A 168,335-nucleotide genomic window follows, 5' to 3' on the forward strand; every position below is an offset into this window, starting at 1 on the left:
GCAGCCCCAGCAATTTCAACTGTTGCGCATCAATCCCGGGGCCGCGTTGCGGCCCTTTCGCGACACAAGGCCGCTCCCACAGGTACAGCGACAACCTCGAGATCAACGCTGCACCTGTGTGTGTGGCTTGCCGGCGATGAGGTGGGTACAGGCGACTAAGCGCCCTCAGGCAGCAGACTGCGGTCAAACATGAACGCCCGCTCCCCCTGTGGTGTGTACTGATACAACTGCTGCGGCCGGCCCAGCCTGGGCTGGTTCTTCTCCCCGGTGTCCCTCACCCACCCCAGCTCGCGCAAGCGCTCCAGGCGTTTGCGCAGCGAGGTGTTGTTCACCGCCTGCCCCAGGCACGCCTGCACCGCACCTAGCGCATCCAGCACAGTGAACTTTTCCGCCAGCAGGTACAGCGGCAGGCTGCTGTACACCGTCTTCGCCGCCAGCCGCTCACGGGCGCGCTCCACCAACAGGTTGTGATCAAAGGGCAACAGCACCTTGCGCGCCAATACGCTGTCCAAGTCGAAAAACGCCAGTTGCTCGCCCTCGACGACCTGCCCGGGTTCGAGCAATGCCAGGTAATAGGTGCTGAGTGACCATCCACGCGGGTCGCGGAAAGCATTGCCCTCGGTGCCCACCTGTTCCATGTAGCACGGTACGACCTGGGTTTTCTCGCGCAGCGCGCGTTCGGCAGCAGCTTCCAGGCTGGTGTCGGGGGTGCGGCCATTGACGATCACCCCGGGCAAGGCCCACTGGCCGGCATGCGGTTCACGCTCACGACGGTGCAACAGCACCTGCAGATGCTGAGCTTCGGGGGCCATGCGCAGGGCGACGATATCGACGCTGGCCAGGACTTCGACTGCATTCACCGGGCGACTCCTTGTTCAAGCTCATCATAATCCACCAGAGCATCTAAGTAAGGCAAGCAGAAAGCCCGTTTCAAAAGTTGCTTGACACACTTAATTCACCAAGTGAACTATGTATCCATTCCAGCGAGGAGAACCGCCATGAAGATCGCCAGTTTCGATGTCGACGCCCAGAACGGCTTCACCAGTAACGTGCCGCAAGAGCTGCCGGTTCCCGAAGGCGATGAAATCGCGGTAGATCTTAATACCATGGCCTCGCGCGCCGACCTGCGCCTGGGCAGCAAGGACGCCCACCCGGCCAACGCCGCCTGGGTAGTCGCCGACCCCGCGCACATGCTGCAGCCCCTGCAACTGGCCAACGCCGACCTGACCTGGGTCAGCCACTGCGTCCCCGGCACACCCGGCTTCGAGTTGCTGCCCGGCCTGCCGGCCCCCATCGACTACGACTATTTCGTGTGGAAAGGCGTCGAGCCCGACCTGCACCCCTATGGCGCCTGCTACCACGACCTGGCCGAACGCCGCTCCACCGGGGTGATCGAGTACCTCAAGGTGCAGCAGGTGGGCGCGGTGATCGTCGGTGGCCTGGCCCTGGACTATTGCGTCAGGACCACCGCCCGCCAATTGCGCCAGGCCGGCTTCCAGGTGCTGTTGTACCTGCCGGCCTGCCGCGCCCTCACCCAGGCAGGCGCCATCGAGGCGTGTGGCGCCCTGGCCGCCGACGGCGTGATCCTCTGCGGCGACGAAGCCGCGCTCGACCACCAGCTCTCTCTGATCAAGGAAGACCGCCCATGAGCGACAGCGTTTTCGGCCCACGCATCATCCAGAACCTGCTGGACACCGACTTCTACAAGATCACCATGATGCAGGCGGTGCTGCACAACTACCCCAACGCCGAGGTGGAATGGGAATTCCGCTGCCGTAACGGCGAGAACCTCGCACCTTACCTGGCGGAAATCCGTTACCAGGTCGAGCAACTGGCCGATGTCAGCGTCACGCATGACCAGCTCGCCTACCTGGAGAAGATCCCGTTCATCAGGCCGGACTTCATCCGCTTTCTCAGCCTGTTCCGCTTCAACCTGCGCTATGTGCAGGTAGGCCTGGATGATGCCGGGCAACTGGCGATTCGCGTGCGCGGGCCGTGGTTGCACGTGATTCTCTACGAGATCCCGCTGCTGGCGATCATCAGCGAGGTACGCAACCGCTACCGCTATCGCGAGGTGGTGATCGAGCAAGTCCGCGAGCGCCTGTATCAGAACCTCGACTGGCTGAAGGCCGAGGCCAGCGCCGAAGAACTGGCCGGTTTCCAACTGGCCGACTTCGGTACCCGGCGGCGCTTCTCTTACCGGGTGCAGGAAGAGGTGGTGCACATTCTGAAGCGTGACTTCCCGGGCCGCTTTGTCGGTACCAGCAACGTGCACCTGGCCCGCGAATACCAGCTCAAGCCGATCGGCACCATGGCCCACGAGTGGTTCATGGCCCACCAGCAACTCGGCCCGCGCCTGGTCGACAGCCAGGCTGCCGCGCTGGAATGCTGGGTGCGGGAATACCGGGGGTTGCTGGGCATCGCCCTGACCGACTGCATCACCATGGACGCGTTCCTCGGCGATTTCGACCTGTACTTCGCCAAGCTGTTCGATGGCCTGCGGCATGATTCGGGCGATCCGCTGGCCTGGGCGGAAAAAGCCATTGCCCACTATGAGCGGCTGGGGATCGACCCGAAGAGCAAGACCCTGATCTTTTCCGACGGGCTGGACCTTGCCAAGGCGCTGGGGCTGTACCGGGCGCTGCATGAGCGGATCAATGTGAGCTTTGGCATTGGTACCAGGCTGACCTGCGATGTCCCGGGGGTGGAGCCGATGAACATCGTGATCAAGATGACGGCCTGCAATGGGGCACCGGTGGCCAAGATTTCCGACAGCCCGGGCAAGACACAGTGCCGGGATGAGAACTTCGTGGCCTATCTGAAGCATGTGTTTCGGGTGGATTGAGGTTGCCTGTGCCGGCCTCTTCGCGGGCTCGCCCGCTCCCACAGGTACTGCACCGCATTCAAGAACCGTGAAAAACCTGTGGCAGCGGGCAAGCCCGCGAAGAGGCCAGCACAGTCACCCCACCTCTTGCAGACCAACACACAACTCCAGAAACCGCGCTGCAGCCCGCGACGGGGTGGCTGCATGCGGCACCAGAATGGAAAACCGCCGCACCAACGCCTGCGGCACAACCTGCAACCGCTGCAACGCCCCATCTTCATGCCGGATCGACATCGCCGACACAAAACCAATCCCCATCCCGGCCCGCACTGCCTCCTTCACCCCTTCCACCCCGGCAATCTCCAGCGCCACGCGCATCGCCACGCCGCTGCGGGCAAATGCCCGCTCGACGATCTGCCGCACACCCGAGCCACTCTCGCGTAATACCAACGGGTAAGCCCCCAGCGACGCCAGCGTCTGTCGGTCACTGCCAGCCAGCGGATGACCACGCGGCACGATGGCCACGATCTCGTCTTCCCGCCACGCCGTCACCGCCGTGCCCAAGGGCAATTCCTGCCCAGGCGGCCCTTCGATCAGGGCGATATCGACGCTGTCCAGCGCAGCGACGATTTCTGCCGTATTGCCGTTGGAAGTGCTCACCAGCACCTCCGGGTAGCGGGCATGGAAATCGGCAATCAGGTAAGGCAGCAGGTAGCTGGCCGGCGTGGTACTGGCGCCGATGCGCAAGGTACCGCGCTCCAGCCCGCGCATGGCCTCGCGCAATGCCTGGGCCTGACGGAAGGTTTCGCGCAGGCGCTCGGCATGGGCCAGCAATTGCTCGCCGGCTGCTGTCAGCCGCACACCACGGCCGGCGCGCTGATACAGCGGCTCGCCAAAGGCCTCCTGCAGCAGCTTGAGCTGGCCAGACACCGCCGGCTGCGACAAATGCAGGGCCTGGGCCGCATGGCTGATGTTGCCGTGCTCGGCGACGGTGGCGAACGTTATCAGTTGTTCTGGGGTCATGAATGAAAAATATCAGCTAACCGGATATTTGCCATCCTAAATTACGATTTTTTATAAGCTTATAACCAGATTAACGTAAGCCATGTCGAAATACCTTTCCGGAGGACTCACATGGCCACGGCTCCGTCCAACCCCGCCTTTGCACCTACCCTCTCTACCCGAGGGCGGCTCAATGGCATCCTGTTCGTCGCGCTGTTCGCGCTTGCGGTCACCCAGTTGGCCGCCCTGCCCGCCATCGCCAACCTGGGTATCAGCCCGCTGATCGTCGGTATCGTCGCCGGTGCGCTTTACGGCAATGCACTGCGTGACGGTGTACCGGCAAGCTGGGCGGCGGGTATCAACTTTTCCGCCCGCGGCCTGCTGCGCATTGCCGTGGCCTTCTTCGGCCTGCGGGTAAGCCTGCAGGAAATTGCCGAAGTCGGCTGGTCCGGGCTCATCGTGTCGTTGCTGGTGGTGTCCAGCACCCTGCTGATCGGCCTGTGGTGTGGCATGAAGCTGTTCAAGCTGGACCGCGATACCGCCTTGCTGACCGCCGCCGGCAGCGCCATCTGCGGCGCCGCCGCGGTTCTGGCCTTCGAGTCGGCGCTGCGCAGTGCACCGCACAAAAGCGCCATGGCGGTTGGTAGCGTGGTGCTGTTCGGCACCCTGTCGATGTTCCTCTACCCATTGGCGATCAATGCCGGCTGGCTGCACCTGGACGCCATGGGCGCCGGGCTGTTCCTGGGTGGCACCATTCACGAGGTGGCCCAGGTGGTCGGTGCGGCCAGCAACGTCAGCCCCGAGGCCACGCATATCGCCACCATCGTCAAGATGACCCGGGTGATGCTGCTGGTACCGGTGCTGCTGGTGGTGGGCCTTTGGATCAGCCGCGCGCGCCAGCCGGGCCAGGCACAGGGCAACGGGCGCATCGCCATGCCCTGGTTCGCCTTCGGCTTCCTCGCGCTGGTGCTGGTGAATTCGCTGCAGGTGTTGCCAGGCAGCGTGACGCAGGCGGTCAACAGCCTGGATACCTTCGCCCTGACCATGGCCATGACCGCGCTGGGGATGGAGACGCGCCTCAGCCAGATTCGCCAGGCCGGGCCGCGGGCGCTGGCCACCGGGGCGCTTCTCAACCTCTGGCTGGTGTTTGGTGGCGTGGCGATTACCCTTGGCGTGCAGAAGCTGTTGGGATGACTTGAGACCGAGTCGCCTTGAGACCGAGTCGCCTGCTTCGCGGGCTTGCCCGCTCCCACAGGTCCAGCGCAAGCCTGAAAGCAGCGCGGCCCCTGTGGGAGCGGGCAAGCCCGCGAAGAAGCCAGCCTGGTCTCAAGCTTTTTCCACTCCCCCCTCGTTGCCGTCCACATTTCTCGGTATGGTGTTGTCAAAGAAGGATGTTTTACCCGCACAGGAAAGACTTAGATGCCTCAACGCAATGTCATCAATGCATCCGTCAGCCCCAAAGGCAGCCTGGAGACGCTGTCACAACGTGAAGTGCAGCAACTGAGTGAAGTCGGTACCGGTAGCCTTTACACCCTGTTCCGCCAGTGCGCCCTGGCCATCCTCAACACCGGCGCCCATGTCGACAATGCCAAGACCATCCTCGAGGCCTATCAGGACTTCGAGGTGCGTATTCATCAACAGGACCGCGGCGTGCGCCTGGAGCTGCTGAATGCCCCGGCCGACGCCTTCGTCGATGGCGAAATGATCGCCAGCACCCGTGAAATGCTGTTCAGCGCCCTGCGCGACATCGTCTACACCGAAAGCGAGCTGGCCAGCCAGCGCATCGACCTGGAAAGCTCCCAGGGCATCACCGACTATGTCTTCCACCTGCTGCGCAACGCTCGCACCCTGCGCCCGGGCGTGGAGCCGAAGATGGTGGTGTGCTGGGGTGGCCATTCGATCAGCAGCGAGGAGTACCAGTACACCAAGAAGGTCGGCCACGAGCTGGGCCTGCGCAAGCTGGATGTGTGCACCGGCTGCGGCCCGGGTGTGATGAAGGGCCCGATGAAGGGCGCCACCATTGCCCATGCCAAGCAGCGCATGCACGGCAGCCGCTACCTGGGCCTGACCGAGCCGGGCATCATCGCCGCCGAAGCGCCCAACCCGATCGTCAACGAACTGGTGATCCTGCCGGACATCGAGAAGCGCCTGGAAGCCTTCGTCCGTGTCGGCCACGGCATCATCATCTTCCCGGGCGGTGCCGGCACGGCCGAGGAGTTCCTCTACCTGCTGGGCATCCTCATGCACCCGGACAACCAGAACCTGCCGTTCCCGGTGGTACTCACCGGCCCGCGCAGTGCCGAGCCGTACCTGCAACAGTTGCACGCGTTCGTCGGCGCCACCCTGGGTGAAGCGGCGCATCGCTTGTACGAGATCATCATCGATGACCCGGCGGAAGTTGCCCGGCACATGGTCGAAGGGCTCAAGGCGGTGAAGCAGTTCCGCCGCGAGCGCAACGATGCCTTCCACTTCAACTGGCTGCTGAAGATCGAGGAGAGCTTCCAGCGGCCGTTCGACCCGACCCACCAGGCCATGGCCGACCTCGACCTGCGCCGCGAGCTGCCGGCCCACGAACTGGCCGCCAACTTGCGCCGGGCGTTTTCCGGCATCGTCGCCGGCAACGTGAAGGACAAGGGCATCCGCCTGATCGAGGAACACGGGCCGTATCAGATCCGTGGCGACAGCGCCGTGCTGGACCCTCTGGGCCGGCTGTTGCAGGCGTTCGTCGACCAGCATCGGATGAAGTTGCCTGGCGGCGCGGCGTATGTACCGTGCTACCAGGTGGTGACCTGATTCGCCATTCTTGCTGAGGCCCCATGGATGGGGCCTGCAGCTATTTGGCTTTTTGGATGTGGGCATTTGCATCGAGTAGGCATTCATTCGCGATGGTGGCGCCAAGTCACCTTTCCGCCCTTACGGCGGGTCCCTTTTTGTCGTGGCAAAAAGGAACCAAAAACCGTCCGCTCCCATCATCCGGCCCCTACGCTACGCTCCGGGGTCCCCTCGCTACGGGCCTGCTCCCGGGAGTACGCGCTGCAGGCCCCATCCATGGGGCCTCAGCGCTTGACGGGCATCCATGCCCGTCACCTCCCTCCGCAGTCCCTTCGCTCGGCCTCCTGAAGTCGCAATCGGCGGCGCCTGAACTATCGCGCGCTTAGAAGCAAAAGCAAAAGCAAAGGCAAAGGCAGACGCAAAGGCAAAACTGCTACTAACTGAGGTCGGCCATCGGTCGTTCGACGAAGCGGATGCTGTCGCGCCCACCGCGCTTGGACTGGTACAAGGCAACATCCCCTTGCTCGATCAAGGCTGCCAGGCTCGTCGGCGGTTGGTCGAACAGGTTGGCGCCGATGCTAAGGGTGACTGGCTGCGGCGTAGGTACCGTCTTGCTTGCATACTGCTGGAACTGCTCGCGCAGCAGTCCACCCAGCTCCATGACCCGCTCGCTGCTCGCATCACACAGCAGAATGACGAACTCATCACCGCCCAGCCGCGCGGCCAGCGAGCGCTCGGGCAGCACCGTGCGAATCATCTCGCTCAGGGCAATCAGCAAGCGGTCCCCTGCAACATGCCCGTGCAGGTCGTTGACCAGCTTGAAGTTGTCGATATCGATCAGTAGCAAGGCCCCGGGCTGCGCCGAATCCACTGCCTTGAAGAAAGGCCCCGCCCGCACCTCCAGTGCACGCCGGTTGTACAGCGCCGTCAACGGGTCACGGGCCGCCAGGCGGGCAATCCGCTCCTCGCGCCGGTAGCGCACGGTGCCGGTCATCGACAAGGCAATCAGCATGATCGCCATCGCACCTTCGACCAACGAAACCTGAATGATCAGCCCGCCGAAGGTGGCCAAGTCAATCAGCGTACCCGGTGTGATCGCAATGATCGCCTTGGCCGCATAGAACAACCCATGCGCCAGCAACACATAGCGCAACTGCACCGCGCCGACACTCAGCGACTTGCCATGCGGCCGCAACAACCAGCTGGCCTTGAGCGTCAACAGCGCCACCAGCAACGAGTTGACCATCAGCATCACCTTCGACCACTGCGGCCCAACAGGCATCAGCAGCAAGGCAAACCACACCAGCACGACCGATAACCAGATACGCGACAGCCGCACCTGGGTGAAGCGCAACACCCCCACCAGGAAGAACCAGTGCGCCACCACCAGCAAGCCGTTGGCGAACCAGATACCGATCAGCAACAAACCGATGCCGCGCAGCAAGGCCAGGGTGGAACCAATCGTGATGGTGGCAAAGCCTGCGCTCCAGAACAGCAGCGACGGCTCGCGTACGCTGCGCCACTCGATCGCCAGGTACAACGCAGCCGCGGCAGCCAGGGCGATAGAGATAGTCAGCATCGTGGGTGGATCAAGCGCCATGAACGGTTTGGCCTATCTGGTTGACGAGGAAAAGGCCCGATTGTATGCGCTCGTGATGACTTTTCAGAGGAGCCTTACACCACCAGCCTGAAAATGATAGCCCAGCCCTGGCCGATACCCGTGCGAGTGAATGTCATATTGACATCAGCCTGTCATTTGCACCACAAAAACCGCTGTCGTTATGACAACACACCAGCGCAACACGCCCATCTGCAAGGGCTGCCCAGCTGGCACGAAAGCTGAACCATTCTCTTTCGCCACTACCTGCCTTGCGGAAATAACCATCATGAAAAATATCCTCCTCCCTCTGGTGATGTCCTTGTCCATCGCCCTGCCCGCCTGCGCCGACGAGGTGCTCTCGGAAAGCCCCGACAACACGGTGGGCTATGGCGCCGGCGGCGTCACCGGCCTGATGGTCGGCGCCGCGCTCGGTGGCCCTTTCGGCGCCATCGCCGGTGCAGCCTTGGGTGCATTTGGCGGCGCCGCCGTGCAACAAGGCAGCGGGCACAGCGACGCGGCCTACGTGGTACGCCATGACGACGGCAGTACCCAGCGCTATCGCTCGCCCAATGCCCGCTTCAAGCCCGGTGATCAGGTGCAGGTGAGTGGTATTCGCCTGGCCCCGGCGCAGTAAAGCGCACCGCTCAACCTGTTGCCGGCGCTGACGGTGCTGGCATCGTGGGCGATCCTGAGCGAGGAGATTTCGCTGTATCAGGTCGTCGGGTTGGCGGTGGTGCTGTTTGCGGTGTCGCGGCTCAAGCCGCGGGGCAAACAGGAAACAAAGGTGGCTGAGGCCAAAGGTGCAGCAGCCTGACTGCGGTCACTGTGGGAGATTGCCCAGCCCTTTGGGCTGCGCTGTCGCACAGATAACTGAATTCGCAAGCGATCCTCGTACCCTGTGGGAGCGGCTTTAGCCGCGAAGAATCCGACGCGGTGCATGGCACCGGCTGCGCCGGTGTTCGCGGCTAAAGCCGCTCCCACAGCATCCCTGCTAATTCAATGAGTTATGTACAGTCCTATGAGAGCGGCTTTGCGTCGCGAGAGGGCTGCAGAGCAGCCCCGGCAATTTTGGTAGTGACACCAACGTCTGGGGCCGCTTTGCGGCCCTTTCGCGACACAAGGCCGCTCCCACAAAAACGCTTGAATTCCCTCAGAGCACCCGCTTGATCAGCGGCTCCAGCCGGCTATAGCGCAGCCGCCGCAGGAACTTGCGCACTTCCTTGGGGTGCTCGGCCTTGACCCCCAACTCCTCTGCCGAGCCGATCTTCGGCGCATGCCGGCGCAACTCGGTCAACTCTGCCTCCCGTGGCCCCAGCCATTGCCCTTGCGGGTCATCGATCAGCAGGCCGTTCTCCAGATCCAGGTTGAAGCCGCGCGGGTTCAGGTTGTTACCGGTCAGCAACGAATAGCGCTGGTCTACCCACACGCCCTTGGCATGAAAGGTATGCCCGGGGTCATTCCAGATCCGCACCTGCAGCTGGCCGCTGGCAATCGCAGCGTGGCGACGTCGGGTGAAGGCGCGCAGGTTGTCTTCGTACAGGTAGGGCAACGCGCCGCTGGCACTGAACGGCTCGCCGGGGGCGATATAGAAGTCGTTGGCCGTGCGGTCACCAACGATCAGCTCCACCCGCACGCCACGCGCCAGGGCATGGTCGAGCTCGCGCATCAGCACCCGGGGCGGGTTGAAATACGGCGTGCTGATGATGACCTGCGTGCGCGCCGCCGCCAGCAAGGCGCACAGTGCCCGGTTCAGCGGGTTGCCACGGCCCACACCCAACAGCGGGATCACCCGCAGGCCCTGCCCCGCTGCGCTGGCCGGTGCCTCATAGGCCATGCGCCGCAGCCGCGCGCGCAAGCGCCGGATGTCGCCGCGCAGGCTGCGGGTGGAGGGTGGCGCCGGCAGGTCGAGGCGCGGCGTGGCGGTGTGGTGCAGCAGGCGCCGCACCAGCCCGACCATCGCGTCGGCCAGCTCTGGTGACTGGAACAGGTGGTAGCGGTCCAGGCGGTAACGGTCGAAACGGTGCAGGTACACGTTGTTAAGGCTGGCGCCGGTGTAGATCACGCAGTCGTCGATGATGCTGCCCTTCAGGTGCAACACGCCAAACAGCTCGCGGGTCTGCACCGGTACGCCATGGATGACGATGTCCAGCCCATGGTGCTGGCGCTGGGCCTGGTACCAGGCGGCGTTACCCGGCTGGCGCCCGGCGCCCAGCAGGCCGCGGCGGGCACGGAACCAGTCGACCACGATGGTGATTTCCAGCCCCGGCCGCGCGGCCTTGGCCTGGTACAAGGCATCCAGCACTTCCTGGCCGGCCTCGTCTTCCTGCAGGTACAGCGCAACGATGACGATACGCCTGGTTGCGGCGCGGATGCGCTCGAGCAGGCAGGCGCGGTAGGCCTTGGCATCGGGCAGCACCTGTATCGACTCGGCCGACATGGCGTAGCCTGGCAATGCCGCCAGCATGGTTTCGGGGTTCACGAACGATCACCTTCTGTGTGCAACCACTGTCGTGCATCAGCTTGCACAGGAAGATTGAAACTGTCCAGCCCCCGGAGAGCATGGGGCTGCTTTGCAGCCCTGTCGCGACACAAGGCCGCTCCTACAGGTTCGGCGCCGCATTCGGCGGTGGCTTGTAGGAGCGGCCTTGTGTCGCGATAGGGGCGCAAAGCGCCCCCATTTCTGACGAAGCTATTTCAAGTCGAAGCGATCCAGCTCCATCACTTTCTCCCAGGCCGCGACAAAGTCCCGCACGAACTTGTCCCGGCCATCACTGCTGCCATACACCTCGCTCAACGCCCGCAACTGGGCATGGGAGCCGAACACCAGGTCAACCCGGCTACCGGTCCACTTCACCTGCCCGGTCTTGCGGTCGCGCCCTTCGAAGGTTTCGTTATCCGCCGAGGTCGGCTTCCACTCAACGCCCATGTCCAGCAGGTTGCGGAAGAAGTCGTTGCTCAGGGTACCGACCTTGTCGGTGAACACGCCCTGCTGGCTGCCGCCATGGTTGGCGCCGAGCACGCGCAGGCCGCCGATCAGCACGGTCATTTCCGGCGCGGTCAGGGTCAACAACTGGGCCTTGTCCAGCAGCAGCTTCTCGGCCTTGACGCTGTAGCGGGCCTTGGTGAAGTTGCGGAAGCCATCGGCCAGCGGCTCCAGTACGGCGAACGACTCGACGTCGGTCTGCGCCTGGGAGGCATCGGTACGCCCCGGGTGGAACGCCACGCTGACGTTGTGCCCGGCGTCCTTGGCAGCCTTTTCCACTGCGGCGGCGCCAGCCAGAACGATCAGGTCAGCCAGGGAGATCTTCTTGCCACCGGCATTGAACTCGGCCTGGATCTTCTCCAGCGCCGCCAGCACCTTGCCTGTGCCCTGGTTCGCCGGCCAGTCCTTCTGCGGCGCCAGGCGCAGGCGGCCACCATTGGCCCCGCCACGCTTGTCCGAACCGCGGAAGGTCGACGCCGCCGCCCAGGCAGTGGCCACCAGCTCGCCAACGCTCAGGCCCGCCGCGAGCACCTTGGCCTTGAGCGCGGCAATGTCCTGCTCACCCACCAGTGGGTGGTCGACTTTTGGCAGCGGGTCCTGCCACAGCAGCTCTTCGTTGGGCATTTCCGGGCCCAGGTAGCGCGCCAATGGGCCCATGTCGCGGTGGATCAGCTTGTACCAGGCACGGGCGAAGGCGTCCGCCAGCTGCTCAGGGTTGTCCTTGAAGCGGCGGGCGATCGGCTCGTAGATCGGGTCGAAGCGCAGCGCCAAGTCGGAGGTGAGCATGGAAGGCGCGTGGCGCTTGGCCGGGTCGTGGGCATCCGGCACGGTGCCTGCCCCCTTGCCCTCCTTCGGCCGCCACTGGTGGGCACCGGCCGGGCTCTTGGTCAGTTCCCAGTCGAAGTTGAACAGGTTGTTGAGGTATTCGTTGCTCCATCGGGTGGGGGTGGAAGTCCAGGTCACTTCCAGGCCGCTGGTGATGGTATCGCCACCCTTGCCGCTGCCGAACTTGTTGGCCCAGCCCAACCCCTGCAACTCCAGGCCTGCTGCTTCCGGCTCGGGGCCGACGTTGTCGGCAGGGCCGGCACCGTGGGTCTTGCCGAAGGCGTGGCCCCCGGCGATCAGCGCCACGGTTTCTTCATCGTTCATGGCCATGCGGCCGAAGGTGTCACGGATGTCCTTGCCAGAAGCCACCGGGTCGGGGGTACCTTCCGGGCCTTCCGGGTTCACGTAGATCAGGCCCATCTGCACGGCGGCCAGCGGGTTTTCCAGGTTGCGCTCGCCCTGCAGGGTACGGCCCTGCTCCTCGGGGCGCTTGGCCGGCTCCGCCACCAGGTCGCCCTTGCCAGGCGGCTGGGCCTTGCCATAGCGGGTGTCTCCGCCCAGCCAGACCTTTTCCGAACCCCAGTACACATCTTCGTCCGGCTCCCACACGTCGGCACGCCCGCCGGAGAAGCCGAAGGTCTTGAAGCCCATGGATTCGAGGGCGACGTTGCCGGTGAGCACGATCAGATCGGCCCAGGAAATCTTGTTGCCGTACTTCTGCTTGATCGGCCACAGCAGGCGCCGGGCCTTGTCCAGGCTGACGTTGTCCGGCCAACTGTTGAGCGGGGCGAAGCGCTGCTGGCCAGAGCCTGCACCACCCCGGCCATCGCCGATGCGGTAGGTACCGGCGCTGTGCCAGGCCATGCGGATGAACAGCGGGCCGTAGTGGCCGAAGTCGGCGGGCCACCAGTCCTGGGAGTCGGTCATCAAGGCGGTCAGGTCTTTCTTCAGGGCCTGGAAGTCGAGGCTCTTGAACGCCTTGGCATAGTCGAAACCCGGGTCCATCGGGTCGGACTTGGAGGAATGTTGGTGAAGAATTCTCAGGTTGAGCTGGTCAGGCCACCAGTCACGGTTGGTGGTGCCGCCACCTGCGGTTTGATGGAACGGGCATTTCGATTCGTTCGACATCTGCGGGTACCTTTGGGTCGGTTATCCAGATTTCCGGTCTTTGCCAGGTGTTCTTTCAGCCGAGCGCGTGGGCTCGTGCTACCCCTCATCAGGTCTACATGGGGCTTGCGAAGCTGTCACGACGGGGTTGGTGCGGTCTTGCACGCAAGTGCTGACACGCCGCCCGCTCGCGGAATTCGCGGGGCCAGGGGAAAGACTAGCCGAGCTTGGACAGAGTTCTAATAGAGTGGCTATTGAGGGGTGATAGGTTGGCTCTGTCAGCCTTCCTGTGCCGGCCTCTTCGCGGGTAAACCCGCTCCCACAGGTACGGTACAGCCCTCAAGACCTGTGGTGATCCTGTGGGAGCGGGTTTACCCGCGAAGAAGCCGGCACATCCATACAAGGCAATTAGGCTGGCCACATGCTTCAATACACCGCCACCCCCTCTACTCCGGAACCCGCCCCCTCATGAACCGCAACGACCTGCGCCGCGTCGACATGAACCTGCTGGTACTGTTCGAAGCCCTGATGATCGAACGCAACCTGACCCGGGTCGGCGAAAAGCTGTTCATCACCCAGCCCACCGTCAGCGCCGCCCTCGCCCGCCTGCGCGAGCTGTTCGACGACCCGCTGCTGATCCGCAACGGCCGGGCCATGGAGCCCACGCCACGGGCCATGCAGATCTTCGCCGAGCTGGGGCCGGCCATGGATGTGATTTCCGCCGCCATCAGCCGCGCCCGCGAGTTCGACCCGGTCAACAGCTGCAACGTGTTCCGCCTGGGCCTGTCGGACGATGCCGAGTTCGGCCTGTTCCCGGCCCTGCTGCAGGCCCTGCGCGAAGAGGCCCCGAACATCAGCGTGGTGGTGCGCCGGGCCAACTTCCTGCTGATGCCGGGGCTGCTGGCCAGCGGCGAGATCTCGGTGGGCGTGAGCTACACCACGGACCTGCCGGCCACCGCCAAGCGCCGCAAGCTGCGCAACATTGGCGTGCGGGTGCTGCGCGCCGATGACCGCCCGGGCCCGCTGACCCTCGACGAATACTGCGCCCGCCCGCATGTGATGGTGTCGTTCTCCGGCGACATGAGCGGCAATATCGACCTCGACCTGGCGCGCATCGGCCGCTGCCGCAAGGTGGTGCTGGCGGTGCCGCAGTTCGGCAGCCTGCGCGCCCTGCTGCGCAACACCGAGCTGATCGCCACGGTGCCGGACTATGCCGCCTGCGCCCTGGCCGACGACGGCAGCCTGCGCGCCGACCCGGCGCCGTTCGACATCACCGAGGCCGAACTGTCGATGGTCTGGAGCGGCGCCCAGGACAATGACCCGGCCGAGCGCTGGCTGCGCGAGCGCATCCTGCAGTTCATGGCCACGCAGTGATGCATCGACCTCATCGATAGCCACCATGAATGCCATCAAGTTCCGCTGCGGCAAGCCCGGGCGGAAGATGGCGGCATTCACTGATTGATGAGGCCTCCCATGAAAACCGGCATGATCGCTGCCCTGCTCGCCTTGCTGGCCGCCCTTGGCGGTTGTGCCAGCCCGGCCGCTACCGACGCGCAGCCCTACGGGCACTTCTATTCGGCCACGGCCATTTCCAGTGTCGCCCTGGCCCCCGGCCAACGGGTGGCGGTGCTGCTGGGGCGAGACGCCGAAGCAACCCTCGAATACCTCGGCAGCCATCGTACCCAGGCAGCCGCACCGGCCCAGGGCCAGCGTGCCCCTGTTGCGACCCTTGGCAGCGAGAGCCAGGCGTATGACTGGCTGGCGCGGTCACTGGCGCAGCAGTTTGCCGAAGTGACCTTCTATGACGACCTGGACACGCTGCTGGGCGACCACCCGAATGTGATCGTGCTGCTGGACACCGAAAGCCGTTTGGCCAGCGCGGATATCGAAAGCCGGGTGGTTGCGCGCTTTTTCGATGACCAGCTGACCTATATCGGCCGCGCTGAAGGGCGGGCCAGCAAGCGCCTGGGCGATGTGGCGCGGGTGGCCGAGGATGAACGGGCGGTGCAGGCGGATGCCTTGCGCGACTTTGACGATTCGTTGCAGGCGTTGTTGAAGGGTCGCGTTTGAAGGCCCTTTCACTGGTATAGCGCAAATGCTCGGGCACAGCACCGGCCTGTAGGAGCAGCCTTGTGCTGCGAAGAGGCCAGTACTGCCACAGAATTTCTTTTGCCACACCGGCCCTTTCGCAGCACAAGGCTGCTCCTACAGGTCGGTGTGCTGTAGCTGTAATAACAGCGGTAAAGCTGCTACTTGCCCCGCTGCATCCACGCCGCCCCCAGCCCACTGAGGCAGATCACCGAGATGCCCACCAGGCTCAAGGTATCCGGCACCTGGCTATAGACAACCAACCCAAGCAACCCGGCAAACACGATCTGGCAATAACTGAACGGCGCCAGCAAGGCCGGTGCTGCATGGCGGAAGGCCTGGGTCAGCAGCAGGTGCGCAGTCATGCCAAAGCCACCCAGCGCCAGCATCAGCAGCGCATGGTCCCAACGCGGCATCTCCCAGAAGAACGGCACCAGCGCACTCATCGCCAGGGTGTTGCACAACCCCGCATAGAAGTTGCTGGTGGTCGGGCTGTCATGCGCGGCCAGGATGCGCGTCAGCAACTGATAGAAGCAGAAGCCCAGCGCCGAACCGAACGGATACAGGATGGCCGGGGTGAACATCGCCCCGCCCGGGTGCACCACCACCAACACACCGATGAAGCCCATCACCACCGCCACCCACTGCCCCACCGTCACCCGCTCCTTCAGCAACGGCGCCGACAGCGCGGTGACCAGCACCGGGGCCAGGAAGTTGACCGCCGTGGCCTCGGCCAGAGGCAGGTACTGCAGGCCGGTGGTGAACAGCAGGCTGGTACTCAACAGGCTCAGGGCACGTAACGTCTGCAACAGCGGACGGCGGGTGCGCAGCACGTTGAGGCCGGCCTTGGGCAGGAAGATGCCGGCCATCAGCAGCGTGTGCACCACATACCGCGCCCACACCACCATGATGATCGGGTACAGGCCGCCGAGGAACTTGGACAGGGCATCGTGACTGGCGAACAGGAACGTCGCCACCACCACCAGGGCGATGCCGCGCAGGGGTTGGTTGACTCCGGACAGCGGTGTGCTGGAACTCATGGCACTCTCGATGACGGCGCGGCTGGATGCGGCGCCCAGGGAAGGCCGCGCAGGCGTTGCCTGGCGGATGCAACAGCTCGGATTCTAGAAGAGATGCCAAAGAATAAGGAAGTTCTATTGCCGCCAGCCAAGGCCGACTGCAATTTCTGTTCGCTGATCGACCACTTTCCGCCCCGCGCGCATGGCCCGTGGCGTGCTGATCGCTGACCATCGAATGCGAACCCTGCCCACCCTACAAGGAATTTACATGCAAAGGCTCACCACCCGAAACGGCCTGGACCTGCCCGCGATCGGCCTGGGCACCTGGCCAATGACCGGCAGCGAGTGCACCCAGGCCGTGCGCCAGGCGCTTGAAGTGGGTTACCGGCACATCGACACCGCCACTGCCTATGACAACGAAGCCGCCGTCGGCCAGGCCCTGCGCGACAGCGATGTACCGCGCGAGCAGATTCACCTGACCACCAAGGTATGGTGGGATCGCCTGGCGCCCAAGGCCATGCGCCAGTCGCTGGAGGACAGCCTGCGCGCGCTGGGTACCGAGCAGGTCGATCTGTTCCACATCCACTGGCCCGGCCAGGACTGGGACCTGGCCCGCAGCATCGAAACCCTGGTGGCCCTGCGTGACGAGGGCAAGGCGCGCAGCATCGGCGTGGCCAACTTCCCGCTGGGGCTGCTGCGCCAGGTGGTGGAAACCCTGGGCGCACCATTGTCGGCGATCCAGGTGGAATACCACGTGCTGCTCGGCCAGCAACCGCTGCTGGACTACGCCCGCCGCCACGACCTGCTGCTCACCGCCTACACCCCGCTGGCCCGTGGGCAGGCGGCGGCGCAGCCGGTGATCCAGGCGATCGCCCGCAAGCATGGCGTACTGCCCAGCCAGGTGGCGCTGAAGTGGTTGCTGGACCAGGACGGCGTGGCGGTGATCCCCAAGGCCGGCAGCCGCGAGAACCAGCTGGCCAACCTGGCGGCGTTGAACGTGCAACTGGATGACGAGGACCGCGCGGCGATTGCCGGGTTGCCGAAGGACCAGCGAGTGGTGAGCCCGGCGTTTGCGCCGGACTGGAACAGCTGATTGCTGCTCAATATCTGAAAGCTGGCACGATCTCTGTGGGAGCGGCCTTGTGTCGCGAAAGGGCCGCAAAGCGGCCCCGGCAATTTTTGCGGCGAAGCTGAAAATGATGGGGGCGCTGCGCGCCCCAATCGCGACACAAGGCCGCTCCCACAATGGGCCGCGTAGGCCGTTATATTGGCGTCATGACCTGCTTCAACCGCTCGTTCGCCGGTGCCGGTCGCCCGTACAGGTAACCCTGGAAGTGCGAGCAACCCTCCGCCGCCAACCGGCGCATCTGCTCCTCCGACTCAACCCCCTCGGCCGTGGTCTTGATCATCAGGCTGTTGGACAGGTCGGTAATGGCGCGGATGATCGACATCGCCTCGCGGCTGTCGCACATGTCATGCACGAACGACTTGTCGATCTTGATCCGGTCGAACGGGAACGAACGCAGGTAGCCCAGCGAGGAATACCCGGTGCCGAAATCGTCCAGCGAAATGGACACGCCCAGGTCCTTCAGTGCACGCAAGGTGCGCACGTTCTCCTCGCTGTTGCCCAACAGCACCGACTCGGTGACCTCCAGCTCCAGCCGCTGCGGCGGCAGGCCTGAGTCGGCCAGCGCCAGGGCCACGGTGTGCACCAGGTTGGCATTCTTGAACTGCACCGCCGACAGGTTGACCGACACCGTCTGCTCGCTGTCCCAGCTGGCCGCCTCCTGGCAGGCCAGGTTCAGCGCCCGGTTGCCCAGTTCGTGGATCAGCCCGGTTTCCTCGGCGATGGGGATGAAGTCCATGGGCATGACCATGCCGCGGGTCGGGTGCTCCCAGCGCAGCAACGCCTCATAGCCGGTAACGCTGCTGGTCTGCTGGTCGACCACCGGCTGGTAGTGCAGCTGCAACTGGCCCAGGTGCAGCGCGGTGCGCAGGTCGGTTTCCACCAGGCGGCGCTGGCGGGCGGCGACGTCCAGTTCGACGTTGAAGCACTCGTAGCGGTTGCGGCCATTACGCTTGGCCTCGTACAGCGCCATGTCGGCGTAGCCCAGCAGTTGCTCGGCCTGGTCGCTGTCATCAGGCGCAATGGCAATGCCGATGCTCACCCCCACCGTGAACTGGTGCCCCTCGATCTGGAACGGTGGGCAGATCGCGTTGATCAGGCGCTGCGCAGTGTTGCATGCGGCCTCCCGGCCCTCCAGGCCGGTCAGCACCACGGCAAACTCGTCGCCGCCCAGGCGGGCCAGGGTGTCGTGTTCGCGCAGCTCGCGGCGCAGGCGCTTGCCCAGCGCGCGCAGCAGCTTGTCGCCAAAGGCGTGACCCAGCGAATCGTTGATGTTCTTGAAGTTGTCCAGGTCCAGGCACAGGGCGGCGGTCAGCTTGGCGTGCTCGCTGTCACGCACCAGCGCCTGGCGCAGGCGTTCGTTGAACAGGGTGCGGTTGGGCAGCCCGGTCAGCGCATCGTGGTGCGCCATGTGGTGGATCTGCGCGTGGGCGGCCAGCTCTTCTGTGGCGTCTTCGGCAACGAACAGCACGTAGTCGGCCTGGCCTTCACGGTTCTGGCTGAGCAAGGTGCGGCTGCGCAAGGTGCGTGGGCCGCAGGCCGTGTCGACCCGGGTTTCGGCGGCATGGCCCTTGGTGCTGCGGGCGCCACGGGCCAGTTGCTGTTCCAGGTAACCGGCAGCACCCGGTGCCAGGCATTCGCCGGGCAACTGCCCGGTCATGCTGCGCTGCGGCCCGCCGAACAGGCGTTCGGCCTGCTGGTTGGCCAGCAGGATGCGCTGGCTTTCCAGGTCCTGGACAATGACGCTGGCAGGGATGTTGGCAATCACCGAATCAAGGAACTGCGACAGCTTGATCATTTCCTGGCTGTACTGCTCGGCCAGTTCCTTGGCCTGCAGCAGTTCCTGCTCTTGCCGGTGGCGCTCGGAAATGTCGCGGGTGACCTTGGCGAAGCCCACCAGTTGCCCGGCATCGTCGTACACCGCGTCGATCACCACATGGGCATGGAAGGTCGTGCCGTCCTTGCGCAGGCGCGAACCGGTCTCTTCGAAGCGCCCGGTGCTGCGCGCCTGCTCAAGGTTGAGCGCGGGCAGCCCGGCGGCGCGCTCGGCATCGGTGTAGAACAACGAGTAGTGCTGGCCGACGATTTCCTCGGCAAGGTAGCCCTTGGCGCGCTGGGCGCCGGGGTTCCAGTTGGCGACGATACCTTCGGGGGTGAGCAGGTAGAAGGCATAGTCCACCACACTCTGGATCAACAGCCGGTACATGATGTCGGGGCTTGCGACTAGCGACATGAACTTTACCTGGGCCTTCGAAAGGCGTGAAAAGGATTGGTGGCATTATGCCTCTGATGACGATTTTGTGAAGTAGCTCACAAAAAGCCACGATCCCTTCAATTTGCGAACGAAGGCAGGCAACCCCTCAATGGCGGGCGCCCGTCACCAGGAAATTGAGCAAGCCCGGTTCGTCATCCAGGGCTATGGGCTGCGCCGGGCGCGACAGTTCGGCCAGCACGGCATTGCAGAAGGCCACGGCAGGCATGTCCTGGGCGTAACAGCGCATCAGCCAGTCGCCCTCGCCGCCCAGCAGTTGCAATGCCACCGCCCGGCCGATGCCCTGCCGGCGGTACTTTTTCAGGATGAACAGGTCGGCCAGTTCGAACGCATCGATGCCCGGCAGCTCGCTGCGTTCGACCAGCACGAAACCGGCGATGAAACCATCTGCCAGCACCAGGTACGCGCCCCAGCCATCGGCCTGCCAGTAACGTTGCAGGTGCTCGTCATGGATATAGAAGCGGCCGTCCACTTCGACGTCTTCCTGCTCCCAGTCCGAGGACTCGTAGACGTAGAACTGATAGAGGTTGCGAATCAGCGGGGCCTGGTCGGCAGTGGTTGCCAGCAGTTCGATGGGCAGCATGGTGCGGGGGCTCGGGTTAAAAAGGCGGATTCTAGATCAACAGCCCCTGGCAGCAAAAAGCCCAGGCCCTCCCCGCACGGAAAGGCCCAGGCCAAAACCAGTCATCGATTGCTAGGCGCCCCTGTGGGAGCGGGCATGCCCGCGAACACCGGCAAAGCCGGTGCCATACACCGCGGTGCCTGCTTCGCGGGCACGCCCGCTCCCACAGGGATCCCTTCAGGGCTCAACTGTTTTGCAACGCACGCGGGCGGTGGCTGCGCGCCTCGGCGTCCGGCGCCTTGGCCGCCTGCAGGTGGAAGTCGAACGCCAGCTCGGCAAAGCGTTCGCCCTCTACGCCGCGATCACGCGCCGCCGCAGCATCCTCGACAAAGCGCAGCTCGCCGACCAGCCCGTCACGGGTGGCGTAGGCAAAGTCATCCCACAGGTACTTGTCGCCGGCCAGGTTTATCTGCGTGGTCAGGTGGCGGTGCCCCGGCGCCGAGATGAAGAAGTGCACGTGCGCCGGGCGCTGGCCGTGACGGCCAAGCAGGTCCAGGCACTCCTGGGTTGGCCCTTGCGGGTCGCAGCCGTACCCCGACGGCACGATGGAGCGCGCGCGGTAACGCCCTTCGGCATCGGTGATGATGCGCCGGCGCAGGTTGTACTCGGACTGGGTGGAGTCGAAGTACGAATAGGTGCCCTGGGTGTTGGCGTGCCACAGGTCAACGGTGGCGCCGGCCAACGGCTTGCCTTCGGCATCGAACACCTGGCCCTGGAGGAACATCACCACGCCCGGGTCGCTGCCGTCGTCCATGCGCGCTTCGCCCTGCGCCAGCGGCGCCCCCGCCACATACAGTGGGCCTTCGATGGTGCGCGGGGTGCCGCCAGTCAGGCCGGCCTCGGCGTCCTTGGCATCCTGCAGCAGGTCGAGGAAATGTTCGATGCCCAGCCCCGCCGCCAGCAGGCCGGCTTCGTTACGACCACCCAGGCGGTTGAGGTAGTCGACGGCATGCCAGAACTCGTCTTCGGTGATTTCCAGGTCTTCGACCAGGCGTGCAGTGTCCTGCAGCACACGCAGCATGATCTGCTTGAAGCGTGGGTTGCCTTCGGCATGGCCCAGGCCGGCCACTTCGTTGAAGAACGCCTGAACATCGGCAGTGTGGGAAATTTTCACGGTCATCGTGCTTGCCTCATCTTGTTCTTGTCAGGTAGACAGGTGCGACTCAGCGGTCGTCGCTGTGAATCGACGAGGGGTGCCGGCACAGGCCGTCGACCTCGATGTCCATGTACGGGAACAGCGGCAGCTGCATCAGGGTGTCGTGCAGCGCCTCGACACTGGGCACGTCGAACACGCTGTAGTTGGCGTAGTGCCCGGCAATGCGCCATAAGTGGCGCCACGTGCCTTCGCGCTGCAGGCGCTGGGCCAGTTCCTTTTCGTCGGCCTTGAGCCGGGCGGCCTTGGCCGGGTCCATGTCGACCGGCAGTTTCACGGTCATCTTCACGTGGAACAGCATGCTGGTATCTCCTTTCTCTGATTTGGCGCGAACACTGTGGGAGCGGGCGAGCCCGCGAACACGGGCGAAGCCCGTGCCATCCACCGCGTCGCCTGCTTCGCGGCTAAAGCCGCTCCCACAGGGGTTGTGTGTTCTTTCAGCCAGCGTGACTCAGCGGCGGGCGAAGCGCGCCAGGCGCTGTTCGTCCAGGGTCAGGCCCAGGCCAGGGGTACGTGGAATGTGCAGCTGGAAGTCGCGGTACTGCGGCGGCTCGTTGACGATTTCTTCGGTCAGCAGCAGCGGCCCGAACAGCTCGGTGCCCCAGGTGAGCTGGCGCAGGGTCAGGAAGGCGTGAGCCGAAGCCAGGGTGCCGATCGAGCCTTCGAGCATGGTCCCGCCATACAGGGCGATGCCGGCAGCCTCGGCGATTTGCGCGGTGCGCAGCACGGCGCGCGGGCCACCGTTCTTGGCTATTTTCAAGGCGAAGATGCTGGCCGCGCCGTCGGCGGCCAGGCTGAAGGCGTCCTCGACGCTTTCGATCGACTCGTCGGCCATGATCGGCGCCGGGCTGCGCTGGTTCAGGCGCACCTGGCCGCTGCGGTTGATGCGCGAAATCGGTTGCTCGATCAAGTCGATGCCGTTGTCGCCAAGCACCTGGCAGGCACGGATGGCCTGGGATTCGTCCCAGTACTGGTTGACGTCGACCCGCACGCTGGCACTGTCGCCCAGCTCGCGCTTGATCGCCACCACGTGCCTGAGGTCCTGGGCCAACGGGTTGGCGCCGATCTTCAGCTTGAACACCCGATGCCGGCGAATCTCCAGCATGTGCAGGGCTTCGGCGATGTCGCGGGCGGTGTCGCCGCTGGCCAGGGTCCAGGCCACTTCCAGGCTGTCGCGCACGCGGCCACCCAGCAGTTCGCTGACCGGCAGGCCCAGGCGCTTGCCCTGGGCATCGAGCAAGGCGCTCTCGATACCCGACTTGGCAAAGGTGTTGCCCTTGGCCAGCTTGTCCAGCTTGAGCATGGCGGCGTTGATGTTGTCTGCCGGCAGGCCGATCAGCGCCGGCGCCAGGTGCGCATCGATGTTGGCCTTGATGCCCTCGGGGCTTTCGTAGCCATAGGCCAGGCCGCCGATGGTGGTGGCCTCGCCGATGCCTTCCACGCCATCACTGCAGCGAACACGCAATACCACCAGGGTCTGCTGCTGCATGGTGTGCATCGCCAGCTTGTGCGGGCGAATGGTCGGCAGGTCGACGATAATTGCCTCTATACGTTCAATCAGCGCGCTTGTCATTGTTGCCAGGTCCCGTTGTTTCGGGCTGCCAGCCGCAGGCCCGAGTGGTGCATTTACTTGCTTGTTCAAGGATTGCGCGAGACCCTGATAGCCGTCCAATATCGAATGAATCTCCCACCATACCCTGGAGGTCTGATGGAGCTGCGCCACCTGCGTTACTTCAAGGTCCTGGCCGAAACCCTGAACTTCACTCGCGCCGCCGAGCTGCTGCACATTGCCCAGCCACCGCTGAGCCGGCAGATCAGCCAACTCGAGGACCAGCTCGGTACCTTGCTGGTGGCGCGCGAGCGCCCGCTGCGGCTGACCGAGGCGGGCCGCTTCTTCTACGAGCAGAGCTGCACCGTGCTGCAGCAGCTGGAGAACATCAGCGACAACACCCGCCGCATCGGCCAGGGCCAGCGCCAGTGGCTGGGGATCGGCTTTGCCCCCTCGACCCTGTACAAGGTGCTGCCGGAGCTGATCCGCGAGCTGCGCCAGGACAGCGAGCTGGAGCTGGGCCTGAACGAGATGACCACGCTGCAGCAGGTGGAGGCGCTGAAAAGCGGGCGCATCGACATCGCCTTCGGGCGCATTCGCATCGATGACCCGGCCATTCACCAGCAAGTGCTGTGCGAGGACCCGCTGGTGGCTGTACTGCCCAAGGGCCACCCGCTGGCGAGCAGCCCGCTGACCCTTGCCCAGCTGGCTGGCGAGGCGTTCATCCTCTACCCGGCCAACCCGCGGCCCAGCTATGCCGACCATGTGCTGGCACTGTTCGCCCACCACGGCATGAGCATCCGCGTCAGCCAGTGGGCCAACGAACTGCAGACCGCCATCGGCCTGGTGGCCGTCGGCGTAGGCGTGACCCTGGTGCCGGCGTCGGTGCAGCAGCAGCACCGCACCGATATCGAATATGTAAGCCTGCTCGACAGCGGCGCCGTCAGCCCGATCATCCTCAGCCGGCGCAAGGGCGATGTGAGCCCGATCGTGCAGCGCTGCCTGGCATTGATTGCACAACAGGCCGAATGAGGGCGCTCCCTGACCTCACGCGGTCGGTTGTAGGAGCGGCCTTGTGTCGCGAAAGGGCTGCAAAGCAGCCCCAGGGTTTCAGCGCAGATGCACGAATTGCCGGGGCTGCTTTGCAGCCCTTCGCGACACAAGGCCGCTCCTACAAGGGCCTGCGCAGGCCAGAAGAATGCGCCCCCCGGGTCATCATCAACCAACAGGAAAAACCAGCATGATTCACGGCAAGACACTGCAAGCATGGTGCAGCTCCCACCCCCTGATCGAAGACCTGGTGGCCCTGCGCGAAACCCGTTGGTTCAACCCGCACATCGCTCCTGCCGCCCAGGCCCTGGCCGATGTCGGCCTCAGCGCCGCCGATGTCAGTGCCGCCAGTGCCCGGCTGGCACGCTTTGCCCCCTACCTGGCCAGCGTGTTCCCGGAAACCGCTGCCACCGGCGGCATCATCGAGTCACCACTGCGCCCGCTGCCCACCCTGCACGACACCTTGCTGCAGGCAGCGGGCCTGCCAGCCAGCGGCTCACTCTGGCTCAAGGCCGACAGCGAGCTGCCGATCTCCGGTTCGATCAAGGCCCGCGGTGGCATTCATGAAGTGCTCAAGCATGCCGAAGACCTCGCTCTGGAGGCCGGCCTGATCCGCCTCGACAGCGATTACCGGGAACTGGCCAGCGACCAGGCCCGGCAATTCTTCAGCCAGTACAAGGTTGCGGTCGGCTCGACCGGCAACCTCGGCCTGTCGATCGGCATCATGAGCGCCAGGCTGGGCTTTCAGGCGACCGTGCACATGTCGGCCGATGCCCGCCAATGGAAGAAGGACAAACTGCGCGCCCATGGCGTGAGCGTGGTCGAGTACGAAAGCGACTACAGCGTGGCGGTGGAGCAAGGGCGCCAGCAGGCGGCGGCGGACCCGAGCTGCTACTTCGTCGACGACGAGAACTCGCCACACCTGTTCCTCGGCTATGCCGTGGCGGCCGAGCGGCTGGCCGTCCAGTTCGAGGCCGCAGGCATCAAGGTAGATGCCGAGCACCCATTGTTCGTTTACCTGCCCTGCGGGGTCGGCGGCGGTCCGGGTGGCGTGGCGTTCGGCCTGAAGCTGATCTGGGGCGACCATGTGCACTGCATCTTCGCCGAGCCCACCCACTCGCCCTGCATGTTCCTGGGGGTGTATAGCGGTTTGCATGACGCCACCAGCGTGCAGGATTTCGGCATCGACAACCTGACCGCCGCCGACGGCCTGGCGGTGGGCCGACCTTCCGGCTTTGTCGGCAAGGCGATGCAGCGTTTGCTCGATGGTTATTACACGGTCAGCGACGAGGCGCTGTACCGGCTGTTGGTGCTGGCCCATGACCAGGAGAACGCGCGGCTGGAGCCTTCGGCGCTGGCGGGGATGCCGGGCATGGTCAAGGTGCTTGAATCGCCTGAATACCTGGCGCGCATGGGCCTGTCGGCTGGGCGCATGGAGCGGGCCACGCACCTGGTGTGGGGGACCGGTGGCAGCATGGTGCCGGAGGCAGAGTTTACGGCCTATCTGGCCAAAGGGAGGGGCTGAGGAATCGTCTCTGCTTTTGATGTCTGTAGGAGCGGCCTTGTGTCGCGATGGGGCGCGCAGCGGCCCCACATTTTCAGCTTCGCCGCTAATTTCGCCGGGGCTGCTTTGCAGCCCTTTCGCGACACAAGGCCGCTCCTACACAAAGCGGGTGTTGCAGGTAGGCTCTACCCCGGCAGGCTATAACGCTCGGCAAAGTACTGCCGGAAGAAGTCCACCGCCACCCGCACCTTGGCCGAGCTGGCCAGCGGCGTGGTGTATACCGCCCAGATATCCGCCGGCTGGTGATAGTCCTCCAGCACCTGCACCAGGCGCCCGTCCTGCAGGCTGTCGTGCACATCCCACCAGGAACGCAGCAATATCCCGCGCCCGTCCAGGCACCACTGGTGAGCCACTTCGCCATGGTTGCTCGACAAACTGCCGGTCACCCGCACCCCCTCCTCACCCTCCGGGCCCATCAGCTGCCACACGCCAAACGGGTGGTCGCGCTCCTTGATCACCAGGCAGTCATGGCTGGCCAGGTCGCCCAACACCTTGGGCGTGCCGCGCCGGGCCAGGTACGCCGGCGCGGCGCACAGCACCCGGCGGTTGCGCGCCAGCGGCTTGGCAATCAGGTTGGGGGCGATAGCGTTGCCCACGCGGATATCCAGGTCGACGCCTTCGGCGATCAGGTCCACCAGGCGGTCATGCACGTCCAGGCGAATGTCCAGCCGCGGGTAGCGTTCGGCCAGCTCCGACAAGGCCGGCGCCACGAAGCGCCGGCCCAGGCCCAGGCTGCTGGCGATGCGCAGTTGCCCGGCCGGCTCGCGGTGCTGGGCGCTGATGTCATCACCCATGCGCTGCACCGCATCGAAAATCTGCAGCGCCCACTGGTACACCCGCTCACCCTCCTCGCTCACCGTCACCCGCCGGGTGGTGCGGTGCAACAGGCGTACTTCCAGGGTTTGCTCGAGCATGCGAATGCGCTTGCTGATGTACGCCGCCGACATGCCCAGCTCATCGGCCACGGCCGCGAAGCTGGCGCGCCTGGCCACTTGCAGGAAGATGTTGAGGTCGTCGAGGCTGGGCAGATTATTCACGTAGCGTGTTCCAAGAATCCATGAATGGCTAGATTATCTCCGGATCAAGCCCTTATAGCATGGCCAGCACCTGTTCCCTAGACAACGAGTGCACCCCATGAGCAAGACTTTCAGAATCGCGGCAATCCCCGGCGATGGCATCGGCAACGAAGTACTGCCTGAAGGCATTCGCGTGGTCGAGGCCGCTGCGCGCAAGCACGGCCTGGACATCAGCTTCGAGTTCTTCGAATGGGCCAGCTGCGATTACTACCTGGCCCACGGCAAGATGATGCCGGACGACTGGTTCGAACAGCTCAAGGGTTTCGACGCCCTGTACTTCGGCGCAGTGGGCTGGCCTGACAAGGTACCGGACCACATCTCCCTGTGGGGTTCACTGCTCAAGTTCCGCCGCGACTTCGACCAGTACGTGAACATCCGCCCGGTGCGCCTGTTCCCCGGCGTACCTTGCCCACTGGCTGGCCGTGAGCCAGGTGACATCGACTTCGTGGTCATTCGCGAGAACACCGAGGGCGAGTACTCGTCGCTGGGCGGGCGCATGTTCGAAGGCACCGAGAACGAGTTCGTGCTGCAGGAGTCGGTGTTCACCCGCCGCGGCGTCGACCGTATCCTCAAGTACGCCTTCGATGTGGCCCAGACCCGCCAGCGCAAGCATGTCACCTCGGCCACCAAGTCCAACGGCATGGCCGTGAGCATGCCGTACTGGGACGAGCGCACGGCGGCGATGGCTGCCAATTATCCGGAAATCAGCTGGGACAAGCAGCACATCGATATCCTCTGCGCGCGCTTCGTGCTGCAACCGGACCGCTTCGACGTGGTGGTGGCCTCGAACCTGTTCGGCGACATCCTCTCCGACCTCGGCCCGGCCTGCGCCGGCACCATCGGCATCGCGCCATCGGCCAACCTCAACCCCGAGCGCAAGTTCCCGTCGCTGTTCGAACCGGTGCACGGTTCGGCGCCGGACATCTACGGCAAGAACATTGCCAACCCGATCGCGATGATCTGGTCCGGCGCGCTGATGCTCGACTTCCTCGGCAACGACGGCGCCGACCCGCGCTATCGCGCCGCCCACGACGACATCCTCAAGGCCATCGAGCAGGTCATCGCCGCCGGTGACGTGACCCGCGACATGGGCGGGCAGCAGTCCACCCAGCAAGTGGGCCAGGCCATCACCGCGCTGGTCGAGGCCTGATCCACCAGGGCCGATTGTCAGAAGTGTCTGACAATCGGCCCTTTGGCTCTTGCGAGCGGCGTGGATTGTATGCAAAATCTGTTAACCATTAGATATTCGTAAACCAAAGGTTAACGACCAAGGAAGGAGTGGTACTGCAACACCCCGGATGCCTGCCGGGTAAAACAAGTACGCCAACGTCCCAGGAGACGATGATGTCGCACAAGAATAAAAAGATTGATGTGTTCCTGATTACCGTGAGCCTGATTGCCGTGCTGCTCACCGTGATCGGCCTTGCAGCCTTCCCCGCCCAGGCGGAAAGCGCCGCCAACCAGTTGTTCGAACTGTCCACCCGCACCTTCGGTACCAGCGTGCAGGTGCTGGTGTTCGGCAGTACCCTGGCCGTGCTGTACCTGGCCTTCAGCAAGTACGGCAACATCCGCCTGGGCAGCGGCAAGCCTGAATACGCCACCGCTACCTGGGTGTTCATGTTCATCTGCGCCGGCATGGGCTCGTCGACCCTGTACTGGGGCGTGATGGAATGGGCCTACTACTACCAGACCCCAGGCCTGAACATCGCCGCGGCCAGCCCCAAGGCGCTCGAGTACAGCGTTGGCTACTCGTTCTTCCACTGGGGCATCAGCGCCTGGTCGATCTATGCCCTGGCCTCGCTGGCCATGGCCTACCACTTCCATGTGCGCAAGAAGAGCGGCCTGAACCTGGCCTCGATCGTCGAAGCGGTGACCGGCTTCAAGGCTACCGGGCCGGTAGGCCGTAGCGTCGACCTGATCTTCCTGCTGACCATGATGGGCGCGCTGACCGTGTCGCTGGCCCTCACCGCCTCCACCCTCACCCGCGGCCTGCACGACCTGGCCGGCACCCCGGACACCTTCACCGTGCAGTTGCTGGTGATCGGTGGCGTGGCAGTGATGTTCTCGCTCAGTTCCTACATCGGCATCGATGGCGGCCTGCAGCGCCTGAGCAAGATGGTGTGCATCGGCGCGCTGGTGTTTGCCGCGGTGATCCTGCTGGTCGGCCCGACCCAGTTCACCATCAACAACACCGCCAACTCGATTGGCCTGATGATCCAGAACTACGTGCACATGAGCCTGTTCACCGACCCGGCCGGCGACGGTGCCTTCACCCGCAACTGGACGGTGTTCTACTGGCTGTGGTGGGTGTCGTACGCACCAGGCGTGGCCATGTTCGTGACCCGCGTTTCGCGCGGCCGGCAGATCAAGGAAGTGGTGCTGGCCCTGCTGCTGGGTGGCAGCTTCGGTTGCTGGTTCTTCTTCGGCGCGCTGGAAAGCTACAGCATGCACCAGTTCATCACCGGTGCGGTGGATGTACCGAAGATGCTCGCCGAACAAGGCGGCGAATCGGCCGTGACCCACCTGCTGCTGGCGTTGCCATGGGGCCAGGTGTTCCTCGGTGTGTACCTGTTCATCATGGCCATCTTCTGTGCCTCGCACATGGATGCCGCAGCCTATGCGGTAGCCGCCACCAGCACCCGCAACCTGCGTGAAGGCGACGACCCGACACCGACCCACCGCCTGTTCTGGTGCGTGGTACTGACCCTGGTGCCACTGGCCATGCTGTTCGCCAAGGCCTCGCTGTCGACCATGAAGACCGCCGTGGTGCTGACCGCCATCCCGTTCATGGTGATCCTGCTGGTGAAGATCTACGGCTTCTTCAAGTGGATGATCGCCGACTACGGCCAGGTATCGGCCCACCTGATCGACGAAGAAGCGGCCCGCATGGCTGGCGAAGAGCCAACCGAGCATGCCCCGCGCAGCGCCGCTGCGGTGCACTGACCGATGCTGTAGAAGCGAGCTTGCTCGCGATGGGGCTGCCAGGCAGCCCCAGGATAGCTGCAAATTTTTTTGCCTGATCTGTTAACCAACAGATACGCGTTAACCAATAAATACAAACCGAGCTTGTGAGAAACCTGTCATGAACGACTTCAAACGCCTGCCCGCCGATTTCTGCGCGAACGCCGACGAGGCCTTCACCATCCCCGCCAATTTCTACACCCAGGCCGCGGTGTTCGAGCACGAGAAGGAAGCGATCTTCGCTCGCAGCTGGATCTGCGTGGGCCACCGTAGTGAAGTGGCAGAGAACAACGCTTACATCACCCGCGAAGTGATTGGCGAAAGCATCATCGTCGTACGTGGCCGTGACAGCGTGCTGCGCGCGTTCTACAACGTCTGCCCGCACCGCGGCCACCAGCTGCTCAGCGGCAGCGGCAAGGCCAAGAACGTCATCACCTGCCCGTACCACGCCTGGACCTTCAAGCTCGACGGCGAACTGGCCCACGCCCGCAACTGCGACAACGTGGTCAACTTCGACAAGGAAAACTCCACCCTGGTGCAGCTGCGCGTAGAGGAATACGCCGGCTTCATCTTCATCAACATGGACATGGACGCAGGCTCGGTAGAAGACCAGTTGCCAGGCATGCAGGCACGCATGCGTGAAGCCTGCGCGGTGATCGACGACCTGCACCTGGCCGCGCGCTTCGTCAGCGACACCCCGGCCAACTGGAAGTCGATCGTCGACAACTACCTGGAGTGCTACCACTGCGCCCCTGCCCACCCGGGCTTCTCCGACTCGGTGGACGTTGGCCAGTACAGCCACAGCCTGCACGGCAACTGGACCCTGCAATACGGCCTGGCCAAGCCTTCGGAGCAGTCGTTCAAGTTCGACGAGAATGTGAAAGACCCATCGTTCGCCGGTTTCTGGGCCTGGCCTTGCACCATGTTCAACGTGCCGCCAGGAGCCAACTTCATGACCGTGATCTACGAGTTCCCGGTCGATGCCGAAACCACCCTGCAGCACTACGACATCTACTTCCTCAACAAGGACATCAGCGAGGAGCAGCAGAAGCTGATCGACTGGTACCGCGAAGTGTTCCGCCCGGAAGACCTGCGCCTGGTCGAAAGCGTGCAGAGGGGCCTGAAGTCCCGTGGCTACCGTGGTCAGGGCCGGATCATGGCCGACCGCGAGCGCAGCGGCATGAGCGAACACGGCATTGCCCACTTCCACAACCTGATCGCCGTGGCCCACCTCGACGATTGATGGCAACCGCTCCACGTTTTTTGCACGTAAAGGTGCGCGGCAGGGCCTGCCGCGCACCCAGGCAGTCGAGGTGAACCATGGCCAACACATATGAAATGTTCAGCGTGCACGTTACCGCAGTGGAACAAGCCACGCCGCTGATCAAGCGCTTTACCCTGGCCCGCGAAGACGGCGCGGCGATGCCCGCCTTCACCGGTGGCAGCCACGTCATCGTGCAGATGCACGGCACCGACGGCAGCCAGTTCAGCAACGCCTACTCGTTGATGAGCGACCCGCGCGACACCCGCAGCTACCAGATTGGCGTGCGCCTGGAGGAGCAGTCCAAGGGCGGCTCGGCGTTCATGCACCAGCAGGTGGAGGTGGGCACCCGCCTGACCATTTCCTCGCCCAACAACCTGTTCGCGCTGGACCCGACCGCCGGCCGCCATGTGCTGATTGCCGGCGGCATCGGCATTACCCCGTTCCTGGCGCAACTGCATGAACTGGAAGGCGCCAGTGCCGACTACGAACTGCACTATGCCTTCCGCGCGCCGGAGCACGGGGCATTCCAGGACCAGCTGGCCAACGGCCCGCATGCCGCCAACACCCGTTTCTACATCGACAGCCTCGACCGCAAGCTCGACCTGGCCGCCCTGTGCGCGGGGCTGGACGAGCAGGCGCACCTGTACGTGTGCGGCCCCAAACCACTGATCGACGCGGTCATCGCCTGCGCCGCCGAGGCCGGCATTGCCGAGCACCGCGTGCATTGGGAACAGTTTGCCGCCACTCCGGTCACCGGCAGTGCCTTTACCGTGGTGCTGGCGCAGTCGGGTGTGGAGTTGCAGGTGGAAGAAGGCATGACCATCCTGCAGGCCATCGAGAAGTCCAAAGCCGCCAAGGTCGAGTGCCTGTGCCGCGAAGGCGTGTGCGGCACCTGCGAGACGGCCATCCTCGAGGGTGAAGCCGAGCATTACGACCAGTACCTGAGCGACGAAGAAAAGGCTGCCCAGCAGAGCATCATGCTGTGCGTCTCGCGTGCTCGTACTGCCCGCTTGGTACTCGACTTGTAATTACCCGCAGTTGACGCGCCCTCTGTAGGAGCGGCCTTGTGTCGCGATGGGGCGCGCAGCGGCCCCAGGATCTCTGCCATGGCACAGATCGCCGGGGCCGCTGCGCGCCCCATCGCGACACAAGGCCGCTCCTACAGGGATTCGCAACTCTCTCAGTACCGTCAACCAAAAGTTGACAGCTTGGGTATACTGGCAGGCTCTTGGCCCAGATCAGGACACCCTGCCGATGTTGGAAAACAGCTTCGCCTTCCGCCTCAAGGAACTGCTCGAACATCACAAGCTGACCCTGCAAGCCGTGGGCACGGCCTTGGGCATTTCGCGCACCGCGGTGCACAAGTGGACCCGTGGCGGCGAGATCGACTACGACAACCTGCGCAAGCTGGCCGACTTTCTCAAGGTCAACTGGATCTGGCTGCGCTATGGCGACGAGGCGCTGCAGAACATCCAGCAACCACAGGTGGTCGAGCTGCCGATGACCGACCTGCGCCGGCGCCTGACTGCCGAGATCATGGAAAGCGAAACGCGCATGAAGCTGGCCCAGGAAGGCGCACGCATCGTCACCTGGGAATGGAACCTGATCAGCGACGAAGTCACCTACTCGCCCAATGTCGAACAGGTGTATGGCTGGCCGGTGCACCACAACGAAGACTTCTGGAAACACCTGCCGGGCGAAGACGTGCAGCACATGCAGGCGATGTATGCCGAGGCAGTGGCCAAGGGCAGCGGCTGCGAGTGCGACTTCCGCATCACCCGCCCCGACGGTGAAGTACGCTGGATCTCCTCCCGCGCCACAGTGGTACGCGACAGCGCCGGGCGATCGGTGAAGATGGTCGGCATCAGCATGGACAACACCGAGCGCCAGATGGCCCAGCAGGCCTTGAGCCAAAGCGAGGAACGCTTCCGCACGATCTTCGAGCTGGCCTGGGGCGCCCTCGCCTACATCGACCCCGACGGCACCTGGCAACGGGTCAATAACAGCCTGTGCGAGCTGCTGGGCTACCGTGCCGAGGAGCTGTACGGCATGACCTTCCAGCAGATCACCCACGCCGATGACCTGGCGCAGAACCTGCAATTGCTGCAGCGCATGCTGGCCGGCGAAACCGAGCGTTACGAGGTGGAAAAACGCGTACGCCACAAGAACGGCGAGTACATCTGGGTACGCGCCCGCACCTCGCTGCAACGCCGCGACAACGGCGAGCCGGAGCACCTGATCAGCGTGTTCGAAGACATCAGCGCCGAGCGCCAGGAGCATGAACGGCTGCAGGCGCATATTGCCGCACTCGAGGCCCGCCTGGCTGCTTCGTGACAAGGCTTACCCGAAAACCCAAGTCTGTCGCGATCCGTGTGGGAGCGGGTTCACCCGCGAACACGGGCGAAGCCCGTGCCATCCACCGCGGTGCCTGCTTCGCGGGTGAACCCGCTCCCACAGGGACCGCGCCAGCTTTCAGATTTGAGTAAGGCAGTTGCTCCTTTGCTGCTAGGCCGGCAGGTGATCGCCGCGCAGCCAGTCGATAAACCGCGCAAACAACTCCGACTGCGAGTTGATCTCCAGCTTCAGGTACAGATTCTTGCGGTGCATGCGCACGGTTTCCGGCGAGATGCCCAGCTCCAGCGCGGTGGACTTCACCGAATGCCCACGCAGAATCATGTGCGCCACCTCCCGCTCACGGTCGGTCAGCACCTGGCAGCCGAAACTGTCGAACGCCGCCTGCAGGCTGCCACGCTCCACCGATGCGGGGCCGGGCTCCAGTTGGTGCCGGGCGTAGCGCCCCAGCAGCTCGCGTACCATCGGTTCCAGCGCACGCAGCAGGTCGATCTGCCCTGTACTCAGCCGCGTGCCGCTGCAGCCCTGGAACAGGCTCAGCGACAACTTGCGGCCAGCGCTGAGGTCGACGATGTAGTAGCTGTCTTCACTGCAGCCGGTCCCCAGGTAATAGGCCTTGTAGTAGTCGCTGTCGAAGAAGTTGTCCGGGGCGATTTCCTGCAGGTGGTAAAAGCCCTCGGCCAGGCCGCTCTGCACGGCCAGGCAGAACGGGTCGAGCAGGTAGCCGGCAGTGAAGTAGCGCTCCAGCACGGCGGCGCGGTGCAGGTCGGGGATGCCTTGCTGGTACAGCAGTTGCGGTGCCCGCCCCTGGCACTCGAGGCTGATCATCATCGACTCCACCTGCACCAGCTGACCGATGGCGGCCGCCACATGCGCCAGCGCCTCGGGCGTTTCGCTGTGGGCCAGTGCGCGCTGCAGCGCCGCATGCCATTGCTGCAGCGCGCCCAGTGAAAGGGTAAGCGGGGTGTCGGGAGAGGCCTGGGTCATGCCCGGCAGTCTAGCCTGCCAGGCACGCCCGCGCACAGCCCTTTGCGCCAGGTTCATCGGCCCTGGTACAGGCCAAGCGCCGTGAGTTCGCGCGCGGTTTCGATGATGCACTGGCGCAGGGTTTCGACGATCTCGTCCACCTGCGCATGGGTGACGATCAACGGCGGCGACATCACGTTCAGGTGCATGATCGGCCGCACCAGCAGGCCTTTGGCCTGGGCCTTGCTGTGGATGCGTTCGCCGATGTTCACCTCGTCGGCGAATAGCGCCTTGCTGGCCTTGTCGGCAACGAACTCGACACAGGCCATCAGCTTCATGCAGCGCACATCCCCCACCAGCGGCAGCTCGCGCAGGCTTTGCAGGCGCTGTTCCAGGTAGCTGCCAACGTCCTTGACGTGCGCCAGCAAATGCTCGCGCTCGATGATCTCGATGTTCTTCAGCGCCGCGGTGCAGCACACCGGGTGGCCGCTGTAGGTGAAGCCGTGGGTGAAGCAGCGGCCCTTGCCCGGCTCGGCGATCACCTGCCAGATGCGCTCGGAGAAGATGCACGCCCCCAGCGGCAGGTAGGCCGAGGTCAGGCCCTTGGCGGTAGTGATGATGTCGGGGGTTACACCGAACAGTTCCTCGCTGGCGAAGAAGGTGCCCAGGCGCCCGAACGAGGTCACCACTTCGTCGGCGACGAACAGGATGTCGTAGGTCTGGCACAGCTGCCACATGCGCTGGAAGTAGCCCTTGGGCGGAATGATCACCCCGCCCGAGCCCATGATCGGCTCGGCGAAGAACGCCGCCACGTTGTCGGCCCCCAGCGAGAGGATCTTGTCCTCGAACTCGGCCACCAGGAAGTCGAGGAACTCGGCCTCGTCCATGTCGTGCGGGGCGCGGTACGGGTTGGGGTTGGACACGTGGTGGATCAGGTCGTGGTGATAATCGAACTCCGCCACCCGGTCAGCGGCCTTGTTGCCGATCGACATGGTCAGCGTGGTGGAGCCGTGGTAGGCGTTGTAGCGGGCGATGATGTGCTTCTTGTGCGGCTTGCCACGGCAGTTCTGGTAGTACTGGATCAGCCGGTAGGCAGTGTCGACCGCGGTCGAGCCGCCGGTGGTGAGGAACACATGGTTCAGGTCACCCGGCGCCAGCTGCGCAAGCTTCTGGCACAGCTCGATGGCCACATCGTTGGCCATGTCGGAGAACGGGTTGGAATAGGCCAGCTGGCGTACCTGGTCGGCGATGGCCAGGGCCATTTCCTCGCGTCCCAGGCCAATGTTGGTGCACCACATGCCGCCGACGGCATCGAGGAAGCGGTTGCCGTGGGTATCGCGGATGTAGGCGCCCTCGCCGGCAACGATGTTCAGCGCGCCTTGCTCGCGGTGCTCGTCGAACACGTGGTAGCCGTGCATGTAGTGGGCCTTGTCGGCTTCCACCAGCGGGTCGTGGGCAATGGCGAATGCTTTGCTTGGGGTGGCCATGGGCAGCTCCTTGGCAGTGATCGTTGGGCAGTGTTCAGAAACCGGTCTTGACCGTGCTCCAGACCCGGGTGATGGCGCGCATGTCCTTCGGGCTCTGGGTTTTCTGCGCGAACAGGCGCTCGCGGGTTTGCGCGTCGGGGTAGATGGCCGGGTCCTGGCGGATCTCGTCGCGCACCAGCGCGGTGGCGGCGGCATTGCTGTTGGCGTAGTGGATGTAGTCGGTGACCTTGGCCATGGTCTGCGGCTGCAGCAGGAACTCGATGAAGCGGTGAGCATTGGCCGCGTGCGGCGCATCCTTGGGGATGTACAGGTTGTCGAACCAGATCAGCGAGCCTTCCTGGGGGATGAAGAACGACAGCTTGATGTCCTTCTTCGCTTCCACCGCGCGGGCCTGGGCGGTGGCGTAGTCGCCGGACCAGGTCAGGGCCAGGCAGACATCGCCGTTGGGCAGGCTGGTGAGGTAATTGACCGAGTCGAACTTGCGAATGTATGGGCGAATGCCCAGCAGCAGTTGTTCGGCCGCCTTGAGGTCGGCCGGCGATGCGCTGCGTGGGTCCTTGCCCAGGTACTGCAGGGCCAGCGGGATGACTTCGGTCGGCGCGTCCATCAGGGTGACGCCACAATCGGCGAAGCGCGAGACGATCCTGGGGTCGAACAGCATGGCCAGCGAGCCGATGGGGGCATCGGGCATGCGCGCGGTGATCTTGTCGACGTTGTAGGTTACCCCCGAGCTGCCCCAGGTGTAGGGCGCCGAGTATTTCAGGCCGGGGTCGTAGCCTTGCAGGTTGTTCACCACCTGCGGGTCGAGGTTGTGCCAGCTGGGCAGTTGCTGCTTGTCCAGTGCCTGGAACACCCCGGCGCTGATCAGCGGGGGGACCAGGGAAGCGTTGAGCATGACCAGGTCGTAGCCGGAGCGGCCGGTGAGCAGTTTTGTCTGTACCGTTTCGTAGCCGTCGAAGGTGTCGTAGATGACCTTGATGCCGGTGGCCTTCTCGAAGTCGGCCAGGGTGGTTTCGCCGATGTAGTCGGTCCAGTTGTACAACCGCAACGTGTTACCGCTGTCCACCTCTGCCGCCTGGGCCAGGCTGGCGCCAGACGCCAGCAGCAGACCGCCAATCACCTTCAGTACCTTGCGCATGGCAACTCCATCGTGTGAGTGCTCGGGATCGAGCCGATGGGGGCACTATCGAGGGATTTGCCGAAGGGGGACATACCCCGAATGTGTGGGTGGTCGTTTTTTGGCAGAATGTCGTATGCCGACAGAATTCTGGGGCTGCTTTGCAGCCCTTTCGCGACACAAGGCCGCTCCTACAGGGTGCGCGGATCCTGTAGGAGCGGCCTTGTGTCGCGATGGGCCGCAACGCGGCCCCAGTGGTTCGAGCAAAAGCTCACGCCAGCGGATACAACGCCTCATCAAACTGCTCAAGGCGCGGGAACACCAAAGGCTGGTCGTCCGAGAGCTGCTCCAGGCGCTGCCGGTACTGCTGCAAAAACGCCTGCCGCGCCTCGTCACTGATGTACGGCACATGCCAGGCCACGAACGGCGGCAGTACCTCGAACCCCACGTAGGCCAGCGTGCCGCGCAAGATCGGCCGCAGCATGTCTTCCAGCGGCCCATGAATCGCCCCGTCGCCAAACATGTGCTCGCGCCCGCCCAGGGTCACGGTCACCAGCGCTTTCTTGCCCGCCAACCCGCCCTGGTCGTAGAAGCGCTTGCCGCCATAGCACACCCCCGACACCAGCACCCGGTCGATCCAGCCCTTGAGCATGGCCGGCGCCGAGAACCAGAAGATCGGGAAGTTCAGCACCAGCAAGTCGGCCCACAGCAGCTTGTCCAGCTCCTGCTGGATATCCGCGGCAATGGCACCACGCTTCACCCCCTGGCGCTGCTCCAGGGCATACACCAAGTACTCGGGGTTTTCGCGCTGGCTGAAGTCATCGGCACTGGCCACCGGGTTCCAGCCCATGGCGTACAGGTCGCTGACCTGCACCTGGTGGCCCTGGGCGCGGAAGGTTTCCACGGCCTGGTCACGCAGGGCAGCAGTGAACGATTGCGGCTCGGGGTGAGCGTGGACGATCAGTACATTCACAAACATTCTCCTCACACAAAACAGGTTGTCTTCCAGCTGTGGCTCAACACTGCACCGCTTTCACCTCGACGAACTCCGCCAGGCCCTCCTCGCCCCACTCGCGCCCGTTGCCCGACTGTTTGTAGCCACCAAACGGTGCCTGGTAGTTGAACCCGCCACCGTTGATGAAGCACTGCCCGGCGCGTATCTGCCGCGCCAGGGCCAGGCCGTGCTCGCGGCTACCGGCCCACACCGCGCTGGACAGGCCGAACGGCGAATCGTTGGCCAGGGCCAGCGCCTGGGCCTCGTCGGCATAGGGGATCAGGCACAGCACCGGGCCGAAGATTTCCTCCTGGGCGATGCGCATGCGGTTGTCGACATCGGCGAACAACGTCGGCGCCACGTAGAAGCCGCGCTCGAAGCCGGCCGGCGTATCACCGCCGCACAGCAGGCGCGCGCCCTCTTCCTGCCCCAGGCGAATGTAGTCGAGCACGGTGCGCCGCTGGCCTGCCGAACACATCGGCCCGAGGAAGCTGGCCGGGTCACGCGGGTCGCCCATGACCAGCGCACGGGTCTCGGCCTCGGCAATCTCCAGCGCCTCGGCGTAGCGGCTGGCCGGCAGCAGCATGCGGGTCAGGGCCGTGCAGGTCTGCCCCGAGTTGATCATCACGTCCTGCACGCCATGGCGCACCGCCGCGTGCAGGTCGGCGTCGGCGGTGATCAGCAGCGGCGACTTGCCACCCAGCTCCAGGCACACCCGCTTCACCGTCGGCGCGGCCGCCTGGGCCACGCGCACCCCGGCGCCGGTGGAGCCGGTGAACGACACCATGTCCACCTGCGGGTGCCGGGCCAGGGCCTCGCCAACCTTGGCCCCCGGCCCGCTGACCAGGTTGAACACCCCGGCCGGCAGGCCGATGGCCTCGATCATCTCGGCCAGCAGGAACGCATGCAGCGGTGTTTCCTGGCTGGGCTTGACCACCACCGTGCAGCCGGCGGCCAGAGCTGGCGCCAGCTTGCCGATCATCTGGTGCAGCGGGTAGTTCCACGGGTTGATGAACGCGCACACGCCAACGGCTTCGCGGTACACCAGCGAGTTGCCGACTTCGCGCACCTCATCCATCAGCCCGGCCAGTTCGGCGTACTGCTCCAGCCCGGCAATCGGGCCCTTGACCTGTACCGCCTGGCACCACTGCACCGGCATGCCCAGCTCATCGGTGATGAGCGAGGCCATTTCCGCGGCGCGGCTCTTCAGCTGTGCGGCCAGCGCCGTTATGTACCCGGCGCGTACGCTGGACGGTGTGCGCGACCAGCCATCGAAGGCCCGCCGCGCAGCCATCACCGCCCGTTCGACATCGGCCTCGGCGCCCAGCGGCACGCGGCCGATGGCCTGTTCGGTGGCCGGGTCGATCACCTCGGCCATGCCCTGCCCGCTCGGTACCTGCCAGGCGCCGTCGATGTACAGCCGCGCATACTCACGCATGGGCCTGCCCCTGCATCAGTGCGGCGGCGCAGCGGGCGATGCGCCGGCAAGCGTCGGCCAAGGCCTCGTTACCCAATACCAGGCCCAGGCGGATATGCCCGGCAGCGCTGGGGCCGAAGGCTTCGCCGGCGAGCACCGACACACCCTGGCTGTCGAGCAGGCGATCGGCGAAGGCCTGGGCGCTGAGGCCGGTCTCGCGGATGTCGACCATCACGAACATACCGCCATCGGGCTTGAGCACCTTGATGCCCGGGCAGTCGGCCAACTGCTCGCACACTAGGTCGCGACGCTGGCGATAGGCTTCGCGCATGACATCCAGTTCCGGGAGTTGTTGCTCCAGCGCCACCACGGCGGCGTCCTGGATGAAGTCCGGCGAGCCGTACAGCATGCACAGGGCGAGGTTTTCCAGGTGGGTGGCAAGCTCGGTCGAACCGACCACCCAGCCCATCCGCCAACCGGTCATGGCATGCGACTTCGACAGGCTGTTGAGGGTGGCGGTGCGCTCGGCCATGCCCGGCAGGCTGCCAGGGCTGACATGCTCGCCGTCGTACAACAGCTCGCTGTACACCTCATCGGAAATCAGCCACAGGTCGTGGGCGATGCACAGCTCGGCCAGCGCTTCCCAGGTGGCGCGCGGCAGGCTCGCCCCCGAAGGGTTGTGCGGGCTGTTCAGGGCCAGGGCGCGGGTGCGCGGGGTGATGCGCGCGGCCACGTCACGCGGGCACACGCGAAAGCCGTTCTCCGGCTTGACCGGCACCGGCACCACCTTGGCGCCACAGGCCCCGAACACCGCCTCGTAGGTCACGTACATGGGCTCGGCGACAATCACCTCGTCACCCGGGTCGAGCACGCACTGGGCCACGCAGTACAGCGCACATTGGGCCCCCGCCAGCACCGTCACCTGGTCGGCATCGACGGCCTGGCCGCTGCGCTGGCGGTGGCGGTTGGCGATGGCCTGGCGCAGCGCCAGCTTGCCGCGCACATCGGCGTAATGGGTGTGGCCCGCACGCAGGCTGTCGATGGCCGCCTCGACGATCGGCGCGGGGGTGTCGAAGTCCGGGTCACCCACCGACAGCAGCAGGATATCCTTGCCCTCGGCCTGCAGCGCCAGGGCGCGGTAGTGGATGTCCCAGGCCGCGGCCCCGTCGCCGGCGATGCGTTGAGTGAGCTTGGCGTAGCGCATGGCAATCTCCCTTCATTGGCGGTTTCAGTCGACGAGAATCTTCGGGTTGGAACTGCCCCATACGGTGTACAGGTCGGCGAGCAGCGCGCCGTTGATTTCTTCCATTTCGGCCTGGGTGATTTCACCCCCGGCCTGTTTGCCGAACAGCACCACTTCGTTGCCACCTTTCACATCGGGGAAGTCGGTGACATCGACCATCAAGGTGTTCATCGACACCTTGCCCACCACTGGCACTCGGTGGCCGTTGATCAGCACATGGCCCTTGTTGGTGAACACCCGGCGGTAGCCATCGGAGTAACCCACGGTGATGTTGGCCAGGCGCGAATCACGCGCCAGGGTGAAGGTGCGGTCATAGCCGACGGTGTTGCCTGCCGGGTAGCTGTGCACCGCCGCCACGTGCGACTTGAACTGCATGGCACGTTGGTATTCGGTGTGCGTCGGCACGGTGTCGCCGAACAGCGCGCCACCGGTGCGCACCATGTCCAGGCGCGCTTCCGGCACTTCCAGCGTAGCGAAGGAGTTGGCGGCGTGCAGGGTGAGCTTGCTGCGATCAAGTTTCGCGTGCTTGATCAGCCAGTCGGTCTGCTCGTTGAACGCTGCCAGGCCTTTGCGCACATCGTCCTTGTCTTCCACGGCGAAGTGGGTCATCAGCGCGACCAGCTCGAGGTGCTTCTGGTCGGTGATCTGCAGCGCTTCACCCCGGCCGGACCAGGTGGTCATTTCCACGCCGTTGCGGCTCATGCCACTGGAATTGAGCGCCAGATGAATGCGCAGGGTCTTGCCGTGGCGTTCGGCGAGGGCATCGAGCTGGCGGGCGAACTCGGCGCTGCCGACCAGTTCTTCCATGTCGTACTGCAAGGCATCTTCCACTTCGCTGAGGCTGGCCAGGCGCACCCGCACCAGTTGCCCGGTGAAGCCGCTGGCGCGGACCACGCGGGCCTCCTCGTTGCTGGCCACCGCCACGCAAGGCACGCCCTGGGCGATGATCGACGGCATCACCAGGCCGATACCGTGGCCATAGGCGTCGGCCTTGAGCACGGCGCACAGCTTGGACTTGCCGCCCAGCTCGGCCTGCAAGGTACGGATGTTGTGTTGCAGCGCGCCGGCACTGATTTCGACCCAGGCGTTGCTGTTTTGCGCGGTCAGGGCGGCGGTGCCGTTGTCCATCGACAGGGGTGGTGCGGCGTACAGCGGGGCCTGGCCGGTGATCAGCAGAGCGAGGGATGCAGCCAGGAGGGTACGGCGAAATGGCATGGTGGTTTCTCTTGTTGTTCGTGGTGTCTGCCGCTTAGCAGACGCAGGTGTGCTTGAGTTCGATGAAGGTGACGCCGGGGGTGGCGAAACCGCTGGCCAGATCGGCCTGCAGCGCATCCAGATCACGCGGCTGGCGCACCGTGCAACCAAAGGCACGGGCCAGGCCGATGAAGTCCGGATTGCGCGGCAGTACGCCGACCGGCTCGATGTCCAGGTCGAGCATGTCGTCACGGATCTGGCCAAGGGCGTCATTGTTCCACAACAGCACGACCAACGGTCGGTCCAGCTCCTCGACTGCCGTGGCCAGTTCCTGGGCGGTGTAGAGGAAGCCGCCGTCGCCCACCAGCACCAGGCCTGGGCGGTGGTCGCTGGCGAACATGCCGCCGATGCCGGCCGGCAGGCCGTAGCCGAGGGTGCCGTAGCCGGTGGGGTGCAGCCAGCTGCGCGGCGCCCGGCTGGCGAGGGCGTAGTTGCCGGTGTAGGCCAGCTGGGTCATGTCGCTGCTGATGAAGGCATCGTCGGGCAGCACGGCGGCAATGCGGTCGAGGATTGCCTGATGCACGGCCTGCAGCGGCGCATGCCCGCTGCGAATGGCCTGGCGCAGGTTGGCCACTGCTTCGCTGGCCTGGGCCGGGTCACGGTCCAGCGCTGGCAGGTGCTCGAGCAGGCCGGCCAGGGTTAGCCGGGCATCACCGTGCAGGGCGATGGCACAGGGGTAGAAGTCGTTGAACTTGCGCGGGTCGATGTCCACGCGCAGCAGCTCACCGCTGATCGGCAGGCGCTCGCGCCAGAAGTCGGTGTCGGCCATTTCGGTACCCACTGCCAGCACCACATCGGCCTGGCTGATCAGCTGCCAGCCGGGCTCGACGCACAGGCTGGCGCCGGCATTCAGTGGTGCGTCCGCAGGCAGCAGGCCCTTGCCGGCCACGCTGGTGAACAATGGCGCTGCCAGCCGGGTGCTCAGCTGCTGCAGCTGCTCGGCCGCGTGCAATGCCCCACCACCGGCAATGATCATCGGCCGCTTGGCGGCGGCCAGCTTCACGGCGGCCTGGTCGAGGATGTCGCGGCACGGCTGGCCACGCCCGGGGCGGCGCACCACCTCAGCGCTCCAGTCACGGCTGACCGGCGCGGCCAGTACGTCCAGCGGCACCGAGATGTGCACCGGGCGCGGCCGTTCGCTGTCGAACACGGCCCAGGCACGAGCGATCAGCTCGGGCAGGTCGTCGCCGCGCAGGGCCACGGCAGAGAACGCGGTAATCGGCGCGGTCATGGCGCGCTGGTCCTGGGTTTCGTGCAGGCAGCCCCAGCCCTTGCCCAGGCTGGCAGTGTGATTGACGCTGGAAATCACCAGCATCGGGATGGAGTCGGCGTAGGCCTGGCCGATGGCGGTGGCGGCATTGGTCACGCCCGGGCCGGTGATGACGAAGCACACCCCCGGTTTGCCGCTTACCCGTGCATAGCCGTCGGCCATGAAGCCGGCGCCCTGCTCGTGGCGGGTCAGCACGTGGCGGATTCCGCTGCCCGGCAGGCCGCGGTACAGCTCCAGGGTGTGCACGCCGGGGATGCCGAATACCGTCTCTACGCCGTAGTTGGCCAGCAGGCGCACCAACGCCTGGCCGGCGGTCGGGGTGTGCTTATTCATGTCGTTCTCCTTGCGCCTGGCCGAGGCGGATCAGCGCGTCGACCGCGGTGGTGCCGTGGGCACCGACCATCAATGGGTTCACATCCAGCTCCAGCAGTTGCCCGGCGTTTTCGCAGGCGTAGTCGGCCACCGCGCGGATAGCCGCAACCAGTGCGTCGAGGTCGGCGGCCGGGCGGCCACGGAAGCCTTGCAGCAGGCTGGCGCTGCGCAGGCCGAGCAGCGCGCTGCGGATGGCATCGTCGGTGGTCGGCAGCAACAGGCTGACGCTGTCCTTGAGCAACTCGACCAGCACGCCACCGGCACCGATCACCAGGGCCAGGGCGAAGTCGTGCTCGCGCTTGATGCCGACGATCAGTTCGGCCAGCGGCGGCTCGGCCATCGGTTCTAGCAGCACCTGGTCGAACGCTACCTGCGGGGCGTAGGCGGCGATGCGCTGGCGCATCTGCACCAGCGCAACCTCGAGGGCGGCGGCATCGCGCAGGTTCAGCGCCACTGCACCGGCCTCGGTCTTGTGCGGCAGTTGCGCGCTGACCGCCTTCAATACCAGCGGGTAACCGACGCGGGCGGCATCTGCCACAGCGCGCTCGGGTGTGCTCAGCACCCCTGCCGGTACCGGCAGGCCGAAGGCACGCAGGGCTTGCTTGGATTGCCATTCGTCCAGCAGCTGGCCCTCGCCCGCGATGGCCTGCGGGCACAGCGGCACCCGCGTGGCCTCACCCTGTTCCAGCAGCCGCTGGCGGTTGCGCTGGTAGGCGACGATGCGGCCCCAGGCTGCCAGGCCATCCTCCACGCCCTGCAGGGCGGCGATGCCACGCGCGTGCAAACGCTCGCGCGCGCAGGCGGGCAACAGCTCCGGGAATGCCGAGGTGACGAAGCCGATCTTGCCGTGGCGTTCCAATGCATCGCAGTACAGCGCCAGCAGCAGGTCGCATTCCTTGCGTTCGCCGGTGAACGCCGCCGGGTAGTCCAGCACCAGCATGGCCGCGTCGGCTGCGCCGCTCAGGGTGCTGTCGAGCATGCGTTGCAGGGCCGCTGCATCACCCCAGATGGCAGTGGTGAAATCCAGCGGGTTGACCAGGTTGGCATAGGCCGGCAGCACCTCGGCCAACTGCGCCACCTGCCCTTGTGCGAGCTTCGGCAGGAGCAGCTGGTTGCGCTCGGCATAGTCGGCGATCAAGCCGGCATCGCCACCGGAACAAGCCAGGGCGATCAGCTCGCCATTCACCGGCAGGCGGCCACAGGCGGCGGCCTTGAGCGTTTCAACGAAGCTCACCGGGCCACTGACGCGGATCACGCCCAGGCGATGGAACAGGCTGTCGTACAAGGCATCGGAGCCGGACAGCGAGCTGGTGTGGCTGAGCGCCAGTTCGGCGCCGATCTGCGACACGCCGGTCTTCAACGCAATGATCGGCGTGCCCTGTTGCAATGCCTTGCACGCAGCACGGGCGAAGCCCGGCACGTTCTTCAGACCTTCCAGGTGCAGGCCGATGGCGGTTACCCGTGGGTCGTCGAGCAGCACGTCCATCAGCTCGGCCACCCCCAGTTGTGCCTGGTTGCCGACCGAGGCCATGTAGGCCACCGGCAGCGAACGGTCGCTCATCGACAGGTTGTAGGCGAAGTTGCCGCTCTGGGTGAGGATCGCCACGCCCTTCTCCACCTGCTGGCCACCATGGGCCACCGGCCACAGGGCAGCGCCGTGCAGGTAGTCGAGCAGGCCGTAGCAGTTGGGGCCGAGCAAGGCCATGTTGCCGGCGGCGGCGAGCAGGCGCTGCTGCAGCTGGCGGCCCTCTTCGCCACTTTCGGCAAAACCCGAGGCATAGCAGATGGCGCCACCGGCGCCGCGTGCGGCCAGCTCGGCAACGCACTGCAGGGTCAGTTCGCGGTTGGTGGCGATGAACACCGCGTCCGGGGCATGGGGCAAGTCGGCCACCCGCGCCACACAGGGGATACCTTCAAGGCTGTCATGCTGCGGGTTGACCAGCCACAACTCGCCGCCAAAGCCACCTTCGGCGCAGCGCTTGAGCGCCCGCGCCATGCTGCGCCCGCCGACGAAGGCCAGGTGCCGGGGTGCCAGCAGGCGCTTGAGGTTGTCACGAATCGAATGCGACATGGGTGTTCTCCTGGCGTTCAGCGCAGCAGCGGGCGCAGCAGTTCGCGGGCGATGATGTGCCGCTGGATTTCCGAGGTGCCTTCCCAGATGCGCTCGATGCGTGCGTTGCGCCAGATGCGCTCGACCGGCCCTTCATCCATCAGGCCCATGCCGCCGAAGATCTGCACGGCTTCGTCGGCAACCTTGCCCAGCACCTCGCTGGCGAACAGCTTGGCCATGCCGGCCTCGCCGTCGGTCATGCTGCCCTGGTCCATCTTCCAGGCGGTGTGCAGGGTGAGCATTTCCGCAGCGCGAATCTGCGTGGCCATGTCGGCCAGCTTGAACGACACGCCCTGGTAGCTGCCGATGGCCTGGCCGAACTGCTTGCGGTCGGCGGCCCATTGCAGCGACAGGTCGAGGGCACGCTGGGCCTGGCCCACGCAGTTGGCGGCGACCATCACCCGGCCGGCGGTGAGCCAGGCGTTGGCCACCTCCCAGCCCTTGCCGACCTCGCCCAGCACCTTGCTGGCCGGGACCCGGCAGTCGTCGAAGAACAGCTCGTAGGTGTGGTAGCCACGGTTGCTCACGCACTTGGGGCCACGGCGGATGGTCATGCCCGGCGTGCCCCGGTCGACCAGGAAGGCCGTTACCGCGTTGCGCTTGCGCCCGTTGTGCTCGTAGGTGTCGGTGACGGCGAAGACGATGGCGAAATCGGCGTGGCCGGCATGGCTGATGAAGTGCTTGCTGCCGTTGATGACGAAGTCGTCACCCTGGCGCACGGCACGGGTCTTGATGGCGTTGGCATCGGAGCCGGCGCCCGGCTCGGTGAGAGCGAAGCAGTCGATCTTCTCGCCCTGCACGCAGGGCAACAGGTAGTCGTTGATCTGCTCGTCCTTGCAGGCCATGAGGATTTTCGATGGCCGCGCGACGAACACGTGCAGGGCCCAGGACACCTTGGACAGTTCGCGCTCGATCAGCGCCTGGGACAGATAGTCCAGGCCACCGCCGCCGACCTCCTCGGGCATGTTGAAGGCATAGAACCCGGCGGCGATGGCCTTGCCGCGGATCTGCGCAGCCAGCTCGGGCGACACGGCATCGGCGCGGTCCACTGCCTCCTCATGGGGCAGCAGCTCCTTGGCGACAAAGCTGCGTACCGCTTCCACCAACATTTCTTGTTCTTGGGTCAGTTGGAAATTCATCTGCGAAGGTCCTGGTGAGGGTCGGTTATCGGGTTACTGGCCGGTGAAACGGGGGGCGCGGCGTTCCACCGAGGCTTGCAGCGCCTCGGCACCGTCCTGGCTGCGGCCGCACAGCAGGCCGGCCTGGCGCTCGGCCTCCAGCTGCTCGGCCAGGGTGCGTCGCGCGCCGTCGCGGATCAGCCGCTTGGTCTGCGCGTAGGCGAAGGTAGGGCCGTTTGCCAGGCGCCCGGCCAGCTCGGCGGCCACGGCGGGCAGTTGCTCGTCGGCACAGACTTCGCTGACCAGCCCGGCCGCCAGGGCACGTTCGGCACCCCACAGCTCATCGAGGAACAACAGGCGCTTGGCCTGCTCGCTGCCGATCAGCCGTGGCAGGTGCCAGCTGGCCCCGGCATCGGGGCTGTAGCCCATGCTGGTGTAGCCGGCCTTGAAGCGCGCCGAGGCCGCGGCGATGCGCAGGTCGCAGCACAGGCTGAGGTCCATGCCACCGCCCACGGCAGTGCCGTTGATGGCAGCGATGGTGGGCTTGTCGAGGCTGTGCAGGCGCAACATCAGGGCGTGGGCGGTTTCGGTCCAGCCGTAGCTTTCCAGGGTGCCCTGGGCCTCGGCCGCGGCCCATTCGGCCAGGTCGGCACCGGCGCAGAAGCTGCGCCCGCTGCCGGTCAGCACCACCACGCGCACGGCCGGGTCGCTGTTGCAGGTTTCCAGCAGGGCGTGCAGTTGCTTGAGGGTGGGGATGTCCAGCGCGTTGCGCTGCTCGGGGCGGTTGAGGGTGATCCAGGCAACGCCGGCTTCGACCTTGCTCAGCAGTGACGACGGGGTGGTCATGGGGGCCTCGGTGTTGTTGTGATGGTTTTGGGAGGGCTTGATGAGGGAGATACTAAACGAGTGTTCAACAAGGCGGGATGGGCTGTTACAACTTCGCACAACTCGGTTTTTGTTGTTACGCGGTGCTGTTTTGGCATGGCATTTTCGTTGCCTGGGAGATCGAGCGCCGCCCGCGCGGCGCTTCGCAGCACAAGGCTGCTCCTACATCTGTTTCGGGCCAGTTATTCCTGAGACGAAGGCGCGCGGCCCCTTGGCGTCCACCGCGATATCGCGTCGGGCAAACAAGGCGATCGCGTGCGCAGGCACAGGCGTGACTGGCCCGAAACAGATGTAGGAGCAGCCTTGTGCTGCGAAGCGCCGCGCGGGCGGCGCTCGATCTCACAGACAATAAAAATGCTTCGACGAACACTTACAACCAACGACCCACAGCATCAAACCCCTGGCACGCTCGGCTCGAAGGCCCCCTGCCGGCGGCGGTTGACGAAGAAGTACGCCGCGTAGCACAGGGCAATGAAGCCAAAGCCCCAGTACAACGACGGCCGCTGGGTTTCATCCAGCGCCAGGAACACGAACAGCGAGCTGCACAGGGTGATGCACAGCAGCGGCACCAGCGGGTACAGCGGCGCCTTGTACTTCAGGTCCTGCAGTTGCCCACCGTCACGCAGGTAAACCTTGCGGAAGCGGTACTGCGCCAGGGCGATGACGATCCAGGTCACGGTGCCGGACATGCCACTCACCGCCATCAACACCATGAACAGGGTGTCGGCGGCAACGAAACTGGTCATCAGCGAGATCAGCGCAAAGCACAGGGTGATGCTCAGCGCCCGCAACGGCACGCCACGCTTGCTCAGCGGCGACAGGCTTTTCGGCGCCATGCCGCTCTTCGACATGGCCCAGAGGATGCGCGTGGAGGCATACAGCCCGGAGTTGCCCACCGAAAGGATGGCCGTGAGGATGACGAAGTTCATCAGGTCGGCGGCAAAGGGGATGCCGACCATGTCGAACACCTGCACGAACGGGCTTTCCATCAGCCCGGCCTGCTCGAACGGTACGATGGCCGAGAGCACGGCAATCGCCAGCACGTAGAAGATCAGCACGCGGAACACCACGTTGCGCACGGCCCGTGGGATGCTCTTTTCCGGGTGCTCGGTCTCGCCGGCCGCCACCCCCATGATTTCACAGCCCTGGAAGGCATAGACCACGGTCATCATCACCGCGAACACCGCCGACAGGCCATGGGGGAACAGCGACTCGCCCACCAGGTTGTCCAGCATCGGTGCCGGCGCCCCGCTGCTCAGCGGGATGGCGCCGAAGATCACCAGCAGGCCGATGATGATGAAGCCGAGGATGGTCGCCACCTTGATCCCCGAGAACCAGTACTCCGCCTCGCCGAAGGCACGGGTGGCCAGGGCGTTGAGGCCGAACAGCACGACCACGAACAGCGCCGACCAATACCAGATCGGTACCTCGGGGAACCAGCGGGTCATCAGCATGCCGGCGGCGGTGAACTCCAGGCCCACGGTGGTGGCCCAGCTCATCCAGTACACCCAGCCGATCATGAAGCCGGTGGCCGGGCCGATGAACTTGGTGGCGTGGGCCTGGAACGAGCCGGACACCGGCATCTGCACCGACAGCTCGCCCAGGCAGACCATCACCAGGTACATCAGCAAACCCGCGACCAGGTAGGCCAGGATCGCGCCTATCGGGCCGCCCTGGTTGATGGTGACGCCCGAACCCATGAACAGCCCGGTGCCGATCACCCCGCCCAGCGACAGCATGAAGATGTGCCGGCTTTTCAGCGCGCGGGTGAGCTGGATCTTTTCGCGGTTGTCAGTCATGGCGCACCTCGCCTTTGCGGCTGGTGCCAGGCCGCGCGGGGGTGCCTCGCGGTGTGGTAGGAAGGAGGGGCTGAGCGCTACGGCATGTCATTATTCTTGTCTCCAATAAGCCTCATGGACCGCGTGCAACACGGTTGCCATGGATTATTGGAAACGGATGTAAGGTGCCGTTGTACGAACGGATCGAAGATGTAAAAAGTCGTAAGTTTTTTGTACGTCAGCTCTGGATCAGCTGTCCCAGGGTGACGCGGGCCTGGGCAAGCTCGGTGGCCAGCGGCGCGCCGAGCGCTTTCAATGCCTGTTCGTCATGCTGCCGGGCAGCGTCCTCAAGGCGTCGCAACAACGCAGCCAGGCCAGAAAAACCCAGGGAGTCGCAACTGCCGGCCAGGCGGTGGGCCAGGTGCAGCACTTCGGTAAAGTCCTGGGCCGGCAGCGCCTCGGCCAACGCCGTGGCGTGCTGCTCCAGCGACTGGCGCAACACCTTCAACAGGCCTTGCAGCTTCTGTTCACCCAGCAGCGAGCGGTGGGTGTCCAGCAATGACCAGTCCATTGTCGCGTCGACGCCGGCCACTTCAGCGGGCGCCGCTTCGGCCAGCGCCCGGCGCAGGTTGTCCAGCCGCAGGGGTTTGGCCAGCACTCCCTGCATGCCGGCATCCAGGTACCCTGGCACTTGCCCCGGTTGCACGCCAGCCGTCAGTGCCAGAACCCGGCTGTGGCGGTTCGGCCCGGGCGTGGCACGCAGTTGCCGGCACAGCTCCACCCCGCTCATGCCGGGCAGGTGCACATCGAGCAGGATCAGGTCGAAGCGCCGCTGTGCGCAGGCCAGCAGGGCTTGCCCGGCGTCCTCGGCAAAGCTCACCCGGTGGCCATCGCGCAGCAGCAACCCACCGGCCACCTCGCGGTTCAATGCCACATCCTCGACTACCAGGATATCCAGGCTGGCCAGGGGCGAAGGGGCTGGTGAACTGGCCTGCACTGGCTGCCCGCGGGCCATGTCGAGTTCGAACCAGAAGCGACTGCCCTGCCCCTGCACGCTGTCCAGGCCAATGCAGCCCCCCAGTTTTTCCACCAGGTGCTTGCAGATCGCCAGGCCCAGGCCGGTGCCGCCGTAGCGCCGGGCCACCGCCTCGCTGGCCTGGACGAAGCGGTCGAAGACCCTGGCCTGCACAGCCGGCTCGATGCCGATGCCATTGTCGCTGACCGACACCCGCACGCGCTGCGAGCCCTGGTCACTGGCCAGTACTTGCACCGCAAGCTGCACCTGGCCGTGTTCGGTGAACTTGATGGCGTTGGCCAGCAGGTTGCTGAGCACCTGGCGCAGGTACTGTTCGGCACCGTGCTGGTACTCGGCCAATTGCTCGTCGATGTGCAGCTGCAGGGCGTCGCCATTGTCCCTGGCCATGGGTTCGAGCAGCGCCAGCACTTCCTGGCACAACTGGCGTAGCGAAAAACCGACCAGCTCGGCGCGGCTCTCGCCCTCCTCGAGCCGGGCGAAATACAGCACTTCGTTGAGAATCGCCAGCAGCCCCTCGCCGGCCTTGTACAAGGCCTCGACGCGCTGGCGGTCGGCCGCCTCCAGCCGGCCACCGCGCAGCAGCTCGGCCATGCCGAGAATGCCGTTGAGCGGGGTACGCAGCTCATGGCTCATGGTCGCCAGGAAGCGTGATTTGGCCAGGTTGGCAGCTTCGGCCTCGTCCTTGGCCCGGGCCAGGCTGGCGGTGCGCCGCTCGACCATGGCCTGCAGTTCGTCGCGCTTGTCCTGCAGCGCCAGGCGGTCGCGCTCGCGGCGCTCGATGTCGCTGAGGATGGCGCGGCGCATGTCATCCAGGGCATTGGCCACGGTGTCGATCTCGTCCGGGCGCGTCGAGGTGCGGCGCCCCAGGCGCAACGGTTCCTGCCAGTGGCCGGCGCCAATACGCCGGGCGAACTCGGCCATCACTTGCAGGTGGCGGGTGACCAGGCGGTAGAACAGCCCCGACAGCGCCACCGCCAGGCCACACAGGAACACGCCCATCCACAGCAGGCTGGCAAGGCCAGTGGCATACAGCCGCCTGTGTACCGCGCCCAGGTCGATGCTCACTTCCAGCTCGCCCAAATGCCTGGCCGGCCCCGAGGGCGGCTGGTAATCGAGGGGGAAGCGTTCGATGCGCAGCGGCCCCTTGGGCTCGGCGGCGCCGCGCAGCAGCTGGAAATCGTCGCTGACCAGGCGCACCCGGGCAACATCGGAAAAGTCCACCAGACCGCGCAGTTGTGTATCCAGCTGTGCCTCGTCCAGGTCCCACAGGCTGCGCTCCAGGCTGGCCAGGTAACCGGCGCGGATCAACGCCATGCGCGCCTCGATATCGCGCATCTCGCGGCGGTACTCGAAATACAGCTGCACCGAGCTGGCCAGCACGGTGAAGCACAGGCTGAACAGCAGGATGAACAGCAGCAGGCGGCGCAGCAAGCCATCGGTGCGCAGGCGGATCATCGGGAGTCCGCCGGCAGGTTGACCATGTCCCGGTAGGTCACTTCGCTTTGCTCCAGCCAGCGCTCGATCTCGCCGGCCTGGTTCATGCGCAGCAACTGCGCGTCGATTTCGTCCATATGCTGGCTCAAGGGCGATTGCCGTGATATCGCAACGCGCAGGTAGTCCACGCTCAGGGCCGTGGGCAATACGCGGATGTCCTGCGCCCCGGGCAGGTTTTCGATGAACAGCTGGCCGGTGCGCCGCTCCTGGATCACGTAGTCGATGCGCCCACGGATCAGCTTTCCGAAGTTCTGCTGGCTGGACGACACCCGTTCGATGTTCTGGTGGCGGGCGACGAAGCGGTCGAAATCGGCGCCGTAGCTTTCGCCGTACAGCAGGCCGCCGCGGTAGCTGGCCAGGTTCTCCAGGCGCTGGAACTGCACTGGCCGCAGGCGGTTGTAGAACACCGCCACTTCCTCACGCACCACCGGCACCGTGGAAAAGCGCATGCGTTGGTCACGCTGGTCGCTGTTGTAGGCCAGCACCACGTCCACCCGCCCGGCGGCGGCGTCCATCAGGCAGCGCTTCCAGTTGCCCAGCACCACGGTCTGCACTTCGTAGCCCATGCGCGCGAACAGCTCTCGCACCACGGTGGGGGCCAGGCCACGCACCTGGTGGCCGTCACTCCAGGAAATCGGCGGGTACACCGGGTAGTCGCAATAGCGCACCGGCTGCCGTGCACTGGCCTGCACGGCGAACAATGCCAAGGCCAGCACCCAGGCGCTGCGGGTCATGCCGCCACGCTGGCGGTGAACAGGTAGCCGGTGCCGTGGATGGTGATGATCAGCTGGGGCTCGGCCGGGTCGTCGTGCAGCTTGCGCCGCAGGCGGCCGACCAGCACGTCGATGGAGCGGTCGTTGGGCACCCACTCGCGGTTGCGGATCTGGTCCATCAACTGGTCGCGGCTGAGGGTGTGGCCGCTGTTGCGCAGGAACACGCTGAGCAACTGGAACTCGCCATGGGTCAGCAGGGTTTGCCCGCCACGGGCGTCGATCAGGCGCCGGCGGTCGGTGTCCAGCGCCCAGTCGGCGAACTGCTTCAGCGATTGCGCGCAGGCCGGCGCCGGGTGCACCTCGCGGGCATGGCGCACGCGGCGGATCAGGTTCTTGGCGCGGGATACCAGTTCGCGGGGGTTGAGCGGCTTGATCACGTAGTCGTCGGCGCCGCATTCCAGGCCGACGATACGGTCGATGTCGTCGTTGCGGCCGGTGATGAGGATGATGCCGACCTCCGAACGTACCCGCAGCTCGCGGGTCAGGGTGAGGCCGTCCTTGCCCGGCAGGCGGATGTCCAGCAGCACCAGGTCGACATCCTGGCTGCCGAGCAGGGCTTCGGCCTTTTCCGCGGTGTCGGCGCAGTGCACGTCATAGCCTTCCTGGGACAGATAGGCCTGCAGCAAGTCACGAATAAGCGGATCGTCATCGACGATCAATACCCGAGGCGTCATTGCGTGTCGTCTCTTTTTTTTATTGGTTTGTTCTACACACTCGCGACAGCAGCGTACTCGTTACTGAACAGGCGATCAACAGCCCTCCGGCAGGCTGAAGCGGCGCCGGCCACCGGCCTGCAGGCCATCGACCCAGGCCTCGCAGATCAGCACGCCCTGCTCGGGGGTGAAGGTACCGGGGTTGAGCCCCGACTCCAGCCACAGGCCATCGAGCAAGGCGCTCAGGCTGATGGCCGCGAGGTCGGCATCGAAGCCCTGCCAGCCCTCCTCCCCGGCCAGCGTGGCCAGCAGCCCGCTCAGTTCATTGCGGTATTCGCCATAGGAATGGTCATGCACCTGGTTGATCGCGTCGGCGGTCTTCACCGCGCCCCAGAACGCCAGCCAGGCGTCGAGCAATTGCGGGTCGAGCAGCTCGGCGCAGAACGAGGCGCGGAAGAACGCCGACAACCGTTCGCGGGCATTGGGCGCGGCCTGGGCCATGGCCTCGCGCAGCAGGCCCATCACCCGGCCGGTGACCGCCATGTAGGCTTCGGCCACCAGCTCATCCTTGCCGGCGTAGTGATGGCTGATCAACCCGACCGAGACCCCGGCCTCGGCCGAAATCTTGCGGATCGACGCGCCCTGGAAGCCATGGCGCTTGAGGCATACCAGGGTCGCCTCGACCAGGTTGGCTTTGCGCAATTCCGGCAGCATGCGGTGGTAGCGGGCTTCCTGGTTCATCGGCGGCTCTCGGGCTGGGGCTGGACTGAACGACTGTACAACAAGCCGGACTGCGTGATAAACCCTTGGCACCCATGCCCACAACAACAAAAGCGGCTGCCATGAACGACCTGATCACACGTGACCTGGACCAGGGCCTGCTGACCCTGGCCTTCAACCGCCCCGACAAGCTCAACGCCTTGAACACCGCCATGTACCAACAGCTGGGCGACCTGCTGCTGGCGGCAGGTGAAGACCCTGATGTCGAAGCCATCATCATCACCGGTGGGCCGCACTGCTTCAGCGCCGGCAATGACTTGCGCGACTTCCTCGACAACCCGCCCGCCGACCTGGACAGCCCGGTGTTCCGCCTGATGCGGGTGGTGATGGGCCTGGACAAACCGCTGATTGCCGCGGTCAGTGGTGCGGCGATCGGTATTGGTGCCACCTTGCTGTTGCATTGCGATCAGGTGCTGGTCAGCCGTACGACCAAGCTGCGCATCCCTTTCGCGCCGTTGGGCGTGTGCCCGGAGTTTGGTTCCAGCCTGCTGCTGCCGCGCTTGCTTGGCCATGCCCGGGCGGCTCGCCTGCTGCTGGCAAACGAGTTGCTTGACGGCGAACGGATGGTGGCCTGGGGGCTGGCCAATGAACTGCATGAAGACGGTGAGCAGTGCCTTGCAGCTGCCCGGCGCCTGGCGCGACAGCTGCAAGGCTACCCGCAGGCGGCGCTGCGCATCAGCAAGCGGCTGCTCAAGGACGGCCAACGGGCCGAGCTTGAGGCGACAGTGGCGCGGGAAAGCCGGTTGTTCATCGAGTGCTTGCGCACTGAAGAGGCGCGAGCGGTGTTGCGAGGGTTGGTCAAAGATTGAAAACCTGGGGCCGCGTTGCGGCCCATCGCCGGCAAGCCAGCTCTCACCTCGACTGCATCGGCCTCAAGCCTTGTGCATCCCTGTGGGAGCGGCCTTGTGTCGCGAAAGGGCTGCAAAGCGCCCCAGGATCTTCGCATCACCACAGCATTGCCGGGGCCGCTTTGCGGCCCTTTCGCGACACAAGGCCGCTCCTACACGAGATATGAGCAAGCAAATGTTCAAGGTCGGCCAGCAGGCAATGTTGCGGGGCTAATCAAGAATTGAACAGGCTGACACGGTCCCTTGTAGGAGCGGCCTTGTGTCGCGAAAGGGGTGCGAAGCGCCCCCAGGATCTTCGCATCACCACAACATTGCCGGGGCCGCTTTGCGGCCCTTTCGCGACACAAGGCCGCTCCTACACAGGACCGCGTCATGCCCGATATATGAACAAGCCGGCCAGCAGACAGTGCCATGCACCGTGCTGGGCTCTTCGCGGGCACGCCCGCTCCCACAGGTAATATGACACGCTCTCGAACATAGCTCCCTGTGCAACAGCGCAGCCCAAAGGGCTGGGCTCATGGCCGGGATATGAGGTGCTAATAGCCGGTCATCTCCAGATACCCTCGCCCACCCGCACTCCCGGTCAAGCGCACTGGCCCCTCCCAATACGGGAACCGTGTCTCCATCCAGGCCTGCGACTCCACAGCCTCGACCTGCACATCCACGCCATGCCCCGGCACCTGCACCCGCCAGCGCGTCGGCACCTGCTTGCCGTTCTTCTGCCGGGCCCAGGCCAGCGCCTGCAGCTGGATCTGCGCACCCTGCAGTGCCATCACCTCACCCTGCGGGCCGACCCAGGTCCCGGCGCGATACGCCTCCCCCTGCACCTCGCGCACCTGGAATAGCATCAGCCTGGCGCCACTGTCCAGGTGCAGGGAAAACCAGTCCCAACCCGTCTGCCCGGCAGCCAGCGGCTGGCTGCTCCATTCCCGGTCCAGCCAGGCCTGGCCGGTGACTGCAATGCACTGGCCGCCACGCTGCACTTCCCCACTCACCCGATAGAACGGCTGACTGTAATAGTACGAAGCCTGCCCCTTGCCGGACTTCTCGCTGTAGCCCTGGTCCCCGTGCAGCATCAAGGGCCGATCGCTGTGCAGTTGCAGGTCATAGCGAAAGCCGTCACCACCGGCGACCATTTGCAGATGCTCGATGCCACTGCTGCCCTGCAACGACCAGTCATTGATCCACGCCCGGAACGGCTGGGCTTGCACGCCAGCCTGGCCGATACCCCCACGCGCCAAGGTTTCGCCAGACTGATGACCACCGGGACCGGTCAACGCCGCGTGCCCCATCCACAGGTTCGGGCTGTTCCAGCCAGCAGTCTCGGGGCCTGGGCGCAGGGCCGAGCGAAACAGCGTCCACTGCGCGCCCCAGTCCCGCCCCTGGAAGTCCTGGAGGTTGGCGGTGACATACCACCATTCGATGCGAAAACCATCGTGGGCCCCGTGGTCCCGCGGAAATTCCAGGCGATGGCCGCGGCTTACCTGGCTGAACTCGCCCGCCTGCTGCCCGAGCCCGGCATAGCTTTGCTCGGTGGGCTGGTCACAGCCGCCCAGCAACCCAAACAGCAACAGCCAGGCGCTACGTTTCATCGGCAAACGGCCTCAACAGTTCGCGCGGCTGGCGACGCGCCAGCTGCCACAGTGGCCAGGCGCTGGCCAACAGGCTGGTAAGCATGCCCAGCACGGCCAGGTGCAGAAGTTGCGCAGGGAACACGTAGAGCGGCAAACGCCAGCCGAATGCCTGCACGTTCACCACCGCGACCAGGCACCAGGCCAGCAGGATGCCCAGCGGAATCGCCAGCAGCACGGTAAGGCTGCTCAGCAACAGTGTCTGCCCAAGGCTCAGCCACACCAGGTGCGTGCGCCGCACACCCAGTGCCCACAGCGGCGCCAGCTGGCCCAGGCGGGTCTGGCCCAGGGTCAGCAGGTTGATGAACAGCGCCACGCCTGCCACGCCAAGGGTGAGGCTGTTGAGCGCGGCGGTGGCGGCGAAGGTGCGGTTGAACACGTCGGTCGACCAACGTTTGAGCCGCGTCTGCTCGACCACGCGGCTGTCGTCCAGGGCGAAGCGCTGTCGCAATGCGGCCTCGAGCGCCGACGCCTGATCGTCCACCAGATCGACACTCAACCCGGTCAGGGTTGCCTGTGGCCAGTGCCCGCGCAGCCAGCCGGCATTGACCAGCATGTGCCCCTTGGGGTTGCCGTAATCGGCATAGATGCCCACAACGCTCAGGGCTGGCGAAGTGTCTGCAGGCAGCCTCAGGCGATCACCCAGCTGCAGCTTCAGTCGCCTGGCCAACTGTTCACTGAGTATCACGGCCTGCCCGGCGGCCAGTTGTTGCCAAGCCTGCTTTTGCTGCGTCAGCAATGGCCAGCGTGTGCGATAGACGGGATGATCGACGATGCCCTGGACCTGCACCGGCCAGCCCTGCAGCTGTGTTTCCACACGCCAGCCGGGCAATACCACATCCACCGAAGGCTGCTGCCCGAGCCACTCGGCTATCTGCAAGCCCTGGGCGGTGTCCCTTGGGGTGACATACAGGTCGGCGGACAGGCGCAGGTCAAGCCAGCCGACAAAGGTCTTGCGAAAGCCCTCGGTCATGCTGCCCACCCCGACACTGGCCGCCAGCGCCAGCAACAGTGCCATCAACGCCAGGCTCAGGGCCGGCAATTGCTGGCGGCTATCGGCGACGAACCATTGCGCCAAAGGCCGCCGGCAATGGCGCGCCAGCCAGGCCAGCACCCGGTCGAGCAAGGCCGGCAGCAGCAGCGCCGCCGCCAGCAGCAAGCCTGCCAGCAGGCCGAACGCGCTGGGCAGGCTGTCGCCCAGCACGCCACAGCCCAGGGCCAGCAAAAGCAACAGGCCGGCCACCAGGGCCTGGCGCCGCAACCAAGGCCCCTGGGCCAACCGCCATGCCTGAGGTTGCGCCAGCGCCAGCAACGGCAACCGCGCCGCACGCAGTACACTGCCCAAACCCGCCAGCAGCGCCCCCAGCACGCTCACCAGCACGCCCATCAGCCACCACCCTGCGGGCAGGCTCAGCGCCCCGGCGACCTGGGCGCCATACAGGCCGCGCAAGCTGGCGGCCACATCGGGCAGCAACCACGCAGCCAGCCCGTAACCACTGGCCACACCGGCCAGGCCGCCCAGCACCGCGAACAGCCCCAGCTCCAGCACCAAGGCGCACAGCAAGGTTTGCAGGCCGATGCCACAGGCGCGCAGGTTGCGAATCAGGCCGCGCCGCTTTTCCAGTGCCAAACCGATTGCGGCATGGGCAATGAACAGGCCGACGACGAACGCCAGCAGGCCAAGGGCGGTCAGGTTGAGGTGGAAACTGTCGGTCAGCCGCTGCAAGCCGCCATCGTCCTGCCGAGGTTGCAGCTCAAGGTAAGGCGCGATATCCACCGGCAACGGCCCCGGCGTGGCAGCCACCAGCAAGCGCGACAACTGCCCGGGTGCATGCAGCAACGCCTGGGCGTGGCCGATATCGACCACGATCACCCCTGGGGCCAGCGCTGGCTGTAGAACCAACGGCGGCAGCAGCTGCCCTTCGCTGTCGCGTGCTGAGGCCCCGGGGCCTGCATGCAACTGGCGCAAGGTGTCCGGCCCGACCCAGGCTTGCCCGGGCATGCCGACAAAGGCCTGCAGATCGAACGTTCCGGGCTGCACACCGGCGATGCTGCTGGCCGGCGGCAGGCTCAACGGCTCGATGCCGATCAACCGCACGCTGCGCGCCGGCTCACCAGCAAAGCGCAAGCGCCCTTCCAGTACCGGCGTCACCGCCCAGCCCAGCCTGCGCAACTGCACGTACAGTGCCTGGTCGAAGCGCTCGCCACGGCGCGGCACCAGTTGCGCCTGCAACGGCCCGGCCAGCACCGAGCTGGCGCGGGCATAGTCGCTGCGTGCCTGGCTGTTCAGCGCCTGCACACCGGTCCACAGCGCCGTTGCCAGCCACAGGCCGGTGAAGATGCTGAAAAACTGCACGCGATGGCGCCGCCAGTGGCTGAGCAGCGCCAGCAGGGCCAGCGATAGAAGCCTCATCCGCCCTGCTCGGGCCGCACGCGGCCGGCCTGCAGGTAACAACGCTGCTGCAAGCGCGCCGCCAGCCGCGGGCTGTGGGTCACCATCAGCACCCCACTGCCAGCCTCGGCGACCAGCTGCAACAGCAGGCTCAACACCTCATCGCTGCTAGTTTCATCGAGGCTGCCGGTGGGTTCGTCGGCCAGCAACCAGGCCGGGCGCCCGGCCAGGGCGCGGCCGATGGCAACCCGCTGTTGCTGGCCGCCAGACAATTGCTCCGGGTAACGCGCCAGCAAATCCGCCAAACCCAGGCGCTGCGCCAGGTAGGCCAGCCAATCGGGATCATGCCGACCGGCCAGCCGCGCCTGGAACGCAAGATTGGCCCCCACGTCCAGGCTGCTGATCAGGTTGTACTGCTGGAACACCAGGCCGATGCCTTCCCGCCGCCACAACGCCAGCGACGCCTCGGAACGGCTGTCGAGCGGGATGTCGTCGATCAGGATACGGCCACTGTCGGCACGGTCCAGGCCGGCCACCAGGTGCAGCAAGGTGCTCTTGCCGCTGCCCGACTCGCCCATCAGCGCCAGGCTGCTGCCGCGCGCCAGGCGCAGGTCGACGCCCTGCAGCACGGGGAGCGGGCCCTGGGGGGTGGGGAATGATTTGTGCAGTTGCTCGATGACCAGCATCGACGGGCCTTGGTGGGTTCAGGGGTCTTCTTAGGAATAGCAGGTTCATCGCGGCGTGAACGAACACTCGTCGTTTTCCTCGATAAAGCAATTTCCGGTTCTATTCGAAAAGCGGCTTCCAACTTCAACCCTCGATGAACTTATTAATTCCACGCCCCTGAAAGCCTTACCAAAAAGTCAACATAAACAGCCTCGCACCAATAAAAAAAGACACTTCCTACAGAAATTTCTTTTTATTGGTCGATATCCACTTTCAGACGAGAAAACAATGACCTGAATCAGAAACTATCGACTACGATCAGCATTCACTTCGCATCCGTTAGTTACGGCAAGAGACTCAACCATGGAAAAACCAGTAGTTCTGAACGCCGCTGGCCAGGTCGATATCGCTTTGGAAAGCGCCCACCAGTACGCCTATTTCCAGCTACTGGAATTGCTGTATCACGTACACGACGACGATCTGGAACAACGCCCACTTGCTCGAGAGACGCGACGCCGATTACGGCTGGAAGTGTCCCCCAGCCTGTCTTTCCCTGTTGCCGATGTGTTGCGCGCCGATCGCTTGAAGGACGACCGCTACCGCATCCAGGCAAGTTTTCTGGGCCTGCATGGCACAGACTCACCACTGCCCACTTACTACCTTGACGAGATCGCCTACGAAAACGCACACGGCATCGGTTTACGCCCGGCTTTCCTCAATTTCTTCAACCATCGCCTTCATACCCTGCTCCATCAAGGATGGCGCAAGTACCGCTACTACGTACGCTTCCAACCGGGCGCGAAGGACGGTTTCTCCCGCTATGTCTTCGCCCTGATCGGCCTGGACGACTCAGCACTACGCGGCGCTACGCCGCTACCCTGGAGCCGCTTGCTCAGTTTCGTGGGAATGATCGCCAGCCGCAGCCGCTCCCCCGGCATGGTAGCCGGCATGATCGCGCATTGCTTCGACCTCCAGCAGGTTGCCATCCGCGAATTCGAAAAGCGCACCGTCTCGATTCCCACTTCCCAACGCAACTGCCTGGGGGCCAGAAACTACCAACTCGGCAACAACTTCCTGGTTGGCGACAGCATCGAGTCACGCAGCAGCAAGTTCACCATTGTGATCGCAGGCCTGAATCAGCAGCAGTTCCGCGAATTCCTGCCCAGCGGTGACAACTACCAGAGGCTGGCGCGGCTGGTGGATTTTCTGCTCCGTGATGTCGGGGCCTATGACCTGGAGTTACGCATGTGCGCCGAGCAAGCCCCTCCCTTCAGCCTACGGGCCGAGCATGGCACCCACCTGGGTTGGACAAGCTTCATCGCCAACCGCAATGACCCCACGCCTCCCCCTGTTCGCATCACGGTACGCACATGAGTACAAATGTTCTCTCCCCCAGCGTCACGCTCACCGTCCTCAACCCGGAAAAACTCTTGCACGGCAGCGAACCGCGGCATCGCTTCGATCGGGCTGGCGGCTCTATCGGCAGTCAAGGTGCTTGGCGCCTGCATGATCGCGGCGTTCGCATCCTGCCGGTGCACTGCGAAATCGGCTGGCATGAAGGCCATTTCTGCATCATTGACCACAGCGGCAAGAGTTTCATGAATGGCAGTGACACCCAGTTGCTTTCGGGTACGCCTGTCCGCCTCAGGCACAACGACAGACTGCAGCTGGGTGACTACCAGATTGCCATACACCTGGGCGAGGACGAGGAAGAGCCGCAGCCGCATACCGGCAGGGACCCACTCTCCGAGCTGGGGGTTGATCAGCTGATGTGCCCGCTGCAGGTACTTGGCGTACCGATTACGGATATCGCCGGATTCTTCCAGGCCTCAATGCCTGGGCCGGTGGATGAGCTTGATCCGTTGGCCTATCTGGACAGGGCCGCACAAGCCCGGGTTGACCCGGCCATAGTCGAAATCTTCGGCAAGGAGGTGCAATGAACAAGCCTGTAGGTTTGCTACTGGCCTGCCTGGCGATCAGTGGCTGTACTTCGATCAGCAAGATCTACCAGGTGGCGATGGATCCGGCTCTGCCTGTCGGTGGCCCTAACAATGACATCAGCCACCTGGCGCTGAGCCTCTACGCCGCGGACCCGCCTGCGCCTGTCAGCCTCGAACCGACAGATTCAGGCACACAGGTACCGCTGCATGGCCACCCGGAACAGCTGGCGGCCAACCTCAGCGCCACAAGTCCTGTCGAGCTGACTGACAAGCTGAGCTCACTGGCGGAGCAGCTGCACCGCAACTACCCCACTTCTGTCGAGGGCGAGCAAGCCATCGTCGGGCCGAAGGCGCCTGCGGCATTGGCCAGTTACGCAACGCCCCAAACTGCTTTGCCTGAGGAACTCGACCTGCAACCACAACACCAGGCCCCGTCATCCATCGTTTTCAAGGTACTTCAGCTCCGGGACGATTCGTTGTTGCTGGATGCCACTTATGAGCAAGTCGAAGAAGACCTGGATAAAGCGCTGGGCACCACGCTGATCAGCGTCGATGACTACCGTCTGACCCCTGGCCAGTTCAAGTTCATCGAACACGAAGAAATCAACGAGCGCACCCGCTACATCGCCGTCGTTGCTCGCCTGGGCGATAACCCCAAGGGCCGCTGGAAAGATGCAGTCCGCATCCAGGCACGCGGTTACAACCATACCGTACACGTTCACTTCGAGAACAACGCCGTTGAACTCAGGCAAGACAGTGAATACCGCCGTGACAAATGATCCGTCCTATAAAAAATGAGCATCCTGTGAAGGCCGGACCAGGCACCGGAACAAACACACAACGAATCCCGACCCAGGCCACTGGTATCGGGATTCTTGGGTGGCCTGCGCCGTGCCCTATCGCCCGGCCACTTCGCTGGCCGTGCCGTCACGCAACAACCGCTGCGGCAGGGCGAACCCTGCAAAGAGCTGGCGGGTGAAGGGGTTGTTTGCGCCCGTGGCGTGAACCTTGTAGCGCGCCGTATCGCCGGCAATCATGAAACCGAGATCGATACTGGTGGATGTACGGGCATTCAGCCCACCGCGGCTGAGCAGGCGGTAGAGCGACCAGGGGCCGTGATAGCCCAGGCTGACAGTGGTACCCGCAACCTGCACCAGGGTGACACGGCTATGCCCACTCTCCCCGGCAGGGCCCGGCCAGGTCATGCCGATCGGCTCCTTGCCCCGGTCCGCAAACGCATGCAGCTGCCCATCCAGGTCGAAGACACTGCCGCGCAAGCCACCACTGATCGCCAGAGGCTCCAGGCCAAAGCTCACGTTCAGCTCCCCGCGATTGTCGAAAAACGCGTTGCGTATGGCTTCAGCCTGCTTGAGCTGCACCATGACTTCGGGGCGGACCAGGTAACCTTCATCCGCACGGGAGTACAGCGCATCGAGGTTGTCTTCGAGAAACACCGCAAGGTACTGGTCCTGGAAGCGCTTGAGCTGGCCTTGCGGGCCAAAGAAGGCTTCAAAATCCTTGAGCGACACATCCGGCCCGGCCGGGTCGATGGGATAGCGTGAGGCCAGTCGTTCCTGGTAAACGCTGTAAACCTCGGCATCCCAACGCTGCTCCAGCTCCCGTAACGCCATGACCATCAACACCTGCGAAGTCTGCTCCGCCAGCTGGCGAACATGCCGATTGAGGGGTTCCGGCAGGCCCGTGGCAATGCGCTGAAGGTTGCGAATGGGGTCGGGCGCCGTTTCCGAAAAACGGCTCAACACTAGCGCCAGGGCGGCCTTGCCCCGGTCAGGGCTGTCCTGCACCGCCTTCAGGTAGTCATGTACAGCGCTGATCGCCTGGAGTGTTTCGTCATGGTAGGACGGTTTGTCACCACGCACGTCGAGCATCCCCGAAAGCCCCGCGAAAGACCGATAGATGCCCATGGCCTGCATGCGAACCTGCGGATCGGCTTTCGACTCCTTCTCGCTGTCCGCGGCCTGCGGATAGATCAGCGTATTGCTGCGCACGGTTTCCAGCAGCCGGCGTATCGGCGCTGCCGGGCCGCTGACTTGTTCCAGAACACCCAAGGCATGCGCAAGATCGCTGAATTCGGCAACCGAAAACTGGTTCAGCACACGCCGCCAACTGTCGATGTAGTCGGCGCTGTACAGGGCTCGCAGACGCTCCGCCAGGGCCTGGCGGTCCATGTCGGAGTAGTCGAGGCTACGCCGCTCCCCTAGCACCCACTGATCGACCAGGGCGAGGTCGGCCACGTTCTGGCTATGCTGGTCGAAATAGTCGCGAAAGCCCGTCGCCGTCAGTAAAGGTGGCAGGGACAAATTGGCGTCGACGGCCGCCTGGTGATCGCGCTCGGCCAGTGGCCTGTAGACGATATCGAACGCTGGGCCGATCTCGTTGCGCAAATCCAGCTCACCGTGCAATTGCTCCCGAGCCTGCTGCCTCAAGCCGATGTAGACACGCTCGGCCAGCGGCAGCTTGCGCAACTGCTGCTGCGCCTGGGCAACGACTTTCCGATACTCCGGCAGCTCGACATCTGCGTAGGCCAAAGCGTACCTGAGGTGGCGCATCAGCGCGGCCTGCAGCTGGCCCTGGCCCGGATACGCCCTCTGCCACTCGCGAGCCATCCATTGCTCGACCATCTCCGCCCGACGATTACCGCGATCCTCGATCATGCGATACACGCGCAATGCCGCCAACTGCTGGTCGCTACCGGGGGCGGCTTGCTTGACAGACGCTGCCACGCCGCCCGCAATCACCGGTAGAAAGCGCTGGGCCAGGGCATTCAGGTACGCCTGGTCCACTTGCGGGCCAATGGCTTTGCCCTGGTACAGCCCCATATCCGTGAACACGCTCCAACCAGAGCGATAATCGCCGTACAGGCTCACGGCATCACGGATCTCATTCAACGGCAGCAGCAGGCTGCGCCCGGTCAAATCATCCTTGGCGTCCGTGCTGGTGTTGCTGAACGCAAGGCTTTTCTCCAGCACCTGCTCCGCCTTGTCACGGTTGACGCTGTAGAAGTACGCCCAACCACCGGCCATGGCCAACCCGCACACACTCGCCGCCAAGGCGCCGCCCTTCAACAGGCGGCCCTTGCGCCGGGCGACCTTGCGGTTGTCGCCCGCCAGGCCGGCCTCGGGGTAGACCACGCGTTGCAACAGCCGCTGCGCGAAATACACCACGGAGGTGCCTTGCGGCTTGGTCGACAACGCCGGGGTAGCGAAGGCAAAGGCGCGGGCAGAAGCATCCGCGAGCAGGTTGCGCACTTCGCCTCGCTGGTAGACCGAGGAAAAGTACAGGCCACGCACCAGGGGTGGGGTGCTGTAGCGGTCACTGACCAGTACATCAGCGAGGAAATTCAGCAACATCTCCTGCGCCCCGCTCAGTTCCCGAAGCAGCGAGCAGGCGCTCTTGCCCGTGGTGCCAGGTGCGCCCACGGTAGCGCTCATCAGTTGCCTGCCGAGGCGCCCCAGGAAGCCCTGATAGGCTCCCTCCAGCTCCTGCAGCCAGGCATCGAAGTCCTTTACCGAACCCAACGTGAAGGTAAAGCCCTGCACCTCTTCCCGCTCACGGGCCGGGAGCGCGGCGAACAGTTCCTCGAAACCGTCCAGCAAGTCGAACTTGCTCATCACCACGTACAGCGGCAAGCGCGTACCCAACTCACCGCCCAGCTCCGTCAGGCGCGCGCGCAGCATCAAGGCCAGGTCACGTCGCGCCTTCGCCGATCGCCCGAACAGGTTGACCATATCCACCAGCAAGACCACGCCATTGAGTGGCCGTCGGCTGCGGTTCTGGGCAAGCCAGCCAATCATGTGCCGCCACAGGCGTCGCTCGACGCCCGCCGGCAGGCCTGTGGGCTCGGCCGGTGCTCTCGCCGTCAGTGCCGCCTCCTGCACTGCTGGCAGCGTGTTGTTTTCGCCCCCCTCCTCCTTGATGGGCTTGACCACACGCGCCGGGCGCTCAGGCTGGCTGATGAACTCGCCCGGCGGATCGATCAGCACCGCGTCGTCACCTACCCACCAGTCGATGCCAAAAGCCAGGTCCGGATCCGTGCGGGCCCGCTGGGTGGCGCCATCGGTGCGGGCGAGTGCAAAACGCTGATCCGAACGGCTGACGAAGCTCGACTTGCCCGCATTCTGTTCGCCAAGGATGAGGTACCACGGCACATCGTAACGGTGCCCGCGGCCACCTTGGCTGTCGCGCAAGCGGGCCAGGCTGCTGTCGAGGGAGCGCTGCTGGGCCTGCAGATACACCAGGCACGGGTCTTCCACCTCGCGTCGCTGCCGTTGCTGTTCGCGTACGATCGAGCGGTTGCGCCGATGCACCCACGCGCTCCATGCCAGCAATGGCAGCATCACCAGCAGCACGGTTGCCGCAATCCGCACCGGCAGGTCAACCAACGGTTGCTGCTCACGCCAACGCCATTCAGGCCCCAACCACCATAGCCAGACCACTGCGGCAGCAACGCCGAGCAGCACCACACCAACAACTACCGGCATTGCCTGACGCTGCACCAGCGATACACCGCGCAGCAGACTGTCCTTGTTCACTTTCATAGCGGCAAACCTTACCGACTGCATATCCGAATGATTTAAGGCACCTCACAGTGCACACTGGCAAAAACAGTAGCAGCATTGAAAAACACTATTCAATGATATCAAGCAAGAAATACCAGCTAACACTTTTCTTGCAGACGCCGGTGACTTTCCTGAATTATGAAATAAAAAAGCACTTGCTTCAGGAAAGTTAACAGCCCAGCAACTTGTGGGAACTTTCCTACAAATAAGCCATGCACACTTTTCATCAACCCCGGCACATGCCACCAGATAGAGCGTCCAACGCGATAAACATGAAGTTCAAAGACTGGTTCATGCAGGAGCAGCAGACCCTACGGGAATTGGGTGACGACTTTGTCGAGGACGACCCGCGTCTGGCGCCTGTCCTCGGTCGCACCGCCTCGGACCCGGCCAGCGAGTACCTGATGGAACACTTCGCCTTCCTGACCGCTCGCCTGGTCATGAAGATCGAAGACCATCTGCCCGAGCTGACCCACCCGTTGCTGCAGCTGCTCTACCCCAATTTTCTGCGTCCGCTGCCGAGCATGACACTGATGCAGTTCCAGCCTGTCGACCACGCGCTGAGCGAAACCCAGGTGCTGCCCAAGGGCACCCCTGTGTTCTCCCGAGCCGTTGACGGCGTGAGCTGCGAGTTCCGCACCTGCGCGGACCTGGCTATCGCGCCGCTGGAAATTCGCAGCATCACCACGCAACCCAGTGCCGAAGCACCGGTAGTGCGCATAGACCTGGGCGCCTTGTCCGAGCAGCCGCTGCGGCAGATGAAGTGCGACCAGCTGCGGTTTCATCTGGCTGGCAGTAAACGCAATGCACTCACCCTCTACCAGTGGCTGGCGCAGCACCTGAACAAGCTTGATCTGCATATCGGCCAGCACCGCTTTGCGCTACCCCCCTCAGTAGCCTTCGTCGGTTTCGAGGCAAATGAAGCGCTGCTGCCCAGCCCTGGCGAGCAGATGGATGGCTACCGCATCCTGCACGAATTCTTCTGCTTCCCGGAGCGCTTTCATGGGTTTCGCATTGACGGGCTCGGCAGCTACTGGCCTGACGAGGCCGCCGCTCATATCCAGCTGGAGTTCGGTTTCAGTGCGCCCCTCCCGCCCGACATACAGATCGACCAGACAACGATCCTGCTCAACTGCATCCCTGCCATCAACCTGTTCAGTTGTACGGCAGAGCCCATACCGTTGAATGGGCAGGCGCTGTGTGAAACCGTGCGAATGGGGCGCCAGGGCGGCAAGAGAGGTGAAATTTTCAGCGTTGATCGAGTCAGCAGCCAACGTCAGAAATCCAACGACCATGTACAGGATTTCAAACCCTTCGAGGCGCTGGACCGCGACTTCCCGTTGGCCGAGCCGACGCCCGCCCGCTACTACAAGCTGGACATCGAGCAGGAACCCGTCAATGACAAGGTGCAACACAGGATACGCCTGGTGCATCACAACCTTGCGCCCTACCTCGGCCTGCACGAAGAACTGAACATCGACCTTACCTGCAGCAACGGGCCCCTTGCGCAGCAGCTCAGGGTTGGCGAAGTCGATGTGACCACCCAGGACACCCCCTCGTTCGTCACCTATCGTAACCTTACCCGCCCCACCCGCAGCTACCCGCCGATGCTGCAGAGCGGTGGCCAAGGTGAGCGCCACTGGGCGCTGGTCTCCAACCTTGCGCTGAACAACCTGTCGCTGTCTTCTCCTGCAACCCTTGCCGCGGTACTGCGGGTTTACGACTTTGTCGCCGCCCATGACCTGCAGCAGGAGCGCAATACCACCCAGCGCCTCGACGCCATCAGACAGGTGGACAACGAGCCCTGCGATTGGCTGGTCAAGGGCGTGCCGGTTCGGGGCATGCGCACCACCCTGCACATCGACCCTGCCGGCTTCGAATGCGAGGGTGAGGTGCAGCTGTTCGGCAACGTGCTGTCCCATTTCATGACGTTGTACGCCAACAGCAACTCCTTCCATCAACTGCAGATCATCAACACCGCCAACGCAACCCGCCAGCTATGGCCCGCCCGGACCGGGCGGCAGCCGGTGATGTGACCAGGAGGTCCGCTCATGAACAATGCGCCCGAGAAAGACTTCGAGAACACCCGAGCAGACGCCCGCGCCGCTCCCCCACTCAGCGAACTGTTCCCTCATGTCGACGCGCTGGGGTTCGACACCCGCTCGAACACCACATTCCCCCTCTTCGACATCGCCTCTCCCCTGTTTGGCCTGGTCATCCGCCTGGAAGGCACCGAACACTATGACCACGTCGAGCAGTTGCATGCCCACGTCAAGAACATGATCCACGGCATGGTCGAGCAGGTACGCCAGCTTGAACACTGTGACGAAGGCGACCGCGTGGTGTTTTCCTACTGCTTGTGTTGCGTGGTCGATGAAGCCGTGATGACTACGTCCTGGGGGCGCGACTCGTCCTGGAAGGCCCAATCCTTGCTCAGCGCCATCCATCAGGAAACCTGGGGCGGCGAGAAATTCTTCAGCGTGCTCGAACGCTTGCTGGAAGCCCCCGAACAGCGCTACGACCTGTTTGTGTTCCTGTTCTGGTGCCTGGCACTGGGCTACCGCGGCAAGTACGCCAACCAGACCAATGGCGATGAGCAACTGGCCGCCTGGCTCAAGCGGGTCCATGACCGGATCGTTGAACTGCATGGCCCCGAAACCGAATCGCAACCCCTGACCGACCCGCTGGCCAATGTCGCGCCCCGGCATTACCGCATGAACCGCCAACTGCCCTGGTGGACGCCCTGGGCCGTGATGGGCGTGTTCTGCACAGGCCTGTATTTCTACTTCGCCACCAAACTTGACGGTATTACCCAACAAGTACTGGCATCACTGCAGGCGATGCTGCAGCCATAAACTCGACAACGTCGAACTGGGCGCAGCAAGTAAAACTATGCCCGAAACAAGATAGATCCTGCATTTAGCGAAACTTCCTACAAGTTTTTAGGAAGCAACTTTCACGACCAGGAACGGATTCCTCATTACGGTCGTGAGCACAACTAATGCCTGGCGTCCTATGACGCGTCCGGTTTCATGAACCTGCCCGATGGGACGAACCGCAGGAGTACGCATGAGCAACCTGAATGATGTGCGCTTTACCTTCAGTACCCCAGCCGACGAAGCCATTCAGTTTGATGTCGTGTCATTCGAGCTGACCGAAGGCGTCAGCCAGTTGTATCGCCTGGAAGTCGAACTGGTGAGTTTCGCCGACGATGCCGACTTCGCCACCCTGCTCGACCACCCCGCGCTGCTGACCATCTGGCAGCAGGAGCAACCGGTGCGTCACGTGCATGGCCTGATCAGCAGCTTTGAACAGGGCAAGACCGGCCACCGCCGCACCCGCTACCGCGCCATTGTCGAACCGCAGCTGGCCCGCGCCGGCCTGCAGTCGGACTGGCGCATCTTCCAGCACCGCCCCGTGCCGCAGTTGCTCGAGGAGCTGTTCCGCGAGCGCCGGTGGGGAACGCTGACCCAGTACCTGGTCAACCCGCACCAGACGCGTGAGTTCTGCGTACAGGCCGGTGATCTGGACCTGAATTTCTTCTGGCGGCTATCGGCAGAAGAAGGCCTGATCTCGATCTTCGAGCACAGCCAAGGCAGCCATGGCGTGGTCCAGGCGGACCAGATCAGCCAGTTCGGCAGCCTGGAAGGCGACCCGGTGTTGTACGTGGCCAACCGGGGTGGCACGGCGCGCCAGCCCTGCCTGCATGACTTCCGCTATCGCGAGCAGGTACGCACCAGTATCCAGGTCCAGCGCGACTACACCTTCACCCACCCGCGCTACAACCTGGAACACACCCTGTACCCCAGGGACATGGGCAACCAGGGCAACGAGTACGAGCGCTACGACTACCCCGGCCGCTACAAGCACGACAACGCCGGCAAGCCGTTTACCCAGACCCGCGTCAACGCCTTGTTCGGCGATGCCCGGGTGGCCGAGGTCAAAGGCGACGACGCGCGCCTGCAGCCGGGCATTGCCTTCCAGCTGGCCGGCCATGCCCGTGAGGACATGAACATCCTCTGGCGGCCGATGCAGATCACGCACAAGGGGCAGCAGTTCACAGCGCTGGAAGAGGATGCTGCCGAAGCCGAAGTCGGCACGTCCTACACCTTCACCGCCACCTTGATTCCAGCCCGGGTCGAATGGCATGCACCTGCTTGCCCCAAGCCCGTGATCGACGGCCCGCAGATGGCCAAGGTGGTCGGCCCACCCGGCGAGGAAATCTACTGCGACGAGCACGGCCGCGTGCGCGTGCAGTTCCCCTGGGACCGCCTGGGCCAGGACGACGACAAGAGCTCGTGCTGGGTGCGGGTGACCCAGGCCTGGGCCGGTGCCACCTGGGGCCATATGGCCATACCCCGCATTGGCCAGGAAGTGGTGGTCAGTTTCCTCGACGGCGACCCTGACCAACCGATGATCACCGGGCGTAGCTACCACATCGTCAACCGCCCGCCGTATCGCCTGCCCGAGTTCAAGGCGTTGAGCCCGATCCGCAGCAAGGAGCACCACGGCAAGCGGCATAACGAACTACGCCTGGACGACACCACCGGGCAGATCAGCGCGGCGCTGATGAGTGACCACGACCACACCGCGCTGCACCTGGGTTACCTGACCCATCCGCGTCACTTCGGTGGCCAGCCCCGTGGGCAAGGTTTCGAGCTGCGCACCGATACCCACGGGGTGATCCGCGCAGGCGGCGGCCTGCTGCTGACCACCGAACTGCGCGCCCGCGCCGTCCAGCACCACACCGACCTGGCCGAAACCGCCGAACGCCTGCAGACCGCACAGCAGTACCACACCACCTTCGCCAGGGTCGCCCGCGACCACCTGGCCCAGGAAGGCGGCGATCAGGATGAGGTCGGTGAAGCGCTCAAGGCACAGCACGACGCCATCTGCGGCTACGCCGGCAACCCTGAAGCCAACCGGTTTCCGGAACTGGCCGACCCGCAGCTGGTGCTCGCCAGCCCGACCGGCATCGCGACCACCACCCCGGAATCCACCCACATCGCCTGCGGCGAACACCTGGGCCTGAGCACGGGTGGCCACACCAGCCTGGCCATCGGCAAGCGCCTGCTGATCAGTGCCAGCCGAGGGGTACGCCAGTTCGTCCAGAGCATGGGCTGGCGACTGGTTGCGGCCACCGGCGACATCGACCTGAAGGCGCTCAAGGACAACATCAACCTGCTGGCCAAGCTCAAGGTCAGCGTCACCGCCGAACGCATCACCCTCAGCGCCAAGGAAGAACTGGTCATCCAGGGGGGCGGCAGCAGTACCACCTACACCGCAGGGGGAATCCTGCATACCACCGCTGGCCAGTACACCGCGCACGCGACTGACTTCATCTACAAAGGTGCACAAAGCCAGACGGCCACGTTCCCGGACGCGCCCAAAACCGACAAAGGCAACCTCGACCTATTCCGCAACTACGCCAACAACCGCCCCTTGAAAGGCTCCGGGTACCAGGTAGAGGACGCGCTGGGCCAGGTGCTCAAAGGCACACTGGACGAACAAGGGTTTGCGGCGGTAGCAGCTGTAAGCCCAGGCCCCACAGCCGTTGATTTCGAGAAAGACCCAGCCGACCCATGGGTAGCCGGCAGCTACTTCGGCAACCTGAGAAAGGACTTTTCAGGCCCGGCTGCAGCGCTGACGCTACCTTCCGCCCTGCAGGGCACCGAAAACCTCGCGAAGCATGCGGCACAAGCGTTCAAGGCCCCGCTCGACGCCATCGCCCCCTCGGCACCTCCCCCTTCCCGGCTCGGCACTGCCAGTGCCTTGGCTACCTCACTCGTCCAGGAAGGGAATTGAAACGATGACCCCACAAGAAAAGAAAGAAATCGAAGAACGCGAAATCGCACTGGTCCCGTTGAACAACCTGGTCGCCCAGGATATCGGCCAGGGTGAAGCCACGGTAAACGCCTGGCTGCTGGAACTCAGCGGCAACACCATCGACCTGGCCACCGTCAAGGCCTGGGCCAGTGCAGTGCCGGTGGTGGGCAACATCGTCGCCTTGTTCGACGCCTTGGGCGACATCATCCATCTGGCCAAGACAGGCTCGAATGACCCGCTGGACTGGGTAAGCCTGGGCATCAACCTGATCGGTGTAGTACCCGTCCCGCCGACCATGGCCGCCGCACGGATGACGTTGCGCCCGGTGCTGTTCCTGGCCCGACAGCAACTGAAGAAAAACAAAGGTGACTTCGCCCAAGCCGTCATGAACATCATGGTCGGCCACCTCAGTGCCACGCTGATGGGCGAAATCGAAACCTTCGTCGAGCGGGCCGAAACCGAACTGCCTGGCATCTTGAACAATGCCGCCAACACCGGCTTCCAGACACTCAACAGCCTGGCGGATGCCATCGAGCGCATCGCCAAGGGCGAGATCGACACCACCCAGCAGCGCAAGGCGATCATCAACAGCGCCCAGGCAATCTACGCCCCCATCGAAGAGCCGTCCCTCTGGGACCTGCTGACCCGGGCCGAAGCGGTCATCAGCGCCACCGCTGGTGCGGTTCAGTACGGCGCGACCGAGGGGTACAAAGCTGCAGCGAGCAACACTGGCTGGGTCTTGAAGCTCGTCCAGCCACACACCAATGTGCTCAGGGGCCTGGCCCAGCTGATCCGCCAGATGCTGACCGCCCTGGCCGACCCCGCCACGCAAAACAGCATTGCCTGGTTCCTAGCCCAGCTCAACGCAGGCCTGCGCAAGCGCAAACCCGCGCGCCGGGTGTCGGCCAATACCCCGGCGCACGGCTCGGGTGTGGCAAAGGACAAGGGCACCGAAAGCCGCGTGGAAGCCACCCACAACGAGGCCCGACCTAAAAACGACCCACGCTGCGACCTGAACGGCACCTGCCCCGGCACCAGCAAGAGCATCAGCTATGCACGCGGTACCGAAACCCTGGTGCATGTCGACTTCAACCTGCCAGGCGTGTTTCCTGTCGCCTGGGCACGCACCTACCGTTCCAGCCTGGACGCCTACGATGACAGCGAGTTCGGTGCCCGCTGGATCACGCCATTCTCGATGCGCTTCGATGTGGTTGACGAGGGTGTGCTGTACCACGCCGACGATGGCCGCACCCACAGCTACGCCCTGCCCAAGCTTGGCAAGCCCCATTACGACCCGGTAGAGAAGACGGTACTCATCCGGGTCGACGACAACCACCTGAGCCTGGCCCACGGCCACCAGCGCCAGGAACACTACCAGCGCGTCGGCGATCACTTCCGCCTGGTCGGCATCATCCAGCGCGGCGGCGCGCGCATCGCGTTGCATTACGAGCACCAGCACGCCGGCAAGGCAGTGCTCTCCGACCTGGTCACCTACCAGGATGAAGACCAGCACCAGCATGTGCATACCCAGCTCGATGAGCATGGGCGCATCAAGGCACTCTGGCTGATGCAGGACGGCCGGCAAACGCGACAGCTGGCCAGCTACGACCACGACGACCAGGGCGACCTTCGCGCGGCACGCGATGAACATGGGGCGCAGTGGACCTACCAGTACCAGCACCACCTGGTCACGCGCTACACCGACCGCACCGGGCGGGGCACCAGCCTTGAATGGCAGGGCGAAGGCCCGGACGCGAAAGCCGTGCGCGAATGGGCCGATGACGGCAGCTTCGATACGCGCCTGAAATGGAACAAGCATATCCGCCTGACCACCGTCACAGATGCGCTTGGCCAGCAAACCCGCCACTACTACGACTACCTCGGCTACACCTACCGCATCATCTACCCGGACGGCAACGAAGAGTGGCTGTTCCGCGACGATGGCAAGAACGTCATCCAGCATGTGCATACCGACGGCAGTATCGACCGCTATGTCTACGACGAGCGCAGCAACTTGCTGCAGCACACCCGCCCCGATGGCTCCGCGGTGCACCACGCCTACGACGACCTCGACCAGCGCTTCAAGACCCGCGACGCCGAGGGCGGCCTGTGGAAGTACGACTACGACCAGCGCGGCAACATCATCGAAACGCTCGACCCGCTGGAGAACAAGACCCAGTACACCTACAACAGCGATAACCTGCCCATCGCCATCATCGACGCCAACGGTGGCGAGAAGAAGCTCGGCTACACCCGCGACGGCCAGCTGGCCAGCTACACCGATTGCTCCGGCAAGACCACGCTGTGGAAGTACGACGGGCTCGGGCAACTGAGCAAAGCGATCAACGCAGCGGGGGAAACCACCGAGTATCACTACCAGGCCGGTCAACTGACCCGCCTGGTATACCCCGACAAGACCCACGACCGCTTCGAACACGATGCCGAAGGCCGCCTGCTCAGCTATACCGACGCGTTGAACCGTCGTACCGCCTGGGCCTACAACGAGGCCGGCCTGATTCACCAACGCCACAACCCCGACGACAGCACCCTCACCTACCACTGGAACAAGCTCGGCCAGTTACTGCGGTTGCGCAACGAGAACAACAGCGAGGCCAGCTTCAAGTACGACCCGGCCGGGCGATTGATCATGGAGACCGGCTTCGACAAGCAGGTCACCGATTACCTCTACGATCAAAGCAGCAACCAGCCCACCCGCCGCATCGATGGCGACCGCATCACCCGCTTCGAATACGACGCCATGGGCCGCCTGGTGAAAAGCCATGCCGGCCAGCGCGGTGGCAAGGAGTGGGAAAGCGAAACCTTCGCCTACGACGGCAACGGCAACCTGCTACTTGCCGAGAACAAGGCCTGCAAGCTGCAGTGGTTCTACGACCTGGCGGGCAACAACACCCGCGAGCACCAGCACTTCAAGTACATGAAGGAGCCGAAGGTCGCTGTCTTCAAGCATGAGTACGACGCCCTCAACCTGCGTATCGCGACCACCCGCCCTGATGGCCACCGGGTCAGCTGGCTCACCTATGGCAGCGGCCACCTGCTCAGCCTCAAGCTCGACGAGCACGAACTGATCAGCTACCAGCGCGACGACCTGCATCGGGAAATTGGCCGCGAGCAAGGCAACGGCCTGGTACAACGCCAGACCTGGACCCCGAATGGCCAGTTGCAGCAGCAGACCCTGGCCCGACGCGGCGCCACCCGGCGCATCGCGGTGCGCGACTATCAGTACGACCTCAGCGGCCAGCTAACCCGCGTGGATGACCTGAACCGTGGTGACACCTATTACCGCTACGACCCGGTCGGCCGCCTGCTGGAAGCGGGCGACTTCTACAAGAAAGAGCTCTTCGCCTTCGACCCGGCGAGCAACCTGCTCGACCCGCAAGCCCCGCCCGGCCCCAACCCACACTCACCCCGCCGGATCAACGACAACGTACTGCGCAGCTACTGCGGCACGCAGTACCGCTATGACGAACGCGGCAACCTGGCGGAGCGCACCACGGGCAGCACGAAAGGCCACTTTGACTGGGACCTCTACAACCGCCTGCGGCGGTATGAGGATGACCGACTGATTGTCACCTTTGCCTACGACGCGCTCGGGCGGCGGTTGTACAAGCACTCACGCTCCAAGTACCGCGACCGACCGCAGGCCGGCCCGGTGTGGAACCAGAATGCCCGGCGGCAGCGGGATGAAGAGTTGGGTTGTGGGTACAACTGGTATGTGTGGGAAGGCGACACGCTGGCATTCGAGTGCCGGGACCGGGAAGGCAAAGGCCACACCACTCACTATGTGTTCGAGCCCGGGACCTTTGTGCCGGTGGCGCAGGCAGTGTCCAACCATGTTGTCGAGTTGTTGCGCCAGCCGGTGTATGTGTTCCCGTATGACATCGACAAGGATCCGGTGTGGCTGCATAAGCCGATGCCGAAAGCGTTTGATGCGATGGCTTGGTACCAGTGCGACCAGCTGGGGACGCCGATGGAGTTGACCGGTGAAGATGGGGAGATTGCCTGGAGCGGGAGGTACAAGGCCTGGGGTTTGGCGGAGGAGCAGCGCAGTGACGGGGCGAAGTGGGCGGAGATTCGTAATCCGCTACGCTTTCAGGGGCAGTATTGGGATGTTGAGACGGGGCTGCATTACAACCGACATCGGTACTATGACCCACAGGTCGGGCGGTTTATCGGGAAGGATCCAATTGGGAACGCGGGCGGTTTAAACTTATATACCTACGCTTATAACCCCATACAGTGGCTAGACCCTTTGGGACTTGCAAAGTCATCTACCAGCGGTCATAGCGCCCATGCTAAATCTGGCCAATTATTCCATAATGATATGGATAAGTATCCCTATCCAGCAGGTTACATGAGGGAGATGAGAATCGGAGGAGTTGGAAGAGCGGATGCAATTAATGTAGATGAATGTAGCATTATCGAAAGAAAATGCACTTGTAACACGCGAACAATCAAACGAGGTGAGGCCCAATTGCTTCGCTACTGCAATGAGATGAAAAACATAACTGGAGAAAGCCATGAGGGAATACTGGACATACTGGACCCCAAAACTGGTGCGCGAACCATACGAAAGGTCATAAATAAGTCATGAAAAAAGAATCTACAAAAAAAATCTTTCAGCGAGTTGCCTCCAAACTAGGTTTTTGCGGGAGAGATACAACCTTTTTCATGAAGCATGGCGACACTTACTTAATAGTTAATTTCCAAAAAGCTTCCGGCAACCGCAGTTTCTACATCAATGGCGGGATAAGCTACACAGATCTGCTTTCAAGTAGTGATCTAGAGCACTCTCCAGTTTCAGCCTACAACAACCAACCCACTCAATTCCCAACCCATGTAGACTTTAGAGCAGAAAACGTTCCCAACAGCCCCATTACGCAAGCTGAAATTGATGCAGCTGCATCTAATTACGATGCTATAGCAACAGAGAAAATAATCTTCACCGCATTAGAATCCATGATGCTTTTCGCCCGCAATCATGGAGACAGAGAAGAAGTGCGCAGGCTAAAGCAAGCCAAACTATTTCCAGCAATAATAAAAAAAGAGGTGTGATTCCCGTCAATTAACTTTGAATCAAAAATAGAATTAACAGGCTCGACACGATTTAAAGCAACATTAATCAGTTGAATGCAATGCAGCGTGGTAATGCTCAGATGGACTCTACTGGAAGCAACAGCACCATGCTAAATATGAATCGCATAATTGGCGAGGGTTACCGTGCGGGTGACGGTAATCGTGAAGAGACCTCAAGAGCCGTCATGGCTCGTAAAAACAACCAACTACCAACAGCGCTCCCAAAACTCTAATGAAAATCGCAAACACAAACTACATTTACTATTTGTATTATCCACTAATCTCGATGACAGACGAAGAAATTAGCACCTTTGAAATAAATAACAAGAAAGACAGGACTAGACTTTTTCAACTAATGAGTACACTATTGAAAACATTTGGACCAAATGCCGCTAAAAATATTTCAGATTGCCTCGAGCACGTAATCTCTATGCGGAGCTACGAAGATTACTGGCGAGATCTAATACCGCACGAAATACCTTTAGATGAAGTAGACAACAAGGAGGAATACATAAACGAGCTATTTTTTGCGCTTTTCCAGCGCACACCATCATTCCAAAAAGGTAGAAGCATAACGATCTCGCAACAAATACCACCTCAAGGCTTGAATACGAACGAATAGAGGCCTATCACTCGTTCATATAAACAATCACTAGCAGTTTGAAATTGCGGTCGCCATCGATGCGGCGGGTGGACTGGTTTGGCGGAGGAGCAGCGCAGTTACAGGGCGAAGTGGGCGGAGGTTCGTAATCCGCTACGCTTTCAAGGGCAGTATTTTGATATTGAGACCGCGCTGCACTATGGGTAGACCCTCTAGGCGTTTCCGCTGTATCCGACCTACCAAAAATGAAAGGGCACAGTGTAGTCAAAGCCGGTTCAAAACTAACTCAAGCTAGCTTCTTGAGGACGAAAGATAATGGCATTAATGAGACCTGGAGACACCTTAACGGCTCGGAAGTTAGAATCCATAAATATGAAAACAAATGTCCATGCGCTTATGAATCTGGCAATAACGCACACATTCACAAAGAAGATCTTGGGGACAACCAACTTAATGACCATGGGTTCACCTCCCCAGACCCGAATCAGCCCCATTTCGGCATATGCAACCCAGCAGACCTACCAATTGTGCGAGGAAGGCCACACGGATCATGAGCTACGAATACAAACTTGTTTTTGAAGAACCTAAAACATTGCAGAATTTATTTGACAAACTGTTAGAGAGCGGAGCATGCACCAAAAGAAGCGATTACGAGATTCATATAAAAGACCCTAAATTCAACTCGATTGGCAGCTATGATGCGAGACTCCAAAAATGCGACGACACACGTGCATGGTTAGAGATTTTGTTCCCCACCCCATATTTATATGGCTTATTTTCAACATTTTTGTCCGATGCGAAATTTAGGTGCCTTGAGGATGGAGACGAAGACGATGAAGTCTCGTTGAAACAGGCCTTTCGCGTAAGAAACATCTGATGAATACGTAGAGCGTTTCCTTTCAAAGCCGGGCGATTGATTATGGGAACCGGCTTCGACAAGCAGGTCACCGATCCTCTACGATCAAAGCAGCAACCAGTCCACCCATCGTATCGATGGCGACCGCATCACCCGCTTCGAATTCGACGCCATGGGTTGCCTGGTGAAAAGCCATGGCGACCAGTTAAACGATCACGGATGGAGCATTAAAAATGAACATACGAAAAACGTTTGATACTTTAGTAGAGCATGAGCCTTACATTGATCTCGATGTATTTCTGGATACTTACGAAACATTCGAAGAATTCCCACTTATCTCAAGATACATAAAACTAGTAAAGCTAGGGGCTGATTTAAAGGAAATCGAAGCCTCAAACATCCTTATAAGCACAGCATTCTTTGTACTCAACTCTGCATTACTACATATGCAAAGCAAAGGCTACGACCTCAGGGAGCGCTTTCTGGCTATCTCCTACACGAACTTTGACTTTTCAAGCAGAACCGAACCTCCAATACCTAATTTTTTTGTTAACTCAAACTCCACAATGGATGAATTTTCAAATAAATTGAAGTCAAAACAGAAATCAGACGCTTCATTGGAAACAAAATTGGTTCAAGGGCAGTTCGAGTCATGTGGACTTAGCCCGTTATTCACATTTTATGAAAGCCGTTTTTTTGATCCTACCTGCAATGAGGACATTGTCAGAGTTTATGCGATTCTAAATTAACACCTTAAACAGGCCTCACCTCACTTCGACGATGAAAACACCACCATGACAACTAAAAAAGAATTTGACATCGCTACAAATGTTTTTCTTGAAAATGAAATTTTCAATTTAAAAGCAGACCAAACACGCTCCAACATTGTATTGTCCGGGGCACTCTCACTCCATCATCTAATACCTCTAACGCTGGCTCACGCCACAGCAATGAAAAAACTTTACAAGCGGATAATTGAGACATGCAATCGCCTTGGGCAACCCGGAACTCATAAATAAAATATTCAGTTAAATTCGCGAACAATCGAGTTGCCACCTAGATAAAGCTCACTGGTAGGCAGGAACGGGTAAGCACGAGCGCCCACGTATTCAGCATGAAAAGGCAAAGCACTTTATGCAAAGGAGTGCCACCAATGAAAGTCGATAACTATAAAAAAGAATTGCTTTACAGAAAAGCACAGAAAAGTAAGCGCCTAGATAAGTTCAGGTCAAAAATGGAGAACCTGATCTCAAACGCAAAAAATTGCACCACGCAACTAGATCTACAAGAAACTGACAAGTTGATCCGAGCAATCGGGGCAACACACTGGCCTTCATCTACCAATGAGGACTTTTCCTCCACCGCAGATTTCTTTAACTACATCAAAAATGAATTACTCCAACAAGAATGCTACATACTAATTGATGACGACTGGAGATATTGCGGAGCAATACTTACAAAAAACAATTGTGAATTAAATATAAAATACAGCTTTGACGAGAACCACAGTGATGAAATTAGATTTATCCCTGCTGATCTCTCCATCTTCGCTTCAATAGACTACATACATAACCACTACCCCCCCTGCTATGAGTATTTAATTAAACGGCGCTAAGGCAGATCAGTTGACGACACCGATAGAGATCACATACGACTTTGAAGAAATTACCTGAGGCGGAAACTTCAGAAGTGAGTAACCATGATTGCATTCGAATTTACACGTACAGATGAGTATTCAAAATGCACGTAGAACACAAACTAATCACTAAAAAATTGCACGATATCACCGACCTGCTTGCATCGGCGGACTATGAGTCATTATCAAACATGTGCAATGGAGTCAGACTCAATACTGAAGAAATAGAACATGCCATTGAAGAATACGGAGAAACACTGATACCAGTACCCTGGAGCGAATTAACATCTGCAATTATTGTAGAAATTATAAACTCAATACCTAAGGCATGGTCCGTCACCTGCCCTCTATGGTCTAAAGCCGAAGGCAAATCGGACCTTACGTTAGAGCTCACAATAATCGCTACTCCCTCCGGAGAGTTGACTGTAGAGCTCGACAATATACATGTACTTTGACAAGCATCAAGCGGCTTTGCTTCTCGCGATAGCCGGATAGCACTTAGGGAATACGAGATAGTACTGATCTTTAAAAACTCACACATCGGTTAACAAAGTTTGGAAAACAAGGCCCATTACACTTACAACAGCGATAACCTGCCCATCGCTGTCATCGACGCCAACGGTGGCTCACCTGGTATGTGCGGGAAGGCGACACGCTGGCATTCGAAAACCTAGTATCTAAACAGAGCCCTCTAGAATTATCAGAGAACCATAAAATGACGAAAGACCCACTAATTTGGGGCACCATCAAATCTGAAGCTCAACGGTATCAGACCTTCAATGAACACAATGAGCTTGTCCCGGACCTGCCAAGCCAAGAAATAGCCATACGACTTTTAACGACCCTGCGGCTCTTCTTTCTAGAGGAAGGCCTACTAACTAAAACCATACTCGACCAGGAAAACAAATTTATCGACACCGAACTTCGAATGAGTGACTTCACGCAAGAAGGGATAGAACTCATAAAGTCAAAAGTTTCTTCTTGGGTGAGTTCACAGAGCGCAAGAAAAAACCCGCCAGACTTAAGAGCACTGCAAAAACACTTGAAGGAAATTAGATCAAGAAATAATCCGACCTGACGGTGCAACCATCATGAATAGAGCTGAAATTCTTGCCACGCTAGAAAACAAATCATCCTCGTTGACCTGTACGGTGCCCAGACAGGTCTACCATTGATACTTCTAGATAAGGCAATGCAGATATTGGAACAAAACGCAATTTCTTTGCCAGCACTGACTAAGTAATACAAAGGATTGCTACGGCAACACTCTACTCTGCCAGAAGCAACTACCTCTACATCTTTATCTCCGAAATTGCAAGAGAGTTGTACATCCAAATCAACCGCTCAAAAATCTTACGAACGTGTCGACATCGAGATTAGATCAGACAAGGCTTACACGGAGCAATGAAATGCACACAGACTATCTAACAAACCCAGAAAGCTACAAGCAACTAGAAGAGTATTTTTTTGAAATTTTCAACAACGAACTTCAGAAGCGGCGCTCTATAGCCAAAGACTTTACGAGCCCTCATTACAGCGCTCATTTTGCCGACGGCACTCCATTCATGGATGCAAATCCGATATTTTCAGCAAAGAACACAAGAACAGGAAACATCTTGAGAGTTGTCATCACTGAAGATGTCAGCGAATACGCTATAAACCACAACTCAATTGACGATTTCGAAGAGCTTTGTTTGATCATGAAGATTTCAGATATCAGCCTAGCGCAGCAGGACATTTCTTCATGGATCGCCGATCAAAAAGAATGACGACCTCAAAAAATTAAAAACCTAACCAACGACAACTACACCGATATTTTTTTGCTCATTAAAAAATAACCTGAAGCACTCTCCAGCAAGTGCCAAATTCATCCTGACGGAGTAAATATTTTCAGCGATAGAAACCCAAAAAAAGCCTAGCGAGCGCATTAGGAGAAACTACGAAATGCCCATAACGAAGCCGAATGCTATTAAAATCATGGACACTCAGAACATGTGCATTGGTAGCGTTGAGAACCCTGCTATAGCCGAGAAAGTCATTTCCGGGACATTTCTCCCAACTCAGCACTATAAAAAATATGAAAAATATTTTTCCGACCTAGAACAGACTGCAAATAAACAATTGCTTACACACGCAGATCAATTAGAGCGACAAATACAAGCACTCGCATTCTACGCAGCAACCTTGAGCAACAGAAAAATCAGCATTAAAAACCTGCAAATAATGGAAAATCAAATAGTATTCACCATTACCTATACAGAGGACGCCGAAGCTATTCAATACGCTGAATTTTTCTTAGTTCGATGACCTAAGACCACCGGCCTGAATGTTAATGAGGATGGATAGATTATCTGCAACGCGAATTATATGGCCTTAGGATTAGCGGAGGAGAAACCCGCGACCAAACGAAGTGGGCGGAGATCCAGTACTCGCGGCATTTTCGATATCAACGACAGCAATAAAACCATTACTGTTCACCCAGTCAGAATCGAGTAACCATGATTGCATTCGAATTTACACGCATAGATGAGTCTCTTTTTGCAAACGAATTCGACCAAGGCGATATTTCCCTCATCTCAGAAAATCTCTGCATAACCTCAAAGCTGAACTCCAAACATTCAAACATGATATACCTCTCAATCATATCATTGATTGACGGACTAACCAGAAACAATAAATACTTTGAATTTATCGCGGCCGACTCTTCATTTCGCATCAAATTTAAACAGCAACGGGAGACAATCTTAATAAACCATGAGGGAATCTTAAAAATCAAGGTAAACCGCTTTGAGCTTCTCAAGGCTCTTGAAGACGGCGCAGAGCGTTTCCTTTCGAGTCCTAGAAACAGCATACCGATTTCCAGTGCAGTTTATTTAGACCTCTCAACAAGCAGAACACTACTTAACCAGAAAATAAATAATCACAGAAAGCTTTAGATCTGCTTCGCTCTATAAACTCAAAGCACAGCGGCCACATCCAGCTTCGAGTCAGCTAGAGACATTTCTGGGCTTTTTATCCTGAGATAGGAGTGCAGATACCGCTCCCTGAATCGACCAAGAGAATTGAGCCATGCCCCCTAAAGTAAAATATTCAATCTCCGTATTTGACAAATATAGTGAAAAATATATTGGAGAGTTTGAATTTATCAACCATATTGAGGTAAACGAATTACGCTCAATACTCAGAATAGGGGAAGACCAAGATCAACTCTACGATGAATACCCTATTGATTTGCAAGCTGCAAAAAAAATCGAAAAGATGACGAATGGATCATTTGACCTTAGCAAGTTCGAGTACTTCCTTTCCTGTGAAAGAACGGACTAAGAATGAGCTTTCTTTGCGACGCAATAAGGCTATTTCAACGCCTAGAGCCAAGTACTCATAGACGCGGCACTACATCATGCTGCCTGCCGGGGGCCTAGCTCACCATCATGGATCATCACATGTATCGCTGATTCAGGAAGGCTCCTGATTACCAAGCCAACATCGCGGTAGATGGCACGGGCTGTGCCCGTGTTCGCGGGATCGCCCGCTCTCGTAGAACAACACATGACTCGTCGGTTTAGTGAGGTTCTGTAGGAGCAGCCTTGTGCTGCGAAGAGGCCGGTACAGACAATAGACAGGCTTTGTCAGTACCGGCCTCTTCGCAGCACAAGGCTGCTCCTACAAAGAGCGATATTTGTTCTCTGCGCGACAGCGCAGCCCAAAAGGGCTGGGCAATCTCCCACATTGCGCCCAACAGTTTCTCCCGCAGAGGCACGCACAAGCGTTCTAGCGCTTGACCAATACCTCCGCTCAATCACGTCCGGCTTTCAGCCAACCGCACCAACGCACTGCCGCCATGAACAAATCTTCATTTTGCTGGCGAGCGCCCTGATTGCGGGCGTGGCAGCCCTCTTCGCTTCTGCTGCCGCAGGCCTTCACCTTGAGGGGGCTCACTACCTTGCGTAGCATCACCGCCCCCCGGGGCCGCTACGCGGCCCATTCGCGGGCACGCCCGCTCCCACAGGCGCGTGCCCACAGCGCTCACACCTCACCCAGCCACACCATCAGCAGACAGAACCCCGATGCCGCAACCCATACCCCTCAAGGACCACGAAAAGGAAAAGCACCTGGTCAACCGCCGGCTTCTGGCCTGCGCCGCCCTGGTCTTCAGCCTGGTCGCCGTCCTGGTGGGCAGGCTCTATGTGCTGCAGGTGCTGCAGCACGACCAGCAGACCGCCGTATCGGAAAACAACCGCGTGCACGTGCTGCCCATCGCCCCTGAGCGCGGGCTGATCTACGACCGCAACGGCGTGGTGCTGGCCGACAACAAGCCCAGCTTCGACCTGACCATGACCCGCGAGCGGGCCGGCGGTGACACGGCCAAGGTGCTCGATACCCTGACCCAGGTGCTGAGCCTGACCGACGACGACCGCAAGCAGTTCGACAAGGACCTGCGCCGTGGCCGCAAGCCGTTCGAACCGGTGACCCTGATGGTCGGCCTGAGCGAAGAGCAGATCGCCCTGGTGGCGGTGAACCAGTTCCGCCTGCCAGGCCTGGAGGTGGAACCACAGTTCATCCGCGAGTACCCGCTGGCCGAGCATTTCGCCCACTCGGTGGGCTATGTGGGGCGCATCAACGAGAAAGAGGCCAAGACCCTCGACAGCACCGAATACCGGGGCACCCAGTCGATCGGCAAGACGGGCATCGAGCACTTCTACGAGAGCCAGCTGCACGGTCATGTGGGCTACGAGGAGGTCGAGACCAACGCCCAGGGCCGGGTGATGCGTGTGCTCAACCACAAGGCCCCGACCCCGGGCCAGGACATCGTCCTGACCCTGGACGCCCACCTGCAACTGGCCGCGGAAAAGGCCCTGGGTGACCGCCGCGGCTCGGTGGTGGTGCTCGACCCGGCCAATGGCGACGTGCTGGCGATGGTCAGCAACCCCAGCTTCGACCCCAACTTGTTCGTCAAGGGCATCAGCTTCAAACAGTACGCCGCCCTGCGCGATTCCATCGACCGCCCGCTGTTCAACCGCGTGCTGCGCGGCCTGTATGCGCCCGGTTCGACGGTGAAGCCGGAGGTGGCCATCGCCGGCCTCGACAGCGGCGTGATCACCCCGGGCAGCCGGGTGTTCGACCCGGGCTACTACGAGCTGCCCAACTACGACCACAAGTACCGCAACTGGAACCGCAGCGGCGATGGCTGGGTGGATATGTACACCGCCATCATGCGTTCCAACGACACCTACTTCTACGACCTGGCGCACAAGCTGGGCATCGACCGCCTGCACGACTACATGGCCGAGTTCGGCCTGGGCCAGAAGGTGTCGCTGGACATGTTCGAGGAGGCGTCCGGGCTGATGCCGTCGGCCGAGTGGAAGCGCGCCACCCGGCGCCAGGCCTGGTTCCCGGGCGAGACGCTGATCCTGGGCATCGGCCAGGGCTACATGCAGGTCACCCCGCTGCAGCTGGCCCAGGCCACTAGCCTGCTGGCGAGCAAGGGTGTGTGGCACCGCCCGCACCTGGCCATGACCGTGGGCGGCGATGCGCCGGTAGACCCCAACCCGATGCCCAATATCGTGCTGCACGACAGGCACGCCTGGGACCAGGTCAGCCAGGGCATGCAGATGGTCATGCACGACCCGCGCGGCATCGCCCGCGCAGCCGCGGCCGGTGCGCAATACCGGATTGCCGGCAAGAGCGGCACCGCGCAGGTGGTGGCGATCAAGCAGGGCGAACGCTACAACCGCGACAAGACCCTGGAGCGGCACCGCGACAATGCCCTGTTCGTCGGCTTTGCCCCGGCTGATCACCCGAGTGTGGTGGTGGCGGTGATGATCGAGAACGGTGAAGCCGGCGGGCGGGTGGCAGGACCGGTGGTGCGGGAGGTGATGGATGCCTATCTGCTGGATGAGCAGGGGCATCTGAAGCCGGAGTATGCGGGTGGGGTAGTGCCTCGGAGCGTGCCGCACACTTGAGACTTCTGGGGCCGCTTCGCAGCCCTTTCGCGACGCAAGGCCGCTCCCACAAGTTCAGTGTTGCGTCACAGGCAGCGCAAATCCTGTGGGAGCGGCCTTGTGTCGCGAAAGGGCTGCGAAGCGGCCCCAGCACATCAAAATCAAGATAAGGCATAAGAATATAAAATCTTATTCCTTTTTCATCATTCCGTAATCCTCTATAAATCCCCCAACTGCACAGCCGCCAACACTTGGCCAACTGTCTGCAGCGCAACACAAGATCAACAGGCAACGCCCACACGGCAACAGCGCCGCAACCATCAGAAAAGCGCTAACTAGTTGAAATAAAAGAACATTCAAACTCGGCACGACGATTGCTCAAGCAAAGTCCCCCGCTCAACCAGAACCGGAGACCTGCCCATGAGCACCCCACTGAACGTCGTAGCCCTGTCCGGCGGCACTGCCCGCCCTTCGCGCACCCTGGCCCTGACCGAGGCGATCCTCGCCGAACTGGCCCAGCACCTGCACATCAAGCCGCACCTAATCGAACTGGGCGAGATCGCCCGCCCGCTGGGCAGCGCCCTGTGGCGCAGCGAACTGCCCGAGGCCGTTGAACAGCAACTGCGCCTGGTGGAAAAAGCCGACCTGCTGGTGGTGACCACGCCGGTGTACCGCGGCAGCTTCACCGGCCACTTCAAGCACCTGTTCGACCTGATCGGCCAGGACGCCCTGGTCGACACCCCGGTGCTGCTCGCCGCCACCGGCGGCAGCGAGCGCCACGCGCTGGTGCTCGACCACCAGTTGCGCCCTCTGTTCAGCTTCCTGCAAGCCCTGACCCTGCCCATCGGCGTGTTCGCCAGCCAGGCGGAAATGGCCGACTACCGGGTGTCCAGCGCAGCCCTGGCCGCCCGTATCCGCCTGGCCGCCGAGCGCGCCGTGCCGCTGTTCGGCGCCCATCATGCGCTGCGCAAGAGCGCCTGAGGAGCGGCCATGAATGCACCTGTGAACACCCCCCGGCGCCCTGCCCTGGCCATCGCCCGCGAACTGGCCGGGCAGTTTGCCCAGACCGCCGTCGAGCGCGACGAGCGCGGCGGCACGCCAAAAGCCGAGCGCGACGCCCTGCGTGACAGCGGCCTGCTGTCGCTGGTGATCCCGCAGGCCTTCGGCGGCCAGGGCGCCAACTGGCACGACACCTTCGCGGTGGTGCGCGAGTTCGCCCGGGTCGACAGCTCCATCGCCCACGTGTTCGGCTTCCATCACCTGATGCTGGCCACCGTGCGCCTGTTCTCGCGCCCGGACCAATGGCAACCGTGGTTCGAGCAGACCGCCCGCAAGCAGTGGTTCTGGGGCAATGCCCTGAACCCGCTGGACACCCGCACCGTGGTCAAGCACTTCGATGGCTGGTGCGAGTTTTCCGGCAAAAAAAGCTTCTGCTCCGGCGCCAGCGATTCGGAAATGCTCATCGCCTCGGCGGTGGACGAACGTGCCGGCGGCAAGCTGCTGATCGCCGCCATCCCCAGTGGCCGCACCGGCATCAGCCTGCACAGTGACTGGAACAACATCGGCCAGCGCCAGACCGACAGCGGCAGCGCCACCTTCGAGCGGGTACGGGTGGAGCACAACGAACTGCTGCTCGACCCAGGCCCCCTGAGCACGCCGTTCGCCGCCCTGCGCCCGCTGATTGCCCAGTTGCACTTTGCCAACCTGTTCCTCGGCATCGCCGAGGGGGCGTTCGAGGAGGCCCGCCAGTACACGCTCAAGGAAAGCCGGCCGTGGTTCCGCTCCAGCGCCGCCAGCAGCGCCGAAGACCCATACGTGTTGCGCCATTACGGCGAGTTCTGGGTCGGCCTGGAGAGCGTGCGCCTGCTGATCGAGCGGGCCGCGCGCCAGCTCGATGCCGCCTGGGCCAGGGAGCACGCCCTCACGGCGCAAGAGCGCGGCGACCTGGCCCTGGCCATCGGCACCGCCAAGGTTGCCGCCAGCCGCCATGGCCTGGACATCTGCAACCGCCTGTTCGAGGTCACCGGCGCCCGCGCCACCCATGCTTCGCTACGCTTCGACCGGCACTGGCGCAACCTGCGCACGCAAACCCTGCACGACCCGGTGGACTACCGCATCCACGAACTCGGCGAGTGGGCCCTCAACGACAAGCGCCCTGCCCCATCCTTCTATTCCTGAGGATTGCCCATGCAACTGCTGACCCTCCCCCCGTCCCCGACACTGGCCACCTCGATCCGGGCCACCGCACAGGTTTTCGAAGACCCCAGGTCGCAGGCGCTGCTCGCCCACCTGCAACAGGTCGCCCCCAGCGAGGCCAGCGTGCTGATCATCGGTGAAACCGGCACGGGCAAGGAGCTGGTCGCACGCCACATCCACAACCTCAGCGGCCGGCGCAACGGCCCGTTCGTCGCGGTCAACTGCGGTGCCTTTTCCGAATCGCTGGTCGAGGCGGAGCTGTTCGGCCATGAAAAAGGCGCCTTCACTGGTGCCCTGGCGGCCAAGGCCGGCTGGTTCGAGGAGGCCAACGGCGGCACGCTGTTCCTCGACGAAATCGGCGACCTGCCGTTGCCGATCCAGGTCAAGCTGCTGCGCGTGCTGCAGGAGCGCGAAGTGGTGCGGCTGGGGTCGCGCAAGAGCATCCCGATCAATGTGCGGGTACTGGCGGCGACCAACGTGCAACTGGAAAAGGCCATCAACGCCGGGCATTTCCGCGAAGACCTGTACTACCGGCTGAACGTGGTGACCTTGCAGTTGCACCCGTTGCGCGACCGCCCGGGTGACATCCTGCCGCTGGCCCGGCACTTCATCCGCAGCTACAGCGACCGGCTGGGCTACGGGCCGGTGGAGCTGAGCGCCAAGGCCCAGGCCAAGCTGGTGGAATACAGTTGGCCGGGCAACATCCGCGAGCTGGAGAACGTGATTCACCACAGCTTGCTGACCTGTGGCGACGGTACGGTGCAGGCGCAAGACCTGCGCTTGTCCAACCTGCGTATCGAACGGCAGGAGGAAGAGCCTGCGGGCAATGGCGTTGAGGATCTGCTGCAGCGGGCGTTCAGCCGCTTTTTCGAAGAGCAGTCGGGTGACCTGTACGAGAAGGTGGAAAATGCCCTGCTGCGGTCGGCGTATCGGTTCTGCCATTACAACCAGGTGCATACCGCGCAGTTGCTGGGGTTGTCGCGCAACATCACCCGCACCCGGCTGATTGCGATCGGCGAGTTGGTGGTGAACAAGCGGCGGGGGCAGGAGCAGCAGGTGCTGGATAACCGGGTGGTGCGGTTGTCGATCTGAATGCTTGTAAACCTGTGCCGGCCCCTTCGCGGGTAAACCCGCTCCCACAGGGGCCGCGCCAAGCTTGAGATCGGCACAGTACCTGTGGGAGCGGGTTTACCCGCGAAAGGGCCGGCACAGGCACCCAAACTGCTAGTTCTGGTCGCCTCCGCGATCATCCCCAACATCATGGTCAGCCCCATCATCAGCGCCATGCCCTACACCGTGGGGCTCGCCCACGTCGTGATTCGCTTCGTGATTCGCCTCATGGTTGGCTTCGTGATTTGCTTCGTGGTTGGCCTCGTGGTCGGCGCCATCATCAGCACCATTGCGCCCGCGGCCATCATGCCCTGGGCCGCCATGCCCACCTCCATCGCCACTATGCCCGCTGCCACTGCCGCCGTGGCCACCACCCGAGCCACCGCCGCCGCTACCACCACCTCCACCGCCATGACCACCGCCGCCGCCACTACCACCGCCTCCACCGCCATGACCACCGCCGCCGCCACTACCACCGCCTCCACCGCCATGACCACCGCCACCACCACTACCACCACCTCCGCCGCCATGGCCACCACCACCGCCGCTGCCTCCGCCACCACCACCGTGACCACCACCGCCTCCGCCTCCGCCACCATCCTTCGCATACGCGCTGGAGGTACCGCCAATGGAGTCAGGCACCAACACGGCCGAAGCCGACAACACTGCACCGATAGCCAAAGCCAACAAGCATTTCCTGAGCATGATGAGCCTCCGCTTGGAGTAGCACCGGGTTGCACGACGCACCCTGTGATTTCCGGCCCCCCTTGGGGCAACCTGCAAACCAGCGCGGCCTTCCATCTGCAGCGGTTGAACGAGATCCTTCAGGGCCTGCCGGCCAAATATTTCAGGATGTTTCTTGATTTTTGAGCGTAGCCACGCCGCTGCGCTTGTCACCGACCGGTCATCAGAATGGCCGGCCCGACAGGGTCAATGCGCGCAGCCAGAACATCTTATTCCCCGTCCCTCCCGTCATAGTCCCCACCCGGACGCCAATGCCATAGTGGAGAAAACAACACGGATAAAATCCCATGTACAGAAACACCTCTACCCCCGCGGACGACAACGGTTGCGGCTGGTTCCACCTCAGCCCCGGGCGCCAGCCTCGCGCCGCGCACCGGGGGCGGAGCGAGGCGCGCTGGGTGGTGCTCGGGGCAGGCTTCACCGGCCTTGCCGCCGCGCGGCAACTGGCGCTGCATCACCCTGACGACGAGGTGATCCTGGTCGAAGCCCAGGAGGTTGGCTTTGGCGCCTCGGGGCGCAACTCCGGCTTTGCCATCGACCTGCCTCACGACATTGGTGCCGCCGACTACATCGGCGACCTGCCCACCGCGCGGATGAACCTCAAGCTCAACCTGCGCGCGCAGGCGATCCTGCGCGGGCTGATCAACCAGCACGGCATCGACTGCCAGATCCGCCCGGACGGCAAGTACCAGGCGGCGGTCGAAGACAAAGGCCTGGCCGTGCTCGAGGCGTACCGCAGCGGCCTGGAAAAACTCGGCCAGCCCTACCAGATGATCGACGCCCGCGACCTGCCCGAGCACTTCGGCACCGCGTTCTACCGCAAGGCACTGTACACCCCGGGCACCCAGCTGCTGCAACCGGCCGCCCTGGCCAAAGGCCTGGCCGACAGCCTGCCGGGTAACGTGACCCTGCACGAGCGCACCACCATCACCCACATCGAGCAGGGCCGGCGCATCACCCTCAAGCATGCCAACGGCGAGATCGTCGCCGACCAGCTGCTGCTGACCAACAACGCCTTCGCCTCGCACTTCGGCTTCCTGCCCGGCCGCCTGCTGCCGATCTTCACCTACGCCAGCATGACCCGCCCGCTGACCGAGGAAGAACAGGCGCGCCTGGGCGGCAAGGCCAGCTGGGGCATCATCCCCGCCGACCCGTTCGGCAGCACCCTGCGTCGTACCCCGGACCAGCGCCTGCTGGTACGCAACAGCTTCAGCTTCAACGCCGACGGCCGAGCCAACCCGCGCCACATTGCCCGCGCCGGGCGCCAGCATCGCGAGTCGTTCGAGCGACGCTTCCCGATGTTGTCGGGCATGCCATTCGAATACACCTGGGGCGGCTCGATGTGCCTGTCGCGCAACCACCTGTCGCACTTCGGCACCCTTGCCCCCAACGTGCATGCGGCGCTGTGCTGCAACGGCCTGGGTATTACCCGTGGCACCGCCACCGGCACCCTGCTGGCCGACTGGCTGAGCGGCGAGCGCGACGAACTGAGCGACTTTCTGCTCGGCTCGGCAGGCCCCAACCGCAACCCGCCGGAGCCGCTACTGAGCGTGGGCGTCAACCTCAACCTGCACTGGGGCCAGCGCCGCGCCGGCCTGGAAAGCTGACAAGGAGGCACTATGCATAGCCTGGGCATTCTCGGGGTCGGCGAGCTGACCGAAAAAGTGGTCATCGGCCTGCGCCGCAGTGGCTTCGACGGGCCCATCCTGCTGTCACCGCGCAATGCGCAACGGGCCGCCCTGCTGGCCCGGGAGCACGCTTGCGAAGTACTGGCGAGCAACCAGGCGGTGGTCGACCAGGCCGAGCTGGTGATCCTTGGCGTGCGCCCGCATTCGCTGGGCGAACTGGCAGGCGAAGTACGCCTGCGCCCCGGCCAGCGCCTGGTGTCACTGGCTGCCGGGGTGAGCCTTGGGCAACTAGCAAGCGCCTTCCCCGGCGCCCTCTGTGTGCGTGCGATGTTGTCGTATGCCGCGCAGTACAACCAGTCCACGGTGGTGGTCTGCCCGCCGGATGCGCTGACCACGCAATACCTCGGGCCACTGGGCAAGCTGGTAGTCCTGCGGGGTGAGCCCGAGTTCGAACTGGCCACGGTGGCAGCCTGCATGAATGGCTGGTTCTACTTCCTGCTGCACGACCTGCAACAGTGGCTGATGGACAAAGGCCTGCCGGCGGCCGAGGCACGCGCGCTGGTGCTGGGCAACCTGCAGGACTGCGTGGCCAGTGCCGGGCAGCAGCCAGGATACACGCTCAAGGCACTGGGGCAGGCCATTGCCACCCCCGGGACCTTTACCGCCGATGGGCTGGAGGTGCTGATGCATCAGCCGGTGAGTGCCACCTGGGGCGCGGCGTGCGAGGTGGTGCTGGATGGGTTGTTGACCCGGTCGCGGTTGGCTGAGCGATAGGTTTTCCTGCACCGGCCTCTTCGCGGGTAAACCCGCTCCCACAGGTTGATCAGTGCTGCTGAAGATAATGCAATTACCTGTGGGAGCGGGTTTACCCGCGAAAGGGCCAGCAGCCCCAGTAAAGAAACGGAAGTGTTCTACCCGCCCGACAGCAGCATCCCACGACCCGTCCCAGCCGTTATATGGCCCGCCATCAGGCCAGTGCGATAGTGCTGCGCAGTCCCTGCATGAACCAAAGGAACCCATACGTGAGCCAAGTCCTGACCGTAGTCCGCAACGCCCCCGCCTCCCCCCTGGGCACCCCGGCCCCTGCCCGCCTGCCGATCGGCGAACCCATCGCCCAGGCTGCCACCGCCCAGGACCAGACCGACCAGGCCGTCGGCGCCAGCATCGGTGTATGGGAAAGCAGCCCGGGGGTGTTCCGCCGTCACCTGAAAAACCGTGAATTCAGCCACATCGTCAGCGGCTGGTGCACCTTCACCCCCGACGGTGGCGAGCCGGTGGAGCTGCGCGCGGGCGACGCGGTGCTGTTCCCGGAAAACTGCGAGGGTGTGTGGGACATTCGCGAAACCCTGCGCAAGACCTACGTGCTGTTCTAAGGAAACTGTCGATGATCGAACGTATCAACCCCGGCCCACGGGCCAGCCAGATGGTGCTGGTGGATGGCCGCATCGAAACCTCGGGCATCGTCGCCCTGCAACCGGGCGACATCGCCGCGCAGACCCGCTGCGTACTGGCGCAACTGGAGCAGTGGCTGGCGCAGGTCGGTGCAGGCAAGGGCAACCTGACCCGCGTGCAGATCTGGCTGGCCGACATGGGCGAGTTTGCGGCGATGAACGAGGTGTATGACGCCTGGGTTGGCGATCAGCCGCCAGTGCGGGCTTGTGTAGGCGCGGCCCTGGCGACAGCGGATTACCGCATCGAGATCCAGGCCTTCGGCCAGCTCTCATAACCAGCGCGGTCCCTGTAGGAGCGGCCTTGTGTCGCGAAAGGGCTGCGCAGCAGCCCCGGCAATTTATGCATTTGCGCTGAAACCCTGGGGCTGCTGCGCAGCCCTTTCGCGACACAAGGCCGCTCCTACAGCGATCCACAGCAGGAAGAGCGCCAACCGCTCACAACTCCGGGTCCAGCCCCACCTTGTCACCGTGCCAGTCAAACCGCTCCACCTCATGCCGCCGCTTGCGGAAGCTGTACGGCGTCTCGCCATACTGCTTGCGGAACCACAGGATGAAGTGCGACGCATCGGAAAACCCGCACGCCAAGGCAATGGTGGTGATGTTCTGGCTGGTATTCACCAGCAACCGCCGGGCATGGTCCAGGCGCAGCTTGCGCCAGTAGTTGGCCGGCGGTTCCTGGGTATTGGCAACGAACTCGCGGTGCAACTGCCGGGGGTGGGTGCCCACCGCTTCGGCCACGGCCTTTAGCGTCATCGAGGCATCCAGGTTGGCCCGCATGAAGCTGATCGCCCGCTGCACCCTGTCGTTCTGGTACACGCATTCGCTGGCCGCCTTGCCCTCCTGCTCGTCGGCACGCTCGTCCACCAGCAGGTATTCCAACCCCTTCTGCGCCCGTACCGCACCGCAATGCCGGCGGATCAGGTTGGCTGCCAGGTCGATGGCGGTGCCACCCGGGCAGGTGATGATGCCGCGGTCATCCACATAGCTCTTGTCGATCACCGCCGTGGACAGCGGGAAGCGCTCCCTGAACTCATCGCGCAAGGTAAAATGCAGGGCGCAGCGCCGGCCATCCAGCAGCCCGGCCTTGCCCAGCACGAACGAGCCCGAACACAGGGCGATGATCGGGATATTCGCGGCATGCACCTCGCGCAGCGCATCCAGCAACCAGGCCGGCGGGTTGCGGGTTTCGTCCAGCAGGCCGCCGGCCAGCACGATGTAGTCGTACTGGGCGAACAGGTTCAGCGGCTTGGTCGGCGAAATGGGCATGCCGCAGCTGGCGGTGATCGGCTGGTCGTCGAGGGTCATCCAGTCCCACTGGCAAAACACCTGCTGGCTGCGGAACGACTTGTCGGCGGCAAAGCGCAGCGAGTCCACCAGCCCGGCCACCGGCACCAGGGTGAAGTGGTTCATCAGCACGAACCCCACCCGCAGTTCCGGCTTTACCTGCGCAGCGATGACAGGGGCATGCGCCGGTTCTTCCCGTTGTTCTATTTGTTGTTGAGCAACCATGGACGCAAGCCTCATGACGTTTGCAATAGCGCCATTCTAAAGTGCGCCCAGCGTCCGTCATATCATATGCATCCCCACAAATAGGAAATCCGTGACAAAAGGCGGCACCGTTCTATCAATTGTCATGACTGTAATATCGGCCCGCCGGCCCGGCTGAGCATCATGTGCCCACAAGACAAACATGCTCAGAGGCACCCCTCATGTACCGTGGATTCTGGTATGCCCAGGCGCTTGACCTGGACAGCGACCTCGCCCCTGCCCTGCAGGACTCGATTCAAGCCGACGTGTGCATCGTCGGCGGTGGCTTCCTTGGCCTGTGGTCGGCCATCCGCCTGAAAACGGCCCACCCGGAAAAAACCATCGTCATCGTCGAGCGCGACCGCTGCGGCTCCGGTGCCAGCGGGCGCAACGGGGGCGTGGCGACCAATTGGTGGGGCAAGTACCTGTCGGTGCGCACCATCTGCGGCGACGTCGAGGCTCGGCGCATCTGCCAGGCCGCCGAGTCGGCCATCGACGAGATCGGCAGCTTCTGCCAGGAACACGGTATCGACGCCCAGTACCGCAAGGACGGCTGGCTGTGGACCGCGACCAACCAGCGGCAGATGAACTCCTGGCGCGTGCTCACCGACGGCCTGCAGAAGCTCGACGTCAACCCGTTCCAGGAGCTGGACCGCCAGACCATCCGTGGCCGGGTCGGCTCGCCGCTGGTGCTGGGTGGCATCTACGACCCCAACGCCGCCACCGTGCAGCCGGCCATGCTGGCCCGCGGCCTGCGCCGCGTGGCGCTAAAGCTGGGCGTGCAGATTTTCGAGAAGTCGCCGTTCACCCACCTGGAACGCGGCAAGAACCCGGTGGTACACACCGCCAAGGGCCATGTGAAGGCCAACCACGTGGTACTGGCACTCAACGCCTGGGGCGCGCAGTTCCCCGAGCTGCGCCGGATGATCGCGATCATGTCCAGCGACATGGTCGCCACCGCGCCGGTCAAGGCCAAGCTCGACGCCATCGGCTTCAGCGGCGGCGAATGCATGACCGACTCGCGCACCGTGCTCAACTACTGGCGCAACACCCCGGACGGGCGCGTGGTGTTCGGCAAGCCGCTGGGCCAGTTCGCCTATGCCGGGCGCATCGGCAACCTGTATGAAAAGCCGTCGCCGGCCGCCGACAAGGTTGCCGCCGAACTGCGCCGCCTGTACCCGCAACTGCAGGACGTGCCCGTGGTCAGCAGCTGGACCGGGCCGATCGACCGGGCCATGAAAGGCTTGCCGAACTTCGGCTACCTCGACCATCACCAGACTGTCAGCTACGGCATCGGTTTTTCCGGCAACGGTGTGGCCACCACGGTGTTCGCCAGCCGCATCATCAAGTCGCTGGCCACCCATGCCAACGACGAATGGGCCAACTGTGGCCTGGTCAACCAGAAGATGAAACTGCTGCCGCCAGAGCCGTTCCGCTTCTTTGGCGCCCATATGGTGCGCGATGCACTGGTGCGCAAGGAGTCGCTGGAAGACCACGACCAGGACGCCGGTTTCATCACCCGCCAGCTGGTCGGCATGGCGCCCGCCGGCTACGTGCCCGCGCAGAAAAAATAAGGACAATACCGTGAGCGAACATATCGTCTTCCTCGACGACGAAGGCCTGGCGCCTTCCACCCGCCTCAAGCGCCCTGACTGCGAGCACAGCTGGCAGCAGTTTGCCTACACCCACCCCGACCAGGTGCTGGAGCACCTGCAGGACGCCACCGTGGCGCTGACCTGCAGCGTGCCGCTGCGTGAAGAGCACCTGCGCCAGCTGCCCAGGCTGAAGATGATCTCGCTGGCCCTCACCGGCCGCGACATCGTCGATGTCGCCTACTGCGAGGCCCACGGCATCGAGGTGTCGAGCGTGCCGGGCTATGCCGCCAACACGGTGGCCGAACACAGCCTGGCGATGATCCTCGAACTGTTCCGCCGCCCGGCCGCGTTCACCCGCCTGATGCGCCAGGTGCATGCCGGCGACAAGCCGCACCAGAACATCTACTTCAACCACCGCATCCGCGATGTGCGCGACAAGCAGCTGGCGATCATCGGCAGCGGCCCGATCGCCCTGCGCCTGGCGCACCTGGCGCGGGCGTTCGGCATGCAGGTGCTGTTCGAGGACCGTGGCGGCAAGCGCAAGGGCCCCGACTGCCGGCCGCTGGCCGAACTGCTGAAAAGCTGCGATGTGCTGTCGATCAACTGCCCGCTCACGCCCGAAACCTACAACCTGATCGACGCCGGGCAACTGGCGTTGATGAAGCCCGATGCCTTGGTGATCAACACTGGCCGTGGTGGCGTGGTCAACGAAGCGGCGCTGATCCAGGCACTGCAGCAAGGTCGCCTGGGCGGCGTGGCACTGGATGTGGTCGAGGTAGAGCCGCTGCACCCGAGCAACCCGTTGTTCCAGCTGATCGACCGCGATGACTTCCTGCTCAACCCGCACATCGCCTGGAGCAGCGAAGACGCCATGCAACAGTTGATGGACAGCGCCGTGGACAACATCAGCGACTTTGTCGCCCGCCAGGTTTCTGAAAAAAGGATTCGCACCGCATGACCCTCGTGACCAAGAGTAGCTACGTCGATGGCGCCTTCATCCCCCTGGGCAGCAGCGCCGACATCCTGGAGAACCGCAACCCGTCCCACCCGGGTGAAGTGGTCGAACGCTTCGAGCGCGCCGACCAGGTGCTGACCGAACAGGCCATCGCCGCTGCCCGCCGGGCGCAGCCGGCCTGGGCGCGCAGCAACCCGCAGCAGCGCGCTGACGCGCTGGACTTCATCGGCACGGAAATCCTCGCCCGCCGCGAGGAGCTGGCCACGCTGCTGGCTCGCGAAGAAGGCAAGGTGGTGCGCGAAGCCCTGGGCGAAGTGGACCGGGCCGGGCGCTCGTTCAAGTTCTACGCCCAGGAAGCCCTGCGCGCCGAAGGCGAGAAGTACCAGTCGGTGCGCCAGGACGTGGCCATCGATGTGTTCAGCCAACCGCTGGGCGTGGTCGGCATCATCGCGCCGTGGAACTTCCCCATCGCCATCCCGGCGTGGAAGATCGCCCCGGCGCTGTGTTTTGGCAACTGCGTGGTGTTCAAGCCGGCCGAACTGGTGCCGTCCTCGGCCTGGGCCCTGGCCGAAATCATTTCCCGCGCCGGGTTGCCGGCGGGCGTGTTCAACATGCTGATCGGCCCGGGGCGCAGCGTGGGCGACACGATCATCCGCTCGCCACTGGTCGATGGCATCAGTTTCACCGGCTCCGAGCACACCGGCCGGCAGATCGCCCGGCTGGCGGCCGAAGGCATGAAGAAGGTGCAACTGGAGATGGGCGGCAAGAACCCGCTGATCGTGCTGGATGACGCCGACCTGGAGCAGGCGGTGGAGGTGGCGCTGAACGGCTCGTTCTACAGTACCGGCCAGCGCTGCACGGCCAGCTCGCGGGTAATCGTGACCGCAGGCATTCATGACGCCTTCGTCGCGCGCCTGGCCGAGCGTACCCGCGCGCTGCAGGTGGGCGATGCGCTGCAAGCCGGCACCGACATCGGCCCGGTGGTCGACAGCCGGCAACTGGAGCAGAACCTGTCGTACGTGGCCGCCGGCCTTGAACAGGGCGCGAAGCTGGTGTGCGGTGGCGAGCGCATCGACAACCCGGCGGGGGCGTATTTCTTCACCCCGGCGCTGTTCACCGAAGTGACCGCGGACATGCGCATCTACCGCGAGGAGATTTTCGGGCCGGTGCTGAGCGTGCTCAAGGTGCGTGATTACGAGGAAGCCTTCATCGCCGCCGAGGACACCGCCTTTGGCCTGTCTGCCGGGATCGTCACCACCTCGCTGCGCCATGCCGAGCATTTCAAGCGCAACAGTTCGGCGGGGATGGTGATGGTCAACCTGCCTACGGCCGGGGTGGATTACCACGTGCCGTTTGGTGGGAATGGGGCATCGAGCCTGGGCTCGCGGGAACAAGGCACGCATGCGCGGCAGTTCTTTACCCGGGTGAAGACTACTTACCAGTTGGCCTGAGCGGGCCCTGGGGGCCGCTTTGCGGCCCATCGCGACACAAGGCCGCTCCTACAAGGGGCCGCGATCTCCAGAACGAACAAGGGAACTACCACCCCACCTGCGCTTTCTTAAACACTGAGTGGTTCAATTACTTGGGCTTCATGCTACTGGAGATCACACCATGCGCCACCTACTCCTCGCCCCTGCGCTGCTGCTCCTGCTGCCTGCCGGTGCTGCCCTGGCTGACGTCGACGCAGGCGACGTCGCAACCTCGGCCGGTGTTTCCGCCTCGCTTTACTCGACCTTCAAGGACGACAAACGGATCATCCCGGCGCGTGACGAGCTTTCGGCCTACGTCGCCAGCGGTGGTGCAATCCGTGGCGCCTATGTGGAGTCGGCGCTGGAACAAGCCCGCAAGGACAACCCGGGCCTGCAGGCCAATGATGAAGAACTGGCCCGGGCCCTCCTCTCGCAGGATGACCGCATAGCCGATCATTGATTGAGGTAATCCTGCACCGGCCTCTTCGCGGGTAAACCCGCTCCCACAGGAACCGCACCGACCTCAAACCCAGTGCGGTCCCCTGTGGGAGCGGGTTTACCCGCGAAAGGGCCGGCACAGGCAAAACCTCAACCCCAGCCATCCATGCGCATGGTAGCCCTTACCAGCCGCTGCTCTTCCTGCTCGATCTCCCGCAAACTGTCGCAAATCCCGTTGATATGTTCGCGCGCCGCGCGCTGCGCCTGCTCAGGCAACTGCTCCATTACCGCGTGATACAACCGCGCATGCTGGCGGTCGATCTGGCGCTTCTGCGCCGGTCGGCAATACAGGTTGTTGACCGAAGCGAACACCGTGCTCAAGGTCAGGTCACTCAGCGATTGTAAGGTATGCACCAGCACCGGGTTGTGCGACGCCTCGCTGATCGCCCGGTGAAAGGCATGGTCGCGGCGGGCATGTTCACGGGCATCGATCGCTTCGGGGGTTTCGTGCGCAGCCAGCATTTCTTCATAGCGCCGACGGATCAGCAAACGGTCGACCTCGGTGGCCCGCAGCGCCGCCAGGCGCGCCGATTCGGCTTCCAGCAACGCCCGCACTTCCAGCAGGTCGAACAGCGTACGCGGCTGCGAGCCGAACAGGTGCATCAACGGCGTGGCACCCGCATGGCCCGTCAGGTCGGCAACGAACGAGCCCCGCCCCTGCTCGGTGTCGATGATGCCGCGCCCGCGCAGGATGCGCAGGCCTTCACGCAGCGCCGAGCGCGAGCAGCCCAGCTTGTCCACCAGGCGCCGCTCCGACGGCAGGGCCTGGCCCACCTTGAGCACGCCTTCGACGATCAGCCGCTCGACCCGTTCGGCCACCTGGTCGGCGACCTTGGCCTTGCCTTCAGTACCCACTGCGTACCCTCCTGCTGGTAGGACCACTTCGACCACCTGCCTCAATCTAGCCAGGCAAAGCCGTCAATAACCAGTACCCGTCGCAAAAACTGGTAGGACCAGTTCACCCCGTACTCGACCCGGGCGGCGGCCACGCGCAGGCTGCAAGGGTGAGCGCTTTGCCAACAACAACAAAAACCGTTGCCGAGTGAGCCGATGAATATCCTGTATGACGAACGCGTCGATGGCGCGCTGCCCGACGTGGACCGGGTGGCGCTGCTGCAGGCGCTGCGCGCTGCCCTGCCGGACCTCGAGATCCTGCACCGCGAGGAAGACCTCAAGCCCTATGAATGCGACGGCCTCTCGGCCTACCGCACGGTGCCGCTGCTGGTGGTGCTGCCCGAGCGCCTGGAGCAGGTGCAGGCGCTGCTCAGGCTTTGCCACCAGCGTGGTGTGCCGGTGGTGGCACGCGGCGCCGGTACCGGCCTGTCGGGCGGCGCCCTGCCACTGGCCAAAGGCATCCTGCTGGTAATGGCGCGGTTCAACCGCATTCTCGAAGTCAACCCGCAGGGCCGCTTCGCCCGTGTGCAGCCCGGCGTGCGCAACCTGGCCATCTCCCAGGCGGCCGCGCCCCACGGCCTGTACTATGCGCCGGACCCGTCCTCGCAGATTGCCTGCTCCATCGGCGGCAATGTCGCCGAGAACGCCGGTGGCGTGCACTGCCTCAAGTACGGCCTGACCGTGCACAACCTGCTCAAGGTGGAAATCCTCGCGGTCGAGGGCGAACGCCTGACCCTCGGCAGCGATGCCCTGGACAGCCCCGGTTTCGACCTGCTGGCACTGTTCACCGGCTCCGAAGGCATGCTCGGCATCGTCACCGAAGTCACCGTCAAGCTGCTGCCCAAGCCCCAGGTGGCGCGGGTGCTGCTGGCCAGCTTCGACAGCGTCGAGGACGCCGGCCGGGCAGTGGCCGAGATCATCGCTGCCGGGATCATCCCCGGCGGCCTGGAGATGATGGACAACCTGGCGATCCGCGCCGCCGAGGACTTCATCCATGCCGGCTACCCGGTGGACGCGGCGGCCATCCTGCTGTGCGAGCTGGATGGCGTCGAGGCCGATGTGCACGACGACTGCGAACGGGTCGCCGCCGTGCTGGCCGAGGCCGGCGCGCGTGAAGTGCGGCTGGCCTGCGACGAGGCCGAGCGCGTGCGCTTCTGGGCCGGGCGCAAGAACGCCTTCCCGGCGGTGGGGCGCATCTCCCCGGACTACTACTGCATGGACGGCACCATCCCGCGCCGCGAACTGCCACGCGTGCTCAAGGGCATCAGCGAACTGTCAGGCGAATACGGCCTGCGCGTGGCCAACGTGTTCCACGCTGGCGACGGCAACATGCACCCACTGATCCTGTTCGATGCCAACCTGCCAGGCGAGCTGGAACGTGCCGAAGCCATCGGCGGCAAGATCCTCGAACTGTGCGTGGCCGTGGGCGGCAGCATCACCGGCGAGCACGGTGTGGGGCGCGAGAAGATCAACCAGATGTGCGCACAGTTCAACAGCGACGAAATCACGCTGTTCCATGCGGTCAAGGCCGCCTTCGACCCACAGGGCCTGCTCAACCCCGGCAAGAACATCCCCACCCTGCACCGCTGCGCCGAATTCGGCGCCATGCACGTGCACCATGGGCAATTGCCCTTCCCCGAACTGGAGCGTTTCTGATGAGCATGGACCGCGACATCAGCCAGGCCCTGCTGGAGCAGGTCAACCAGGCGCTGAACCAGGCCACGCCGCTGCGTATCCAGGGTGGCAACAGCAAGGCCATGCTCGGCTGCCCGGTGACCGGCGAGGTGCTCGACACCCGCAGCCACCGCGGCATCGTCAGCTACGACCCGACCGAACTGGTGCTGACTGCCCGCGCCGGCACGCCGCTGCGCGAGATCGAGGCGGCGCTGCACGAGGCTGGCCAGATGCTGCCCTGCGAACCACCGCACCTGGGCCCCGACGCCACCCTGGGTGGCATGGTCGCGGCCGGGCTGTCCGGCCCAAGGCGGCCGTGGGCCGGGTCGGTGCGTGACTATGTGCTGGGCACGCGGGTGATCACCGGCCACGGCAAGCTGTTGCGCTTTGGTGGCGAAGTGATGAAGAACGTTGCCGGCTACGACGTGTCGCGGCTGATGGCGGGCAGCTTCGGCTGCCTCGGGCTGCTGACCGAGGTGTCGCTGAAAGTGCTGCCACGCCCGCGCCAGTGCCTCAGCCTGCGCCTGCCGATGGGCCGCCACCAGGCGCTGGCGGAGCTGGCTGAATGGGGCCAGCAGCCGCTGCCGATCAGCGCGGCCTGCCATGACGGCGACGCGCTGTACCTGCGCCTGGAAGGCGGCGAAGGCTCGGTGCAGTCGGCACGCCAGCGCCTGGGCGGCGAGGCACTGGACAGCAGCTTCTGGAGCGACCTGCGCGAGCAGCGCCTGGCGTTCTTTACCGGCCCCGCGCCGCTGTGGCGCCTGTCCGTGCCCAACGCCACCGGCGAGCTGGAGCTGCCCGGCCAGCAGCTGATCGACTGGGGTGGCGCGCAGCGCTGGCTCAAGTCCACGGCACCGGCGCAAGAGATCCGCGAGCAGGTCGCCAAGGTCGGCGGCCACGCCACCTGCCATGCCCCTGGCGCTGCCAGCAGCCCACCGCTGCCCGCCGCGCTGATGCGCTACCACCGTGCGCTCAAGCAGCAACTCGACCCCCAGGGGGTGTTCAACCCTGGCCGTCTGTACCCGGACCTGTGAGGCCAGACCATGCAAACCAACCTGAGCGAAACCGCCCGGCAACTGGCCCGCGCCGACGAGGCCGAAAGCATCCTGCGCTCCTGCGTGCACTGTGGTTTCTGCACCGCCACGTGCCCCACCTACCAGCTGCTGGGCGATGAACTGGACGGTCCACGCGGGCGCATCTACCTGATCAAGCAGATGCTCGAAGGCGCGCCGATCACCGCCAGCACCCAGTTGCATCTGGATCGCTGCCTGACCTGCCGCAACTGTGAAACCACCTGCCCTTCCGGGGTGAAGTACCACGACCTGCTGGACATCGGCCGCGCCGTGGTCGAACAGCAGGTGCCACGCCCGCTCGGCCAGCGCCTGCTGCGCCAGGGCCTGCGTGCAGTGGTGCCACGCCCGGCGCTGTTCAAGGCCCTGACCCGCAGCGGCCAGGCCCTGCGCCCGCTGCTGCCGGCCACGCTCAAGCGCAAGCTGCCGGCGCGGGTCACCGCCCCCGGCCAACGCCCCGCACCGCGCCATGCGCGGCGGGTGCTGATGCTGGAAGGCTGCGTGCAACCGGCCCTGTCGCCCAACACCAATGCTGCCGCCGCACGCCTGCTGGACCGCCTGGGCATCAGCGTGGTGCCGATCCGGCAGGCCGGCTGCTGTGGCGCGGTGGACTATCACCTCAATGCCCAGGAACAAGGCCTGCAACGGGCGCGGCGCAATATCGATGCCTGGTGGCCAGCCATCGAAGCCGGCGCCGAGGCCATCGTGCAAACCGCCAGCGGCTGCGGCGCTTTCGTGCGTGACTACGGCCACCTGCTGGAAATGGACCCGCGCTACGCCGCCAAGGCCGCACGGGTCAGCGCCCTGTCCCGCGACCTGGTGGAGGTGCTGCGCGACGAGCCGGTCGAGCAACTGGGCCTGTGCGCCGAACAGCGCCTGGCCTTCCATTGCCCATGCACCCTGCAGCACGCGCTGAAGCTGGGGGGGGCGGTGGAGGCCTTGCTGACACGCCTGGGCTTTACCCTGACCCCGGTACCGGACGGCCACCTGTGCTGCGGCTCGGCCGGCACCTATTCGCTGACCCAGCCCGAGCTGTCGCTACAACTGCGCGACAACCGCCTCAACGCCCTGGAAAGCGGCAAACCGCAAGTCATCGCCACCGCCAACATCGGCTGCCAGGCCCACCTCGACGGGGCCGGGCGCACACCGGTGCGGCACTGGATCGAAATCGTCGAAGCAGCCTTGAACCCGGAGAACCACCATGCATAGCAAGTCCGTGATCGGCCAGGCCGAAGTCGCCCGCGTGCTGACCGCCGCCCGCCAGCAAGCCCAGGCGCAACAATGGAACGTGACCATCGCCGTGGTCGACGACGGCGGCCACCCGCTGGCCCTGGAGCGCCTGGACGGCTGCGCGCCGGCCAGCGCCTACATCGCGATGGAAAAGGCCCGCACTGCCGCGCTGGGGCGCAAGGAGACGCGGGATTACGAGGAGATGGTCAATGGTGGCCGTACCGCTTTCGTCACCGCGCCGCTGCTGACCAGCCTGGAAGGTGGCGTGCCGCTGCGGATGGATGGGCAGGTGGTGGGAGCGATCGGCGTGTCCGGGGTCAAGGCCGAGCAGGATGCCCAGGTGGCCAAGGCCGGGGCGGCTGCCCTCTGAATCCTGTGCCGGCCTCTTCGCGGGTAAACCCGCTCCCACAGGAGCTGCACAGGCCTCAGGCCTTGTGAAAGCCCTGTGGGAGCGGGTTCACCCGCGAAAGGGCCGGCAAAAGCAACATTTACCCAGAAGCCTGAACATCGAGCGAACAGACAATGCCAAACCATCCACTCCAGATCGCCCCCACCCTGCAGCGCTTCATCGAAGACGAAGCCCTCCCCGGCACCGGCATCGAAGCCCGCACCTTCTGGCAAGGCTTCAGCACCCTGGTCCACGACCTCGCACCGCAAAACCGCGCCCTGCTCGCCGAGCGTGAGCGCCTGCAAGCAGAACTGGACAACTGGCACCGCCAGCACCCCGGCCCGATCCGTGACATGGCCGCCTACCAGCACTTCCTGCAAGGCATCGGCTACCTTGTGGAGCCCCCGGCAAGCGTGCAGGTCAGCACCCGCAACGTCGACCGCGAGATCGCCGTGCAGGCCGGCCCGCAACTGGTGGTGCCACTGAGCAACGCCCGCTACGCCCTCAACGCCGCCAACGCCCGCTGGGGCTCGCTGTACGATGCCCTGTACGGCACCGATGCCATCGCCGAAAGCGAGGGCGCCGAACGTGGCCAGGGTTACAACCCGCGACGCGGCGCCAAGGTGATCGCCTATGCCCGGCAGTTCCTCGACACCGCTGCCCCGCTCGACGGTGCGTCGCACAACGACGCCAAGGCCTACGCGATCAGCCAGGGCACGCTGCAAGTGACCCTGGCCGATGGCCGCCAGGTCGGCCTCATGCAACCCGCGCAACTGCGTGGCTACCAAGGTGAGCCGAACACGCCAACAGCGATCCTGTTGCAGCATCACCAGCTGCATTTCGAAATCCAGGTCGACCCGGCCAACGCCATCGGCCAGCAGGACCCGGCCGGTGTCAAGGACATCCTGCTGGAGGCCGCGCTCACCACCATCATCGACTGCGAAGACTCGGTAGCCGCCGTGGATGCCGACGACAAGGTCAACGTCTACCGCAACTGGCTGGGCCTGATGAAGGGCGACCTCAGCGAGCAGGTCAGCAAGGGCGGCAAAACCTTTGAACGCACCCTGGCCGAAGACCGCCACTACCACGGCGCAGACGGCCAGCCACTGACCCTGCCGGGCCGCTCGCTGCTGTTCATCCGCAACGTCGGCCACCTGATGACCAACCCGGCCATCCACGACCGCGATGGCCGGGAAATCCCGGAAGGCATCCTCGATGCCGTGGTCACCAGCCTGATCGGCCTGCATGACCTCAAGCGCCGCGGCAATTCCCGCGAGGGCAGCCTGTACATCGTCAAGCCGAAGATGCACGGGCCGGCCGAGGTGGCCTTTGCCGACCAGCTGTTCGGCCGCGTCGAAGCCCTGTTGGGCCTGCCCGCACATACGCTGAAGATGGGCATCATGGACGAGGAGCGGCGTACCAGCGTCAACCTCAAGGCCTGCATCGCCAGCGCCGCGTCACGGGTGGTGTTCATCAACACCGGCTTCCTCGACCGCACCGGTGACGAGATGCACACGGCCATGGAAGCCGGCGCCATGCTGCGCAAGGGTGACATGAAAGGCAGTGCCTGGATCCAGGCCTACGAGCGCAGCAACGTACTGGTGGGGCTGGCCTGTGGCCTGCGCGGCAAGGCGCAGATCGGCAAGGGCATGTGGGCCATGCCCGACCTGATGGCGGCGATGCTCGAACAGAAAGTCGCCCAGCCCAGGGCCGGCGCCAACACCGCCTGGGTGCCCTCGCCCACAGCCGCGACACTGCATGCGCTGCACTACCACCAGGTGGATGTGGCGGCCGTGCAGCAAACGCTGGAACAGGTTGACCTGAATGCCCAGCGCGCCGAGTTGCTGCATGACCTGCTCAGTGTTCCGGTCAGCCCAGAACGGCCCTGGAGCGCAGCCGACATCCAGGCCGAACTGGACAACAACTGCCAGGGTATCCTCGGTTACGTGGTGCGCTGGGTCGAGCAAGGGGTCGGCTGTTCCAAGGTGCCGGATATCCATGATGTAGGCCTGATGGAAGACCGCGCGACCCTGCGGATTTCGGCGCAGCACATTGCCAACTGGCTGCACCACGGGGTGGTCGATGCCGAGCAGGTCGAAGCGACCTTGCAACGCATGGCAGGCGTGGTCGACCAGCAGAATGCCGGGGACCCGGCGTACCGGCCGATGGCCGCCGGTTTCGAGGCATCGCATGCCTTCCGCGCTGCACGGGAGCTGGTGTTCAAGGGCCGGCAGCAGCCCAGTGGCTATACCGAACCGTTGCTGCATGGCTGGCGCTTGCGCTTCAAGCAGGAGGTCGGGCGCTGATGCTGACAGGGGCCGCCATGCGGCCCTATCGCCGGCAAGCCAGCTCCCACAGGTACTGCACAGGCTTCAGGCCTGGTGTGATACCTGTGGGAGCTGGCTTGCGGCGATGAGGCCGGGCCAGGTGTAATCAACTTTGCGAATCGACCACCACCGGCTCGCCTATCGCATAAAAATGCCCACCCGCCACGTAGTGCAAACTGCGCCACTGCGGGTCGGCATTCTCGTAGGCCCAGTGGCCATCGCGGAACACCCGGTCATCGGCCCAGGCCGCCACCACCTCGCCAATGAACAGGTCGTAAGTGTTCTGGTTGTGCGGCTCGTCGATCACCCGGCACATCAACCAGGCCGAACAGCCCTCCACCAACGGCGCCGCATGCCCCTCGACCCGCGCCAGCTGCACACCAATGCTGGCGAGCTTGTCGGGCTGGTCGAACAGGCTGCGGGTACCCACCTGGTGGGTCAACTGCGCTTGCGCCGCGGTGGGCACCTGGATCACCAACCAGCCACTGCCCTCCACCAACTGCCGTGTGCGGGCGGTCTTGTCGAGTACCACGGTCACCTTGGGTGGATCGAAATCCAGCGCACAGGCCCAGGCGGCCGCCATCACATTGTCCACCCCTTCGTGGCTGGCCGACACCAGCACCGTCGGGCCGTGGTTCAGCAGGCGATAGGCCTTTTTCAGGTCGACGGCTTGGAAATGGCTGTTCATGGCAATCCTCGGCAAGGCGGGTAGCGGGCGGCAAATTGTGCCGCAGGCGCCGTCCTCCCGCCAGCTTGGGGTGTCACTCCTGCATCTTCAGAAAACTCCTACGCATTGCTCGGATGCGTCCTACTTGTTGCCCCTGCCCACTGAAAACATGATCGGCACTGGATGACGCAAGGTCGCGATCCAGAGGAGGTTCCGCATGCACCTGTACGCCCGCCCCACTGCCGAATTGCGCAGCACCCTGCGCGAACTGCTGGCCCATGACATGAACAACCCGGACGAAGACCCCCACCTGTCGGGGGTGATGTTCTTCTGCGCCACCGATGAACGCTCCCGCCAACTGATCGAACGTATCGAGTTGCTGGCCAGCGAGTTGTTCTTCGACCCGAACGGGCGGGCCATTACCGAGCATATGAAAGCGGCGGCGGTGGAAGGCGTGCGCATCAAGCGCAACCGCAAGGCGCCGGCGGACGAGACGGTGATACGTATCGCGCTGGCGGACAAGGGCTACATCACGGTGAGTACTGCCCGGTTCTGAGTTTGCGCTGGCTTTCTGGGGGTGCTTTGCACCCCATCGCGACACAAGGCCGCTCCCACAGGACATCACAGACTTTGAATGCAGCGCTGTACCTGTGGGAGCGGCCTTGTGTCGCGATGGGCCGCAAAGCGGCCCCATGCCCTTCCCCGACCAATCCGCTATCCTGAGCACTTCCCCGCTCCGGACCGCTCCATGGAACTGCACATTCGCCTGGAAGGCCGCAAAGGCCTGGCCGACCAGCTTTACCAGCAACTGCGCGCCGGCATCGATAGCGGCCACCTGGCCGCGGGCACCCAACTGCCGCCAAGCCGTCTGCTGGCAGAGCAGCTGGGCGTGTCGCGCAAGACCGTGGCCGAGGCCTATTCCCGGCTGACCTACGACAACCTGCTGAGCGGCGTGGTCGGCCGGGGCACCTTCATCACCCCGCGCCAGCCGTTGCGCAGCAGCGAATCGACGGCCATTCCCCTGGCCGCTGCCGCATCCCTCGAGCGCTGGCAGCAGCGCGCCACCGTGCTGAGCCAACGTCAGCTGGACGCTCCCTCACGTTACGACTTCATCGGCGGGGCCTCGAGCAAGGCGCAGTTCCCGTTCGACCAGTGGCGCAGTTGCCTGAACTATGCCCTGCGCCGCAGCCAGCGCCACCCCGAGCGGCAGTTCCCGGCCCAGGGCCTGCCAGAGCTGCGCGAGGCCATTGCCCATCACGTCGCCTACGCCCGCGGCGTGCACAGCAGCGCCGCCGACCTGCTGGTGTGCAACGGCGCCCAGCAGGCTCTGGACCTGATCGCCCGGGTATTGGTTGAGCCGGGTTGCCAGGTGGCCATGGAAGACCCGGGCTACCCGCCAGCGCGGCAACTGTTCCTGGCCCTGGGCGCGCGCCTGCAATCGGTACCGGTGGACGATGAAGGCCTGTGCGTGGAACAGATCGCCGACGGCACCCGGCTGATCTACGTGACGCCCTCGCACCAGTTTCCGCTGGGCATGCCGATGAGCGAGGCACGCCGGCACGCCCTGCTGGCACGGGCCGCCGAGCTGGGTGCGTTGATCATCGAAGACGACTACGACTGCGAGTTCCGCTACCACGGCCCAGCCGCGGAAGCGTTGCAGCGCCTCGACCGCCATGGCCTGGTGGCCTATGTGGGGACCTTTTCCAAGACCTTGCTGCCCGAGTTGCGCCTGGGCTACGCCGTACTGCCGCCCGCCGTGTTGAAGGCCGCTTGCGTGGCCAAGCACCTCAGCGACTGGCACAGCCCGACCCTGTCGCAGTGGGCACTGGCGCGGTTTCTCGGCGAAGGCCACCTGAACAAACACATCCGTCGTTGCCACGAGGTCTACAGCGCCCGTCGCGAACGCATCCTCGCACGGCTGGGCGGCGACCTGTCACCGTGGTTCAGCGCCATCCCCGCCAGCGCCGGGTTCCACCTCAGCGCCCTGGCCAAACCTGGGGTCGATGTCGAGTTGCTGGCCAACCTCGCACGCAAGGTGGAGGTCGGCCTGTACTCGCTGGCGCCGTTCTTCAGCGAAGCGCCAGTGCGCCCGGGGCTGTTGCTGGGCTTCGGCGCCATCGAGCTGCTGGACATCGACCCGGCGCTGGACCGGGTGCGCGACACCCTGCAGCGCCTCAGTTGACCGGTGCGGCCTTGCCCGCCACTACCGGGCGGGCAATGGCCGCGGCATAACCGCGTGGGTTGAAGCAGGCGGTAACCAGCAGCATTGCCACCACGGTCACGGTCAGCAGCGTCCACGAGGCCTGGAAATCACCGCTCATGTCGCGCAACCAGCCGGTGACGTACGGCACGATGCCGGTGATGATGAAGCCGATGCCCTGCACGAACGCCGCCAGGCTGCCAGCCTCGGCAGGCGTCTTCAGGTGCTCCAGGGTCAGCGTCAGGCTCTGGCTGAAGCAGGCGCCCAGGCCGAAACCGATCATCGCCACCCAAAGCCCCGAGGCCAGCGTGGGTGCCAGCAGCAGGCCGAGGAAACCCACCAGCTGGATCGCCAAGGCCAGCCACAGGCCCGGGCGCCGGTCTGCCCAGCGCCGCAGCAACAGCGGCAGGCCCAGTGCGCCGGCCACCTGGAAGATGGTCATCAGGCCCACCAGGTCGGCACCGCCCTGGGCGCTGCCGCCATGCTCGATGTGATAGGCCGGCAACCAGGCCACCATGCTGGTGTAGCCGCCGTTGATCAAGCCGAAGTACAGCGCCAGCAACCAGGCCCGGCGCGTGCCGAACCAGTGGCCGCCGGTGGCACCGGCCAGCATCGGCGCCTGCTGGCGTGGCCGCAGCACGGCCCAGGCCAGCACCGCCAGCACAGCCGGGATCGCCCACACGCCCAGGCCGACCTGCCAATGGCCGAAGTAGCCACTGATGTGCGGCCCGAGCACGGCGGCCAGGCCGCCGCCGCTCATCAGCGCTGCCGAATACAGGCCCATCGCCCCCGCCAGGCGGCCGGGGAACCAGCGGTTGACCAGCCCCGGCATCATGCCCTGCACTACCGCCACCCCCAGGCCGGCGACCACCGCACTGGCAATCAGCGACCAGGCGCTGTCCAGTTGCAGGCGCCACAGGCAGGCCAGGGCGATGGCAGACAGGCCAGCGAGCATGCCGCCATGTTCGCTGATCCAGCGCCGCAACCAGGGTTGCAGCAGGGGCACCAGGCCCATGCACAGCACCGGCAACGCCGTCAGCAAGGCCGCCTGCTGGTAACCCAGGCCGGTACTGGCGCGCATGGGTTCGAGCAACGGGCCGATACTGGTCAGGATCGGCCGCAGGTTCAGTGCCAGCAGCATGACCAGCAACAGGTTCAATGCCGCTCTCATTGTGCGTTGGCCTGTTTCCATTCAAGGTACAGACCGGCTTCGCCGCTGGGCTTCAGTGCGCGCAGCGGCAGGCTCTGCTGCTGGGGCGGGCGAGCCATCTGCGCGTATACCGCCGCGGTGGACAAGCCATAGGGTTCGCCCTCGGCGTTGTCGTAGGCAAACCAGGCCCGCTCGATGCCGCACAGGTGCATGGCCGCCAGGCACATCGGGCACGGGTGGCCGCTGGCGTAGATTTCGGCGCCATCCAGGCGCGCCTGGCCCAGGGCGTGGCTGGCCTTGCGGATGGCCTGCATCTCGGCGTGGGCGGTCGGGTCCTGGGTGTTGTGGATCTCGTTGACCGCGCGTGCCAGCACCTGCCCCTGGTACACCAGCACGGCGCCGAAGGGCCGGCCACCGGCCTTGATATTGGCGCGGGCCAGGTCGAGCGCTTCGCGCATGTAGCGTTCTTCGGACATGAATCGGTTCTCCTGTTGCAAGACCTGGTCATTATCCGGGCTTGGGCGGCCTGGCAGAAATGAAGAGATTGGATGCCTGTCAGTGGCCTCCCGAATGGCCGATTGGCCTCCCGCTGATGCGCGTGATTGGCTATCGAGGAGGACCTGGGCCGGCGCTACCATCAGCTCACTTTCAACCAGCAACGCATTCCCCTGTAGGAGCAGCCTTGCGCTGCGAAAGCGCCATGCGCCCGTACGGGCGCTTTCGCAGCGCAAGGCTGCTCCTACAAGGACGATGCCAGCCTCGAATACTGGAGATAAACATGCACAACCGTATCGAATGGGCCAAGCACGCCCCCGAGGCCTACAAAGCCATGGTCGGCCTGGAGCAGGCCCTGGCCAAGAGCGGCCTGGAGAATTCCCTGCTGGAACTGGTGCGCCTGCGGGCCTCGCAGATCAACGGCTGCGCCTACTGCGTCAACCTGCACGCCAACGATGCGCGCAAGGCCGGTGAGACCGAGGCACGCCTGCAGACCTTGTGCGTCTGGCAGGAAACCGCCTACTTCACCCCGCGCGAGCGTGCTGCGCTGGCCTGGGTGGAGAGCCTGACCCGGCTGCCCGAACACGGCGCGCCGCAGGGCGAATATGAAGCCCTGCAGGAACACTTCGAGCCGGCCGAGGTGGCCAACCTGACCCTGGCAATTGCCACCATCAATGCCTGGAACCGCTTCGGGGTCGGGTTTGCCATGGTGCCGGCCTGATGATTGATCGGTAGCATGTACCGGCCTCTTCGCGGGTGAACCCGCTCCCACAGGTACAGCACATTTTTCAGATTCTGTGAGTCCCCTGTGGGAGCGGGTTTACCCGCGAAGAGGCCCGCACAGGCAACATCTCAACGCCCGGCCAACCGCGCCCGGTAGCTGCCGGGGCTCTGCCCGGTCCATTTCTTGAACGCCCGGTGAAACGCACTGGGCTCCTGGAACCCGGTCTGCTCGGCAATCTCGGCAATGCTCAGCTCCCCTTCGCGCAATCGCTCGAAGGCCATTGCCCGGCGCACCTCATCCTTGATCTGCTGGTACGAACGCCCTTCCCGCTCCAGCTGCCGACGGAAAGTACTGGCACTGACCCCCTGCTGCTGCGCCAGCGCCGCCAGCGTCGGCCACTGCCCATAGCGCCGCGCCCGCAGGTGCCGGTACACCTCGGCCACCAGCCCGTTCTGGTTGCGAAAGCGAATCACCAGCCCCTGCGGCGCGCTGCGCAGGAAGGTTTTCAGGGCCGCCACGTCCTGCACCACCGGCAGGCGCAGGTAGGCGCTGTCGAACTCCACCTCGGTGCGCCCGCTGCCCAGGCGCAGGTCCGGCCCCCACAGCAGCAGGTCGTCCTCCTGGGCCGGGCGCGACACCGCCAGCTCGGTGCGGTCGATGGCGATCCGCCGCCCGGCCAGCCAGCACAGCATGCCGATCATCAACACCAGGTAGGTTTCCTCGGCATACACCCGGGTCAGCGGGTCGGCGATGCTCGACTGCACGCTGATCAGCGCCCGCCCGCCACGCAGCGTCAGGCTGCCGCGCAAATCGCGCAGGAACAGGCCAAAACCGCCCATGCACTGGCGCAAGGCCTTTTCCAGGTTCGGCTCCAGGATCAGGCCCCGGCAGATCAGGGCGAAACTGCCCGGCGGCATGCCGTGGCTGTCGAGGCGGAAGAACTCGTCGTCCAGGCGCTGGATCAGCGCCAGCCACAGCTGGGCGAAGGCCTTGGCCGGTACACGGGCCTGGGGCTGCTCGAGCAGTTGCGGGTCGATGCCCACCGCACGCAGCTGCGCATCGCGTTCGGCGGGGCAGTCGCGCAGGGCGTGGAGCATGGCATTGAGGAAGTACACGGCGACCGAATCGCTATCGCGCATGGCGGTTTTCGCTGTCTATGCTGAGTGGCAAAAAGTGCCAGGTTGTCTGAACAGTTCCGGCATAGGCTGCAACAGAGCCTTTGCCTAGACTCGGTCCCACTCCGGGATCGCCGGCCATTCTCGCAGAGCCTGGCCCGGTCCCGCCATGCCTTCGCAATCGGAGCCCCTATGAGCAGCGCAGAAATCTACGTCGTCAGTGCCGTCCGTTCAGCCATTGGTGGCTTTGGCGGTTCCCTCAAGGACCTGCCGCTGGCCGACCTGGCCAGCGCCATCACCCGCGCCGCCATCGAGCGCTCGGGCGTGGCCGCCGAGCAAGTCGGCCACCTGGTGATGGGCACGGTGATCCCCACCGAACCGCGTGACGCCTACCTGGCCCGCGTAGCGGCAATGAACGCCGGCATCCCCAAGGAAACCCCGGCATTCAACGTCAACCGCCTGTGCGGCTCGGGCCTGCAGGCCATCGTCTCGGCAGCCCAATGCCTGCTGCTCGGCGACACCGACGTGGCCGTGGCAGCCGGCGCCGAATCCATGAGCCGTGGCCCGTACCTGCTGCCGCAGGCACGCTGGGGTGCTCGCATGGGTGACCTGCAAGGCATCGACTACACCGTCGGCGTGCTGCAGGACCCGTTCGAACACTTCCATATGGGCATCACTGCCGAGAACGTTGCGGCCAAGCACGGCATTACCCGCGAAATGCAGGACGAACTGGCCCTGACCAGCCAGCGCCGCGCCGCCCGCGCCATTGCCGAAGGCCGCTTCGCCAGCCAGATCGTCCCGCTGGAACTGAAAACCCGCAAGGGCAGCGTGCAGTTCAGCACCGACGAGCATGTGCGTGGCGAAGTGACCGCCGAGCAACTGGCGGGGATGAAGACCGTGTTCAAGAAAGACGGCACCGTTACCGCCGGCAACGCCAGTGGCATCAACGACGGCGCTGGCGGCCTGGTGCTGGCCAGTGGTGATGCGGTGCGCCGCCTGGGCCTGAAGCCGCTGGCACGCCTGGTGGGCTACGCCCATGCTGGCGTCGAGCCTGAACTGATGGGCCTGGGCCCGATCCCGGCCACCCGCAAGGTGCTGGAGAAGACCGGCCTGAAGGTGCAGGACCTGGATGTGATCGAGTCCAACGAAGCCTTCGCCGCCCAGGCCTGCGCCGTGGCTCGCGAACTGGGCTTCGACCCGGAAAAGGTCAACCCCAACGGCTCGGGCATTTCCCTGGGTCACCCGGTGGGCGCCACCGGCGCGATCATCGCCACCAAGGCCATCCATGAGCTGCAGCGCATCCAGGGCCGCTACGCCCTGGCCACCATGTGCATCGGCGGTGGCCAAGGCATCGCCGTGGTCTTCGAGCGCGTCTGAGGGAGCCTGACACATGAGCATTGAACAGATTGCCGTGATCGGCGCCGGCACCATGGGCAACGGCATTGCCCAGGTGTGTGCGGTGGCCGGCTACCAGGTACTGCTGGTGGATGTTTCCGACGCTGCGCTGGAGCGCGGCGTGGCCACCTTGAGCAAGAACCTCGAGCGCCAGGTCGGCAAAGGCACCCTCGACGCCGACAAGGCGGCAGCCGCCCGCACGCGCATTCGCACCAGCACCGACTACACCCAGCTGCGCGGCGCGCAGCTGGTGATCGAGGCCGCCACCGAGAACCTGCAGCTCAAGCAGCGCATCCTGCAGCAGGTGGCGGCCAACGTCGCCGCCGACTGCCTGATCGCCACCAACACCTCGTCGCTGTCGGTCACCCAGCTGGCGGCCAGCATCGAGCACCCCGAGCGCTTCATTGGCGTGCACTTCTTCAACCCGGTGCCGATGATGGCGCTGGTCGAGATCATTCGCGGCCTGCAGACCAGCGACAGCACCTACGCCCAGGCGCTGGTGGTGACCGAAAAGGTCGGCAAGACCCCGATCACCGCCGGCAACCGCCCGGGCTTCGTGGTCAACCGCATCCTGGTGCCGATGATCAACGAAGCGATCTTCGTGCGCCAGGAGGGCCTGGCCAGTGCCGAGGACATCGACACCGGCATGCGCCTGGGCTGCAACCAGCCGATCGGCCCGCTGGCCCTGGCCGACCTGATCGGCCTGGACACCCTGCTAGCGATCATGGAGGCCTTCCATGAAGGCTTCAACGACAGCAAGTACCGCCCTGCCCCGTTGCTCAAGGAAATGGTCGCGGCCGGTTGGCTGGGGCGCAAGAGCGGCCGCGGTTTCTTCACCTACTGAGGAGCGAACGCCATGCCCCCGGTCAATGCCGCGATGCGCTGTGCCAACTTTGAAGAGCGACGTGACCGGGCCATGGCGCTGTTTGCCGAAAAGGGCTTTGGCCAGGTCAGCATGCGCGAGCTGGCGGCCCATGTGGGGCTTACCGCAGGCTCGCTGTACCACCACTTTCCCAGCAAGCAGGACTTGTTGTTCGACCTGATCGAGGAGTTGTACGAGGAGTTGCAGGCCACCCTGGACCAGGGGCGCCGGGCCATGGCGCGCGGGGCGTCGGCGTTGAGCTGCCTGATTGCCGCGCACTGGCAGCTGCATGCCGAGCGGCCCATGCAGTTTCGCCTGGCAGAGCGCGACTTCTGTTGCCTGAGCGAAGACCAGCAGGCGCGCCTGGCCTTGCTGCGCAAGCGCTATGAGGCGGGGTTGCTGAGGTTGATCGCACCGCAGGCGAAGTTGCAGGGGCAGGCCCTGGTGGCCACGGCGCATGTGGTGGCGACGCTGCTGAACCAGTTGCCGGGGTTGTTGAAGGCCTTGCCCGAAGAACAGGGGCTGGGGTTGATGGAAAGCATGCTGGTGGGTGGGCTGGAACGGACACTGCGCTAGCCTGTTCCGGCCCTTTCGCGGGTAAACCCGCTCCCACAGGAACTGTGCAAACCTTGAGACTTGCACAGCCCCTGTGGGAGCGGGTTTACCCGCGAAAGGGCCAGTGCAGGCTAGCGCAGGAGCGACTGGATCTGTTCGTGCAAGGTATCCAGGTCGAACGGTTTGGCCAGGATCGGTGCCTTGCGGGTGATCGGGCTGCCGGATTCGAGAATCTCCGCCGGGTAGCCGCTGATGAAGATCACCTTCAGGTCCGGCCGCAACTTCACCGCCGGCTCGGCAATGTCCACCCCGGAAATCCCGCCCGGCAAGCGGAAGTCCGTGACCATCAGGTCGAGGTGCGGCTTGCTCGCCAGGATCGCGAACGCCTGCTCGCCATCCTCGGCCACCAGCACGTGGTAGCCCTCGCCTGCCAGGTAATCGCGCAGGATCATGCGAATCGCCGGTTCGTCCTCGACCACCAGTACTACATCTTGTGCATCTTCACTCATGTCAACGCCTTGAAATACTTACAGCTGGTCATCAGACCCCAGGCTCAGGCAGAGGTTGCCCGTGCCTGGTCGTTTTGTTGTTCGTAGGTTGCCAGTGGCAACTGCAAGGTAAAGGTGGCGCCTTTGCCCTCTTCACTCTCCACCAGTATGCGCCCGCCGTGGGCCTGGACGATCTGCTCCGATATGTACAGCCCCAGGCCCAACCCACCACTGGCCTGCTGGGTGGCGACCCGCTCGAACTGTTGGAAGATGCGCTGCTGGTTGGCCACGCAGATGCCGATGCCATGGTCCTGAACCTGCACGCAGGCCAGGCCGTCCTGCTCGAACACCCGCACCTGCACCGGTTTGCGCTCACCATAACGCAAGGCATTGGACAACAGGTTGGCCAGCACCTGCTCGATGCGAAACTCGTCCCACTCACCCTGCAGCGGCTCGCAGCGTTGCAATTCGAAATGGGTGTCCAATGCGCTGGCCTGGGCAGCAAAGTTCTCCACCAGGCCGCGCACCAGCTGGCCCAGGTCGAACGCCTTGGGCCGCAGCGACAGTTTGCCGGTGCGGATGCGCGATACATCGAGCATGTCTTCGACCAGGCGGATCAGGCTGTTGATCTGCCGCTCGTCGCGCTCGACCATGGCCTGCAGCTTGTCGCCGCTGAAGGCGGCAAGGTTGCCGCGTGCCAGGTGCAGCTTGCGCAGCTGGGTTTCCAGGATCAGGCCATTGAGCGGGGTGCGCACCTCGTGGGACACGATCGACATGAAGTCATCGCGCATGCGCACGGCATGCTCCAGTTCACCCCGCGCCGTTTGCAGCTGGGCCAGCAGCAGTTCCTGCTCCTGGCGGCTGCGTTCCAGGGCCTGCAACTGGCGGTCGAGCACCTTGCGCTGGCGGTACAGGTCGACGAACACCGACACCTTGCTCTTCACCGCCAGGGTGTCGAGCGGCTTGTGCAGAAAGTCCACCGCGCCGCTTTCATAGCCCTTGAACGCGTAGTTCATCTCGCGCCCGGCGGCAGTGACGAACACGATGGGGATGTTGCGGGTCTTTTCCGTGCCGCGCATCAGCTCGGCCAGCTCGAAACCGTTCATGCCCGGCATCTGCACGTCGAGGATGGCCAGGGCGAACTCGTGCTCGAGCAACAGCGACAATGCGGCCTCGGCCGACTGGGCCTGGTGCACCTCGCGGTCTTGGCCCTGGATCAGGGCGTCGAGGGCCAGCAGGTTTTCTGGAAGGTCGTCGACGATCAGCAGTTTGGCGATGGTGTGGCTTAGCATGCGCTGGGTTCCAGGGCGGCGAGCAATCGCTCGATGCCACTCAGAGAAAGAATATGGTCGGGCTGGTGCAGGGCCAGTGCGGCCTCCGGCATCAGCGCCACCTGTGCGTCGCAAGGGTCCTGGACCACGGTCCGGCCCCCGTTGTGCTTGATATAGGCCAGGCCTTCGGCGCCATCTTCATTGGCCCCGGTGAGCAGCATGCCCAGCAGGCCGGCACCGTAGGCATCGGCCGCCGACATGAACAGGTAGTCGATCGCCGGCCGGGAAAAATGCACCGGCGGCTCCTGGCTCAACGACAGTGTCAGGTCACGCTCCACCGACAGGTGGTAACCCGGCCCGGCCACGTAGATCTGCCCGGCGCGCAGCGGCTGCTTGTCGCGGGCCTCGCACACTGGCCGCCGCAGGCGGCGCTGCAGCACCTCGGCCAGCTGGCTGTGGCGATCATCGGGCAGGTGCAGCACGCATATCACCGGAATGGCGAAGCCGGCCGGCAACGCGCCCAGCACGCTGAACAGCGCCGTCACGCCACCCGCCGAGGCGCCGACCACCATCGCGCGTACGCCTTTCATGACTTGCGGTAGATCCGTTCGGGCTTGACCAGCGGCTCGAAGCGCTCGCTGTAGGCGGAAAAATCCACCGATTCCTTGCTGCCCAGCACCAGGAAGCCGCGGTGGCACAAGGACTCGTGGAACAGGCCCAGGGCGCGGTCCTGCAGCTCCTTGTTGAAGTAGATGAGCACGTTGCGGCACGACACCAGCTGGGTTTCGGAAAACACGCTGTCGGTGGCCAGGCTGTGGTCGGCGAAGGTCACGTTGTCGCGCAAGGTGCTGTCCATGATGGCGTTGCCGTAGGCTGCCGTGTAGTACTCGGCAAAGTCCCGCCGGCCGCCGGCGATGCGATAGTTCTCGGCGTACTCGCGCATGCTCTGCATCGAGTAGATGCCCTGCTTGGCCTTGTCCAGCGAATGCGGGTTGATGTCGGTGGCGTAAATGATGGTGCGCTCCAGCAGGCCCTCCTCGCGCAGCAGGATGGCCATCGAATACACCTCCTCGCCCGTGCTGCAGCCGGCAATCCACACCTTGATCGAGGGCCAGGTGCGCAGCAGCGGCACCACTTCGTTGCGCAGCGCCAGGTAGTGCCCCGGGTCGCGGAACATCTCGCTGACCGGGATCGTCAGGTACTGCAGCAACTGCATGAACATGCCAGGGTCGTGCAGCACGCGCTCCTGCAGCGCCGACACCGTCAGGCAGTCGAACTGGCGCAGCGCATGCAGGATCCGGCGCTTGATCGACGCGCCGGAATAGTTGCGGAAATCGTAGCTGTACTTGAGGTAGATGGCCTCGATCAGCAAGCGGATTTCGATATCGGTGTTACGTTCGCTAGTCAAATTCGCTCCAGTTGCGGTAGCCACACACGGATCAGCGAGAACAAGCGGTCCAGGTCGATCGGTTTGGCCAGGTAATCGTTGGCGCCGGCCTGCAGGCATCGCTGCTGGTCATCCTTCATCGCCTTGGCGGTCACGGCAATGATCGGCAGCTTGCGCCAGCGTGGTTGCTGGCGGATCAGCCGGGTGGCCTCGAAGCCGTCCATCTCCGGCATCATCACGTCCATCAGCACCAGGTCGATGTCGTCATGCTGCTCCAGGCGCTCGATGGCCTCGCGGCCGTTGCGGCCGATTTCGACGATCGCGCCCTTGTGTTCCAGCGCGCTGGTCAGGGCGAAGATGTTGCGCACGTCGTCGTCCACCAGCAGCACCTTGCGGCCTTCGAATACCTTGTCGCGGCTGCGCGCGGTCTTGAGCATGCGCTGGCGTTCGTTGGACAGCTGCGACTCGACCTTGTGCAGGAACAGCGTCACTTCGTCGAGCAGGCGCTCCGGGGAGCGGGCGCCCTTGATGATGATCGAGCGCGAGTACTTGAGCAGGTCGGCTTCTTCTTCGCGGGTCAGGTTGCGCCCGGTATACACGATCACCGGCGGGAAGGCACGGATGTCCTCGGCGGTCATGCGCTTGAGCAGCTCGTTGCCGAGCATGTCGGGCAGCTTGAGGTCGATGATCATGCAGTCGTAGATGTTCTCGCGCAGCAACGCCAGGGCATCCTGGGCCATGGCCACGGCGGTGATCTCGACATCGTCGTCGCCGATCAGGCGGGCAATGCTTTCGCGCTGCAGGTCGTCGTCTTCCACCAGCAGGATGTGCTTGAGCTTCTGGGTCAGCTTGGCCTCCAGGCGGGCGAACACTTCCTTGAGTTGTTCGCGGCTGGTGGGCTTGACCGCGTAGCCGACGGCGCCCATGTGCATGGCAGCCTCGACCCGGTCCTCCACGGAAATGATATGCACCGGAATGTGCCGGGTGCTCGCCTGCTCCTTCAGGCGTTGCAGCACGGTCAGGCCGGAATGGTCGGGCAGGCGCATGTCCAGCAGGATGGCATCGGGGATGTACTGGGCGGCCAGCTCGAAGCCCTCGTCGGCGCCCTGCGCCACCAGGCAGCTGTAACCCAGCTCGTGGGCCAGGTCGAAGAGAATGCGGGCGAAGTTCGGTTCGTCCTCGATCACCAGGATGCAGCGGTTGCCGAACGGCGCGCGCTCGCGGTCGTCGGCGAATGCCGGTGCCTGGCGTTTCGGCGCCGCCACCGCCGGTGCCTGCGGCGCGGGTGGCAGGCTGTCGACCGCCGGGCGCAGGCTGAGCGGCTCGATATCCTGCGCTACCCGCTCATAGCGCTCCGGCAGGATCAGGCTGAACACGCTGCCCTGGCCGGGGCTGCTGTCGACGCTGATCTGCCCACCCAGCAGGTGCGCCAGGTCGCGGGAAATGGACAGGCCCAGGCCGGTGCCGCCATAACGGCGGTTGCTGGTGCCATCGACCTGGTGGAAGGCGCCGAAGATCGCCTGCTGCTGGTCGGCGGCGATGCCGATGCCGGTATCGCGCACGGCAAAGACGATGCCGGTGCCAGGCTGGTAACCGATGTTCAGGCTGACCTTGCCGCGCTCGGTGAACTTGATGGCGTTGGACAGCAGGTTCTTGAGGATCTGCTCCAGGCGCTGGCGGTCGGTGAACAGCGTGGCCGGCACCTGCGCCTCGGTGGTCACCTCGAAGGCCAGGCCCTTGTGCCCGGCCAGCGGCTCGAACATGCCACGCAGGCCTTCGACCAGGCGTTCCACCTGGGTGCTTTCGGGGCGCACTTCGAGCTTGCCGGCTTCCACCTTGGCGATGTCGAGAATGTCGTTGATCAGGTTGAGCAGGTCGTTGCCGGCCGAATAGATGGATTCGGCGAACTTGACCTGCTCGTCGCTGAGGTTGCCCTCGCCGTTCTCCGCCAGCAGCTTGGCCAGGATCAGCGAACTGTTCAGCGGCGTGCGCAGCTCGTGGGACATGTTGGCGAGGAACTCGGACTTGTACTTGCTCGAACGCTGCAGCTCCTCGGCGCGCGCCTGCAGCTCGTCCTGGGCCTGGAGCAGTTCGTCGTTCTTGCGGTCCAGGGCCTCGGTGCGCTCGGACAATTGCTCGTTGGTCTGCTCCAGTTCCGCCTGCTGGGTTTCCAGATGGGCCTGGGACTCCTTGAGCACGCGGGATTGCTCTTCGAGCTCTTCGTTGGCGGTTTTCAGCTCTTCCTGCTGCACTTGCAGCTCTTCGTTCAGTTGCTGGGTCTCGGCCAGCACTTCCTGCAGGCGCTGCCGGTAGCGGGCGCTTTCGATGGAGATACCGAGGTTGCCACGGACCCGCTGCAGCATCTCTTCGTCACGCTCCTGCAGCGGCCGCAGGAAGCCCAGCTCCAGCACACCGTTGATCTGCCCGTCATCACTGCAGGGCATCAGCATGGCACTGCGCGGCAGGCCCCGGCCCAGGCCGGAACTGAGGTGGAAATAGTCGTCGGGCAAGTCGTCCAGGCGCAGCAGCCGCGCTTCGCGCACGGCCTGGGCCAGCAGGCCTTCGTGATCGCCCAGCACCTGCTCGCGGGCCTGCTCCTCGGCATCCAGGCCATAGCTGGCCACACGCACCAGGCGGCCATGCTCGTCACGCACGTACAGCGCGCCGACCACGCTGCCCAGGTAACCGCCGAAGAAACGCAGGATGTTGTCACCGAGCATGGGCAGGGTCAGCTGGCCGAGCACCTGTTCGGCCAGTTGCGTCTGCCCGTTGCGCAGCCAGGCCTGGTGTTCCAGGCGCTCGGCCGCGCGCTGCTGGGCCTTGAAGTTTTCGTCATAGGAACCCGACAGCGCCAATAGGTCGCGCCGCCCGAGGTAGGCCAGCAAGGCACTGAGGCCGACGATGAACAGCACGAAGGACGACATGACCGTGACGGTCACACTGTTGACTCGCTCGTTGCGCGCCATGCGCAACTGTTGTTCGCTGGCGATCAGGTTGTCGAACTCTTTGCGGATCTCGTCGGTCAGGCGCTTGCCGCGGCCGTTGCCGATCAAGGCGCGGTAATCACCCTGGCTGCGGCGCAAGTTGATCATCTCGCTGCCGAAGGTGTTCCACGCCTGCTGCAGGGCGATCAGCCGGTCGATGCGTTCGACCTGTTGCGGGTTGTCCTCGACCATGCCGCGCAGGCTCTGCAGGCTACCGAAGATGCGCGGCTTGGCCACCTCGTAGGGGTCGAGGAAACGCTCGTCGCCGGTGATCAGGAAGCCACGCATGCCGGTTTCCATGTCGATCGACAGTTTGACCGTTTCGTTGGCATTGCCGATCACCCGGTCGGTGTGCTCGACCCACTGCAAGGCCGAAAGCAGGTAGTTGATCACCGCGACGAAGGCAACGGCCCCCAGCAGGCCAACCCCCAGGGGTAGGCCGACGTTGCGGCTCAACAGCTTGCGGAAGCTCCGCTGGTCCATCGAGGCTGCTTGAATCATGTGAAAACGCCCGAGCAAGTAAAGTCCATTGAAAGTGTGGCAAATCGATCGTTGTAGTTGTCTGCCACTGCTCTGTCCCGTAAAGCGAGTCTAACCAGCTTTGGCGGGTCTGGCAGGGCATTTAGCCAGTATTTGAAGGTGATGTGCGCCAATCGTTCCATCTGATTGCACGGACCGGTATCCTCCGGGAACTTCTGCTGCCATCCGGAGCACAGATTAAAGACATTCATTCTGCACAGGATCGCAACCATGCACCTTCTGGTAGTCGAAGACGACGACATCGTACGCATGCTGATGGTCGAAGTGCTCGACGAGTTGGGCTACACCGTCATCGAAGCGGAGCATGCCAACGCGGCGCTGCGCATTCTCGAAGACCCGAACCAGGCGCTGGCGCTGATGATGACCGATGTGGGGCTGCCGGACATGCGTGGCGAAGATTTGGCGGCCAAGGCGCGCGAACTGCGGCCGCTGTTGCCGGTGCTGTTCGCCAGTGGCTATGCCGAAAGCGTCGATGTACCGGAGGGCATGCACCTCATCGGCAAGCCGTTCAGCATCGACCAGTTGCGGGAGAAGGTGCAGGCCATTCTGGGTAACCCTTGAAATCGGTGTCGCCTGCTTCGCGGGCTTGCCCGCCCCCACAGGGAACGCGCGGCCCCAAAGCTGGCGCTGTACCTGTGGGAGCGGGTTCACCCGCGAAGGGGCCGGAACAGGCAGTACACCTCACAGCTCCCTGCGCAACAGGTAGCTATCCATGATCCACCCCTTGCGCGCCCGCTCCCGCTCACGCACTTCCATTATCTGCGCCTTCACCGCCTGCAACGGCCCGGCAATCAGCACCTCATCCGCGGTCCCCAGGTACGCGCCCCAGTAGATCATCAGCGCCGGGTCATCGAACCGGGCAAACGCGCACTGCCCGTCCAGCATCACCAGCACATTGTCGATCTGCCCCTGCCCGGCCAGGCGCCGCCCTGGCAATACGGTCAACGGCTCACCGATGCGGTTGAGCGGCACCTGATGGCGCGCCGCCAACGCCTGCACGCTGCTGATGCCCGGAATGACCTGCAGGCGCAGCGCCACACCACGCTCGCGGACCAGGCCAAGGATGCGCAGGGTGCTGTCGTACAGCGTCGGCTCGCCCCACAGCAGAAAGGCGCCGGTTTCCCCAATACCTATCTCCCGCTCGATCAGTTGGGCATACAGCACCGCACGCTGCCGGTGCCAGTCCTGCACCGCGCCCAGGTAGTCATCGGCCTGGCCATCGCGTGCAGGGTCGGCCACCTGCACCAGGCGGTAGCCGCCCTCGGGCCGGTAGCGTTGCAGGATGGCCTTGCGCAGGTGCACCAGTTCGTCCTTGTCGCCGCCCTTGTCGAGCACGAAGAACACGCTGGCCTGGCGCAGCGCATCGACCGCCTCGTAGGTGACCTGGCGCGGGTCACCCGGGCCGATGCCTATCAACAACAGGTCTTTCATTGCCCTGCCCTTTGCGGGAACCAGCAGCCATTGTCAGGTGGCTGCCGGTATTTGGCAAAGCGCCCCGTCAGAAGATGGAGAAGTTGTAGCTGACAATGACCCGTGTCTCGTCCATGTCACGCGCCCACTTTTCATAGTTGCTGCGGTAAGTGGAATTACGCAGGCGCACACTGACGTCCTTGAACGTGCCACTTTGCACCTGGTACTTGAACTCGGTGTCGCGTTCCCACTCTTTGCCTTCGGCCGTGCTGCCCGGCACCTTGATATTGTCACCGTTGATGTAACGGGTGAAGAAGGTCAGGCCGGGCACGCCCAGGGCCTTGAAGTCATAGTCATAACGCACCTGCCAGGAACGTTCCTGGGCGGCGGCGAAGTCGTTGACCTGGGCATAGTTGACCAGGTACGGGTTGGTGCCATCCAGGTATGGCATGGCACTGTCGCCATACATGCGTTGCCAGCCGGCACTGAGCTTGTGGCCACCCAGGCTGTAGCCGAGCATGCCGCTGAACGCGCGATGGTCGATTTCGCCGGCGCGGGCATTGCCGATGTCGTCACTCTTGATCAAGCGCAGGTCTGCCGACAGGCTGCCCACCGCCAATGGCTGGCTGGCCACCAGGCCGAGGAAGTGCTGACGGTAGATGTTCTCCAGCTTGGCCACCTGGTACTGGGCGCTGAAGCGCTCGTTGAAACGGTAATCGACACCGGCCAGGTCAAAGTGGTCAGCCTCGATATCGCAGGCATAGCGCTTGTTCTTGCAATGCACGCGAATGTCCTGGCGGTCGGTGGAATCCCGTGCGGTGTACTTGTCCAGACGGGCCAGGGTGAACTTCAGGTCGCGCACTTCTTCGGAGGTGAGCATGGCGCCATGGAACATGGTCGGCAGCAGGCGGCCATCGTTGTACTTGAGCAGCGGCACATCCGGCATCATCGAACCGTACTTGAGCACGGTATTGGAAACCTTGACCTTGGCCGCCAGGCCCATCTTCGCGTACTGGTCCGCCGAGTGCCGTGGGTCATGGCCGGAAGACGGCAACAGGCCGCTGTTGCTGTCTGCCGGGCTGGAGTCAAGTTTGAAGCCGAACATGCCCAGCGCATCCACGCCAAAACCTACCGGCCCCTGCGTGTAACCCGACTGCACATTGAGGATGAAACCTTGTGCCCATTCTTCGCGTTTGGACGCACCCTGGCTGGAACTGCTGTGGCCGTCACGGAAATCCCGGTTGAAATAGACATTGCGTGCTTCGACCTTAGCACTGCTGTCTTCAAGAAAACCGGCGGCCTGGGCATTGACGCCGGCACACAACAGGAACAAGCCGGCAACACGACGCCCGGGGGCGATGGGAAAAGGGGCAAACATGGGAGAAAACATCCAGAATCAAGGCGAGTAAACAACCTGTGGCACGTGCTGGCCACGGTACTGCGAGGGGGCCGAACAATAGCCGGCCATCATCTGAAATTATCGCGCGAAGGCTCTGGCACGGGCCATTGGACCATGGTCTAAGCGCACCGCAAGGCAACCGCGAAAAAACCGGACAATACCGCGCGCAAAACTAGGAAAGTTCCCGGCTTACTTACAAAAAGTTTGCAGTTTACCCAGTACCCATGAATGACTACACTCGATATCAGCGAACAGCGGAACCCACCCGCGTGGCCGGCGTTTTTATTCTTCTTCAATGTTCGTCACGCCCTGCCACGACCGACGTACAGGAGTGATTACAGTGTCCAGACTTGCAGAGTTTCGTGCTGCCGAAAAAGCGCTCCAGGAACAGATGGCGCAACTGGAAGCGTTGAAAAAGGATGCCGGCCTCAAACGCGAAATCGAATTCGAGCAGAAACTAGTCGGCCTGATGAAAAGCTACGACAAGAGCCTGCGCGATATCATCGCCATCCTCGACCCGAAAGCAGTGGCCCGGGTTTCCAGTGCAGCGCCCAAGCAACAGCGCCGCGCGCGCGTGGTGAAGGTTTACACCAACCCGCACACCGGCGAGCGGATCGAGACCAAAGGCGGCAACCACCGTGGGCTCAAGGCCTGGAAAGAACAATACGGAGCCGCCACGGTAGAAAGCTGGGTACGCTGATGAAACGTCCACACGTGCTTCACACTTTTTTCACAAGGGCTGGCTCAGTATCGAGACAGCTAAAGGACTAGCGACCCCATCACGCGCCCGCACATGCGGGCCTCTAATTCCAGCGCCCTGCCTCGTGCAGGGCGCTTTCATTTGCGCAATCGGCACACTGCCGTATCATGGCCGGCCTGTCTGTTTTGCCGGCGCCCTGCGCCCGGCCCCGTCTCAGGAGTTCCCATGAGCCTGCATGATCTGCAAACCCTGCCTGGCGTCACCGCCCAACCGGACGCCGCCACCGCCCAGTTCGTCTTCAACCACACCATGCTGCGGGTCAAGGACATCGAGAAGTCCCTGGACTTCTACACCCGCGTGCTGGGCTTCCGCCTGGTGGACAAGCGCGACTTCCCCGAAGCTGCCTTCAGCCTGTACTTCCTGGCCCTGGTCGACCCGGCGCAGATCCCGGCCGATGACAGCGAACGCCACCAGTGGATGAAGTCGATCCCGGGCGTGCTGGAGCTGACCCACAACCACGGCACCGAAAACGATGCCGAGTTTGCCTACCACAACGGCAACACCGACCCACGCGGCTTTGGCCACATCTGCATCTCGGTACCGGACGTACGCGCCGCCTGCGCACGCTTCGAGGCACTGGACGTACCGTTCCAGAAGCGCCTGCAGGACGGGCGCATGAACCACCTGGCCTTCGTCAAGGACCCGGACGGTTACTGGGTCGAAGTCATCCAGCCGACCGAGCTCAAAGGCTGAGCGCTCATCGCGGCTCGCTCGTCGGGCCGGGAACTCCCGGCCCCTTGCTGTGGTATATGAAGGTAACTGCTTCACATGCCACAGCGAGGTAAGGACGATGCAATCTCTTCACTGTGAATATCGCAAGCACACCATCACCGCCAGCGTGATGCCCCACCCCGATTCCCCCCTGCCCTACGCCGCCGGGTGCCTGATCACCGACCCCGACGGACACACCAGCAGGCGCATGTCGATGCCGATGAAGTTCTTCTCCGACCTCGAGAACGCCCAGCATGTGTCGCTGGCCCATGGCCGGGCGCTGGTCGACCAGCAGCTGGATGAAGGGCACAAGGTGTTCTGACCTTGTCGATGCCTGTGCCGGCCTCTTCGCGGGTAAACCCGCTCCCACAGGGGTAGCGCCGCTGCTACATGCGTGCGCTAATCCCTGTGGGAGCGGGTTTACCCGCGAAAGGGCCGGCACAGGAGTAATCAGATATCCCGGGCGTACGCCACCGCCGCCTCCACCTGCGCCAAGGTGGGTCGCACCCCGGTATAAAGCACGAACTGCTCCAGCGCCTGCAGCGCAATCACCTCCAACCCGGTGATCACCGGTTTGCCCAACGCCCGCGCCCGTCGGATCAACGGAGTGCTCTCCGGCATCGCCACCACGTCGAACACCCGCGCCGCCGCGGCGATGGCGTTCTCGGAAAACGCCAGCTCCTCGGCCTCGGGCCCGCCCGCCATGCCGATCGGCGTCACGTTCACCAGCATGGGTGGGCACAGGTCGCCCAGCTCCGCCACCCAGCGATAACCGCACACATCCGCCAGCTGTCGCCCGGCCTGCTCGTTGCGCGCAACGATGATGCCTTCGGCGAACCCGGCATCGCGCAGGGCACTGGCTACCGCCTTGGCCATGCCGCCACTGCCGCGCAAGGCAAACGCCGTGGACGGGTCGACCTTGTGCTGCGCCAGCAATTGGCGCACGGCCAGGTAATCGGTGTTGTAGGCCTTCAGGTGACCATTGGTATTGACCAGGGTATTGACCGACTCGATGGCCGCAGCCGATGGGTCGATCTCGTCGACCAGGGCCATGCAGGCCTCCTTGTACGGCATCGATACCCCGCAACCGCGGATACCCAAGGCACGGATGCCCGCCACCGCCGCCGGCAGGTCATCGGTGCGCATGGCCTTGTAGTAGAAGTCCAGGCCCAGCTGCTGGTACAGGTGGTTGTGGAACCGTACCCCGAAGGTGCCGGGGCGGCCGGCCAGGGAGATGCACAGCACGGTGTCTCTGCTGGGAGTTGTCGACATAACCTGCTCCTTTGTCATAACTGAAACGTTTGTTCAGCGTAACAGAGGTAACCGCTGGTCGTCCCTTACACAACCTTTACCGTTCCCCCGTGCTCAGCTGACGAAGAGTGGAGTCATAGTAATAGGACCCCACACTTGGGGTGTCCTTGCGAGGGTTTCTTCATGAACCGTCACATTCCCGGAATCGCCCTGCTGGTCGGTGCCCTGGCCATCAGCGCACCCGCTGTCGCCCACGGCGGCCATGGCCATGGCGGTTGGTATGGCCCCGGCCCGCTGCTGGGTGCGGCCGTGGTTGGCGCCGTGGTCGGGGCGACGGTTTATGGCGGGCGTGACCGTACCGTGTACGTCGAGCGCCAACCGGTCTACTACGGGCCGCCACCGGTGTACGTGCAACCACCGCCACCGCCGGTGTACTACCAGCCGTACTACGTGCCAACACCACCGCCCCCGGGCTACCGCACCTACTACGGCCCGCCACCGGTGTATTACGGCCCGCCGCGGTGGTAAATGTTGATAGAACCAATGACCACTATCGAGGAAGTTAATTTCAAACTGCCCCGGCTGCTGCGTAAGGTAGGGCCATGTTTTACAGGAGGTCCACATGGCCACTATCCAGATCATGTCCGTCGTCGGCAGTGCCGTCCCCGCTTCGCTGCGTCAGCAGGGCCTGCTGGCATGCTGGTACCTGGTACGCAACGGCGAAGCCGTAAGCGGCCCGATGCCGACCCTCGCCTCGGCCCAGGCCCTGGTCGAACAGTTGCAACCAGGCACCCTGGTCGCCTGACCCGTATTTGTTGTGCGTTGCTCCCTACGCCCTTCTGGCCCGCCTACCTGGCGGGTCTTTTTTTGCCTGGGCGTTACGCCTGCACCTCCCCACTGCAGGCTATGAACATTGCCAACAACGCGGCCAATTGGTGCTCGCGCTGACCGTAGCCCGCGCCAGGCAGGCTGGCCCAGATCGGCGCGGCCTTGGCGATCGCCTGGGCAATGCGGCCGGCCTTGATCAGTGCCAGTGCCCCGCACTCGTTCAGCAACTTGATTGCCGCCAGGTCCTGGGCCTCAGGGGTAAAGCGGCCATTGAAGCCATAAGTGCTCACGATGGCATCCCAGGTACCGGCCAGAATCTGGTACCGCCCTGCCGCGGAGCTGTGGATGCCGTAGCTGGGCAACCACACCTTCTGCCTCGGGTGCCCGCTGTAGTAATTGAACAGTTGGCCGCCGACCAGGACGTTGTAGCCATCGTCACTGGCGGCAATGGTCGAGGTACCCTCGGACCAGGCCAGCATGTCCAGGAATGCGAGCACGTTCGCGCCGCCGGCAGCGGCAGAATCCAATCGAGCCATGTTGTCTCCATACAGAAAAGGGCCCATACGCATGGGCATGAACAGAATTTGTCTTGCGGGCCGCCTCACTCACCCTGCTTCCCGCGCAGGCGGGCGATCCCCTCGCCCTGGACGGTGACCTGCCGGGGAGGATGGCCGCCCCGACTGGTCAGCGCTTCGATCTTGCCTTCCAGGCGCCCTACAGTGATCACCAGTTCATTGCGTTCCTTGGCAAACTGATCGGCCCTGGCCTGCGCTTCTCTTCGGGCGTCACGCTCGATATCGAGCAGCTCGTTCAGGCGCCGGACCACGCCAATATCAGCGTTGTCCATGGCACGGTCAGCCGCATCCCTGGACAGCCACTTGCGCAGCCAGAGGAATGCACCCAGCAACACGGTGCCTGTTCCGCCCAGCCAGGTGATGGTGCCTGGGCCGAGGTCAGTCGGGTCCATGAAAACCTCATAACGGATGGTGATGTCGTAAGCCTGGAGAACAGCTTCTCGGTGGCTTTCCTTGCTTGCATATTTAATTTAGCCTACAGCTAATATCGTGACAAGAGAAATTTAGCCTTGAGCATATTTAGCAGCAAGCTAAACACTGGCATGCTTCGCCCCATGGACATCTACGAAATTCGCAAGCACAACCTGGTCAAGCTGATCGGCAGCCAGAGGAAGGGATCCTGCGCAGAGCGCTGGGGGATGGCGCCTGCGCATCTGAGCCAGATCCTTTCGGACAAGACAGCGAAGAACCTGGGCGATGACGTGGCCCGCAGAATCGAGGGCATCGAAGGCTTGCCGCGGGGGTGGTTCGACGCGATGGCAGCGGGCGACCAGGCGCAGTCGCCGGTCGAGGCTGGCGACAGCAAGCTTTCCGCGGCCGACCTGGTCAAGCAGATGCTTGCCAGAAGCGGCAGAGGCATCCCCGAAGAAACCCGGCAAAGGCTGCTGGCCGCCGCCGAGGAGCCGGCAGACTCGACGCTGGTGGCGGCTGAACTTGTTCGGCCAGGCCTGGTGGGCGACGAAGTGTGGATTGCCCACTACGACGTCCGTGCGGCCATGGGCGGCGGGCAGATCCCCCACGACTACCCCGAGATGTTCAAGGATGTTCGCGTCAGCCCAAGCCACCTGCGCGAGCTGGGCGTGGAGTTCAGCGAGCACCACCACCTGAAGATGGTGACCGGCTGGGGGCAGTCGATGGAACCGACCATCAAGCACCGCGACCCGCTGATCGTGGACGTCAGCATCCGCGAGTTCGTCGGTGATGGAATCTACTTCTTCTCCTGGGGCGACCACATCTACATCAAGCGGCTGCAGATTGCCGACGAAGACCATTTCGAGATGATTTCCGACAACTCGCGGCACAAGGACCGCATGATTCGCCGGGAAGAGACCTACATCCAGGCCAGGGTGCTGCTGGTGTGGAATGCGCACCTTGTGTAAGCGTCATTGATCTAGCAGGGCACTGTAGGAGCAGCCTTGTGCTGCGAAGAGGCCAGTACTGACAATGCATATCTGTTGCCTGTCCCGGCCTCTTCGCAGCACAAGGCTGCTCCTACAAAGTGGGCATTTTCCCGATGTTCAGAAAGGTGCCGCCTCCTCGACCTGCTGCTCGCTGTCCTGCTCGACGATAAAGTCGTCGCGCTCCTCCACGCTGCCGCGCTCCCAGCGCACCGTCACGCTCTCGTCGTCGTTGAAGGTCAGTTCCAGCTCGGGCGTCTCGGCCAGCAGGCCCATCACCTCCTCCCACTCGGCATCACCGTCGGTATCCAGGCGATGCACCGTCACCCAGCGCTGCGTCTGCGCGAGCGGGTGGTTGATCATCGCTGATACCCGCAAGCTCAGCCGCTCTATTCCGGTCATTTCCTGGCGCTGATGGGGCGTCGACTTCAAGGGCTTAGACATATTCTTATCCTGACAGCTGTATATTCGTACAGTATTCAAGGAAAGCTTATCTCACCGCCAAATCAAGCGTAAAGCCCCCGATGTGGAAAATTTTCGCCAACAGGTAATTTGTCGCCCGGCGAAATAATTTTAGCCATGAGCTATTGACGATGATTTAGCGCAAGGCTAAATTTCATTCTAGCAGCCGCCACCGTGCTGCTGCGGCACCAACCGTCATTTCCATTCAGGAGTTCCCCCCATGAGCGTAGATATCAGCAACCTCACCATCGCCGTTCCGGTAGCCGAATCGTCGATCAGCACCGTAGCGGTCGAACTCACCGGCAGCGAAGCGATTGCCCTTTACCCGAACTATGTGACAGTGCTCAGCGATGGTTCGGTCCAGTTGTCTGCCCCCACCAAAGGTGCTTCGAGCAAAAGCACCCGCAGGACCCGCTGCGAGTGGTCGGAGCCGAAATACTGGACCTTGAGCGGTGCCCCACATCACTGGAATCGCCAGGAAATGACGCTGACCAAGGTCAACTGGGCGCAGAAGGTGGTCATCGCGCAGATGCATGTCTACGGGGACGACAGCCCGCCCGTGAAGGTGTTCTGGAAAAAGGGCGACATCACCCTGGGTTTTCGGCGGACCTACAACCAGACTGACCCTATCAACTCGACGGTGCTCAAGGGGGTACCGCTGGGGGCAAAGTTCGAGGTGAGCATCCATGCCACCGCAGCAGGCGTGGTCAACGTTACGGCCAAGTGCAATGGCGTGAGCGGTACGTCCGGCGATCTACAGTTCGACAACACCTGGGCTACACAGCTATTCGAGTTCCACGGCGGGGTCTACAACCAGGTGGACTACACCGATACCACGCCCGCCGATGACGGCTCGATCTGCATCATCAGCGACCTCTCGCTGACCCATGCCTGAACCCAGGCAGCCGGTAAGACATCCCGATGCCCCTGCCCCCCCAACGCAGGTTTCATCGGGATCGCCTTTGAACTCCAGGTGGGCCGCTCATGACTGCCGCTCAAACTTCCTGTATCCCGGATGAACTAAGCTACTCGGATGTCTTTTTTCCTGATCAGGGTTAGGCCCCATGAGACTGTTCGATTTCATTGGTAGCAGTATGGAACCCATTCTCCAGGCTTGGGAAAATTACGCCCGCTCGGTTGAAACAGAGCTGCCAAAGCAGGACTCCATCGGCTTGCGCAATCATGCCGAGGAGTTGCTCCGCACCGTGGCCGCAGACATGAGAACGCCCAGAGCAGGCAACAACAGTCCGAGAAAGCACAAGGGAGAGGCCCCAGGAGTTCCAGCGAAACCGCAGCGCAGACCCACGCGGTTGCTCGCTTGATAGCTGGGTTCTCGATGGATCAGATGGTGTCCGAATACCGGGCATTGCGCGCAAGCGTTCTGTCACTCTGGCTTACCCAGGAGTCGTTCGCAGACGCGCATCATGTTCAGGACATGATCCGGTTCAATGAAGCGATTGACCAGGCGCTCGCAGAGTCGATCGCGGCCTACGGAACGGCAGTCGAGGCGACCCGGAAAATGGTGCTCGCCGTGCTCGGTCATGATTTGCGTTCGCCCTTGGGCGCGATACTCATGGCTGGCGGGCTGATCCAGCGGCAGACCGGGCTGGATGAAAAGGGAAAGTTACTGGCGACCCAGCTTTGTACCAGTGCACATCGGGCAAATGTCATGATCAACGATCTGCTGGACCTGGCCCGCTGCAACCTGGGGACTGGCATTCCAGTGGATTTGCGGAAAATGGATCTGAACGCCATCTGCCAGGCTGTCATCGACGAACTGCGCACGGCGTTCCCGCACGCGCGGATCATCCTGGATGAGCAGGCGCACATCACCGGGCAATTCGACCCTGACCGCATCTCTCAGGCTTTCTCCAACCTGATAGGCAATGCCCTGCGCCATGGCGATGCGACGGCCCCGATCAAGGTCACGGTGGCCAGGGTGGATGGTGTTCCACGGGTCAGCGTCCCGAATTCCGGAGAGCCTATTCCACCCGAGGTGATGCCCTACATCTTCAAGCCGGAAGGGCGATACTCGAGCTACTCATCCGGAGACCGGGGCTCCGCAGCGGGGCTCGGCCTCGGCCTGTTCATCGCATCGGAGATCGTGGCGAACCACGGTGGCAGAATTGAGGTGGAGTCGACCGAAGAGGAAGGGACGACCTTTGAGGTTGTTCTGCTGTCTTCGGCAGAGTGATGATGGGTACCAGAATTGGTACAGGATTAAATTTCGTTCACGTTGCGCCCTTTAGTCATAAGGCATTCGACAGCAAATCAGCCATACTCCAGAATGCAGCGGTTTTTGGGGGAAAACCCTTGCACAGCCAACGACATACCAACTTTTAGTGAGCCTCAACGTGAAAACATCCCTGTCCATCCTCAGCCTGCTGCTGTTGCTCACAGGTACCGCGACCCTTCCGTCGACCGCTGCTGCACAACCCCCGGCCCAGGTTCAACGTGACCCATCCAAGCTGCATCTCGCCTCGGGCAGCGCCCTGCTGATCGACTTGAACACCAACCAGGAACTGTATTCGAGCCATGCCGACCGCGTGGTGCCGATCGCCTCGGTGACCAAACTGATGACGGCGATGGTAGTGCTGGATGCCAAGCAGCCCATGGATGAGATGCTCACCATGACCATTGCCAACAACCCGGAAATGAAAGGCGTGTATTCGCGTGTGCGGCTGGGCAGCCAGCTCGACCGCCGCGAAACCTTGCTGATTACCCTGATGTCATCGGAAAACCGTGCGGCCAACACCCTGGCCAACCATTACCCCGGCGGCTACCCGGCGTTCATCAAGGCGATGAACGCCAAGGCCCGCAGCCTGGGCATGGCGCACACCCGCTACGTCGAGCCGACCGGCCTGTCGACGCAGAACGTGTCCACGGCCCGTGACCTGGCCAAGCTGCTGATGGCGTCGCGCAAGTACCCGATGCTGAGCGAGCTGTCGACCACCCGCGAGAAGACGGTAGCCTTCCGCAAGCCCAACTACACCCTGGGCTTCCGCAACACCGACCACCTGGTGAACAAGAGCAACTGGGACATCAAGCTGACCAAGACCGGCTTCACCAATGAAGCCGGGCACTGCCTGGTGCTGCTGACCCGCATGGACAACCGCCCGGTGGCCATGGTGATCCTAGACGCCTTTGGCAAGTACACCCACTTCGCCGATGCCAGCCGCATGCGTCAGTGGCTGGAAACCGGTGCTGCCAAGCCGGCGCCGGCGGTGGCCATGCAGTACAAGGCGGAGCGGCAGAACAAGGGGCGCCTGGCGGCCGAATGACCGCCGCCTGATGCTACCCGGCCCTTGTAGGAGCGGCCTTGTGTCGCGATGGGCTGCAACGCAGCCCCGACGATTTGTGCATTGATGCCAACATCCCGGGGCCGCTTCGCAGCCCATCGCGACACAAGGCCGCTCCTACAGGGGACCATATCCGCTGTCAGGCCGTGGCGCTGACCATCCCGCCCGCGCTGCTGCCGCCCTCTTGCTGCAACAACTCCAGCAACTGCGCCGTGGCCGCCATGATCTGCCCGTTGATGGTGGCAATGCTCGCCTGCTTGGCGCCCACCGCAGCCGCCTTGGCAGCCTCGTCCATTTTGCTGTCCATCAATGCAGCAAGCTGCTTCTGCTCCTCGGCCAGCTGCTTCTGCAAATCCTTGATCAACTGACGCAGCTCGGACACGGCCTGCGACTCCCCACTGCCTTCATTGTCCGTGGATTGCGCCTGGCCAGCCCCGCCAACCTTCATGCTGTCGCTACTGATGCTCAAGGGCCCCAGTGCCTCACCAGCCTGTTTCGCCTGCTCGCGTTCGGCAGTTGCGTTCGCGCTCAGCGTCTGGGCTGAAACGCCGTTGATCATCAAATTGCTTGCTGTTATCCCGCTCATCTCGGTTCCTTGCCTCAAGTTGGCTCCTTGTCGTACCCCTATCGGCCCCCCCTCACAGTTCTTTAGCCCGCTTAAATTCCCCCCCGGCTGGCTCGTTCCAACACATGTACTTGCGCAGGAGCCGGAGCTCCGGCGGGCGTCAAAATCCGACCATTCAGGGAATCGCAGCCATGAGCCAGCCCTCACAGCAGGAAACCATCAAAGATCTGATCGGCGTGGGCTTCGGCCCTTCCAACCTGGCCCTGGCCATCGCCCTGGAAGAACTCGCCGAGTCCCAGGGCCATGCCCTCGACGCGCTGTTCATCGACAAACAGCAGGACTATCGCTGGCACGGCGAAACCCTGGCCACCCAGAGCGAGCTGCAGATCTCGTTCCTCAAGGACCTGGTGTCGCTGCGCAACCCCACCAGCCCCTACAGCTTCGTCAACTACCTGCACCAGAAGCAGCGCCTGGCCGACTTCATCAACCTCGGCACCTTCTACCCCTGCCGCCTCGAGTACAACGACTACCTGCGCTGGGCCGCCGAGCACTTCGCCACCCAGGCGGTATATGGCGAGGAAGTGCTGCGCATCGAGCCGGACGTGCAAGCGGGCCGGGTCGAGCACCTGCGCCTGGTCTCGCGCGACGCCCAAGGCCGCGAATACAGCCGCCGCACCCGTTCGGTGGTGGTCGGCAGCGGCGGCACGCCGAAAATCCCGGAAAAGTTCGGCGCCTTCAAGGACGACCCGCGGGTATTCCATCACTCCCAGTACCTGAGCAGCCTGAACAAGCTGCCATGCACCGCCGGCAAGCCGATGCGCATTGCCGTGATCGGTTCGGGCCAGAGCGCCGCCGAGGCGTTCATCGACCTCAACGACAGCTACCCGTCGGTCAAGGTCGACATGATCCTGCGCGGTTCGGCGCTCAAGCCTGCCGATGACAGCCCGTTCGTCAACGAGATCTTCTCGCCGGACTACACCGACCTTGTCTACAACGAACCAGCCGACCAGCGCAGCAAGCTGCTGGGCGAATACCACAACACCAACTATTCGGTGGTCGACCTCAACCTGATCGAACGCATCTACGGCATCCTCTACCGGCAGAAGGTCGCCCACCAGTACCGCCACAACGTGCTGTGCCGGCGCCAGGTCGAAGCCGTGGTGGCCACCCGCGAAGGCCTGGAACTGACCCTGCGCGACCTCGCCACCGGCCAGCAGCAGACCCACCGCTACGACGCGGTGATACTTGCCACCGGCTACGAGCGCCGCTCGCACCGTGACCTGCTGGCGCCCCTGGCAGGCTACCTGGAAGATTTCAGCGTCGACCGCAACTACCGCGTGCTGGCCAGCCCCGACCTGCAGGCCTCGGTGTACCTGCAGGGCTTCTGCGAAAACAGCCACGGCCTGAGTGACACCCTGCTCTCGGTGCTGCCGGCGCGCGCTGCGGAAATTGGCCGCGCGCTGTACCAGGACCTGGCGCAGCTGCACGGCAAGCCGCAACCGGCAGTGGCCCTGACCCGCGCCTGATCCCCTAGGCATGTAACAGGACCTGTAGGAGCAGCCTTGTGCTGCGAAGAGGCCGGTACTGACAACAGAGATGCATTGTCAGTACCGGCCTCTTCGCAGCACAAGGCTGCTCCTACAGGGTCGCGCCAGCTTTCAGGTTTCTTTGCCTGAAACATTTGCTTGCATTTAAAACGGCAGGTTTTCGATTCTCATTCGTCCTTATCAATACAGCCCCTCTTTGGCTGGGCACACGCTCGACTCCCCATTGCAGAAGACCGTCAGATGGCCAAATCACCGAAAAAATCCAAATCCAGGCTGTGGTTCCTGGTCCACAGCTGGCTCGCCTTGCCGATCTGGTTCTTTGTCCTGATCGTCTGCTTCACCGGCATGCTCGCGGTGGTCAGCCAGGAAATCGTCTGGCTGGCCGACCCGGCCGTGCGCGCCAACAAGCCCGACGCTGACGCCGAGCGCCTGAGCTTCCAGCAGGTACTGGACGCCCTGCACAAGGCCGAGCCGGACATGGTGGTGGAGCGGTTGATCCAGCCCGACGGTTCGCACTTTGCGGTCAAAGCCAATGTCACCCTGCCTGACGGCACCAGCCCGACGCTGTATGTAAACCCCTACACCGGGGCCATCCAGGGCAAGACCCCGGACTTCAACTTCGAAGCCTTCACCCGCGCCCTGCACGGCTGGTGGCTGGTACCGTTCACCAGCGGTTTCAGCTGGGGTTGGTACCTGGTGTCGCTGCTCGGCCTGCCCATGCTGGCTTCGCTGGTCACCGGCCTGGTGGTGTACAAGAAATTCTGGAAGGGCTTCTTCAAGCCGGTGCGCACCGGCCATGGTTCGCGGATTTTCTGGGGCGACTTGCACCGCCTGGCCGGGGTCTGGTCAATCTGGTTCATTGCGGTCATTTCCATCACCGGCACCTGGTTCCTGATCCAGGCGATCCTGGCCGACAACCACATCACCATTTCCAGCCGGCCCATCGTGCCGGTGATCGCCCGTGAGGACGTGCCGCAAACCCCGAATGGCAGCCCGGCAACGCGCATCGACCTGGATGAAGCGGCACGCATCGCCGGCCTGGCGGTCCCGGGGCTGGACATCAGCTTCATCTCGCTGCCGGCCACCGCCTACAGCCACATCACCCTGGCAGGGCCAGGCTGGTACCCGCTGATGTTCCAGAGCGCCTCGGTAAACCCATACACGCGTAATGTCGACAGCCAGTTCCTGATCAGCGACCGCTCCGCCCTGGAGTTCGTCACCGAGTCGATGCGCCCGCTGCACACCGGCGATTTCGGCGGCCTGCCGATCAAGCTGGTGTGGTTCTTCTTTGGCCTGGTCCTCACCCTGATGGTGTTCAGCGGCTTACTGATCTGGACCAAACGCACCGCCCAGGCCACCGCCGCCGCCCTCAAGCGCAGCGAGCGCGCACCGCGCATGGCGCGCCATGAACCCACCGCGGAGATCCGCCCATGAGCCAGGCCCAAGCCGTGCCCGTCAGCCCGCTGAAGCAACTGTGGCTGAAATGGCGTTTTCACCTGAACATCCTGCTGATCCTCATCCCGCTGGGCTTCATGCCCAAGTACTTCGCCGACGCCAAGCTGTTCCGCGGCGAAGCGGGGCTCGGCGCCAATGTGATCAACGACATCCAGGTCGGCCCCTATACCCTGGACCTGGCCGAGATGCGTGACGAGGCGCCCCGCGCCGACGGCCCTGCCGGCCACTTCAAGGTCTTCAATGCATCGCTGTGCAAGGCCTGCGTCAACGGCGTCAAGGCGGCCTACCTGCGCATCGGCAAACCGCGCAGCCTGCGCGCCGCCGGCACGATTTTCTTCGGTGCACCGTACAACATGGGCACCTCGTTGCCGATCCCGCCACGCACCAAGCCCGACGCGCAGATCTGGATCACCCTGGAAGGCTGGGACGGCAGCATGCACCAGGCGTCGGTCCCCCTGGCCAAGGCATCGCCAGCCACCGTGGCCTGGCTCGAGAAACAAGGAGGCAATAAATGAAACACCTGATGCGCACCCTCGCCCTGCCCTTGCTGGTGCTGGCCGCCGGCCCGGCCCTGGCGCACAACCCGATGTGCGAGTGCGAAGAACTGCCTGGCGGCCAGGTCAAGTGCACCGGCGGCTTCTCGGATGGCAGCGGTGCCCCCGGGGTAACCCTGGACGTGATCGCCTACGATGAACAGGTGCTGGTCGGCGGCAAGCTCGGTGACGATTCGACCCTGACCTTCAAGCGCCCGGACGGCGAGTTCTACGTGCTGTTCGATGCCGGCCCCGGGCACGTGGTGGAAGTCGACCACGCCGATATCGCCCAGCCATGAGCCGCGCCCAAGTGATTCGCCCGGCCGGTGCCGGGCACGAAACCCTGTACGTGCTGCTGGTCAGCCTGCTGATCGTGGTACTCGCCACCAGCGTGGTGCTGCTGCGCGGCGAACGCGAGGATGAACAGGCCATCGCCAGCCACCAGATCGACGCCCGTCGCGACCTCACCGCCGCCGAGCAAGGCCTGTACACCGACCTGCGGGTGGCCTTCGACGAAATCCAGCTGCTGCGTGAAGAAAACGCCGCCGCGCCCAGCGTACAGGCCCTGGCCGAGGAAGGCCTGCCGCCGTTCGTGGTCGATGCCGGCAGCCAGAGCCGCGGCAGCCACCAATGGTCGTGGCTGGAGACCGGGGCCTACCTCGGCCGCAGCCAGGCCCCGGAAGTGGCCGGCAGCCTGCTGCTGATCCTGCCGGCCGACAGCACCCGCCAGGCCGATGTCTGGCTGCGCCGCGACAGTGCCGCCGTGCCCCCGGACGACCTTGGCCAGGCCGCCCTGATCGCCGCCGGCTGGCAGCAGGTGGTCAGCCATTACGACGCCGGGGTCACCCGCGAACACCGTCACTGAACCCAAGGACTCCCCCATGCTCCGCTCCGCCCTCGCCCTGCTCCTGGCCCTTGCCCTGCCGGCACAGGCCCTGGCCGATAACGGCAAGCCCCTGCGTATCGGCATTACCCTGCACCCCTACTACAGCTATGTGAGCAACATCGTCGGCGACAAGGCCGAAGTGGTGCCGCTGATTCCGGCGGGGTTCAACCCCCATGCCTACGAGCCACGGGCCGAGGACATAAAGCGCATCGGCACCCTGGACGTGGTGGTGCTCAACGGCGTTGGCCATGACGATTTCGCCGACCGCATGATCGCCGCCAGCGAAAAGCCCGGCATCAACACCATCGAGGCCAACCAGAACGTACCCTTGCTGGCGGCCACCGGCATTGCCGCCCGTGGCGCCGGCAAGGTGGTCAACCCGCACACCTTCCTGTCGATCAGCACCACCATCGCCCAGGTCAACAACATCGCCCGCGAACTGGGCAAGCTCGACCCGGACAACGCCAAGCTGTACACGCAAAACGCCCGCGCCTATGCCAAGCGCCTGCGCACGCTGCGTGCCGACGCACTGGCCAAGGTCACCGAGGCGCCCAGCGCCACCTTCCGGGTCGCCACCATCCATGCCGCCTACGACTACCTGGTGCGCGACTTCGGCCTGGAGGTGACTGCGGTGGTCGAGCCAGCCCATGGCATCGAACCCAGCCCGGCCCAGCTGAAAAAGACCATCGACCAGCTCAAGGTGCTGGACGTGCGGGTGATCTTCTCGGAAATGGACTTCCCGTCGGCCTATGTCGAAACCATCCAGCGTGAATCCGGCGTGCGCCTGTACCCGCTGACGCACATCTCCTACGGCGAATACACCAAGGACAAGTACGAAGTGGAGATGAAGCGCAACCTCGACACCGTGGTCCGCGCCATCCAGGAGAACCGCGCATGACCGCCGCCGCCAACCTGGTAACAGCCTGCGGGCCGCGCATCGAGTTTGCCGGCATCGACCTGACCCTGGGTCGCACCCGCATCCTCGAACAGGTCAGCTTCAACGTCGCCGCCGGCAGCGTGCATGCCATCGTCGGCCCCAACGGCGGCGGCAAGAGTTCGCTGATCAAGACCCTGCTCGGGCAGATGCCGCACCAGGGCCAGCTGACCCTGCACTGGCCCGGCGAACGCGAAGTGATCGGCTATGTGCCGCAGGCGCTGGAGTTCGACCGTGGCCTGCCGATGACCGTGGACGATTTCATGGCTGCCATGTGCCAGCACCGCCCCGCCTTCCTCGGCCTGTCGCGCCGTGTGCAGCCGGCCATCGACGCGGCCCTGGCGCGGGTCGGCATGCTCGACAAGCGCAAACGGCGCATGGGCGCGCTTTCCGGTGGCGAACGCCAACGCGTGCTGCTGGCCCAGGGCCTGATCCCCGAGCCGCAACTGCTGGTGCTGGACGAACCGATGTCGGCCCTGGATGAAGCCGGCATCCAGGTGTTCGAACAACTGCTGCAGGGCTGGCGCCAGGCCGGCACCACCGTGCTGTGGATCGAACACGACCTGGAAGCCGTGCTGCGCCTGGCCGACCGGGTTACCGGCCTGAGCCGCCAGGTACTGTTCGACGCCCCACCCGCCCAGGCCCTTACCCCAGAGCGCCTGCTCGGCCTGTTCTCCGTTCACCCGCGTAGCGAGAGCCTTGCCTGATGAGTTTCGAAATCTTTCGGCAAACGGTCCAGGACTGGGCCGCTGCCGGCTACCTGCCCGAGGCGCTGGCCTACGGCTTCGTGGTCAACGCTTTGCTGGCCGGTTTGATGATCGGCCCGGTGCTGGGCGGCCTGGGCACCCTGGTGGTGGTCAAGCGTTTTGCCTTCTTCTCCGAGGCGGTCGGCCATGCCGCGCTGACCGGCGTGGCCATCGGCATCCTGCTGGGCGAGCCCTACACCGGCCCCTACGGCAGCCTGTTCGGCTACTGCCTGCTCTTCGGCATCTTGCTCAACTTCCTGCGCAACCGCACCGGGCTGTCGCCGGACACGCTGATCGGCGTGTTTCTGTCGGTGTCGCTGGCGCTGGGCGCCAGCCTGCTGCTGATGCTGGCGGGCAAGATCAATGTGCACATCCTCGAGAACGTGCTGTTCGGCTCGGTGCTGACCGTCAGCGGCCAGGACCTGGTGGTGCTGGGCATCGTCGCGGTGCTGGTGCTAGCATTGGCCGTGCCGCTGTACAACCGCATCATGCTGGCCAGTTTCAACCCCCAGCTGGCGGCCGTGCGCGGGGTGGCGGTGAAAACCCTGGACTACCTGTTCGTGGTGCTGGTGACCCTGGTCACCGTGGCCTCGGTGAAGGTGATCGGGGCGATCCTGGTCGGGGCGCTGCTGGTGATTCCCGCTGCCGCCGCACGCCTGGTCAGCCAGTCGCTGAAGGGCTTTTTCTTCCTGTCGGTGCTGATCGCCACGCTGAGCACGTTGCTCGGCATCCTGCTGCCGATCGTTTTCGACCTGCCGGTGCCGTCCGGCGCCGCGATCATCCTGGTCGCGGGCATCTGCTTCGCCCTGGCGGCGCTGGCCCGCGCCCTCGTCCCCCGCCTGCAAGGAAACCCGGCATGAACCTGAAACGCCTGACCCTGGCGCTGGCCCTGGCCGGCCTGCCCTCGCTGTCTTTCGCCACGCAAGTGCTGACCACCCTGCCCGTCACCCACAGCCTGGCCAGCGCCCTGCTCGACGGCACCACGGTGCAGCTCACGCGTGCAGCACCCGCCAACTTGCCTGCCAGCCGCCAACCTTCCTATTTCAGCGGGCGCGGTGGCGCCAGCCTGCACAAGGCCGCGCAGCAGGCCGACGCGGTGATCGGCGTGCGCTCGATCTGGCGTGACGACCCGCTGTACCCGATGGCCCGGCGCAGCAATATCCGGATCGTCGAGATCGACGCCGCACGGCCGGTGGACGGCGCGCTGCCGGGTATTGCGGTGAGCGGTGACGAGGCCTATGGCGCCTACCCCTGGCTCAACCCGACCAACTTCGGGCGCATGGCCGACGTGGTAGCCAATGACCTGGAGCGGTTGGCGCCGGGCGACAAGGCGAAGATCCAGGGCAACCTGGCCGGGCTCAAACGCCAGTTGCTGGAGCTCTCGGCCAGCAGCCAGACACGCCTGGCCAAGGTCGACAACCTGACGGTGGTGAGCCTGTCGGAGCGACTGGGTTATCTGGCCAGCGGGTTGAACCTGGACATGGTCGAGCAGCCGCTGCCGGCCGAGTGGGATGCCGCTGCGCTGAAGGCGCTGGGGGACAACCTGAAGGCGCAGGATGTGGCGCTGGTGCTGGACCATCGGCAGCCGGAGGCGGCTGTAGCCGAGGTGATCAAGGCGTCCGGGGTGAAGCTGGTGGTGGTGGAAAGTGACCCTGAGGATGCGTTTGCCGGGTTGAAGGCCAGTGTGGATCAGGTAGTTGCCGCCCTGGGCGAAAGCTGATGTTCTCCTCGCAGTCCCACAGGCCTGCACGGTCCCTGTGTAGGAGCGGCCTTGTGTCGCGATGGGCTGCGCAGCAGCCCCAAGGGTTCAGCGGTGATGCACAATCTTGGGGCTGCTGCGCAGCCCATCGCGACACAAGGCCGCTCCTACAGGACCGCGCTCGACAGCCAGGCCACCATCAACGCTTCATGCACCGCTGATAACGCTCATCAACCCGCCCGGCAAACCACGCCGTGGTCAGCTTGCGGGTGATCTTCGGGCTTTTCAGCTGAATCCCCGGCAGCACCGCCCGTGGCACCGGCTTGCCGGCCGCGGCATCAGCAAGGGCAAACACCCCGCTGTACAGCTTGCTGTCCTCGAAGGCCAAGCTATCGCCCTCCTCCAGCTGGCTGCGGATCTGCGGGTTGCGCAGGCCCAGCTTCCCTCCCAGTTTGCGCGCCGCCTTTTCCGTGGTCCCGGGCATGATCGAGCCCGGCGCCACCAGGTCGCCATCCAGCGCCAGCGTTACCCCCGTCACCTTGCTCAGTGCCGCCTGAAATGCCGCATTGCGGCTGGCGTACCAGCCCGCGTTGAAATCGGCAAAGCGGTACAGCTGGCGATCGTAGTTGGCCGAATAGCCCAGCAAATGGGCGATACCGAAATACATGCCGCCGCGCCGGGTGAACACTTCCTGGCGAATGCTGCCGTCGTGGCTGTAGGGGTAATCCCGCGCATGCTTTTCGGCAAAGTCGATGCTGACCTGCATCGGCCCACCGGTATGCACCGGGTTCAGCCCGCCCAGCAAGGTCTTGCCCAGCGGCACGCGAGCGATGACTTCGTCATACAGTTCGCTCAACTGCTTCTCGCTGCGCACCGCCTGCAAACGTTGCTGGTAGCTCTTGCCATTACCCGACGGCGTCTTCAGTGCACCATCGACCAGCAGCTTGGGGATATGCAGGCGCGCGGCGCGGCGGTCGATTTCCTCCCGGGCGATACGCCCCAGGTTGGGCACCTGCGGGTCGGCATTGAAGGTCGACTCCTGTTCGGTCACCGCCAGCACCGCGCACAGGTTGCTCTTGCTGGGAGCAATACGCTGGGCCTCGAACGCCACCTGAATGTCCCGGGCCCAGCCCTCACGGTCCTTGGCCTGGGCGGGCAACAGCCGCAGCAGTTGGGCGCGGACCTTGGCCGGGTCCGCCTCGGGTGCTTCCTCACGGCGCCCGGCGCAGCCTTGCAGCAGCGCCAGGGCCATCAACCCGGCAGCCAGTAACCGGCCGTTCAGGGCTGTTCACCGACCAGGTAGGTCTTGCTGATGTGCCGGAACAGCGGGTGGCCGGCACTGCCCATAAGCTCGAACAAAACCATTTCGCGGGTCACCACCTGCGCCCCCGCAGCCCGCATGCGCGCCAGCCCTGCGGCCTTGCTCGCCGGGGTACGGCTGTCGCAGGCATCCTCGACCACGAACACCTGCTTGCCCAGTGCCAGCAGGCCAAGCACGGTCTGCAGCACACAGACGTGGGTTTCCATGCCACAGACAATCACTTGCTCGCGCGCCATCAAACTCGCTGGCAGGCACTCGGCGGCCACGCAGGAAAAATGGCTTTTCTCCACCACCTCGGCGGCCGGCGCTGCGGCCAGCAGCTCGGCCAGGGTATGGCCCAGGCCCTTGGGGTACTGCTCGGAAATCACCGTCGGCAGTTCCAGCTCGTTCGTCGCCGCCAGCAACCAGCGGGCCCGCGCGCGGGTGCCTTCAGGGTCGCTCATGGCGCCGATGAGTTTTTCCTGGATGTCGACGACCAGCAGCGTGGCCTTGTGGGGATCGATCAGCATTGTCTGCCTCTTGCCTGGGAAAAGGCCTAGCCTCCCCCAAGGCAAGCGGTGCCGTCAATCAGGCGGACAGCCGAAGCGGTTGCAGCGACGCGGTCAGCGCAGCGAGCACCCGGTCCTCATGCTCATGGATGAAGAAGTGGCCGCCAGGGAACATCTGCAGCGAGAACGCCCCGTGGGTTTCCTTGCGCCAGGCCTGCAACTGCTCGTCACTGGCGCGGTCCTGCATGCCGCCCAACACGTGCAGCGGGCACTGCAAGGCCGGCCGCTGCCGGTAGGCGTAGGTACCACACAGCAGGAAGTCGGCGCGCAGGGTGGGCAAGGTCAGGCTCATCAGCTCGGCGTTGGCCAGCACTTCCTCGGGCGTGCCCTGAAGCTCGCGCAACTCGCCGATCAACTCGGCGTCGCTCTTGGGCTCGCGCCAGTTCTTGCCGTCGTAGTCCTCGCGGCGGGTCGGCGCTGCGGTACCGCAGGCGAACAGGGCCAGTGGCGCCGGGCAGCCCAGCGCCTGCAACTCATGGGCAAGTTCAAATGCCAGCAAGGCGCCCAGGCTATGGCCGAGCAGCGCGTAGGGGGTGCTGGCCGCCAGGCGCTGTTCGGCGGCCAGTTGCCGGGCCAGGGCCTGCATGTTGGTGTGCAGTGGCTCGGCCATGCGCGCACCACGCCCGGGCAGTTCCACCGGGCGTACCTGCAGCCACGTCGGCAGCTTGCGCCGCCAGCGGCTGTAGACCATGGCGCTGGCCCCGGAATACGGCAGGCACAGCAGGTTCAGTGCAGTCACTGGGCGGCGGCTTCGGCCATTTTCTGGCGCAGGCTCAGCGGGCGCATGTCGGTCCAGACTTCATCGATATAGGCCAGGCATTCCTTCTTCAGGCCGCTCTTGCCTACGGCACGCCAGCCGTTGGGGATGGCTTTGTAGTCGGGCCAGATCGAGTATTGCTCTTCGTGGTTGACCACTACCTGGAACTGGATATCGTCGCGGTCGAAAACGGAAGTCATTGCCTGTCTCCTTGAGTGATGAATGCCGCTGCGCGCCTGGCGCAGGGGGGCTTTCAAGTAGACGTAGCATGCGGCGAAAAAATTAGTGGGGCTGATGCGGTCCTTGTAGGAGCGGCCTTGTGTCGCGATCGGGCGCGCAGCGGCCGTAATCCAGGCGACCCAGACCTGCCAGGAAGACCGGGGTTGCAGGCTTTGCGGCCGCTGCGCGCCCGATCGCGACACAAGGCCGCTCCTACAAAGACCGCGCCGGGCAGGTCTTCAGGTGTCACGCAACAGGTCGTGGGTATCGAGCAAGCGGAAGGCCACCTGCGGGTTGCGCTCCAGCCCACGGCGGATCGCCGCCGGGATCGACTGCCGGGTCTTGCGGCACAGCCCGGGCTGGTCGTCCAGTTCGATGACGATGCCACGCATGGTCCGCACTTCGTTGAAACCAGGGGCGATATGCACGCGGATGCCCAGGTTTTCGTACATCCGTTGCTGCAGGCGTTGCAGGTCTTCCAGGTCCTTGAGGTTTTCCAGGCGGTCGAGCAGGCGCTTTTCTTCCTGGCGGGTCAGCAGGAGGATGCGCTGGGCTGTCTGCGGGTGGTCGGCCAGGTGTTCGCGGCCACAAATGCAGGCGCCAGGTGGGCACGGTTGGCGCAGGGATGGAGAACTGGTCATGGGGCAAGCATAGCCAGTTTTTGTGCCGCCTGTGCGGGCCCTATCGCCGGCAAGCCGGCTCCCACAGGAGCCGCGATGGCGTTAAAAAACTTTCCTGTCAGGATAAAAAATTTCACAAACCTCTAGACCGCTACCCCTGACTTCGCCTATAAATCGCCAAAAGGAAATTTATATTCCTGTCAAGAAACATAACTTCGCCTCCCGCGAAGCCTCTTTTGCCCTTGTGCCCGACCTGCCCCACTCCATCACGAGGCCTATCCGACATGCATCCCGCTCCCGATCACTTCATCCTGCGCGTCAGCTGCCCGGCCGTGTCCGGCATCGTCGCCGCGGTGACCACCTACCTGGCCGAGCACGGTTGCTACATCAGCGAGATGGCGCAGTTCGACGACGAGGACAACGGGCGCTTCTTCATGCGCGCGGTGTTCCGCTACAACACCGGTGTCACGGGTGACACACCGCAGCTGGAAGCCGGCTTTGCCGATGTCGCCCAGCGCTTCGACATGCAGTGGAGCCTGCACAGCAGTGCCCGGCCGATGCGCGTGCTGCTGATGGTGAGCAAGTTCGACCACTGTCTATCCGACCTGCTTTACCGCCATGCCAAGGGCGAGCTGGACATGCAGATCACCGCCGTGGTCTCCAACCACCTGGACCTGCGCCCGATGGCCGAGCGCCAGGGCATCCGTTTCGTCTACCTGCCGGTCAGCAAGGACACCAAGGCCGAACAGGAAGCCGCGCTGCTGCGCATCGTCGAGGACACCGGCACCGAACTGGTGGTGCTGGCGCGCTACATGCAGATCCTCTCCGACGACCTGTGCCGCCAGCTGTCGGGCCGGGCGATCAACATCCACCATTCGTTCCTGCCCGGTTTCAAAGGCGCCAAGCCCTACCACCAGGCCTACCAGCGCGGGGTGAAGCTGATCGGCGCCACCGCCCACTACGTCACCAGCGACCTCGACGAAGGCCCGATCATCGAGCAGGAAGTGCAGCGCGTGGACCATGCCTACGCACCGGATGACCTGGTGGCCATCGGCCGCGACACCGAGACCATCGCCCTGTCCCGCGCCGTGAAATACCACCTTGAGCACCGGGTGTTCCTGAACCACGCCCGCACGGTGATCTTCAAATGAACGCCATTCCCGGTATCAAGCTGATCGACGGCAAGGCCACCGCGGCGCGGGTGCTGGCCGAGGTACGCGAGCAGGTGCAGGAACTGCGCCAGGGTGGCGTGCAGCCGGGCCTGGCGGTGGTGCTGGTGGGCACCGACGCTGCCAGCCAGGTGTACGTACGCAACAAGGTGCTGCGTGCCGAAGAGGTGGGCATCCGCTCGCTGGAGCATCGCCTGCCCGCCGACACCAGCCAGGCCGAGCTGCTGGCCCTGATCGAGCGCCTCAACCGCGCCCCCGAGGTCAACGGCATCCTAGTGCAATTGCCGTTGCCGGCCCATATCGACGAACACCGCATTCTCCAGGCGATCAGCCCACTGAAGGATGTGGACGGTTTCCACAGCGAGAACGTCGGCGGCCTGGCCCAGGGCCGCGATGTGCTCACCCCGTGCACGCCCAGCGGCTGCATGCGCCTGCTGCGCGATGCCTGTGGCGAACTGCGTGGCAAGCATGCGGTGGTGGTCGGCCGCTCGAACATCGTCGGCAAGCCCATGGCCGCCCTGCTGCTGCAGGCCGACTGCACGGTGACCGTGGTGCACTCGCGCAGCCGCGACCTGCCGGCGTTGTGCCGCCAGGCCGACATCCTGGTGGCCGCAGTGGGCAAGCCGCGGCTGATCGGTGCCGACTGGCTCAAGCCCGGCGCGGTGGTGATCGATGTCGGTATCAACCGCATCGTCGAAGGCGGCCACAGCCGCCTGGTCGGCGATGTCGACTTCGCCGCCGCACTGCCCCAGGTGGCCGGCATCACCCCGGTGCCCGGCGGCGTCGGCCCGATGACCATCGCCTACCTGATGAAAAACACCCTGCTCGCCCTCGACCTGCAACAACAGGCCGTCCACCAGGAGCGCACCCCATGCCTTTCGCCCTGCTGAAATACGGCCTGAGCGCCGACTACCCGGTGGAGGTCGACCTGCCACCACCGTGCGAACTCAAGCCACGCTATGACGTGGTGATCATCGGCGGCGGCGGCCACGGCGTGGCCATCGCCTACTACCTGGCCAAGTACCACGGCATCACCAATGTCGCCGTGCTGGAAAAGGCCTACCTGGGCGGCGGCAACACCGCGCGCAACACCGCGGTGATCCGCTCCAACTACCTCACCAGTGAGGGTGTGCGCTTTTACGCAGAATCGGTGCGCATGTTCCAGAACCTGTCGAACGAGTTCGACTTCAACATCATGTATTCCGAGCGCGGCCAGCTCACACTTGCGCATACCGACGCCACCGTGCGCGCCTTCCGCCAGCGCGCCGAGGTCAACAGGCACTTCGGTGGCCGCACGGAAATGATCGACCGCCAGCAGATCCGCGAACTGGTGCCAAGCCTGAACCTGGACCCGGGCCACCTGCCAGTGCTGGCCGGCCTGTGGCACATCGACGGCGCCACCGCGCGCCACGACGCAGTGGCCTGGGGCTACGCCAAGCAGGCGGCCAAGCGCGGCGTCGAGATCCACCAGCTGACCGAAGTGCAGGACCTGCTGATCCGCAATGGCCGCATCGAGGCGGTGAAGACCAACCGTGGCACCGTGCAGTGCGGTTGCGTGGTACAGGCCGTGGCCGGGGCCAGTTCGCTGCTGATGGCCAAGGCCGGCATCCGTGCGCCGATCCACACCTACCCGCTGCAGGCCATGGTCACCCAGCCGTTCAAGCCGTTCCTCGATCCGCTGGTCAGCTCGTCGGCGCTGCACTGCTACGTGCAGCAGACCAGCCGTGGCGAGATCGTCTTTGGCGGCGGCTCCGACCCCTACCCGCTGTACAACACCCGCTCCACCCTCGACCTCAAGGAAAGCCTGCTGGCCCACGCCATCGAGATGTTCCCGTTCATGGCCAACGCCAAGCTGATGCGCCAATGGGCCGGGATCACCGACATGACACCGGACTACAGCCCGATCATGGGCCTGTCGCCGGTGCACAACTATTACCTGGACGCCGGCTGGGGCACCTGGGGTTTCAAGGCCACGCCGATCTGCGGCAAGACCATGGCCGAGCTGGTCGCCAGTGGCGGCAAGGTGCCGGAACTGATCGCACCCTTTGCCCTGGAGCGCTTCAGCCGCTTCCAGCAAGTCAACGAAATGGGCGCCACCGCGGCCAGCCACTAAGGAGCGACGACGATGAAGATCCTGACCTGCCCCTTGAACGGCCCGCGCAATATCAGCGAGTTCACCTACGGCGGCGAATTCAGGCACATGCCCGACCCGGCCAGCTGCAGCGACGCCGAATGGGCCGACTATGTGTTCAACAGCGACAACCTGGCCGGGGTGGTGACCGAGTGGTGGCTGCACAACGCCTCCAGCTACTGGTTCCTGGCCGAACGCCACACGGTGAGCGACCAGGTGCTGCGCACCTTCGACCCGAAAGAACTGTTCGACCGCCGCGTCGACTTCTCCCCCGCCGCCACCCCGGAGATTGCCGGATGAACAGCCACACTCGCCTCCCCGCACCCATGGGCCTGCTGATCGACCGCGAGCGGCCCCTGCACTTCCAGTTCGACGGCCAGGCCTGCCAGGGCTTTGCCGGTGACAGCATCGCCAGCGCCCTGCTCGGCAGCGGCCGCTGGCTGCTGTCGCGCTCGTTCAAGTACCACCGCCCGCGCGGCCCGCTGAGCATGGCCGGGCAGGATGCCAACACCCTGGTGCAGCTGTCGGACGAGCCCAATGTGCTGGCCGACCTGGAAGCCGCCCGCGATGGCCAGGTGGTCGAAGGGCAGAACTTCAACGGTAGCCTGGCGCACGACCGCGATGCCTACCTGGGCAAGTTTTCGCGCTTCATGCCGGTCGGCTTCTATTACCGCTCGTTCTACAAGCCCAAGGGCATGTGGAAAGTGTGGGAGCCGCTGATCCGCAAGAAGGCCGGCCTGGGCGTGCTCGACCTCGGTTTCAGGCCGCAGTATTACGACAAGGCCTATCTGTTCGTCGATCTGGCCGTCATCGGCGCTGGCCCGGCGGGCCTGCGTGCGGCACTGGACGCGGCCAATGCCGGGGCCAAGGTGTTGCTGATCGAACAACAGCCGGTGCTTGGCGGCTCGCTCACCTACGCCCGCTTCGACATTGCCGGCACCCGCGCAACCGGCCTGCGCCAGGAACTGCTGGCGGCCGTCGAAGGCCACCCGAACATCCAGGTGCTGCTGGAAGCCACCTGCAACGGCTGGTTCACCGACAACTACCTGCCGGTGATCCAGCACAAACGCCTGTACAAGGTGCGCGCCAGCCGCTGCCTGGTGGCGGCCGGTGCGTTCGACCAGCCGGTGGTGTTCCGCAATAACGACCTGCCGGGGGTCATGCTGACCAGCGCCGCGCAGCGGCTGATGAAGCTGTACGCGGTCAAGCCGGGCCAGCGTGCGGTAATTCTCACCGGCCACGATGACGGCTACCTCGCCGCCCTCGACCTGCAGGAGCAAGGCGTGGCCGTGGCCGCGGTGGTCGACATGCGCGCCGCGCCAGCCGATGCCGCAGTGGCCGCCGAACTGAAGCGCCGCGATATACCCGTGCACCTGGGCAGCACCGTGTACGAAGCCCTGCACGAAGCGGGCATGCGCCACGTGAGTGGCGTGGATATTCGCCCGATCACCGGCCAGGGCAAGGTCGGCCCGCATGGCCTGCGCCTGGCCTGCGACCTGCTGTGCATGTCGGCAGGCTACATGCCGGTGTACCAGTTGCTGTGCCAGGCTGGCGGCAAGCTGGCCTACGATGTGAACCGCGATGAATTCGCCATCAGCAACCTGCCGGCCGGGCTGGATATCGCCGGCTCGGTGAATGGCCGTCACGCACTGGGCAATGTGCTGGCCGACGCCACTCGCGGGGCTGCCGATGCGCTGGCAGCGCTGGGCCTGGAAGCGCCGGCGCAACCTGTGTTCAGTGCCGAAGCCAAGGTCAACTTCCCCTGGCCGATCTTCCCCCACCCCAAGGGCAAGGATTTCGTCGACTTCGACGAAGACCTGCAAGTGCGCGACATCGTCAACGCCACCCGCAGCGGCTACCGCGACGTGCAGCTGGTCAAGCGCTTTTCCACGGTCGGCATGGGCCCGTCCCAGGGCCGCCACTCGGCGCTGCCGACCGCCCGCCTGGTGGCCCACGCCACCGGGCGCAGCATCAGCGAAACCGGGGTGACCACCGCCCGGCCACCGTTCCAGGCGGAAAAACTGGCCCACGTCGCCGGCCGCGCCTTCGACCCGTACCGGCAAACACCAATGCACCGCCGCCACCTGGAAGCCGGGGCGAAGATGATGCCGGCCGGCCTCTGGCAGCGCCCGGCCTATTATGGCAAGCCCGAGGAACGCGAACGCTGCATGCAGGAGGAAGCCCACCATGTGCGCGAGAAGGTCGGCCTGATCGACGTTTCCACCCTCGGTGGCCTGGATGTGCGCGGCCCCGACGCCGCCGAACTGCTGGAGCGCCTTTACACCTTCGGCTTCGCCAAGCTGGCCATCGGCCGCACCCGCTACGCACTGATGACCAACGAGCACGGCGTGGTGATCGATGACGGCGTGTGCGCCCGGCTGGGCGAGCAGCACTTCTACGTCACCGCCACCACCAGCGGCGTCGACCGCATCTACCAGCAGATGCTGAAGTGGAACGCGCAATGGCGCCTGGATGTGGACGTCACCAACGTCACCGCCGCCCTGGCCGCGGTCAACCTGGCCGGGCCGCTGTCACGCCAGGTGCTTGCCAAGGTATGTGACGATGTGGACCTGTCGGCCGAGGCCTTCCCTTACCTCGGCGTACGCCAGGGCACCGTGGCCGGTATTGCCGCACGCATCCTGCGGGTGGGCTTTGTGGGTGAACTGGGCTACGAAGTGCACGTGCCGGCGCGCCACGCCGAGCGCCTGTGGGATGCCTTGATGCAGGCCGGCGCGGGGTTGGGCATTCGCCCGTTCGGCGTCGAGACCCAGCGGCTGCTGCGCCTGGAAAAAGGCCACGTGATCATCAGCCAGGACACCGACGGCATGACCCACCCGGCGGAGATCGACATGCAATGGGCGATCGGCCGCAAGAAGCCATTCTTCGTCGGCAAGCGCTCGATCGAGATCCTCGAAGCGCAGCCGCTCAAGCGCAAACTGGTCGGCTTCACCCTGCCCAAGGGCAGCCCACAGCCGCTGGAGGGGCATCTGGTGCTGGACGGGGCGGATATCAGCGGCAACGTCACATCCTGCGAATACTCGCAAACCCTGGGGCAGATCATCGGCCTGGCTTACGCCGGTGCCCATCAGGCCACGCCTGGCATGCACATCCCGATCCGCGTGGAGGGCGGCGTGATGGTCAATGCCAAGGTGGTGCCCCTGCCGTTCCACGATCCCGACAACCTGCGCCAGGAGCTCTGAGCCATGACCAGTTTGCAAGCCGAAGCTTTTATTCCACGCAGCCCGCGGGCCGAGCTGTTGCACAACTGCGCGTTGACTGACCTGACCGATCTGGCACGGGTCGGGTTTCGAGGGGGCGACAGTGCCGCTTGCCTGCAGGCGCGTGGCTACCGCTTGCCATCGCTACCCAACCAGGCCGTGCGCCAGCAAGACGGTGGCTGGGTAGCGCGCTTGTCGCAGACCGAGTACCTGCTGTTGGGCAGCCTGGCGGACGGCGGTGCACGGGTGGCTGCCGAAGAGGCCGGGTGGGTGCAGGATGCCCGGCGCAACTACCTGCTGCCGCGCCAGGATAGCCATGCCTGGCTGCAGCTGTCGGGGGAGTATTGCAGCGCGGTGATGGCCAAGTTGTGCGGGGTGGACTTGCGCGCCCAGGCGTTTCCCGTTGGGGCGGTGGCGCAAACCTCGGCGGCGCGGATCAACGTGATCGTGCTGAATGTGGGGAGCGATGAGAGGCCGGCGTTGCAGTTGCTGTTTGATCGGGCGTCGCTGGCGTATTTCCGTGAAGCGGTACTGGATGCCATGGATGAGTTCGATGGTGGGTGGGTCGGGGTGGATGAACTGATGCATTGACCTGCGCCGGCCTGCCCTGTTCCTCATTAACGGCGCGATTCCTGTAGAAGCGGCCTTGTGTCGCGAAAGGGCCGCAAAGCGGCCCCGGCGTTTTTGCGGTGATGCACAGATCGTTGGGGGCGCTCCGCACCCCTTTCGCGACACAAGGCCGCTCCTACAAAGTAATCACGCAGATCTGCGATACCTCAGTGCTTCATGCCCAGCTCGGCATCATCCATCAGCGCCTTGGCCATTGCGCTCAGGTAATGGGCGGCCCAGATCATCATCGGTTTCTCATCCATCAGGCCGGTGATTGTCAGTTCGCGGACATAGCCCATCAATTCCGAGGACTGCTCGCGGGCATCGCGACAGGGGATGCCGGGCTCGATGCGGAACAGTGGATGGGTGCCGTTTTCGCCTTGGTAGAAGGTGGTCTTGCCGACGGTGAATTGGGTGTCTTCTGTGGTCATTGGTGAATCCCCCTGAAATATCTCGACTGCCTGAGCCGGCCCTTTCGCGGGTAAACCCGCTCCCACAGGTACTGTGCAAGTCTTGAAGTCTGTGGTGATCCTGTGGGAGACCTCGGCGGCGCGGATCAACGTGATCGTGCTGAATGTGGGGAGCGATGAGAGGCCGGCGTTGCAGTTGCTGTTTGATCGGGCGTCGCTGGCGTATTTCCGTGAAGCGGTGCTGGATGCCATGGATGAGTTCGATGGTGGGTGGGTCGGGGTGGATGAACTGATGCATTGACCTGCGCCTGCCTGCCCTGTTCCTCATGAACGGCGCGATTCCTGTAGGAGCGGCCTTGTGTCGCGAAAGGGCCGCAAAGCGGCCCCGGCGTTTTTGCGGTGATGCACAGATCGTTGGGGGCGCTTCGCCCCCCTTTCGCGACACAAGGCCGCTCCTGCAAAGTAATCACGCAGCCCTGCGATACCTCAGTGCTTCATGCCCAGCTCGGCATCATCCATCAGCGCCTTGGCCATTGCGCTCAGGTAATGGGCGGCCCAGATCATCATCGGTTTCTCATCCATCAGGCCGGTGATGGTCAGTTCGCGGACATAGCCCATCAATTCCGAGGACTGCTCGCGGGCATCGCGACAGGGGATGCCGGGCTCGATGCGGAACAGTGGATGGGTGCCGTTTTCGCCTTGGTAGAAGGTGGTCTTGCCGACGGTGAATTGGGTGTCTTCTGTGGTCATTGGTGAATCCCCCTGAAATATCTCGACTGCCTGAGCCGGCCCTTTCGCGGGTAAACCCGCTCCCACAGGTACTGTGCAACTCCTGAGTACGGTGAAGATCCTGTGGGAGCGGGCGTGCCCGCGAAGAGGCCAGAGCAGGCAACACATTACTTCTGCCCTAGTGCAAAGTGCTGCGCCCATTGGGCATCTGCACCTGGATCAAGGTGTCTTCGAAGGAATGGGGGGATGTGGGGTGGATCGGGGACAAATTTCAGCATGCTTTGGTATCCATTTGTTGGGCCACCACCGGCCTGCTGTCAAACAGGTAGGTGGCAGCTGTACATAGGTTGACAGACCGGCGGATACCAGAACCGGCGCACGCGAACGTGCCCCATGCACAGCCACCATGAAGGGCAAAGCCATGCGAAGTATCTCGTCGCGGCCTGTCAAAGCCGATCGCTGATGTGCAGCGACCCGCCGAGACTAGAGCGCTGCCAAAGCGGCCGCAACGGGAAACAGGCGGCGTGAGTATCTTTGGGAAATAGCCTACAAGGAAGGGGCTAAATCTGATTTTTCGTTCAAGCCGGGCAACGCATCTGCCCCAACCAGTACGCCACATCCACCTCGTCGATCTGCTCGGCACGCAGGAACCGCTCGGCATACTGGCGGTACACCCCGCTGCTGAGGAACAGCTCCAGCAACTGGCCGTCGATGTGCCCGCCACGGGCCATGCCCACCAGGATTTTCACCGACTCGGACAAGGTCTTCGGCGCCTTGTAGGGCCGGTCGGCCGCGGTAAGCGCCTCGAAGATGTCGGCAATGGCCATCACCCGCTCGGCAATGCCCAGGTCCTGCTTGCCCAGCCTGCGCGGGTAGCCGCTGCCGTCCATTTTCTCGTGGTGGTTGCCAGCGATGTCCGGAACCCGCTTGAGCTGGCGAGGGAACGGCAAGGAACTGAGCATGATGATGGTCTGCACGATGTGTTCGTTGATCTTGAAGCGTTCCTCGTCATTCAGCGTGCCGCGGCGGATCGCCAGGTTGTACAGCTCGCCGTAATTGCTGGCACAGGCCGGCAGGCGCATGTCGAAGCCCCAGCGGTTGCGCGGGTCGTCCTTGGCCACCGGCGGCTTGCGGGGGCCCCAGGGTACGCAATGCTCGGGGCGGTCGGCCAGCAGTGGCTCGTCAACCGGTAGCGCAGGTGGAGGCACGTCGGCAAAGCGCTCCAGCTCATCACGGGAGATGCCCAGGCGGTTGTCGAAATGGCGCTGCCAAAGGCGCTGGCCAATCTGCTGCAGGCGCTCGATGTCGGCGTCCTGCATGAACTCGCCGCCGATGTTGGCCTGGGCGACGAAGGCGAAGTCGTCCTGCAGCTGCGCCTGGCTGCGCACCAGGGTGGCTTGCAGCGCCTGCCGGTCGCCACCGCTGGCCAGGCCTTGCCAATAGGCCAGCTCGGCATCCCGCCAGAGTACCTCGAAACGCATGCGTACCTCGTGGATACGGTTGTACAAGGTTTCCAGCTTGGTCGCCTTGTCCACCACATACTCGGGGCTGGTGACCTTGCCACAGTCGTGCAGCCAGGCCGCGACGTGGAATTCGTAGCGTTCAGCCGCGGTCATGTTGAAACTGGCGTACGGGCCGGTTTCAGCCGCCACCGCCTGGTCCAGCAGCATCTGCGCCAGTTGTGGCACCCGCTCGCAATGGCCACCGGTATAGGGGCTCTTGGCATCGATGGCATCGGCCAGCAACTTGATCATGGCATCCAGCAGGCGTTGCTGGGCTTCGGCCAGCTGGCGCGTCTCGATCGCCACCGCCGCCACCCCGGACAGTTCCGCGACAAAGCTGCGCAACGGCTGGCCTGCCTGCTCGTGTACATGTCCATCGCCCAGTTGCAGGATCAATATGCCCAGCAGCGCCTGGCTGCGGTCATTCAGCACCAAGGCCAGGGTGCCCTCATGCAGGCCGAGGGCCTGGCTCACTGCCGTGGCCAGGTGCTGCTGGGCAGTTTCATCCACGGCCAGCTCGCCAGGGTACTGCTCGCCATGGCAGGCAGCGGCCAGGCGCAGCAAGGCGTGTTCGGCATCGAACAGGTAAACCACGCCGGCACTGCCCCCGGCGGCTTCCACCAGATGGGTCAACACACCGTCGAGCATGCGTTCCAGGTCGCGCTCGCTGCTGAGTGTGAGGGTAATCGCCTGGAAGCTGCGGATGGTGCCGGACATGCGGCTGAGCACGCGGCTCAGCTCACGCACCTCGGACACCCGCGAGCGCACCCCGACTTCGCGGCTGAAATCAAAACCCGCCACGCCTTGCAGCTGTTCGGCCAGCAGCCGCAACGGGCGGCCGATGCGCCGGCCGAGCACACCACCGAGCACCAGCAGCACGGTTATCAGGGCGGCGGTCCAGAGCAACTGTTCGAGCAGTACCTTGCGCGCACCGGCCAGCAACTCATGGCCTGGCACGGCAATCAGCACCTGCAGGTCCTGCCCGGCCAGGTTGGTCAGTTGCACGCGCATGCCATACCAGGTCTGGCCGTCCACCTGATAAGGCTGCGGCCGGGTGCCTTGCGGCAGGTCGGCGTAAAGGTGCTGCAGGCTGGGGATGCCCAGTTCGCCGATGCGCGACAAGCGCACGGCCTGCCCTTCGTGCACGATTACCCGCTGCAGGTCAGGGTAGGCCACCACGCTGCCCTGGTCGTCGACCACGACGATCTCGGTGCCGGGGGTCATGCGCAGGCCCTGGGTCTCGCTGGCCAGGTCGTCGACCGAAACGTCCATGCCGATCACCGCCCCGCCGTCGACACTGCGCTGGGCCATGGTCAGGCCGATCTCGCGGGTGGTGAAGAACACATAGGGATGGGTCAGCACGGTGGTGGGTTGGGCGCTGGCTTCGACAAACCACGGGCGCGTGCGCGGGTCGTAGCGGTATTCGGGCTTGGCCTGGGCCTGCAGCAGGTTCAGCGCGTGGTCGTAGAAGCGCCACTCACCCTGCACCGCCCCACCCTCACGGCTGACGCTCTGCACCAGGAAAACGGTGCCCGGCGGCGCGGCGAAACGCTGCAGCAACTGCGGGTCGCGCAAGCGGCGCACCAGCAGGAACTCACCACTGGGGTAACCCATGTAGGCAGCACTGAGCATGCGGTTGGCGTCCAGCGTCTCGACCAGTTGCGGCAAGCGTTCCAGGCGCTGAGCCGGGGTTTGCGCGGCCGGGTTGTGGGCGAGCAGGCGGATACTGCTGTGCACCGGGTCGATCAGGCGCCGGGCGCGCTCGTCGATGGTCTTGCCTATTTGCTGGGCAGAATCACCCGCTGCGGCCACCAAGGTCTGGCGAATGCCGTGATAGCCCTGCCAGGCCAGGGCGGCGCCGAGCAGCAACATGCCCAGCACGATGGCGAGTGCCACCAGCCACTGCAGTGAAATGCCACGTCCGGCGTTGCCAGCAGCACGACCATTCGACACGCAGCCCATCTCAGGTACTCCATGTATGGCGGTTTGACGGGGCAGCCAGGACGATCATGCAGGCCGAAGCCATTCGCAGGCAGCGAGACGGGGGCGTGGCGGCACATAGCCCAGCCCCATCTTGGCAGCAGTGTAGAGCGGACCCGAGCTTTCTGCCGGGTTGGCAAAGAAAATTAACGGAACGCCATGAATGATCCGGATACCGCGTCGCCTGCTTCGCGGGCTTGCCCGCTCCCACAGGGACCGCGCAGCACCTGAGCCAGTGCAGTACCTGTGGGAGCGGGGCAAGCCCGCGAAACAGGCGACGCGGTAAAGATCGGATGTATCAGGCGCGCAACTGGTACCAGGTGGTCTTGAGCTGGGAATACTTGTCGAACGAGTGCAGCGACAGGTCGCGGCCAAACCCGGACTGCCTGCCGCCGCCAAACGGCACCGTCACGTCCAGCGCATCGACCGTGTTCACCGACACGGTGCCGGCCTTCAACGCCCGCGCCACGCGGTGCACCTGGTTGAAGTCATCGCTCCACACCGACGCCGCCAGCCCATAGATGCTGTCGTTTGCCAGGCGCACGGCCTGCTCTTCGCTGTCGAAGGCACTGACCGCCAGCACCGGCCCGAATACCTCCTCCCGCGCCAGGCTCATACGGCCATCGACACCGGCAAAAATGGTCGGCTCGATGTAATTGTCCGAGCCGTCGATAGTCAGGCGCCGGCCACCACACACCATCCGCGCCCCGTCCTGCCCGGCACGGGCGATGGCGGTTTCGATCCGGCCGGTCTGCCCGGCATCGACAATCGCACCGGCACGGCTCGCCGGGTCCAGCGGGTTGCCAGGCAGCCACTGGCGGGCCTTGGCCTGCAGGCGCTCGATGAACTCGTCATGGATGGAACGTTGCACGTACAGCCGCGAGTTGGCCGAGCACACCTCACCCTGGTTGAAGAAGATACCGAATGCCGCCTTTTCCGCAGCCAGGTCCAGGTCCTGGCAGTTTTCGAACACCAGGTTGGGGCTCTTGCCGCCGCACTCCAACCATACCTGCTTGAGGTTGGACTGTGCCGAGTACTGCATGAAGTACTTGCCCACCTGGGTGGAGCCGGTAAACACCAGGCAATCCACATCCGGGTGCAGGCCCAGCGCCTGCCCGGCCTGCTCACCCAGGCCCGGCACCACGTTCAGCACGCCTTCCGGCACACCGGCCTGCAGCGCCAGCTGGGCCAGGCGCAAGGCCGAGAACGGTGATTGCTCGGCGGGCTTGAGCACCACGCTGTTGCCGGCAGCCAGCGCCGGGGCGAGCTTCCAGGCGGCCATGTCGAGCGGGAAATTCCACGGCACCACGGCGGCGACCACGCCGAGGGCTTCGCGGGTGATGGTGGCCAGCGCGTTGGGCGCGGTGGGTGCCACCTGGTCGTAAAGCTTGTCCAGCGCCTCGCCGTACCAGGCAAACACCTGCGCCGAGCCCGGCACGTCGATGTTGTAGGCGTCCATGACCGGCTTGCCCATGTTCAGCGAGTCGAGCAGGGCCAGTTCTTCGCGATGGGCCATGATCAGCTCGGCCAGGCGCAGCAGCACTTTCTTGCGCTCGCCCGGGGCCATGCGCGGCCATGGGCCTTGTTCGAAAGCCCTGCGGGCGCTGGCGACGGCCAGGTCGACCTCGGCCTGGCCGCAGGCGGTGACCTGGGCCAGCACCTTGTTGGTGGCGGGGTTGATGGCGGCGAAGGTGGCGCCGTCCTGTGCGTTGACGGGCTTGCCGTCGATCAGTGCATTGGCCGGGAGGTAGAGGTCCGAGGCACGTTGTTGCCAGAATTCGAGGGTGTACATTTGTACTCCTGGTAGCTGTTGGAGCAATTTTCCTAGGGGCTACGCGGTTCCTGTGGGAGCGGGCGTGCCCGCGAATCAGGCGACACGGTGGATGGCACCGGCTTCGCCGGTGTTCGCGGGCTTGCCCGCTCCCACAGGGATCAGCGGTCTAGAGCTTGCCGACCAGGCGCGCCGTGCGGTCCACGGCGATGCGGGTCTTCTCCACCAGCTCATCCAGCTCGCTGTGGTTGGCGATCAGCGCCGGCGCCATGATCATCCGGCCCAGGGTGGAGCGAATGATCACCCCTTCCTCGAAACCGAAGGTGCGGCACTGCCAGGCCAGGTCATTCTCGTTGGCGAAGCGCTTGCGCGTCGGCTTGTGCTCGGCGAACTGCAGCGCCGCCACCAACCCGGCGCCCTGCACCTGGCCGATCAACGGGTGGTCGGCAAACACCTCGCGCAGGATGCGCTGCAGGTACGGCCCGGTGTCGTCCTTCACCTGGCGCACGATGCCTTCGTCACGCAGCGCCTTCAGGTTGGCGATGGCCACCGCCGCCGCCACCGGGTGGCCGGAATAGGTCAGGCCGTGGGCGAACACCCCGCCCCGCTCCACCAGCGCCTCGGCAATGCGCTTGCTCAGCACCAGGCCGCCCATGGGCACGTAGCCGCTGGTCAGGCCCTTGGCGATCGACAGGGTGTCGGGCTCGAAGCCGAAGTACTCGTGGGCGAACCATTCGCCAGTGCGGCCAAAGCCGCCGATCACTTCATCGGCGCACAGCAGCACATCGTACTGGCGGCAGATGCGCTGGATCTCGGGCCAGTAGCTTTCCGGCGGGAAGATCATGCCGCCCGCGCCCTGGAACGGCTCGGCGATAAAGCCGGCGACGTTCTCGGCACCCAGTTCGAGGATTTTCTCCTCCAGTTGCAGGGCGCAGCGGCGGCCGAACTCGGCCGGGGTCAGCTCGCCGCCCTCGGCGTACCAGTACGGTTCGTCGATGTGCGCCACATCCGGGATCAACCCGCCCATTTCGTGCATGAACTTCATGCCACCCAGCGCCGTGGCGGCCAGGGTGGAGCCGTGGTAACCGTTCCAGCGGCCGATCATGATCTTCTTGTTCGGCTGGCCGACCACCTGCCAGTAGCGGCGCACGGTACGGATCAGCACCTCGTTGGCCTCGGAGCCGGAGTTGGTGTAGATCGCGTGGCTGTAGTGCCCCGGCAACAGGCTGAACAGCAGCTCGGACAGTTCGATCACCGCCGGGTGGGTGGTGTGGAAGAACATGTTGTAGTAGGCCAGCTGGTCCATCTGCGTGGCTGCGGCGGCGGTCAGGTCGCGGCGGCCGTAGCCGAGCTGGGTGCACCACAGGCCGGACATGCCATCCAGGTAGCGCTTGCCCTCGCTGTCCCACAGGTGCAGGCGTTCGCCACCGACGATCACTCGCGGCCCTTCGGCGTTCAGCGCCTTCTGGTCGAGGAAGGCATGGATGTGGTGCGCGGCATCGGCTGCCTGGTAGTCACGGGTCTGGCGTTGCGGGGCGAAAGGCGCATTCATTGTTGGTTTTCCTTTGCGGTGGGGTTGCAGGGTGGCTTGCGCTCAGCGCAGCTTGCCCATGTAGCTTTCCAGCGGGTCCTTGCCCAGCACGCCCTGGGCATTGGCCAGCGCGTCGATGAACAGGGAGAACAGCTCGGACTGGGTACCGATGTCGAGCTTGGCGTAGACGTTCTTGCGGTGTGACTTGATGGTGTCCTCCGACACCCCCAGGCGCTCGGCCAGCGACTTGGTCGAGTGGCCTCGCAGGATCAGCTGGGCGATACGGCACTCACGCTCGGTCAGCAGCGAGCTGCCGAAGTTGTTCAACGCCACGTGGATGCGCTGCTCGAGGATGTTCTCGAAGCGCCCGGTGCGGCTGTCCAGCCCGGCGAAGTGCTTGCCGAGCACCGCCAGTACCCAGGGCGTGATACGCCCGAACAGCGCACGGGTTTGCCCATCGAGCTTGTCGGTGAACGCCAGCGATACCGCCAGGCTCTGCCCGGGCGCGACCTGCAGGATGTAGTTGAGCTCATCCTCCAGGTGCGAGTGCCGGTAGAACGACTGGTAGTACTCGCTGACCTCGAAGTGGTCGGGCGCCACTTCAAACAGGCCGTAGCAACCGGACTCGACCTGCTCCACACAGGCCCCGTAGAACGGGTCGAGCAGATAGAAGCCGGACAGGTAGCGGCTGACATTGCCCTCGGGCTGCCAGGGCGCCTTGTCGTCCTGCTCGAACAGCGCGCAGGGCATGCCGTCGTGCGGGTACAGGTACACCGTGGTCGCCTGGATCGGCCGAATCACGCCAAGCGCAGCAAACAGGGTGGCGGCAAAGCCCGGTCGGCCGATCGCCTCGGTGACCTTGGCCAGGTGCTCGAACCACTGTTGCGAAAGCAATTGATCAGTCACTTTGGGCCTGCCGTCTCAAGTAAAGGCACCGCCGCCAGTGCGGTGCGTCGTTGGCCAGATACTCCCATGGCACTGCAAACACCGAAATCACCCTTTGGGGTGAGCAGGCAAAGCCCCCTGCTGGCTCACCCCAAAGGGTGATTCCGGGTACCAGCGGGGTGTGGGAGCATCAACCCGCCCCAGCGCTGCGAGCCACCCGCTCGACCTCCTTGCACAACACCCACCGGTATCGAGCTCGCTCGCATACCGCGGCGTCCTGCATCCCTTTCCAGGAGTTAGCAATGCATACAACAACAAGTACAGCCCATAGCCCTGCACATAGCCCGTCGCAACCCACCGCCAGCAACGGCCGTTTCCGCAAGTCCATGGGGCTGCCCGCCCTGGTGCTGTTCGGCCTGGCCTACATGGTCCCCCTGGCAGTGTTCACCACCTACGGGCTGGTCACCCAGATGACCAAGGGGCACCTGCCCACCGCCTACCTGCTGACCCTCGCCGCCATGCTGCTGACCGCCTACAGCTACGGCCGCATGGTCCAGGCCCACCCCTACTCCGGCTCGGTCTACACCTACACCCGCAAGGCCTTCGGCAGCCACATCGGCTTCATCGCCGGCTGGACCCTGCTGCTCGACTACATCTTCCTGCCGCTGCTCAGCTACCTGCTGATCGGCATCTACATGTCGGAGTACTTCCCGGCCATCCACGCCTGGGTGTGGGTGGCGGGCTCCATTGCCCTGGTCACCTTCCTCAACCTGATCGGCATCGAGTCGATCACCCGGGTGAACTGGATCCTGGTGGTGGTGCAACTGGTGTTCATCGTCGTGTTCGTCGCCCTGTCCATCCACAACCTCAGCGGGCAGGCGCAGCCAGTGTCGCTGCTGGCGCCGTTCCACCACGAAGGCTTCAGCGTGCCGTTGATCATGACCGGCGCCGCCGTGCTGTGCCTGTCGTTCCTGGGCTTCGATGCGGTCTCGACCATGGCCGAGGAAACCAGCAACCCCACCTACCGCATTCCCGTGGCGATCCTCGCCGTGTCGCTGATCGGCGGCATGTTGTTCCTGGTGGTGTCGTACTGCGCACAGATGGTGTTCCCTGACTGGGGCAGCTTCGCCGACCCGGACTCGGCGTCGGTGGACGTGATGCGCCGGGTCGGCGGCGAACTGCTGGTGACCGCCTTCACCGCCACTTACGTGGCCGGCTGCTTCGCCTCGGCAATGGTGTCCCAGGCCAGCGTGTCGCGGGTGCTGTTCGCCATGGGCCGCGACGGTGCGTTGCCGCGTGCGTTCGGCCAGCTGGTGACGAAAAAGCGCGTACCGGCCACGGCCATCCTGCTGGTCAGCCTGCTGTCGCTGATTGCCTTGGTGATCAGCCTCGACACGGTGGCCAACATGATCAGCTTTGGCGCGCTGTTCGCCTTCTCGGCGGTGAACCTGGCCGTGGTCAAGCACTACCTGATCGACCACAAGCTGCGTGGTGGCCGCAACTACCTGCTGTATGGCGCCATTCCCGGCCTGGGCTTCCTCAGCACGCTGTGGCTGTGGAGCAGCCTGACCAGCCTGTCGTTCACCATCGGTTTGTGCTGGATGGGCATGGGCCTGGTGGTGCTGCTGGGGCTTACCCGGGCGTTCCGGGTGAAGCTGCCGGAGTTGCAGATGGCCGAGTGACCCACGCGCTTTCGAGCATTTGCGCGGTCCCTGTGGGAGCGGGTTTACCCGCGAAGCAGGCGACTCGGTGGATGGCACCGGCTTCGCCGGTGTTCGCGGGTGAACCCGCTCCCACAGTGGGCCGTGCATACGATGGAAACTTTTGGAGAAGGCCGTTGTGATAACGATCTGTTATCACCTGATCCGCATTAATCATTATTCAGCACGCATTTCGCCCCCTACAGTCCCAGCCCAACGACTGTCATTGCCAACGGGAAACGAAATGTCCATCGAACATCGCCTGAACCACATCGCCGGCCAGCTCAGCGGCAACGGTGACGTGCTGCTGAACAGCGTCGACGCCCACACCGGCGAGCCACTGCCATACGCCTTCCACCAGGCGACCAGCGACGAAGTCGAAGCCGCGGTGCAGGCCGCCGAGGCTGCCTACCCGGCCTACCGCAGCACCAGCCCGGCGCAGCGCGCCGCCTTCCTCGACGCCATCGCCAACGAACTGGACGCACTGGGCGATGACTTCGTCCAGCATGTGATGCGCGAAACCGCGCTGCCCGAGGCACGCATCCGCGGTGAGCGCGCCCGCACCAGCAACCAGCTGCGCCTGTTCGCCGATGTGGTGCGCCGTGGCGATTTCCTCGGTGCGCGCATCGACCGTGCGCTGCCCGAGCGCACCCCGCTGCCACGCCCGGACCTGCGCCAGTACCGCATCGGCGTCGGCCCGGTGGCTGTATTCGGTGCCAGCAACTTCCCGCTGGCCTTCTCCACTGCCGGCGGTGATACCGCCTCGGCGCTGGCGGCCGGCTGCCCGGTGGTGTTCAAGGCCCACAGCGGGCACATGCTGACCGCTGCCCACGTGGCCGCGGCCATTGACCGCGCGGTGGCCGGCTGCGGCATGCCTGCAGGCGTGTTCAACATGATCTATGGCGCCGGCGTGGGTGAAGCACTGGTCAAGCACCCGGCCATCCAGGCGGTCGGCTTCACCGGTTCGCTGCGTGGCGGCCGCGCCCTGGGCGACATGGCGGCTGCGCGCCCGCAGCCGATCCCGGTGTTCGCCGAAATGAGCAGCATCAACCCGGTAATTGTCCTGCCCCAGGCCCTGCAGGCCCGTGGCGAGCAGGTAGCCAGCGAACTGGCCGCCTCGGTAGTGCTGGGTTGCGGGCAGTTCTGCACCAACCCGGGCCTGGTGGTGGGCATCAAGTCGCCGCAGTTCGAACGCTTCGTGCACACGCTGGTGGCGCGCATGGCCGACCAGGCGCCGCAGACCATGCTCAACGTTGGCACCCTGCGCAGCTACCAGAACGGTGTGCAGCATCTGCTGGCGCACCCTGGCATCCAGCACCTGGCCGGGCAACCACAAACCGGCACCCAGGCCCAGCCACAGCTGTTCAAGGCGGATGTGAGCCTGCTGCTGGACAGCGACCCGCTGCTGCAGGAAGAAGTGTTCGGCCCGACCACCGTGGTGGTGGAAGTGGCCGATGCCCAGCAACTGGCCGAAGCGCTGCGCCACCTGCAAGGCCAGCTGACTGCCACATTGATTGCCGAACCGGACGACCTGCGTGCCTTTGCCACGCTGGTGCCGCTGCTGGAGCGCAAGGCCGGGCGCCTGCTGCTGAACGGCTACCCGACCGGCGTAGAGGTATCGGACGCGATGGTGCATGGCGGGCCATACCCGGCTACCTCCGATGCCCGAGGCACTTCGGTCGGTACCTTGGCCATCGACCGCTTCCTGCGCCCGGTGTGCTTCCAGAACTACCCGGATGCGCTGCTGCCGGATGCGCTGAAAAGTGCCAACCCGCTGGGGATTGCACGGTTGGTGGATGGGGTCGCCAGCCGTGGCGCGGTTTGATCTGACATTGAGGTAGCCTGTACTGGCCTCTTCGCGGGTAAACCCGCTCCCACAAGTACTACACAGCTCATGAATTCTGTGCAGTACCTGTGGGAGCGGGTTTACCCGCGAAGAGGCCGGCACAGGATTACCAGCCCTGTATACAATCCGCAAAAACCTTGCTTACAATGCCATGCGCCTATGACATCGGTAATCGCCGATGCGTATTGCGACAGGCTTAAGCCATGTCATCTACAAATGCTCCAAGAACGCTACTTGTCAAAAACGCCGAACTTCTGGTCACCATGGACGGCGAACGCCGCGAGATCAGGAACGGCGGAATGTTCATCGAAGGCAACCTGATCCGCCAGGTCGGCCCCAGCGATACCCTGCCACAGCACGCCGACGTGGTGCTGGACATGGCCGGCAGGGTGGTCATCCCTGGCCTGGTCAACACCCACCACCACATGTACCAGAGCCTCACCCGCGTGGTGCCGGCGGCCCAGGACGGCGAGCTGTTCAACTGGTTGACCAACCTCTACCCGATCTGGGCACGCCTGACCCCCGAGATGATCGCGGTGTCGACCCAGACCGCCATGGCCGAACTGATCCTGTCCGGCTGCACCACCTCCAGCGACCACCTGTACATCTACCCCAACGGCTGCAAGCTCGACGACAGCATCCATGCCGCCGACGAGATCGGCATGCGCTTCCACGCCGCGCGCGGCAGCATGAGCGTGGGCCGCAGCCAGGGCGGTCTGCCGCCTGATTCGGTGGTGGAGAAGGAAGCCGACATCCTCAAGGAATCCCAGCGCCTGATCGAGGACTATCACGACGCCAGCCACGGCTCGATGCGCCGCATCGTGGTGGCGCCCTGCTCGCCGTTCTCGGTCAGCCGCGACCTGATGCGCGAAGCAGCCGTGCTGGCGCGCCAGTACGGGGTGTCGTTGCACACCCACCTGGCCGAGAACGTCAACGACATCGCCTACAGCCGCGAGAAGTTCGGCATGACCCCCGCCGAATATGCCGAAGACCTCGGCTGGGTCGGCCACGACGTGTGGCACGCCCACTGCGTGCAACTCGACCAGCATGGCATCGAGCTGTTCGCCCGCACCGGCACGGGTGTCGCCCACTGCCCATGCTCGAACATGCGCCTGGCCTCGGGCATCGCCCCGGTGCGCAAGATGCGCGACCACGGGGTGCCCGTGGGCCTTGGGGTCGACGGTTCGGCATCCAACGACGGCGCCAGCATGATCGGTGAAGTGCGCCAGGCCCTGCTGCTGCAACGGGTGGGCTTCGGCCCCGACGCGATGACTGCACGCGAGGCACTGGAGATTGCTACGCTCGGCGGTGCCAAGGTGCTCAACCGCAACGACATCGGCGCCCTGGCCCCAGGCATGGTGGCCGACTTCGTCGCCTTCGACCTCGGCCACGTGGCCTATGCCGGCGGCCACCACGACCCGTTGGCGGCGCTGGTGTTCTGCACCCCGACCCAGGTGCACACCAGTGTCATCAATGGCCGTGTGGTGGTGAAGGATGGCCAGTTGGCCACGGTCGACCTGCCACGGGTGCTGGAGCGCCACAACCAGTTGGCACGCCAGCTGGTCAGCGGCGAATAAGCAGCCATTCGGGGCCGCCTTGGCGGCCCATCGCCGGCAACGCTGCCGTGTCTTGCTAAATCAGAGGACCATGAGCATCTCATGCCAGGCCATGCCGCCGTGGTCCGATGGTGACGGTTTCACGTACTGATACCCCAGCTTCTGGTACAACGCCACATGCTGCTCCTTGCACATCAGGTGAATGGTCAGCTTGCCCGCAGCTTTCATGCGTGCGATGAATTCATCCATCAACCGCTTGGCGTAGCCTTTGCCCTGGTGTGCCGGGTCCACCACCACCGACATGATCACCACGTTTGGCGCCGCCGGGTCATGCCCGACCAGTTCCTTGAATGCCTCGTCGGACATCACCACTTCGTGGGCACAGCCGCTGTTGATGAAACCAACGATCTCGCCCGCGTTTTCCAGCACCAGGAAGCCCTGCGGATACTGCGCGATGCGGGTGCGGATCTTCTCCAGCGTGGCCGCCTCATCGCCTTCATAGGCACCGATTTCGATGGCGTAGCAGCGCTCGGCGTCGGCGGCTGTGGGGGTGCGAAACTGAGGGGCGCTCATGGCGGGATTCCTTGGTAATGGCTAAAAACAGCCGCCATGGTAAATGAGCGCCGCAGCCACAGGTACAGCTTGTACCCGAAACCTGCGCAGTAACCGAACACATCCACCGCGTCGCCTGCTTCGCGGGCATGCCCGCTCCCACAGGTACGGCGCAGGCTTCGGGATCACACTGTACCTGTGGGAGCGGCCGTGGCCGCGAACACCGGCGCAGCCGGTGCCATCCACCGCGTCGCCTGCTTCGCGGGC

Annotated in this window: 148 protein-coding genes and 2 pseudogenes; 87 read left to right on the plus strand and 63 right to left on the minus strand. The window is 63.8% G+C overall.

Features of this window, described 5'->3' with window-relative positions:
- Positions 1–155: 155 nt before the first annotated feature.
- A complete protein-coding gene (locus ACGLHT_RS14255) occupies positions 156–860 on the minus strand; it encodes an NUDIX domain-containing protein (RefSeq protein ID WP_025338779.1) in 705 nt (234 codons plus the stop codon).
- Positions 861–998: 138 nt separating this feature from the next.
- Between ACGLHT_RS14255 and ACGLHT_RS14260 the strand changes: the two genes are divergently transcribed.
- Positions 999–1,649 carry an isochorismatase family protein gene (locus ACGLHT_RS14260; protein ID WP_274120784.1) on the plus strand — a complete coding sequence of 217 codons (651 nt, stop codon included), beginning with the start codon at positions 999–1,001 and terminating at the stop codon, positions 1,647–1,649.
- Positions 1,646–2,845 carry a nicotinate phosphoribosyltransferase gene (pncB, locus tag ACGLHT_RS14265; protein ID WP_274120782.1) on the plus strand — a complete coding sequence of 400 codons (1,200 nt, stop codon included), beginning with the start codon at positions 1,646–1,648 and terminating at the stop codon, positions 2,843–2,845. The genes ACGLHT_RS14260 and pncB overlap by 4 nt, the downstream gene beginning before the upstream one ends.
- A gap of 114 nt (positions 2,846–2,959) precedes the next feature.
- Here pncB and ACGLHT_RS14270 read toward each other — a convergent pair whose 3' ends face one another.
- Positions 2,960–3,847 (minus strand): LysR family transcriptional regulator, encoded by an 888-nt coding sequence (locus tag ACGLHT_RS14270; RefSeq protein ID WP_015270743.1) that lies wholly within the window; start codon positions 3,845–3,847, stop codon positions 2,960–2,962.
- A gap of 111 nt (positions 3,848–3,958) precedes the next feature.
- Here ACGLHT_RS14270 and ACGLHT_RS14275 point away from each other — a divergent pair, with 111 nt between their 5' ends.
- Together ACGLHT_RS14275 and ppnN are read left to right on the plus strand one after the other, a co-directional pair.
- A complete protein-coding gene (locus tag ACGLHT_RS14275; protein WP_274120781.1) occupies positions 3,959–5,020 on the plus strand; it encodes a YeiH family protein in 1,062 nt (353 codons plus the stop codon).
- A gap of 225 nt (positions 5,021–5,245) precedes the next feature.
- Positions 5,246–6,619, plus strand: coding sequence for a nucleotide 5'-monophosphate nucleosidase PpnN (gene ppnN, locus ACGLHT_RS14280; protein WP_025338773.1), 1,374 nt, complete (start codon positions 5,246–5,248; stop codon positions 6,617–6,619).
- A gap of 415 nt (positions 6,620–7,034) precedes the next feature.
- On the opposite strand, the gene ACGLHT_RS14285 is transcribed toward ppnN, so the two are convergent.
- Together ACGLHT_RS14285 and ACGLHT_RS14290 are read right to left on the minus strand one after the other, a co-directional pair.
- Positions 7,035–8,177: a GGDEF domain-containing protein gene (locus ACGLHT_RS14285; protein WP_274120780.1), complete on the minus strand. Its 1,143-nt coding sequence runs from the start codon at positions 8,175–8,177 to the stop codon at positions 7,035–7,037.
- A 165-nt stretch (positions 8,178–8,342) separates the two neighbouring features.
- Complete coding sequence (locus tag ACGLHT_RS14290; RefSeq protein ID WP_155951618.1) at positions 8,343–8,486, minus strand: hypothetical protein; 144 nt, start codon at positions 8,484–8,486, stop codon at positions 8,343–8,345.
- Between ACGLHT_RS14290 and ACGLHT_RS14295 the strand changes: the two genes are divergently transcribed.
- Entirely contained in the window at positions 8,485–8,832 is a 348-nt protein-coding gene (locus ACGLHT_RS14295) for a hypothetical protein (RefSeq protein WP_274120779.1), read from the plus strand. The two genes, ACGLHT_RS14290 and ACGLHT_RS14295, sit on opposite strands and share 2 nt — an antisense overlap.
- 18 nt (positions 8,833–8,850) lie before the next feature.
- A complete protein-coding gene (locus ACGLHT_RS14300; protein ID WP_249352829.1) occupies positions 8,851–9,012 on the plus strand; it encodes a hypothetical protein in 162 nt (53 codons plus the stop codon).
- Between the two features lie 336 nt (positions 9,013–9,348).
- Here ACGLHT_RS14300 and pssA read toward each other — a convergent pair whose 3' ends face one another.
- Together pssA and katG are read right to left on the minus strand one after the other, a co-directional pair.
- On the minus strand, positions 9,349–10,677 hold the full coding sequence (gene pssA / locus ACGLHT_RS14305) for a CDP-diacylglycerol--serine O-phosphatidyltransferase (RefSeq protein WP_085615354.1): 1,329 nt from the start codon (positions 10,675–10,677) through the stop codon (positions 9,349–9,351).
- A 210-nt stretch (positions 10,678–10,887) separates the two neighbouring features.
- On the minus strand, positions 10,888–13,134 hold the full coding sequence (gene katG / locus ACGLHT_RS14310) for a catalase/peroxidase HPI (protein ID WP_274120778.1): 2,247 nt from the start codon (positions 13,132–13,134) through the stop codon (positions 10,888–10,890).
- Between the two features lie 447 nt (positions 13,135–13,581).
- Here katG and ACGLHT_RS14315 point away from each other — a divergent pair, with 447 nt between their 5' ends.
- Both ACGLHT_RS14315 and ACGLHT_RS14320 read left to right on the plus strand, forming a co-directional pair.
- Positions 13,582–14,487: a LysR family transcriptional regulator gene (locus tag ACGLHT_RS14315; protein WP_025338767.1), complete on the plus strand. Its 906-nt coding sequence runs from the start codon at positions 13,582–13,584 to the stop codon at positions 14,485–14,487.
- 99 nt (positions 14,488–14,586) lie between these two features.
- Positions 14,587–15,183, plus strand: a complete 597-nt coding sequence (locus ACGLHT_RS14320; protein ID WP_274079138.1) for a hypothetical protein — start codon at positions 14,587–14,589, stop codon at positions 15,181–15,183.
- 179 nt (positions 15,184–15,362) lie between these two features.
- Here ACGLHT_RS14320 and ACGLHT_RS14325 read toward each other — a convergent pair whose 3' ends face one another.
- Positions 15,363–16,241: a DMT family transporter gene (locus ACGLHT_RS14325; RefSeq protein ID WP_015270753.1), complete on the minus strand. Its 879-nt coding sequence runs from the start codon at positions 16,239–16,241 to the stop codon at positions 15,363–15,365.
- 247 nt (positions 16,242–16,488) lie between these two features.
- Between ACGLHT_RS14325 and ACGLHT_RS14330 the strand changes: the two genes are divergently transcribed.
- Positions 16,489–17,313 carry an aldo/keto reductase gene (locus ACGLHT_RS14330; RefSeq protein WP_137163681.1) on the plus strand — a complete coding sequence of 275 codons (825 nt, stop codon included), beginning with the start codon at positions 16,489–16,491 and terminating at the stop codon, positions 17,311–17,313.
- 169 nt (positions 17,314–17,482) lie between these two features.
- Here the strand turns inward: ACGLHT_RS14330 and ACGLHT_RS14335 are convergent, their stop codons facing one another.
- The 5 genes from ACGLHT_RS14335 to ACGLHT_RS14355 form a co-directional block, all read right to left on the minus strand.
- Positions 17,483–19,579, minus strand: a complete 2,097-nt coding sequence (locus tag ACGLHT_RS14335) for a bifunctional diguanylate cyclase/phosphodiesterase (RefSeq protein ID WP_274120776.1) — start codon at positions 19,577–19,579, stop codon at positions 17,483–17,485.
- A 127-nt stretch (positions 19,580–19,706) separates the two neighbouring features.
- Positions 19,707–20,201, minus strand: coding sequence for a GNAT family N-acetyltransferase (locus ACGLHT_RS14340; RefSeq protein WP_137163679.1), 495 nt, complete (start codon positions 20,199–20,201; stop codon positions 19,707–19,709).
- A 223-nt stretch (positions 20,202–20,424) separates the two neighbouring features.
- Positions 20,425–21,360 carry a catechol 1,2-dioxygenase gene (catA, locus tag ACGLHT_RS14345; RefSeq protein ID WP_137163678.1) on the minus strand — a complete coding sequence of 312 codons (936 nt, stop codon included), beginning with the start codon at positions 21,358–21,360 and terminating at the stop codon, positions 20,425–20,427.
- Positions 21,361–21,403: 43 nt separating this feature from the next.
- Positions 21,404–21,694 carry a muconolactone Delta-isomerase gene (gene catC, locus ACGLHT_RS14350; protein WP_013973066.1) on the minus strand — a complete coding sequence of 97 codons (291 nt, stop codon included), beginning with the start codon at positions 21,692–21,694 and terminating at the stop codon, positions 21,404–21,406.
- Positions 21,695–21,844: 150 nt separating this feature from the next.
- Positions 21,845–22,966 carry a muconate cycloisomerase family protein gene (locus tag ACGLHT_RS14355; protein WP_075044940.1) on the minus strand — a complete coding sequence of 374 codons (1,122 nt, stop codon included), beginning with the start codon at positions 22,964–22,966 and terminating at the stop codon, positions 21,845–21,847.
- Between the two features lie 135 nt (positions 22,967–23,101).
- Between ACGLHT_RS14355 and catR the strand changes: the two genes are divergently transcribed.
- Both catR and dsdA read left to right on the plus strand, forming a co-directional pair.
- Positions 23,102–23,974, plus strand: coding sequence for an HTH-type transcriptional regulator CatR (gene catR / locus ACGLHT_RS14360; RefSeq protein WP_085615336.1), 873 nt, complete (start codon positions 23,102–23,104; stop codon positions 23,972–23,974).
- Positions 23,975–24,182: 208 nt separating this feature from the next.
- A complete protein-coding gene (dsdA, locus tag ACGLHT_RS14365) occupies positions 24,183–25,517 on the plus strand; it encodes a D-serine ammonia-lyase (RefSeq protein ID WP_274120775.1) in 1,335 nt (444 codons plus the stop codon).
- Between the two features lie 164 nt (positions 25,518–25,681).
- Here dsdA and ACGLHT_RS14370 read toward each other — a convergent pair whose 3' ends face one another.
- Positions 25,682–26,593: a LysR substrate-binding domain-containing protein gene (locus ACGLHT_RS14370; protein WP_137163675.1), complete on the minus strand. Its 912-nt coding sequence runs from the start codon at positions 26,591–26,593 to the stop codon at positions 25,682–25,684.
- 97 nt (positions 26,594–26,690) lie between these two features.
- Between ACGLHT_RS14370 and ACGLHT_RS14375 the strand changes: the two genes are divergently transcribed.
- From ACGLHT_RS14375 to ACGLHT_RS14395, 5 genes are all read left to right on the plus strand, one after another.
- Entirely contained in the window at positions 26,691–27,782 is a 1,092-nt protein-coding gene (locus ACGLHT_RS14375; RefSeq protein ID WP_025338756.1) for a tartrate dehydrogenase, read from the plus strand.
- Between the two features lie 194 nt (positions 27,783–27,976).
- Positions 27,977–29,575: a BCCT family transporter gene (locus ACGLHT_RS14380; protein WP_274120774.1), complete on the plus strand. Its 1,599-nt coding sequence runs from the start codon at positions 27,977–27,979 to the stop codon at positions 29,573–29,575.
- Positions 29,576–29,714: 139 nt separating this feature from the next.
- Positions 29,715–30,836: an aromatic ring-hydroxylating dioxygenase subunit alpha gene (locus tag ACGLHT_RS14385; protein WP_274120773.1), complete on the plus strand. Its 1,122-nt coding sequence runs from the start codon at positions 29,715–29,717 to the stop codon at positions 30,834–30,836.
- A gap of 77 nt (positions 30,837–30,913) precedes the next feature.
- Entirely contained in the window at positions 30,914–31,885 is a 972-nt protein-coding gene (locus tag ACGLHT_RS14390; protein WP_137163674.1) for a PDR/VanB family oxidoreductase, read from the plus strand.
- A gap of 226 nt (positions 31,886–32,111) precedes the next feature.
- On the plus strand, positions 32,112–33,191 hold the full coding sequence (locus ACGLHT_RS14395) for a helix-turn-helix transcriptional regulator (protein ID WP_085665118.1): 1,080 nt from the start codon (positions 32,112–32,114) through the stop codon (positions 33,189–33,191).
- 171 nt (positions 33,192–33,362) lie between these two features.
- Here ACGLHT_RS14395 and ACGLHT_RS14400 read toward each other — a convergent pair whose 3' ends face one another.
- From ACGLHT_RS14400 to ACGLHT_RS14475, 16 genes are all read right to left on the minus strand, one after another.
- On the minus strand, positions 33,363–34,196 hold the full coding sequence (locus tag ACGLHT_RS14400; RefSeq protein WP_274120772.1) for a LuxR C-terminal-related transcriptional regulator: 834 nt from the start codon (positions 34,194–34,196) through the stop codon (positions 33,363–33,365).
- A 53-nt stretch (positions 34,197–34,249) separates the two neighbouring features.
- A complete protein-coding gene (locus ACGLHT_RS14405) occupies positions 34,250–35,662 on the minus strand; it encodes an aminotransferase (RefSeq protein ID WP_274120771.1) in 1,413 nt (470 codons plus the stop codon).
- 34 nt (positions 35,663–35,696) lie between these two features.
- Positions 35,697–36,800 carry a polyamine ABC transporter substrate-binding protein gene (locus tag ACGLHT_RS14410; protein ID WP_137163671.1) on the minus strand — a complete coding sequence of 368 codons (1,104 nt, stop codon included), beginning with the start codon at positions 36,798–36,800 and terminating at the stop codon, positions 35,697–35,699.
- A gap of 250 nt (positions 36,801–37,050) precedes the next feature.
- Positions 37,051–37,752, minus strand: a complete 702-nt coding sequence (locus ACGLHT_RS14415) for an NAD(P)H-dependent oxidoreductase (RefSeq protein ID WP_025338748.1) — start codon at positions 37,750–37,752, stop codon at positions 37,051–37,053.
- Positions 37,753–37,795: 43 nt separating this feature from the next.
- Positions 37,796–39,211: an aldehyde dehydrogenase family protein gene (locus ACGLHT_RS14420; protein WP_274120769.1), complete on the minus strand. Its 1,416-nt coding sequence runs from the start codon at positions 39,209–39,211 to the stop codon at positions 37,796–37,798.
- Positions 39,204–40,394 (minus strand): pyridoxal phosphate-dependent aminotransferase, encoded by a 1,191-nt coding sequence (locus tag ACGLHT_RS14425; protein ID WP_075044929.1) that lies wholly within the window; start codon positions 40,392–40,394, stop codon positions 39,204–39,206. Before ACGLHT_RS14425 ends, ACGLHT_RS14420 begins: the two co-directional genes overlap by 8 nt.
- Positions 40,395–40,418: 24 nt before the next feature.
- A complete protein-coding gene (alr, locus tag ACGLHT_RS14430; RefSeq protein ID WP_238066490.1) occupies positions 40,419–41,648 on the minus strand; it encodes an alanine racemase in 1,230 nt (409 codons plus the stop codon).
- 34 nt (positions 41,649–41,682) lie between these two features.
- Positions 41,683–43,290 carry a 5-guanidino-2-oxopentanoate decarboxylase gene (locus ACGLHT_RS14435; protein WP_274120768.1) on the minus strand — a complete coding sequence of 536 codons (1,608 nt, stop codon included), beginning with the start codon at positions 43,288–43,290 and terminating at the stop codon, positions 41,683–41,685.
- Positions 43,283–45,400 carry an acetate--CoA ligase family protein gene (locus ACGLHT_RS14440; protein WP_274120767.1) on the minus strand — a complete coding sequence of 706 codons (2,118 nt, stop codon included), beginning with the start codon at positions 45,398–45,400 and terminating at the stop codon, positions 43,283–43,285. The genes ACGLHT_RS14435 and ACGLHT_RS14440 overlap by 8 nt, the downstream gene beginning before the upstream one ends.
- A 17-nt stretch (positions 45,401–45,417) precedes the next feature.
- Positions 45,418–46,578: an acyl-CoA dehydrogenase family protein gene (locus ACGLHT_RS14445; RefSeq protein WP_015270769.1), complete on the minus strand. Its 1,161-nt coding sequence runs from the start codon at positions 46,576–46,578 to the stop codon at positions 45,418–45,420.
- Between the two features lie 33 nt (positions 46,579–46,611).
- A complete protein-coding gene (locus ACGLHT_RS14450) occupies positions 46,612–47,403 on the minus strand; it encodes an enoyl-CoA hydratase/isomerase family protein (RefSeq protein ID WP_274120766.1) in 792 nt (263 codons plus the stop codon).
- Between the two features lie 431 nt (positions 47,404–47,834).
- The gene (locus tag ACGLHT_RS14455) at positions 47,835–49,241 is read right to left on the minus strand and encodes an amino acid permease (RefSeq protein WP_274120765.1); all 1,407 of its coding nucleotides are present in this window, start codon (positions 49,239–49,241) and stop codon (positions 47,835–47,837) included.
- 217 nt (positions 49,242–49,458) lie between these two features.
- Positions 49,459–51,711 (minus strand): ATP-binding protein, encoded by a 2,253-nt coding sequence (locus tag ACGLHT_RS14460; protein ID WP_274120764.1) that lies wholly within the window; start codon positions 51,709–51,711, stop codon positions 49,459–49,461.
- Positions 51,708–52,484, minus strand: coding sequence for an ABC transporter substrate-binding protein (locus tag ACGLHT_RS14465; protein ID WP_274079145.1), 777 nt, complete (start codon positions 52,482–52,484; stop codon positions 51,708–51,710). Before ACGLHT_RS14465 ends, ACGLHT_RS14460 begins: the two co-directional genes overlap by 4 nt.
- A complete protein-coding gene (locus ACGLHT_RS14470) occupies positions 52,481–53,197 on the minus strand; it encodes a response regulator (protein ID WP_012271826.1) in 717 nt (238 codons plus the stop codon). Before ACGLHT_RS14470 ends, ACGLHT_RS14465 begins: the two co-directional genes overlap by 4 nt.
- A gap of 75 nt (positions 53,198–53,272) precedes the next feature.
- Positions 53,273–53,917, minus strand: a complete 645-nt coding sequence (locus ACGLHT_RS14475) for a TetR family transcriptional regulator C-terminal domain-containing protein (protein WP_015270774.1) — start codon at positions 53,915–53,917, stop codon at positions 53,273–53,275.
- A gap of 101 nt (positions 53,918–54,018) precedes the next feature.
- Here ACGLHT_RS14475 and ACGLHT_RS14480 point away from each other — a divergent pair, with 101 nt between their 5' ends.
- The gene (locus tag ACGLHT_RS14480) at positions 54,019–54,765 is read left to right on the plus strand and encodes an enoyl-CoA hydratase (protein ID WP_274120763.1); all 747 of its coding nucleotides are present in this window, start codon (positions 54,019–54,021) and stop codon (positions 54,763–54,765) included.
- A 575-nt stretch (positions 54,766–55,340) separates the two neighbouring features.
- On the opposite strand, the gene ACGLHT_RS14485 is transcribed toward ACGLHT_RS14480, so the two are convergent.
- The 3 genes from ACGLHT_RS14485 to ACGLHT_RS14495 are packed head-to-tail and all read right to left on the minus strand — an operon-like array spanning position 55,341 to position 59,513.
- On the minus strand, positions 55,341–56,396 hold the full coding sequence (locus tag ACGLHT_RS14485; RefSeq protein WP_274120762.1) for a lipocalin-like domain-containing protein: 1,056 nt from the start codon (positions 56,394–56,396) through the stop codon (positions 55,341–55,343).
- Positions 56,386–58,848 (minus strand): ABC transporter permease, encoded by a 2,463-nt coding sequence (locus tag ACGLHT_RS14490; RefSeq protein WP_274120761.1) that lies wholly within the window; start codon positions 58,846–58,848, stop codon positions 56,386–56,388. The genes ACGLHT_RS14485 and ACGLHT_RS14490 overlap by 11 nt, the downstream gene beginning before the upstream one ends.
- Positions 58,845–59,513, minus strand: coding sequence for an ABC transporter ATP-binding protein (locus ACGLHT_RS14495; RefSeq protein ID WP_274120760.1), 669 nt, complete (start codon positions 59,511–59,513; stop codon positions 58,845–58,847). Before ACGLHT_RS14495 ends, ACGLHT_RS14490 begins: the two co-directional genes overlap by 4 nt.
- Positions 59,514–59,856: 343 nt before the next feature.
- Between ACGLHT_RS14495 and tssG the strand changes: the two genes are divergently transcribed.
- The 3 genes from tssG to tssJ are packed head-to-tail and all read left to right on the plus strand — an operon-like array spanning position 59,857 to position 62,212.
- Positions 59,857–60,867 (plus strand): type VI secretion system baseplate subunit TssG, encoded by a 1,011-nt coding sequence (gene tssG, locus ACGLHT_RS14500; RefSeq protein WP_137163658.1) that lies wholly within the window; start codon positions 59,857–59,859, stop codon positions 60,865–60,867.
- Entirely contained in the window at positions 60,864–61,433 is a 570-nt protein-coding gene (locus ACGLHT_RS14505; RefSeq protein ID WP_137163657.1) for an FHA domain-containing protein, read from the plus strand. The genes tssG and ACGLHT_RS14505 overlap by 4 nt, the downstream gene beginning before the upstream one ends.
- Entirely contained in the window at positions 61,430–62,212 is a 783-nt protein-coding gene (gene tssJ, locus ACGLHT_RS14510; RefSeq protein ID WP_274120759.1) for a type VI secretion system lipoprotein TssJ, read from the plus strand. Before ACGLHT_RS14505 ends, tssJ begins: the two co-directional genes overlap by 4 nt.
- A gap of 117 nt (positions 62,213–62,329) precedes the next feature.
- Here the strand turns inward: tssJ and tssM are convergent, their stop codons facing one another.
- Complete coding sequence (gene tssM / locus ACGLHT_RS14515) at positions 62,330–65,992, minus strand: type VI secretion system membrane subunit TssM (protein WP_274120758.1); 3,663 nt, start codon at positions 65,990–65,992, stop codon at positions 62,330–62,332.
- A gap of 293 nt (positions 65,993–66,285) precedes the next feature.
- Here tssM and tssF point away from each other — a divergent pair, with 293 nt between their 5' ends.
- The 23 genes from tssF to ACGLHT_RS14630 all read left to right on the plus strand — a co-directional run bounded on the left by tssF (position 66,286) and on the right by ACGLHT_RS14630 (position 93,372).
- Positions 66,286–68,049, plus strand: coding sequence for a type VI secretion system baseplate subunit TssF (gene tssF / locus ACGLHT_RS14520; protein WP_274120757.1), 1,764 nt, complete (start codon positions 66,286–66,288; stop codon positions 68,047–68,049).
- A gap of 15 nt (positions 68,050–68,064) precedes the next feature.
- Entirely contained in the window at positions 68,065–68,868 is an 804-nt protein-coding gene (gene icmH / locus ACGLHT_RS14525) for a type IVB secretion system protein IcmH/DotU (RefSeq protein ID WP_137163654.1), read from the plus strand.
- 214 nt (positions 68,869–69,082) lie between these two features.
- Positions 69,083–71,818, plus strand: a complete 2,736-nt coding sequence (locus ACGLHT_RS14530; protein WP_394519608.1) for a type VI secretion system Vgr family protein — start codon at positions 69,083–69,085, stop codon at positions 71,816–71,818.
- Between the two features lie 4 nt (positions 71,819–71,822).
- A complete protein-coding gene (locus ACGLHT_RS14535) occupies positions 71,823–76,451 on the plus strand; it encodes an RHS repeat-associated core domain-containing protein (RefSeq protein ID WP_274121158.1) in 4,629 nt (1,542 codons plus the stop codon).
- Positions 76,448–76,912, plus strand: a complete 465-nt coding sequence (locus ACGLHT_RS14540; RefSeq protein WP_274079053.1) for a DUF4304 domain-containing protein — start codon at positions 76,448–76,450, stop codon at positions 76,910–76,912. Before ACGLHT_RS14535 ends, ACGLHT_RS14540 begins: the two co-directional genes overlap by 4 nt.
- Before the next feature lie 1,172 nt (positions 76,913–78,084).
- On the plus strand, positions 78,085–78,411 hold the full coding sequence (locus ACGLHT_RS14545; RefSeq protein WP_015270782.1) for a hypothetical protein: 327 nt from the start codon (positions 78,085–78,087) through the stop codon (positions 78,409–78,411).
- 212 nt (positions 78,412–78,623) lie between these two features.
- Positions 78,624–79,139 carry an Imm15 family immunity protein gene (locus ACGLHT_RS14550; protein WP_274121157.1) on the plus strand — a complete coding sequence of 172 codons (516 nt, stop codon included), beginning with the start codon at positions 78,624–78,626 and terminating at the stop codon, positions 79,137–79,139.
- 404 nt (positions 79,140–79,543) lie between these two features.
- Entirely contained in the window at positions 79,544–80,005 is a 462-nt protein-coding gene (locus ACGLHT_RS14555; RefSeq protein ID WP_274079049.1) for a hypothetical protein, read from the plus strand.
- A gap of 125 nt (positions 80,006–80,130) precedes the next feature.
- Positions 80,131–80,481, plus strand: coding sequence for a hypothetical protein (locus ACGLHT_RS14560; protein ID WP_274121156.1), 351 nt, complete (start codon positions 80,131–80,133; stop codon positions 80,479–80,481).
- Between the two features lie 260 nt (positions 80,482–80,741).
- Positions 80,742–81,104 (plus strand): hypothetical protein, encoded by a 363-nt coding sequence (locus ACGLHT_RS14565; RefSeq protein WP_143493391.1) that lies wholly within the window; start codon positions 80,742–80,744, stop codon positions 81,102–81,104.
- A 331-nt stretch (positions 81,105–81,435) separates the two neighbouring features.
- A complete protein-coding gene (locus tag ACGLHT_RS14570) occupies positions 81,436–81,795 on the plus strand; it encodes a hypothetical protein (RefSeq protein WP_247846039.1) in 360 nt (119 codons plus the stop codon).
- Between the two features lie 175 nt (positions 81,796–81,970).
- Complete coding sequence (locus ACGLHT_RS14575) at positions 81,971–82,333, plus strand: hypothetical protein (RefSeq protein WP_191472521.1); 363 nt, start codon at positions 81,971–81,973, stop codon at positions 82,331–82,333.
- 191 nt (positions 82,334–82,524) lie between these two features.
- Entirely contained in the window at positions 82,525–82,962 is a 438-nt protein-coding gene (locus ACGLHT_RS14580; RefSeq protein WP_274079044.1) for a hypothetical protein, read from the plus strand.
- 133 nt (positions 82,963–83,095) lie between these two features.
- Positions 83,096–83,350: a hypothetical protein gene (locus ACGLHT_RS14585; protein WP_274121155.1), complete on the plus strand. Its 255-nt coding sequence runs from the start codon at positions 83,096–83,098 to the stop codon at positions 83,348–83,350.
- Positions 83,351–84,093: 743 nt separating this feature from the next.
- A complete protein-coding gene (gene mrdA, locus ACGLHT_RS14590; RefSeq protein WP_274121154.1) occupies positions 84,094–85,989 on the plus strand; it encodes a penicillin-binding protein 2 in 1,896 nt (631 codons plus the stop codon).
- Positions 85,990–86,388: 399 nt separating this feature from the next.
- Complete coding sequence (msuE, locus tag ACGLHT_RS14595; protein ID WP_025338724.1) at positions 86,389–86,949, plus strand: FMN reductase; 561 nt, start codon at positions 86,389–86,391, stop codon at positions 86,947–86,949.
- Between the two features lie 9 nt (positions 86,950–86,958).
- Positions 86,959–88,146: an acyl-CoA dehydrogenase family protein gene (locus ACGLHT_RS14600; protein ID WP_085615236.1), complete on the plus strand. Its 1,188-nt coding sequence runs from the start codon at positions 86,959–86,961 to the stop codon at positions 88,144–88,146.
- Positions 88,147–88,155: 9 nt separating this feature from the next.
- Positions 88,156–89,256 carry a sigma54-dependent transcriptional activator SfnR gene (gene sfnR, locus ACGLHT_RS14605; protein WP_274079035.1) on the plus strand — a complete coding sequence of 367 codons (1,101 nt, stop codon included), beginning with the start codon at positions 88,156–88,158 and terminating at the stop codon, positions 89,254–89,256.
- 168 nt (positions 89,257–89,424) lie between these two features.
- Positions 89,425–90,144: a hypothetical protein gene (locus tag ACGLHT_RS14610; protein ID WP_394519617.1), complete on the plus strand. Its 720-nt coding sequence runs from the start codon at positions 89,425–89,427 to the stop codon at positions 90,142–90,144.
- A 161-nt stretch (positions 90,145–90,305) separates the two neighbouring features.
- Positions 90,306–91,625 (plus strand): FAD-binding oxidoreductase, encoded by a 1,320-nt coding sequence (locus ACGLHT_RS14615; RefSeq protein WP_274121153.1) that lies wholly within the window; start codon positions 90,306–90,308, stop codon positions 91,623–91,625.
- 12 nt (positions 91,626–91,637) lie between these two features.
- On the plus strand, positions 91,638–92,420 hold the full coding sequence (locus tag ACGLHT_RS14620) for an NAD(P)-binding domain-containing protein (RefSeq protein WP_137163642.1): 783 nt from the start codon (positions 91,638–91,640) through the stop codon (positions 92,418–92,420).
- Between the two features lie 227 nt (positions 92,421–92,647).
- Positions 92,648–93,019 carry a cupin domain-containing protein gene (locus ACGLHT_RS14625; RefSeq protein WP_049866758.1) on the plus strand — a complete coding sequence of 124 codons (372 nt, stop codon included), beginning with the start codon at positions 92,648–92,650 and terminating at the stop codon, positions 93,017–93,019.
- A gap of 11 nt (positions 93,020–93,030) precedes the next feature.
- Positions 93,031–93,372: a RidA family protein gene (locus ACGLHT_RS14630; RefSeq protein WP_137163640.1), complete on the plus strand. Its 342-nt coding sequence runs from the start codon at positions 93,031–93,033 to the stop codon at positions 93,370–93,372.
- A gap of 160 nt (positions 93,373–93,532) precedes the next feature.
- On the opposite strand, the gene ACGLHT_RS14635 is transcribed toward ACGLHT_RS14630, so the two are convergent.
- The gene (locus ACGLHT_RS14635; RefSeq protein WP_025338715.1) at positions 93,533–94,606 is read right to left on the minus strand and encodes a GlxA family transcriptional regulator; all 1,074 of its coding nucleotides are present in this window, start codon (positions 94,604–94,606) and stop codon (positions 93,533–93,535) included.
- A 200-nt stretch (positions 94,607–94,806) separates the two neighbouring features.
- Between ACGLHT_RS14635 and ACGLHT_RS14640 the strand changes: the two genes are divergently transcribed.
- The 4 genes from ACGLHT_RS14640 (at position 94,807) to ACGLHT_RS14655 (ending at position 99,103) form a co-directional block, all read left to right on the plus strand.
- The gene (locus tag ACGLHT_RS14640) at positions 94,807–96,198 is read left to right on the plus strand and encodes an FAD-binding oxidoreductase (protein ID WP_137163638.1); all 1,392 of its coding nucleotides are present in this window, start codon (positions 94,807–94,809) and stop codon (positions 96,196–96,198) included.
- A gap of 10 nt (positions 96,199–96,208) precedes the next feature.
- On the plus strand, positions 96,209–97,177 hold the full coding sequence (locus ACGLHT_RS14645) for an NAD(P)-dependent oxidoreductase (RefSeq protein WP_025338713.1): 969 nt from the start codon (positions 96,209–96,211) through the stop codon (positions 97,175–97,177).
- The gene (locus ACGLHT_RS14650) at positions 97,174–98,625 is read left to right on the plus strand and encodes an aldehyde dehydrogenase family protein (RefSeq protein WP_137163637.1); all 1,452 of its coding nucleotides are present in this window, start codon (positions 97,174–97,176) and stop codon (positions 98,623–98,625) included. The genes ACGLHT_RS14645 and ACGLHT_RS14650 overlap by 4 nt, the downstream gene beginning before the upstream one ends.
- A gap of 160 nt (positions 98,626–98,785) precedes the next feature.
- Positions 98,786–99,103 carry a DUF2388 domain-containing protein gene (locus ACGLHT_RS14655; RefSeq protein WP_003260922.1) on the plus strand — a complete coding sequence of 106 codons (318 nt, stop codon included), beginning with the start codon at positions 98,786–98,788 and terminating at the stop codon, positions 99,101–99,103.
- Between the two features lie 128 nt (positions 99,104–99,231).
- Here the strand turns inward: ACGLHT_RS14655 and glcC are convergent, their stop codons facing one another.
- On the minus strand, positions 99,232–99,996 hold the full coding sequence (gene glcC, locus ACGLHT_RS14660) for a transcriptional regulator GlcC (protein ID WP_274079032.1): 765 nt from the start codon (positions 99,994–99,996) through the stop codon (positions 99,232–99,234).
- Between the two features lie 195 nt (positions 99,997–100,191).
- On the opposite strand from glcC, the gene glcD reads away from it, so the two are divergent.
- From glcD to ACGLHT_RS14685, 5 genes are all read left to right on the plus strand, one after another.
- A complete protein-coding gene (gene glcD / locus ACGLHT_RS14665) occupies positions 100,192–101,691 on the plus strand; it encodes a glycolate oxidase subunit GlcD (RefSeq protein ID WP_274120940.1) in 1,500 nt (499 codons plus the stop codon).
- On the plus strand, positions 101,691–102,743 hold the full coding sequence (gene glcE, locus ACGLHT_RS14670) for a glycolate oxidase subunit GlcE (RefSeq protein ID WP_274120939.1): 1,053 nt from the start codon (positions 101,691–101,693) through the stop codon (positions 102,741–102,743). The genes glcD and glcE overlap by 1 nt, the downstream gene beginning before the upstream one ends.
- Before the next feature lie 9 nt (positions 102,744–102,752).
- Complete coding sequence (gene glcF / locus ACGLHT_RS14675; protein WP_274120938.1) at positions 102,753–103,988, plus strand: glycolate oxidase subunit GlcF; 1,236 nt, start codon at positions 102,753–102,755, stop codon at positions 103,986–103,988.
- Positions 103,981–104,379, plus strand: coding sequence for a heme-binding protein (locus ACGLHT_RS14680; RefSeq protein ID WP_274079029.1), 399 nt, complete (start codon positions 103,981–103,983; stop codon positions 104,377–104,379). Before glcF ends, ACGLHT_RS14680 begins: the two co-directional genes overlap by 8 nt.
- A 152-nt stretch (positions 104,380–104,531) precedes the next feature.
- On the plus strand, positions 104,532–106,703 hold the full coding sequence (locus ACGLHT_RS14685) for a malate synthase G (RefSeq protein ID WP_274120937.1): 2,172 nt from the start codon (positions 104,532–104,534) through the stop codon (positions 106,701–106,703).
- Positions 106,704–106,830: 127 nt separating this feature from the next.
- Here ACGLHT_RS14685 and ACGLHT_RS14690 read toward each other — a convergent pair whose 3' ends face one another.
- Positions 106,831–107,412 carry a flavin reductase family protein gene (locus ACGLHT_RS14690; protein ID WP_137163631.1) on the minus strand — a complete coding sequence of 194 codons (582 nt, stop codon included), beginning with the start codon at positions 107,410–107,412 and terminating at the stop codon, positions 106,831–106,833.
- A 196-nt stretch (positions 107,413–107,608) separates the two neighbouring features.
- On the opposite strand from ACGLHT_RS14690, the gene ACGLHT_RS14695 reads away from it, so the two are divergent.
- On the plus strand, positions 107,609–107,947 hold the full coding sequence (locus ACGLHT_RS14695; protein WP_085591035.1) for a hypothetical protein: 339 nt from the start codon (positions 107,609–107,611) through the stop codon (positions 107,945–107,947).
- Positions 107,948–108,139: 192 nt separating this feature from the next.
- Positions 108,140–109,573, plus strand: coding sequence for a PLP-dependent aminotransferase family protein (locus ACGLHT_RS14700; protein ID WP_274120936.1), 1,434 nt, complete (start codon positions 108,140–108,142; stop codon positions 109,571–109,573).
- Here the strand turns inward: ACGLHT_RS14700 and ACGLHT_RS14705 are convergent.
- Positions 109,566–110,762 (minus strand): CynX/NimT family MFS transporter, encoded by a 1,197-nt coding sequence (locus ACGLHT_RS14705; RefSeq protein ID WP_274120935.1) that lies wholly within the window; start codon positions 110,760–110,762, stop codon positions 109,566–109,568. The two genes, ACGLHT_RS14700 and ACGLHT_RS14705, sit on opposite strands and share 8 nt — an antisense overlap.
- The gene (locus ACGLHT_RS14710; RefSeq protein ID WP_274079027.1) at positions 110,759–111,217 is read right to left on the minus strand and encodes a nucleoside deaminase; all 459 of its coding nucleotides are present in this window, start codon (positions 111,215–111,217) and stop codon (positions 110,759–110,761) included. The genes ACGLHT_RS14705 and ACGLHT_RS14710 overlap by 4 nt, the downstream gene beginning before the upstream one ends.
- Positions 111,218–111,519: 302 nt before the next feature.
- Between ACGLHT_RS14710 and ACGLHT_RS14715 the strand changes: the two genes are divergently transcribed.
- Positions 111,520–111,957, plus strand: coding sequence for a carboxymuconolactone decarboxylase family protein (locus tag ACGLHT_RS14715; RefSeq protein ID WP_025338700.1), 438 nt, complete (start codon positions 111,520–111,522; stop codon positions 111,955–111,957).
- Positions 111,958–112,088: 131 nt separating this feature from the next.
- Here ACGLHT_RS14715 and ACGLHT_RS14720 read toward each other — a convergent pair whose 3' ends face one another.
- Positions 112,089–113,099, minus strand: coding sequence for an AraC family transcriptional regulator (locus ACGLHT_RS14720; RefSeq protein ID WP_025338699.1), 1,011 nt, complete (start codon positions 113,097–113,099; stop codon positions 112,089–112,091).
- Positions 113,100–113,267: 168 nt separating this feature from the next.
- On the opposite strand from ACGLHT_RS14720, the gene ACGLHT_RS14725 reads away from it, so the two are divergent.
- Genes ACGLHT_RS14725 through ACGLHT_RS14735 form a run of 3 tightly spaced genes read left to right on the plus strand, consistent with a single transcriptional unit; the run spans position 113,268 to position 115,908 of the window.
- A complete protein-coding gene (locus tag ACGLHT_RS14725; RefSeq protein ID WP_025338698.1) occupies positions 113,268–114,452 on the plus strand; it encodes an acetyl-CoA C-acyltransferase family protein in 1,185 nt (394 codons plus the stop codon).
- Positions 114,453–114,465: 13 nt separating this feature from the next.
- Positions 114,466–115,314 (plus strand): 3-hydroxybutyryl-CoA dehydrogenase, encoded by an 849-nt coding sequence (locus tag ACGLHT_RS14730; protein ID WP_085615207.1) that lies wholly within the window; start codon positions 114,466–114,468, stop codon positions 115,312–115,314.
- A gap of 12 nt (positions 115,315–115,326) precedes the next feature.
- A complete protein-coding gene (locus ACGLHT_RS14735) occupies positions 115,327–115,908 on the plus strand; it encodes a TetR/AcrR family transcriptional regulator (RefSeq protein WP_085615205.1) in 582 nt (193 codons plus the stop codon).
- A 110-nt stretch (positions 115,909–116,018) separates the two neighbouring features.
- On the opposite strand, the gene ACGLHT_RS14740 is transcribed toward ACGLHT_RS14735, so the two are convergent.
- Genes ACGLHT_RS14740 through ACGLHT_RS14760 form a run of 5 tightly spaced genes read right to left on the minus strand, consistent with a single transcriptional unit; the run spans position 116,019 to position 122,518 of the window.
- Positions 116,019–116,396 carry a response regulator gene (locus tag ACGLHT_RS14740; protein ID WP_003256176.1) on the minus strand — a complete coding sequence of 126 codons (378 nt, stop codon included), beginning with the start codon at positions 116,394–116,396 and terminating at the stop codon, positions 116,019–116,021.
- 44 nt (positions 116,397–116,440) lie between these two features.
- Positions 116,441–117,667, minus strand: a complete 1,227-nt coding sequence (locus ACGLHT_RS14745) for a hybrid sensor histidine kinase/response regulator (RefSeq protein WP_085665152.1) — start codon at positions 117,665–117,667, stop codon at positions 116,441–116,443.
- Positions 117,661–118,236: a chemotaxis protein CheB gene (locus ACGLHT_RS14750; RefSeq protein WP_085591023.1), complete on the minus strand. Its 576-nt coding sequence runs from the start codon at positions 118,234–118,236 to the stop codon at positions 117,661–117,663. Before ACGLHT_RS14750 ends, ACGLHT_RS14745 begins: the two co-directional genes overlap by 7 nt.
- Positions 118,233–119,054 (minus strand): protein-glutamate O-methyltransferase CheR, encoded by an 822-nt coding sequence (locus tag ACGLHT_RS14755; protein WP_003259474.1) that lies wholly within the window; start codon positions 119,052–119,054, stop codon positions 118,233–118,235. The genes ACGLHT_RS14750 and ACGLHT_RS14755 overlap by 4 nt, the downstream gene beginning before the upstream one ends.
- Positions 119,051–122,518, minus strand: coding sequence for a response regulator (locus ACGLHT_RS14760; protein ID WP_137163626.1), 3,468 nt, complete (start codon positions 122,516–122,518; stop codon positions 119,051–119,053). Before ACGLHT_RS14760 ends, ACGLHT_RS14755 begins: the two co-directional genes overlap by 4 nt.
- 249 nt (positions 122,519–122,767) lie before the next feature.
- Here ACGLHT_RS14760 and ACGLHT_RS14765 point away from each other — a divergent pair, with 249 nt between their 5' ends.
- Positions 122,768–123,118: a response regulator gene (locus ACGLHT_RS14765; RefSeq protein WP_137163625.1), complete on the plus strand. Its 351-nt coding sequence runs from the start codon at positions 122,768–122,770 to the stop codon at positions 123,116–123,118.
- 120 nt (positions 123,119–123,238) lie between these two features.
- Here ACGLHT_RS14765 and cobF read toward each other — a convergent pair whose 3' ends face one another.
- Both cobF and ACGLHT_RS14775 read right to left on the minus strand, forming a co-directional pair.
- On the minus strand, positions 123,239–123,988 hold the full coding sequence (cobF, locus tag ACGLHT_RS14770) for a precorrin-6A synthase (deacetylating) (protein ID WP_274120934.1): 750 nt from the start codon (positions 123,986–123,988) through the stop codon (positions 123,239–123,241).
- Positions 123,989–124,055: 67 nt separating this feature from the next.
- Positions 124,056–125,345 (minus strand): OprD family porin, encoded by a 1,290-nt coding sequence (locus ACGLHT_RS14775; protein WP_238066512.1) that lies wholly within the window; start codon positions 125,343–125,345, stop codon positions 124,056–124,058.
- 361 nt (positions 125,346–125,706) lie between these two features.
- Here ACGLHT_RS14775 and ACGLHT_RS14780 point away from each other — a divergent pair, with 361 nt between their 5' ends.
- The 3 genes from ACGLHT_RS14780 to ACGLHT_RS14790 all read left to right on the plus strand — a co-directional run bounded on the left by ACGLHT_RS14780 (position 125,707) and on the right by ACGLHT_RS14790 (position 127,159).
- The gene (locus ACGLHT_RS14780) at positions 125,707–126,066 is read left to right on the plus strand and encodes a histone-like nucleoid-structuring protein, MvaT/MvaU family (RefSeq protein ID WP_015270810.1); all 360 of its coding nucleotides are present in this window, start codon (positions 125,707–125,709) and stop codon (positions 126,064–126,066) included.
- A 225-nt stretch (positions 126,067–126,291) separates the two neighbouring features.
- On the plus strand, positions 126,292–126,819 hold the full coding sequence (gene gloA / locus ACGLHT_RS14785; RefSeq protein ID WP_025338689.1) for a lactoylglutathione lyase: 528 nt from the start codon (positions 126,292–126,294) through the stop codon (positions 126,817–126,819).
- 97 nt (positions 126,820–126,916) lie between these two features.
- Complete coding sequence (locus tag ACGLHT_RS14790; protein ID WP_013973119.1) at positions 126,917–127,159, plus strand: hypothetical protein; 243 nt, start codon at positions 126,917–126,919, stop codon at positions 127,157–127,159.
- Positions 127,160–127,287: 128 nt separating this feature from the next.
- On the opposite strand, the gene ACGLHT_RS14795 is transcribed toward ACGLHT_RS14790, so the two are convergent.
- On the minus strand, positions 127,288–128,109 hold the full coding sequence (locus ACGLHT_RS14795) for a shikimate 5-dehydrogenase (protein WP_137163623.1): 822 nt from the start codon (positions 128,107–128,109) through the stop codon (positions 127,288–127,290).
- A gap of 162 nt (positions 128,110–128,271) precedes the next feature.
- On the opposite strand from ACGLHT_RS14795, the gene ACGLHT_RS14800 reads away from it, so the two are divergent.
- On the plus strand, positions 128,272–128,616 hold the full coding sequence (locus ACGLHT_RS14800; protein ID WP_137163622.1) for a hypothetical protein: 345 nt from the start codon (positions 128,272–128,274) through the stop codon (positions 128,614–128,616).
- 94 nt (positions 128,617–128,710) lie between these two features.
- The gene (locus ACGLHT_RS14805; protein ID WP_025338686.1) at positions 128,711–128,893 is read left to right on the plus strand and encodes a hypothetical protein; all 183 of its coding nucleotides are present in this window, start codon (positions 128,711–128,713) and stop codon (positions 128,891–128,893) included.
- Between the two features lie 73 nt (positions 128,894–128,966).
- On the opposite strand, the gene ACGLHT_RS14810 is transcribed toward ACGLHT_RS14805, so the two are convergent.
- Positions 128,967–129,452: a glycoside hydrolase family protein gene (locus ACGLHT_RS14810; RefSeq protein ID WP_137163621.1), complete on the minus strand. Its 486-nt coding sequence runs from the start codon at positions 129,450–129,452 to the stop codon at positions 128,967–128,969.
- Between the two features lie 65 nt (positions 129,453–129,517).
- The gene (locus ACGLHT_RS14815) at positions 129,518–129,883 is read right to left on the minus strand and encodes a chemotaxis protein (RefSeq protein ID WP_075044881.1); all 366 of its coding nucleotides are present in this window, start codon (positions 129,881–129,883) and stop codon (positions 129,518–129,520) included.
- 162 nt (positions 129,884–130,045) lie between these two features.
- On the opposite strand from ACGLHT_RS14815, the gene ACGLHT_RS14820 reads away from it, so the two are divergent.
- The gene (locus ACGLHT_RS14820; RefSeq protein WP_085615186.1) at positions 130,046–130,870 is read left to right on the plus strand and encodes a S24 family peptidase; all 825 of its coding nucleotides are present in this window, start codon (positions 130,046–130,048) and stop codon (positions 130,868–130,870) included.
- A gap of 138 nt (positions 130,871–131,008) precedes the next feature.
- Here the strand turns inward: ACGLHT_RS14820 and ACGLHT_RS14825 are convergent, their stop codons facing one another.
- Positions 131,009–131,332: a DUF1654 domain-containing protein gene (locus tag ACGLHT_RS14825; RefSeq protein WP_025338682.1), complete on the minus strand. Its 324-nt coding sequence runs from the start codon at positions 131,330–131,332 to the stop codon at positions 131,009–131,011.
- Positions 131,333–131,570: 238 nt separating this feature from the next.
- Between ACGLHT_RS14825 and ACGLHT_RS14830 the strand changes: the two genes are divergently transcribed.
- The 3 genes and pseudogenes from ACGLHT_RS14830 (at position 131,571) to pbpG (ending at position 134,631) form a co-directional block, all read left to right on the plus strand.
- On the plus strand, positions 131,571–132,245 hold the full coding sequence (locus tag ACGLHT_RS14830; protein ID WP_274120933.1) for a polysaccharide lyase family 7 protein: 675 nt from the start codon (positions 131,571–131,573) through the stop codon (positions 132,243–132,245).
- Positions 132,246–132,414: 169 nt separating this feature from the next.
- Positions 132,415–133,544: pseudogene (locus ACGLHT_RS14835) on the plus strand (sensor histidine kinase).
- A 160-nt stretch (positions 133,545–133,704) separates the two neighbouring features.
- Positions 133,705–134,631 carry a D-alanyl-D-alanine endopeptidase gene (gene pbpG, locus ACGLHT_RS14840; RefSeq protein WP_023662495.1) on the plus strand — a complete coding sequence of 309 codons (927 nt, stop codon included), beginning with the start codon at positions 133,705–133,707 and terminating at the stop codon, positions 134,629–134,631.
- Positions 134,632–134,788: 157 nt separating this feature from the next.
- Here the strand turns inward: pbpG and ACGLHT_RS14845 are convergent, their stop codons facing one another.
- A complete protein-coding gene (locus ACGLHT_RS14845) occupies positions 134,789–135,235 on the minus strand; it encodes a hypothetical protein (RefSeq protein WP_274120932.1) in 447 nt (148 codons plus the stop codon).
- Between the two features lie 170 nt (positions 135,236–135,405).
- Between ACGLHT_RS14845 and ACGLHT_RS14850 the strand changes: the two genes are divergently transcribed.
- The 9 genes from ACGLHT_RS14850 to ACGLHT_RS14890 all read left to right on the plus strand — a co-directional run bounded on the left by ACGLHT_RS14850 (position 135,406) and on the right by ACGLHT_RS14890 (position 143,035).
- Complete coding sequence (locus ACGLHT_RS14850; protein ID WP_013973130.1) at positions 135,406–136,740, plus strand: lysine N(6)-hydroxylase/L-ornithine N(5)-oxygenase family protein; 1,335 nt, start codon at positions 135,406–135,408, stop codon at positions 136,738–136,740.
- Between the two features lie 261 nt (positions 136,741–137,001).
- Positions 137,002–138,195: a PepSY domain-containing protein gene (locus ACGLHT_RS14855; RefSeq protein ID WP_274120931.1), complete on the plus strand. Its 1,194-nt coding sequence runs from the start codon at positions 137,002–137,004 to the stop codon at positions 138,193–138,195.
- Positions 138,192–138,731: a hypothetical protein gene (locus ACGLHT_RS14860; RefSeq protein WP_025338676.1), complete on the plus strand. Its 540-nt coding sequence runs from the start codon at positions 138,192–138,194 to the stop codon at positions 138,729–138,731. Before ACGLHT_RS14855 ends, ACGLHT_RS14860 begins: the two co-directional genes overlap by 4 nt.
- The gene (locus ACGLHT_RS14865; protein WP_025338675.1) at positions 138,728–139,048 is read left to right on the plus strand and encodes a hypothetical protein; all 321 of its coding nucleotides are present in this window, start codon (positions 138,728–138,730) and stop codon (positions 139,046–139,048) included. The genes ACGLHT_RS14860 and ACGLHT_RS14865 overlap by 4 nt, the downstream gene beginning before the upstream one ends.
- Positions 139,045–139,614, plus strand: a complete 570-nt coding sequence (locus tag ACGLHT_RS14870; RefSeq protein WP_274120930.1) for a DUF6162 family protein — start codon at positions 139,045–139,047, stop codon at positions 139,612–139,614. Before ACGLHT_RS14865 ends, ACGLHT_RS14870 begins: the two co-directional genes overlap by 4 nt.
- Before the next feature lie 16 nt (positions 139,615–139,630).
- Positions 139,631–140,533, plus strand: a complete 903-nt coding sequence (locus ACGLHT_RS14875) for a metal ABC transporter substrate-binding protein (RefSeq protein WP_137163615.1) — start codon at positions 139,631–139,633, stop codon at positions 140,531–140,533.
- Positions 140,530–141,276 carry a metal ABC transporter ATP-binding protein gene (locus tag ACGLHT_RS14880; protein ID WP_274079015.1) on the plus strand — a complete coding sequence of 249 codons (747 nt, stop codon included), beginning with the start codon at positions 140,530–140,532 and terminating at the stop codon, positions 141,274–141,276. Before ACGLHT_RS14875 ends, ACGLHT_RS14880 begins: the two co-directional genes overlap by 4 nt.
- Positions 141,276–142,175 (plus strand): metal ABC transporter permease, encoded by a 900-nt coding sequence (locus ACGLHT_RS14885; RefSeq protein WP_274120928.1) that lies wholly within the window; start codon positions 141,276–141,278, stop codon positions 142,173–142,175. Before ACGLHT_RS14880 ends, ACGLHT_RS14885 begins: the two co-directional genes overlap by 1 nt.
- Complete coding sequence (locus ACGLHT_RS14890; protein ID WP_274120927.1) at positions 142,172–143,035, plus strand: metal ABC transporter solute-binding protein, Zn/Mn family; 864 nt, start codon at positions 142,172–142,174, stop codon at positions 143,033–143,035. Before ACGLHT_RS14885 ends, ACGLHT_RS14890 begins: the two co-directional genes overlap by 4 nt.
- 178 nt (positions 143,036–143,213) lie before the next feature.
- Here the strand turns inward: ACGLHT_RS14890 and ACGLHT_RS14895 are convergent, their stop codons facing one another.
- From ACGLHT_RS14895 to ACGLHT_RS14915, 5 genes are all read right to left on the minus strand, one after another.
- A complete protein-coding gene (locus ACGLHT_RS14895; protein ID WP_025338670.1) occupies positions 143,214–144,266 on the minus strand; it encodes a DUF1615 domain-containing protein in 1,053 nt (350 codons plus the stop codon).
- Between the two features lie 26 nt (positions 144,267–144,292).
- Positions 144,293–144,844 carry a hydrolase gene (locus ACGLHT_RS14900; RefSeq protein WP_025338669.1) on the minus strand — a complete coding sequence of 184 codons (552 nt, stop codon included), beginning with the start codon at positions 144,842–144,844 and terminating at the stop codon, positions 144,293–144,295.
- Positions 144,845–144,902: 58 nt separating this feature from the next.
- On the minus strand, positions 144,903–145,622 hold the full coding sequence (locus tag ACGLHT_RS14905; RefSeq protein WP_274120926.1) for a thioesterase II family protein: 720 nt from the start codon (positions 145,620–145,622) through the stop codon (positions 144,903–144,905).
- Positions 145,619–145,840 carry an MbtH family protein gene (locus ACGLHT_RS14910; protein ID WP_016711157.1) on the minus strand — a complete coding sequence of 74 codons (222 nt, stop codon included), beginning with the start codon at positions 145,838–145,840 and terminating at the stop codon, positions 145,619–145,621. The genes ACGLHT_RS14905 and ACGLHT_RS14910 overlap by 4 nt, the downstream gene beginning before the upstream one ends.
- Positions 145,841–146,098: 258 nt before the next feature.
- Positions 146,099–146,500 carry a hypothetical protein gene (locus ACGLHT_RS14915; RefSeq protein WP_025338667.1) on the minus strand — a complete coding sequence of 134 codons (402 nt, stop codon included), beginning with the start codon at positions 146,498–146,500 and terminating at the stop codon, positions 146,099–146,101.
- A gap of 263 nt (positions 146,501–146,763) precedes the next feature.
- Between ACGLHT_RS14915 and purU the strand changes: the two genes are divergently transcribed.
- The 6 genes from purU to ACGLHT_RS14945 are packed head-to-tail and all read left to right on the plus strand — an operon-like array spanning position 146,764 to position 153,588.
- Entirely contained in the window at positions 146,764–147,630 is an 867-nt protein-coding gene (purU, locus tag ACGLHT_RS14920) for a formyltetrahydrofolate deformylase (protein WP_274120925.1), read from the plus strand.
- On the plus strand, positions 147,627–148,538 hold the full coding sequence (gene folD, locus ACGLHT_RS14925) for a bifunctional methylenetetrahydrofolate dehydrogenase/methenyltetrahydrofolate cyclohydrolase FolD (protein WP_274120924.1): 912 nt from the start codon (positions 147,627–147,629) through the stop codon (positions 148,536–148,538). The genes purU and folD overlap by 4 nt, the downstream gene beginning before the upstream one ends.
- Positions 148,520–149,761 (plus strand): FAD-dependent oxidoreductase, encoded by a 1,242-nt coding sequence (locus ACGLHT_RS14930; RefSeq protein ID WP_274120923.1) that lies wholly within the window; start codon positions 148,520–148,522, stop codon positions 149,759–149,761. The genes folD and ACGLHT_RS14930 overlap by 19 nt, the downstream gene beginning before the upstream one ends.
- A gap of 12 nt (positions 149,762–149,773) precedes the next feature.
- Positions 149,774–150,079 carry a sarcosine oxidase subunit delta gene (locus ACGLHT_RS14935; RefSeq protein ID WP_274120922.1) on the plus strand — a complete coding sequence of 102 codons (306 nt, stop codon included), beginning with the start codon at positions 149,774–149,776 and terminating at the stop codon, positions 150,077–150,079.
- On the plus strand, positions 150,076–152,979 hold the full coding sequence (locus ACGLHT_RS14940) for a 2Fe-2S iron-sulfur cluster-binding protein (protein ID WP_274120921.1): 2,904 nt from the start codon (positions 150,076–150,078) through the stop codon (positions 152,977–152,979). Before ACGLHT_RS14935 ends, ACGLHT_RS14940 begins: the two co-directional genes overlap by 4 nt.
- A 3-nt stretch (positions 152,980–152,982) precedes the next feature.
- Positions 152,983–153,588, plus strand: a complete 606-nt coding sequence (locus tag ACGLHT_RS14945) for a sarcosine oxidase (RefSeq protein WP_274120920.1) — start codon at positions 152,983–152,985, stop codon at positions 153,586–153,588.
- A 185-nt stretch (positions 153,589–153,773) separates the two neighbouring features.
- Here ACGLHT_RS14945 and ACGLHT_RS14950 read toward each other — a convergent pair whose 3' ends face one another.
- The gene (locus ACGLHT_RS14950) at positions 153,774–154,037 is read right to left on the minus strand and encodes a DUF3077 domain-containing protein (protein WP_023660664.1); all 264 of its coding nucleotides are present in this window, start codon (positions 154,035–154,037) and stop codon (positions 153,774–153,776) included.
- A 106-nt stretch (positions 154,038–154,143) separates the two neighbouring features.
- Here ACGLHT_RS14950 and ACGLHT_RS14955 point away from each other — a divergent pair.
- Positions 154,144–154,317: pseudogene (locus ACGLHT_RS14955) on the plus strand (sarcosine oxidase); the annotation flags it as partial.
- 185 nt (positions 154,318–154,502) lie between these two features.
- Here ACGLHT_RS14955 and ACGLHT_RS14960 read toward each other — a convergent pair.
- The 5 genes from ACGLHT_RS14960 to ACGLHT_RS14980 all read right to left on the minus strand — a co-directional run bounded on the left by ACGLHT_RS14960 (position 154,503) and on the right by ACGLHT_RS14980 (position 162,435).
- Positions 154,503–154,766, minus strand: a complete 264-nt coding sequence (locus ACGLHT_RS14960; RefSeq protein ID WP_023660664.1) for a DUF3077 domain-containing protein — start codon at positions 154,764–154,766, stop codon at positions 154,503–154,505.
- Positions 154,767–155,323: 557 nt separating this feature from the next.
- Positions 155,324–158,209 (minus strand): HD domain-containing phosphohydrolase, encoded by a 2,886-nt coding sequence (locus ACGLHT_RS14965; RefSeq protein WP_274120919.1) that lies wholly within the window; start codon positions 158,207–158,209, stop codon positions 155,324–155,326.
- Between the two features lie 316 nt (positions 158,210–158,525).
- Complete coding sequence (locus tag ACGLHT_RS14970; RefSeq protein WP_274120918.1) at positions 158,526–160,019, minus strand: aldehyde dehydrogenase; 1,494 nt, start codon at positions 160,017–160,019, stop codon at positions 158,526–158,528.
- Positions 160,020–160,167: 148 nt separating this feature from the next.
- A complete protein-coding gene (locus tag ACGLHT_RS14975) occupies positions 160,168–161,550 on the minus strand; it encodes an aspartate aminotransferase family protein (protein WP_025338659.1) in 1,383 nt (460 codons plus the stop codon).
- A gap of 42 nt (positions 161,551–161,592) precedes the next feature.
- The gene (locus ACGLHT_RS14980) at positions 161,593–162,435 is read right to left on the minus strand and encodes a helix-turn-helix transcriptional regulator (protein WP_025338658.1); all 843 of its coding nucleotides are present in this window, start codon (positions 162,433–162,435) and stop codon (positions 161,593–161,595) included.
- Positions 162,436–162,716: 281 nt separating this feature from the next.
- Here ACGLHT_RS14980 and ACGLHT_RS14985 point away from each other — a divergent pair, with 281 nt between their 5' ends.
- The 3 genes from ACGLHT_RS14985 to ACGLHT_RS14995 all read left to right on the plus strand — a co-directional run bounded on the left by ACGLHT_RS14985 (position 162,717) and on the right by ACGLHT_RS14995 (position 167,537).
- A complete protein-coding gene (locus ACGLHT_RS14985) occupies positions 162,717–164,096 on the plus strand; it encodes an APC family permease (protein ID WP_025338657.1) in 1,380 nt (459 codons plus the stop codon).
- A 262-nt stretch (positions 164,097–164,358) separates the two neighbouring features.
- Positions 164,359–165,939: an aldehyde dehydrogenase (NADP(+)) gene (locus ACGLHT_RS14990; RefSeq protein ID WP_274120916.1), complete on the plus strand. Its 1,581-nt coding sequence runs from the start codon at positions 164,359–164,361 to the stop codon at positions 165,937–165,939.
- Between the two features lie 224 nt (positions 165,940–166,163).
- On the plus strand, positions 166,164–167,537 hold the full coding sequence (locus ACGLHT_RS14995) for an 8-oxoguanine deaminase (RefSeq protein ID WP_274120915.1): 1,374 nt from the start codon (positions 166,164–166,166) through the stop codon (positions 167,535–167,537).
- Positions 167,538–167,597: 60 nt separating this feature from the next.
- On the opposite strand, the gene ACGLHT_RS15000 is transcribed toward ACGLHT_RS14995, so the two are convergent.
- A complete protein-coding gene (locus ACGLHT_RS15000) occupies positions 167,598–168,089 on the minus strand; it encodes a GNAT family N-acetyltransferase (RefSeq protein WP_274120914.1) in 492 nt (163 codons plus the stop codon).
- Positions 168,090–168,335: the final 246 nt, after the last annotated feature.

The sequence above is a fragment of the Pseudomonas sp. PsB genome (assembly GCF_043658375.1).
GTDB lineage: Bacteria > Pseudomonadota > Gammaproteobacteria > Pseudomonadales > Pseudomonadaceae > Aquipseudomonas > Aquipseudomonas putida_Z.

Coding starts and splice junctions, on each gene's coding strand:
- ACGLHT_RS14380 (WP_274120774.1), top strand. CDS start 27,977: ATGTCGCACAAGAATAAAAAGATTGATGTGTTCCTGATTACCGTGAGC.
- ACGLHT_RS14495 (WP_274120760.1), bottom strand. CDS start 59,513: ATGCTGGTCATCGAGCAACTGCACAAATCATTCCCCACCCCCCAGGGC.
- tssM (WP_274120758.1), bottom strand. CDS start 65,992: ATGAAAGTGAACAAGGACAGTCTGCTGCGCGGTGTATCGCTGGTGCAG.
- ACGLHT_RS14990 (WP_274120916.1), top strand. CDS start 164,359: ATGTCCATCGAACATCGCCTGAACCACATCGCCGGCCAGCTCAGCGGC.
- ACGLHT_RS14890 (WP_274120927.1), top strand. CDS start 142,172: ATGAACCTGAAACGCCTGACCCTGGCGCTGGCCCTGGCCGGCCTGCCC.
- ACGLHT_RS14800 (WP_137163622.1), top strand. CDS start 128,272: ATGAACCGTCACATTCCCGGAATCGCCCTGCTGGTCGGTGCCCTGGCC.
- ACGLHT_RS14290 (WP_155951618.1), bottom strand. CDS start 8,486: ATGATGGTTATTTCCGCAAGGCAGGTAGTGGCGAAAGAGAATGGTTCA.
- ACGLHT_RS14945 (WP_274120920.1), top strand. CDS start 152,983: ATGACCAGTTTGCAAGCCGAAGCTTTTATTCCACGCAGCCCGCGGGCC.
- ACGLHT_RS14470 (WP_012271826.1), bottom strand. CDS start 53,197: ATGACGCCTCGGGTATTGATCGTCGATGACGATCCGCTTATTCGTGAC.
- ACGLHT_RS14740 (WP_003256176.1), bottom strand. CDS start 116,396: ATGAGTGAAGATGCACAAGATGTAGTACTGGTGGTCGAGGACGAACCG.
- ACGLHT_RS14680 (WP_274079029.1), top strand. CDS start 103,981: ATGCATAGCAAGTCCGTGATCGGCCAGGCCGAAGTCGCCCGCGTGCTG.
- ACGLHT_RS14815 (WP_075044881.1), bottom strand. CDS start 129,883: ATGGACCCGACTGACCTCGGCCCAGGCACCATCACCTGGCTGGGCGGA.
- ACGLHT_RS14480 (WP_274120763.1), top strand. CDS start 54,019: ATGAACGACCTGATCACACGTGACCTGGACCAGGGCCTGCTGACCCTG.
- ACGLHT_RS14450 (WP_274120766.1), bottom strand. CDS start 47,403: ATGACCACCCCGTCGTCACTGCTGAGCAAGGTCGAAGCCGGCGTTGCC.
- ACGLHT_RS14295 (WP_274120779.1), top strand. CDS start 8,485: ATGAAAAATATCCTCCTCCCTCTGGTGATGTCCTTGTCCATCGCCCTG.
- ACGLHT_RS14340 (WP_137163679.1), bottom strand. CDS start 20,201: ATGCTGCCCATCGAACTGCTGGCAACCACTGCCGACCAGGCCCCGCTG.
- ACGLHT_RS14715 (WP_025338700.1), top strand. CDS start 111,520: ATGCACAACCGTATCGAATGGGCCAAGCACGCCCCCGAGGCCTACAAA.
- ACGLHT_RS14335 (WP_274120776.1), bottom strand. CDS start 19,579: ATGTCGCTAGTCGCAAGCCCCGACATCATGTACCGGCTGTTGATCCAG.
- ACGLHT_RS14440 (WP_274120767.1), bottom strand. CDS start 45,400: ATGTCGCATTCGATTCGTGACAACCTCAAGCGCCTGCTGGCACCCCGG.
- ppnN (WP_025338773.1), top strand. CDS start 5,246: ATGCCTCAACGCAATGTCATCAATGCATCCGTCAGCCCCAAAGGCAGC.
- ACGLHT_RS14530 (WP_394519608.1), top strand. CDS start 69,083: ATGAGCAACCTGAATGATGTGCGCTTTACCTTCAGTACCCCAGCCGAC.
- ACGLHT_RS15000 (WP_274120914.1), bottom strand. CDS start 168,089: ATGAGCGCCCCTCAGTTTCGCACCCCCACAGCCGCCGACGCCGAGCGC.
- tssF (WP_274120757.1), top strand. CDS start 66,286: ATGAAGTTCAAAGACTGGTTCATGCAGGAGCAGCAGACCCTACGGGAA.
- ACGLHT_RS14445 (WP_015270769.1), bottom strand. CDS start 46,578: ATGAATTTCCAACTGACCCAAGAACAAGAAATGTTGGTGGAAGCGGTA.
- ACGLHT_RS14465 (WP_274079145.1), bottom strand. CDS start 52,484: ATGACCCGCAGCGCCTGGGTGCTGGCCTTGGCATTGTTCGCCGTGCAG.
- ACGLHT_RS14775 (WP_238066512.1), bottom strand. CDS start 125,345: ATGTTTGCCCCTTTTCCCATCGCCCCCGGGCGTCGTGTTGCCGGCTTG.
- ACGLHT_RS14330 (WP_137163681.1), top strand. CDS start 16,489: ATGCAAAGGCTCACCACCCGAAACGGCCTGGACCTGCCCGCGATCGGC.
- catC (WP_013973066.1), bottom strand. CDS start 21,694: ATGCTGTTCCACGTGAAGATGACCGTGAAACTGCCGGTCGACATGGAC.
- ACGLHT_RS14485 (WP_274120762.1), bottom strand. CDS start 56,396: ATGAAACGTAGCGCCTGGCTGTTGCTGTTTGGGTTGCTGGGCGGCTGT.
- ACGLHT_RS14475 (WP_015270774.1), bottom strand. CDS start 53,917: ATGAACCAGGAAGCCCGCTACCACCGCATGCTGCCGGAATTGCGCAAA.
- ACGLHT_RS14275 (WP_274120781.1), top strand. CDS start 3,959: ATGGCCACGGCTCCGTCCAACCCCGCCTTTGCACCTACCCTCTCTACC.
- ACGLHT_RS14315 (WP_025338767.1), top strand. CDS start 13,582: ATGAACCGCAACGACCTGCGCCGCGTCGACATGAACCTGCTGGTACTG.
- ACGLHT_RS14910 (WP_016711157.1), bottom strand. CDS start 145,840: ATGACTTCCGTTTTCGACCGCGACGATATCCAGTTCCAGGTAGTGGTC.
- ACGLHT_RS14900 (WP_025338669.1), bottom strand. CDS start 144,844: ATGCTGATCGATCCCCACAAGGCCACGCTGCTGGTCGTCGACATCCAG.
- ACGLHT_RS14555 (WP_274079049.1), top strand. CDS start 79,544: ATGAAAGTCGATAACTATAAAAAAGAATTGCTTTACAGAAAAGCACAG.
- ACGLHT_RS14690 (WP_137163631.1), bottom strand. CDS start 107,412: ATGAACAGCCATTTCCAAGCCGTCGACCTGAAAAAGGCCTATCGCCTG.
- ACGLHT_RS14575 (WP_191472521.1), top strand. CDS start 81,971: ATGCCCATAACGAAGCCGAATGCTATTAAAATCATGGACACTCAGAAC.
- ACGLHT_RS14400 (WP_274120772.1), bottom strand. CDS start 34,196: ATGACCCAGGCCTCTCCCGACACCCCGCTTACCCTTTCACTGGGCGCG.
- ACGLHT_RS14650 (WP_137163637.1), top strand. CDS start 97,174: ATGACCCTCGTGACCAAGAGTAGCTACGTCGATGGCGCCTTCATCCCC.
- ACGLHT_RS14600 (WP_085615236.1), top strand. CDS start 86,959: ATGAATGCACCTGTGAACACCCCCCGGCGCCCTGCCCTGGCCATCGCC.
- ACGLHT_RS14710 (WP_274079027.1), bottom strand. CDS start 111,217: ATGTCCGAAGAACGCTACATGCGCGAAGCGCTCGACCTGGCCCGCGCC.
- glcE (WP_274120939.1), top strand. CDS start 101,691: ATGAGCATGGACCGCGACATCAGCCAGGCCCTGCTGGAGCAGGTCAAC.
- ACGLHT_RS14970 (WP_274120918.1), bottom strand. CDS start 160,019: ATGTACACCCTCGAATTCTGGCAACAACGTGCCTCGGACCTCTACCTC.
- ACGLHT_RS14640 (WP_137163638.1), top strand. CDS start 94,807: ATGTACCGTGGATTCTGGTATGCCCAGGCGCTTGACCTGGACAGCGAC.
- dsdA (WP_274120775.1), top strand. CDS start 24,183: ATGATTCACGGCAAGACACTGCAAGCATGGTGCAGCTCCCACCCCCTG.
- ACGLHT_RS14435 (WP_274120768.1), bottom strand. CDS start 43,290: ATGAATAAGCACACCCCGACCGCCGGCCAGGCGTTGGTGCGCCTGCTG.
- msuE (WP_025338724.1), top strand. CDS start 86,389: ATGAGCACCCCACTGAACGTCGTAGCCCTGTCCGGCGGCACTGCCCGC.
- ACGLHT_RS14425 (WP_075044929.1), bottom strand. CDS start 40,394: ATGCGCTACGCCAAGCTCACTCAACGCATCGCCGGCGACGGGGCCGCG.
- ACGLHT_RS14830 (WP_274120933.1), top strand. CDS start 131,571: ATGAGCGTAGATATCAGCAACCTCACCATCGCCGTTCCGGTAGCCGAA.
- ACGLHT_RS14655 (WP_003260922.1), top strand. CDS start 98,786: ATGCGCCACCTACTCCTCGCCCCTGCGCTGCTGCTCCTGCTGCCTGCC.
- ACGLHT_RS14615 (WP_274121153.1), top strand. CDS start 90,306: ATGTACAGAAACACCTCTACCCCCGCGGACGACAACGGTTGCGGCTGG.
- ACGLHT_RS14355 (WP_075044940.1), bottom strand. CDS start 22,966: ATGACAAGCGCGCTGATTGAACGTATAGAGGCAATTATCGTCGACCTG.
- catR (WP_085615336.1), top strand. CDS start 23,102: ATGGAGCTGCGCCACCTGCGTTACTTCAAGGTCCTGGCCGAAACCCTG.
- ACGLHT_RS14565 (WP_143493391.1), top strand. CDS start 80,742: ATGACGAAAGACCCACTAATTTGGGGCACCATCAAATCTGAAGCTCAA.
- ACGLHT_RS14560 (WP_274121156.1), top strand. CDS start 80,131: ATGCACGTAGAACACAAACTAATCACTAAAAAATTGCACGATATCACC.
- ACGLHT_RS14795 (WP_137163623.1), bottom strand. CDS start 128,109: ATGTCGACAACTCCCAGCAGAGACACCGTGCTGTGCATCTCCCTGGCC.
- ACGLHT_RS14995 (WP_274120915.1), top strand. CDS start 166,164: ATGTCATCTACAAATGCTCCAAGAACGCTACTTGTCAAAAACGCCGAA.
- ACGLHT_RS14695 (WP_085591035.1), top strand. CDS start 107,609: ATGCACCTGTACGCCCGCCCCACTGCCGAATTGCGCAGCACCCTGCGC.
- pncB (WP_274120782.1), top strand. CDS start 1,646: ATGAGCGACAGCGTTTTCGGCCCACGCATCATCCAGAACCTGCTGGAC.
- ACGLHT_RS14390 (WP_137163674.1), top strand. CDS start 30,914: ATGGCCAACACATATGAAATGTTCAGCGTGCACGTTACCGCAGTGGAA.
- ACGLHT_RS14750 (WP_085591023.1), bottom strand. CDS start 118,236: ATGAAAGGCGTACGCGCGATGGTGGTCGGCGCCTCGGCGGGTGGCGTG.
- ACGLHT_RS14635 (WP_025338715.1), bottom strand. CDS start 94,606: ATGGTTGCTCAACAACAAATAGAACAACGGGAAGAACCGGCGCATGCC.
- gloA (WP_025338689.1), top strand. CDS start 126,292: ATGAGCCTGCATGATCTGCAAACCCTGCCTGGCGTCACCGCCCAACCG.
- glcF (WP_274120938.1), top strand. CDS start 102,753: ATGCAAACCAACCTGAGCGAAACCGCCCGGCAACTGGCCCGCGCCGAC.
- ACGLHT_RS14325 (WP_015270753.1), bottom strand. CDS start 16,241: ATGAGTTCCAGCACACCGCTGTCCGGAGTCAACCAACCCCTGCGCGGC.
- ACGLHT_RS14705 (WP_274120935.1), bottom strand. CDS start 110,762: ATGAGAGCGGCATTGAACCTGTTGCTGGTCATGCTGCTGGCACTGAAC.
- ACGLHT_RS14885 (WP_274120928.1), top strand. CDS start 141,276: ATGAGTTTCGAAATCTTTCGGCAAACGGTCCAGGACTGGGCCGCTGCC.
- ACGLHT_RS14580 (WP_274079044.1), top strand. CDS start 82,525: ATGATTGCATTCGAATTTACACGCATAGATGAGTCTCTTTTTGCAAAC.
- ACGLHT_RS14570 (WP_247846039.1), top strand. CDS start 81,436: ATGCACACAGACTATCTAACAAACCCAGAAAGCTACAAGCAACTAGAA.
- folD (WP_274120924.1), top strand. CDS start 147,627: ATGAACGCCATTCCCGGTATCAAGCTGATCGACGGCAAGGCCACCGCG.
- ACGLHT_RS14260 (WP_274120784.1), top strand. CDS start 999: ATGAAGATCGCCAGTTTCGATGTCGACGCCCAGAACGGCTTCACCAGT.
- ACGLHT_RS14855 (WP_274120931.1), top strand. CDS start 137,002: ATGGCCAAATCACCGAAAAAATCCAAATCCAGGCTGTGGTTCCTGGTC.
- ACGLHT_RS14725 (WP_025338698.1), top strand. CDS start 113,268: ATGAGCAGCGCAGAAATCTACGTCGTCAGTGCCGTCCGTTCAGCCATT.
- katG (WP_274120778.1), bottom strand. CDS start 13,134: ATGTCGAACGAATCGAAATGCCCGTTCCATCAAACCGCAGGTGGCGGC.
- ACGLHT_RS14490 (WP_274120761.1), bottom strand. CDS start 58,848: ATGAGGCTTCTATCGCTGGCCCTGCTGGCGCTGCTCAGCCACTGGCGG.
- ACGLHT_RS14845 (WP_274120932.1), bottom strand. CDS start 135,235: ATGAGCGGGATAACAGCAAGCAATTTGATGATCAACGGCGTTTCAGCC.
- ACGLHT_RS14385 (WP_274120773.1), top strand. CDS start 29,715: ATGAACGACTTCAAACGCCTGCCCGCCGATTTCTGCGCGAACGCCGAC.
- ACGLHT_RS14410 (WP_137163671.1), bottom strand. CDS start 36,800: ATGCGCAAGGTACTGAAGGTGATTGGCGGTCTGCTGCTGGCGTCTGGC.
- ACGLHT_RS14375 (WP_025338756.1), top strand. CDS start 26,691: ATGAGCAAGACTTTCAGAATCGCGGCAATCCCCGGCGATGGCATCGGC.
- ACGLHT_RS14735 (WP_085615205.1), top strand. CDS start 115,327: ATGCCCCCGGTCAATGCCGCGATGCGCTGTGCCAACTTTGAAGAGCGA.
- ACGLHT_RS14960 (WP_023660664.1), bottom strand. CDS start 154,766: ATGACCACAGAAGACACCCAATTCACCGTCGGCAAGACCACCTTCTAC.
- mrdA (WP_274121154.1), top strand. CDS start 84,094: ATGCCGCAACCCATACCCCTCAAGGACCACGAAAAGGAAAAGCACCTG.
- ACGLHT_RS14805 (WP_025338686.1), top strand. CDS start 128,711: ATGGCCACTATCCAGATCATGTCCGTCGTCGGCAGTGCCGTCCCCGCT.
- ACGLHT_RS14930 (WP_274120923.1), top strand. CDS start 148,520: ATGCCTTTCGCCCTGCTGAAATACGGCCTGAGCGCCGACTACCCGGTG.
- ACGLHT_RS14720 (WP_025338699.1), bottom strand. CDS start 113,099: ATGCGCGATAGCGATTCGGTCGCCGTGTACTTCCTCAATGCCATGCTC.
- ACGLHT_RS14810 (WP_137163621.1), bottom strand. CDS start 129,452: ATGGCTCGATTGGATTCTGCCGCTGCCGGCGGCGCGAACGTGCTCGCA.
- ACGLHT_RS14880 (WP_274079015.1), top strand. CDS start 140,530: ATGACCGCCGCCGCCAACCTGGTAACAGCCTGCGGGCCGCGCATCGAG.
- ACGLHT_RS14875 (WP_137163615.1), top strand. CDS start 139,631: ATGCTCCGCTCCGCCCTCGCCCTGCTCCTGGCCCTTGCCCTGCCGGCA.
- ACGLHT_RS14550 (WP_274121157.1), top strand. CDS start 78,624: ATGAACATACGAAAAACGTTTGATACTTTAGTAGAGCATGAGCCTTAC.
- ACGLHT_RS14460 (WP_274120764.1), bottom strand. CDS start 51,711: ATGATCCGCCTGCGCACCGATGGCTTGCTGCGCCGCCTGCTGCTGTTC.
- ACGLHT_RS14505 (WP_137163657.1), top strand. CDS start 60,864: ATGAGTACAAATGTTCTCTCCCCCAGCGTCACGCTCACCGTCCTCAAC.
- icmH (WP_137163654.1), top strand. CDS start 68,065: ATGAACAATGCGCCCGAGAAAGACTTCGAGAACACCCGAGCAGACGCC.
- tssG (WP_137163658.1), top strand. CDS start 59,857: ATGGAAAAACCAGTAGTTCTGAACGCCGCTGGCCAGGTCGATATCGCT.
- ACGLHT_RS14685 (WP_274120937.1), top strand. CDS start 104,532: ATGCCAAACCATCCACTCCAGATCGCCCCCACCCTGCAGCGCTTCATC.
- ACGLHT_RS14850 (WP_013973130.1), top strand. CDS start 135,406: ATGAGCCAGCCCTCACAGCAGGAAACCATCAAAGATCTGATCGGCGTG.
- ACGLHT_RS14940 (WP_274120921.1), top strand. CDS start 150,076: ATGAACAGCCACACTCGCCTCCCCGCACCCATGGGCCTGCTGATCGAC.
- ACGLHT_RS14825 (WP_025338682.1), bottom strand. CDS start 131,332: ATGTCTAAGCCCTTGAAGTCGACGCCCCATCAGCGCCAGGAAATGACC.
- alr (WP_238066490.1), bottom strand. CDS start 41,648: ATGCCATTTCGCCGTACCCTCCTGGCTGCATCCCTCGCTCTGCTGATC.
- ACGLHT_RS14320 (WP_274079138.1), top strand. CDS start 14,587: ATGAAAACCGGCATGATCGCTGCCCTGCTCGCCTTGCTGGCCGCCCTT.
- ACGLHT_RS14965 (WP_274120919.1), bottom strand. CDS start 158,209: ATGGGCTGCGTGTCGAATGGTCGTGCTGCTGGCAACGCCGGACGTGGC.
- ACGLHT_RS14270 (WP_015270743.1), bottom strand. CDS start 3,847: ATGACCCCAGAACAACTGATAACGTTCGCCACCGTCGCCGAGCACGGC.
- ACGLHT_RS14585 (WP_274121155.1), top strand. CDS start 83,096: ATGCCCCCTAAAGTAAAATATTCAATCTCCGTATTTGACAAATATAGT.
- purU (WP_274120925.1), top strand. CDS start 146,764: ATGCATCCCGCTCCCGATCACTTCATCCTGCGCGTCAGCTGCCCGGCC.
- ACGLHT_RS14950 (WP_023660664.1), bottom strand. CDS start 154,037: ATGACCACAGAAGACACCCAATTCACCGTCGGCAAGACCACCTTCTAC.
- tssJ (WP_274120759.1), top strand. CDS start 61,430: ATGAACAAGCCTGTAGGTTTGCTACTGGCCTGCCTGGCGATCAGTGGC.
- ACGLHT_RS14915 (WP_025338667.1), bottom strand. CDS start 146,500: ATGACCAGTTCTCCATCCCTGCGCCAACCGTGCCCACCTGGCGCCTGC.
- ACGLHT_RS14985 (WP_025338657.1), top strand. CDS start 162,717: ATGCATACAACAACAAGTACAGCCCATAGCCCTGCACATAGCCCGTCG.
- ACGLHT_RS14765 (WP_137163625.1), top strand. CDS start 122,768: ATGCACCTTCTGGTAGTCGAAGACGACGACATCGTACGCATGCTGATG.
- ACGLHT_RS14820 (WP_085615186.1), top strand. CDS start 130,046: ATGGACATCTACGAAATTCGCAAGCACAACCTGGTCAAGCTGATCGGC.
- ACGLHT_RS14745 (WP_085665152.1), bottom strand. CDS start 117,667: ATGCTAAGCCACACCATCGCCAAACTGCTGATCGTCGACGACCTTCCA.
- ACGLHT_RS14455 (WP_274120765.1), bottom strand. CDS start 49,241: ATGACTGACAACCGCGAAAAGATCCAGCTCACCCGCGCGCTGAAAAGC.
- ACGLHT_RS14975 (WP_025338659.1), bottom strand. CDS start 161,550: ATGAATGCGCCTTTCGCCCCGCAACGCCAGACCCGTGACTACCAGGCA.
- ACGLHT_RS14730 (WP_085615207.1), top strand. CDS start 114,466: ATGAGCATTGAACAGATTGCCGTGATCGGCGCCGGCACCATGGGCAAC.
- sfnR (WP_274079035.1), top strand. CDS start 88,156: ATGCAACTGCTGACCCTCCCCCCGTCCCCGACACTGGCCACCTCGATC.
- ACGLHT_RS14285 (WP_274120780.1), bottom strand. CDS start 8,177: ATGCTGACTATCTCTATCGCCCTGGCTGCCGCGGCTGCGTTGTACCTG.
- glcD (WP_274120940.1), top strand. CDS start 100,192: ATGAATATCCTGTATGACGAACGCGTCGATGGCGCGCTGCCCGACGTG.
- ACGLHT_RS14405 (WP_274120771.1), bottom strand. CDS start 35,662: ATGGCCACCCCAAGCAAAGCATTCGCCATTGCCCACGACCCGCTGGTG.
- ACGLHT_RS14700 (WP_274120936.1), top strand. CDS start 108,140: ATGGAACTGCACATTCGCCTGGAAGGCCGCAAAGGCCTGGCCGACCAG.
- ACGLHT_RS14535 (WP_274121158.1), top strand. CDS start 71,823: ATGACCCCACAAGAAAAGAAAGAAATCGAAGAACGCGAAATCGCACTG.
- ACGLHT_RS14860 (WP_025338676.1), top strand. CDS start 138,192: ATGAGCCAGGCCCAAGCCGTGCCCGTCAGCCCGCTGAAGCAACTGTGG.
- ACGLHT_RS14395 (WP_085665118.1), top strand. CDS start 32,112: ATGTTGGAAAACAGCTTCGCCTTCCGCCTCAAGGAACTGCTCGAACAT.
- catA (WP_137163678.1), bottom strand. CDS start 21,360: ATGACCGTGAAAATTTCCCACACTGCCGATGTTCAGGCGTTCTTCAAC.
- ACGLHT_RS14870 (WP_274120930.1), top strand. CDS start 139,045: ATGAGCCGCGCCCAAGTGATTCGCCCGGCCGGTGCCGGGCACGAAACC.
- ACGLHT_RS14935 (WP_274120922.1), top strand. CDS start 149,774: ATGAAGATCCTGACCTGCCCCTTGAACGGCCCGCGCAATATCAGCGAG.
- ACGLHT_RS14760 (WP_137163626.1), bottom strand. CDS start 122,518: ATGATTCAAGCAGCCTCGATGGACCAGCGGAGCTTCCGCAAGCTGTTG.
- ACGLHT_RS14625 (WP_049866758.1), top strand. CDS start 92,648: ATGAACCAAAGGAACCCATACGTGAGCCAAGTCCTGACCGTAGTCCGC.
- ACGLHT_RS14790 (WP_013973119.1), top strand. CDS start 126,917: ATGCAATCTCTTCACTGTGAATATCGCAAGCACACCATCACCGCCAGC.
- ACGLHT_RS14630 (WP_137163640.1), top strand. CDS start 93,031: ATGATCGAACGTATCAACCCCGGCCCACGGGCCAGCCAGATGGTGCTG.
- ACGLHT_RS14610 (WP_394519617.1), top strand. CDS start 89,425: ATGGTCAGCCCCATCATCAGCGCCATGCCCTACACCGTGGGGCTCGCC.
- ACGLHT_RS14895 (WP_025338670.1), bottom strand. CDS start 144,266: ATGGCCCTGGCGCTGCTGCAAGGCTGCGCCGGGCGCCGTGAGGAAGCA.
- cobF (WP_274120934.1), bottom strand. CDS start 123,988: ATGAAAGACCTGTTGTTGATAGGCATCGGCCCGGGTGACCCGCGCCAG.
- ACGLHT_RS14420 (WP_274120769.1), bottom strand. CDS start 39,211: ATGCGTGAGTATGCGCGGCTGTACATCGACGGCGCCTGGCAGGTACCG.
- ACGLHT_RS14540 (WP_274079053.1), top strand. CDS start 76,448: ATGAAAAAAGAATCTACAAAAAAAATCTTTCAGCGAGTTGCCTCCAAA.
- ACGLHT_RS14620 (WP_137163642.1), top strand. CDS start 91,638: ATGCATAGCCTGGGCATTCTCGGGGTCGGCGAGCTGACCGAAAAAGTG.
- ACGLHT_RS14545 (WP_015270782.1), top strand. CDS start 78,085: ATGAGCTACGAATACAAACTTGTTTTTGAAGAACCTAAAACATTGCAG.
- ACGLHT_RS14865 (WP_025338675.1), top strand. CDS start 138,728: ATGAAACACCTGATGCGCACCCTCGCCCTGCCCTTGCTGGTGCTGGCC.